Annotated in this window: 238 protein-coding genes, 1 tRNA gene and 2 pseudogenes (1 of these 241 only partly in view); 107 read left to right on the plus strand and 134 right to left on the minus strand. The window is 54.3% G+C overall.

Going from position 1 to position 218,842, the window contains the following annotated elements:
- A protein-coding gene (locus BD01_RS08085) for a tRNA (adenine-N1)-methyltransferase (RefSeq protein WP_042691805.1) crosses the window boundary here: on the plus strand, positions 1 to 101 show its end. The gene continues 661 nt to the left of window position 1, outside the view; only the last 101 of its 762 coding nucleotides appear in the window; its start codon lies beyond the left edge, outside the window; it ends in the stop codon at positions 99 to 101.
- Here the strand turns inward: BD01_RS08085 and BD01_RS08090 are convergent.
- Positions 88 to 294, minus strand: a complete 207-nt coding sequence (locus BD01_RS08090; RefSeq protein WP_211233893.1) for a hypothetical protein — start codon at positions 292 to 294, stop codon at positions 88 to 90. The genes BD01_RS08085 and BD01_RS08090 overlap by 14 nt on opposite strands.
- A gap of 177 nt (positions 295 to 471) precedes the next feature.
- On the opposite strand from BD01_RS08090, the gene BD01_RS08095 reads away from it, so the two are divergent.
- Together BD01_RS08095 and gltA are read left to right on the plus strand one after the other, a co-directional pair.
- Entirely contained in the window at positions 472 to 1,338 is an 867-nt protein-coding gene (locus BD01_RS08095) for a sulfide/dihydroorotate dehydrogenase-like FAD/NAD-binding protein (RefSeq protein ID WP_042691809.1), read from the plus strand.
- Positions 1,338 to 2,780, plus strand: coding sequence for an NADPH-dependent glutamate synthase (gene gltA / locus BD01_RS08100; RefSeq protein WP_042691812.1), 1,443 nt, complete (start codon positions 1,338 to 1,340; stop codon positions 2,778 to 2,780). The genes BD01_RS08095 and gltA overlap by 1 nt, the downstream gene beginning before the upstream one ends.
- Positions 2,781 to 2,806: 26 nt before the next feature.
- Here the strand turns inward: gltA and BD01_RS08105 are convergent, their stop codons facing one another.
- From BD01_RS08105 to gcvH, 3 genes are all read right to left on the minus strand, one after another.
- Complete coding sequence (locus tag BD01_RS08105; protein WP_042691814.1) at positions 2,807 to 3,904, minus strand: AAA family ATPase; 1,098 nt, start codon at positions 3,902 to 3,904, stop codon at positions 2,807 to 2,809.
- A 234-nt stretch (positions 3,905 to 4,138) separates the two neighbouring features.
- Positions 4,139 to 4,480 (minus strand): DUF7132 family protein, encoded by a 342-nt coding sequence (locus BD01_RS08110; protein WP_042691817.1) that lies wholly within the window; start codon positions 4,478 to 4,480, stop codon positions 4,139 to 4,141.
- A 57-nt stretch (positions 4,481 to 4,537) separates the two neighbouring features.
- Positions 4,538 to 4,942 carry a glycine cleavage system protein GcvH gene (gene gcvH / locus BD01_RS08115; protein WP_042691819.1) on the minus strand — a complete coding sequence of 135 codons (405 nt, stop codon included), beginning with the start codon at positions 4,940 to 4,942 and terminating at the stop codon, positions 4,538 to 4,540.
- Positions 4,943 to 5,053: 111 nt separating this feature from the next.
- Here gcvH and BD01_RS08120 point away from each other — a divergent pair, with 111 nt between their 5' ends.
- Genes BD01_RS08120 through BD01_RS08155 form a run of 8 tightly spaced genes read left to right on the plus strand, consistent with a single transcriptional unit; the run spans position 5,054 to position 8,823 of the window.
- Positions 5,054 to 5,659, plus strand: coding sequence for a Na+/H+ antiporter subunit E (locus BD01_RS08120; RefSeq protein WP_042693279.1), 606 nt, complete (start codon positions 5,054 to 5,056; stop codon positions 5,657 to 5,659).
- Positions 5,635 to 5,904 (plus strand): monovalent cation/H+ antiporter complex subunit F, encoded by a 270-nt coding sequence (locus BD01_RS08125; protein ID WP_042691822.1) that lies wholly within the window; start codon positions 5,635 to 5,637, stop codon positions 5,902 to 5,904. The genes BD01_RS08120 and BD01_RS08125 overlap by 25 nt, the downstream gene beginning before the upstream one ends.
- On the plus strand, positions 5,897 to 6,208 hold the full coding sequence (gene mnhG / locus BD01_RS08130) for a monovalent cation/H(+) antiporter subunit G (RefSeq protein WP_042691824.1): 312 nt from the start codon (positions 5,897 to 5,899) through the stop codon (positions 6,206 to 6,208). Before BD01_RS08125 ends, mnhG (BD01_RS08130) begins: the two co-directional genes overlap by 8 nt.
- Complete coding sequence (locus tag BD01_RS08135; RefSeq protein WP_042691826.1) at positions 6,189 to 6,419, plus strand: hydrogenase subunit MbhD domain-containing protein; 231 nt, start codon at positions 6,189 to 6,191, stop codon at positions 6,417 to 6,419. The genes mnhG (BD01_RS08130) and BD01_RS08135 overlap by 20 nt, the downstream gene beginning before the upstream one ends.
- On the plus strand, positions 6,416 to 6,655 hold the full coding sequence (locus BD01_RS08140; protein WP_042691828.1) for a hypothetical protein: 240 nt from the start codon (positions 6,416 to 6,418) through the stop codon (positions 6,653 to 6,655). Before BD01_RS08135 ends, BD01_RS08140 begins: the two co-directional genes overlap by 4 nt.
- On the plus strand, positions 6,652 to 7,053 hold the full coding sequence (locus BD01_RS08145) for a Na(+)/H(+) antiporter subunit B (protein ID WP_042691831.1): 402 nt from the start codon (positions 6,652 to 6,654) through the stop codon (positions 7,051 to 7,053). Before BD01_RS08140 ends, BD01_RS08145 begins: the two co-directional genes overlap by 4 nt.
- Complete coding sequence (locus BD01_RS08150) at positions 7,046 to 7,333, plus strand: cation:proton antiporter subunit C (protein ID WP_042691833.1); 288 nt, start codon at positions 7,046 to 7,048, stop codon at positions 7,331 to 7,333. The genes BD01_RS08145 and BD01_RS08150 overlap by 8 nt, the downstream gene beginning before the upstream one ends.
- Positions 7,330 to 8,823 (plus strand): proton-conducting transporter transmembrane domain-containing protein, encoded by a 1,494-nt coding sequence (locus BD01_RS08155; protein WP_042691836.1) that lies wholly within the window; start codon positions 7,330 to 7,332, stop codon positions 8,821 to 8,823. Before BD01_RS08150 ends, BD01_RS08155 begins: the two co-directional genes overlap by 4 nt.
- On the opposite strand, the gene BD01_RS08160 is transcribed toward BD01_RS08155, so the two are convergent.
- Positions 8,806 to 9,210, minus strand: coding sequence for an ACT domain-containing protein (locus BD01_RS08160; RefSeq protein ID WP_042691837.1), 405 nt, complete (start codon positions 9,208 to 9,210; stop codon positions 8,806 to 8,808). The genes BD01_RS08155 and BD01_RS08160 overlap by 18 nt on opposite strands.
- A gap of 78 nt (positions 9,211 to 9,288) precedes the next feature.
- Between BD01_RS08160 and BD01_RS08165 the strand changes: the two genes are divergently transcribed.
- The gene (locus BD01_RS08165; RefSeq protein ID WP_042691840.1) at positions 9,289 to 10,437 is read left to right on the plus strand and encodes a cation:proton antiporter; all 1,149 of its coding nucleotides are present in this window, start codon (positions 9,289 to 9,291) and stop codon (positions 10,435 to 10,437) included.
- Between the two features lie 166 nt (positions 10,438 to 10,603).
- Positions 10,604 to 11,077, plus strand: coding sequence for a pyruvoyl-dependent arginine decarboxylase (locus BD01_RS08170; protein WP_042691841.1), 474 nt, complete (start codon positions 10,604 to 10,606; stop codon positions 11,075 to 11,077).
- Here BD01_RS08170 and BD01_RS08175 read toward each other — a convergent pair.
- Positions 11,071 to 11,547 carry a hypothetical protein gene (locus tag BD01_RS08175; RefSeq protein ID WP_042691843.1) on the minus strand — a complete coding sequence of 159 codons (477 nt, stop codon included), beginning with the start codon at positions 11,545 to 11,547 and terminating at the stop codon, positions 11,071 to 11,073. The genes BD01_RS08170 and BD01_RS08175 overlap by 7 nt on opposite strands.
- 93 nt (positions 11,548 to 11,640) lie before the next feature.
- Between BD01_RS08175 and speE the strand changes: the two genes are divergently transcribed.
- Genes speE through BD01_RS08200 form a run of 5 tightly spaced genes read left to right on the plus strand, consistent with a single transcriptional unit; the run spans position 11,641 to position 15,093 of the window.
- Complete coding sequence (gene speE, locus BD01_RS08180) at positions 11,641 to 12,486, plus strand: polyamine aminopropyltransferase (protein ID WP_042691846.1); 846 nt, start codon at positions 11,641 to 11,643, stop codon at positions 12,484 to 12,486.
- Between the two features lie 5 nt (positions 12,487 to 12,491).
- A complete protein-coding gene (locus BD01_RS08185) occupies positions 12,492 to 13,373 on the plus strand; it encodes a lysylphosphatidylglycerol synthase domain-containing protein (protein ID WP_042693281.1) in 882 nt (293 codons plus the stop codon).
- 47 nt (positions 13,374 to 13,420) lie between these two features.
- The gene (locus BD01_RS08190; RefSeq protein ID WP_051482190.1) at positions 13,421 to 14,101 is read left to right on the plus strand and encodes a hypothetical protein; all 681 of its coding nucleotides are present in this window, start codon (positions 13,421 to 13,423) and stop codon (positions 14,099 to 14,101) included.
- The gene (locus BD01_RS08195) at positions 14,091 to 14,903 is read left to right on the plus strand and encodes a hypothetical protein (RefSeq protein ID WP_042691848.1); all 813 of its coding nucleotides are present in this window, start codon (positions 14,091 to 14,093) and stop codon (positions 14,901 to 14,903) included. Before BD01_RS08190 ends, BD01_RS08195 begins: the two co-directional genes overlap by 11 nt.
- Positions 14,904 to 14,949: 46 nt before the next feature.
- Positions 14,950 to 15,093: a C2H2-type zinc finger protein gene (locus tag BD01_RS08200; protein WP_042691851.1), complete on the plus strand. Its 144-nt coding sequence runs from the start codon at positions 14,950 to 14,952 to the stop codon at positions 15,091 to 15,093.
- Between the two features lie 75 nt (positions 15,094 to 15,168).
- Here the strand turns inward: BD01_RS08200 and BD01_RS08205 are convergent, their stop codons facing one another.
- A complete protein-coding gene (locus tag BD01_RS08205) occupies positions 15,169 to 16,182 on the minus strand; it encodes a cell wall-binding repeat-containing protein (protein ID WP_042691854.1) in 1,014 nt (337 codons plus the stop codon).
- Positions 16,183 to 16,227: 45 nt separating this feature from the next.
- A complete protein-coding gene (locus tag BD01_RS08210) occupies positions 16,228 to 16,902 on the minus strand; it encodes a metal-dependent hydrolase (protein ID WP_042691857.1) in 675 nt (224 codons plus the stop codon).
- Between the two features lie 239 nt (positions 16,903 to 17,141).
- Here BD01_RS08210 and BD01_RS08215 point away from each other — a divergent pair, with 239 nt between their 5' ends.
- The 7 genes from BD01_RS08215 (at position 17,142) to BD01_RS08245 (ending at position 27,854) form a co-directional block, all read left to right on the plus strand.
- On the plus strand, positions 17,142 to 18,599 hold the full coding sequence (locus BD01_RS08215; RefSeq protein ID WP_042691861.1) for a sodium/proline symporter: 1,458 nt from the start codon (positions 17,142 to 17,144) through the stop codon (positions 18,597 to 18,599).
- 134 nt (positions 18,600 to 18,733) lie between these two features.
- Positions 18,734 to 20,110: an acetate--CoA ligase family protein gene (locus tag BD01_RS08220; RefSeq protein WP_042691864.1), complete on the plus strand. Its 1,377-nt coding sequence runs from the start codon at positions 18,734 to 18,736 to the stop codon at positions 20,108 to 20,110.
- A gap of 40 nt (positions 20,111 to 20,150) precedes the next feature.
- Positions 20,151 to 22,097 (plus strand): indolepyruvate ferredoxin oxidoreductase subunit alpha, encoded by a 1,947-nt coding sequence (gene iorA / locus BD01_RS08225; RefSeq protein ID WP_042691867.1) that lies wholly within the window; start codon positions 20,151 to 20,153, stop codon positions 22,095 to 22,097.
- Positions 22,098 to 22,102: 5 nt separating this feature from the next.
- Positions 22,103 to 22,711, plus strand: a complete 609-nt coding sequence (locus tag BD01_RS08230; protein WP_042693287.1) for an indolepyruvate oxidoreductase subunit beta — start codon at positions 22,103 to 22,105, stop codon at positions 22,709 to 22,711.
- Positions 22,712 to 22,764: 53 nt separating this feature from the next.
- A complete protein-coding gene (locus BD01_RS08235) occupies positions 22,765 to 24,384 on the plus strand; it encodes a DUF2357 domain-containing protein (RefSeq protein ID WP_051482191.1) in 1,620 nt (539 codons plus the stop codon).
- The gene (locus BD01_RS11410) at positions 24,381 to 26,669 is read left to right on the plus strand and encodes an McrB family protein (protein ID WP_245599217.1); all 2,289 of its coding nucleotides are present in this window, start codon (positions 24,381 to 24,383) and stop codon (positions 26,667 to 26,669) included. The genes BD01_RS08235 and BD01_RS11410 overlap by 4 nt, the downstream gene beginning before the upstream one ends.
- A gap of 60 nt (positions 26,670 to 26,729) precedes the next feature.
- Entirely contained in the window at positions 26,730 to 27,854 is a 1,125-nt protein-coding gene (locus BD01_RS08245) for an AAA family ATPase (RefSeq protein WP_042691870.1), read from the plus strand.
- Between the two features lies 1 nt (position 27,855).
- On the opposite strand, the gene BD01_RS08250 is transcribed toward BD01_RS08245, so the two are convergent.
- From BD01_RS08250 to BD01_RS08260, 3 genes are all read right to left on the minus strand, one after another.
- Positions 27,856 to 28,857, minus strand: a complete 1,002-nt coding sequence (locus tag BD01_RS08250; RefSeq protein ID WP_042691871.1) for a histone deacetylase family protein — start codon at positions 28,855 to 28,857, stop codon at positions 27,856 to 27,858.
- A 6-nt stretch (positions 28,858 to 28,863) separates the two neighbouring features.
- Entirely contained in the window at positions 28,864 to 29,436 is a 573-nt protein-coding gene (locus BD01_RS08255; protein ID WP_042691874.1) for a TATA-box-binding protein, read from the minus strand.
- A 102-nt stretch (positions 29,437 to 29,538) separates the two neighbouring features.
- A complete protein-coding gene (locus tag BD01_RS08260; RefSeq protein WP_042691877.1) occupies positions 29,539 to 31,242 on the minus strand; it encodes a DUF505 family protein in 1,704 nt (567 codons plus the stop codon).
- 137 nt (positions 31,243 to 31,379) lie between these two features.
- Between BD01_RS08260 and BD01_RS08265 the strand changes: the two genes are divergently transcribed.
- Positions 31,380 to 31,808 carry a DUF356 domain-containing protein gene (locus BD01_RS08265; RefSeq protein WP_042691879.1) on the plus strand — a complete coding sequence of 143 codons (429 nt, stop codon included), beginning with the start codon at positions 31,380 to 31,382 and terminating at the stop codon, positions 31,806 to 31,808.
- A 72-nt stretch (positions 31,809 to 31,880) separates the two neighbouring features.
- On the opposite strand, the gene BD01_RS08270 is transcribed toward BD01_RS08265, so the two are convergent.
- The 5 genes from BD01_RS08270 to BD01_RS08285 all read right to left on the minus strand — a co-directional run bounded on the left by BD01_RS08270 (position 31,881) and on the right by BD01_RS08285 (position 36,049).
- On the minus strand, positions 31,881 to 32,261 hold the full coding sequence (locus BD01_RS08270; protein ID WP_245599218.1) for a type II toxin-antitoxin system VapC family toxin: 381 nt from the start codon (positions 32,259 to 32,261) through the stop codon (positions 31,881 to 31,883).
- Positions 32,230 to 32,367: a hypothetical protein gene (locus BD01_RS11325; RefSeq protein ID WP_169730280.1), complete on the minus strand. Its 138-nt coding sequence runs from the start codon at positions 32,365 to 32,367 to the stop codon at positions 32,230 to 32,232. Before BD01_RS11325 ends, BD01_RS08270 begins: the two co-directional genes overlap by 32 nt.
- Before the next feature lie 36 nt (positions 32,368 to 32,403).
- Positions 32,404 to 33,780, minus strand: coding sequence for an McrC family protein (locus BD01_RS08275; protein ID WP_042693292.1), 1,377 nt, complete (start codon positions 33,778 to 33,780; stop codon positions 32,404 to 32,406).
- Positions 33,781 to 33,785: 5 nt separating this feature from the next.
- A complete protein-coding gene (locus BD01_RS11075; RefSeq protein WP_051482192.1) occupies positions 33,786 to 35,444 on the minus strand; it encodes an McrB family protein in 1,659 nt (552 codons plus the stop codon).
- Between the two features lie 71 nt (positions 35,445 to 35,515).
- Entirely contained in the window at positions 35,516 to 36,049 is a 534-nt protein-coding gene (locus BD01_RS08285) for a multiprotein bridging factor aMBF1 (RefSeq protein ID WP_042691882.1), read from the minus strand.
- A gap of 67 nt (positions 36,050 to 36,116) precedes the next feature.
- Here BD01_RS08285 and BD01_RS08290 point away from each other — a divergent pair, with 67 nt between their 5' ends.
- Complete coding sequence (locus BD01_RS08290; RefSeq protein WP_042691884.1) at positions 36,117 to 36,614, plus strand: GNAT family N-acetyltransferase; 498 nt, start codon at positions 36,117 to 36,119, stop codon at positions 36,612 to 36,614.
- Between the two features lie 17 nt (positions 36,615 to 36,631).
- A complete protein-coding gene (locus BD01_RS08295) occupies positions 36,632 to 36,922 on the plus strand; it encodes a hypothetical protein (RefSeq protein WP_042691887.1) in 291 nt (96 codons plus the stop codon).
- Here BD01_RS08295 and BD01_RS08300 read toward each other — a convergent pair.
- The 9 genes from BD01_RS08300 to BD01_RS08335 form a co-directional block, all read right to left on the minus strand.
- Positions 36,919 to 37,779 carry a DMT family transporter gene (locus BD01_RS08300; RefSeq protein ID WP_042691890.1) on the minus strand — a complete coding sequence of 287 codons (861 nt, stop codon included), beginning with the start codon at positions 37,777 to 37,779 and terminating at the stop codon, positions 36,919 to 36,921. The two genes, BD01_RS08295 and BD01_RS08300, sit on opposite strands and share 4 nt — an antisense overlap.
- Positions 37,780 to 37,841: 62 nt before the next feature.
- A complete protein-coding gene (locus BD01_RS08305) occupies positions 37,842 to 38,135 on the minus strand; it encodes a PIN domain-containing protein (RefSeq protein ID WP_245599220.1) in 294 nt (97 codons plus the stop codon).
- Between the two features lie 91 nt (positions 38,136 to 38,226).
- Positions 38,227 to 38,379 (minus strand): hypothetical protein, encoded by a 153-nt coding sequence (locus BD01_RS11330; RefSeq protein ID WP_169730289.1) that lies wholly within the window; start codon positions 38,377 to 38,379, stop codon positions 38,227 to 38,229.
- A 47-nt stretch (positions 38,380 to 38,426) separates the two neighbouring features.
- A complete protein-coding gene (locus BD01_RS08310; RefSeq protein WP_042691892.1) occupies positions 38,427 to 38,831 on the minus strand; it encodes a Zn-ribbon domain-containing OB-fold protein in 405 nt (134 codons plus the stop codon).
- Positions 38,832 to 38,833: 2 nt separating this feature from the next.
- Positions 38,834 to 39,994 carry a thiolase domain-containing protein gene (locus BD01_RS08315; RefSeq protein WP_042691895.1) on the minus strand — a complete coding sequence of 387 codons (1,161 nt, stop codon included), beginning with the start codon at positions 39,992 to 39,994 and terminating at the stop codon, positions 38,834 to 38,836.
- A 10-nt stretch (positions 39,995 to 40,004) separates the two neighbouring features.
- Positions 40,005 to 41,057, minus strand: a complete 1,053-nt coding sequence (locus BD01_RS08320) for a hydroxymethylglutaryl-CoA synthase (RefSeq protein WP_042691897.1) — start codon at positions 41,055 to 41,057, stop codon at positions 40,005 to 40,007.
- A 99-nt stretch (positions 41,058 to 41,156) separates the two neighbouring features.
- A complete protein-coding gene (locus BD01_RS08325) occupies positions 41,157 to 41,837 on the minus strand; it encodes a fibrillarin-like rRNA/tRNA 2'-O-methyltransferase (protein ID WP_042691900.1) in 681 nt (226 codons plus the stop codon).
- Positions 41,838 to 41,842: 5 nt separating this feature from the next.
- Complete coding sequence (locus BD01_RS08330) at positions 41,843 to 43,108, minus strand: hypothetical protein (protein ID WP_042691903.1); 1,266 nt, start codon at positions 43,106 to 43,108, stop codon at positions 41,843 to 41,845.
- A gap of 79 nt (positions 43,109 to 43,187) precedes the next feature.
- Complete coding sequence (locus tag BD01_RS08335; protein WP_042691906.1) at positions 43,188 to 44,156, minus strand: ribose 1,5-bisphosphate isomerase; 969 nt, start codon at positions 44,154 to 44,156, stop codon at positions 43,188 to 43,190.
- A gap of 267 nt (positions 44,157 to 44,423) precedes the next feature.
- On the opposite strand from BD01_RS08335, the gene BD01_RS08340 reads away from it, so the two are divergent.
- Both BD01_RS08340 and BD01_RS08345 read left to right on the plus strand, forming a co-directional pair.
- A complete protein-coding gene (locus BD01_RS08340; RefSeq protein ID WP_042691909.1) occupies positions 44,424 to 45,680 on the plus strand; it encodes an aminotransferase-like domain-containing protein in 1,257 nt (418 codons plus the stop codon).
- A gap of 48 nt (positions 45,681 to 45,728) precedes the next feature.
- Positions 45,729 to 46,568 (plus strand): gamma-glutamyl-gamma-aminobutyrate hydrolase family protein, encoded by an 840-nt coding sequence (locus BD01_RS08345; protein ID WP_042691912.1) that lies wholly within the window; start codon positions 45,729 to 45,731, stop codon positions 46,566 to 46,568.
- Here the strand turns inward: BD01_RS08345 and BD01_RS08350 are convergent.
- The gene (locus BD01_RS08350) at positions 46,498 to 47,337 is read right to left on the minus strand and encodes an SPL family radical SAM protein (RefSeq protein ID WP_042691915.1); all 840 of its coding nucleotides are present in this window, start codon (positions 47,335 to 47,337) and stop codon (positions 46,498 to 46,500) included. The two genes, BD01_RS08345 and BD01_RS08350, sit on opposite strands and share 71 nt — an antisense overlap.
- A 57-nt stretch (positions 47,338 to 47,394) precedes the next feature.
- Between BD01_RS08350 and BD01_RS08355 the strand changes: the two genes are divergently transcribed.
- On the plus strand, positions 47,395 to 47,835 hold the full coding sequence (locus BD01_RS08355; RefSeq protein WP_042691918.1) for an OsmC family protein: 441 nt from the start codon (positions 47,395 to 47,397) through the stop codon (positions 47,833 to 47,835).
- A 21-nt stretch (positions 47,836 to 47,856) separates the two neighbouring features.
- Here BD01_RS08355 and BD01_RS08360 read toward each other — a convergent pair whose 3' ends face one another.
- The 11 genes from BD01_RS08360 to purD all read right to left on the minus strand — a co-directional run bounded on the left by BD01_RS08360 (position 47,857) and on the right by purD (position 57,196).
- On the minus strand, positions 47,857 to 48,423 hold the full coding sequence (locus BD01_RS08360; RefSeq protein ID WP_042691921.1) for a GMP synthase subunit A: 567 nt from the start codon (positions 48,421 to 48,423) through the stop codon (positions 47,857 to 47,859).
- On the minus strand, positions 48,420 to 48,866 hold the full coding sequence (locus BD01_RS08365; protein WP_042691923.1) for a type II toxin-antitoxin system VapC family toxin: 447 nt from the start codon (positions 48,864 to 48,866) through the stop codon (positions 48,420 to 48,422). The genes BD01_RS08360 and BD01_RS08365 overlap by 4 nt, the downstream gene beginning before the upstream one ends.
- Complete coding sequence (locus tag BD01_RS08370; protein WP_042691927.1) at positions 48,863 to 49,072, minus strand: antitoxin family protein; 210 nt, start codon at positions 49,070 to 49,072, stop codon at positions 48,863 to 48,865. Before BD01_RS08370 ends, BD01_RS08365 begins: the two co-directional genes overlap by 4 nt.
- A gap of 41 nt (positions 49,073 to 49,113) precedes the next feature.
- Positions 49,114 to 50,037 carry a glutamine-hydrolyzing GMP synthase gene (guaA, locus tag BD01_RS08375; protein WP_042691930.1) on the minus strand — a complete coding sequence of 308 codons (924 nt, stop codon included), beginning with the start codon at positions 50,035 to 50,037 and terminating at the stop codon, positions 49,114 to 49,116.
- 62 nt (positions 50,038 to 50,099) lie between these two features.
- Complete coding sequence (locus BD01_RS08380; protein WP_042691934.1) at positions 50,100 to 51,095, minus strand: formate--phosphoribosylaminoimidazolecarboxamide ligase; 996 nt, start codon at positions 51,093 to 51,095, stop codon at positions 50,100 to 50,102.
- Positions 51,092 to 53,233 carry a phosphoribosylformylglycinamidine synthase subunit PurL gene (purL, locus tag BD01_RS08385; protein WP_042691936.1) on the minus strand — a complete coding sequence of 714 codons (2,142 nt, stop codon included), beginning with the start codon at positions 53,231 to 53,233 and terminating at the stop codon, positions 51,092 to 51,094. Before purL ends, BD01_RS08380 begins: the two co-directional genes overlap by 4 nt.
- A gap of 4 nt (positions 53,234 to 53,237) precedes the next feature.
- Complete coding sequence (purQ, locus tag BD01_RS08390; protein WP_042691939.1) at positions 53,238 to 53,909, minus strand: phosphoribosylformylglycinamidine synthase I; 672 nt, start codon at positions 53,907 to 53,909, stop codon at positions 53,238 to 53,240.
- A 1-nt stretch (position 53,910) separates the two neighbouring features.
- Positions 53,911 to 54,153: a phosphoribosylformylglycinamidine synthase subunit PurS gene (gene purS / locus BD01_RS08395; protein WP_042691941.1), complete on the minus strand. Its 243-nt coding sequence runs from the start codon at positions 54,151 to 54,153 to the stop codon at positions 53,911 to 53,913.
- A gap of 67 nt (positions 54,154 to 54,220) precedes the next feature.
- Positions 54,221 to 54,727 (minus strand): TIGR00725 family protein, encoded by a 507-nt coding sequence (locus tag BD01_RS08400; protein ID WP_042691944.1) that lies wholly within the window; start codon positions 54,725 to 54,727, stop codon positions 54,221 to 54,223.
- On the minus strand, positions 54,727 to 55,869 hold the full coding sequence (locus tag BD01_RS08405; protein WP_042691946.1) for a formate--phosphoribosylaminoimidazolecarboxamide ligase family protein: 1,143 nt from the start codon (positions 55,867 to 55,869) through the stop codon (positions 54,727 to 54,729). The genes BD01_RS08400 and BD01_RS08405 overlap by 1 nt, the downstream gene beginning before the upstream one ends.
- Positions 55,870 to 55,879: 10 nt before the next feature.
- Positions 55,880 to 57,196, minus strand: coding sequence for a phosphoribosylamine--glycine ligase (gene purD / locus BD01_RS08410; protein WP_042691949.1), 1,317 nt, complete (start codon positions 57,194 to 57,196; stop codon positions 55,880 to 55,882).
- A 147-nt stretch (positions 57,197 to 57,343) separates the two neighbouring features.
- On the opposite strand from purD, the gene BD01_RS08415 reads away from it, so the two are divergent.
- The 3 genes from BD01_RS08415 (at position 57,344) to purE (ending at position 59,268) form a co-directional block, all read left to right on the plus strand.
- Positions 57,344 to 58,006 (plus strand): hypothetical protein, encoded by a 663-nt coding sequence (locus tag BD01_RS08415; RefSeq protein ID WP_042691951.1) that lies wholly within the window; start codon positions 57,344 to 57,346, stop codon positions 58,004 to 58,006.
- A complete protein-coding gene (locus BD01_RS08420; RefSeq protein ID WP_042691953.1) occupies positions 58,007 to 58,768 on the plus strand; it encodes a hypothetical protein in 762 nt (253 codons plus the stop codon).
- A 68-nt stretch (positions 58,769 to 58,836) separates the two neighbouring features.
- Positions 58,837 to 59,268, plus strand: coding sequence for a 5-(carboxyamino)imidazole ribonucleotide mutase (gene purE, locus BD01_RS08425; protein WP_042691956.1), 432 nt, complete (start codon positions 58,837 to 58,839; stop codon positions 59,266 to 59,268).
- A 309-nt stretch (positions 59,269 to 59,577) separates the two neighbouring features.
- Here purE and purT read toward each other — a convergent pair whose 3' ends face one another.
- The gene (purT, locus tag BD01_RS08430) at positions 59,578 to 60,867 is read right to left on the minus strand and encodes a phosphoribosylglycinamide formyltransferase 2 (protein ID WP_042691959.1); all 1,290 of its coding nucleotides are present in this window, start codon (positions 60,865 to 60,867) and stop codon (positions 59,578 to 59,580) included.
- A gap of 126 nt (positions 60,868 to 60,993) precedes the next feature.
- Between purT and purM the strand changes: the two genes are divergently transcribed.
- The 3 genes from purM to BD01_RS11335 are packed head-to-tail and all read left to right on the plus strand — an operon-like array spanning position 60,994 to position 63,256.
- Positions 60,994 to 61,998, plus strand: coding sequence for a phosphoribosylformylglycinamidine cyclo-ligase (gene purM, locus BD01_RS08435; protein WP_042691961.1), 1,005 nt, complete (start codon positions 60,994 to 60,996; stop codon positions 61,996 to 61,998).
- A 32-nt stretch (positions 61,999 to 62,030) separates the two neighbouring features.
- A complete protein-coding gene (locus BD01_RS08440; protein WP_042691963.1) occupies positions 62,031 to 63,095 on the plus strand; it encodes a DUF835 domain-containing protein in 1,065 nt (354 codons plus the stop codon).
- Entirely contained in the window at positions 63,092 to 63,256 is a 165-nt protein-coding gene (locus BD01_RS11335; protein ID WP_169730290.1) for a hypothetical protein, read from the plus strand. Before BD01_RS08440 ends, BD01_RS11335 begins: the two co-directional genes overlap by 4 nt.
- Here the strand turns inward: BD01_RS11335 and purC are convergent.
- Positions 63,228 to 63,935 carry a phosphoribosylaminoimidazolesuccinocarboxamide synthase gene (gene purC, locus BD01_RS08445; protein WP_084606332.1) on the minus strand — a complete coding sequence of 236 codons (708 nt, stop codon included), beginning with the start codon at positions 63,933 to 63,935 and terminating at the stop codon, positions 63,228 to 63,230. The genes BD01_RS11335 and purC overlap by 29 nt on opposite strands.
- Positions 63,936 to 64,089: 154 nt before the next feature.
- Between purC and purF the strand changes: the two genes are divergently transcribed.
- Positions 64,090 to 65,424: an amidophosphoribosyltransferase gene (gene purF, locus BD01_RS08450; RefSeq protein WP_042691966.1), complete on the plus strand. Its 1,335-nt coding sequence runs from the start codon at positions 64,090 to 64,092 to the stop codon at positions 65,422 to 65,424.
- A gap of 6 nt (positions 65,425 to 65,430) precedes the next feature.
- Here purF and BD01_RS08455 read toward each other — a convergent pair whose 3' ends face one another.
- The 7 genes from BD01_RS08455 to BD01_RS08485 form a co-directional block, all read right to left on the minus strand.
- On the minus strand, positions 65,431 to 66,075 hold the full coding sequence (locus BD01_RS08455; RefSeq protein WP_042691967.1) for a nucleotidyltransferase domain-containing protein: 645 nt from the start codon (positions 66,073 to 66,075) through the stop codon (positions 65,431 to 65,433).
- Between the two features lie 33 nt (positions 66,076 to 66,108).
- Complete coding sequence (locus BD01_RS08460) at positions 66,109 to 66,369, minus strand: hypothetical protein (protein ID WP_245599222.1); 261 nt, start codon at positions 66,367 to 66,369, stop codon at positions 66,109 to 66,111.
- 122 nt (positions 66,370 to 66,491) lie between these two features.
- Positions 66,492 to 68,480 carry a formate dehydrogenase subunit alpha gene (gene fdhF, locus BD01_RS08465; protein WP_042691969.1) on the minus strand — a complete coding sequence of 663 codons (1,989 nt, stop codon included), beginning with the start codon at positions 68,478 to 68,480 and terminating at the stop codon, positions 66,492 to 66,494.
- A gap of 75 nt (positions 68,481 to 68,555) precedes the next feature.
- Positions 68,556 to 69,149, minus strand: a complete 594-nt coding sequence (gene pdxT, locus BD01_RS08470) for a pyridoxal 5'-phosphate synthase glutaminase subunit PdxT (RefSeq protein ID WP_042691971.1) — start codon at positions 69,147 to 69,149, stop codon at positions 68,556 to 68,558.
- Between the two features lie 33 nt (positions 69,150 to 69,182).
- Positions 69,183 to 70,190, minus strand: a complete 1,008-nt coding sequence (pdxS, locus tag BD01_RS08475; protein WP_042691974.1) for a pyridoxal 5'-phosphate synthase lyase subunit PdxS — start codon at positions 70,188 to 70,190, stop codon at positions 69,183 to 69,185.
- Between the two features lie 102 nt (positions 70,191 to 70,292).
- Positions 70,293 to 71,606: an RNA-guided endonuclease InsQ/TnpB family protein gene (locus BD01_RS08480; RefSeq protein ID WP_042691976.1), complete on the minus strand. Its 1,314-nt coding sequence runs from the start codon at positions 71,604 to 71,606 to the stop codon at positions 70,293 to 70,295.
- A gap of 179 nt (positions 71,607 to 71,785) precedes the next feature.
- Positions 71,786 to 73,780, minus strand: a complete 1,995-nt coding sequence (locus BD01_RS08485; RefSeq protein ID WP_394296082.1) for a DUF460 domain-containing protein — start codon at positions 73,778 to 73,780, stop codon at positions 71,786 to 71,788.
- A 118-nt stretch (positions 73,781 to 73,898) separates the two neighbouring features.
- Here BD01_RS08485 and BD01_RS08490 point away from each other — a divergent pair, with 118 nt between their 5' ends.
- Positions 73,899 to 74,228, plus strand: a complete 330-nt coding sequence (locus BD01_RS08490) for a hypothetical protein (RefSeq protein ID WP_206205140.1) — start codon at positions 73,899 to 73,901, stop codon at positions 74,226 to 74,228.
- Here the strand turns inward: BD01_RS08490 and pcp are convergent.
- Complete coding sequence (pcp, locus tag BD01_RS08495) at positions 74,214 to 74,813, minus strand: pyroglutamyl-peptidase I (protein WP_042691982.1); 600 nt, start codon at positions 74,811 to 74,813, stop codon at positions 74,214 to 74,216. The genes BD01_RS08490 and pcp overlap by 15 nt on opposite strands.
- Before the next feature lie 60 nt (positions 74,814 to 74,873).
- Between pcp and BD01_RS08500 the strand changes: the two genes are divergently transcribed.
- Both BD01_RS08500 and BD01_RS08505 read left to right on the plus strand, forming a co-directional pair.
- On the plus strand, positions 74,874 to 75,986 hold the full coding sequence (locus BD01_RS08500) for a geranylgeranyl reductase family protein (RefSeq protein WP_042691985.1): 1,113 nt from the start codon (positions 74,874 to 74,876) through the stop codon (positions 75,984 to 75,986).
- Positions 75,987 to 75,995: 9 nt separating this feature from the next.
- Complete coding sequence (locus BD01_RS08505) at positions 75,996 to 76,343, plus strand: ASCH domain-containing protein (protein WP_042691987.1); 348 nt, start codon at positions 75,996 to 75,998, stop codon at positions 76,341 to 76,343.
- Here BD01_RS08505 and BD01_RS11440 read toward each other — a convergent pair.
- Complete coding sequence (locus tag BD01_RS11440; protein WP_281169300.1) at positions 76,335 to 76,469, minus strand: hypothetical protein; 135 nt, start codon at positions 76,467 to 76,469, stop codon at positions 76,335 to 76,337. The genes BD01_RS08505 and BD01_RS11440 overlap by 9 nt on opposite strands.
- A gap of 79 nt (positions 76,470 to 76,548) precedes the next feature.
- Here BD01_RS11440 and BD01_RS08510 point away from each other — a divergent pair, with 79 nt between their 5' ends.
- Positions 76,549 to 76,734 (plus strand): DUF433 domain-containing protein, encoded by a 186-nt coding sequence (locus BD01_RS08510; RefSeq protein ID WP_042691990.1) that lies wholly within the window; start codon positions 76,549 to 76,551, stop codon positions 76,732 to 76,734.
- Positions 76,735 to 76,744: 10 nt separating this feature from the next.
- On the opposite strand, the gene BD01_RS08515 is transcribed toward BD01_RS08510, so the two are convergent.
- The 3 genes from BD01_RS08515 to BD01_RS08525 all read right to left on the minus strand — a co-directional run bounded on the left by BD01_RS08515 (position 76,745) and on the right by BD01_RS08525 (position 81,149).
- Positions 76,745 to 78,244: a carboxypeptidase M32 gene (locus BD01_RS08515; protein ID WP_042691993.1), complete on the minus strand. Its 1,500-nt coding sequence runs from the start codon at positions 78,242 to 78,244 to the stop codon at positions 76,745 to 76,747.
- 77 nt (positions 78,245 to 78,321) lie between these two features.
- Positions 78,322 to 80,184, minus strand: a complete 1,863-nt coding sequence (locus tag BD01_RS08520; RefSeq protein WP_042691996.1) for a hypothetical protein — start codon at positions 80,182 to 80,184, stop codon at positions 78,322 to 78,324.
- Positions 80,172 to 81,149, minus strand: coding sequence for a hypothetical protein (locus tag BD01_RS08525; protein ID WP_051482193.1), 978 nt, complete (start codon positions 81,147 to 81,149; stop codon positions 80,172 to 80,174). Before BD01_RS08525 ends, BD01_RS08520 begins: the two co-directional genes overlap by 13 nt.
- 228 nt (positions 81,150 to 81,377) lie before the next feature.
- Here BD01_RS08525 and BD01_RS08530 point away from each other — a divergent pair, with 228 nt between their 5' ends.
- Positions 81,378 to 82,208 carry a carbohydrate kinase family protein gene (locus tag BD01_RS08530; protein ID WP_042691997.1) on the plus strand — a complete coding sequence of 277 codons (831 nt, stop codon included), beginning with the start codon at positions 81,378 to 81,380 and terminating at the stop codon, positions 82,206 to 82,208.
- Here BD01_RS08530 and BD01_RS08535 read toward each other — a convergent pair.
- The 5 genes from BD01_RS08535 to BD01_RS11080 are packed head-to-tail and all read right to left on the minus strand — an operon-like array spanning position 82,198 to position 86,269.
- Positions 82,198 to 82,626, minus strand: a complete 429-nt coding sequence (locus BD01_RS08535; protein WP_042691999.1) for a hypothetical protein — start codon at positions 82,624 to 82,626, stop codon at positions 82,198 to 82,200. The two genes, BD01_RS08530 and BD01_RS08535, sit on opposite strands and share 11 nt — an antisense overlap.
- Positions 82,623 to 83,915, minus strand: coding sequence for a DUF58 domain-containing protein (locus tag BD01_RS08540; RefSeq protein WP_084606333.1), 1,293 nt, complete (start codon positions 83,913 to 83,915; stop codon positions 82,623 to 82,625). The genes BD01_RS08535 and BD01_RS08540 overlap by 4 nt, the downstream gene beginning before the upstream one ends.
- Positions 83,916 to 83,924: 9 nt before the next feature.
- The gene (locus tag BD01_RS08545) at positions 83,925 to 84,878 is read right to left on the minus strand and encodes an AAA family ATPase (RefSeq protein WP_042692006.1); all 954 of its coding nucleotides are present in this window, start codon (positions 84,876 to 84,878) and stop codon (positions 83,925 to 83,927) included.
- Entirely contained in the window at positions 84,868 to 85,311 is a 444-nt protein-coding gene (locus tag BD01_RS08550; RefSeq protein WP_042692009.1) for a hypothetical protein, read from the minus strand. The genes BD01_RS08545 and BD01_RS08550 overlap by 11 nt, the downstream gene beginning before the upstream one ends.
- The gene (locus BD01_RS11080; RefSeq protein ID WP_084606334.1) at positions 85,289 to 86,269 is read right to left on the minus strand and encodes a DUF4129 domain-containing protein; all 981 of its coding nucleotides are present in this window, start codon (positions 86,267 to 86,269) and stop codon (positions 85,289 to 85,291) included. Before BD01_RS11080 ends, BD01_RS08550 begins: the two co-directional genes overlap by 23 nt.
- 72 nt (positions 86,270 to 86,341) lie before the next feature.
- Between BD01_RS11080 and BD01_RS08560 the strand changes: the two genes are divergently transcribed.
- Positions 86,342 to 86,833, plus strand: a complete 492-nt coding sequence (locus tag BD01_RS08560) for a DUF2118 family protein (protein ID WP_042692011.1) — start codon at positions 86,342 to 86,344, stop codon at positions 86,831 to 86,833.
- Here the strand turns inward: BD01_RS08560 and BD01_RS08565 are convergent, their stop codons facing one another.
- Entirely contained in the window at positions 86,834 to 87,130 is a 297-nt protein-coding gene (locus BD01_RS08565; protein WP_042692014.1) for a hypothetical protein, read from the minus strand.
- Positions 87,131 to 87,255: 125 nt separating this feature from the next.
- On the opposite strand from BD01_RS08565, the gene BD01_RS08570 reads away from it, so the two are divergent.
- A complete protein-coding gene (locus tag BD01_RS08570; protein WP_042692016.1) occupies positions 87,256 to 87,756 on the plus strand; it encodes an FKBP-type peptidyl-prolyl cis-trans isomerase in 501 nt (166 codons plus the stop codon).
- Here BD01_RS08570 and BD01_RS08575 read toward each other — a convergent pair.
- From BD01_RS08575 to BD01_RS08595, 5 genes are all read right to left on the minus strand, one after another.
- Positions 87,712 to 88,623 (minus strand): type II secretion system F family protein, encoded by a 912-nt coding sequence (locus tag BD01_RS08575; RefSeq protein ID WP_042692018.1) that lies wholly within the window; start codon positions 88,621 to 88,623, stop codon positions 87,712 to 87,714. The two genes, BD01_RS08570 and BD01_RS08575, sit on opposite strands and share 45 nt — an antisense overlap.
- 5 nt (positions 88,624 to 88,628) lie before the next feature.
- Positions 88,629 to 89,681 carry a type II secretion system F family protein gene (locus BD01_RS08580; RefSeq protein WP_042692020.1) on the minus strand — a complete coding sequence of 351 codons (1,053 nt, stop codon included), beginning with the start codon at positions 89,679 to 89,681 and terminating at the stop codon, positions 88,629 to 88,631.
- A gap of 9 nt (positions 89,682 to 89,690) precedes the next feature.
- Positions 89,691 to 93,314 (minus strand): ATPase, T2SS/T4P/T4SS family, encoded by a 3,624-nt coding sequence (locus tag BD01_RS08585; protein WP_042692023.1) that lies wholly within the window; start codon positions 93,312 to 93,314, stop codon positions 89,691 to 89,693.
- Between the two features lie 6 nt (positions 93,315 to 93,320).
- Complete coding sequence (locus tag BD01_RS08590) at positions 93,321 to 94,244, minus strand: hypothetical protein (protein WP_240922659.1); 924 nt, start codon at positions 94,242 to 94,244, stop codon at positions 93,321 to 93,323.
- A gap of 115 nt (positions 94,245 to 94,359) precedes the next feature.
- Positions 94,360 to 95,823, minus strand: coding sequence for a DUF515 domain-containing protein (locus BD01_RS08595; RefSeq protein ID WP_245599224.1), 1,464 nt, complete (start codon positions 95,821 to 95,823; stop codon positions 94,360 to 94,362).
- 74 nt (positions 95,824 to 95,897) lie between these two features.
- Between BD01_RS08595 and BD01_RS08600 the strand changes: the two genes are divergently transcribed.
- From BD01_RS08600 to BD01_RS08615, 4 genes are all read left to right on the plus strand, one after another.
- On the plus strand, positions 95,898 to 96,218 hold the full coding sequence (locus BD01_RS08600; protein WP_042692031.1) for a TIGR04076 family protein: 321 nt from the start codon (positions 95,898 to 95,900) through the stop codon (positions 96,216 to 96,218).
- Entirely contained in the window at positions 96,187 to 97,260 is a 1,074-nt protein-coding gene (locus tag BD01_RS08605) for a GTPase (protein WP_042692033.1), read from the plus strand. Before BD01_RS08600 ends, BD01_RS08605 begins: the two co-directional genes overlap by 32 nt.
- Before the next feature lie 5 nt (positions 97,261 to 97,265).
- Positions 97,266 to 98,363 carry a tRNA (guanine(6)-N2)-methyltransferase gene (gene trm14 / locus BD01_RS08610; RefSeq protein WP_042692036.1) on the plus strand — a complete coding sequence of 366 codons (1,098 nt, stop codon included), beginning with the start codon at positions 97,266 to 97,268 and terminating at the stop codon, positions 98,361 to 98,363.
- 383 nt (positions 98,364 to 98,746) lie between these two features.
- Positions 98,747 to 99,130 carry a hypothetical protein gene (locus BD01_RS08615; RefSeq protein ID WP_042692039.1) on the plus strand — a complete coding sequence of 128 codons (384 nt, stop codon included), beginning with the start codon at positions 98,747 to 98,749 and terminating at the stop codon, positions 99,128 to 99,130.
- A 2-nt stretch (positions 99,131 to 99,132) separates the two neighbouring features.
- On the opposite strand, the gene BD01_RS08620 is transcribed toward BD01_RS08615, so the two are convergent.
- The gene (locus BD01_RS08620) at positions 99,133 to 99,810 is read right to left on the minus strand and encodes a fumarylacetoacetate hydrolase family protein (RefSeq protein ID WP_042692041.1); all 678 of its coding nucleotides are present in this window, start codon (positions 99,808 to 99,810) and stop codon (positions 99,133 to 99,135) included.
- A 92-nt stretch (positions 99,811 to 99,902) separates the two neighbouring features.
- Here BD01_RS08620 and BD01_RS08625 point away from each other — a divergent pair, with 92 nt between their 5' ends.
- Entirely contained in the window at positions 99,903 to 100,868 is a 966-nt protein-coding gene (locus BD01_RS08625; protein ID WP_245599225.1) for a hypothetical protein, read from the plus strand.
- On the opposite strand, the gene BD01_RS08630 is transcribed toward BD01_RS08625, so the two are convergent.
- The 3 genes from BD01_RS08630 to BD01_RS08640 all read right to left on the minus strand — a co-directional run bounded on the left by BD01_RS08630 (position 100,865) and on the right by BD01_RS08640 (position 102,645).
- Positions 100,865 to 102,013: a tryptophan--tRNA ligase gene (locus BD01_RS08630; protein WP_042692046.1), complete on the minus strand. Its 1,149-nt coding sequence runs from the start codon at positions 102,011 to 102,013 to the stop codon at positions 100,865 to 100,867. The genes BD01_RS08625 and BD01_RS08630 overlap by 4 nt on opposite strands.
- A gap of 147 nt (positions 102,014 to 102,160) precedes the next feature.
- A complete protein-coding gene (locus BD01_RS08635) occupies positions 102,161 to 102,433 on the minus strand; it encodes a type II toxin-antitoxin system RelE family toxin (protein WP_042692049.1) in 273 nt (90 codons plus the stop codon).
- 2 nt (positions 102,434 to 102,435) lie between these two features.
- On the minus strand, positions 102,436 to 102,645 hold the full coding sequence (locus tag BD01_RS08640; RefSeq protein WP_245599226.1) for a hypothetical protein: 210 nt from the start codon (positions 102,643 to 102,645) through the stop codon (positions 102,436 to 102,438).
- A 242-nt stretch (positions 102,646 to 102,887) separates the two neighbouring features.
- Here BD01_RS08640 and BD01_RS11445 point away from each other — a divergent pair, with 242 nt between their 5' ends.
- The 3 genes from BD01_RS11445 to BD01_RS08650 all read left to right on the plus strand — a co-directional run bounded on the left by BD01_RS11445 (position 102,888) and on the right by BD01_RS08650 (position 104,769).
- A complete protein-coding gene (locus tag BD01_RS11445) occupies positions 102,888 to 103,022 on the plus strand; it encodes a hypothetical protein (protein WP_281169301.1) in 135 nt (44 codons plus the stop codon).
- Positions 103,023 to 103,159: 137 nt separating this feature from the next.
- Entirely contained in the window at positions 103,160 to 104,005 is an 846-nt protein-coding gene (locus BD01_RS08645) for a DMT family transporter (RefSeq protein WP_042692054.1), read from the plus strand.
- A complete protein-coding gene (locus BD01_RS08650) occupies positions 104,002 to 104,769 on the plus strand; it encodes an MBL fold metallo-hydrolase (protein ID WP_042692057.1) in 768 nt (255 codons plus the stop codon). Before BD01_RS08645 ends, BD01_RS08650 begins: the two co-directional genes overlap by 4 nt.
- A 21-nt stretch (positions 104,770 to 104,790) precedes the next feature.
- Here BD01_RS08650 and BD01_RS08655 read toward each other — a convergent pair whose 3' ends face one another.
- Positions 104,791 to 106,194: an acetate--CoA ligase family protein gene (locus BD01_RS08655; RefSeq protein WP_042692060.1), complete on the minus strand. Its 1,404-nt coding sequence runs from the start codon at positions 106,192 to 106,194 to the stop codon at positions 104,791 to 104,793.
- Between the two features lie 179 nt (positions 106,195 to 106,373).
- Here BD01_RS08655 and BD01_RS08660 point away from each other — a divergent pair, with 179 nt between their 5' ends.
- From BD01_RS08660 to BD01_RS08670, 3 genes are read left to right on the plus strand one after another with little or no spacing between them, the layout of a single operon-like run.
- Positions 106,374 to 106,949 (plus strand): winged helix-turn-helix domain-containing protein, encoded by a 576-nt coding sequence (locus BD01_RS08660; protein WP_042692062.1) that lies wholly within the window; start codon positions 106,374 to 106,376, stop codon positions 106,947 to 106,949.
- Between the two features lie 5 nt (positions 106,950 to 106,954).
- Positions 106,955 to 107,260 (plus strand): DUF211 domain-containing protein, encoded by a 306-nt coding sequence (locus tag BD01_RS08665; protein ID WP_042692064.1) that lies wholly within the window; start codon positions 106,955 to 106,957, stop codon positions 107,258 to 107,260.
- The gene (locus BD01_RS08670) at positions 107,261 to 107,818 is read left to right on the plus strand and encodes an ArsR/SmtB family transcription factor (protein ID WP_042692066.1); all 558 of its coding nucleotides are present in this window, start codon (positions 107,261 to 107,263) and stop codon (positions 107,816 to 107,818) included.
- Positions 107,819 to 107,839: 21 nt separating this feature from the next.
- Here BD01_RS08670 and BD01_RS08675 read toward each other — a convergent pair whose 3' ends face one another.
- From BD01_RS08675 to BD01_RS08685, 3 genes are read right to left on the minus strand one after another with little or no spacing between them, the layout of a single operon-like run.
- On the minus strand, positions 107,840 to 108,172 hold the full coding sequence (locus BD01_RS08675; protein ID WP_042692068.1) for a hypothetical protein: 333 nt from the start codon (positions 108,170 to 108,172) through the stop codon (positions 107,840 to 107,842).
- A gap of 14 nt (positions 108,173 to 108,186) precedes the next feature.
- A complete protein-coding gene (locus BD01_RS08680) occupies positions 108,187 to 109,629 on the minus strand; it encodes a bifunctional ADP-dependent NAD(P)H-hydrate dehydratase/NAD(P)H-hydrate epimerase (RefSeq protein ID WP_042692071.1) in 1,443 nt (480 codons plus the stop codon).
- Between the two features lie 42 nt (positions 109,630 to 109,671).
- A complete protein-coding gene (locus BD01_RS08685; protein ID WP_042692074.1) occupies positions 109,672 to 110,031 on the minus strand; it encodes a hypothetical protein in 360 nt (119 codons plus the stop codon).
- A gap of 87 nt (positions 110,032 to 110,118) precedes the next feature.
- Here BD01_RS08685 and BD01_RS11085 point away from each other — a divergent pair, with 87 nt between their 5' ends.
- Positions 110,119 to 111,963, plus strand: a complete 1,845-nt coding sequence (locus tag BD01_RS11085; RefSeq protein ID WP_051482196.1) for an S-layer protein — start codon at positions 110,119 to 110,121, stop codon at positions 111,961 to 111,963.
- A gap of 68 nt (positions 111,964 to 112,031) precedes the next feature.
- On the opposite strand, the gene BD01_RS08695 is transcribed toward BD01_RS11085, so the two are convergent.
- From BD01_RS08695 to BD01_RS08715, 5 genes are all read right to left on the minus strand, one after another.
- Positions 112,032 to 112,577 (minus strand): [protein ADP-ribosylglutamate] hydrolase, encoded by a 546-nt coding sequence (locus BD01_RS08695; protein WP_042692077.1) that lies wholly within the window; start codon positions 112,575 to 112,577, stop codon positions 112,032 to 112,034.
- Positions 112,570 to 113,553 carry a DUF835 domain-containing protein gene (locus BD01_RS11090; RefSeq protein WP_051482197.1) on the minus strand — a complete coding sequence of 328 codons (984 nt, stop codon included), beginning with the start codon at positions 113,551 to 113,553 and terminating at the stop codon, positions 112,570 to 112,572. Before BD01_RS11090 ends, BD01_RS08695 begins: the two co-directional genes overlap by 8 nt.
- Positions 113,540 to 114,814 carry an amidohydrolase family protein gene (locus tag BD01_RS08705; RefSeq protein ID WP_042692079.1) on the minus strand — a complete coding sequence of 425 codons (1,275 nt, stop codon included), beginning with the start codon at positions 114,812 to 114,814 and terminating at the stop codon, positions 113,540 to 113,542. Before BD01_RS08705 ends, BD01_RS11090 begins: the two co-directional genes overlap by 14 nt.
- Positions 114,815 to 114,915: 101 nt before the next feature.
- On the minus strand, positions 114,916 to 123,543 hold the full coding sequence (locus tag BD01_RS08710; RefSeq protein ID WP_042692082.1) for a NosD domain-containing protein: 8,628 nt from the start codon (positions 123,541 to 123,543) through the stop codon (positions 114,916 to 114,918).
- A 220-nt stretch (positions 123,544 to 123,763) separates the two neighbouring features.
- Complete coding sequence (locus BD01_RS08715) at positions 123,764 to 124,537, minus strand: S-methyl-5'-thioadenosine phosphorylase (protein WP_042692084.1); 774 nt, start codon at positions 124,535 to 124,537, stop codon at positions 123,764 to 123,766.
- Positions 124,538 to 124,651: 114 nt separating this feature from the next.
- On the opposite strand from BD01_RS08715, the gene BD01_RS08720 reads away from it, so the two are divergent.
- The 3 genes from BD01_RS08720 to BD01_RS08730 are packed head-to-tail and all read left to right on the plus strand — an operon-like array spanning position 124,652 to position 127,057.
- Positions 124,652 to 125,377: a proteasome assembly chaperone family protein gene (locus BD01_RS08720; protein ID WP_042692087.1), complete on the plus strand. Its 726-nt coding sequence runs from the start codon at positions 124,652 to 124,654 to the stop codon at positions 125,375 to 125,377.
- 35 nt (positions 125,378 to 125,412) lie between these two features.
- Entirely contained in the window at positions 125,413 to 126,672 is a 1,260-nt protein-coding gene (locus tag BD01_RS08725; protein WP_051482198.1) for an RNA-guided endonuclease InsQ/TnpB family protein, read from the plus strand.
- 1 nt (position 126,673) lies between these two features.
- Complete coding sequence (locus BD01_RS08730; RefSeq protein WP_014122819.1) at positions 126,674 to 127,057, plus strand: DUF473 domain-containing protein; 384 nt, start codon at positions 126,674 to 126,676, stop codon at positions 127,055 to 127,057.
- On the opposite strand, the gene nucS is transcribed toward BD01_RS08730, so the two are convergent.
- The 7 genes from nucS to BD01_RS08765 all read right to left on the minus strand — a co-directional run bounded on the left by nucS (position 127,054) and on the right by BD01_RS08765 (position 133,988).
- A complete protein-coding gene (nucS, locus tag BD01_RS08735) occupies positions 127,054 to 127,803 on the minus strand; it encodes an endonuclease NucS (protein WP_042692089.1) in 750 nt (249 codons plus the stop codon). The two genes, BD01_RS08730 and nucS, sit on opposite strands and share 4 nt — an antisense overlap.
- Before the next feature lie 132 nt (positions 127,804 to 127,935).
- Positions 127,936 to 128,727 carry a hypothetical protein gene (locus tag BD01_RS08740; protein ID WP_042692091.1) on the minus strand — a complete coding sequence of 264 codons (792 nt, stop codon included), beginning with the start codon at positions 128,725 to 128,727 and terminating at the stop codon, positions 127,936 to 127,938.
- A gap of 22 nt (positions 128,728 to 128,749) precedes the next feature.
- Positions 128,750 to 129,517, minus strand: a complete 768-nt coding sequence (locus BD01_RS08745) for a hypothetical protein (protein WP_042692094.1) — start codon at positions 129,515 to 129,517, stop codon at positions 128,750 to 128,752.
- 54 nt (positions 129,518 to 129,571) lie between these two features.
- The gene (locus BD01_RS08750; protein ID WP_042692096.1) at positions 129,572 to 130,663 is read right to left on the minus strand and encodes a hypothetical protein; all 1,092 of its coding nucleotides are present in this window, start codon (positions 130,661 to 130,663) and stop codon (positions 129,572 to 129,574) included.
- Positions 130,664 to 130,872: 209 nt separating this feature from the next.
- Positions 130,873 to 131,697 (minus strand): hypothetical protein, encoded by an 825-nt coding sequence (locus BD01_RS08755; RefSeq protein ID WP_042692098.1) that lies wholly within the window; start codon positions 131,695 to 131,697, stop codon positions 130,873 to 130,875.
- A 34-nt stretch (positions 131,698 to 131,731) separates the two neighbouring features.
- Positions 131,732 to 132,787, minus strand: coding sequence for a DNA repair and recombination protein RadA (radA, locus tag BD01_RS08760; protein ID WP_042692101.1), 1,056 nt, complete (start codon positions 132,785 to 132,787; stop codon positions 131,732 to 131,734).
- A gap of 181 nt (positions 132,788 to 132,968) precedes the next feature.
- Positions 132,969 to 133,988, minus strand: a complete 1,020-nt coding sequence (locus tag BD01_RS08765) for a potassium channel family protein (RefSeq protein ID WP_042693308.1) — start codon at positions 133,986 to 133,988, stop codon at positions 132,969 to 132,971.
- A 695-nt stretch (positions 133,989 to 134,683) separates the two neighbouring features.
- Between BD01_RS08765 and BD01_RS08770 the strand changes: the two genes are divergently transcribed.
- From BD01_RS08770 to BD01_RS08790, 5 genes are all read left to right on the plus strand, one after another.
- Entirely contained in the window at positions 134,684 to 135,283 is a 600-nt protein-coding gene (locus BD01_RS08770) for a cytochrome c-type biogenesis protein (RefSeq protein WP_342665191.1), read from the plus strand.
- A gap of 260 nt (positions 135,284 to 135,543) precedes the next feature.
- Positions 135,544 to 136,797 (plus strand): ORC1-type DNA replication protein, encoded by a 1,254-nt coding sequence (locus BD01_RS08775; protein WP_042692102.1) that lies wholly within the window; start codon positions 135,544 to 135,546, stop codon positions 136,795 to 136,797.
- On the plus strand, positions 136,797 to 138,974 hold the full coding sequence (locus tag BD01_RS08780; RefSeq protein ID WP_042692104.1) for a DNA-directed DNA polymerase II small subunit: 2,178 nt from the start codon (positions 136,797 to 136,799) through the stop codon (positions 138,972 to 138,974). The genes BD01_RS08775 and BD01_RS08780 overlap by 1 nt, the downstream gene beginning before the upstream one ends.
- Positions 138,975 to 142,850: a DNA-directed DNA polymerase II large subunit gene (locus tag BD01_RS08785; protein ID WP_042692107.1), complete on the plus strand. Its 3,876-nt coding sequence runs from the start codon at positions 138,975 to 138,977 to the stop codon at positions 142,848 to 142,850. It begins immediately after the preceding gene.
- Between the two features lie 31 nt (positions 142,851 to 142,881).
- Complete coding sequence (locus tag BD01_RS08790; protein ID WP_042692109.1) at positions 142,882 to 143,568, plus strand: eL43 family ribosomal protein; 687 nt, start codon at positions 142,882 to 142,884, stop codon at positions 143,566 to 143,568.
- On the opposite strand, the gene BD01_RS08795 is transcribed toward BD01_RS08790, so the two are convergent.
- From BD01_RS08795 to BD01_RS08805, 3 genes are read right to left on the minus strand one after another with little or no spacing between them, the layout of a single operon-like run.
- The gene (locus tag BD01_RS08795) at positions 143,543 to 144,496 is read right to left on the minus strand and encodes a tetratricopeptide repeat protein (RefSeq protein WP_042692111.1); all 954 of its coding nucleotides are present in this window, start codon (positions 144,494 to 144,496) and stop codon (positions 143,543 to 143,545) included. The genes BD01_RS08790 and BD01_RS08795 overlap by 26 nt on opposite strands.
- 10 nt (positions 144,497 to 144,506) lie before the next feature.
- Positions 144,507 to 145,460 carry an ADP-ribosylglycohydrolase family protein gene (locus tag BD01_RS08800; protein ID WP_245599227.1) on the minus strand — a complete coding sequence of 318 codons (954 nt, stop codon included), beginning with the start codon at positions 145,458 to 145,460 and terminating at the stop codon, positions 144,507 to 144,509.
- Positions 145,461 to 145,475: 15 nt separating this feature from the next.
- Positions 145,476 to 146,318, minus strand: a complete 843-nt coding sequence (locus BD01_RS08805) for an N-glycosylase/DNA lyase (protein ID WP_051482199.1) — start codon at positions 146,316 to 146,318, stop codon at positions 145,476 to 145,478.
- Between the two features lie 138 nt (positions 146,319 to 146,456).
- Between BD01_RS08805 and BD01_RS08810 the strand changes: the two genes are divergently transcribed.
- A complete protein-coding gene (locus tag BD01_RS08810; RefSeq protein WP_042692114.1) occupies positions 146,457 to 147,293 on the plus strand; it encodes a hypothetical protein in 837 nt (278 codons plus the stop codon).
- A 512-nt stretch (positions 147,294 to 147,805) separates the two neighbouring features.
- Here BD01_RS08810 and BD01_RS08815 read toward each other — a convergent pair.
- Positions 147,806 to 147,881: transfer RNA gene (locus tag BD01_RS08815), tRNA-Gln, on the minus strand.
- 123 nt (positions 147,882 to 148,004) lie between these two features.
- On the opposite strand from BD01_RS08815, the gene BD01_RS08820 reads away from it, so the two are divergent.
- Complete coding sequence (locus BD01_RS08820; protein ID WP_245599228.1) at positions 148,005 to 148,622, plus strand: type IV toxin-antitoxin system AbiEi family antitoxin domain-containing protein; 618 nt, start codon at positions 148,005 to 148,007, stop codon at positions 148,620 to 148,622.
- Positions 148,623 to 148,671: 49 nt separating this feature from the next.
- Positions 148,672 to 149,553 carry a nucleotidyl transferase AbiEii/AbiGii toxin family protein gene (locus tag BD01_RS08825; RefSeq protein WP_169730291.1) on the plus strand — a complete coding sequence of 294 codons (882 nt, stop codon included), beginning with the start codon at positions 148,672 to 148,674 and terminating at the stop codon, positions 149,551 to 149,553.
- 20 nt (positions 149,554 to 149,573) lie between these two features.
- Here the strand turns inward: BD01_RS08825 and tpiA are convergent, their stop codons facing one another.
- Together tpiA and coaD are read right to left on the minus strand one after the other, a co-directional pair.
- Positions 149,574 to 150,254 carry a triose-phosphate isomerase gene (tpiA, locus tag BD01_RS08830; protein WP_042692116.1) on the minus strand — a complete coding sequence of 227 codons (681 nt, stop codon included), beginning with the start codon at positions 150,252 to 150,254 and terminating at the stop codon, positions 149,574 to 149,576.
- Between the two features lie 67 nt (positions 150,255 to 150,321).
- Positions 150,322 to 150,783: pseudogene (coaD, locus tag BD01_RS08835) on the minus strand (phosphopantetheine adenylyltransferase); the annotation flags it as partial.
- Between the two features lie 67 nt (positions 150,784 to 150,850).
- Here coaD and BD01_RS08840 point away from each other — a divergent pair.
- The 4 genes from BD01_RS08840 (at position 150,851) to BD01_RS08855 (ending at position 155,176) form a co-directional block, all read left to right on the plus strand.
- Complete coding sequence (locus tag BD01_RS08840; protein WP_042692118.1) at positions 150,851 to 152,065, plus strand: hypothetical protein; 1,215 nt, start codon at positions 150,851 to 150,853, stop codon at positions 152,063 to 152,065.
- Positions 152,055 to 153,380, plus strand: a complete 1,326-nt coding sequence (locus BD01_RS08845) for an acetate--CoA ligase family protein (RefSeq protein ID WP_042692120.1) — start codon at positions 152,055 to 152,057, stop codon at positions 153,378 to 153,380. The genes BD01_RS08840 and BD01_RS08845 overlap by 11 nt, the downstream gene beginning before the upstream one ends.
- A gap of 75 nt (positions 153,381 to 153,455) precedes the next feature.
- Entirely contained in the window at positions 153,456 to 154,433 is a 978-nt protein-coding gene (locus BD01_RS08850; protein ID WP_042692122.1) for a bifunctional N(6)-L-threonylcarbamoyladenine synthase/serine/threonine protein kinase, read from the plus strand.
- The gene (locus tag BD01_RS08855) at positions 154,424 to 155,176 is read left to right on the plus strand and encodes a DUF835 domain-containing protein (RefSeq protein ID WP_042692124.1); all 753 of its coding nucleotides are present in this window, start codon (positions 154,424 to 154,426) and stop codon (positions 155,174 to 155,176) included. Before BD01_RS08850 ends, BD01_RS08855 begins: the two co-directional genes overlap by 10 nt.
- Here the strand turns inward: BD01_RS08855 and BD01_RS08860 are convergent.
- Genes BD01_RS08860 through BD01_RS08880 form a run of 5 tightly spaced genes read right to left on the minus strand, consistent with a single transcriptional unit; the run spans position 155,173 to position 159,648 of the window.
- Complete coding sequence (locus BD01_RS08860; protein WP_042692126.1) at positions 155,173 to 156,009, minus strand: NAD(+) kinase; 837 nt, start codon at positions 156,007 to 156,009, stop codon at positions 155,173 to 155,175. The genes BD01_RS08855 and BD01_RS08860 overlap by 4 nt on opposite strands.
- Before the next feature lie 11 nt (positions 156,010 to 156,020).
- On the minus strand, positions 156,021 to 157,046 hold the full coding sequence (locus tag BD01_RS08865; protein ID WP_042692128.1) for a flippase-like domain-containing protein: 1,026 nt from the start codon (positions 157,044 to 157,046) through the stop codon (positions 156,021 to 156,023).
- Positions 157,047 to 157,048: 2 nt separating this feature from the next.
- Positions 157,049 to 158,218: an RsmB/NOP family class I SAM-dependent RNA methyltransferase gene (locus BD01_RS08870; RefSeq protein WP_042692129.1), complete on the minus strand. Its 1,170-nt coding sequence runs from the start codon at positions 158,216 to 158,218 to the stop codon at positions 157,049 to 157,051.
- Positions 158,187 to 158,705: a DUF3201 domain-containing protein gene (locus BD01_RS08875; protein WP_042692131.1), complete on the minus strand. Its 519-nt coding sequence runs from the start codon at positions 158,703 to 158,705 to the stop codon at positions 158,187 to 158,189. Before BD01_RS08875 ends, BD01_RS08870 begins: the two co-directional genes overlap by 32 nt.
- A 43-nt stretch (positions 158,706 to 158,748) precedes the next feature.
- Positions 158,749 to 159,648 (minus strand): LEA type 2 family protein, encoded by a 900-nt coding sequence (locus tag BD01_RS08880; RefSeq protein WP_042692133.1) that lies wholly within the window; start codon positions 159,646 to 159,648, stop codon positions 158,749 to 158,751.
- Between the two features lie 72 nt (positions 159,649 to 159,720).
- Between BD01_RS08880 and BD01_RS08885 the strand changes: the two genes are divergently transcribed.
- From BD01_RS08885 to BD01_RS08915, 7 genes are all read left to right on the plus strand, one after another.
- The gene (locus BD01_RS08885) at positions 159,721 to 160,233 is read left to right on the plus strand and encodes a CDP-2,3-bis-(O-geranylgeranyl)-sn-glycerol synthase (protein ID WP_042692135.1); all 513 of its coding nucleotides are present in this window, start codon (positions 159,721 to 159,723) and stop codon (positions 160,231 to 160,233) included.
- 129 nt (positions 160,234 to 160,362) lie between these two features.
- Positions 160,363 to 163,239, plus strand: a complete 2,877-nt coding sequence (locus tag BD01_RS08890; RefSeq protein ID WP_156927403.1) for a hypothetical protein — start codon at positions 160,363 to 160,365, stop codon at positions 163,237 to 163,239.
- 7 nt (positions 163,240 to 163,246) lie between these two features.
- Positions 163,247 to 163,504: a hypothetical protein gene (locus BD01_RS08895; protein ID WP_042692140.1), complete on the plus strand. Its 258-nt coding sequence runs from the start codon at positions 163,247 to 163,249 to the stop codon at positions 163,502 to 163,504.
- Between the two features lie 325 nt (positions 163,505 to 163,829).
- A complete protein-coding gene (locus BD01_RS08900) occupies positions 163,830 to 164,198 on the plus strand; it encodes a hypothetical protein (RefSeq protein ID WP_042692143.1) in 369 nt (122 codons plus the stop codon).
- Positions 164,199 to 164,226: 28 nt separating this feature from the next.
- A complete protein-coding gene (locus BD01_RS08905) occupies positions 164,227 to 164,490 on the plus strand; it encodes a hypothetical protein (RefSeq protein WP_042692145.1) in 264 nt (87 codons plus the stop codon).
- 383 nt (positions 164,491 to 164,873) lie between these two features.
- Positions 164,874 to 165,140: a ubiquitin-like small modifier protein 1 gene (locus tag BD01_RS08910; RefSeq protein ID WP_042692148.1), complete on the plus strand. Its 267-nt coding sequence runs from the start codon at positions 164,874 to 164,876 to the stop codon at positions 165,138 to 165,140.
- 1 nt (position 165,141) lies between these two features.
- Positions 165,142 to 165,840 (plus strand): ThiF family adenylyltransferase, encoded by a 699-nt coding sequence (locus BD01_RS08915; RefSeq protein WP_042692149.1) that lies wholly within the window; start codon positions 165,142 to 165,144, stop codon positions 165,838 to 165,840.
- Here the strand turns inward: BD01_RS08915 and BD01_RS08920 are convergent.
- Positions 165,833 to 166,645, minus strand: a complete 813-nt coding sequence (locus BD01_RS08920) for a hypothetical protein (RefSeq protein WP_042692151.1) — start codon at positions 166,643 to 166,645, stop codon at positions 165,833 to 165,835. The genes BD01_RS08915 and BD01_RS08920 overlap by 8 nt on opposite strands.
- 69 nt (positions 166,646 to 166,714) lie before the next feature.
- On the opposite strand from BD01_RS08920, the gene BD01_RS08925 reads away from it, so the two are divergent.
- Together BD01_RS08925 and BD01_RS08930 are read left to right on the plus strand one after the other, a co-directional pair.
- Positions 166,715 to 167,140, plus strand: coding sequence for a molybdenum cofactor biosynthesis protein MoaE (locus tag BD01_RS08925; RefSeq protein WP_084606336.1), 426 nt, complete (start codon positions 166,715 to 166,717; stop codon positions 167,138 to 167,140).
- Positions 167,141 to 167,236: 96 nt separating this feature from the next.
- Entirely contained in the window at positions 167,237 to 168,163 is a 927-nt protein-coding gene (locus BD01_RS08930; RefSeq protein ID WP_042692155.1) for an SPASM domain-containing protein, read from the plus strand.
- On the opposite strand, the gene BD01_RS08935 is transcribed toward BD01_RS08930, so the two are convergent.
- Positions 168,160 to 169,080: an Lrp/AsnC family transcriptional regulator gene (locus tag BD01_RS08935; RefSeq protein WP_042692156.1), complete on the minus strand. Its 921-nt coding sequence runs from the start codon at positions 169,078 to 169,080 to the stop codon at positions 168,160 to 168,162. The genes BD01_RS08930 and BD01_RS08935 overlap by 4 nt on opposite strands.
- Before the next feature lie 64 nt (positions 169,081 to 169,144).
- Between BD01_RS08935 and BD01_RS08940 the strand changes: the two genes are divergently transcribed.
- The 3 genes from BD01_RS08940 to BD01_RS08950 are packed head-to-tail and all read left to right on the plus strand — an operon-like array spanning position 169,145 to position 170,737.
- On the plus strand, positions 169,145 to 169,633 hold the full coding sequence (locus BD01_RS08940; RefSeq protein WP_042692162.1) for an adenosine-specific kinase: 489 nt from the start codon (positions 169,145 to 169,147) through the stop codon (positions 169,631 to 169,633).
- Positions 169,634 to 169,673: 40 nt separating this feature from the next.
- A complete protein-coding gene (locus BD01_RS08945; RefSeq protein WP_042692163.1) occupies positions 169,674 to 170,225 on the plus strand; it encodes an XTP/dITP diphosphatase in 552 nt (183 codons plus the stop codon).
- A 59-nt stretch (positions 170,226 to 170,284) separates the two neighbouring features.
- Positions 170,285 to 170,737, plus strand: coding sequence for an Lrp/AsnC family transcriptional regulator (locus BD01_RS08950; RefSeq protein ID WP_042692165.1), 453 nt, complete (start codon positions 170,285 to 170,287; stop codon positions 170,735 to 170,737).
- 63 nt (positions 170,738 to 170,800) lie between these two features.
- Here the strand turns inward: BD01_RS08950 and BD01_RS08955 are convergent, their stop codons facing one another.
- Together BD01_RS08955 and eno are read right to left on the minus strand one after the other, a co-directional pair.
- Complete coding sequence (locus BD01_RS08955; protein ID WP_042692166.1) at positions 170,801 to 171,628, minus strand: radical SAM protein; 828 nt, start codon at positions 171,626 to 171,628, stop codon at positions 170,801 to 170,803.
- A gap of 179 nt (positions 171,629 to 171,807) precedes the next feature.
- On the minus strand, positions 171,808 to 173,100 hold the full coding sequence (gene eno, locus BD01_RS08960; RefSeq protein ID WP_042692167.1) for a phosphopyruvate hydratase: 1,293 nt from the start codon (positions 173,098 to 173,100) through the stop codon (positions 171,808 to 171,810).
- 83 nt (positions 173,101 to 173,183) lie between these two features.
- Between eno and BD01_RS08965 the strand changes: the two genes are divergently transcribed.
- The 3 genes from BD01_RS08965 (at position 173,184) to BD01_RS08975 (ending at position 174,533) form a co-directional block, all read left to right on the plus strand.
- Positions 173,184 to 173,492 (plus strand): hypothetical protein, encoded by a 309-nt coding sequence (locus tag BD01_RS08965; RefSeq protein ID WP_042692170.1) that lies wholly within the window; start codon positions 173,184 to 173,186, stop codon positions 173,490 to 173,492.
- 88 nt (positions 173,493 to 173,580) lie between these two features.
- A complete protein-coding gene (deoC, locus tag BD01_RS08970; RefSeq protein WP_042692175.1) occupies positions 173,581 to 174,252 on the plus strand; it encodes a deoxyribose-phosphate aldolase in 672 nt (223 codons plus the stop codon).
- The gene (locus BD01_RS08975) at positions 174,249 to 174,533 is read left to right on the plus strand and encodes a family 4B encapsulin nanocompartment shell protein (RefSeq protein WP_042692177.1); all 285 of its coding nucleotides are present in this window, start codon (positions 174,249 to 174,251) and stop codon (positions 174,531 to 174,533) included. The genes deoC and BD01_RS08975 overlap by 4 nt, the downstream gene beginning before the upstream one ends.
- Here the strand turns inward: BD01_RS08975 and BD01_RS08980 are convergent.
- Complete coding sequence (locus tag BD01_RS08980) at positions 174,530 to 175,129, minus strand: ECF transporter S component (RefSeq protein WP_042692179.1); 600 nt, start codon at positions 175,127 to 175,129, stop codon at positions 174,530 to 174,532. The genes BD01_RS08975 and BD01_RS08980 overlap by 4 nt on opposite strands.
- Before the next feature lie 40 nt (positions 175,130 to 175,169).
- Positions 175,170 to 176,507, minus strand: coding sequence for an ornithine aminotransferase (locus BD01_RS08985; protein ID WP_042692181.1), 1,338 nt, complete (start codon positions 176,505 to 176,507; stop codon positions 175,170 to 175,172).
- A gap of 468 nt (positions 176,508 to 176,975) precedes the next feature.
- Here BD01_RS08985 and BD01_RS08990 point away from each other — a divergent pair, with 468 nt between their 5' ends.
- Positions 176,976 to 177,149, plus strand: a complete 174-nt coding sequence (locus BD01_RS08990) for a hypothetical protein (protein ID WP_156927405.1) — start codon at positions 176,976 to 176,978, stop codon at positions 177,147 to 177,149.
- Here the strand turns inward: BD01_RS08990 and trxB are convergent, their stop codons facing one another.
- From trxB to BD01_RS09005, 3 genes are all read right to left on the minus strand, one after another.
- Positions 177,150 to 178,142: a thioredoxin-disulfide reductase gene (gene trxB / locus BD01_RS08995; protein ID WP_042692185.1), complete on the minus strand. Its 993-nt coding sequence runs from the start codon at positions 178,140 to 178,142 to the stop codon at positions 177,150 to 177,152. It lies immediately after the preceding gene.
- 67 nt (positions 178,143 to 178,209) lie between these two features.
- Entirely contained in the window at positions 178,210 to 178,743 is a 534-nt protein-coding gene (locus BD01_RS09000; RefSeq protein WP_042692188.1) for a metal-dependent hydrolase, read from the minus strand.
- 1 nt (position 178,744) lies between these two features.
- Complete coding sequence (locus BD01_RS09005) at positions 178,745 to 179,941, minus strand: ATP-binding protein (RefSeq protein ID WP_042692191.1); 1,197 nt, start codon at positions 179,939 to 179,941, stop codon at positions 178,745 to 178,747.
- Positions 179,942 to 180,001: 60 nt separating this feature from the next.
- On the opposite strand from BD01_RS09005, the gene BD01_RS09010 reads away from it, so the two are divergent.
- From BD01_RS09010 to BD01_RS09030, 5 genes are read left to right on the plus strand one after another with little or no spacing between them, the layout of a single operon-like run.
- Positions 180,002 to 180,484 (plus strand): THUMP domain-containing protein, encoded by a 483-nt coding sequence (locus tag BD01_RS09010; RefSeq protein WP_042692194.1) that lies wholly within the window; start codon positions 180,002 to 180,004, stop codon positions 180,482 to 180,484.
- Between the two features lie 24 nt (positions 180,485 to 180,508).
- On the plus strand, positions 180,509 to 181,207 hold the full coding sequence (locus BD01_RS09015; RefSeq protein WP_042692197.1) for a SagB/ThcOx family dehydrogenase: 699 nt from the start codon (positions 180,509 to 180,511) through the stop codon (positions 181,205 to 181,207).
- Complete coding sequence (locus BD01_RS11340; protein ID WP_042692199.1) at positions 181,200 to 181,376, plus strand: membrane protein; 177 nt, start codon at positions 181,200 to 181,202, stop codon at positions 181,374 to 181,376. The genes BD01_RS09015 and BD01_RS11340 overlap by 8 nt, the downstream gene beginning before the upstream one ends.
- A 48-nt stretch (positions 181,377 to 181,424) precedes the next feature.
- Positions 181,425 to 181,904: a ferritin family protein gene (locus BD01_RS09025; protein WP_042692201.1), complete on the plus strand. Its 480-nt coding sequence runs from the start codon at positions 181,425 to 181,427 to the stop codon at positions 181,902 to 181,904.
- Between the two features lies 1 nt (position 181,905).
- Positions 181,906 to 182,394 (plus strand): ferritin-like domain-containing protein, encoded by a 489-nt coding sequence (locus BD01_RS09030; RefSeq protein WP_042692202.1) that lies wholly within the window; start codon positions 181,906 to 181,908, stop codon positions 182,392 to 182,394.
- On the opposite strand, the gene BD01_RS09035 is transcribed toward BD01_RS09030, so the two are convergent.
- The 23 genes and pseudogenes from BD01_RS09035 to BD01_RS09145 all read right to left on the minus strand — a co-directional run bounded on the left by BD01_RS09035 (position 182,386) and on the right by BD01_RS09145 (position 199,155).
- On the minus strand, positions 182,386 to 182,832 hold the full coding sequence (locus BD01_RS09035; protein ID WP_042692204.1) for a 4Fe-4S dicluster domain-containing protein: 447 nt from the start codon (positions 182,830 to 182,832) through the stop codon (positions 182,386 to 182,388). The two genes, BD01_RS09030 and BD01_RS09035, sit on opposite strands and share 9 nt — an antisense overlap.
- On the minus strand, positions 182,829 to 183,821 hold the full coding sequence (locus BD01_RS09040; protein ID WP_042692206.1) for a respiratory chain complex I subunit 1 family protein: 993 nt from the start codon (positions 183,819 to 183,821) through the stop codon (positions 182,829 to 182,831). The genes BD01_RS09035 and BD01_RS09040 overlap by 4 nt, the downstream gene beginning before the upstream one ends.
- Positions 183,822 to 183,826: 5 nt before the next feature.
- Positions 183,827 to 185,104 (minus strand): hydrogenase large subunit, encoded by a 1,278-nt coding sequence (locus BD01_RS09045; RefSeq protein ID WP_042692207.1) that lies wholly within the window; start codon positions 185,102 to 185,104, stop codon positions 183,827 to 183,829.
- Positions 185,101 to 185,667, minus strand: a complete 567-nt coding sequence (locus BD01_RS09050; RefSeq protein WP_051482201.1) for an NADH-quinone oxidoreductase subunit C — start codon at positions 185,665 to 185,667, stop codon at positions 185,101 to 185,103. Before BD01_RS09050 ends, BD01_RS09045 begins: the two co-directional genes overlap by 4 nt.
- Positions 185,660 to 186,184 (minus strand): NADH-quinone oxidoreductase subunit B family protein, encoded by a 525-nt coding sequence (locus tag BD01_RS09055; RefSeq protein ID WP_042692209.1) that lies wholly within the window; start codon positions 186,182 to 186,184, stop codon positions 185,660 to 185,662. Before BD01_RS09055 ends, BD01_RS09050 begins: the two co-directional genes overlap by 8 nt.
- Before the next feature lie 12 nt (positions 186,185 to 186,196).
- Complete coding sequence (locus BD01_RS09060; RefSeq protein ID WP_042692211.1) at positions 186,197 to 186,544, minus strand: hypothetical protein; 348 nt, start codon at positions 186,542 to 186,544, stop codon at positions 186,197 to 186,199.
- A 1-nt stretch (position 186,545) separates the two neighbouring features.
- Positions 186,546 to 188,132 carry a proton-conducting transporter transmembrane domain-containing protein gene (locus BD01_RS09065; RefSeq protein WP_042692212.1) on the minus strand — a complete coding sequence of 529 codons (1,587 nt, stop codon included), beginning with the start codon at positions 188,130 to 188,132 and terminating at the stop codon, positions 186,546 to 186,548.
- Entirely contained in the window at positions 188,129 to 188,488 is a 360-nt protein-coding gene (locus BD01_RS09070) for an NADH-quinone oxidoreductase subunit K (RefSeq protein WP_042692213.1), read from the minus strand. The genes BD01_RS09065 and BD01_RS09070 overlap by 4 nt, the downstream gene beginning before the upstream one ends.
- Positions 188,485 to 188,943 (minus strand): Na(+)/H(+) antiporter subunit B, encoded by a 459-nt coding sequence (locus BD01_RS09075; protein ID WP_240922661.1) that lies wholly within the window; start codon positions 188,941 to 188,943, stop codon positions 188,485 to 188,487. Before BD01_RS09075 ends, BD01_RS09070 begins: the two co-directional genes overlap by 4 nt.
- Positions 188,940 to 189,237: pseudogene (gene mbhE, locus BD01_RS09080) on the minus strand (hydrogen gas-evolving membrane-bound hydrogenase subunit E). Before mbhE ends, BD01_RS09075 begins: the two are co-directional and overlap by 4 nt.
- Positions 189,234 to 189,497: a DUF4040 domain-containing protein gene (locus BD01_RS09085; RefSeq protein WP_042692215.1), complete on the minus strand. Its 264-nt coding sequence runs from the start codon at positions 189,495 to 189,497 to the stop codon at positions 189,234 to 189,236. The pseudogene mbhE and the gene BD01_RS09085 overlap by 4 nt, the downstream one beginning before the upstream one ends.
- Entirely contained in the window at positions 189,494 to 189,865 is a 372-nt protein-coding gene (gene mnhG / locus BD01_RS09090; RefSeq protein ID WP_042692216.1) for a monovalent cation/H(+) antiporter subunit G, read from the minus strand. Before mnhG (BD01_RS09090) ends, BD01_RS09085 begins: the two co-directional genes overlap by 4 nt.
- Positions 189,862 to 190,125 (minus strand): cation:proton antiporter, encoded by a 264-nt coding sequence (locus tag BD01_RS09095; RefSeq protein ID WP_042692218.1) that lies wholly within the window; start codon positions 190,123 to 190,125, stop codon positions 189,862 to 189,864. The genes mnhG (BD01_RS09090) and BD01_RS09095 overlap by 4 nt, the downstream gene beginning before the upstream one ends.
- Positions 190,122 to 190,625, minus strand: coding sequence for a monovalent cation/H+ antiporter subunit E (locus tag BD01_RS09100; RefSeq protein ID WP_042692220.1), 504 nt, complete (start codon positions 190,623 to 190,625; stop codon positions 190,122 to 190,124). Before BD01_RS09100 ends, BD01_RS09095 begins: the two co-directional genes overlap by 4 nt.
- A 197-nt stretch (positions 190,626 to 190,822) precedes the next feature.
- The gene (locus BD01_RS09105; RefSeq protein ID WP_042692223.1) at positions 190,823 to 191,275 is read right to left on the minus strand and encodes a 4Fe-4S dicluster domain-containing protein; all 453 of its coding nucleotides are present in this window, start codon (positions 191,273 to 191,275) and stop codon (positions 190,823 to 190,825) included.
- Positions 191,272 to 192,333 (minus strand): FAD-dependent oxidoreductase, encoded by a 1,062-nt coding sequence (locus BD01_RS09110; protein WP_042692227.1) that lies wholly within the window; start codon positions 192,331 to 192,333, stop codon positions 191,272 to 191,274. The genes BD01_RS09105 and BD01_RS09110 overlap by 4 nt, the downstream gene beginning before the upstream one ends.
- Positions 192,330 to 193,319 (minus strand): formate/nitrite transporter family protein, encoded by a 990-nt coding sequence (locus tag BD01_RS09115; RefSeq protein ID WP_042692229.1) that lies wholly within the window; start codon positions 193,317 to 193,319, stop codon positions 192,330 to 192,332. Before BD01_RS09115 ends, BD01_RS09110 begins: the two co-directional genes overlap by 4 nt.
- Positions 193,316 to 193,687 (minus strand): 4Fe-4S dicluster domain-containing protein, encoded by a 372-nt coding sequence (locus BD01_RS09120; protein ID WP_051482202.1) that lies wholly within the window; start codon positions 193,685 to 193,687, stop codon positions 193,316 to 193,318. Before BD01_RS09120 ends, BD01_RS09115 begins: the two co-directional genes overlap by 4 nt.
- Complete coding sequence (locus BD01_RS09125; RefSeq protein ID WP_042692232.1) at positions 193,671 to 194,141, minus strand: 4Fe-4S dicluster domain-containing protein; 471 nt, start codon at positions 194,139 to 194,141, stop codon at positions 193,671 to 193,673. Before BD01_RS09125 ends, BD01_RS09120 begins: the two co-directional genes overlap by 17 nt.
- Complete coding sequence (fdhF, locus tag BD01_RS09130; protein WP_245599229.1) at positions 194,138 to 196,240, minus strand: formate dehydrogenase subunit alpha; 2,103 nt, start codon at positions 196,238 to 196,240, stop codon at positions 194,138 to 194,140. Before fdhF (BD01_RS09130) ends, BD01_RS09125 begins: the two co-directional genes overlap by 4 nt.
- A gap of 229 nt (positions 196,241 to 196,469) precedes the next feature.
- Positions 196,470 to 197,300 (minus strand): Coenzyme F420 hydrogenase/dehydrogenase, beta subunit C-terminal domain, encoded by an 831-nt coding sequence (locus BD01_RS09135; RefSeq protein WP_042692235.1) that lies wholly within the window; start codon positions 197,298 to 197,300, stop codon positions 196,470 to 196,472.
- A complete protein-coding gene (locus tag BD01_RS09140) occupies positions 197,297 to 197,983 on the minus strand; it encodes an NADH-quinone oxidoreductase subunit B family protein (RefSeq protein WP_245599230.1) in 687 nt (228 codons plus the stop codon). Before BD01_RS09140 ends, BD01_RS09135 begins: the two co-directional genes overlap by 4 nt.
- Positions 197,983 to 199,155 (minus strand): nickel-dependent hydrogenase large subunit, encoded by a 1,173-nt coding sequence (locus tag BD01_RS09145; protein WP_042692241.1) that lies wholly within the window; start codon positions 199,153 to 199,155, stop codon positions 197,983 to 197,985. Before BD01_RS09145 ends, BD01_RS09140 begins: the two co-directional genes overlap by 1 nt.
- Before the next feature lie 269 nt (positions 199,156 to 199,424).
- Here BD01_RS09145 and BD01_RS09150 point away from each other — a divergent pair, with 269 nt between their 5' ends.
- From BD01_RS09150 to BD01_RS09165, 4 genes are all read left to right on the plus strand, one after another.
- The gene (locus tag BD01_RS09150; protein WP_042692243.1) at positions 199,425 to 199,655 is read left to right on the plus strand and encodes a TRAM domain-containing protein; all 231 of its coding nucleotides are present in this window, start codon (positions 199,425 to 199,427) and stop codon (positions 199,653 to 199,655) included.
- Between the two features lie 75 nt (positions 199,656 to 199,730).
- A complete protein-coding gene (locus BD01_RS09155) occupies positions 199,731 to 201,011 on the plus strand; it encodes a tRNA (N(6)-L-threonylcarbamoyladenosine(37)-C(2))-methylthiotransferase (RefSeq protein WP_042692245.1) in 1,281 nt (426 codons plus the stop codon).
- 154 nt (positions 201,012 to 201,165) lie between these two features.
- Positions 201,166 to 201,597: a hypothetical protein gene (locus tag BD01_RS09160; protein WP_042692247.1), complete on the plus strand. Its 432-nt coding sequence runs from the start codon at positions 201,166 to 201,168 to the stop codon at positions 201,595 to 201,597.
- Between the two features lie 69 nt (positions 201,598 to 201,666).
- A complete protein-coding gene (locus BD01_RS09165) occupies positions 201,667 to 202,230 on the plus strand; it encodes a signal peptidase I (RefSeq protein ID WP_042692250.1) in 564 nt (187 codons plus the stop codon).
- On the opposite strand, the gene BD01_RS09170 is transcribed toward BD01_RS09165, so the two are convergent.
- The gene (locus tag BD01_RS09170; protein ID WP_042692251.1) at positions 202,227 to 202,583 is read right to left on the minus strand and encodes a cupin domain-containing protein; all 357 of its coding nucleotides are present in this window, start codon (positions 202,581 to 202,583) and stop codon (positions 202,227 to 202,229) included. The genes BD01_RS09165 and BD01_RS09170 overlap by 4 nt on opposite strands.
- An 83-nt stretch (positions 202,584 to 202,666) precedes the next feature.
- Here BD01_RS09170 and BD01_RS09175 point away from each other — a divergent pair, with 83 nt between their 5' ends.
- From BD01_RS09175 to BD01_RS09185, 3 genes are all read left to right on the plus strand, one after another.
- Positions 202,667 to 204,295 carry a metallophosphoesterase family protein gene (locus BD01_RS09175; protein ID WP_042692254.1) on the plus strand — a complete coding sequence of 543 codons (1,629 nt, stop codon included), beginning with the start codon at positions 202,667 to 202,669 and terminating at the stop codon, positions 204,293 to 204,295.
- A 107-nt stretch (positions 204,296 to 204,402) separates the two neighbouring features.
- Positions 204,403 to 205,614, plus strand: coding sequence for an inorganic phosphate transporter (locus BD01_RS09180; RefSeq protein WP_042692257.1), 1,212 nt, complete (start codon positions 204,403 to 204,405; stop codon positions 205,612 to 205,614).
- Between the two features lie 4 nt (positions 205,615 to 205,618).
- Entirely contained in the window at positions 205,619 to 206,293 is a 675-nt protein-coding gene (locus BD01_RS09185; RefSeq protein ID WP_042692260.1) for a TIGR00153 family protein, read from the plus strand.
- A 67-nt stretch (positions 206,294 to 206,360) separates the two neighbouring features.
- On the opposite strand, the gene BD01_RS09190 is transcribed toward BD01_RS09185, so the two are convergent.
- The gene (locus BD01_RS09190; protein ID WP_014122803.1) at positions 206,361 to 206,588 is read right to left on the minus strand and encodes an Lrp/AsnC family transcriptional regulator; all 228 of its coding nucleotides are present in this window, start codon (positions 206,586 to 206,588) and stop codon (positions 206,361 to 206,363) included.
- 50 nt (positions 206,589 to 206,638) lie between these two features.
- Here BD01_RS09190 and BD01_RS09195 point away from each other — a divergent pair, with 50 nt between their 5' ends.
- Positions 206,639 to 207,289 carry a serine/threonine protein kinase gene (locus BD01_RS09195; RefSeq protein WP_042692264.1) on the plus strand — a complete coding sequence of 217 codons (651 nt, stop codon included), beginning with the start codon at positions 206,639 to 206,641 and terminating at the stop codon, positions 207,287 to 207,289.
- Here the strand turns inward: BD01_RS09195 and BD01_RS09200 are convergent.
- Positions 207,257 to 207,583: a hypothetical protein gene (locus tag BD01_RS09200; RefSeq protein WP_042692266.1), complete on the minus strand. Its 327-nt coding sequence runs from the start codon at positions 207,581 to 207,583 to the stop codon at positions 207,257 to 207,259. The two genes, BD01_RS09195 and BD01_RS09200, sit on opposite strands and share 33 nt — an antisense overlap.
- A 117-nt stretch (positions 207,584 to 207,700) precedes the next feature.
- On the opposite strand from BD01_RS09200, the gene BD01_RS09205 reads away from it, so the two are divergent.
- The gene (locus tag BD01_RS09205; RefSeq protein WP_042692269.1) at positions 207,701 to 209,572 is read left to right on the plus strand and encodes a S9 family peptidase; all 1,872 of its coding nucleotides are present in this window, start codon (positions 207,701 to 207,703) and stop codon (positions 209,570 to 209,572) included.
- Between the two features lie 3 nt (positions 209,573 to 209,575).
- Here the strand turns inward: BD01_RS09205 and BD01_RS09210 are convergent, their stop codons facing one another.
- The gene (locus BD01_RS09210; protein ID WP_042692271.1) at positions 209,576 to 210,427 is read right to left on the minus strand and encodes a class I SAM-dependent methyltransferase; all 852 of its coding nucleotides are present in this window, start codon (positions 210,425 to 210,427) and stop codon (positions 209,576 to 209,578) included.
- 77 nt (positions 210,428 to 210,504) lie between these two features.
- Between BD01_RS09210 and BD01_RS09215 the strand changes: the two genes are divergently transcribed.
- Together BD01_RS09215 and BD01_RS11095 are read left to right on the plus strand one after the other, a co-directional pair.
- Complete coding sequence (locus BD01_RS09215) at positions 210,505 to 211,200, plus strand: RAD55 family ATPase (RefSeq protein ID WP_042692273.1); 696 nt, start codon at positions 210,505 to 210,507, stop codon at positions 211,198 to 211,200.
- Entirely contained in the window at positions 211,197 to 211,646 is a 450-nt protein-coding gene (locus tag BD01_RS11095) for a hypothetical protein (protein ID WP_051482204.1), read from the plus strand. Before BD01_RS09215 ends, BD01_RS11095 begins: the two co-directional genes overlap by 4 nt.
- Here BD01_RS11095 and BD01_RS09225 read toward each other — a convergent pair.
- The gene (locus tag BD01_RS09225) at positions 211,643 to 212,572 is read right to left on the minus strand and encodes a dipeptidase (RefSeq protein WP_042692277.1); all 930 of its coding nucleotides are present in this window, start codon (positions 212,570 to 212,572) and stop codon (positions 211,643 to 211,645) included. The genes BD01_RS11095 and BD01_RS09225 overlap by 4 nt on opposite strands.
- Positions 212,573 to 212,576: 4 nt before the next feature.
- Complete coding sequence (locus BD01_RS09230; protein ID WP_042692280.1) at positions 212,577 to 213,653, minus strand: hypothetical protein; 1,077 nt, start codon at positions 213,651 to 213,653, stop codon at positions 212,577 to 212,579.
- A gap of 62 nt (positions 213,654 to 213,715) precedes the next feature.
- Here BD01_RS09230 and BD01_RS09235 point away from each other — a divergent pair, with 62 nt between their 5' ends.
- From BD01_RS09235 to BD01_RS09245, 3 genes are all read left to right on the plus strand, one after another.
- On the plus strand, positions 213,716 to 214,264 hold the full coding sequence (locus BD01_RS09235) for a DUF531 domain-containing protein (RefSeq protein ID WP_042693332.1): 549 nt from the start codon (positions 213,716 to 213,718) through the stop codon (positions 214,262 to 214,264).
- Positions 214,240 to 214,737 (plus strand): signal peptidase I, encoded by a 498-nt coding sequence (locus BD01_RS09240; protein ID WP_042692283.1) that lies wholly within the window; start codon positions 214,240 to 214,242, stop codon positions 214,735 to 214,737. Before BD01_RS09235 ends, BD01_RS09240 begins: the two co-directional genes overlap by 25 nt.
- A gap of 117 nt (positions 214,738 to 214,854) precedes the next feature.
- Positions 214,855 to 216,141 (plus strand): NAD(P)-dependent malic enzyme, encoded by a 1,287-nt coding sequence (locus BD01_RS09245; protein WP_042692285.1) that lies wholly within the window; start codon positions 214,855 to 214,857, stop codon positions 216,139 to 216,141.
- On the opposite strand, the gene BD01_RS09250 is transcribed toward BD01_RS09245, so the two are convergent.
- The 3 genes from BD01_RS09250 to BD01_RS09260 are packed head-to-tail and all read right to left on the minus strand — an operon-like array spanning position 216,132 to position 218,797.
- Positions 216,132 to 216,647: a FumA C-terminus/TtdB family hydratase beta subunit gene (locus tag BD01_RS09250; protein WP_042692287.1), complete on the minus strand. Its 516-nt coding sequence runs from the start codon at positions 216,645 to 216,647 to the stop codon at positions 216,132 to 216,134. The genes BD01_RS09245 and BD01_RS09250 overlap by 10 nt on opposite strands.
- Positions 216,638 to 217,489 carry a fumarate hydratase gene (locus BD01_RS09255; RefSeq protein WP_042692290.1) on the minus strand — a complete coding sequence of 284 codons (852 nt, stop codon included), beginning with the start codon at positions 217,487 to 217,489 and terminating at the stop codon, positions 216,638 to 216,640. The genes BD01_RS09250 and BD01_RS09255 overlap by 10 nt, the downstream gene beginning before the upstream one ends.
- Positions 217,490 to 217,504: 15 nt before the next feature.
- The gene (locus tag BD01_RS09260) at positions 217,505 to 218,797 is read right to left on the minus strand and encodes an ATP-binding protein (protein WP_051482205.1); all 1,293 of its coding nucleotides are present in this window, start codon (positions 218,795 to 218,797) and stop codon (positions 217,505 to 217,507) included.
- Positions 218,798 to 218,842 lie beyond the last annotated feature (45 nt).

The following is a 218,842-nucleotide window of genomic DNA, read 5'->3' on the forward strand; positions in this document are numbered from 1 at the left end:
AGGTCCTCGTCAGAGAACAGGAAGTAAAGAGGGACTGCATGAGGCCGAAAACGACGATGCTGGCTCATACAGGCTATATAACCTTCCTCAGGAAGCTGTGACCTTTTCTCCTCTTTCCTCGAACGTGAAGTAGGCCGTTAGCCAGCCAAGTGCTATTACCGCGAGGGATTTAAGTAGGGGATTGCTCCCAAGGAGTTCCCTGACTAGGGGCACCGCCCCGTAGAGGAGGGGCAGAAACATCCCTAAGGCCGCCACGACTACCGCGACGTGGTACACAACCCGCTTCCACTCCATTTTCGGCACCGTTCTCACCTCGGCGTCCCGGTTAAAAAGCGTTTCCTTCAGGTTTCAAAGTCCTCCCTCGAAATCCATTCGGAGTTCTCAACCAAAGGTTGAGCACATCTTTATAAACACTAAGGGTTCTGAACCTTTAGATGTCCAACTTTGGGCTCATGCACGGAGGTGTTCATCGTGTACCGGATACTTGAAAAGAAAGAGCTCGCAATGAGGAACATCTGGTATAAGATTGAGGCCCCCCACGTGGCCAAGAAGGTTCAGCCCGGCCAGTTCGTCATCGTGAGGGCCTTCCCGAACGGCGAAAGGATTCCCCTCACACCGGTGATGTGGGACAGGGAAGAGGGCTGGATTGTCCTGATAACCTTCATCCGCGGAAAGACGACCATGAGGATGGCCAACGAGCTCAAGCCCGGCGATTCAATTCTCAACATAGCCGGCCCCCTCGGAAACCCGGCCGAGATGGAGAAGTTCGGCAAAATCCTCGCCATTGGGGCGTATACAGGAATAGTCGAGGTCTACCCGATAGCCAAGGCCTGGCAGGAGCTCGGAAACGACGTCACGACGCTCCACGTCACCTTTGAGCCGATGGTCGTTCTGAAGGACGAGCTTGAGAAGGCCGTTGGAAGGCACGTCCTCGAGACAGTTCCCATTGACCCGAACCTCGACTTCCCGACCAACATGAAGAACGTCACCAAGAGGCTCGTCGAGAAGGTTCGCGAGATGCTTGAGAAAGAGGATTACGACCTCGTCTTCATGGTCGGCCCAGCCGGCGACCAGAAGGCCGTCTTCGAGGTCGTTAAGGAGTTTGGAATCCCGATGAAGGCTGACCTGCACCCGATTATGGTGGACGGAACCGGCATGTGCGGCGCCTGCCGTGTTACCGTCGGCGGCGAGGTCAAGTTCGCCTGCATAGACGGCCCCGAGTTCGACGCCTACCAGGTCGACTGGGACGTCCTCATAGCGAGGACAGGTTATTACACTGACATGGAGAAGAGGGCCTTTGAAGAGTACCTGAAGGCCGTCCAGGGAGGTGAGCAGTGATGGTCGTTAAGAGGAAGCTCATCAAGGAGCGCGTTCCGACGCCGGAGAGGCCGGCAGAGGAGAGGATTAGGGACTTCAAGGAGGTCAACCTCGGCTACACCTTCGAGCTTGCCGTTAAGGAAGCCGAGCGCTGCCTCCAGTGTCCGGCAAACTACGCGCCCTGTATAAAAGGCTGTCCCGTCCACATAGACATTCCGGGCTTCATCGGCAAGCTCGTCCAGTACCGCGACGACCCGGATAAGGCTGTAAAGGAGGCCCTCAAGGTCATCTGGGCCTGCAACTCCCTTCCGGCCACGACCGGTCGCGTCTGCCCGCAGGAGGACCAGTGTGAGATGAACTGTGTCATGGGTAAGGTGGGGGACAAGGTCAACATCGGCAAGCTCGAGAGGTTCGTTGCCGACTACGCCCGCGAGAAGGGCATAGACGAGGAGCTCCTCTTCGAGATGGTGCCGAAGATAGAGAAGAAGGGCCAGAAGGTTGCAATCATCGGAGCCGGTCCGGCCGGACTTACGGCAGCTGGAGAGCTGGCGAAGCTCGGCTACGACGTTACAATCTACGAGGCCCTGCACGAGCCCGGAGGAGTCCTGATGTACGGCATCCCCGAGTTCAGGCTCCCCAAGAGCATCGTCGAGAGCGAGATTGACAAGCTCAGGAAGCTCGGCGTCAAAATACTCACCGACCACATCGTCGGAAAGACCGTGACCATAGAAGAACTCCTTGAAGAGTACGACGCCGTCTTTATAGGCTCGGGCGCCGGTACGCCAAGGCTCATCAACGCCCCCGGCATAAACCTCAACGGAATCTACACGGCCAACGAGTTCCTCACGCGCGTTAACCTCATGAAGGCCTACCTGTTCCCCGAGTACGACACTCCCGTGAAGGTTGGAAAGCGCGTCGTGGTCATCGGAGCTGGAAACACCGCCATGGACGCCGCGAGGAGCGCGAGGCGCTTCGGTGCCGAGGTCATCATCGCATACAGGCGCGGCCCGGAGGACGTCTCCGCGAGAATTGAGGAAGTCGAGCACGCCAAGGAAGAGGGAATAAAGTTCGAGTACTTCGTCAACCCGGTCGAGTTCATAGGCGATGAGAAGGGCAACGTTAAGGCAGTCAAGTTCGAGAAGATGAAAGCCCTCGACGAGCGCGACAGCAGGGGCAAGAGGAAGATAGTCGGAACCGGCGAGTACGTGACGATTGAGGCGGACACCGTCATAATAGCAATCGGCAAGCACCCCAACAGGCTCATCATCAACACGCCCGGCCTGAAGGTCGAGCGCGGAAGAATCATCGTCGACGAGAACCTTATGACGAGCATTCCGGGAGTCTTCGCAGGTGGAGACGCGATAAGGGGCGAGGCAACGGTTATCCTCGCAATGGGCGACGGAAGAAGGGCCGCGAAGGCAATCCACGAGTACCTCACGAAGAAGAGAAACGAAAACGCGTGAGGGTTCTCCCTCTCCCTGTTTTCTTGTTACTTAAACACAGCCTCAAGCACCGGGTCAGGGATTTTGTAATGGACGTTCCGACCGTCCCTGACCTTCTGGAGGAAGGAGGAATCTACGAGCGCCTTTAGAAGCCTCGCCAGCACGCTGTCGGCTATGCTCTTGCCCTCTTTCCGTTCGAGGTGCTCTTTTATCTCTTCCCACGTGTTCCGTCCGCTCGCAACTGCGCGCATTATCTCCAGGTAGCGTTTCCTCGCGGCAGGTCTCTTAGAGAGGAAGTTCTCAAACTCCTCCAGCGCGAGTCTCTTGGCCTCTTCAAAGACCTCTTCGACTATTTCACTGGAGGAGCCCTTCTCGAGAACCCTCCTGCCAAAGAGGACGAGCCAGCCGACGATACCGTCGAGCTTCTCCACTGCGTCCTCGATTATCTCTTCTGGAGGGGCAACCCCAACCTGCTCGAACCCCTTAATAAGGAAGTCCCTGCTCTGCTCCCGCGTGAACCTTGAGAGTGTAACCTCGTGAAAGTATCTGCCGTAGAGGGGCGCCTTGGGGTCGTCCACGCCGAGGTAGTCGTGGAGCAGGCCAACTTCGGAGCCGGTCATGACGATTCTCAGGTTCGAGTAGTCATAGAGGTGAGCGATTAAACCAGAGAACTCGCTTCCGACGGGGCCCCTCAAATACTGCACCTCATCGAAGGCCAGAACGACGTCGTGCTTCTCGAGCTCCCGGAACAGGGCTATCAAGTCCGTTTTCTCCTCGCGCCAGGAGAGGTTGACGCCGAAGCTCAGAACTCGAAGGCCCGTTATGGTTCTGAGGTTCTCCTTGAGTTCCTCCCAGAGGTTGCGGTTCTCGCGGAAGAAGAGGTTTAACGCGCTTTCTATCCGCTTGTAGACGTCCATTCTGGAGTTCGGGTTCACCCCCCTGAAGTCCACGAGGATATAGGGAACGCCGAGTTCGTTCAGTCCAACGAGGAGGAGAGAGGTTTTCCCCAGCCTCCTGATTCCCGTGATGACCGTGAGGGGATTGTTTGAGCGGAGAGAGTTTTCAAAGTCGCTCAGCTCTTTCTCCCTGTCGTACAAATCCTCGCGCTTCCTCTTGGGTCGGGTATCGAAGTACGTAACTACCACCCCAGTAGTTAACTACTGGGGCAGAAGTTATAAGGGTTTGGTTTTTTAAGTCGCGGGTGGGAGTAGGGAAGGCGATGACGAGCCTCACGGTAGCTGAAGAATGATGAGGGGTATACTAACCGAGCCGTTAGGCTTTTATCCTCCCCTTCTTGAAAGAAACCGAGCGATGACGACCTCTAGGGTATCTGAGTCCGTGTTTTACACGGCAAAAATGATGAAAGCCAAGGGCCGAGCTCACTCCTCCTCAAGCTCTTCAATCTCCTCAAGGATTTCTTCAAACTTCTTGAAGTCCTCGGTTTGGGCGAGGAGAGTTATGAAGTCGTCTATCTCCTTCTTCTCCAGGAACGCTCCAGCTAAGAGCTTTCCGGTGTAGCGGTTGTTCTTAATCTCCCAGAACATATAGAACTCGGGGAAGTTCTCCTTTATCTTCCTGTAGGCGACGCCGTACTTTGAATCCTTGAGCGGGTTCTGTTCGAGGTAGAAGTGCCCCGGCTCCAGTTCAATCATGTGGAGAATCGCTCCCCTCTTTGTCTTAACAAGCTTCACCTTAACGTCCCATTCCTTCAGAACCTTCATAGGAACCACCGGGAAGAATAGGCAAGAAAATACTTAACGGTTGCGGAAAGGAGAAGGTCAGAGGCTCTCCAGATACTTCGCGTAGGCCTCGGCGTCCATGAGCTCCTTGAGCTCCTCGTCGAGGTTGCTGGGCTTGAGCTTGGCAATCCAGTGCTCGTAGGGGTCCTCGTTGAGAACCTCGGGGCTGTCCTCAAGTTCTTCGTTGACTTCAATGACTTCGCCGCTGACCGGGGCGTAAACCTCCGAGACGGCTTTGACGCTCTCGAGCTCACAGAGGACGTCGCCCTTGCTGAGCTCCTTGCCGACCTCGGGAAGCTCGACGTAGGCCAAATCGCCCAGCTCCTTCTGGGCGTAGTCGCTTATGCCGACGAGAACGGTTCCGTCGTCAAGGACCTGAACCCACTCGTGGTCCTTGGTGTAGTAGAGGCCTTCCTTAACCTTGTACTCCCCGACTTCAATCATGAACATCACCGTTCACGGTAGCAGGTTTGAGCATTTAAACCTTTCTCGAAATGGTTCCGGAAACCCGGGGTGTCCAAAACCATTATTAACTTCGACGTCCAAACTTACCGTATGAGTCGCGTTCCCTTCTACCTGAAGGAAAGACTAGAGGCCATGAACGAGAGGGTTTTGAGGAGCAGGTTTGAGGCCTCAAAGCTCCCCCCTTGGGAGAGAGTAGTTCTCACCTGGCTCCTTCTCCTGGCCTTCTGGGCCGTCATAACCGCGAACACGGAACCCTCTAACTTAGTCCTCGGCTCCGTTGTCACCCTCGTGATAGCACTCTTCATGCGCGACCTCATCACGGAGGACATACGTCGAAGTGGCAACATAGTGGAAAAAATCCTCTACTTCACCCTGATTTACCTGCCCCAGTACCTGGTCATAATGGCCTTCCGCCTGCTGGAGAGCAACGTGAAGGTAGCGAAGAACGTGATTCTCATGGACATAAGGCCGGGCATAGTCAAGATAAAGACGGACTTAAACTCGGACACAGGCGTAACGATACTGGCGAACTCAATAACCCTCACCCCGGGCACTCTAACGCTGGACGTCAAGAAAAAGCTCGGAGAGACCTACCTCTACGTCCACTGGATAGACGTCGAGACCCTCGACCGAGAGAAGGCCGGAGAGAAGATAAAGGGGGACATCGAGGAATGGCTCAAGAAGGTCTTCTGGTGAGCGCCTTCTACCTGCTAGTCTTCACGGCACTGCTGGTCTCGTACCGCGTGCTCAGGGGACCGACCCTTCCGGACAGGGTGGTGGGGCTTAACACGATAACGACGAAGGTGGTGGTGATAATAGCCCTGGTGGCGGCGATGAGGGGGGAGTACTACCTGATAGACCTCGCCATAGTCCTGCTGATGGTGAACTCCGTGGGAGGGCTTATACTGGCAAAGTACATGGAGCGTGCCGGCGGTGCTTGAGGGACTAATCCTCTTCGGCGAGGCGGTGATGCTCTTTGGAGCCCTGGGGATACTCCGGTTCCCGGACGTTTACACCCGGCTTCACGCGGCGAGCAAGTGCGACACGGGAGGGGCCATGAGCATAATCCTCTACCTCGTCCTCACGATGGACGCACCGGGAATCGTCAAGGCCAAGTTCCTCGTGCTGGCCTTCCTGATAGCGATGATAAACCCGATGGTGAGCCACGCCCTCGCGAGGGGGGCCTACCGCTACGGCGTCAAACCCGAGGCAGTGGTGGATATGTATGCTTGGGACAATCCTTGACGTGGTCTTCGTGGCGATGGTGGTTCTAGCTATTGCCGTGGTCGAGGAGGAGAACCTCATAAACGCGGTGGTCAAGTACTCCCTGCTCAGCCTGCTCTTTATCCTGGCCCTCTTCGAGCTGAACGCACCGGACGTGGCGCTCTCGGCGATAGTGGTGGGGGCGATAGTGATAGGCGTGTTCCTGTTCACAATTGAGGAGGTGGGGCGGTGAGGGGCGCAGTCGTTCTGACCCTGGCCCTCGGCTTGCTGTTGCTCTCGCTCGACTACCACTTCCCCGCCGGCGGGAGCTTCACCTACTACGTGGCCCACTGGGGGGAAATCGGCGTTTCGAACCTGGTCTCGGCCATTTTAGCCGGCTGGAGGGCCTACGACAGCCTCGGCGAGGCGAGCCTGCTATTCACGGCGGTGGTCGGCTTCTACGTCCTCTTAGGGGGGAAGAAGAAGTGAAGATGAGCGTCGTGGTGAGGACAACCACCAAGATGGTCAGCCCGTTTCTCGTCACGTACGCCGCGTACCTGATGCTCTACGGCCACGTGAGTCCCGGGGGCGGCTTCCAAGGAGGTGTGATTCTCGCGGTCGCGGTGATACTGCTCATAACCTCCCACGGCTACCGGAAGGTCAGGAGGAGGTTCCACTTCAACTGGGCGAGCCTGATAGAAAGCTCCGCAGGGGTCATGCTAGTGCTCCTGGGCGTGGTGGGACTTATGGCAGGCGCGTTCTACGCCAACTTCCTCGACACCGAGGGGGGCATAATCCTGCCCTTCAACGTCATCGTCGGGCTGGAGGTCGGCGCTGCCTTCACCTTCGTCTTCTACATACTCCTGAGGTGGGTGGAAAGTGATTAGTCCTGAGCTTGCGGGCATAGCGGTGATGCTGGTCGGAATCTACGGCCTGATGGCAAAGAGGGAGCCGGTAAAGCTCGTGCTGTCCCTCAACGTGGTGTCCCTCGGCCTGGTCCTGTTCTTCGTCGGTCTGGCGTATTACCCGGGCGGCGACGTCCCGGTCATGCCGACCGAACCCGTTGACCCGCTCCCGGCGACGCTGATGCTGACGACGCTCGTCGTGGACGTGGCGATAACGTCGCTCGCCCTTGCGATGGTGCTTAGAGGGGGTGATGCCCCTTGATTTCCCTCGCCCCGGCCACCGCGATGGGCCTCGCTTTCCTCATCGTCCTGCTCGACACCCTCAAGGTCAGGGGGTGGCCGGTGAGGCTGGCCTTCTTAACCGGCGCGGTACTGCCGGGCCTCGTGCTCCTCCTCTCCGACCCGGTGGAGGTCGTGGGCGGCTGGGACAGGAGGGCGGGGATAGAGGTAGCCTTCACGCCCCTCAACGCGCCCTTCCTCGTGGGGGAGGGGGTGCTGTTCCTCTTCGTTGCCCTCTACGCGGTGAGCTACTTCCGGGAGGACGGGAGGTACGCGAAGGTGCTCTCCCTGCTACTCCTGATGCACGCCGGCCTGATGGGGGCGTTCGTGGCGAGGGACCTCTTCAACTTCTACATATACTCCGAGATAGCCTCGGTCTCGGCCTTCGCCCTCGTGGCGCTCCCGGGAAAGGAAGCCCGGAGGGCGGCCTTCAAGTACCTCATAGTCTCCCTGCTCGCGTCGTACCTCTTCGTCTTCGCGGTCGGGATTATCTACATGGAGACGGGCTACCTGAACGTCGCGCTCATAGCCGAGAACGCGGTGGAGAGTAGGGAACTCAGCGTTGCCCTCGGGATAGCCCTCTCCGCCCTGCTCCTCAAGGCCGGAATCTTTCCCCTGCACTCCTGGCTTCCAGATGCCCACTCGATGGCACCGACGCCGGTGAGCGCCATGCTGAGCGGTGCCCTCGTCAAGGCGCCAGCATACGGAATGGTTCTCCTCATCTCCTCCCTGCCTTCAGGTGAAGCCCTTCGAACCGCCCTGCTTGCTGTGGCGGTAGCGTCGTTGTTCTTCGGCGTGGCGATGGCGCTCCTCCAGAAGAACGCCAAGAGGCTGCTGGCGTATCACACGGTCTCCCAGATGGGCTACGTGCTCCTCGGCATAGCGAGCCTCAACTTCCTCGGGGCCGCTTACTACGCCATGGCTCACTCGATTTTCAAAGGGGGCCTTTTCCTCGGCGTTGGCTCCCTCGCGGGCGAGAGGAAGGAGCTGGGAACATTCGGGTACAGGGGGGACCACTTCCTCTCCATCTCGATAATCGCCCTGAGCCTGGCCATCGGCGGGGTTTCACCCCTCGTTGGGGCCTACGGCAAGGGACTGCTGTATGAGAACCTTGACGGGCTGTGGAAGCTCGCGGTTCCAGCTGGGAGCGTTGGGACGCTGGCCTCGTTCACGAAGCTCAACGCTCACCTCGCGGCGAAGCGCGCGGGGAAAATCCCGCTCCGGCTGAAGGTCCCAGTCTTCGGGCTGGCCCTCGCGGCCATCGCGGGCGGCGTTTACCTTAACCCCCATCCGAACCCGAAGGACACCCTCTACCTGGCCCTGGCCGTTGCGCTCTTCCTGCTCCTCAGGAGGGCAGGGCTGTTGGGGATTAAAGGTGCGGAAAAAGGAGGAGAAATCGGGGAGGAGATAAACCGCCTGGTGGCCGGGCTGGTGGCGTTCGTCGTTCTGCTCTCGCTAATCCAGGGGCTTTAGGAGGACCTCCTTGACCTCCGGGAGGGCCTCAAGCTCGCTCCTGAGGTCGTCGAGGCTCTCAACGCCGCTGACGTCCACCACCGCGACGATGCCGGCCAGGCCTATGGCGGAGAGCTCCTCGGACTCGCTGAAGAGGATGTTCACCCCGTGCCTGCCGAAGAGGCCGCTTATCTTCGCCAGAACCCCCGGCCTGTCCTCAACGACCAGCTCGACCTCCGCGAGCCTCTTGCCGGGCAGGGCTATGCGCTCGAGGTGAACCTCCTTAAGGTCGGTGTCTATCTCTACGAGAAAGTATGCCCCCTCCAGGAGGCCCAGCTCGTATGCGTATTCCGTTGGAATCTCAACGACGCCGTTTCGCCGTATCTTAACTATCTCGTAGTGCCTCATGACGAAAGTTTCACGGGAGGGTATTAATCATTTGCCGTGACCGGAAGATTTTTAGCCTGACCTAAGAAAGGATAGAGCATGCAAATCATAGGGTACGTCTTCATAATTATAGCTTTCGCCAGACTTCTTGCCGAGGGCTTTGAGAGACTCGGCTATCCCGGCTTCCTTGGCGAAATTACCGCCGGTATGATTCTAAGCGCAGTTCTCATAAACATGCCACGAGACCAGATGGAACTAATGGCAGAGCTCGGCCTCTTCTTTCTAATGATTTCGGCGGGACTTGAGGTCACTCCCGAAGAGCTTCACTACGCGGGTAGAATAACGGTGCCCCTCTACGCCCTAACGTACTTGGTGATGTTCGCCGTGACACTGCCGTTTACGGGGTGGACGGTTAGCTCGGACAACATTATATCGGCCGCAATACTCTCCACCGCATCCGCCCCTATAGTCGTCAGGCTGAAGCGCTTCTTTGGAGAGGACTTCCTTCACGTAGCCCTTTCTTACGCCGTGATAAGCGAGATAATGGGACTTCTTATAGTCTACATGGTGGTGCGCTTTCACGAGAGTCCTGGACACTACGAGATGATACTGTCCAGCATAATAAAGGACGCCCTCTTCGTGGGGGCAATACTGTACGCCAACTACCTCCTGGGCATAAAGCAGAAGGTCCGCATAATACGCTTCCTCCGCAGGCTCAAGAGCGACGAAGCTGTCTTCGGGCTTTTCATGGTGTTTTCAACTTCCCTTGCCTTCATCAGCGAGGAGATAGGAATGCACTTCAGCATAGGCGGCTTCCTGGCCGGTTTGATGATGCACAGCGACCTGGTCGGGACGAAGCAGTACGACAGGCTGACCACCATAGTGAGCGGCGTCACTTACGGAATCTTCGCCCCGATATTCTTCGCCTGGCGCGGCCTGAACTTCGAGACCGAGCTGTCGTTCGTGGTCATAGAGTTCTTCGTGGCGATATACATCGTTAGACTGGCTCTATCAACAATGGCCGTCAGAAAAACAGACCTGCCGACCAGCATAGTTAGAGGAGCCGGCATTGCCAGTTTCGGAGTTCTCGGTTTGCTCATGGGCGAAATCGGTTTTGTCTCGGGAGTTCTAAGCGAACACATGTACGCTATGTCTTCACTTGCGAGCGTCCTTGGAATCTTTACGTCAGCCACGCTGGGAAGGCTGGTAAATCAGCGCACCTCAAAGAACCCCGGAAGCCTCACCTGACCATGACAACAGATTTAGAAGGGAGATTTAAGGTAAATCCCCTCTCACAGGCTTTCTTTTAGATATAGCGAAACGTTTTTAAGCCGCCCACAGACTAGCGAGTAAGCGAACCGTTGCTTTCGAGTATAATCGCCTAACAGGTGAGAAAAGAAAGGAGGAGGCTGAGATGAGCTGGACGACACCTAAGAGGGCTTTCATAGGAGCGGCCGCCGCAGAGGGCGGAACTAAGTTAAACGCCTTCGACAACGCACTCCTCAAGCTCGGCATAGGGAACGTCAACCTCGTCAAGCTCAGCAGCGTTATCCCGGCACACATCGAGTGGATGGACAAGGTCCACGACGTCCCGATAGGAATGCTTCTGCCGACCGTTTACGCGCACATCGAGAGCGACGAACCGGGGATGACCATCAGCGCGGCCCTTGGAGTTGGGATAAGCAAGAACAACGAGGGTGGCCTAATCTACGAGTACGCCGGCTACTGCACGAAGGAAGAAGCCGAGAGAATCGTGAAGAAAATGGTCGAGGAGGGCTTTGCCAACAGGGGCTGGGAGCTGGCAGAGTTCAAGGTTGCAAGCGCCGAGATAACAGTCAAGGACAAGCCTGCCGCGGCAATAGCGGTCGTCGTCATGTTCCCCTACTGAACCTTTTTCTTTTCAACCAGGGTGAACTCGTTGTCACCTGTTCTCTGAAAGACCATTTCGTAGCGGGCCCTTCCCTTAACCGCCCACACTTCAACCACCGAATCGCCGGTCATCCACAGAACCTCAAACCCGAGCTTTCCAAGGGCCTCGCTCAGCGGGCCCTCAAGCTTTACCCCGGGAATCAGAAGCTTTGGGACTCCCTTGCCCTGGAGGAATCGCCAGAGTGACACGAAGAGGGCCCTTGGACTGCCTTCGTCAGCGGGAAAGACGAAGAAGAGAACACCATCGTCGAGGAAGCGCTCAAGGCGGTAGTCATCAAAAAAGGCAACGTCAAGCTCAACTGTAAGCCCAGGACTCGCGCTAATTTCACCGACTAGATGGGGAATCCCCTCTCCAAATCCGCCAGAGATTTCAGCCCACAAATCCGCTATTTCCTGGGCGAGTTTTCTTCTGAGCTCTGCCTCGGCCATCGCTACTAACTCTCGGAAGGGCCTTAATAACTTTGCCCTGTGAAAACCCATAGGTTTAAAACCCAAACGGTGAGCTAAGCTCAGGTGAGGTTCATGGGCTACAGCGAGGAGGAGAGGGCCTTTATCGAGTGGTATCCGAGGGGCTACGGCGTCGGTTTCAAGGTTAAGGAGAGACTCTTCGAGACGCAGACGAAATACCAGAGGCTCGAGCTCTACCAGACGGAAGGGTTCGGCAAACTGCTCGTCCTCGATGGAACGGTTCAGCTCGTCGAGATAGGCGAGGAGAGCTACCACGAGGTTCTCGTTCACCCGGTCATGCTCGCGCACCCGAATCCAAAGAGGGTGCTCATCATAGGCGGCGGCGACGGCGGGACGCTGAGGGAAGTGCTCAGGCACGAGAGCGTGGAGAAGGCCACGATGGTCGAGATTGACGAGATGGTCGTCGAGGTTTCGAGGATTTACCTCGGCATAGACAGGGGCGCCTTCGACGACCCGAGGGCCGAGCTGATAATCGGCGACGGCGTCAAGTACCTAAAGGAAACTGAGGAGCGCTTCGACGTCATAATCGTGGACTCAACCGACCCTGTTGGTCCAGCGAAGCTCCTGTTCAGCGAGGAATTCTACCGCTCGGCCTACGAGAAGCTCAACGAGAAGGGCCTCTACATCACCCAGGCGGGGAGCGTCTACCTCTTCACCAACGAACTCCTCGACGCCTACAAAGCCATGAAGAAGGTCTTCGACAGGGTCTACTACTTCAGCTTCCCCGTGATAGGCTACGCCTCGCCCTGGAGCTTCCTCGTGGGAGTTAAGGGCGACTTGGACTTCAGGAAGGTGGACGTGAGCAGGGCCCCCGAGAAGCTCTACTACTACGACCCCGAGAGGCACGAGACGCTCTTCCAGATGCCGAAATACGTCAGGGAACTCCTTGAGAAGGAGTGAAGGGCGTGAACTGGAGAAAACCGGCAACGCTACTCCTAACCGTTGCCATAACCGCCTACCTGCTCCACAAGGTCTACGCCGAAGCCTCAAAGGTGAACCTGAGCGCTTCCTCGCTGTTATCTCCCTATTTCCTGACAGCAGTTCTGACGGGTTTCGTGGCGTACCTCCTCTACACCGCCCTCTGGTACGTTTACGTTCACCACGCCTCGGGAGTTTCGTTCAGAAGAACGCTGCTGGCGACGCTCTCGGGAACGTACTTGGGGTTCTCCCTCAACAGCGCCGTTGGAGTTCTCGTTAAAGTCAGACTCCTCGGAACGGACTACTGGTACACGATGGGTGTCGGTCTTCTTGCGATAGCAACCGAGTTCCTCGCGGGCCTGCTGTTAATCGCGTTCATCGGGAAAAATCCGATAGCATTAACCATCGCCGGAGCCCTTCTCGTGGCGATTATTTTTGACAGAGTGGCCTACTACTTCTTATACCCGTTGTTCTGGGCAATTAAAAAGCTCCAAACTCTCGAAAAGATGTATTCTGGCTGGCACAGGGCCAGGGGAGAGCTCAAAACTGTTCTTCTAGCGATAGCCGTTGGAATGCTCCTAGCAGTTGCGAACTCAACGGCGCTGTACCTGACGGCAAGAACTTTTGGAGTGGGAGAAAACTACATCAAGTTCCTTGAAGCGGTGCTGTACTCAAACTTTCTCGGTGGGCTTCTTGGAACTCCCGGGGGGATTGGAGCGAACGAGCTTGGAGTAACGCTCGCCATCGGCGACAGTCCAACTGCAATCGTTGTGGCGTTTCTCTACAAGTTCATAACCCAGTACGCCTACGCAATCGTTGGGGCAGTCGCATTTTACCGCCTCGTGGCGGGCGAGGTTAAAGCTAATTAAGCACATCACCTTAATGGTTAATAATCATCAGGCATCTGGTGAACAACATGGAAAAGGAAGGGGTTCTTGGGGAGATTGACAGGCGGATAAAGCGCCTCCAGGCAGAGATAGAGATAGCCGAGACAGGATTAAGGAGAATTGAGGAGCTCGGGGCCAGGGCAAAGGGGCCGGAGGTGAAGGACTACTCCCCCTATTACCTCGCGGGAATGCTCCTCTGGTTCGCAATAGGCCTCGTCCTCCTCGTGGTCATCTCAAGGAGGGCCCCCTCAGGTGTTAAGATACCCACCGGGCTCTACGCGCTGATGATTATCGCCTTCAGCGTGCCCCTTGCCTACTACCTCCTGACCCGGGAGAGGAAGGAAGAACCGGGAAAGGACCTGCTTGAGAGGGAAAGAATGGCAAGGCTTGTTCTCAAGGCCTTCTACGAGCCCCTGAGAAGGGCCGTGGAAAGGGACGACAGGAAGGCCCTCGAAACCCTCGCGGATGAGCTCCTGAGGAATCCCCCGCTCGCGAGCGCAATCGAGAGGCTCGGTGAGGGCGACCCGAAGGTCATCGCCTACGCCCTGCTCCTCTACGCGAACTTCAGGGACGGCCTTGAGAACGAGGTTGCGGAAACCGTGGAAAGGATTCACAACAAGCCCGTAAAGGCCCTCCTCCAGTCCCTGCTCAAGCCGAAAGGTTATAACGGTGAAGGGCGCTCGATAGAGGGGGAAGACCATGAGGTTTGAAGTTCTCACCAAGGACGATATGAACGCCCTCTCGCGCGAGCTCAGCAGGGCGGGAATAATGAACAGGACGAAGGAAGAAACCAGGGCCGAGATTGAGCACTACGTTGTAATCCGGGGCACCTACGCCGAGCTCGTCGAGGTGGCCTCAGAGGTTCCGGCCATAGGTGAGGAGCTTGAGGCTGTAAAGCTGGCCTACGACGAACTTCTCGAAAACTGGGAGCCCGGCGAGGTTAAGGAGCTCGGAACCCTCTTCGAAGAGCCCGACCTGCCAAAGCTATCGGTTGTGAGCGCGCTTATTGAATCCGGGGCGATAGAGGAAACCGAGGGAGGCTTCCTGCTGAGGGAAAGAGTTCCCCTCGACGCGCTGAGCCTTGAGCTACGCTTCCCGATTGAGGAAATCGGCGACGAGCTCGAGGAGCTTGAGGAAAGGTTAAAGGCGACGCTCGTAACCGAGTACACCCTTGAGAAGCGCTACTACGTTGAGGTTTTGGAGGTCGAGAGGGAGCTAATAGAGACTGCCCTTGATATAGCGGAGGACTACGCGACAGAGGAGAGCTACGTCGAGGCAATGTTCGACGGAATAGCCCGCTCCGTTTTGGCGGAGAGAATCCTTGAGCTGGCCGAGAAGTACAGGAGGAAGAACGAGCTCATCGAGGCAATCATGGAGCTCGAACCGATAACCGTCGAGGGCAGGAACGAGAGGATAAACATCTACTACGACGAGGACGCGATAGAGGACTTCCTGAAGGTTCTTCAAACGCTCGGCTACCTCAAGGTCAAGGGCAACAGGATATGGATTTAGCAAAGTTTAAAAGCCCGAATCAAAACTCCGCTCGGGGGTGGAGGAGATGGCGGTGTTGAAGGCCATCAAGATTAAGGACAGGGACGGGGAGATACTCTTCCGCTGTCCGAGGTGCGGAATGGTCTTCCGCGACGCCAAGGCCTTCACGAGGCACGTGAACAGGGCTCACGGCCATCTCTTCCGCAAGTGATTTCCTTCTTTTCTTGCGGGATGAAGAAACAGCCAGGACCCTGAAAAAGTGATGAGCGGAGGGCTTAACCGACCGCTACTCGCGCATTATGATTTCCTTCGTGAGGCGGACTATGAAAGTTTTCCCAACCTTCTCCCTCTCGACGAGCTGTTTCTTCTCGAGCTCCTGAATGATTCTGCTTATCGTCGGCCTTGAGTAACCTGTGAGCTCCGGCAGTTCCTCCTGCTTTACGGTTCCGCCCTTGTCGAGGATTGCCTTGACGACTATGCGCTCCTTCTCGGTCAAAACCTCGATTGGAACCTTGTTGGCGGACCACTTCTTCTTGGCGTAGTAGAGTGAAGCCGGAATCGCAACCGCGAGGGTAAGTATCACCGCGCCGATGACGAGGGTCCAGTCGGTCTTGGCCGGGGGTGTTGGGGACGAGACCGTTATCGTTATGCTTTCCTTCACCCAGTACGTCTGATACCCGAGTTCCTGAAGCTGGGTCTGGATGTCCTTGGACATACCCGCCCCGATGAGAACCACGAGGTTCGGGTGGAGCCTCTTGAGGGCGCTGATAACGGACTGGGAAAGGTTGTTTGGATTCGTCAGAAGGAGCGGGTTCTCGTAGGTCATCGCCCACCTCGCGGCGGCAAGGGCAGAGCCATAGTCACTTGCACTAGCGAGGATTACAGTCTTGGCGCCGTTTGGATAGAACTCCTCGGCGAGCTTGACCGAAGTGTCAACCCTCGTGGCGCCGCCTATCCTCGTGACCTGAAACCCGAGGCCGATGAGCTGTTCCTGCACCTTCTGGCTGATTGCCTTGTAGTCACCTATAACGAGCACCTTGTACCAGCCGAACTGTTCATAGCTCTGGAGCTGGGCGAGGGTGGTTGTGTCAAGCTCATCTGGATTAACTGGGAGAATTGGTATTCCCAAAAGCCGTGAATAGGGGAGAGCGACTATATAATCAATCAGGTTGTCGTTTCTCACGATTATCAGGTCGTAAGGGGGGCTTTCCCCCGGAACCTGGGCCCCAACGGGATGAACGAGCGGAGTGATGAACATCAAAACCAGTGCAAAGATAAGAAACCCAGCCCTTCTGCCCATTTCACCACCTGAAAAGGAGATAAAGGGAGGCTCTTAAAAGGTTTTTCAAAGCTCAAGCTCCTCGCCGGGCTTGAGGATAACGACCTCGGCTTTATCCCCAACGAGCCTCTTGAACTCCTCGGGGTCGGCCGAAATCGGGGGCCAGGTGTTGTAGTGCATCGGGACGACCTTCTTGGGCTTGAGCAGTTCGACGGCTTTAGCGGCCTCCCTCGGGCCCATAGTGAAGTGTCCGCCTATCGGGAGCAGGGCAACGTCAATCGGGCCGTAGAGCTCGCTGAACAGACCCATGTCGAGGAACACGAAGGTGTCGCCGGCGTGGTAAATCGTCTTTCCATCGAGCTTGACTATGTAGCCACACGGGTTGCCGATGCCGTACTTGCCGTCGCTGCTGGAGTGCCAGGCCGGAACCTGGACGATTCCGACACCGTCTATCTCAGTCGGTCCGTAGTTCATGCCGATGACCTCAACCCCCTCGGCCTGCTCGCTGATGTAGTTGGCGACGTCGAACATTGCAACTATCTTCGCGCCGGTCCTCTTGGCTATCTCGACCGCGTCGCCAATGTGGTCGCCGTGAGCGTGGGTAACGAGTATCAGGTCGGCCTCAACCTCCTCAGGCTTCACCGCCGCCTGCGGGTTGCCGGTGAGGAACGGGTCTATCAGAATTCTCTTGCTCCCCTCAATCAGAAAAGCCGCGTGGCCGAGGAACTTCACCTTCACCATCGCCATCACCTCCGAGGATAAAATAACCAGAGCTTACTTAAATCTTTCGCCGTGACTCTGGGTTACATTAAAACCCCACAGTTCCCGTTGTTATGGGTAAGCAAAAGCGTTTACTTCGGAGTAAAAGCTAGCCCTGCATTACAAAATGTCACCATTACTGAACGTTCATGTCCGTTAATGAACATAAATGGCAAAATTTATAAGGATGAACTTCAATGAATATGAGAGGTGGTTCAACTATGGAGTCCCAGACTCAAATACTGACCGTTCTCGTTCTGTACCTTTCGTTTCTCGTTGGATTTGGAGTTTACCAGGGCAGAAAAGCCAAGAGCGGAAAGGACTTCGCCATAGCCGGAAGACGTCTTCCCGGATGGGTGGCGGCCCTTTCAGAAAGGGCGACGGGTGAATCCGCGTGGGCCCTCCTCGGCCTGCCAGGACTGGCATACGCTGCCGGTTTATCTGCAATATGGGTCGCTGTGGGCTGTGTGGCAGGAATAGTGACCGTATGGGCCGTCTTCGCTGGAAGGCTCAGGAAGGAAGCCGAAACCTACGACGCCAGAACCTTCGTTGATTACATCGCCAAACGCCACTCGGAGGCCGAGAAGTGGATACGTCTCCTTGGTAGCGTCACGATAGTGTTCTTCTTTTTCTTCTACGTGGGTGCGCAGTTCATCGGCGGCGGAAAGACGCTCAACGTGCTCTTCGGGGTGGACCCCAAGGTCGGCATGCTGATTACCGCGATGATAATCCTGCCCTACACCGTCCTCGGCGGCCTTCAGAGCGTCGCCTACACCGACACCGTTCAGGCCATCGTCATGATACTTACCCTCACTATAGCACCTATTGTTGGAATAATCTACATCGCGAACCACCCCGGCCTCTTCGCGAGCTCCGTCACGGAGGCCCTTAAGCTGGCCGGTCCAAAGTACTCAACAATACTCGGCGGACTCGCGGGGACGTCGGCGCTGATATTCATAATCGCAGAGTTCTCGTGGTTCTTCGGCTACCTCGGAGGAATGCCCCAGCTCAGCATAAGGTTCATGGCAATCAAAGACGAGGAGAACGCCAAGCTCGCAAGGAACGTTGGAATCGGCTGGACGATTCTCGCCTATATCGGAGCGCTCATGATAGGCTGGATTGGAATAGCAATCTTCGGCCCCCAGGGGCTCGCTGACAGGGAGAACGTTATGCCCTCTGTCATGCTCAAGCTCTTCCCGCCGGCGATAGCGGCGGTGTTTATAACCGGTGCCATAGCGGCGATGCTCTCAACGGCTGACTCGCTCCTAATCCTGTCCGCAACGGAGCTTTCCGAAAACATTCTCAAGCCATTCCTCGGCGAAACCGACGAGAGAAGAAGCCTTAGAATATCAAGGCTGTCAACGGTTGCCCTCGCCCTCTTGGCCCTCGTCACCGCCTACCTCGTACCAACGAAGCTCATCTACACGATAGTCGGCTACACCTGGGCCGGCATTGGGGATACGTTCTCGGTGATAGTCATACTGACCCTGTTCTGGAAGAGGTTCCACGGAAGGGCCGTGCCGCCGACAATCATCACGGGCCTGCTCTTCACGGTGTTCTGGATTAGCTCCGGGCTGGACGAGAAGGTATCCGCAAGGCTCATGACCTTCATAGTAACTGCGGTAGTGGCAGTGATTGCAACCTACCTCCTCAAACCGAAAGAGCGACCAACCTCCTGAAACCTTTTTCCTTTCATTGACGTCTTTTTTCGAGCATTGTAACCATCCTATGGCCCACAATGCTCGTATCTACCACGATGTAGCTTTTGGGAAAGCTTATATACGATTCCACGGAGATTTTAACGGTGAGGTTCATGAACCTGGACTACTTCTTCAAACCGAAGGGTATAGCCGTCATCGGTGCATCGAACGACCCGATGAAGCTCGGCTACGAAGTTTTCAAGAACCTCAAGAAGTACAAGGAAGGAAAGGTTTACCCCGTCAACGTCAAGGACGAGGTTGTTCAGGGCGTTAAGGCCTACAAGAACGTCAAGGACATCCCCGACGAGGTTGACCTTGCGATAATCGTCGTTCCCAAGCGCTTCGTGAAGCAGTCGATAATAGACTGCGGTGAGAAGGGAGTTAAGGGAGCGGTCATCATAACGGCCGGCTTCGGCGAGACTGGTGAAGAGGGCAAGAAGGAGGAGCGCGAGCTCGTCGAGATTGCCCACAGGTACGGAATGCGTCTGATAGGCCCGAACTGCGTCGGCGTCATGAACACCCACAACGACATGAACGCGACCTTCATAATGGACGCCAAGAAGGGAAGCATAGCCTTCGTGAGCCAGAGCGGAGCTTTAGGAGCGGGAATCGTCTACAAGACCGTCAAGGAGGGAATTGGCTTCTCCAAGTTCATCAGCGTCGGCAACATGGCAGACCTCGACTTCGCGGAGCTCATGGAGTACCTGGCGGACACCGAGGAGGACAGGGCCATAGCCCTCTACATCGAGGGAATCAAGGACGGAAGGAAGTTCATCGAGGTCGCCAAGAGGGTCACCAAAAAGAAGCCCGTCATAGCCCTCAAGGCAGGAAAGAGCGAGAGCGGAGCGAGGGCAGCATCAAGCCACACGGGTTCCCTGGCCGGAAGCTGGAAGATTTACGAAGCTGCTTTCAAGCAGAGCGGAGTTCTCATCGCCGAAACAATCGACGACATGCTCAGCATGGCTCGCGCTTTCACCCAGCCGTTGCCCAAAGGAAAACGCGTCGCAATAATGACCAACGCCGGCGGACCGGGCGTTTTGACGGCCGACCAGATTGACAAGAGGGGCCTTAAGCTGGCCGACCTCGAGGAGGAGACGATAGAGGAGCTCCGCTCGTTCCTCCCGCCGATGGCCGCCGTAAAGAACCCCGTTGACATGATAGCTTCTGCAAGGGGCGAGGACTACTACAGAACCGCCAAGGCCCTCCTCCAAGACCCGAACGTCGACATGCTCATAGCGATATGCGTCGTCCCGACCTTCGCGGGAATGACCCCAACGGAGCACGCTGAGGGCGTTATCAGGGCAATCAAGGAAGTCAACAACGGCAAGCCAGTTCTCGGCCTCTTCATGGCCGGTTACGTCAGCGAGAAGGCGAAGGAGCTCCTTGAAGAGAACGGAATCCCAAGCTACGAGAGGCCGGAGGACGTTGCCGCCGGTGCCTACGCGCTCGTCCAGCAGGCGAGGAACGCTGGGGTTTTGGAGGATGAGTGACTTTCATTTTTCATCAACTTAATTTCGGAGGTGTTGTTTGATGGCGAAGGTGACGGACATAGTGCTGTGGGATAAGCCCGGGGAGAGGGTTCTCCTCCTCGGAAACCAGGCAATAGCGCGCGGAGCTTTGGAGGCCAACATAGCGGTTTTCGCGGCTTATCCCGGAACCCCGAGTTCGGAGCTGACCGATACGATGGCGATGGTGGCCAAGAAGGCAGGAGTTTACATGGAGTACTCCACCAACGAGAAGGTCGCCTTTGAAACCGCGCTTTCCGCTGCCTGGAGCGGTCTCAGGGCCATGACGGCCATGAAGCACGTCGGACTGAACGTTGCAGCGGATACGTTCCTCAGCGCCGTCGGCATGGGCGTCGAGGGCGGTTTCGTCATAATGGTCGCCGACGACCCGAGCATGTGGAGCAGTCAGAACGAGCAGGACACGAGGGTTTACGCAAAGTTTGCCAACGTGCCCGTTCTTGAGCCGATTTCACCCCACGAGGCCAAGGAGATGACGAAGTACGCCTTCGAGCTCAGCGAGAAGTTCAAGCACTTCGTCATCCTGAGGACGACCACAAGGAGCTCCCACGCGAGGGGAGACGTCGTTCTCGGAGAGCTCCCGGAGGAGATAAAGACCGGCAAGAGGAAGTTCGGGAACTTCAAGAAGAACCCCGAGAGGTTCGTTGACATCCCGGCCCACGCGAGGAAGTTCCACCCGCAGATTCTTGAGAAGATTGAGAAGATTCGCGAGGAGCTCAACAACTGCCCCTTCAACTGGATTGAGGGCGACGAGAACGCGAAGGTCGGTATAATCGCTCCGGGTCTCGCCTACGCCTACGTCAAGGAGGCCTTGGCCTGGCTCGGCGTCGAGAACGTCAAGATACTCAAGCTCGGAACGCCCTTCCCAGTTCCATACGGCCTGCTTGAGAAGTTCCTCGACGGACTTGAGAAGGTTCTCATCGTTGAGGAGCTTGAGCCGGTTGTTGAGGAGCAGGTCAAGACCTGGGCCTACGACAAGGGCTTAACGATTCCGATTCACGGCAAGGACCTCGTGCCGAGGGTTTACGAGATGACCACGAGGAGGGCGGTAACGGCCATAGCGAAGTTCCTCGGCCTCGAAACCCCGGTGAACTTCGAGGAGCTCGACCAGAAGTACGAGAAGGTAAAGGGCATGGTCCCGCCGAGGCCGCCGAGCCTCTGTCCGGCCTGTCCGCACAGGAACACCTTCTACGCGATTAGAAGGGCCGCAACTCCGAGGGCAATCTTCCCGAGCGACATAGGCTGTTACACCCTCGGCGTCCTTCCACCGCTCAAGACCGTTGACACAACCGTCGCGATGGGCGGTTCGATTGGAGTTGCCCACGGCCTCAGCATCGCCCTGAACGGTTCCGTTGCCGAGGAAGAGCACAAGACGGGCAAGGAGAAGAAGGTAATCGTCGCCACGATAGGCGACTCAACGTTCTTCCACACGGGACTTCCGGCTTTGGCAAACGCCATCTACAACCGCTCCAACGTCGTCATAGTCGTCCTCGACAACCTCGTTACGGCAATGACCGGTGACCAGCCCAACCCGGGAACCGGCGAGACCCCGCACGGTCCGGGCAAGCAGATTAAGATTGAAGAGGTCGCGAAGGCCCTCGGTGCCGATTACGTCGCCGTCGTTGACCCCTACGACATAAGGGCCGTCGAGAGGACCATAAAGGAGGCCCTGGCCGTTGAAGGTGTGAGCGTCGTCGTCGCGAGGCGCGTCTGTGCGCTCTACAGAATAGGCCAGCTCAGGCGCGAGGGCAAGCAGTGGCCGCTCTACCAGGTCAACGAGGACAAGTGTACCGGCTGTAAGATTTGTATCAACGCCTACGGCTGTCCGGCAATCTACTGGGACGCCGAGAAGAAGAAGGCCAAGATTGACCCGACGATGTGCTGGGGCTGCGGCGGTTGCGCCCAGGTCTGTCCGTTCGACGCCTTCGAGAAGGTGAGGGAGGGAGAGCTATGAGCGAGATGAGGGAGTACAACATCGTTATCACCGGAGTTGGCGGTCAGGGAATCCTTACCGCGGCGAACCTGCTCGGCTGGGCGGCGCTTAGAGCTGGCTACAAGGTGCGCGTTGGTGAGGTTCACGGCATGAGCCAGCGCTTTGGAAGCGTTATCGCCTACGTCAGGTTTGGAGAGGACGTCTACGGCGCGATGGTTCCAGAGGGTAAGGCCGACGTCATACTGAGCTTCGAGCCTGTCGAAGCTTTGCGCTACATCAACTACCTCAAGAAAGGGGGCCTTGTCTTCACCAACGCGAGGCCGATTCCGCCGGTTCAGGTCTCGATGGGCCTCGCCACCTATCCAAGCCTCGAAGAGATTAGAAAGGTCGTCGAGGAGGACTTTGAGGCCAAGTTCATGGCCTTCGACGCCGAGAAGCTCGCGATGGAGGCCGGCAACATCATAACCACCAACGTCGTCCTCATCGGAGCGCTGACTCAGACGCCGGGCTTCCCGCTCTCGGCGGAGCACGTCAGGGAGGTCATAAAGGTCAGCGTGCCGAAGAAGGCCGTTGACGTCAACATGAAGGCCTTCGACTTGGGCGTCAAGGCCGCGAAGGAGATGCTGGGGCTTTGAGGCCCCACAATTTTTATTAATTCTCATTCTGTTAGTAACTCTGGTGTCCCTCGGTGGAGTGCATAGAGGGGAAGGAGATAACATCAACCAAAAGCGGATGCTGGGCGTTTTCAGACGGCGAGCGATGGCATCTCTTTGAGTGGGTTGATTACCTGCTCAAACCTGAAATTGATGCCGATGAAATTCTCGTTGGCAGAATACCGGCGAGGAAATTGAAAAACGGACAGTTCTTGATTTCGTTCAAGAACTTCATCGGGAAAACCGAGATAACGGGTGTTAAAAACGGGGAAATCGTCTTTAAACATCCCGTGAAGGTTCTTTCGCTCAAATTTTTGAAAATATATCCTAACGTCTCTGCTTCCATAAAAGAACGCGGGATAGCGCTTATCTCGAAAGTCCAAGATTTGTTTGTAGAGAGGCTCATTGAGGATGTAATAAAACACTCCCTCTCAATGCCCTTCCAGCTGGAATCGCCAACGGGCTTCGCAGTGGAAGAAAGCGATGAGCCCGTAAACGAGCTCTTTGCTTACCATTACCTCCGCTTAAACAAAACTCGAATCATCGAGGCCTTTGAAACGGTTGTGCACAGAATGAAGCGAGAACTCAGAGTGGAGAAAGAGTGGCTAAGGCCCGACGAGGTCGACGACGTAACCCCAGAAACGCTGATTTCAATCACCGAACACCCGGGATACCTGGCACCGGCTGGAGAGGGCGTTCTTGTGGCAAGATACCTGAACGGCTACGTGCCCACCAAAGTTCTCGGAAGTAGAAAGTATGAGAGCTTCGACACCCCGGAGAACAGGTTTGCAAAGCATTTTCTCGACATTCTCCTCGAGTGGGGTGAGAGGGTAATAAACGCCTTCGAGGACGGGAAAAAGACCGACCTAAAGCCCATTAGGGAGCTCCTTGAAGAGCTTGAGTTCGTTAGAAGCGATAGCGTCTGGGAAGAGATAGGGGACATGGCGCTCTTTCCTTACACATCACAGACCCTTCTAAAAGGCGATGGCTACCGCGACCTGCTTGTGCTTTACCGGGAGTTCACGGCGTACTCGCCTTTCTTTGGGGGGCTTCAAAAGGCAATAGATAACAGGGACATGGCGAAGCTCTACGAGTACTGGGCTTTTCTCAGGCTCGTGGAGGAACTTGGCAAAGTCCTTGGGAAGAAGGACATCCACATCGTTGTCACGCCTGCGGGAGAGTTATCAGAAAGCGGAGACGTTTACGCACAATTCCACAACGGCTGGAGGCTCTACTACAACAAAAGGCTAACCCCGAGGAAGTGGAGCTACTCCGTAACGCTGAGGCCGGACTTTTCACTATTCAATGGCGACCCCTCAAAGAAGGGCACGGAAATTATAGGCGTTTTCGACGCCAAGTTCAAGCTCGACGTTGTTGATAGAACCGAAGAAGTTGAGAACTTGGACGAGCTGGATGAGGCCGCGGAGAGAACCGGAAACTACTGGACCTGGGCAAAGCTGGAGGACATTTACAAGATGCACACATACAGGGACGCGTTAGGATGCAGGTTCGCGGTGGTGTTATATCCTGGAAGAAGGAGTGTGTTTTTTGATGTTCACCATAGAAAAACCAGAGATTTTGAAATAAAATCAATCTCAATTGAAATCCCCACCGGAATCGGATACTTGAGTTTTATTCCGGAGGTGGCAAAATGATTAACGAAAAAACTCTTAGGGGTTTGATAAGATTATACTGCCTGCATCTCGACATTGAAAAAAAGAATTTAGACTGGCTGAATAGCAGTCCAAGGGAATTTAAAGAATTGATAGAACAGGCAGGGAGGAATAAAGACCACAACCTGCTTAAGAAGGCATTTAGTCTTCTGTATTCTGGCAGAAACCTTCAGAGATTTCACCTTCGAGATAAAGAACGACTAGATGTAATCATGGAGAAGTTTGTATCAGTTCTCATTTCAACATCACCTGAGGACATTAGAAAGAACATTGACAAAATTTTAGAAGCATGGCAAGAAGAAATTGATGGACTAGGGAAAGGGTCACTGACAGAAGCATTAGCTTTTTATTACCCAGAATACTTTGCTCCTTGGAACAACACAACAAAGTGGTACTTCGAGTTATTTGGCTGGGGACGACCAAAGAAATACTCAGAGGTATTGAAGAGATTGGAATTGCTCAGGGACATTATGTTTCAAATTTGTGGGAAAAAAGTAACTCTTCTAGAAGCTGACCATTTTGGCTGGTGGCTCAGAGACAGAAGGATATTCATACAGACGTTTAAATCCCAGCCCTCAAAGAATTATAGGCAAACAGTGAACCAAGAAGTAGACATAAAAGTCATCAAAGAGTGTTTTAGTGATAGAGAGCAGGAGCTCTACAATGCAGGATTCACGAGAGCATGGGGGAGAAAAGCTAATGAAAAAGTCCCCAGCATTGGTGACATCGTTCTCTTTGGAATTAGAAAAGAGAAAAAGTTATTGAGTCTGCACGCTTCTTCATGGGCGGTTATCTGTGACAAATTTGACTCCGAGTATTGGGGCAAAACTGGAAGATATAGAAAGGTCTTTCTTCTGAAACCTATCCCAGCTGAAGGCATCACTGGGTTAGATGCTCTCATTAAAGAGAACAGCGAATGGTATTCAGTATCCATGTTTAGTAACCTGCTGGAACTTAGAACAACGGAGAAACTTCTTGAGCTGCTGGGGGAAGTGGGAAATAGTATGATTACAAGTACTTCACAATATCGCCTCAAGGAGGAGCACAAAAAAGATGTGAACTTCACGGGATATCTTTTCAAAAGAGGCTACCTCTACCCACCCTATCTCGTTTCCCAGTTCTATACAGCGCTCAAAACCAAGGGCTTTGTAATTCTTTCTGGCCTGACAGGAACCGGAAAGACCAAGATAGCCCAAGAACTTGCACAACTCATTGACCCCACCAAAGAGAACCTCCTGTTCCTCCCCGTCCGCCCGGACTGGAGGGACTCAAAGGCACTGCTCGGTTATTACAATCCCCTAACCGGAGAATATCAGAGAACACAACTGCTCGACTTCATCTTAAAAGCCATCGAGGACTACGATAAAAACCGTGAGAACGCCATGCCCTACTTCGTTATTCTCGACGAGATGAACCTTGCCCACGTCGAGTACTACTTCGCCGACTTCCTCAGCGTCCTTGAGAGCGGGAGAGACGAGAATGGATTCACAAGGGAACCCATACCGCTCCACGAGGTTGAGAAGGTTGAAAAAGAAGGGGAGATTCCAAGGGAACTCAAACTCCCGCCAAACCTCTACATCATTGGAACCGTGAACATGGACGAGACCACTTACTCTTTCAGTCCAAAGGTTCTTGACAGAGCTTTTGTTGTGGAGTTCCACGACGTTGACCTCGAAAACTACCCACCGCAGGATTCGGAGTCAGAGCCATCACCCAAAACAATCAAAGCCCTTAGAGACTCCATCCTAACCGACCTTCGCGGCGAAGAGAACAAATTCCTCGCTCGTTCAAAGGAAGAGATGAATAACGCCGTTAGAACGCTAAAGAACAATAAAGAAGAGAATAAAGATTACTGGAAAGTTCTCATTGAACTGAACAACGCCCTTAAACCCTACGATATGCACTTCGGCTATCGCGTCGTTGATGAGATTGCGCTGTTTTTCCAGAGCGCCAAGGAGAGCCAGGACAAAGGTATCGTGGAATTCAGGGACGATGACGAAATCTTCGACCTCGCACTCCTGATGAAAGTTCTCCCGAAGTTCCACGGAAACAGGAAGAAGCTCGAAGAGCCTTTGAAAGCCATCTTAAAGCTGTGCCTCTCAGAGAACGCGAAAACTAGAGTTCAAGACCTTGGAAGGGAAGCTGTTCTAAGCATACTCGAAAACTGGGAAAAGGAGAAAGAAAACTTCCGCTTCAAACACACGGCCAGGAAAGTTCTCCGCATGCTCCGCCAGCTGTACGAGATAGGCTTCGCGAGCTTCAGCTGACATTTATTTTCCAAAACCCTTATAACTTACCCCGGGGTAAGTAACTTACGGTGGGGTAAGTTGCTATTCGACCTCCAGCCAAAGAGGAGGAGGGAAGACCTCTACGATAGGGAGGAAGAGCTCAGGGAGTTTTTTGAAGCCGTTGAGCTCGGAGAAACGCTTGTTCTTCTGCTCGGCATCAGGAGGCTCGGTAAAAGCTCACTCCTCAACGTTGCGCTCTCCGAATCAGAAAAGCCGTTCTCCAAGATTGACGTTCGCTCGCTCTACTTTACCCACGGCTCGATTCCTCAAGAGTTGCTCGCGAGAAAACTCCTCGAAGGTCTCCTCAAGTCCCTGAAGGGAACGGACAAAGTGCGGGTAGAACTTATGAAAGCCCTCTCAAGGATTAAGGGGGTTAGAGTTTCGGGTCTTCAGGTGGAGTTTGATGAAAAGCCCGACCTTGCGGAGCTCCTTGAGAAGCTCGACTCTTGGGCCGAGAAAACTGAGAGAAGAGTTATAATTGCCTTCGATGAGGCCCAGTACCTGAGGCTTTCGGGGATACGGTACGATGGGCTCATAGCGTACGCCGTGGACAACCTGCCGAACCTGACGTTTGTGCTGACCGGCTCCGAGGTCGGAATGCTCCACGATTTTATCGGACTCGACAACCCCAAAAAGCCCCTCTTTGGCAGGTACGCGAGGGAAATAACGCTGAAGAGATTTTCGAGGGAGCAGAGCAGGGACTTCCTGAGAAGAGGATTCGACGAGCTTGGAGTAAAAGTTCAGGAGGAGGAAATTGAAAGAGTCGTTGAGAGGCTCGACGGAATTGTCGGATGGCTGACCCTATACGGCTACCTTCGGGGGATTAGAAAGCTCTCCGAAAAAGATGCTCTTGACGAGCTCTTTGAGAGAGCCAAAGCGCTTGTCCTCGACGAAATTTCGACCCTCACAAGGTACAGCACGAGGTACTGGTATATTCTGAAGGCAATCTCCTTGGGAAACGATTCATGGAGCTCCATAAAGGAGTACGTGGAGTTCAAGGCGGGAAAGATAAACGACGCAAAATTCTCGGGCCTGCTGAAGAACCTCGTCAAGTACGGCTACCTTGAAAAGACAGAGGATGGTTACTCCATCCCCGACCCAGTCGTTAAGGAAGTCATAAAGAAGACCAACTTACCCCCGGGTAAGCCACTTACCCTCCCCTGAGTCAGAACTCCCACCACTCCGACTGTATCTCCTTCACCCTCGCCACCGTTCTCAAGGCTTCGTACGATGGACTGACCGGAACCTCGCGGATTTCTCCGCTGAGGTAGCCCCTGATGAAGGCTGGAAGGCCTTTGTCAAGGCCGACCGAGTAGCCACCCTCAAAAATCACCGCGAGCGGATAGCGCGAGAGCGTTGAGCCCGCGTAGGCGAAGAAGAGTTCACTGAGGCGAAGCGTCGTCAGGTTCTCCCCGAGGAATCCGTCAAATCCAGCAGAGACGACCACGAGCTTCGGCCTGAACTGGGTCAAGACCGGGAGAACAACCTCGTTCCAGGCGTAGATGAAGTCGTCGTCTCCGGAGTAGTGGGGCATCGGCAGGTTGATTTTCGTCCCCTCGGCATTCTTCCCGCCGACGTCGTGCTCGTAGCCACTCCAGGGATAAATATCACGCTCGTGAAGGTCTACATGCACCGCGTTGGGGTCGTTCCAGAGTAGCTCCTGCGTCCCGTTGCCGTGATGGGCGTCAAAGTCTATGACCAGAACCTTTCCAGCGAGCTCCTCGGCCGATTTCGCCGCGTAGGCCGCGTTGTTGAAGATGCAGAAGCCGAGCGTTGAGGCGTTGAAGGCCCTTCCGGCCTTTCCGGCGTGGTGGCCAGGTGGCCTGACGAGGGCAAGGTGAAGGCCTCCGAACTTCAGGGCCAGCTCGACGGCGAGCCTCGACGCCCCGAAGGCGAGAAGCGAGGCCTCCCACGTGCCGGGGGAAACGTAGGTGTCCGGGTCGAGGTACGAGAAGGTTCTGCTGCTCTCGCGGACGAGCTCAACGTAGTCCCTTGAGTGGACCTTCAGGAGCTCCTCCTCCGGAACGGGAACCGGCTCGATGGGCTTCCACAGGTTCAACCGCTGGAGGGCCTTTACTGCCCTCAACAACCGGTCTGGGTTTTCTGGGTGATAGTTCTCGGGTCTGTGCTCGAGAAAAACGGGAGAGTAGATAACGGAGAAGGCCAAGCCCCCTCACCACTCCTCCTCTTCCTCGATTAGACCGTACTTCTCAAGCTCGCGGAGGAGCTTCCTAACGGCCTCCCAGGCGTCGTGCTCGCTCTTGGCGCCTGAGCAGACGATTTTACCGGAGGAGAAGAGCAGTATCACCGCCCTCGGCTCCTTCACACGGTAGATGACACCGGGGAACTGCTCAGGTTCATACTCACAGTTGGGCAGGCTCAAAGCGACCGCGTCGAGGTTGAACTCCATGCCGATGTCACCGCTGAAGACCATGTTCTGTATGTCAATCTGGGGAGCGCGGTGGAACTTGGCGCCGATTTTCTTGAGCATCTGGATGAGCTTGTTGACGGCCCTCTCGATGTCCTCGACGCTTTTAGCACCTGTAACGACGAGCTTCCCGGAGCTGAATATAAGCAGGGCAACCTTCGGCTCATCGAAGCGACAGATGATTCCGGGGAACTCCTCCGGGTTGTACTTCGAGTTGGGGCATATTTCAATAACCTTCTCAAGGTTCAGCTCCGTAAAGAGGTCAACAGAAGCGACGATGTTTTCAATCCTGAGCTTTACATTGCTCATGTCCACCAAGGTTTACACCTCCGGATGGTGGGTTTAAAAACCCCTTTATAAATGAGGGCCGTCGCTTTTTAAAGCTTTATGCTCAAAAGGGAACATCGAAGAAGAAAAAGTTCAAAGGTAGGCCTCAACGAGGACCTTTCCAGCTTCGGTCAGGCTCTTGCTTCCGAGGAAGCCGAGCTGGCGGAGCATCGTTAAAGCTTTCTTTATCTCGTCGTCGCTGAGACTGAGGTGCTTCCTGATGACGTCAACCTCCTCCATCTTGTAGCCCTTGACCTCGCCCTTCTCCTTCCATATCCTGTTGAAGGTCTCGAGGTTCTCGTAGATTACCTTGAGCACGTTGTAGAGGGTCGGCGTGACGCTGAACTTGACCTTGACTATCTCCTGGAGCTTGGCGTTCTCGAGGGCGGTCTTAACCTTATCCCCGAGCTCCGTCAGCTTGACCATACCGTTCTGGAGCTCAACGACGAAGCCCTTCGCTTCCGCCTCGCCGATTGCCCTGATGATTTCCTTCTCGTCTCCGCCAACGTAGTCCTTAACCAACTCGACCAGCTCGTCCCTGTGGATGTACTTCTTCCTCGGGGTCTTGGCGAGTATAGCGGCGTCGTATCTTGTGAGGAACGGCTTCCTCTTTATGCTCCTGCTGAGCTTGAGGTAGAACCTGCCCTTGTCGGTGACGCCGGCCTTGACAACGCCCTCCTCCTGGGCCCTGATGACCCACTCGGCTATTGGCACATCGCCGCTCTCGGCGTAGGTTACCGCCTTCATGGCATCGGGACTGACGGTTCCGAAGTTTATGGCCTCTTTACCCCACTCGGTGAGCCAGTAGGTGTCTCTGTTCTTGACGAGCCTCCTCTCAACCAGCTCCTTGCTCTCGAGGAGGTGCAGTATGGCTCCAAGGTCCTCGACCTCAACGCGTTTGGCTATTTCCTTCTCGGTGGGCAGAACCTCGGGATTGGTCTCGTACTTCTCCTCAATCTCCTTGATGGCCCTGAGGACTGCAAGCTCATCGTCGAGCAGGTAAATCGGGAGAACCTTCTCCTCAACCCTGCCCATCGCCTCGTAGGTCTCCATCACGGCCTTTCCGAACTCTGTGGTTCCCTTCTCGTCGGTGAGCCCCATGCTCTCCAGCTCGGCGTTGCTCCTTCCGGCCTTCAGGGCCTCAAAGTCCTCCTTCCTGAGGACTATCGCCCTCGCAAATACCGGAATCATGCTGACGGCTTTGAGGGCGAGCTTCGCCGCAGGAGTGGTTGCGAAGGCCCTTCCCTTCTCGGTCGGCGGTGAAATCAGGAGCAGGCGCATGGCCTGAAGGGCGTTCACGATGTTGTCGCCGTAGAGCTTGGAGTTCTTGTAGGTTACAAGCTCGTCGAGGGTGCCGATTTTCGGCATTCCCCTGAGGAACGAGACTATCTCCGGGGTCAGGTAAACGACGGGGTGGGTCTCGCGGTAAAGCGCAAGAAGCGCCTTTCCAAACTCGGTGAGGCCGTTCTCATCGGCGAGCTTCCTCTCCTTCAGCTTCTCGAGCCAGCTCTCGGGGACCTTTCCGGTCTCCTCGAGGAGCTCAAGCATCTTCATTATTTCGGTATCGGCTATGAGGTCGGGAAGCTCGTCGAGGTTCAGGGAGTCGCTTATCTCGAGGAGCTTCCTTCCGGCATCGGTAAGCTTAATCTTTCCACCATCAAGCTCGGCAAACCCGAGAATGTAGAGCTCGATTGCCCTTATCTGGAACTCCTCCGGCAGTTTGGCCTCAATCTCGGCCTGGCTCTCGGTCTTCTTCATTTCCCTGAGTATCTCAAGGTGCCTCTTCTTCAGATACATGTTATCACCCCTCCACTTCCGTTTTGATGCTTAAAAAGCCTCCGACATTTTTAGAAACGCAAAGTTTTTAAAACTTTCGGTAACTAAAATCGGCGAAGGTTTAAAAGACAACCGGTTGAGTGAGGGGTGGTGAGAACATGAGAAACACGATTGTCTTAGTTAGAACCGACAACTTTCAGAAGGCGAGCGTCGCGTTGGCCGACCTCGTGAGATACGGGGGCATGAGGATTCGCGGTGACCCGAGGATAATCCCGCCGGCACTTTCGGACTGGGCTTTCGAAAAGATAAGTGGCGAGAAGCCGAGAAAGCGCTTTAAGGCCCACGTCGTTGCCCAGATTGACCTTCCGCCGAGGAAGGCCATAGGAAGGCTGATGGACATTCACCCCCCGGCCCATATCCTTGTAATCCCGCCGGATTCAGAGGTCTGGGAAGAGTTAATGCGCCTCTGGGGAAGCTTTGAGAAGCTCCGCGGCTTCCACCCCCCGAAGAGGACGAAGGCCGAAGAAGCCCGGCGGAAGGCCGAGAAGAGGAGAGAGAAGGAAGAGTGGGAGTTCGAGGAGATTTAAGGGAGAAGGTTTAGTCCTTCTTTCTCCCCAGCCTGTTTAAGGTCGCTGTCCAGCGTTCCAAGGTTTCTCACTTCAAAGACAAGTGGCGAGGATTATTGCGTCATTCGGGAGCAGGTTGTGCTTTCTCATGAGCCCATAAGATACCTCAAGAACTTCATCGTCCGTAAGGAGAACGTGAAACTGGTTGAGGAAGTCCTTTGGTTCCTCGGTGAGGATTACGTTTCCTATCTCGCCCCGCTTTTTGATTGTAAACGGGGAAACTCCAGTTTTGAGTGCGATGTAGTGGAAAATGAACTCACTGAAAACTATGTCGTTGATTACCGGGACCAAATTGGAGTTGAGAATCTCTTCAAAGAGCGAAACGGCGGAGGGATTACCTTTTAGTCCCTCGATTAAAACGGAGGAGTCAAAAAAGATAAGCTCACTGGAGGTACCAGTCTTCTTCATTGACATCCCCCTTGAACTTGCCAAGGTACTTGGAAAGAACAGCTCTGCTCAGCCCTTTCCCCATCTCCCGCTCAAGTATAATTTTTATCTTCCGTTCAATGAGACGCTCCATTCCAGAGGGCACCTTCATAGTCATTTTCCGCATTATTTAAGGATTTAAGATGTTGTTTAAGGTAGTTTTGAACTCTCTATCTGCCTCGGATATATCACCAGTTTTTAGATGTTCCATGTTATATGTAACTACAAAGAGCTTCCTCCCATCAAAAAATTCAAACTTTAAGAAGTGAGTATTGGAAAGCTCGGGATTATATGTTGAGCTTGATGGAATTATAATAACAGCAGGAGGTCTTGAGTCATTTTCGTAGTTATTCTCGTTTTTATATCCCCAGAGTCTTGAATAGACATAGAGCTGGCGTAACATGTCTGAGCTGGGAATTCCCTCTTTGAGCTCTCTGTATTTTGCATCAAGCACCATAACCGGAATATCTCCCTTTCTAATAACGTAATCAGGCTTTTGGAGATTTCCATCCTGATTCTTTAAAAAGGAGCGAGATTCTTGGTAAGACATTTTGTATCCTAGAGGAAGGTTTCTCATGAGAACTCTCTCAATAAACCGCTCAAACAATTTGTTCATATCAACAAAGAACCCACTAACTTCCCTACTCCTTCCTTTGCCGTTTGCTGGCATAAACAAAAGTTTTGCCAGCTCGAAGGGTTTCCTAAACCTCTCATTGAGTCTCGTGAAATGAACGCGTTCAAAGTGCTCTGCCATAAGGTGTATTGGCGTAACACCATCAAAGGCAAGCATCAGCTCACCGAGAAGCTTTCTGTTTAGTCCCCATGTTGTTCTTCTGAGTGCTTCCCTAATCGATGCATAGAAAATCCTGTTAAGTAGATTGTCCTCAATGAGTTCATGAACCTCAACGCTGAAAGTGTTTAACTGAGGGGGAAGCTTTCGTATCTGTCTGCTCATCAGGAGTTTTCCACGGAGAAATCTTTCTTCCCGGTGAACTTCAACGTATTCTCGATGGTATCCCCTTTGAACTTCGTTCCAGAGACTTTGAGCGAACAAATAAATAAAAACCTCATAAAGGTTCGGTTGGAGTTTTTGCCCATGAAGAAAAGCCAAGTCATAGTCTTTAATTTTCAGCCCGTAAGCCATGTTGAGCATTCGTATGAAAGCCAGAATGGACTTCCAAGTATCTTCCTGTGTTTCTTGTGTTTGATTACCCTTGGGCTTGAAAACTTTTGGAAGAATTTGAATGAAAACGTTATCAACGGCTGCAAAGCCGACGTAGTGTCGTGCTTTAATCTTGTTGGCATAAACCTCCACAACGCCTTTGCTCTCGTCAATTTTATCTCCACTATCTGAGTTGTCTTCGGATTTGTCCAGCTTTTTAAAGCCCTTCTTAAACTGCTCATTCAACTTGATGAGAGCATCCTGAATGGTTTTCTTATCCCCTGCAATATCTCTGTACTTCTTTTCCTCATGTTCATAGAGTGTTATCGCCGTTAGTCTTGGCATATGAATCAGTCCCCTTCAGTTTGGGATTGGTTGTTCTCTGAGGAGTTTTCCTCGTTAGTTGTTGCTCCTCCCTCTTGAGATGAAGTGTTCTTACCGATTATTCTCTTCAAAGCCCTAACAAAGGTGTCTCCTTCGAGAACTTTTAATTGATACGCTTCTTCCCCATTGGGCCCCGTAATATCAAGTTTCTCAAAGAACACATTGCCAGAATCCTTATCTTTCTCATTTAGCACCCACTTTATCGTTTCCCAGTCGTTGTAGAAGTACTCCATGAGGAGCGGGAGCACTTCATAGTACCAGACGCGCTTAAGGTCATCAACGGTCTCCACATTCAGGAAGTAGCTGTGCCCTATCCTGTGGTCGCGGTCTTTAACGACAGTAATGCGGTTGTTAATGGCTTTCAACAACTTTGAGAGATTGATGTCCTCAATAGTCTTATCCCTTAGTTTCTCAGGATTTGGCTCAACCTCGATAAAGGCAAATCTCCTTCTTAATGCAACATCTAACAGCGCAATGCTTCTGTCTGCGGTGTTCATCGTGCCGATGATGTAAAGGTTTGACGGGACCGCGAAAGGTTCTCCTGAGTATGGAAGCGTTACAATAAGCTGGTTCTCACCGCCTAAGCGCTTGTCCTTTTCGAGGAGCGTTATCAGCTCACCGAAAATCTTGCTAATGTTTCCACGATTAATTTCGTCAATTATGAGGTAGAATCCTGGGGTGAGATTCTTTAGTTTGTCTTTTGGAATTTTTTGTACAACCTCCCACAAATACCTCTTGAGTTGGACATATTTCTCATATTCATGTGGAGATAAAGAATCTTCCTTGGTCAAAAGACCATGGAGCCTTTGCAACTTAATTTTTTCGATTAGTTCATCTTCTAAATTCAAAAGTCCCTCTACAATAGCCCGGAGAGCAATTTTCTTGAATATTCCATCTTCAACTACATAGCGGATTTGCCCTTTGTTATCAGTTCTTGGTCTGAATCCCTCTATGAACTCCTCGTAACTGTAAGACTGGTGAAAGGTTATGAACGCCCAGCGATTTCCAGGTTTCTCTTCTCTTGTTTTTTCAATGACGTATTTCCTCGCAAGCCATGTCTTTCCGGTTCCAGGTGGACCGTAAAGGATTACCTGACCTTTTGTACCCAAACCCAAATTTAGTTCCCTCAGTTTTCCATCTAGACCAATGTGACTCTCATTAGATGAGTCCAACACTTTTCTATCTAGCAGGGACTCGATATTATTGACAACTTCCTGAGGTGCTGGGATTAAGTACTGTTGTTTTGGACTAAAACCAACGCTGTCTTTTGAGATTGGGGGGTTAAATTCCTGGAAATTTTTTAATGTAACTACATAAAACTGATCATACTTCTCAAACCATTTTGCAGCAAAGTTTTCTAAATACATGTTTAAATCCTCTGTATCCATAATCTGTGAAAGTTTCTCTTTTAGTTTCTCTTTGGGGACCACAGAGTACTTCTTGGCAACTTGTGATTTTCCTACAAAGCTCTGTCTGTAACCTGAGACACCACTTTTACTAACATAGTGATACACAATATCTCCTGGGGCAAGGTTCTCAATTATTTTCCATCTACTTCCGTGGGGTGCCCATAAGAGTTTTCCTATATGTTTCTCACTTCCAGTAATCTCAATCCATGTTCCCATTATGACCCACCAGGTTAATAATCAAAATATTAAAATTTAAACTTTCTGGTGTACAAACAAAATCTCAAGTCTCACTTCTTCCTCTTCCGTATCCTGATGTTGGCGATGTCGCCGAGGGTTGGCTCGTAGTCCTTTGGAATAGTCTTCTTCTCCTTTACCTCCTCCTCGACGCGCTCGATGAGCGTAATCTTGAAGTAGCGTTCGAGCTTCTTGGCTTCCTTGATGGTGGGCTCGCGGTAGCCGTGCGCTATGGCCCTCAAATCGTTCACCGAAAGCCCAATCTCGTGGGACAGCTCCTCGTAGCTTTTTCCAGAGCGCTGTATAGCTTTGTAAACCCTCTCGGCGAAGTCCTCAACGATTTCCTCGGTGTAGAGCGGTCTCTCGCGGTAGGGCTTAGGCTCCCTCTTCGGCCTCGGAGCTGAGACGGGCCTTCTCCTCGGCTCCCTTCCGGTGGGCATTATGCTGAAGCCGGACTTCTTTCGGCCGTACTTCTCGTAACAGCGGTCGCAGACGAGGACCTCGGCACCTTCGAGTCTTATCCTGTGGCCCGGGCCCCTTATGGGCGCACCACAAATCTCGCAGTAGCGTGGCTTGGCCTTGCTCATAGCTACCACCTTCTCTACCGCTCAAAGCTCGGAGTCAGGCTTTTTAAACCCGACGATGAGGGTATCAATGATGACGGAAGTGAAGATAGAGAAACTCCAAAAGCTCGACCAGGAAACGCTTGAGAGGCTGATAGAGATTTACATGAACGCCTACGAGGGAATGCGAGAGTACGGCGGGGAGGGCGAGAGCTACGCGAAGCGCTACCTGCGGTGGTGCTGGAGCAAGGCCAAGGACGGCTTCTTCGTTGCAAAAATCGGCGACGAGATAGTCGGCTTCATAGTCTGCGACGACGACTGGTACAGCAAGTACGAAGGGGAAACCGTGGGGGCAATCCACGAATTCGCCGTGGACAGGAGGTATCAGGGGCATGGAATAGGGCGGAAGCTCATGGAGAAGTGCCTCGAGTACCTGAAGGGAAAAAGGATAGAGCTCTGGGTCGGCGAGAAGAACGAGCGGGCGAAAAGGTTCTACGAGGAGTACGGTTTCAGAGAAGCTGGAAAGCACGGCATCTGGGTGAGAATGGTTAAGCCGGCCGAAAAGGTGATAAGCGCGGACGAGAAGTAGTTTCATTGGTGGTTGCAATGCCCTGCATTCAGCCTCCAAGCCCGGACAAGGTGAGGGACATGAAAGAGGAGAGCTTCATAAGGGAAGGAAAGGGAAAGCTCAAGGTCACGATAGAGGGGAGCGAGACCCTCGAAACTACGATGAGCGGAAGGCTGAAGAGCGTCGAGGAAGTTGCCGAGATGCTCGGCGTCGAAGCGAAGGACGGGAAGATAGAGGCAGTGGTTGACGGAGTGAAGGTCAGGATGGAGAAGGGGAAGCTCGAGCTTGAGTTCGAGAGCGGGGACAGGATGAGGATTGAGAAGGCTTAGGCGTAGAGGCTTATCAGAAGAACCCCCAGGGCCGTCAGGACGAGGGCAAGGGCAAGCCGCCCCGTGAACCTCTCTTTTAGGAAGAGCACCGCCATTATTGACGCCATTATGGGGCTCGACTCAGTTACCGGGGTCGCGATGCTTGAGCCAGCAAACTTCAGGGCCAAGGCGAAGAAGTACTGGCCGAGTATAGTGCCCAGGAGCGTTATGATAAACACCAGCCCCCAGCCACGCGCGTTTAGCTTTCTAACATCGTCTTCTATTCTTGGAAGGAAGGCGAGCGACGCCAAAGCGCCGAAGCCTATTCTCAGGCCGATGACCGCGAAGGCGCTCTCACCCACCACGAGCCAGTCCGTCACGATTACGGCGAAGGTCCAGAGGAGCTGGGCCGAGAAGACGTAGGCGAGGCCCTTCCAGTTTATCCCACCGCCACGTGAGCCCTCGGAAGCGATTACGAGAACCGCCATCACTATGAAGAACGCGCCGAGGAGGAGGCCCAGCGTGAGGGGTCTGCCAAGGGTGTAGTGGGCCACGAACATCGTTATTATCGGATGGGCCGTCACGAGGATTGCCGCCCGCGACACGCCGAGGAGGTTCATACCCTCAAGGAAGAACCAGTCGGCGAGCGTGAAACCGAGAACTCCGGACACCACGAGGATTGCCCATTGAAGAGCCGAGAAACTTGGAACGCCGAGGTAGAGGACGAGGGGAACGTAGAAGAGCGCGCTGAGGAGCAGTCTGATAACGTTAAGCGAGAGGGGGTTGACTTCCCTCATCGAGACCTTTGAGAGCACCGATGCGAGGGCCCACACGAAGGCCGCCGAAAGCGCCAGTATCACCCCAAGTGTTACGTTCATGGTACGGGGAAGGCACGCTCAGGTTATAAGCCTAACGCTTCGAGGGAGATAGAAAAGGCAACCTACCCTTCAATGATTAAAGCATCTCCCAGAAGCTGAAAGTGATGGTCGGTCGTAACTACGAGCGCTCCATACCTCTTGGCAGTTTTGGAGATAATGCAATCTGCGAGTGAAACGTGCTTGTTTTTGTTCTTCCTGCGTATTTCCGCGTGCAGTTTCCCCGCGTTGATTGCCACTTCTTTATCCAAGGGAACGACCAAACCCATGTCGGCTATCGTCTCCACTATGCTCAAATCAACCCCGTTTCTCTCCAAGAAACTACTAAGCTCTGCCAGAACAAGCGTCGGAATAATCACCAGCTCAGATTAGTTGAGAATCTCAAGAACAGCTTTTCCCTTCTCGGTGCCCCTAATAAGTTCCACGAGGGCGAAATGTCGAGGATAACTATCATATCCTCACGTCCACCCGGTCTTCTTCCCTGAACTCAGGAAGCCCTTTGGCTATCCCAAAGAGTTTGTCCCAGTTCTTTTTCTTCTCCCTTCCTTCAAGGAGTCTCCTCAGTTCCTCCCCGTTAATCGGGACTTTAATCTCTATGGCCATGTCCTCACCCAAACGAGAATTGGGAAGAAAGATAGATAAAATTTCCATCACCTCAAAACGGGCCTGAACTTGTAGCCGTAGAGGATTATGCCGTCCTCCTCAAACTCTCTGACCTTTCTGGTCACGACCTCAACTTCCATGCCCTCGTGGATTTCCTCCGGGTCAACGTCCGTCAGCTGGGCCAGAACAACGGGCCCTTCCTCGAGCTGAACCAAGGCCAATGGATAGGGCTTGTAGTACTCGAACCCGCTCGGCGGGTTCCTCACTATCGTCCATGTCAAAACCTTACCCTTTCCGCTGAACTCGTATTCCTCGACGTTCTTAGAACCGCAGACGGGGCAAACCTGCCTGTAGGGGAAGAAGACGTGGCCGTTCTCGCACTTTCCGCCTATGAGCCTGTACTTCTCGCGGAAGTGCCTCCAGTAGCGGGAAACCTGCATCGGACGGGCCATCTTCACACCCTCCTGAAGATGCTAACGGTTATGTTCGAACCGGTTCCACCGATGTTCTGGGTCAGGCCGACCTCGGCGTCGGGAACCTGGTTCGGCGCCTCACCGCGGAGCTGGAGAACCGCCTCGACCGTCTGGTAAACGCCGGTAGCTCCAACGGGATGACCGCGAGCTTTGAGTCCGCCCATAGTCTGTATCGGATAATCTGCGTCAATCGCTATCTGGCCCTCCCTGGCGAGCTTCGCTCCTTCTCCTTTCTTTGCGACGCCGAGGGCTTCTAAGCTCAGCGCGGCCATGACCGTGAAGGCGTCGTGAACCTCGAAGAAGTCTATGTCCTTAGGCTCAACTCCCGCCATCTTGTAGGCTTTCTCGGCGGCTATCTTCGCCGCCTTGAGGGTGAGCAAATCTTCCCTGTTGGCGAGGTTTATGGTGTCTATGGCGCGCGCCATTCCAGCAACTTCAACCCACTTCTCCTTCGGAACGCCGAGCTCCTCGGCCTTCTCGGGGGTGGTTATTATCACGGCGGCGGCACCGTCGCAGACCGGGGAAGCATCGAAGAGCTTGAGCGGGTCGGCTATGTAGGGGCTCTTCAGGACGGTCTCAACCTTGATGGGCCTCTTGAACATCGCGTAGGGGTTCTTGGCGCCGTTGGCGTGGGCGTTGACAGCGAAGAGGGCCAAATCCTCCTCGGTGTAGCCGTAGGTCTTCATGTAGTGCCTCATTATGAGCGCGTTCAAAGCTACGAAGCTGGCCCCGTGGAAGAGCTCCCACTCGGCGTCTGCCGCGTAGGCCAGGTAGCGGGTCGCGTCGCTCGGCCAGGCGTCGGTCATCTTCTCGACGCCGACGACAGCAACAACGTCCTCAAGCCCGCTGAGAACGGCCTTAACACCCTCCTGAACGGCGGCACCTCCTGAGGCACACGCCGCCTCAATTTTAACCGCGGGAATGTTCCCGAGACCGGCCCAGTCCGCTATGAGCGCGCCGAGGTTCTCCTGCTCGACGAAGGGGCCCGAAACCATGTTGCCGACGTAGAGGGAGTCAACCTTATCGACGCCAGCGTCTTCCATCGCCTTGAGAAGGGCCTCAACGGCCAAATCCCTAAGTGAGAGCTTCCAGTGCTCGCCAACGGGCGTCATGCCCGCTCCGATTATGACCGCCTTCCTCATCTCCACCACCTCACAGGATGTACTTCCTCCTCGCCTTCGCGTAGAGGGCGTAGTCTATGTACCTCTTCCTCTCAACGTAGTCCCTAACCTTCGGCGCGAGGTCTCTCTTCTCTTCTATGGCGTCCTGAACGACGATGCTGAAGGCGTCGCTTCCGGCTCCGGAACCGAAGGAAACCCACAGAATCCTGTCGCCGGGCTTGGCTATGTCGAGAACCGCTGAAACGCCGACCATCGTTGCACCGCTGTAGGTGTTTCCAATCTTGCCGGTTAGAAGTCCCGGAAGAACCTTCTCCTTCGGGATTCCGAGGATTTTGGCAGCGGTGAGCGGGAACTTGACGTTGGGCTGGTGGAAGACCGCGTAGTCGAAGTCGTTGACGGTAAGACCCAGCTCCTCCATCAGCGTTTTTGCCGCGTTGATTATGTGGTGGAAGTAGGCCGGCTCGCCTGTAAAGCGGTTTCCGTGCCTCGGGTAGTGCTCGTGCTGGCGCCTCCAGAAGTCCGGAGTATCGGTAACGTAGGAGTAGCTTCCCTCGAAGTAGGCAACGGTCTCGGAGCTCTTGGGGCCAACTATGAAGGCCGCTCCTCCTGCTCCTGCAGTGAACTCGAGGTGGTCGCCGGGCCTTCCCTGGGCGGTATCGGCTCCGATTGCCATCGCGTAGTCGGCCATCTCGGAGCCAACGAAGCCGATAGCTGTCTGCAGAGCCTCGGTTCCGGCCTTACAGGCGAACTCGAAGTCGGCGGTGCTGACGTCAGGCGTTGCTCCGATTGCCTCGGCTATGACCGTACCTGTGGGTTTAACCGCGTAGGGCTTGCTCTCCGAGCCGAACCAGACCGCCCTTATGAGCTTGGGATCAATTCCGGCCCTCTTGAGCGCGTTTCTTGCCGCTTCAAGCCCTATGGTGAGCGCGTCCTCGTCGAGACCGGGAACGGCCTTCTCCTCGATTGGAAAGCTCGAAACGCCCCAGACTCTTCCTATCTCCTCGGCCTTGATTCTATACCTCGGAACGTAGGCACCGTAGCCGACGATGCCCACTTCCCTCTTCGGCTTCAGTAGCTTCCTCATGGGCATCACCTTGAGAACTGACTGCCGGGGGTTGGAACGAGCCTTATAAAAGCCTTTCGGTAAAAGTGAAAAAGAGTTTAGACGATTGACGAGGAAAGCTCAGGGCTTCCTCACGACGAAGAGCGCGTGGTCCTTTTCGTAGGGCTCCAAACTAAGGCGCTCGACGACCTCGAAGTACTCGGAGAGCTCCCTTTCAACTTCCTTGAAGACCTCCTCCGGCTCCTTGGTGACGTCAATGCTCCTGCTCTTGACCGAAATCATGCCGTAGCCGCCGCTCTTCAGGAAGACCTTTGCGTTGTCTATGAGGATTTTCGCCTGCGTCGGCTGGGCGACGTCTTCAAAGATTACGTCAACCTTCGGGACGAGGGCGCGGTAGCCTTCGGGCTTCGTTGCGTCGCCGAGTATAGGAACGATGTTCCTCCTCTCCTCGACTATCGGAACGAGCTCCCTGAGAACTCTCGGCGAGAACTCGACGCCGAATATCTTGCCATCCCAGCCGACGATGTCGCTGACGTGGGAAGCGGTGGTTCCGCTCGCTATTCCGAGGTAAAGAACGGTTGAGCCGGGTTTAATCGGGAAGTTCTTGAGTCCGTTGAGTATGGCCGCGCCGAGCTTTGAACGGCTCGGGTTCCAAATCCTGTACTCCTCGCCCTCGAACTTGATGACCCTCTCCCCGTAAACCCTCTGGCCGGGAACGAGGTTCTTGGTTGCAATCTTCTCGCTCCCGTCGTCATCGATGACGATGTAAACGCCCGGGAACCTGTGCTTCTTAACCTTCATTTACCTCACCTCTTGCCCTTCTTTTTCTTCTTACCCCTCTTATCGGGCTTGCCCTTACCCTTCTTCTCCTTCCTGCCCTTCTCGTGCTTCTTGCCCTTCTTGTCCTTGCTCTTGAACTTCTTCTTTTTCTTCTCGGGCTTGGCCTTCCTCTTGGGCGGGTTCGGGTACTTCTCCTTGATTTCCTTGATTCTCTGCTCGAGCTCCTTCTTGAGCTCCTCGCCGATGTATTCGCCCGAGAAGTAATCAACCCTTGCCGCTATGGCCAGCTTTCCGGCCAAAGCCCTCGCAATCTTACCCCTCTGCCACCAAGGCGAGCGGTTTATTGCAGGGTACTGAAAGATGACTCCGTGCTTGGGCGGCTTGGCACCCGTCCTTAAATGCCTGAAGAGGGCCTTTTCAGCGCCAAGAACCTGTATCGTCGATGCCGGCATCATGGCGAGCTCCTTAAGGCCTCCAGCGAGGCTCATGAGCCTTGCGGCGAGCTTCGCACCGACGAGGGCCTTCAGGTTCGGAGCAACTTCACCAACAGCGGTCTCAAGGTAGTCCTCAATCTGCTCCCTCAGCTTGTAGAGGTCGGAAATCTCGCTGGCGAGCTTCCTTATGATTTCGCTGTCGAACTTGCCGAGCGGTGCTCCCATGGACTTCTCGGCCGCCTTGAGAATCTTCTCAACCTTGCCCTCCGAGAAGCCGAGCTTTTCAAGCTTCTCCCTGCTCACGTTCTCCCTCGGGCCGATTTCCTTGACGAAGGCAACGTATTGCGGGTGCTTGGGTAGGATTTCGTCCAGCTCGGGGAAGTGAAGGCCGTACCACTCCCTCAGCCTCGAAACGAGCAGGTTAATGACCTTGTCGATGTCATCGAGCGCCTCTATTGCCTGTATAATCATCTTGTCGCGCGCACCGCTCTGCTCCTGTATGCGGAGCCTCGTCAGAGCGACGCCGACGGTGTAGTACTCGTCGAACCAGTTCTCGCCGAGGAACTCCTCCGGGCTTGAGCGGAGCTTTTCTCCTGCCAAGTTAGGGAACTCGGCGGTGGCGTTGTAGCCGAGCTCCTTGAGCTTCCTGCTCAGCTCGGTGTCCTCAACGATGAACTCTTCGTAACCCTCTCCGCCCAGCTCGTCGAGGAGAACTAAAAGCTCGTCGCTCGGTTCGCCTTTCAAAAGCCTGTCGAGGCTTACCTCTGGCTTCCCGCTGAAGGGTTTGCTCGCGATGAGCTTCCCGCTCTCGTCGAAGGCGTAAACCCCTCTGACGTTCTCGGCAATGTAAACCTTCATGAGCATCACCTTCCGTTCTTTCCTCAGGTATAGAAGGGCGAGGAGTTTTAAACGGTATCGGTGGAAAAAGAGGGAAAAGTCAGTCCTCCCAAGGCTCGCGGTACTTGAGCGCCCAGCCAAACTCCTCCTTGAGGATGTCTATGGCGGCGCTCGGCGGAATGACCCCGCGCTCGGTGATGATGACGTCAACGTACTCTGGAGGCGTAACGTCGAACGCCGGATTCCAGACCTCGATGTTCTTCGGCCAGGTCTTGAGTTCTTCCTCGGGAATCACTTCTGTCGGGTCGCGCATCTCAATCTCGACGAGCTGGCCGAGCATCGTCTCGGGGTGGAACTTGTAGGTTTCAGCGGCAATCATCGTCCAGACCCTGTGCTCCTTGGCGGTAAGCGCTATCAGGGCCGTTCCAATCTTGTTTATCACCGCGCCGTTGACAGTTATGCTGTCGGCCCCCATGACGACCTTATCAGTCATCTTCATGTAGTGCCTCGCCGCTGAATCGACGACGTATATAACCGGAATTCCGTAGGAAGCCAGCTCCTTGGCGGTAATCTTGCCCTGCCACTTGGGCCTCGTCTCGGTCACGATGACCTTAATCTCCTTGCCCTGCTCCCAGGCGGTCTTCATGACGCTTATCGCGGCCTTGCTGTGGCAGTGGGTCATTATGACGTCGCCGTCCTCGATGCGCTTCGCCCCTATCTCTCCTATCCTCTTGACCGCGTTCTCGGAGTTGTGTATGAACTCCTTGGCGGCGTTGATGACGATGAAGCGGAGCTGTTCAAGGTCGGCGCCGCTTGAGTAGGCAATTTTGCCCCTGTGCATGACGTAACGGAGGGCGTTGGGCAGGGAAACCGCGGTTGGCCTCGTCTCGTAGAGTATCTTCGCGGCCTGCTTCATCTCCTTCCAGAACTCGTCAACGGTCTTGGCTTGGCTCTTCTCGGCCTGTACCTGGAGCGCGTAGGCAGCTGAACGGGCTATCTTCCCTGCACCGCGTATCTCCATGTTCCTTATTTTCTCCGCTATTTCAAGGACTTCCTTCACCACTGGCATCGCTATCACCTCCCGGTAAACTCAGGTTTAGGAGACAGGGTTTATATTTTTTCTGAAAAGGCACAAGAACCCGAAGGGGCTTTGAGGTGTTTTTAGTGCATCAATGTCACCAAAAGTCCTTCGGTGTCCTTAAATTGCCGAAGGAAGCCGTGTTTACCTTTGTAAAGGCCAAATCTGGGCGTTGGGAAAGGTTTATAACGAAAGACCCGAAGTTCTTAGTGTATAGATTTGGTGACGTGCTCAGGCATGTTCATTGAGGTGGTGGCTATGGAAGAAAAACTGATGGGAAAACTCGCATCCGAGCCCCTCAACTTCGAGTCATTCTTCTCTGAGAAGGCCCTTCAGATGAAGGCCTCGGAGATTAGGGAGCTCCTTAAGCTCGTCGAGACAAGCGATGTTATCAGCTTGGCCGGCGGTTTGCCCGCCCCAGAGACCTTCCCTGTCGAGATTATCAAGAAGATTGCCCAGGAGGTTCTCACGGAGCACGCCGACAAGGCCCTGCAGTACGGAACGACCAAGGGATTCACCCCGCTCCGCCTCGCCCTCGCGAAGTGGATGGAAAAGCGCTACGGCATCCCGATGAGCAAGGTCGAGATAATGATGGTTGCCGGCTCACAGCAGGCCCTCGACCTCATCGGAAGGGTCTTCATAAACCCCGGCGACGTCGTCGTCGTTGAGGCACCCACCTACCTCGCAGCTCTAAACGCCTTCAAGTACTACGAGCCCGAGTTCGTGAGCATCCCGATGGACCACGACGGAATGAGGATTGACTTCCTCGAGGAGAAGCTTGAGGAGCTGAAGAGGGAAGGAAAGCGCGTTAAGTTCGTCTACACCGTCTCGACCTTCCAGAACCCGATGGGCGTCACCATGAGCCTCGACAGGAGGAAGAGGCTCATAGAGCTCGCCAGGGAGTACGACTTCCTCATCGTTGAGGACAGCCCCTACAGCGAGCTCCGCTACTCGGGTGAACCGATTCCGCCGATAAAGCACTTCGACGACGAGGGCAGGGTCATCTACCTCGGAACGTTCTCGAAGATACTCGCCCCCGGCTTCCGCCTCGGATGGGTTTCGGCACACCCGCACTTCATAAGGAAGATGGAGATAGCAAAGCAGGCCGTTGACCTCTGCGCCAACACCCTCGCCCAGGTTATAGCTTGGAAGTACGTTGAGGCCGGCTACCTCGACGAGCACATACCGAAGATAATCGAGTTCTACAAGCCGAGGCGCGATGCAATGCTCGAGGCCCTTGAGGAGTTCATGCCCGAAGGCGTCGAGTGGACCAAGCCCGACGGAGGAATGTTCGTCTGGGTCACCCTGCCGGAGGGAATAGACACCAAGCTCATGATGGAGAAGGCCGTCGCCAAGGGCGTCGCCTACGTCCCCGGTGAGGCCTTCTTCGCCCACCGCGACGTCAAGAACACCCTCAGGCTGAACTTCACCTACGTTCCCGAGGACACCATCAGGGAGGGCGTTAAGCGCCTGGCGGAGGTCATTGAGGAAGAAATCAAGGCCCTCAAGAAGTGAGGAAAAGCTTTTTACCCTTTTCTTTCCCAGATTTCCATCGGTGGTGGCATGAAACCCCTGATAGCAATCATAGGTTCTCCCTGGAGCGAGTCCCTTTCAGCCGGCAGGGCACACATAAAGCGCGTTATAGAGGCCGGTGGACTTCCAGCAGTTTTCAGTCCCGAAATCGAGCCCGAGGACATCATAGAAGTCGCCGACGGGATACTGCTCATTGAGGGACCCGACGTCCACCCGCGCTTCTACGGGGAGGACCCCTCGCCGAGCCTCAGGGAAGTTGACGTTCTTCGAGACGAGTTCGAAATTGAGCTGGTAAAGCTCGCCGTCGAGGCCGGCATTCCAATCCTCGGGGTAGGAAGGGGAATGCACGTAATCAACGTCGCCCTCGGCGGAACGCTCTACCAGGACATCTACGACATCCCCAAGGCGATAAAGCACGACTGGAGCTTTGGAAGCACGAGGCCGGAGCAGAGGCTTCACACCATCAGAATAAAGGCGGACTCGACCCTCTACTCCATCCTGCGCGAGAGCCTGAACATCGAGGGAACCAACGAGGGATGGGCGTGGGTAAACAGCTTCCACCACCAGGCCGTGAAGAGGGTTGGAGAAGGACTCAGACAGGTTGCCTTCGCCGTTGACGGCCTGATAGAAGCCATAGAGGGCAAAGAGGGCTTCGTTCTCGGTGTCCAGTGGCAGCCGGAGCACCTGCCCGAGATGCTTCCCCTGTACAGGGCCCTGGTTGGGGCCTCATTGAAGAGGCATGAGGAAAGCGATGAGATGAGGAGAAGGGCCATTGAAGCCGAAATCCGCGAGGAGCTCGCTAAGGAACAAGATGAGAGCCATCACAGCTCGGAAACGAGCGATAACCCTCCCGACACGAACCAAACGTGATGCCCCTCTCGGTTATCTTTTTCTCTGCCTCACGGAGGATTTGAAAGCGTAGCTCCCTCGGGAGGTAATAGTAGCCGCCAATCCTCTCCCCCCTCTCATAGAGCGGCCACAGCTTTTCCATCTGCCCCGGAAACTTCGCGAACATCCTCCTCTTGGAGTCCGGCCTCAGCTTGAGGGTTGAAACTGTGATGTGGCTCACAAAGCTTAGAGCGTCGAGAGTCTCGTCAAAATCCTCCCAGGTGTAGAACGGAATTATCGGGTCTATCCTCGCGTAAACAGGAATCCCTGCTTTCTTGGCCTTCTTCAACGCCCGTATCCTCGCCTTCGGCGATGGGGCGTTGGGCTCGAGAAGTTTGGCTTTCCGCTCGTCAACCGTAGTTACGGTTATCCCGACGGCACAGCGGAGCTCGCTCAGAAGGTCTATGTCGCGCTCGAAGATGTCTGACTTGGTGAGGAGAAGACAGCGGACGTCATAGCGTCTAAATAGCTCAAGAACCTTCCGCGTTATCCCGAGCTCGCGTTCTACCGTCGGATAGGGGTCGGAGGAGTAGGAGAGGGCTATGATGTAGCGCCTGTCGAACTTTCTGAGCTCCCTCTCCAGCTTTGGTAAGAGACCCTCCTTCGTCCTCACGCGGAAGGCGTTTGGGATATAGCTCGTTATGTAGCAGTAAACGCAGGCGTGGTCGCAACCGGTGTAAACGTTCAGCGTGTACTTGAATGGGCACGTGCAGAGCTTCGCCTTCCAGGGGTCGAAGGGTCGAATGTACATAACCAGAGGTTGAGGAAAGGGCTTTAAAACTCACGCGGTAGGGACTACGGTGATGGCATGAGCGTGAAGGGTCGTGTCAAGTGGGTTGATGGAATGCAGTTCGTCGGCTCGATGGAGGACGGTGGGTGCTCGATAATCCTCGGGGACGGTGGAATAAGCCCAATGAGGCTCCTTCTCCTCAGCGTCGCCGGTTGCACCGCCTACGATGTGGTTATGATTCTCAAGAAGATGCGCGAGCCGATTGAAGGCCTCGAAGTTGAGATTTCCGGCGAGAGAAGGGAGGAATACCCGAAGGTCTACACCAGGGTCCACATTCACTACAGGATTTACGGAAACGTTAAGGAGGAAAAGGCGAGAAGGGCCATAGAGCTGAGTCAGGACAAATACTGCTCCGCCTCGGCCCAGGTCAAGCTGAGCGGTGCCGAGCTGACGTACTCCCTCGAGATAGTGCGGGGCGATGATGAGGCGATGATGAGTAAATCCGTTGCGGAAAGGTGAAGAGAGGACCGACTAGCTGAGCTAGAGCTCCCCGCAGAGCCTCGCGAAGTTCCTGTAGACCTCGGCCCCGCGCTCGGTGTGCGCCACCTCCGGATGGAACTGGACGCCGTAGATTGGCAAGCTTTCGTGCTTCATAGCTTCAACCGGGCAGGTCTCGCTCCTCGCGAGCAGTTTGAAGCCCGGCGGGAGCTCCTTCACCTCGTCCATGTGGCTCTCCCACACCTTCAGTTTCCTCGGAAAGCCGGCGAAGATGTCGTTCTCCTCGATTATTTCAATCTCGACAAGGCTGTACTCGGCCTTCTCGCCCCTGCCGACCTTCCCGCCGAAGTGCCTCGCTATGAGCTGGTGGCCGAGGCAGATTCCGAGGATTGGGACGTTGAACTCGTCGTAGTGCTCCAGAATGGCCTCGCAGTTGCCCGTCTTGTTTATGTCTGGACCACCTGAGAAGATTATTCCCTTCGGCTTCATCGCCTTGATTTCCTCAAGCGGGGTGGTGTTGGGGATTATCTTCGCCTCAACACCCAGATAGCGGAGCGTTCTCCAAATCCTGTGGACGTATTGGCCCCCGTTGTCCATTATAACTATCATGAACCCACCTCCAGGAGTTTGAAGAATGCATCTGATTCCTCAACGAGATAAAAAGCCCTCAAACCGAGGGACTTGGCCAGTTCGGCCATCTTCTTGTCGTTCGTAACAAGAACCGCGTCAAGGTATCGGGCGGTCGCGATAAAATAAATATCAGAAGCCTTGTGATGCGTCTGAAAAGCCACTTCTCGAAGCTCCTCGATGAGCAGTTCCTCAGGAACCCACGCAACTATTTCGCTGTAGTAGGTTAGCGCCTTTTCAACCTGCTCTCGCTCAAAATACCTTGAGAGAACAGCAACGAACTCAACTTCCCCCAAGCGGGGAACGTAAAGCTCAAGCGAGCCCAACTGTGCATACTCTATGATTCTTTCGGCGACTTCTGCCCTTTCAGGATAGAAGCTGGAAAACAGATGGAAAACAACGGAGGTATCAACTACGACCCTCATGTTTCCTCCTCCCTTAAGCGAAGGAGATAGTCCGTCGGGTCTTCCCTGAACTTTTCGGGCGTTACCTGCTTCCTCATCTCCCTCGCCAGCTCAAGGAAGTCCTCGTGGTAAATCCTCACCCTGAGCCTCTGCCCCTCCTTCAGCTTGAGGGGCCTGAGGGGCTTCAGCACGCCGTTCTCGTAAATCACCTCGATAATCTCGCCCATGCTCCCACCGCTTAAAGTTGGAAACGAAGGTAAATAAGCCTTCACTCGAACTCAATCGTTGCCGGGGGCTTGTTGGTGATGTCGTAGAGAACCCTTCCGACCTCGGGAATCTCGCTGGTTATGCGGAATGCTATCCTCTGAAGGACGTCGAAGGGAACGTTCATGGCGTTTGCCGTCATTCCGTCGAGGCTCTCAACGACCCTAACCGCTATCGTTTCCTTGTAGGCCCTTATGTCGCCCTGAACGCCGACGGTTTTAACGCCGAGCAGAACCGCGAAGGCCTGCCAGGGTTTTAGGCCGGCTTTCTCAATTTCCTCCTCGACTATCGCGTTGGCTTCCCTGACTATCGCTATCTTCTCCGGTGTGACCTCCCCGAGGACGCGAACGGCCAGCCCCGGCCCCGGGAAGGGCATTCTGTTGTAAATCTTCTCAGGCAATCCGAGCTCCTTCGCCAGCTCCCGAACCTCGTCCTTGTAGAGGTCGCGGAGCGGTTCTATGAGCTCCAGCTTGAGCCTCTCCGGCAGGCCTCCAACGTTGTGGTGGCTCTTGATTTTCCCCTTGCTCTCAATCCAGTCCGGGGCGATGGTTCCCTGAATCAGGAAGTCGGCGTTGATTTCCTTGGCTATTTCCTCAAAGACCTCGATGAAAACCCTGCCTATTATCTTCCTCTTCTCCTCGGGGTCGGTAACGCCCTTCAAAGCCTTGAAAAAGCGCTCGCTCGCGTCAACGTAGTGGAGATTAAGGCCGAACTCGTCGCGGAAGGTCTTGACAACGAACTCGGGCTCGCCTTTCCTCATGAAGCCCGTGTTCACGAACACCGCGTGAAGCCTGTCCTCTATTGCCTTGTGAGCGAGTATCGCGGCAGTTGAGCTGTCAACGCCACCGCTGAGCGCTATTATCGCCTTCCCGTCGCCGACGGTCTTCCTAATCTCCTCAACCTTCTCCCTGATGAAGTCCTCCCACATGAGCACCACCTTTTACACCCGCTTTGGAATCCGCTTTATAAACCTAACCCGCTTAAACACTTTCACGTCAAAATCTCGTCAAGCCTGTCCTCCTCAAGCCCCTGCCTCAGCTCCATCGCTATCCTCCTGCCAGTGCTCACCGGGAAATCATAGCGGAGCCAGCTGTAGGGGGAGCCGTGGACGAAGGGATTCGTTCCGGCAACTATCCTCGCCGAAATCTCGAAGACGACGAACTCAAGCTCCTCGGTGTAGACGCCCTCGAGGCAGAAGGGGCCCCATAGACCGCCCATGAGCCTTTCAGCAGTCTTCACTACCCTTTCACCGGCCTCAATGACGTCCATGAGCAGGCTCTCGCGCAGGACGATTGGAATGTTGCCGATGACGGTGTAGTTCGTGTTTACCTCGATGTCCAGTTGCTCTTTCGCTGGAATCCTGCCTATCGCGTCGGCGTTCGACTCATAACGACGGTCAATGCTCATCAGCTCGAGCTCGCGGTTCAGCTTTGAGTAGAAGTAGTGCGGATAAACCGGAACTCCGATTACGTACTCCTGAATCTGGATTCCGCCCAGGTCTTCCTTGTCCCTGATGCCGAGCCTCTCGGCCTTCCTCCAGAAGTCCTCTGGATTCTTGGCCAAAAAGTATCCCCTTCCCCCCTTGGCTCCGAAGGGTTTGACGATTACCGGCCGGTCTATGTCATCGGGGTCGTCGTAGACCCTCGGAAGGCGTAGCTTCGCCTCTTCGAGCCACTTCCTCTCAAGCGAGCGGTCGCTCTCCCACCTCAGCACTCCTTTGTTGCCGTAGTAGGGAACGCGCATCTTCTCGACGAGCTCAACGCCGAGGTGCGCCACAAAGGAACCGGTGGGAATGACCACAGCGTCAAGCCTGAGCAGTTCTTCCTCGGGATAGCTCCCCTCGATGAAGTAATCGGCAACCGGAAAGTACTTCGTGTAGAGCGGTCTAACCCGGGCCTTTCCAAAGGCTACCGTCTCAAAGCCTTCCTGCTTCGCCCCCTTCAAAATCTGAAGGGCCGAGTGGGAGGCATACGTTGCTACCCTCATTCCTCCTCACCCAAAAGCCTTGGTAGGGACTCGTGAACGGCTCTGAGCTCCGAAATGGGTTTTCTGAGGAGTTCCCGCCCGTTCCAGAGGAAGACCGCGTCGCTCCCCTCTGTTCTCCCGATGATGGCAAAGTGCTTGAAGAGACCCTTAAGCTCCTCAAGGTTTTCCTCCGGGAAGGCCACGATGTATCTTGAGTGGCTCTCGCTGAAGGCGACCTCGACTGGGTTAGTGGTTTCGGAGGGAACCTTCGAGAGGTCTGCGGTGAAGCCGACGTTCCCGGCAACGGCCATCTCGGCCAGGGCAACCGCCAGGCCACCCCTGCCCACGTCGTGAACCGCTTTGACGAGGCCCCTCCTTATCGCCTCAAGGATTCCATTCGCGTTGGCTTTTTCCTCCTCAAGGTCTACGCGCGGTGCGAGGCCACCTTCAACGCCGAGCCTCGCGAAGAGCTCAGAACCACCGAGTTCGGGCTTCGTGAGGCCAACTACACCGATGAGGAGGCCCTCCTCGAAAGCCCCGGACGGAATATCCTCAAGCTTCACCTTTCCGAGGCCAGCTACAACGGGAGTCGGCTTTATCGGCCTGTCAACGACCTCATTGTAGAAGCTCACGTTCCCGCTGACGTAAGCCAGGCCAAAGGCCCTCGCCGCGTCCGCCAGGCCCCTGACGGTCTCAGCGAAGCTCCAATAAACTTCGGGCCTCTCTGGCGAGGCGAAGTTGAGGTTGTCGACCAGGGCCAGAGGCTCGGCCCCAACGCTGACGAGGTTCCTCACCACCTCTGCAACGGCCCCCATCGCACCGTGGTAGGGGTTCAGGTAGCTGTGGTTCGGATTCCCGTCGGCGACAAAAGCCAAACCGTACTCGTCGTTTATCTTAAGAACCGCCGCGTCCCTGCCCGGTTTAAGAACAGTCCTCCCCTGAACCTCGTGGTCGTACTGCTCCCAGACCCAGCGCTTGCTCAAGATGTTCGGACTGCCCCAGACGAGGTCGAAGGCTTCTCCAAAAGAAACGTCCGGCGTCTCGACCGGTCTCTCGGCGCTGTAAGGTTTCAGCTCCCACTCTATCGTGGGAACGTCAGTTAAGAGCTCTATCGGCAAATCCGCAACCTTCTCGCCCCACCAGTAGACGACGAAGCGTGGCTCCTCAATCGTCTCGCCGACGACGGTCCACTCGAGCTCGTACTTGTCGAAAATTCTGCCTATTTCCTCGATGTCCTCTGGCCTAACCGCGAAGAGCATCCTCTCCTGGCTCTCTGAAATCATGACCTCGGTCGGAGTCATGCCCGGCTCGCGGAGAGGAACCCTGTCGGCGTATATTACTGCCCCGAAGCCCTTCTTGCCAGCCATTTCGGAGGCGGCGCAGGTCAGTCCCCCGCCCCCCAAATCCTTGAGCGCCTTAACTTTGCCGGTGTAAACGGCCTCGAGGGTGGCCTCGATGAGGAGCTTCTCCGTGAAGGGGTCGGGAATCTGAACGGCCGAGCGGTCTTCCTCCTCCGCGTTCTCGCTCAGCTCTTCGCTCGCAAAGGTTACGCCGTGAATCCCGTCCCTGCCGGTCCGGTTGCCGACGAGGATTAGCTTGAGGCCAGGTTCGGTTACGTAGCTGTGGACGAGGTGCTCGGGCCTCATGACGCCAACGCAGGCGACGTTGACGAGCGTGTAGTTATCCAAGCTTTCGTCGAACTCGGTCTCGCCCCCAACGGTGGGAACGCCTATTCTGTTGCCGTAGTCGGCTATACCCTTAACGACCCCCTCGAAGAGGTAGCGGTTTCTCTCTTTCTCCAGCGGGCCGAAGCGTATGGGGTCGAGCAAAGCAATTGGCCTCGCGCCCATGCAGAGTATGTCCCTCACTATCCCGCCGACTCCGGTAGCGGCGCCTCCGTAGGGTTCGACCGCGCTCGGATGATTGTGGCTCTCGATTCCAACGACTATCCACGTTTCGTCGTCGAACTTCACTATTCCGGCGTCCTCGCCGGGGCCTAAAATCACGTGCTCGTTATCCGTTGGAAGGAGCTTGAGCCAGGGTCTGCTCGATTTGTATGAGGCGTGCTCGCTCCACATGACCTCAAGCATCGCCCACTCGAGCTCGTTCGGTTCCCTCTTCAGACGCTCACGGATGAGCTTCTCCTCGTGCGGGAACATTTCCTCACCTCCTCGCCCACTCAACCATGCTCCTGAAGAGCCTCAGGCCGTCCCCACTCCCCAGAAAGCGGTCGCTCGCGCGCTCAGGATGGGGCATCGTTCCGAGAACGTTGCCACGCTCGTTGGCTATCGCCGCTATGTTCAGAACCGAGCCGTTGGGGTTTGCCTCTTCGCTCACGTTCCCGTTTTCGTCGCTGTACTGGAAGACTATTCTGACCTTTGAAGGGTCGTCTGTGTAGTAGTTGCCCTCCGCGTGGGCAATCGGCATTCTTATGACCTCCCCCGGCTCATAGAGGGAAGTAAACGGCGTTTCCGTGTCGTTCACGCGGAGGTGAACCCACCTGCAGAGGAAGCGCGGAACCCTGTTGGGCCTCAAAGCCCCGGGCAGAAGACCCGCCTCGGTGAGGATTTGAAAGCCGTTGCATATCCCTAGGACTGGCCGTCCCTCCTCGGCGAACTCCTTCACTTCCTCCATTATCTCCTGACGGGCGGCTATCGCACCGGCGCGAAGGTAATCGGCGTAGCTGAAGCCACCCGGCAAAACCACGCCGTCGAAGTCCTTGAGGCTCGTTTTATACCAGACGCGCTCCGCCTCGGCTCCGGCCTTCCTTATGGCCCTCTCCGTCTCAAAGTCGCAGTTTGTTCCCGGGAACACCACCACGGCAAAGCGCACCATCTCAGCTCACCGGCTCTATCCTGTACTCCCAGCTGTGAATGAGCGGGTTGGCGAGGAGCTTCCGGCACATCTCCTCCACCTCTTCCTCAGGTCTCTCGCTCTCAAGCTCGAACTCGAAGCACTTCGGAACCCTGAGGTTTTCAACCGCGTAGCCGAGGTTTCTAAGGGCCTTCCCTATGACCCTCCCTTCGGGGTCGTTAAGTCCCTCCTTGAGGCGAACGGTGACGGTAACCTTCCACTTCATAGCGACCACCCTTGCCAGAAAAGTGTAAAAATTGAGAGTTTTTAAGGATTGTTTTGACAGAAAAATGTCAAGAACGTGCCAGCCCCAGCGCCAGCTCAACGGCCTCTTCGGGGCTCTCGGTGAAGGCAACCTCCGCGCGCTTTCGGTGGTCGAAGAAGCCGTCCTTCGCGAGGGCCCTAAGCTCGTCGCTCCTGTAGCCGGTTCCGGTAAGGACAACTACCGGAATCCCGAGGTTGTAGGCCATAAGAGCCTCGACCATCGTTCCAGAGCCGCCGCCGAGGACGACGAGGACGTCGGCCGATGTTACGAGGACGACGCTCCTCCCGACGGGGCTGAGGCCGGTCTTTACCCTGACGGAGCTGTACGGGTTCCCTTCCTCGTCCCCCGGAAGGACTCCGACGACCGTTCCACCGCGCTTCCTGAACTCCTCGGAGACGACCTCCATTATTCCGCCCTTCCCGCCGGTTAAGAGTATGACATCGAGGGGAAGCGCCCTGGCAAAGGCCCTCGCCTTCCCCTCGGCCTCAGGGATGAGTTCCGGGTCGCCGGAACCGGCAACGGCTATCTGAACCATTAGGTTACCACCTTCTCAAGCTCGTCGAGCTCGATTGCGCGCTTTATCTCGAGGGCGACCCTCCGTCCGGTGCTCATGGGCTTCCTCCAGAGGGCGTTGCCGTAGGGGTGCCCCATCGCCATGTGGATGTTCGTTCCGCCGCCGGTTCTCGGGGCGACGTCGTAGATGTAGAAGTTCAGGTCTTTGTCCACCGCCGTCTGGAGCGTGAACGGCCCGATTATTCCGGGCTCGTAATACTCCTGCGTCGCCTTAACGTACTTCTCGGCCATGTCGAAGACCTTCTCCAAAAGCGACTCGCGGAGGGTCGATGATGCGTGGCCCGTTACGGTGTATTCCGGCTCGAACTGCCACTCGGGGAGGGTCAACTGCTGGGCCGCTGGAAGCCTTACGTGGCCGTCCAGGCTCGTTTCGAAGCGCCAATCTATTCCCAGAAGCTCAATCTCCCCGTCAATCGGCGAGTAGAAGAAGTCGAAGTTGAACACCGGACCGATGATGTAGCGCTCGATTCTGGCCCTTGCGAGGTCTTCTTCCGTAATTACGCCGAGTTTAATGAGCTTCTCAGCCTTCTCGCGGAACTCCTTGTAGCTCGCGGCCGTGAAGAATCCCCTCTCAAGCCTCTTCTTGGCGTGCGGAAGCTTGACTATGACGAGGCCGACCTCGTCAATCTCCTCGGGCTTGACGGGCTCCGGATAGGGGAGTCCAGCCTTCTCAAGGAGCCAGTAGTAGCTCTTCTCCTCGCTCCTCTCCTCGCTCCTGAGCAGGTTCCTGCTCCCGAAGAGCGGAACCTTAAAGTCGTTCTCCACCCTGTCTATGCCGGTGTAGACCACGAAGGAGCGGTTTGGGACAAAGATAACGTTCCTCTTTACCAGCTCATCCTGGACGTCTATTATCTGGGCGAACTTTTCAAGGACGATGACCTCGTCGATGAAGCCCTTGGTCAGGCCGTCCTTCGTCTTCCTCCGCCTGAAGTACTCGGCGTAAGTTCTGTGTCTGCCCCTCTGGGCGACGACGAGGACGGGCAAACCTTCCTCCTTAGCACCGTCGGCTATGTCAAGAGCTGAATGACTTCCAAGGACGCCGACTGTTATCTTCCCGGGGTCGTACCTCTCGAGTATTCCCAAAATTTCATCGCGGCTTATCATTCCCATCACCTCAGCACGGGTTCGGTTCGAACTCCTTTCCAAACTCCTTCATCAGCTCAATCCTCTTCTCAACGCTCTCCCTGGTTCCAACGTCGCGCCTGTAGAACAGCTCACCCTTTACGTGGGGAATCGCTCTTTGAGCTATCCTCTCGGCCTCCTCAAGGCTCTCCCCAATTCCAACGACCGCTATGGCCCTCGAGCCGAGAAGAGTGAGGTTCTCATCAATTGAAGCGTAGTAGAGCCTCGCACCGGCCTCTTCAACGGCCTTCTCGTTGACCTCTACCTTCACACCCTTGACGGGGTTCGTTGGATAACCCTTCGGCGCGAGGTACTTGACGACCGTCGCTTTGCCCTCGAACTCCGCCTTCCGAAGGTTGCCGTCAACTATTCCCTCGGCTATTTCGAGGAGGCTCGTCCTGAGGAGCGGGAGGACGTTTATCGCCTCGGGGTCGCCGAAGCGGGCGTTGTACTCTATGAGAACGGGCCCGTCCTTGCTGAGCATGAACTGGCCGTAGAGGATTCCCTTGTAGGGCGTTCCCTCCTTTCTCATGGCCTCGACGGTGGCTTTAAGCGTTTCAAGGGCCTTCTCATAGTCTTCCCGTGTCACAAAAGGAAGCAGGCCGTTGGAACAGGAGTAGCTCCCCATCCCGCCGGTTATCGGGCCTTCATCGTTCTCGTAGGCGTGGGGGTAGTCTTGGACGAGGGGCATGGGGAGGATTCTCTTCCCGTCGCTGAAGACCTGCAACGTGAACTCGACGCCGTCTGTGCGTTCTTCGATGAGAACCCTGCCGTCGCGCCTGATTAGCTCCTCGGCGTAGGCCTTGGCTTCCTCGTTGTCCCTCAGCTGATAGCCGACGACCTTAACGCCCTTCCCGCCGGTCAGGCCGATGGGCTTAACAACGACGGGCCTTCCAAACTCATCAACCCACGAGCGCATCTCCGAAACGTCGGTAAAAACGCGGAAGACCTTTCTTCCGGGGATTTCGTTGCGCTCCATGAAGGCCCTCGCGAAGGCCTTGTCGGTTTCGAGCTTGGCGGCTTCCCTGCTCGGCCCAACCGCGGGGATGCCGTTTTCCTCAAGGACATCAACGATGCCCCTCTCCAAGGGCGCCTCGGGGCCGATGAACGCCAGCTCAACGCCGAACTTTTCGGCGTACTCAAGAACCTTTTCGATGTCTGTCTCCTTTGCCAGGCCGTAGCCCTTCGCGAGCCTCGCGAGGCCGGGGTTTTTGTGCTTCGAGACGACGTAGAGCTCGGCACCTCCTCTCACGAGGGCCTCTCCAATCGCGTGCTCCCTTCCTCCTCCGCCAACGAGCAGAACCTTCATGAGCTTCACCACTTATATGTCAAAAACTTCGCTTTTTAAGGTTTGTTTTTAGCTTCTTATGTCAATAAATGTGATGTTTATTGTTGGACATCAGAAGACCGGAAAGGCATTTATAATCCAAAGGTGTATAATCACAGGGGGATTGTCATGGACGGGACCGAGAGGGTTCTTCGAATGCTCCCCGCAGGGGGTGTACTGTCACTAATTCAGTCGGATTTGGAATCAAACGGAGAACTGTTCTCACTCCTTGTCCTCAGGAGGCTCCTCGAACGAGGTGAGACAGTGTTTTTGTTCCTTTACGAACCCTTTAGGGTGTTTGAGAACAACGCAACTACCGTTGGACTAAACGTCCGGGAAAGCCTTGGAAAGAATCTTCACATCTTTGATGCCTTCGGCAGCGTTTACCATCTTCCCCGAGAAGAGGATGGAATACACCAGCTCTCCGGGTACCTAGACGACTCCGTGTTCATAATAAAACTGAGGGAGTGGGCCGTTAAGACCCTCGAATCGAGGGAGTGGCGGAACCTTTGGATTTTCACCTATACATCAACGGGAGTCTGCAAACTGTTCAGAAGACCGTACCTCGTTTACAGGATGATTTGGGCAATGAGAGAACTTCTCCTCGACAGTGCAGACACAAGAGGCACGGTTCTAACGCTATCAGAGCAGGAGTGCCCTGAAATAAGCGACTTAGCCTACGTCACTTCGGATGTGGTTATCGAGACTCACGTGGTCAACGGGAGACGGGTTGGCATAGTCACCAAGGGAGCAAACGAGGGTGAAGTGCTTGAGCTCTTCGGGGGTGATTGAATGCTTTCATGGGAAATCCCCGCTCTTGACGAGGCCCTGGGCGGACTTAAAAAGCACTCGTTCGTTTTGATTCACGAGGCAGACCCAAGGGCGAGGGGAAAGGAGATTCTCTTCCATATAATGCGAGAGAAACTGAGGGCAGGGAGCCTCGTGGGGTACTTCAATATATCCTACCCCATACACGTCCTTATGAAGGCCTTCGAGGTCTCAGGAATAGACGCGAGGAAGCACTTGAGTGAAGGAAACCTTGCGATAATAGATACCTTTGGGAGTTTCTACGACATAATCAGCGACCTTGAGGGCGTGTGGTACCTCAAAGGCTCCCTTTCGGCCGATGTTCTCCCCGCCAAGTACGTGGAGGTCGTCGAGGCCCACAAGAGGGCATGGGCAGAACGCGGAATGTTCGAAGGGAGGGAACTCTACGGGTTCGCGATGGACGTATCGGACTACATAGACATGCTGGGAGGTGAACTGGAGACTTTACGCTACCTTGAAATCTCGGCCGAGCTGAGGGTAAATGCAAAGGCCTACAGGGCGTACCCAAAGGGGACGAACTTCTGGCTTTGGGGAAGGAAGGGAAGCCCGCAGGTGCTGGCGTCCGTTTACAGACGCGCCACTTACGTCCTGCGCGTGAGGAGCGAGCTCAGCGGGAGCAAAGTTGTGAGGTACCTTGAGGTTCTCAAGGCCCCAGGAATGGGCACGGAGATGGAACGATTCACGTACCACTTTGAGAACGGCGTTCCCGTCCTGGAAATGATTTGACGTAAATTTGCTAAATTTTCCCGGAAAATTTTTAAAGTTTTAACTTTTTTATGTCAACGGTGATGGCCGTGAAGGTTCTGGTCGTTATGGGAAGCAAGAGTGACAGCCACATCGCAGAGAAGGTAACCACAGTCCTCGACGAGTTTGGTGTTGACTATGACGTCGAGGTTGCATCAGCACACAGAAACCCGAAAAAAGTTGAAGAGCTGGCAAAGAAGGACTACGACGTCTTCATAGCCATAGCGGGCCTCAGTGCCGCTCTGCCCGGCGTCATTGCCGCCCACACGGTTAAACCCGTTATCGGCGTTCCTGTTTCGGCCAAGCTCGGTGGCCTGGATGCCCTTCTCAGCATCGCGCAGCTTCCACCGGGAGTTCCAGTGGCGACGGTAGGAATAGACAACGGCAAAAACGCGGCCCTCTTGGCAATAGAAATTCTCGCACTGAAGGATGACGAACTCAGGCGGAAGCTCGAAGAGTACAGGGAGAAAATGAGAAGCTGATTCTCAATAACACCCATTTCAATTTTCATACCCTCTTATTTTAAACCGACAAAAAGGACTGATTCAAAACGGGGGATGAAGGGAAGACCCCCCGATTCTTAATTCCACCCCCTCTTTATTCAAGCCCTCTCCTCGATTACAACTTCCTTATTCTCAACTCTCAGGCCTGATTTCATCCCAAGGGTTCACGCCATATTGATGGCCATAAGATTTTTTAAATTTTTCGGATATCTTCCAATGGATTAGACCAAATCCGTACATGTGTTCAATGTACGGAATTTAACATAATGAACAAATGAAAACAAAAGGTCAGAGGAGGTGCTTCCTCTTCTCGTAATCCTGTCCGTGCCAGTCAGAGGAGCGCGTTCTGAGCTCTATCATGTGGGCAACCATCTCAGCCTTCCTCTTAGCCTCCTCAACGTTCTTGTCCCAGGCTATCGCAACGCCTAAACGCCTCCCCGGGTAGGCCTCGGGCTTGCCGAAGAGCCTCACCGTGGCGTTCGGGACGCTTAAAGCCTTGGCCAGCCCGCGGAACCTCGGAGAGTAGCCGGAGACGTTGGCCTTGATGACGTGGGTTGCCGCTGGAGTCAGGAGCGGGAACAGACGATAGCCGTTTACCCACTCGCCCGGAATCGGGAGGCCAAGGACGGCCCTGAGGTGAAGCCCGAACTCGGAGAAGCCGGTCGGATGGGAAGCTAACGTCACCATTCCGGTATCGTGGGGCCTCGGCGAGACCTCGTTGGCCCAGACCTTATCCCCCTTCACGAACATCTCGACACCGAAAAGACCAAGGCCGCCGAGGACATCGGTGATGCGCTTCGCTATCCTGTAAACCTCGCGCTCTGCCTTCTCCGAGATTTCAGCCGGCTGCCAGCTGGAGTGGTAGTCGCCGTCAATCTGGTAGTGGCCGACCGGCTTCGGGAAGGTGGTAACTATCTCGCCGTTCTCATCGTAGTGCCTCACGGCCAGCTCGGTAATCTCTACGTCGAACTCTATGTGCTCCTCAACGATTATCTTGTCGGCGCTACCGCGGGCTTTCTTCTTCGCCTCCTCCCATGCCTTGGGGATATCTTCCGGGCCTTTAACGAAGTATGAACCCTTGCCCGAGGAGCTCATTATCGCCTTTGTGTGGCAGGGGTAGCCTATCTTTTCGCAGGCCTCGTAGAGTTCGTCGAGAGTAGTCGCGTAGGCGTACCTTGACGTCGGGACTTTGGCTTCCTTCGCAAGGGTTTCCCTCGTCCTCTCGCGGTGCATGGCAATCCAGGTCGCCTTCGCGTTCGGGACCACGAAGTAGCCGTCCTTCTCAAGCTCGAAGAGGGCATCGAGGTTAATCGCCTCAATCTCAGGGATTATCGCGTCGGGCTTCTCCCTCTCGACGACCGAGAATAGAAAGTCCGCGTTCCTCATGTCTCCCACGTAGGAGCGGTGGGCGACCTGCATAGCTGGAGCGTTGGCGTAGCGGTCAACGGCTACAACCTCCACGCCGAGCCTCTGGGCCTCAATCGCTATCTCCTTTCCGAGTTCTCCACTCCCGAGGAGGAGTATCTTCTGGGCAGAATCGGTCATGGCCGTTCCGAGCTCATCACGGGGCTTAATCATCCGCACCACCTCAAACGTCACAGTGTTTGACGTTTTAGTGTTAAAAGCTTTGTATATTTAAGGGTTTTTTACCACAAACACGGCAAATCTTTTAAGCCCCCGGTGGAACTCCCACCGGTGGTGCTCATGCTGACCTACGCCCAGGCCGGAGTTGATGACGAGAAAACTGCCAGAGCTTTGAGAAGCATCATAGGTCTCGCGAGGGAGACGTTCAGGTTCAGGAGGGGAAAGCCCGGGGAGCCAGCGGAAAACCTAGGCCACTACTCGGCCCTGCTCGACTTCGGAAACTTTTACCTCGCCATGACGACAGACGGCGTCGGAACGAAGGTTCTCGTCGCGGAAGCGGTTGGAAAGTTCGACACGATGGGGATAGACATGATAGCGATGAACGTGAACGACCTGCTCTGCGTTGGGGCTGAACCGGTCGCGCTCGTTGACTACCTCGCGGTGAAGCAGCCGGACGAGAAAATCTTTGCCGAGATAGCGAAGGGCCTCTACGCTGGAGCGGAGCAGGCGGGGATAGCGATAGTGGGCGGGGAAACGGCTGTGATGCCGGACCTCATAAACGGCTTCGATTTGGCCGGAACGGCAATCGGAACAGTCGAGAAGGGGAAGGTAATCACCGGCGAAAAGATAAAGCCCGGAGATGCCGTAATAGGAATTTCGAGCTCGGGAATCCACTCAAACGGATTAACTCTCGCGAGGAAGCTCCTCATTTCGAAGTACGGCCTCGACTACGAATATGATGGCAGAAAGCTCTGGGAGTGGCTCCTTGAGCCGACGAGGATTTACGTGAGGGCGGTTCTTGAACTGCTCGAAAGGGTGGAAGTCCACGGTCTGGCCCACATAACCGGCGGCGGGCTTACGAACCTCAAGCGCCTCACGAACTATGGCTTCTCCCTTGAGATGCCCCCGATTGAGGGGATATTCAAGCTCATCCACGAGAACGGCGTTCCGCTGGAGGAGATGTTCAGGGTCTTCAACATGGGTGTGGGCTTCGTCGCGATTGTTCCGCAGGAGGAAAAGGAGGAGGCCCTGGAGATTCTCAACAAGCATTACGAGAGCTTTGAGCTCGGAAGGGTTACGGAGGAGCATGGAATAAGGGTCGAGAACTTCGGCGTAAGACTTTAATTTAGGCAGACCAAAAGAGACCAGGTGGTGGAATGAACCTCCTGCTCGCGGGCCAGCTCTTCAGTTTTTCCCTCAAGGTGACGGCGGGGTTAGTCCTGCTTGCAGGCTGGAGGCGATACCGGAGGAACTCACTCCTCCTCTGGTCGCTCTTCTTCCTGAGTTCATCTCTCTCAATAGTCTCAGAGCTCCTTGGCTTCAATCTGGGGGTTCCCCTTTTCCAGGCAATTGGCGTTTCGTTCCTGGCAGGAGGTGTTGTTTCCCTCCTCGATGAGGAGGCCGTTGGGTTCCCCATACACTCCCTCAGGCTCGCGGCGCTAACGTTGCCGTTTCTGGTTTCCGTCTATATCGTCCTATACGCCAAAGTGGTGCCGGACCCAAAGCCAATATACCTGTCCTACGGTGTAGCCGGAATCTTCTACGCCTTTGCAGGAGTTGTCCTCTGGGGTGTTAGGAGGTTCTATCCTCGCTCTGGAACGCTCCTGAGTGCCATAATAACCCTTCACGGAATTCACAAGATGGACTACCCATTCCTCAGGCCCGTCGAGTGGTTCGCGCCCATCGGGTTCACCCTCGGGGCAACGCTGAACGCCCTTGAGGTTATAGCCTTCATCCACGTCGTCCTCTCCGAGAGGTTCAGGAACATCGTTGAGGTCGAGAAACCGGAGGTCGTGAAAAAAGGCGTCTTCATCGTGTCCCCGGATAGGTTCAAGGCGTACGTCGAGGCGCTCTCCGACTTCCCGGTTCTGGCCTTCGCGAGGAGGAGCGACTTCCCGGAGAGGTGGGAGGTTCACCTGCTGACGACCGTTGAGGGGCCTGGCAACATCGGGCCGACCCAGCTCCACAGAATAATCGAGAGAACCCGCTCCTATCTGGCGGAGGCTCACCGCGAGAACGTGACGGGAGTGGTCGTCATCGAAGGGCTGGAGTATCTGATGATGTACAACGACTTCCGCTCCGTCCTTAAGTTCCTCGCGACGCTCGCTGACTACATAGCCCTCTACGGTGGAATGCTGGTCTTAGTTCTCGACGAGAAGAGCTTCGACGAGAGGCAGCTTAAAACCCTCAGGCAGGTTCTCAACGTGGGTGAAGGCAAATGATGCTAACAGTAAGAAGGAAAGCCTTCCTTGAGGAACTCCCTGCGGTCGTTGAAGAGGCCGTTGAAACTTACGGAGTCAAGTTGAGAAGGATAGAAATAGATGAAGACGAGAAGGGCTGCTACACGGTTTTAATCAGCTATGAGTCGGAGATTCACCGATAAGCCTCTCGTAGAGCTTCTCGTAGGCCGAAATCAGGTCGCCCTTGTCAAAGCGGAAGACGTCCTTGTCAAGGCTCTCCTTCGTCTCTGCGTCCCAGAAGCGGCAGGTGTCCGGGCTAATTTCGTCCCCGAGGACTATCTCTCCCCTCTCGTTCTTCCCGAACTCGAGCTTGAAGTCCACGAGAATTATTCCGCGCTCGGCGAAGTACTTCCTGAGAACCTCGTTAACCTTGAGGGCTATTCTCTCCATCTCCCTGACTTCCTCCTCACTTACCCCCAAGACCTTGGCGTGGTAGTGATTAATCATCGGGTCGCCGAGGCTGTCGTCCTTGTAGTAGAGCTCAACTATCGGCTCCGGAAGCTCCGTGCCCTCTTCAAGGGGGAGGCGCTTCTTCAGGCTCCCGGCGACGACGTTCCTGACGACAACCTCGAGGGGGTACATCTTGAGCCTCTCAACGATGAGCCTGTTGTCGCCGGCGACGCCTATGAAGTGGGTCTTGATTCCGTTCTCCTCAAGAACCTTGAAGAGAACCGCGCTAATCTGGGCGTTGAGCCAGCCCTTACCCTTGAACTGGGCCTTCTTCTTGCCGTCGAAGGCGGTGGCATCGTCTTTGAACTCCATTATCGCCTTCCCATCGTCGAGCGGGATAACCTTCTTGGCCTTACCCTCGTAGACCTCCACCCGAATCACCAGTTTCATGTAAAACTAGCTCACTTTTAAGGATTTTTTTGCCATTTTAATGTCAAAACATGGGCAAAGCTTTTAAACACGGACGACTAAATTCGACCGGCTTAACGGAACGCCATTAACTTTCACGCGTCAACCGGTGGTGGCGATGCGAGAGAAGTGCGGAATCTTTGCAACGCTCTCAGAGAACTCCGCAAAGAAGGCCTACTACGCCCTGCTCGCCCTCCAGCACCGCGGACAGGAGAGCGCGGGAATAAGCGTCTGGCGGGGCAGGATAAGAACGGTTTCAGGCCTCGGTCTCGTCACCGACGTCTTCAGGGGAAAGGAGCTCGCAAAGCTCCGCTCGAACCTCGCAATAGCCCACGTCCGCTACTCGACGTCAGGCTCGCTCAACGAGACCCAACCCTTGGAAACGGAGTGCTGTGGAATGAGAATCGCGGTGGCGCACAACGGGACGCTCACCAATTTCAGGCCCCTCCGCGAGAGGTATGAAAAGCTCGGCGTCAGGTTCCGCCACTCGGTTGACTCCGAACTGCTCGGGATTTCCTTTCTCTGGCACCTCCACGAGACGGGAGACGAGTTCGAGGCCATGAAGGAGGTTTTTAACGAGGTTAAAGGTGCCTACTCCGTTGCACTCCTCTTCGACGGCAAAATCCTCGTGGCGAGGGACCCCGTTGGCTTCAGGCCCCTGAGCTACGGAACCGGAGACGGCCACTATTTCGCGAGCGAGGATTCTGCATTAAGGCTCTTCGTGGAGGAGACGAGGGACGTGAAGCCGGGGGAAGTCTTCCTTCTCTCGGAAAACGGCGTCGAGAGTAGGGTTCTCGCCAAGGAAAGCCACCACCACTGCGTTTTTGAGTACATCTACTTCGCAAGGCCGGACAGCGTCCTTGATGGGACAAACGTTTACAGCGCGAGGGTCAGAATGGGACAGGAGCTGGCGAGGGAGAGCCCGGCTGAGGGAGACGTCGTCATAGCGGTTCCCGACTCTGGAAGGGCCGCCGCTCTGGGCTTCTCGCAGGAGAGCGGAATTCCCTACGCTGAAGGCCTGATAAAGAACCGCTACATCGGGAGGACCTTCATAACGCCGGGTCAGTTCAACCGCGAGCTGAAGGTTAAGCTCAAGCTCTCGCCTGTTAGGGAAGTTGTGGCCGGGAAGAAAGTCGTTCTGGTCGACGATTCCATAGTCAGGGGCACGACGATGAAGAGAATCGTCGCGATGCTGAGGAAGGCCGGCGCGAGGGAAGTCCACGTCAGAATAGCCTCACCGCCGATAAGGTACCCCTGCTACATGGGCATCGACATCCCCACGAGGCACGAACTCATAGCGGCCTTCGGGGGGGTGGAAAAGGTCAGGGAAGCGATAGGGGCCGACAGCCTGGCTTACCTCAGCGTTGAGGGCCTGAAGAGGGCCGTCGGCAGGGAAGACCTCTGCACGGCCTGCCTCACCGGCGAGTATCCCGAGTGGGCGTTCAGGTTTTAATCGATGTCAAAACTTGTAGAACAAGTCGGCTCCCTTCAGGATTGTGAAGGCTTCATATTTTACACCCCAAAGCTCCAAGAAGTCCCTGAAGCGGTAAGTGTGCTCTATTGGAACGACAACTACCCAAGCCCCCCACTGTTCACCGTTCAGCTCCTTGAGGAGGCCACTCTTCATGTCCCTGCCCTTGAGTGCGTACTGGAAGCGAACCCTGTCCTTTCGCGGAAGGCCCTCAAGGGTGAAGCGGAAGAGAGTATATGCTTTTCCGTTCATGAGCTCAGCCATTGGTTCGTTCTTTGTGAGGGAAAATCCTTCTATTATCACTCCCAGGCTTGCAAGATTGTTGGGGTCGAAGAGCTCTTCAAGGCTCATGGCTCTGATGTCGAGTTTGGCCTTTGGGAGTATTTTGGAGAGCTCTCTTTTGAGTTCAAAGATGAGATTCCTAAGCTCCAAGGCTGAAAGTTTTGTCTTCGTCAATATCATGAGGTCGAAGTCTTTGGGGTTTTCTTTCCCGAGGACTGTCGAACCATAGAGGACGACGTCGAATACTTCTTCATGGCTTTCCACGAACCTTTTGACGGTTTCATGAAGTGCTTCTGGTGGGGTAAAAAATTGAGAGAATTCAAAGCTGAGAGTAGAGGTTGCGGACGTCATTTTTCAACACCTCCACCCATTCTTTTGTGGCCCTCATGAGGTAGGCTTTGCGGTAGTTGTTAAAGTGGAAGTCCACGATGTCGTAGCCGGATACTTCTCTTCGAGGATTCTGAAGCGTTCACTGTGGTTTCTCGGGAGTTTACCCGTGTCGCGAAGGATTATGTAGTCGCAGATTGCCACGAGGGCTTTGAAGTAGAGGTTGAGGGCCGAGTTGTAGTGGCCTTTGTTGTAGAGGTAGTCAGCATCCTCAAGGTATTCCTGAGCGTTGGCCTTGAGTTCATCGAGGTTTACCATGTCTATCCCTCGTTATCATGATAACGAGAGACTCATATATAAGCTTTGAGGTTTACATGATAACAATTAAGAAAGAAAACCATTGGAATGTTGTCATGATAACAAAAGAAGCGCTGAGCATATCATGGGGTATTCATTTTTCTAACCCTGCACGCCGAGAACTTGAACTCGGGCGTTCCGGCCTTGTTCAGGGCCGGACTGGTAATCCTGTTCGCCTTGAAGTGGAAGGGGATTGCAACGACCCCCTCAGGGACACCGCCGACCTTCGCGCGCATTCTTATTCTCCCGCGCCGCGTCTCTATCTCCACCCAGTCGCCGTCGCGGATTCCAAGTCTTTCCGCGTCGCGCTCATTGATTAAAGCCCTCGGCTCCCCCATGAGCTTCACGAGCGAGGGACTTCTCAGCGTCATCTCCCCCGTGTTGTAGTGGCTCATCAATCTGACGGTCGTTAGAACCAGCGGAAACTCCTCGTTCGGCCCCTCCCAGGGTGAAATCCTCTCGACCGCGACGAGCCTCGCCTTTCCGTCGGGCGTCGCGAACTCCCACGTGTGCAGCCTCTTCCTGGGCAGAAAGATTCCATCGCCGTTCTTGAGTTCATCAACGCTCCTCTCCTCAAGTTCCGGGAAAAGGCGGAAGTATTCTGCCGTTATCTCCTCAACGCCCGCGTAGGTGAAGCCCGGAAGCCCGAGCGCCCGGCCGAGCATCGCCAGAATCTCCCAGTCGGGCTTTGAGTCAGCGTAGGGCTCGCAGACCCTGTGGCTCCACTGGATTCTCCGCTCGCTGTTCATGTATGAGCCCTCCTTTTCGCAGAAAGCCGAAGCAGGGAGGATGTAGTGGGCGTAGCGGGCGGTTCTCGTCATGAAGATGTCCTGGACGACGAGGAGGTCGAGCTTTCTCAACGCCCGTCTCACGCGCGTAAAGTCGGCCTCGCTCACCGCGGGGTTCTCGCCGACGATGTAGAGGGCCTTTAGGTCACCCCTTTCGATGGCCTCCCACAGCTCCGTCAGGTAGAGCCCCCTCTCTGTCGGCAGGTCGTCAACGCCCCAGAGCGAGGCAACGCGCTTTCTAAAGCGTTCGTCGGTGAGAGGGACGTAGCCGGGCAGGAACTCGCTCAGCGCGCCCATATATGCCGCTCCCTGAACGTTGTTCTGCCCGCGCATAGGGTAGAGGCCGCCCTTTTCCCCGATGTAGCCGAGGAGCAGTGCGAGGTTTATCACCGCCAGAACGTTTTCAACGCCAGAGACGTGCTGGGTTAGGCCCATTCCCCACATTATGGCCCCGCTTCCAGCCAGGGCAAAAGTTCTCGCGACCTCCCGTATAGCCTCCGCTGGAATTCCAGTTACGCTCTCCGCGTACTCAGGGGTGTACTTCATAACAGCCATCCTGACCTCGGAGAAACCCCTCGTCCGGCCCTTCACGAACTCCTCGTCGTAGAGCTCCTCCCCGATTATAACGTTGGCAATTGCGTTGGCCAGGACTATGTCCGTCCCGGGCTTTATGACGAGCCTGTAATCCGCAAAGGCCATCGTCCGCGTTTCCCTGACGTCCACGACGATTATTTTAGCCCCCCTTCGTTTGGCCTTCAGGATGTAGTCCATGACGACTGGATGCGTCTCGGCCGGATTGTAGCCCCATATCAGGACGGCGTTGAAGTTCTCTATATCCTCGTAGGGGTTCGTCTGCGCGCCGGTTCCGACGGCGAGCTTGAGCGCGTGAACGCTCGCCTCGTGGCACAGCCTTGCGCAGTTGTCTATGTTGTTCGTGCCGAAGAGGCGTGCAATCTTCTGGAGGAGGTAGTTCTCCTCGTTGCTGATTTTCGAAGACGCTATGAACGCCACCGCGTCCGGGCCGTAGAGCTCCCTTATCTCGAGAAGTTCATTCGCTATCTCGCCAATCGCCTGTCCCCAGCTGAGCGGGCGAAGGGAGCTTCCCTCGCGCTTCAGAGGCCTTTTCAACCTGTCCTTCGAACGAACGAATTCAAGCGCGTACAGCCCCTTCGGGCAGAGCTTTCCCCTGTTGGGTTCGCCAGGATACGGCTTTACCTTCCACCCGTCCCTGTCTATGATGAGCCTGCACCCAAAGCCGCAGTAGGGACACACAACCGTCTTCACGCTACCACCGTATTGGCAAGAAAAAGTCAAAATTAAAAAGTTTTCTGGCCAAAATTGAGTAGAATTTGTTAAAAATCAAAGCGCCTTTTTCAGAAAGTACTCGTGAACCCTCGTGTCATCCGTCAGCTCCGGATGGAATTCGAGGCCAATTAAGTTGTCCTGCTCGACGCCGACAACCCTGTCGCCGAGCCACGCGATGGGCTTCACCTTATCGCTGAGGAGCTCCACTATCCTCGGGGCGCGTATGAAGACACCGGGAAACGGCTCGTCGCTGAATGCAAGCTTTATCGGCGCCTCAAAGCTGTCCACCTGCCTTCCATAGGCGTTTCTGTTCACTTTAACGTCGAGGAGCTCAAGGAACCTCTGCTCCGGCGTTGCCCCGATGACGTCTTTGGAGAGCATTATGAGGCCGGCGCACGTTCCCATTATAGGCAGACCTTCTTCGCCGAGCTTTTTAACGGGCTCAAGAAGCCCGGTCTTGACCATGAGCCTCGATATCGTCGTGCTCTCCCCACCGGGAATTATGATTGCCGATATTCCTTCAAGCTGTTCCGGCTTTCTGAGCCAGATTACTTCACCGGTGACGCCGAGGTTCTCAAGGGCCTTTTTGCTCGCCTCGATGTGCTCGCTGACGTCTCCTTGAAGGCCTATAACGCCTACCTTGACCATTTCAACCCCTCCCGTGTGGAAAAAGGAGAAGAGTCAGACGCCCCTCTCCTCAAGGCGAACTTCAAGCTCCTCGATGTCCTGACCCTTCATGGGCTCGCCGATTTCCTTGCTTATCTCAACGAGAACGTCGGGCTCGTCCCAGTGGTTGACGGCCTCGACTATGGCCCTGGCCATCTTCTCAGGGTTGGAGCTCTTGAAGATACCAGAGCCGACGAAGACGCCGTCCATGCCCATCTGCATCATCAGAGCCGCGTCAGCTGGAGTTGCAACTCCGCCGGCCGCGAAGTTAACGACCGGAAGGCGACCGAGCTTCTTTATCTCAAGGAGAACCTTGTAAAGGCCGTCAACGATTTCGCGGTAGGTGTAGTGTCCGTAAATCGGCTCGTTCTCGAGAACCCTTGCCGGAAGCCCGGCTATCTCCTTGACGTTGAGGGCGAGCCTGAGATAGGGCTCCGCGAACTTTTCAGCCACTCCGTAGACCTGCTCATCGGTCATGGCCTGAATCTGCCTTATTCCCTCCGCAACGAGGCGGACGTGCCTGACGGCCTCGACGATGTTGCCGGTTCCTGCCTCGCCCTTGGTTCTAATCATTGCCGCCCCTTCCCATATCCTCCTCACGGCCTCACCGAGGTTCCTGGCACCGCAGACGAAGGGAACGGTGAACTCCCTCTTGTCGATGTGGAAGAACGGGTCGGAAGGAGTGAGAACCTCGCTCTCGTCAATCATGTCAACTCCCAAAGCCTCGAGTATCTTTGCCTCGGCGACGTGGCCGATTCTGACCTTAGCCATGACAGGAATCGTAACAGCGTCCATTATCTCCTGAATCTTCTCAATAGGCGCCATCCTCGCGACTCCGCCAGCCTTTCTAATGTCGGCCGGGACGCGGTGGAGGGCCATGACGGAAACGGCTCCCGCCTCTTCCGCAATCCTCGCCTGCTCGGCGTTGGTAACGTCCATGATGACTCCGCCCTTGACCATCTTGGCGAAGCCCCTCTTGAGCCTCTCCGTTCCCTTAGCCTCGATAACCTTCAGCTTGTCCATCCTCACCACCTCATTCAGATGAACGTTTTAGTGGATTATAAGCCTTGCCACCAGCAATGACGGATTTTCCTGACCTCCTCCCCTGCCAAGGCGAGGTTCGGCTTAACCCCTCGCCATGGACAGGAAGGTTTGAGGGGTTCTCATTAAGGAACCCGTTGGAACGGGTTCTTCGAACCCCTCTGGCCGGGCCTTCGGCCAATTACCCCTCCTCTGAGCGTAAAGCCCGCTCGGATTAGGGGTTATGGTGTTCACGGCCTTTTTCAAAATATTGAAGGCACCAACCAAGTCCGCATTAAAAACAAGTCCCGTTGCGGGACACTTAAACAAACCACGAACGAAACGAGCCTCCTCATGAGGCCTCCCGCAAACGGGGCAAAGCTTAGAAGTGAAAGCCTCATTAACAAGCTCAACCTGAATACCATACTCCTCTGCAACCTCAGTCAAGCGTTTGATAACGTAATTAAACCGCCAGACGTGGGATAGAAGGAAGTTTTGCTTTTTACCTCTATCAGAATTCCGAGCTATCCCCTTCGGATAGCCAATGACAATCTTAGAAACCCCCAAATCGTAAAGCTTCTTAACTGTCTGCCTTACTGCCGTGTTAATGTAGTGCTTCGCCTGAAGTTTGGCATTCCCATGCATTTTCTTGAGTTTCCTACTCGTCTTAGCTCCAGATTTATTGAGTTTGGACTGGTAATCGGCAATTTTTCTTCTCCAATAAAAATCAATGCTTTTAAGCAGTCTTCCGTTCACGAGAAAGCTTTCTCCATTCTCAACGTAAACGGCCATCAAATTGTTCACTCCTAAATCAATTCCTGCTGAGAGGCTTCCTTTGGGGTGCCTTGGAACGCTAACCCATTCTTCGCCTTCAAGTTTTTCCTCGACTGTGAGGCTTATGTGGGCATACCACTTCCTCCTAACCGGGTCATAAGTGATTTCTAAGCGACCCTGCTTCCCCTTCAAGTGTATTCTACCCTTGAATTGAATGTCAAGGCGTTTGAACTTTCCGAGGCCTTTTAGAATGAGCTTATTTCCTTCAATTTTGTATTGGTCGTTTCTTAGGACGATTAAGGGTTTTCTCCTCCCGTCTTCTTTGAGATAGTTTGGTGGTTTTGGTTTAAGCCAAGAGGGGAGTTCTCCGTTACGCTTTTTTCGAAGGAGTGAGAAGAAACTCCTCCAGCTTTCAGCGTTCTTCCTCGCTATCTGCTGGACGGTTGCTGAACCGATTTCCCGTTTAAATTCCTCATAAACGGTTTTCTCGGTTGAATTGAAGTCCACGATTTTGTCCTCGAAGAATTGTTGTCTTCTCAAGTAGTTTACTCGGTTCCAGACTTTAGCTCCAGTATCGGCTAACTGATTGAGAGTTTTCTCCTGTTCTTTTGAGGGCTGTAGTTTTACTGTTACTGTTCTCTTCATTTCAATGTATGGTATGGATTTTAGGCTTTAAAAGAGTATCGCTTTCCTAATTGAATGGCCGTTGAGCAGTTTACTGCATCCCCGTCCTAAAGGGCGGGGCTTTTAAAAGAAAAAGAAAAATATAACAGAGAAAGGTGCCGAGGAGACGGGAAAGTACCTCCGGGCACTAAAGGAAGTTCTCAGCTCCCTCTAAGCTCTTCCTCGGCCTTTCTCTTGAGCTCCCTGATGCGCTCAATCCGGTACTCCTCGACCAGCTTGAGGAACTTCTCCGCCTCCCTCTCCTCGTCCTCCTTCTTCCAGCGCTCTAACAACTCCTCGATGGCCCTCTCCAGCGTCTCCCTCTCAACGACCGCGAACTCGTCAACGCGCTTTACGTCGAGTTCTTCACTCGTGAAGAATGGCACGTGGGCCTCGCGGAGAACTTCCTTCACGGGCTCTGGAAGGGATTTCTCGGTTATCAGGGCCTTTATCCCCTTCTCAACCAGCTCCTCCGCTATGGCCTTTCCGGCTCCGGCTGGGTTGATTACGAAGAGAACGTCGCCCCTCCTCAATCCGACTTCGCGTTCAATTCTCTCAAGCTCCCGCCAGCTGAGGACTCTCAGCACTTTCAGCGGAACCGCGCTACCGCGGATTTCGACCACGTTCATCCTCTTGACCTTGACCAAGTCCCTGCTCAGCCTCTCGATTAGTGCCCTCGCCTCCCTCAGCTGTTTTTCAAGAACCTCTATGCGCTTCACCTTCGCCTCAAGCTCCCTCTCGCGGAGGACCTTCCGCCTTACCTCCTCGTCGTAGTCCGCTATCCTTCTCTCAAGCCTCTCGATGGTTCTCCTCTGCTCGCGGATTATACCCCTGAGCTCCTCGTTCTCCCTCTCAAGGAGCGCTATCCTCTCCTCAAGCTCGCGGATTTTCCTCACGTAGGGCCTGACGTCAACGCTCGCCTGCTCCTCGGGTTCTTCCTCTTCCCTCGGCCTCTCGCGCCTCGCGACCTTCTGCATGGCCTCGCCGAGGTTGTAGCCCTGGATTACAAGGGCCTTCACCTCGTCGGCCCTCTTGCTCAACCCCGCCTCGCGGAGCTTCGCCTCGACGTGCTCAAGCTTGGGCTTTAGGCGAAGATAGGCCTTGTATGCGGCGGCCAAGGCGTCGCGCTGGTGGTCGTCATCGACCTTGATGCCAAGGCTCCTCAACAGCTCGTTCTTCTCCTCAACCCTTAAGCTCTCCCGCGGGACGAAGAGCTGGGCCTTGAAGGAGCGGGCTATCTTCTCGACGAAGCCCGGGGCCGGGGAAACGTCCGTTGCCACGACAACCGGGTGTCCTATCTCGCTTATGAACCTGAAGACCTCGCCGACCGGCATGTTCCTCTCGCTGTAGAGCGCCACCACGTTGCCGTTGAGGTCTATGACCGCTATTCCAACCGTTATGCCTGGGTCAATGCCAACTATGACGCTCCGCCTCTCCCTTACGGCCTCCTCGCCCTTAAGCGGGGCGAAGCCGAGCTCAGCCCTCTCGACCGGATAAATCCTGACCTCGACGTCGCCACCTCGCATAGGTCTCACGATTCCAGCTAACTCCTCCCTGCTTGCGTAGATTCTGAACTCGCCCCTCGCCAGGCCGTAGTCCTTCTCCTCGGTCTCGAGGTCGAAGGGAATGTCTGCCCTCTTCAACCTGTCCTCGATTTCCCTCACCTTGTCGCGGACGAGGTTGTGGACGCGCTTCCGATAGCGGTCCTGGCTCCATCCGCCTTTTCCGTGGCTCCTGCCTCTGGTTACCTTGACTATGACCTCGTCTTCAAAGGCCAGAACCTCGTAGCCGACTCCTTTACTCGCGAGCAGGGCGGAGAGCTTGGCCTCTTCGTAGGGGTCGAACCTGTCGGTCGTTCTTATCCCGTGCTCCCTCGCGAGGCTCTGTAAGCTTCTCTGCTCACCGGGCCTTCCCGTTACCTGGACGAGCTTCGTGCCCGGCGGAAGGGCGCGGAGGAACTTCCGCAGGTCGTCGCCGAGCTCGGTGACGCTGTCTATCGCAACTATATCGGGCCTCTTCGCCTGGATGAAGCGGATTAAGCGGTAGAGTGTGAACTCACCCTTTCGCTCGAGCTTTCCGTTGTACCAGCTCACGACCGCGAAGCGCTTCGGATTCTCGCCGATGACATCAAGGCCGATGATGAGAATGAGCACCACCCTCCACCGGAAGTGACGCGGGGGGCTTTTTAATAGTTTGGCCGAGGGGACTTAGGGTTTCACCAAAACCGTTATTTAGCCCTTGAGTTATATTCAACCCCGGGGTGATAGGGTGAAGATGCGCCTCGTCTTTGACAAAAAGTACGACATCATGAGCGGAGAGTACATCGTCAGGGTCAGGGAACTCGACCTGGACGAGGAGCTGAAGGCCATAGTAGACGGCTTTGACCCCAAGGTCAGGATTAGGGGCGAGGAGCTCGGCCTCAATGAGCTGACCGAGAAGGTCTTCAAGGCAGGCACGAGAGAGGACGCGGAGAAGATAATGAGCGAAATAAGGGGAGCCCTCGTCGAGACCTTCAGCTCACTCATAGCCCGCTTCAAGGAGGCCCAGAGCTTCAACGGTTCCGTCGTCTACGAGATTGACTTCAACGAGCTATTCAAGGAGTGACTCCAGCGCTTTCCTTATCGCCTCGTTTATCGTTTCCTGCGCCATCGACGGCCTCGGCTTCTCGAGGACCTGGGCGTGGCTGAAAGGCACGTGGATGAAGCCCGCTTTCGTTTCCATTCCAGAGACGGCTATCGTGTGCAGGGCCGTGAACATCGCGGTGTTGCAGACGTAGGTTCCGGCAGTGTTGGAAACGCCGGCTGGGATTCCGGCCTTTCTCAGGGCCTTTACAACGGCTTTTATTGGTATCGTGGCGAAGTATGCATCTGGAGCACCCTCGAAGACAGGCTCGTCCTCTGGCTTAAAGCCGTCGTTGTCGGGCATCGTGGAGTCCATCACGTTTATCGCGACCCTCTCGACGGTCACGTTCGGCCTTCCGCCGGCCTGGCCGGTCAGGAGAACGATGTCGGGCCTCTCCTTAGTGATTAGTCTCGGCAGAATCTCTCGAACCCTCGTGAACGAAACCGGTAGCTGAACCTTCAGGAGCGTTGCGCCGTTGAGTTCCTCGGGAAGTGCCTTGACGGCCTCCCACGATGGGTTTATCTCCTCACCGCCGAAGGGCTCGAAACCCGTAACGAGGACCTTCATGGAATCACCGGAAAGGGTAGGTTTTTAGGGTTTAAAAGCTACTCCGGACGAGGGGTGATGATGAGGTACGACGTCCTAATCATCGGTGCCGGGCCCGTTGGCAATTATCTCGCTAACCTTCTCGCGAGGGATTACAGCGTCGCCGTCGTCGAGAGGAAGAACTCCTTCGGGGGAAAGGCCTGCACCGGCATAATCGGAGCCGAGAACTACGAGAGGCTCGGACTGCCAAAAAAAGCCGTCCTGAACGAGCTCTACGGGGCAACTTTCTACTCGCGAATCCAGAGCTTTTCGATTGGGAGGAAGAGCCCCCAAGCGTACCTCGTTGACAGGAAAACGCTTGAGCGGGAGCTCGCGAAGAGGGCGATGAGGAGGGGCGCCGATTACCTGATGAGCACGACCTTTAAGGGTTTCAAGAACGGGAAAGCTATTCTCCAGCACCTCGGGGAGACGCTTGAGGTAAAGGCGGACTTCTACGTCGGGGCCGACGGCGTGAACAGCACTGTGGCGAAGGCGATGGGAGCGAAGACAAAGGCCGAGTTCCTCAGTGGTTATGAGGTTGAGGTTCTTGGCGAGTTCGAGAGAAAGAGCGTCGAGGTCTGGGTGAACAAGGAGATAACGCCCGACTTCTTCGCGTGGGTGGCGCCGATAGACGGCGAAACGGCCAGAGTTGGAACCTTCGGGAGCATAGAGGCCCTGAACAGGTTTCTACGGCTCAGAAGGTTAGAACCCACGAGGATTCTCGAGTTCAAGGCCGGAACCGTCGGCTTCGGCTGGAGGAAGCCCTGGGTGCGGGGCAACGTGGCACTCGTTGGTGATTCCGCCCTTCAGATAAAACCGACCACCGCCGGGGGGATAGTCTACGGGATGCTCTGCGCCGAGGGCCTGAGGAAGGCCTTACTCGAGGGCAGGCCCGAGAACTACTGGAACTACTGCTCGTGGGTGAGGAGGCAGATAAGCTTTGGCCTCAGGTTCAGAAAGCTCTTCCTCGGCCTCGACCAGGAGGCGATAGAGAGAATCTTCGAGGTCCTAGGGAGTGAAGAGGCGAGGGAGGTAATTGAGACGCAGGCGGACTTCGACGACCACCTGAGGACGGCCAAGGCGATACTCAAGAGGCCCAAGCTCCTCGCAAAGCTCATAAAGGTCAGCCCGAGCCTGATTAGGGCGTTGCTGTGAGGTGAGAGTATGAGGTGGAAGATGGGCCTTCAGGAGGAGTACCTAAAGGCGATAGCCGAGGGGAAGAAGAGGATTGAGGGTCGCCTGTACGACGAGAAGAGGCAGGCCATAAAGCCGGGCGACGAGATAGTCTTCGAGAACAAGCTCGTCTGCGTCGTAAAGGACCTGAGGGTTTATTCCTCCTTCAGAGAGATGCTGGAGAAGGAGGGCCTTGAGAACGTCCTGCCGGGAGTGAAGAGCATTGAAGAGGGCGTCAAGGTCTACAGGCGCTTTTATTCCGAGGAGAAGGAGAGGAAGTACGGTGTGGTTGCGATAGAGGTCGAGCCGGTTGCGTGGATTGGGGAACCGTTAGAGTGAGCCTATTTCTTGCCCCCATTTCTCGAACTCTTTCTCAATGGCCTTGAGGTTTTCAATTGCCATGCGATATTCCTCCTCGTTCAGGATTCCACGGATTTTCTCAAGCACCCACGCGTTTCCTTCCATAGGCAACAACTCCCTGCAGTTTGAGACTACATGAATAAACCGCAAAAAGCGTTTTAAGGCTACAGCCTAAGATACAAACATGATGATTGACGACAGAATTGAGATAAACCCCAAGAAAATGGGCGGTAAGCCTGTCATCAAAGGGACGAGGATTCCAGTTTACTTCATACTCGAACTCCTTGCCAACGGCTGGAGCTTTGAGGATATACTTGAGAGCTATCCACAGCTGACGAAGGAAGACCTAAACGCTCTTCTCGAAGGTTAAAAGAAAGAAATCACAGATACCTCTCCTTCACCCACCTGATGAAGTAGTCCGGGTTCAGCTCCTCGCCGATGGCCTTCCTGAGGAGCTCCTTCGGCGGGTAGATGCTTCCCCAGCGGTGTATCTTCTCCCTTAGCCAGGCCTTGATTGGCTCGAACTCGGCCTTTGCAACCTTGTCTTCGAAGTCCGGGATGTCCTTCTTCATGTGGTAGTAGAGCTGGCTCGCGAGGAGCGTTCCGATGCTGTAGGTCGGGAAGTAGCCTATCGTTCCGTGCGCCCAGTGGATGTCCTGGAGGATTCCCTCGGCGTAGGTCTTCGGCCTTATTCCAAGGAGCTTCTCCATCTCCTCGTTCCAGAGCTCCGGCAAATCCTTCGCCTTAACGCCCTCGTTGAGCATCATCCTCTCAAGCTTGAAGCGGAGGAGTATGTGGAAGTTGTAGGTGACGACGTCGGCTTCAGTCCTAATGAAGTCCGGGCGAACGATGTTGAAGTAGAGGTAAACGTCCTCCGGCGTGTAGTTGGCCATGAAGGGCAGATTCTCCTTCAGGACGGGGTAGATTAGCCCCGCGAACTCTCTGCTCCTACCGATGATGTTCTCCCAGAACCTGCTCTGGCTCTCATGGATTCCAAGGGAGACGCCACCGACTATCGGGCTGAACATGAAGCGCTCGTCCTGCTGGAGCTCGTAGAGGGCATGTCCGAACTCGTGGACGGTGCTCAGTATCGTCCTCCTGAAGTCGTAGCCCTCGTAGCGCGTGGTTATCCTCACGTCCCTGATTCCGAACTCGGTCGTGAACGGGTGGGCGGAGATGTCCAAGCGGGAGCGGACGCCGAGCGGGAAGCCGAACTTCTGGAGAATCCAGAGGTTCACCTTCTCCATCTGCTCCCTCTCATACTTCTCCTTCTCGAGCGGGTGCTCCCTGGGAACCTTGCCCTCCTCCATTATCTTCTCAAGGAGGGGCTTAAGCTCCTTCTCGAGCTTGTCGAACATCCTCTCGACGTCCTTGGTGGTGGTTCCCTCCTCGAAGAGGTCGAGCAGGGCATCGTAGGGCTCGTCCTCGTAGCCGAGATAGTCAGCGGCGCGCTTCGCCAAATCGATTATCCTATCGAGCCAGGGCTCGAACTTGGAGTAGTCGTCGCTCTTCTTGGCCTCCTCCCAGGCCTTCGTTGCCTGGCTCGTGACCTCGCTCATCTCCCTGAGGAACTCGGGCGGGAAGGCCTTGCTGATTCTTATCGAGCGGTCGAGGACGCGAACGACACCGCGCTCGTACTCGTTGAGGTCTTCCAAACCTTTCGCCTTCTCAACCAGCTCGACGAAGTCCGGCTTGAGGAGGAACTCCTGGCTGAGAACAGAAAGCTCGCCCTGCGCAACCGAGCGCTCGAGGATTCCCTCCCTGGGCATGTTGACCTCCATGTCCCAGCCAAGGACGCTCTGGGCGTGGTTGATTGCCCATATCCTCCTGTACTTGGCCAGAATCTCCTTAATCGTCTCGTTCTGGAAGACGCTTTCCATAAACACCACCGGAGAATTTTGGAAGCCGAACTTTTAAACCTTTTCGATGGACATCTAAACGCTCCGTTGGAATGAACTTACTCACTCCATTTCCGCAGTCGTTTGAGGACAACCGCGGTAACGGCGAGGATGATGACGAGGCCCGGCCCGCAGATGGCTTTTTCTTTTGTGTTTGTTGAAGTTGGAGTAGTTGTTTCCATAACTCCCACCGTTGAAGTGTTCGTATGCTCTAACTTTTGTGCCCCGGAACTGCACAACCCAAAGGTTACGCTCGAATTGAAGTACGGGTTAGGTAAAGCCTTGAAACTGGGAAGGGTCCTAATGTAATCCCCTTGTGGACTCATAAGCCTGAGCAGGTCAAAAGCCAGCTTTAAATTCCCGTTCACGTAATAAAGAGCGTAAACACCGGAAGAATTGTCAACTGGAAGGAGGTAGTTTCCCGGGCCGAGAATTATTCCAAAACTGGATCCACAGGCGTAGTAATAGTTCCCGTAGTCAAATCCTGCGGTGGGAATTATTAAGTAGCCGTCCCCGTCTTTTGCCGCGGCTAACTTCCACTCCCAAACCTTTGGCTGGTAATAATTCGCTAATTCATTTAACGGAATTCTAAGGGTCGTGTCGTTAAAGCGGAAGACCATATAGTCGCTTTCAACAACACCCCTTGCGACAGAACCATTGGAAGCGTGAAAGCTCTCGATTGACTGCCAACAGGTTCCGTTGAGAAGATAAACGCGCGTAGTGTTTAGGATGGGTGGGAGCTCTCTCAAGAGGAGCTCATAATGTCCCCCCCAAACACTAAACCGGAACTCGTGGAGTTCCCAAGGCTCGTGAGAGTTTGTCCACGTTGGAGAAAGGTTGAAGAACTTGGGAACACCGCTCACGACAAGATAAGGATAATAATAGGGAATCCACCCGGGCTCTTTCATTGTGGCAATTAAAACCGTTGAGGTTCCATTTGAGATGAGGGAGTAATGGAGCGAGATGTAACGTGAATACCCACCGCCAAAAAACTTGAAGAAAAACTTATGGGCTGGTAGGGGTGTTATCCACCTTTGGGGCGTCATTGCGATTACAGGGTTTTCAAGGTTTCTCAGTGGGTCTCCCTGAGGAGTAATCAGCCTCAAAACGTCCACGAGGGGTTTTAGCTTTCCCTTCGAGTAGAGGAGGATTGGGATTGACTGGTTGGCCCATAACTCGGCACCCTTCGAAAAGTTAACGCCTGCGTAAACTTTTCCGTTGGCTTTCCAGTAGCTCAAACGCAAGGGATAAATTAGGAAGGCTTTTCTGTGAATTACCATGTATGAGGCCGTTGTTGAGTTCCAGATGTAAACCACATCCCTGTAAATGACTCCCCCAAGGTTCTTTAAGAACTGCTCCGGGTAGTATTTTAAGAGTTCCTCCGCTGGAATCTTGAGGGTTGTGTTTGAGCCGTTGAAAACCACGTAGTTCCCCTCTAAGTGTCCAACCATCTGGGAATTCTTGGTGTAGTGAGTGACGACCACGGGTACTGCATAATTACAGGTTAGATAATCGTAGGCTGTGCCGTTTTCCGCCTGCCAGTGAATGATTGGAGTGCCGTCGTAAGAGAAGGGGGTAAAGTCGTTCGTTGGCCAGGGGAGCGTTGTGTTCCCGAGCCTGTGAGTTACTCCGGGGAGGTTCGTCAGGTTCACATACTGGAAGGTCCAGTTAGTAATGTTATTGAACGATGGGTACGCGGTGTAAAGAAGGCGGTATTCGCCGGGGGACGAACCGTTCACCAGCCAGTAGGGGTTCACCATGATAATGAAGTATGGCAAAATTCCAATACTGTGGGGTCTAAGTCCCTCGATGGTGATTTGATAGGCCTGGAAGGTCCGGGTGCTGGAGGCAGAGACACCGTGAAATGGAACTATTGACATTGAAAGGATGAAAATAAGGAAACCAATCATTATTCGGGACATTTTCTCACTCTCCTCACTGTTTTTTCTGCAAAGAGAGCAGTTGTCCCAAGTGGGACAAGGAAAGCAGGCCCACAGATGCTCTTTTTGCCCCTATTCTCAACCACGGAGTTAGCAGTTGAATTGGTAGTATTCGCACTACCTTTGGCGCAGACAAACTTTTCCAAATCCATGAATTTAGGTGAACGGACGGTTTTGTTATCTGCAACAAAAAGTACGGGGATGTCCTCAACACCTTCCCCTGCGAGGACTTTGATTACCCCCATGTTAACCAAGATGACGCCGTGCTTTGCCTTAAACGCTTCCAGCTTCAGAACCGAAGCATTGACTCCTTCCGGGAGCGCAAGGGAGTAACTCCCTCCCAACCTGAAGTGAACCGTTCCGTTCTCAATCCTCACTGGAACGCCGGTTAAGGAACCGCCGGGGATTTTGTAGTTGGAGACGTTCCAGACGGACCCATTGCAGGTGTCTATCTTTGTCCCGTTGGGATACGAAACGATTTTACAAGCTGAAACGTTTTCAAAACAAGCCCCATTGAACCGGTAGAGCACCTTCACGGTCACGTTCTTGAGGAGCGTGAAGTTGTGGGACACACCTTCAATTGTGATTGTCACGTTTTTGTACGGGACGTGAGCCCTGTTGACGGTTAGAACGTAGAGCGTTCCGTTCACAAAACCGAGGAAGGTTTCCCGGCCGATGTCAGTGCCCCCAAGAAAGACGGCCTTGCTCCCGTCGGTAAGGATGTAGTACTCATCCACCGCACACGACGGTCTAGGCATCCACTCCCCCGCTATCATTTCGCAGGTGTACGTGTTCTCTCCGATTCCAAGGAGAAGCCAGCCGTTGATAATACTGATTGAATCCACGGAATAAATTTTGTACGGCGAGCAATCGGCTGAGACGGCCGGGAGAAAAAGCAGTGAGAGCACAGAGATTACCAAGACCACGTTGGGAATAACTTTTGACATGCCCCCCACCGAATCTCACGTGGCTCCTCGGATTTCACACAAGCCATTGACAAAATAATCAAAGCTCCTAAAAAGCTTTTGGTTACACTAAATCCCAATAGACAACTCAATACGTTTTATATTTTGTCCATTTAATTGGGTAGTAACCGCTTACCACTCATCCAACTCCACCGTTTGGCTTAAAACCCAAGACAACGTAACGACTCCAATCAGGTCAGGGGTGATAGAATGGTCGAGCTCGTCGTCCTCGGTCACGTTTCGATAGACACGATAGTCTTCCCGGACGGAAGGAAAATCGAGATGCCCGGCGGGGCCGCGGCGGCCGTTGCTACATCAGCCTCTCTGGCCGGCGCTAAAGTTGGTCTCGTCACGAAAGTCGGCGAGGATTTTCCGCGGGGGTGGCTTGAAAAACTGGCTCAATACGTTGACATCAGGGGAGTTCAAATCCTGCCCGGAAAGACCATTCACATCTGGGTTATCTACAAACCCGACGGAAGCGTCGAGTCGCCGGTCGAGATGGGCGTTGCGGAGAGAATGGGTGAGACGCCGATTCCTGGGGACTACCTTAAGGCAAAAATCTTTCACGTGGCCCCGATTCCGCCCGAGGAGCAGTTGAAGGTCCTTGAGAGGCTGGAAGGGAAGAATGTGAGCCTCGACTTCAACCCGACATACTACGAGGACTACCGGAGAAAGCCCGACCTCGTGAGGGAGCTCGTATCTATGAGTTACGCAGTTTTTCCAAACGAGAGGGAGGCGAAGCTAATCACCGGCCTCGATGACGTGAAGAAATCCGCCGAGGAGCTGTACTCCTGGGGGGCGAAGCTTGTTGTGATAACAAGGGGAGAGAAAGGAGTCCTGATTTACGACGGAGACTTCCACGAGTTTCCGGCGCTTCCGGTTGAAGGGGAGATAGACCCCACCGGTGCCGGCGATGCCTTCGCGGGTGGCTTTCTGGCCGGGCTCGTGAAGGGGAAAGCGCTTGAGAAGTGCGCGAAGCTTGGCCTTGAGCGGGCGCGGGAGGTTTTGAAGAAGAGGGGAAGCTGGAGCATCAGCGTCTGACCAAGAGGTAGAAGAGAACGTATAGAAGGACTACGAAGATGGCGGCAAGGGCAGTGTTGACGAAGCTTGGAGTGTAGAGGGACAGCAGGTAGGCGAAGTAGTAAATCGGAACGGCAAGCAGGGTTCCAGCGAAGAGAACGTAGTAGTGCTCTGCCGGAGCGCTTCTCTTGGCGAGGTAGATGGATTCCACGTACTGGATGGCGAATATTAGCGTAAAAATGCCCACAAAGCCCCCTATCGAGCGATAAACCAGCAAAAACCCCAGAAATGTGAGGGAAAGATACCCGGCTGGCTCCCATAGAGGAGCCACTAGGGCCAGGGGCAACACGAGGATGAGCTCAATACTTGGGCCAAAATCCATGTAAACGAAGAACGCGAAGAGGGAAAACAACCCCGCGGGGAGAAGCTTCCTAATCATTTGCCGAGCACCTCCGCGATTGCGGCTTTGAGCGGTTTCCTAACGTCCCAGTCTATTATAACGCCGTAGCCGGCGAGATTTTTAAGCACAGCCTTCCTCTTGAGCTGGACGAGCTCCATCGCGAGCTTTTCTTCCTCCGTTTTTGGTTCGTAGAGACTGTTGGGGTTTGGACTTATCACGACAACGTTGTAGCCATAGCGGGCGAGAATCTTCAGCGCATTCCTGCTCTCCTCCGTCAGAAGGGGCGAGAAGTAAATTATCTGGGCCCTCGGTGGAAGGGACGTCTTTACGAGGTGCTCAACCTGGTAGGCGATGAAGTTGTTGTTATCGGGCCTCGCAGTGCTCAGGAAGTCAATGCACTTGAAGAAGTGCCTCTTGCCGTAGTCAACGCGAACCCACAGGGGAATTCTCTCGGCCAGGAGAAGTCCAAAGCTCGTGCCGTCGTTCAGCGCGTTGAGCATGAGGGAAGCCGCCGCCCGGATTAGATAGTCAAAGACCGGTTCGTTCAGCCTTGAGCCGTCAACGACGAAGACGACGTCAACCTTTCTCTCGCTCTCGAACTCGTTGGCCATTATCTTACCTGTTCTCGCTGTGGCCTTCCAGTTGATGACCTTGAGCGGGTCGCCGGGCTGGTACTCCCTAATCGCGTGGAACTCGAGGCCGCCTCCGATGAGGGGAGACGGGAGCGGACCTATCGTTATTTTAGTTCCCTTGGTGGAGTAGGGCGTCTGAACATCGTAAAGGATTGGAACTCCAACTATCTCAGTGAAGTGGTCAACGAACCTGTCGGAGGAGAAGAAGCCAAAGGGGTCGCGGTAGGACACGCGAAAGCCCTCGAAGCGGTGAATCCCACGCCTCATCCTGACCTTGTACTTGAGAACTCCCTCCTCTCCCGGCTTTAGAGAGAACACCTTCTCGGGCTTTCCAATCACCTCAAGGTCGGGCACGAGGTCGCGGACGTAAAAGTAGTCAATCCTGAAGTCGGTTTTCACGTGAACCTCAATCTCAACCTCTTGGCCCTCAAGGAAGCGGTTGTGATGAACCACGCGCCAGATTTCAACGCTTCCCGTCGGCTTGAAGAACAGGTAGGAAACCGAGAGGAGCGTAAGGTAGGGGAGCACGAGATAAACGAGGCTCCAGCGGAGAAGAAGGAACGAAAAGATTGGAACAACCCACAGGGCAATGAGGTAGAGGGCGAGCTTTGAAGTTGGGGAAACTTCAAGCTCCTCTTCATCCTCCTCAAGAGGAACCACAGAGGGCCGATACGGGAATCCCCCGAAGCCTAGCATGCTCACCCCTCACTCAAACTTGGGAACCGGAACCTTCTCGAGGAGCTTTTCCATAACGCTTTCCTGGGAGACTTTGGTGTACCAGAGCTCGCGCTTGAGGATTAGCCTGTGGCTCAAAGCGGGAACGGCAACGGCCTTCACGTCGTCGGGAATCACGTAATCCCTGCCCTCTATTGCCGCGTAGGCTCTGGAGAGCTTCATTAAGGCCAGGCTACCCCTAGGAGAGGCTCCAATCTCGATGCTCCTCTTGTCCCGCCTCGTCATCTCGACGACGTTGACTATGTAATCGAGTATAGGCTCGCTGATGTAGACGTCCTCGATGGCCCTCTGCATCTCAAGGACTTCCTCAGGTGTCACAACCGGCGTTATGTCCACGTCCTCCTTCTTGCGCTCCATTCTCCTCTTGAGGATTTCCTTCTCTTCCTCCTTCGTTGGGTAGCCGACCCGGAGGCGGACGAGGAAACGGTCAAGCTGGGCCTCTGGGAGAGGGTATGTTCCCTCCTGCTCTATGGGGTTCTGCGTCGCTATGACGATGAAGGGCTTTGGAAGCTCGTAGGTGTTGCCCTCTATCGTTACCTGCCGCTCCTGCATCGCCTCGAGCAGCGCGCTCTGCGTCTTCGGCGGGGCACGGTTTATCTCGTCCGCGAGGAGGATGTTCGTAAAGATTGGCCCCTTCCTGAACTCGAACTCAAGGGTCTTCTGGTTGAAGACAGAAACGCCGAGTATGTCGCTTGGGAGGAGGTCAGAGGTGAACTGGACGCGCTTGAACTGCAGGCCGAGAGCACTTGCAAAGCTCTTCGCCATCAGGGTTTTCGCCAGTCCCGGGAGGTCCTCAAGCAGGATGTGACCATCGGCCAAAATCGTCGTGAGTATCATCTTCAGCACGTTTTCCTTTCCCACTATGGCCTTTCCAACCTCTTTAAGGACGAGGTTGGACTTTTCGTGAACCTCCTCAATCTTCATTCAGCTCAGCCTCCAGAATTTTTATGGCCCTTTTAAGGCCCTCGTAGGGGTTGGGGGATGAGTAGAACGCCTTTAAAGCGGGAGGCGGGTTGGAGCGGAGCTCCTGATAGTTGAACTCCCCATCATAAAGGGTGTAAAGTATCTCAAGAAGCTCCTCCTCGGCCAGGTTTCGTTTCCCTGCCTTGGCTCTGCTCACAATCGTGAGGGCCCTCTCAAAGTCAGGTTTAAGCGGACGGGTATAGGATTCCTCCTTTCTCGGGGAATACGGAATCTTGACGTCCTTCTCAATCAAGATTATGCCGAGGATTACGGCCAGGGTAAATGCCGCAATCCAGCGAACGTAGTACTCGCCGGGGACTATGGACAGGAAAACCAGCAAGCCCGCAAGGAGCATTCTTCCCCTAAAGCTCTCAATCAACTTCCGCAAGCTCACGGGCCTTCCCCCTCAGTTTGTTGTAAACTTCAAGGGCCCTCTCAGCGTCGCTCCAGCTCAGCCTCTCCGGGGCGTACTTCGCCTTCTCGAAGAGCTTTGTGAGTTCAACAAAGGCATTGTGCATGTATTCGACGTGCTCGGCGTGCTCCCAGTGAGTCCAGCTCTCCCTGTAGGGTATGCCAAGGCCCTCTAGCCACAGCACGGCGTTCTTGTAAATCTCAACAATTGCCTCCCGCGGGTCTGAGAACCTTTCAAGGCCTAGCTCATCCAGGGTCTTATCGAATTCAACGGCCTTCTCGATTTTTCTCTTTCTCTCAACTTTCTCCCTGGCCAGCTTTATGTAGTAGTAAGCAAGGTAAACGAGCCCGAGGAGAATCGGAAGGAGAAAGACCAGCCAAAGGTGAGTTGCCACTGGATGATTGAGGAACTTCGTGGCTTGAGTGCTGTTTCCACCGATGAGGGGACCAACGTCGGGAACAACGGTACAGTTTGTGAGGTTGGAGGTTACGTTGGTGGAAGCGTTGTTGGCAGAAGCGTTAAAGAAAAGCGTAGCATTGGCAGCGGTAGCGTTCGTAGCGTTAGCATTCGTAACGTTCGTAACGTTTGGAAAGCATCTCAAAGTCAATTCACTCGATTTATGACTCCAATAGGACATTGCCCCGAACATCAGCATCAAGAGAATACTTACCACGGTGGATGCAATGGCAGCTGCTATCGGTGAACCTCCCTTTTCCCTCGTCCATCTCCTTCCAGCTCCGGGCAAATCCCTCATGTAGAGCGCAAACACTACGAGAATCAAAAGCCCGACGAAAACTCCAAAGAATATAACAAACGTCAGAAAATCGGCCGCTTCAGGGTTTTTCTTATGCGGCGCCGAAAAGGAATAGCTGTCCATCAGGAGGGACATCAAGATTACCGTTATTGTCAGCAACGCAACGAACTTGACTTTAGTGGACATTTTGAGCCACTGGGAATGGTAACGGGGAGAGGTTTAAAAGGTTTACGAATTAGTAAAAATTCAGGTGAGAGCATGGAGAGGGTTCCGAAGCTCTACGTTGAAGGCAAGAGGGAAGAGTGCGTTGAGAACGGAAGAGCGGCGAGGGAGTGCGTAATAATAGACGGCAACGTCGAGGTGTGGCTTAAAAAAGGAGACGCAGTTCCGGATTTCATAGGGGAGAAAGCGAAGTTCCTAATCAAAGAGGTCTACGACCGCTTTTACCTCTACGTGGACAGAACCACCAACAGGATGAGCGCCGACGCGGTTCTCGTTCTCCCAGACGGCAGGACGAGGATTTACCTCAAAAAGGGCGACGAGCTGATGCTTCTCCCCGTTGAGGGCTTCACCAAAACGCTGATAGCGAACGTTGGAAACAGGGTGAGAACTGGAGACGCCTTCGCTGCGGTAACGACGAGAAAGGGGGAAGTCCACTACCTGAAACCGCCGAGGAACGGGACCGTAGTGTTCATTGACGAGATAACGAACAGACCCCACTACGTCTACTACATCCTCCCCGAGGAGTAATCACTCGCCCTTCATTCCCTTTATCATCGCATCGATGCTCGACTTCAGCGCGAGGTTTATGGCATCAAGCTTGTCCATTCCTTTTATCGTGCGCGTGTTGTGGGCGCTCGTTATGATTAGGGACCATTTGTATATTTCGTCCTTAACCGGAATGCTCTGGAACATCGCGATGAACTTCTCACCGCCAGAGCTCACTTCAACTATCTCAACGTCCGTTTCCCCGAGCTTCGAAGAGTAGACCTCACGAACCTCAAGGTTACCATACTCGTCCCGAAGGACGTCAGAAAGGTATCCCATATCAATCACCATTATAACATTAGGCAAAGGGCCTTATATACTTACCGCACGGGAAAGCCATGAACCAAAAGGGTTATAAGGGGTCGAAGTAAGTCCCAGTGAAGCAATTTTTGGAGTTGAAGGAAATGAAGGTTGAAGCTGGCGATTACGTTCTGTTCAACTACGTTGGAAGGTTTGAGAACGGTGAAGTTTTCGACACGAGCATAGAGGAGCTCGCTAGGAAACACGGTGTTTACGTTGAGGACAGGGAGTACGGCCCGATGTGGGCCAGGATTGGCGTTGGTGAGATTATCCCGGGCCTCGACGAGGCCATAATCGGCATGGAACCGGGGGAGAAAAAGACCGTCATGGTTCCTCCGGAGAAAGCCTACGGCATGCCAAACCCGGAGCTAATCATCAAGGTTCCGGTCGAGGAGTTCACGAGGGCGGGCCTTGAGCCACAGGAAGGACTCTACGTCATGACCGACTCGGGGATAGCTAAGATTCTGAAGGTTGAGGAAAACATGGTTTCCCTTGACTTCAACCACCCCCTGGCAGGAAAAACGCTGATTTTCGAGGTCGAGGTAATAGAGGTAAAGAAGTCAGAAGCCGATGTTGATAAGGGAAGCACCCTTGAAGATAACTGAACCCATTGCGACAAGCAACGCCGCGTACTTGAGACCGGCGTTGTAGCTCCCTTCTCTTATTACCCCTATTCCAAGTCCAGAGACCAGGGCCTGGATTATCACAAAGATGAACAGTATGTTCGTCATTGAGTCAACGGGCAGGTTAACTCCGGTTCCCGGACCGCTCATTGAGGCCATGACCTTTGTAACGATACCGAGAATCATCGGGCCCACGAAACCACTCGTCACTATGAAGAACATCGCCTGCATTCCAGTCGAGGCTTTTCTCTCCTGCTTTATCCTGAGGATTTCACGCACGTCGTTTCCAACGAACACCAGAACGTCACTCATCGGCGCTCCCCTTTCGAGGGCCTCTATAATAATCATCATCGAGCGGTAGATAACCTGGGACTTCCTGTTCCTTATGGCAAAGGCCCTGAGGGCATCAATGGTGGAGCGACCCTTCTTTATCTCCGCGACTGTCTTCTTGAACTCCTCGGTGAGGGCGCCGAACTTGGCGGTAGTCAGCTCTTCCAGCGCCTCGGAGAAGGATATACCCGCCCTCAGGGAACTGGCCAGATAGAAGAACGCATCTGGCAGGTTTTTCTCCATGTCCTCGATTCTTTTGGATATCCTCCAGTAAGGATAGACGAACGCCATGCCGAGGAAGCCACCAACGAAAGCAACGAGACCGTAGAGCCCGTTGCTCAAGAGGGAAACGAGGAGCCCAGCGATAACGCCTATAAGGAAGGAGACCACTAGGTATTCCGCCGCGAGGAAGTTTATACCGGCTGAATAAATGTAGAGTTCATAGCGCTTGAGGTGTTTCTCGGGGATTATTTTCTCAACCAGCGCAACGAGGAGCGATGAAATTCCCTTACTGGCCAACACTCTCACCTCGGTTCAGCCTTCTTAATCATGTTGATGATAATCAGGGACATCGCCGGGAAGGCTAGGATTAGGATAATCGCGAGGGTCTGAATGTCAAATATCAGTTGCTGGGCCATAACTGAACCCGCAAGGACACCCACGACGAACATCGTCGGCATGACGATGGTCATGAACATGTAGATGAACGCTATACCGTTGACCTTCTGAACGTACTCAACGAGCTTCATCCTGTACTCGAACGAGAAGTCCTCGGCGAGCTTGTAGAGTATCTCCGCAAGGTTTCCACCGAACTTGACGGCCCTCAAAATCTGCTTGACGACCCTGCTTATGTTCTCCGAGGCCATTTTCTCCTCGAACTTGGTGAGGGCATCTTCGAAGGAGGAACCTGTCCTCATGTCCCTTAGGATTAGCTCAAACTCCTCAGAGAGAACCCCGTAATCCGCCTTCGCAACCGACAGTATCGCCTCCGCTATACCAACACCGGCGCTGAGGAGGGACGCCATGTGCCTCAGAGCGTAGGGCATCGTCCTCTCAACTTCGGTTACGCGCTTCTTCCACACCATCTTGGGGTACTGCCTCATGTAAAAGAACCCGCCTAGGAATCCGAGGAGCCCTATGAGTATTGAAGTGTCTATGGGCATGTAGAGGAGGTACGCGAACACGAAGCCAAAGAACCCGGATATCATGGCAACACCGAGCATGTAGGCTACGTACTTCTCCTTGGGCATGAAGATGCTCGCTCTGTACAGGTCCTGGTCGAGGCCCTTGATGGAGTTCGTGAGGGACTCAACGGGGCCCCTGAAGTACTTGAGTATCGTCTCGGCGAGTCTCTCGGAGAAGGGCTTGCTTATCTCCTCCTTACGCCACTCTATGAGTTCTTCAACCAGACGTTCCTGTTCGCTCTGCATCTTTTCCTGCTCTATCTCCTTCTGGAGCTCCTTGAGGGCACGAAGTCTTTCCTGGATTGACCTGCCCTGGGGAACGCGACGGAGGGGCTTCTCGGTAATTTCTATCGTCTTGCCACCCAACCTCTCAAGGAATTCTATGAGCCCCATGGTAACACCTCACATCATCCGTTGAATCTGCTTGCTGGTTTCAATGCTACTCTCAGAGGCTATCTTCTTCATCAGACCTTCCTCATCAATGTAGAACTGCCTGATGTAGTAGCCGACTTTGTCTATGCTTCTGATGCCGTTCTCAATCATCCATTCAAGGATTATCTTGCGCTTCTCAATCTCAAGCTCTATCTCCTTCATGCTCATTCCTGTATGGTGGGCAAGGGTGTTAAGGGTTCTGCTCGGAACTCCTGTAGGAACGAGTTCATCCTTGGCCGGGTCGTATTTGTAGAGCTTGTTGAGCTGTATGCTCTCACCCTCTATTCCCGAAACCTCCGCTATCTCCGTAACGCGCCTTATGGTTCCCTTCTTCCTGCTGTGGAAGCGGACCTGCATGATGATTATATCAAGGGCAGGAATCATAATCCTCGGGACGTTCATCGGCGGACTCTCCAGCCTGACTATCGTCTCACGGGCGCTGTTTGCGTGGATTGTTCCCATACAGTTCGACACAAGGATTCCGTTGGCGACGTAGTTGTGGTCCTCTTCAACAGTCAGGTCGTAGAGGTACTCTATGCCCAGCTCCTTGGGCTCGACTTCTTCAACGCTCACAACCTCGTCCCAGTAGACGTCGCCGTCGGCGATGAGCTCAAGCCTCTTCGCCTGAACCCAGGTCTCTTCATCCCCCAGGTCGCTCGCAACCTGCTGGAGGGCGAGTGCTATGCCCCTGAGCGCGGAGCGCCTGATTTCCTTCATCCTTCCCTTCTCAACGTGCCTTATGAGGCTCTCCGAGACCTTCTCGCCGGCATAGCTTGAGGCGAGCTTCGAAAGCTCCGAAACCGTGAGGTTAAGCCTTCTCCTGAGGGGTTCGAGCATCGCCGGCGAAATCGGAACGCGGTCGGTTCTCTTTCCGCGGTGGGAGCGGTACTTTCTGATGAGCTCCTCAAGCTTCCCCCTCTTCCTTGAGTGCCTGAGCGGTATTGAGCGGTGGAATCTAGTCAGGTCTTCAACTCCCCTGACCGTGACCCTGAATATTACGCCCTCCTTGTAGCCCCTGTTCCTCACGCGGGAGACGGTGCTTATTATTCCAAGCCTCTGGAGGGCGTACCAGACCTTTCTCGCGAGGTTCTCGCTCCTTGTTGTCAGGACAACCGCCGGGCCGTTCTCGTCTATGTATGCATCGGCATCGAAGAGACCCGCTATGAAGTGCCTCAGCAGGTCGTCGTTCGAGAGAACCAAATCCGGAACGTCGAGGCTCTCCTTGCGCCCTTTGGGTATTCCAAAGGCCCTGTGGAGGAACTCGGCGAAGGGCCTTGAGCCGTAGGTTACCACCGTGTAAGCGGGTTCACGCTTTACCTGCGGCTCGCTCTCGGGAAGGAACTCCGAGATGGCAGAGGTGAAGGCTTTCATGTAGGATTCATCGTCGAAGGTGGCCGAAATGTAGTAGCCGTCCGAGGATATGTAACCGTCTCCAAGGAGGACTCCAACGGCGTAGGAAAGGCTCTCGTTCACCTCGCGGACGAGCTTCACGGGCTTCGAGTTGATTGAGAGTAGATACTGCGCCATCTCGGGAGGAATGCCATCGTTCGGAACCTTTACGAGGCCGTTTCCGTTGGGGACTAGGTAGTAGTCGCTTATCCCCGCGTAAACCTCGGGGTTGATGATTGCTCTCCTCTGCGGCGGCCTTGGGGGCTTCCTCATCACTGCCACTCTGTCACCGGGCTTGAGCTTCTCCGCTTCCTTTCTCACCACGTCGCCGTCGGAGAACACGAAGAACGGATGGGTCTTTGTGAGTATCACCTCGTTGCCCGTCCGCGTTCTCACGCGGATGAGTTTCTCCCCTTCTCTAACCTTCCTCCTCCAGACCCTCGAAACGACGTGCTTTCCTGCCTTGAGGTCTGGGCCAACGCTCACAACCTCAAACCTGTCTTCCTCGTCGAGAACCACGTACTCCAAATCCTTATAGGTTTCAATCCTGTCGGAGTATTTCTGGAAGAGCTCCTCGAGCAGGTCGCCTATGAGGACGAAGCGGCCGTCCGAGAGCTGGATAACCGAGAAGTCGTAGAGGGCTCCATTGTGGCCCGTGTTCATGGCTGTGAACATCGTCCTTGCCTCGGGACCACGAACCTCACCGACGATGATTCTGTCGGGACGCATACGGAGGGTATTCTTGACGAGGTCGTCCATGGTGACTTCTCCCTTGCCCTCGAGGTTCGGCGGCCTCGTCTCAAGCCTTATCCAGTGCTCCACCGGGAGCTGGAGCTCGGCGGTATCCTCTATGCTTATAACGCGCTCGCTCGGTGGGATGAACATTCCAAGGGAGTTCAGCATCGTCGTCTTTCCGGAACCGGTTCCCCCAGCGACGAGAACGTTGGCCGGTTTAACGCCGAGACCGTCAACGAAAACCCAGAACAAAGCCGCTATCTCTGAGTTTATGGTTCCGTACTTGATGAGGTCGATTATGGTGAGCGGGTCCTTCTTGAACTTACGTATGGTTATCGTCGGACCGTCGAGGCTTATCGGCGGAATCGTCGCGTTAACACGGCTTCCGTCCGGAAGACGGGCGTCGAGGAGCGGGCTCTGCTGGTCAATCCTTCTGCCGACTTCCCTCGCTATCCTCTCGATGATGTTGAGTATCTCCTTCTCCTCGGGAAACGTTATGTTGGTTTTACACATGTTGAAGCGCCTGTGCCAGACGTAGACTGGCCTTCCCGTTCCTATGACCATAATTTCCTCAAGGTTGTCGTCCCTGACGAGCGGGTCGAGCTTGCCGTAGCCTATCATCTGCTGGACTATCATGTCGGCCAAGACTTCAATTCTTCCTTCGGAGTAGTGAGGGGCCTCCTCCTTAATCATCTTCTTTACCGCGTTGAGGAAGACTTTCCTGCGCTCCTCTGGGTTGGGTATCGCCGTTGGGTCTATCTGAATCTCGGTGATGGCCCTCTCCTTAATGCGCTTGAAGAGCTGCTGCTCCTCCCTGCTGAGCTTGGGGAAGCGGACCTCGTAGATTGGAACAGGCTCACCCTTGACCTTGATTATACGGACGTTGCCGTATGCATCCAAGACTTCACCCCTGCCGGCAAAGGAGGGCTCTTCTGGGGCGGATGCTCCAAGGATGTCCTGTATATTAGCGGAGGGCTTCCTAGCAGGCTGGGGAACGCTCCTAGCCGGGGAAGCTGGAGTAGGTTCAGGTTTTGAAAGAATCTCGCTCAGGAAATCGGCACCGGTCTCGCTACCCTTCGGCGCGGGGAGTGGGGGTGAACGTGAGACTTTTGATTCAACTGGCTTGGGCTTCGGTTTCGGCTGGGGAGTCGAGGAGCCTCCCAAGAGAGAACTCAGCAGGTCGGCACCAGTTTCGGGTGTTGACTGCTCCCGCTTCTGTGCTGGAGCCTCTTCCTTTCCCCCGAGTATGGAGCTTAAAAGGTCAGCACCGGTCTCCTTTGGCCCCTCTTTCGGCTTATCCTTTGAAACACCCCCGAGTATGTCCTCAAGGCTTCCACCGGAAGATGAAAACGGGAGGGGTGGCTCTTCCTCTTTCTTCTTGAGAACCTTCTCAAGGGGGTCCTCGCTGCCGGAGAGTATCTCGTCTATCCAGGAGAACCCCTCCCCCTTTTTCTTTTTCTCACCGAACACGAACTCTCACCGTCCGGAGTTGTTATTCCAGCTCACGCGATAGGTTATATCAATCCTGTCACCCATGAAGACTACCCACACCGGGAAGTCAGGGCCGTTATAAGGCTTCCTATCAACACTAACTGGTGAACCCACCCTAACGCCAGAGATAAGGGTGTCGGTGAGTTTAAAGAGGTTGTTCTCCGGCATTGTAACGTTAACTGCTCTCTTCGCCGGCCCATTAACGCCGGAGTAGCCCCAGACGAACCTCTGAAGGTACTCCTGGTAGGTCATGGTGTAGTTGGGAGTGTAGTCGTAGGTTTCGCCATCGAGGAATATAACCGGCTGGGCAACCGCGAAGAAGACGTGGAACAGCTTGTCCTTGCTGTTGAAGTTGGGAACGTTGGTAATCCTGAAGTCAACGAGACCCTCGTATTTGAGCACCTTCACGTTTCTGTCGAGGATGGGAAACATCGAGCGAACGCTCAGGAAAGTGGGCCTGTTTATGAGCCGGGGATAAACCGAGCCGCAGACGAGACTATCAAGGCCACCGTTGTTGTCGAGAACCGCGCTGACGAGAGTGCCGTTTTCGTAGGTGAGCTTGGTGAGCCTGCCCGCGTCGCCGCAGGGCGAGTTGAAATCGAGGAGTGGAACAAGGTAGGAGGAGTTCTCGGTTATCCTGAAATTGACCACGACGGTCTCGTAGGGTGCGAGCCAGAAGCCAACAAGGTAGTTGACGGATTTGGAGAGGAGCTCCCTTGAAACCGCACCCTGAAGCTCACCGGTGGCCGTTCTGTAGTTGTAGAGGTACTCACTTCCGTTTCCGCGGAGAACCCTGAAGTCATACCTGGGGTTAACGAGGACGTACTTGGGATAGGGGGCAGTGTTAACGAGGGTGACGTTGAAATCAACCATTATTTCACCGAGGAGGCCTATGTTATTGTAACTCATTCCCCCAGGGAGCGTGCCGGGGAGGGTGTAATCTTGGGCTAGGGAAAATGCGGGAAGCGAGAATAACAGGGTGAAAAGCAAAAGAAGTGAAAGGAGTCTCCTCATGGACACCACCTCACGTTGAAACCTTTGCCACGTAGAGGTACTGCTGGTTCTGGAGTATGTCCGGGACGAAGATTGACGGAACCTTAACGATTACGAGGAACTCGGTGTTGGGCGGGAGCACCAGCATGTCCGAGGACTGTTCGAGGTCTATGACCTTCCATCCGTAGCTCTGAAGGGCCTCCTTCGCCTGGTCACTGGCCTGTATCTTTCCGGCAGCTATGGCCTTTAGTATCTCGGCGAGGTTAACGTTGTAGGAGTAGCTGGCAGAGGAGCTCTGGCTGGCGCTCTGGGAGTTGGAGTAGGTGTCCGAGACGGTGGTGCCGTTGGAGTACTGGAAGTCGCCCGGATTGTAGGTTGACGCGTGGTTCTCGTTGTAGGTGGTCGAGGTGGAGGAGCTGGTTGAACTGCTCTGGCTCTGGGATTCGCTGACCGAAATCTGACCGGCGTTTGTCGGAAGGAGGACGAGTTCAACGTAGCCCTGGTTAACTATCTCGCGGTAAGAACCCTTGGTGCCGTTCTTAGCGAAGAACATCACGGCGTCGCCCGGCTGGATGAAGCCACCGGTAATCCTGTCCCTGGGCAGAACGAGGGCAATCTCAACGTACTGAACCTTGTAAACCTTGTACTGGAGCAACTCGGTGTAGCTCGTGACAGCACTCAGGAGGGATTTAGCTTCCGCCTTGGATAGGAGCTGTTTGGTGCCCTCCTTCTCAAGGATAACATCGTTGCCCGGAATGTTGTCAATCTTCCAGAAGTAGTAGTCCCTCCAGAGCGAGAGAAGGTATGAATCGGGGTTTATGGAGTTAACCTCCTCAATGGTCTTGGCGCTCATGACCTGGCTCTCAAGGGTCTTCATGGCGGAGACGACCTTGGTCCTGAGACTGTCGGGGAGGGGCATCGAGAGGAGCGGCTGGAACGCAACCTCAATGGCCTGAATCTTAGCCTGCTTGGTCTGGTTAAGCTGTTTCTCATAGGCTATCCTTTCCTGCTCTTTGACGCACTCCTGATAAACCTGAACCGCCTTGTCAAAATAGGCCTTAACGTTTATCTCCTTCAGCTCATCGACGCTGTTGGCGCTCTGAATCTTCTGGAGAACGAGGTTTCTGACCTGAACGGCTTTCTGGGCACAGTCCTTGTTGGAGAAGTTGTAGTGTGAGAAGTAGTAGTTGACCTCGTTGACCTTCTTGGTACGAAGGTCCTTCAGCTCGTTTGCGCTCCGGCTCTGCATGTAGGAATAAACGCCGATTGAGATAATTAGAATGATTATGATTAAAATTGACGCACCAATCAGAATCCTCTTGCGCCTCTCCCTCTCACGAATGCTACTGATGGAGCGCGGTCTGCGCGGTGGCTTCTTCGCCGAAGCCGTCGGTGGTTTAACCGGGGGAGTCTCGGGCTCGGCCGTTACCTTCCCGAGCTCCCTCAGACGACGTATTTTCGCTTCAATATCCTCTGCCACTTTGAGCACCACCATCATAGTTATCGCTAAGCCATTAAGGTCTCGAATAGTTTTTGAGCATTAATCCTTATTTAAGTTTCGGTGAGAACGTGGAACGGTTGGAAATAGTTGTCAAAGAAGTGAGAGGAAAGTGCCCTGTCTTCAAAGAAGGTGACAGAATCGTTGTAGAAGGCCCAACGATAAAACTGGACGAGACCGATGCAATTTGCACCCACGCCTTCGCGTCGCTATTGCCCTACATAGTGGCCCTGCGAAAGGGTATTAAACCGAGCGAGCTAGGCCTCGGAAGGGGAGAGAAAGCCTACGTTCAGTGCCTCGACCCGGGACCGCCGTACACCGACGGAGGAACTGTAATCTTCGAGATAACGGTGGTTAAAGATGAAGCAGAGGAAAGCCTGGAAGGTCGTTAGGGAAGTTATAGACGAGGCCGACGTGATAGTCGAGGTAGTCGATGCGAGAGACCCGATAGGAACGCGCAACAGGAAGCTTGAGAGGCTCGTACAGGAGGAGGGCAAACCGCTACTCATAGTGATGAACAAGGCCGATTTGGTGCCGAAGGAGTGGGCCGAGGAGTACAAGCGGAAGAGCGAGATACCGGTAGTCTTCATATCCGCGAGGGAGAGGAAGGGAACCGGAATCCTGAGGAGGGAGCTCAAAAAGCTCGCAAAGCCCCTCCTGGACGAGAAGGAGAAAGTTAAGGTGGCCCTCATAGGCTATCCCAACGTCGGCAAGAGCACGATAATCAACACCCTGAAAGGAAAAAGGGCCGTCGGAACAGCCCCGATACCTGGCTACACCAAGGGGAAGCAGCTGATAAGGCTCAGCAAGAAGCTCTGGCTTCTCGATAGCCCCGGAGTCGTTCCGATAGACGACTTCGACGAGCTGGTCATTAAAGGGGGGTTCCCAGCGGATAAGATTGAGGAACCCGTCAGGCCGGCCTTAAAGCTAATCTCCAGAATCCTCGAGACGAGGAGGGAAGCCATAACCGAGAAGTTCGGCATCGAGGAGTTCGAGAGCGAGGAGGAAATCCTCAGGCGGATAGGGGAAAAGAGGGGCCTCATAAAGGCCGGCGGAGAGGTTGACTTGGAAGAAACTGCGAGATGGCTCCTCCGCGAGTGGCAGACAGGTCGCTTCACGCTGTTCGCGAGCGAGGAGGAGAAGAGCCAAGACTTCATCTGGAACTTCAAAGATGTCCTCGAGGGCGTTGAGAGGGAACTCCTCCTCGACCCGAGGAGAATCCTCTGGCGCTATGAGGATGAGCTGAGAGAGAAGCTCGACAACCAGAAGAGAGCAGGAGTAAGGGAGATAGAGGGAATAACCGTCGGCATAGCGACGGGCTTCAAGAAGTGCGACTCTGCTTTGAAGTTCCTCGAAGAGCTCACCGGGAAGAGCGCCATCGCGAGCGAGTGCTTCGGGAAGAAGTGGAAGGGAGTTATAGCAATACTGGAGTGATGGGTATGAGACTAATCCTGACGACATCGCGGGGAATAGAGGACTTCGCGAGGGCCGAGGTTGAGAGGCTCCTCTCCGACCTTGGAGTTCCGTTTCGGGTGGAGGAAAAGCCCCTCGGCGTCGAGGGAAGGGTCTTGGTAGAGGTCGATAAAGCGTTTTACACCGACGAGAAGGGGCGGAAGAGGGAGCTGAGCGTTTCGACTTACCTGAACGAGCGTTCGAGGCTTCTCCACAGGGTTATAGTAGAGATAGCGAGCGAGCGCTTCGAGGAGATAACCGGGGAGGAGCCGGAGAGGGCTTTGAAGAGGATTGAAGAGTTCGTGGCTTCGCTTCCGGTGGAAAGGTATGTTAAGGTCAGCGAGAGCTTCGCGGTAAGGAGTTTCCGCAAAGGCGAGCACAAGATTACGAGCGTTGATATCGCGAAAACCGTTGGAAAAGCAATATTCGAGCGTTTAGAGCGCTTTGGAAGTCCAAAGGTTAACCTCGACCACCCGGCGGTAATCTTCAGGGCCGAGCTGATTGGTGAGGTCTTCCTCCTCGGGATTGACACTACCGGCGATTCCTCGCTCCACAAGAGGCCGTGGAGGGTTTACGACCATCCAGCTCACCTGAAGGCCAGCATAGCGAACGCGCTGATTGAGCTGGCAGAACCGGACGGCGGTCCCTTCATAGACCCCTTCTGCGGCAGCGGGACGATTCCGATAGAGCTGGCCCTAAGGGGTTACGAGGGACGGATAATCGGCCTTGAGAAGTTCAGGAAGCACCTGAACGGCGCCAAGATGAACGCCCTCTCTGCGGGGGTTTTGGAGGGGATAGAGTTCCTCCTCGGCGATGCGACGAGGCTGAGCGAGCACGTTGAGAGCGTGGACTTCGCGGTCAGCAATCTGCCCTACGGCCTCAAAATCGGCCGCAAAAGCGCCATTCCAAAGCTTTACATGGACTTCTTTGGCGAGCTTGCGAAGGTCCTTGAAAAGCGCGGGGTCTTCATAACGACTGAAAAGAAGGCGATAGAGAGGGCAATAGAGGAGAACGGCTTCGAAATCAAGCACCACCGCCTCATAGGCCACGGCGGGCTGATGGTGCACACCTACGTGATTGACTGACCTCCTCCCCGCCCTGAAGGGCGAGGGTTCTAACGAGTTAACCCCTCGCCAGCGGGCGGTTCGGTTCGCGGGCCCATCACCTACTCGGGTTACCCCTTTCGGTTCAGCCCGCGGGCCCGGTCTAAGGCCCATTACCCCTACGGGCAAAGCCCGATTGGGGTTATGACTTAGAGGCCACCACTTAGAGTTTTTAACTGCCACAACGGGCAGTTCTTGAAAGGACGCCTTACGGCGTCAACCCTCCAATGCTGGAGGGTAACGTGAAACTCTTTTGAGAGGGTTGTCTTATGGTGGCCTCTTCGAAGCCCTTATTAGACGGGAGACCATTTAAGGATTTCGGCAAAACTTTTAAGCGGATTTTCCCTACTTTTTCAGGTGGTCAGATGAAGGTCAGGTCACTCGTTTTTGGCCTCGCGGTCCTCATGGTGACCCTCGCGGGGGTGGTATACTACTCTTTCAACTACTACAACTTCAACTACCAGTGGAAGACCAACCTCGAAGATTATCGGGAGTACCGGCTCATCGGGAACTCGACGCTGAACGGCTACGTGAAGGCCGACGGCGAGGTAAGCGTCTACATCCTGACGAAGGAGGACTTCAAGAGGCTCAAAAAAGGCGAGCTCTTCAGCTATTACAGAGCCTGGGAGCACGTTAAAGCTGTTGAGCTCAACGACGTCAGAATTCCGGATGGGGATTATCTCCTTGTCATCAAGAACGAGGAGAATGGGATGCAGTGGATTTCCGTTAAGCTGGTGGATAAAAAGTGAAATCAGCACAGAATCGCGTCCTCGCTCAGGACGTCGAACTCGACCCTTCCGATGCCCTCAATCCAGGCCTCAACTTTATCCCCGTGCCTCAGCGGACCGACTCCTGCGGGAGTGCCGGTTGCTATTATGTCACCCGGCTCGAGTGTCATAACGGAGCTTATGTACTCTATGAGCTCGGGAACCTTGAAAACCATCTCGCTGGTTCTTCCGAGCTGTCTGAGTTCGCCGTTCACCTTCAGGCCGATTTCGAGGTCGTCTATCTTCAGCTCGCGCTTATCCACGACCCTCGGGCCGACTGGCGCGAACGTGTCGAAGCCCTTCGCAATCGTCCAGGGAAGGCCCTTTTCCCTCGCCTCGGCCTGAAGGTCTCTCGCTGTAATGTCGAGCAGTATCGTGTAGCCGAGGACGTAATCCATGGCTTTCTCAGCGGGAACTCTCTTCGCGCGCTTCCCGATTATAACCGCCAACTCGACCTCGTGGTCAACCCTCTTGCTCATTCTGGGCAGAATTATCGGCTCGCCGGGGCCGATGAGCGCACTCGGAGGCTTGAGGAAGAAGACCGGCTTCTCCGGAACGTCGCTCTCCATCTCCCTCGCGTGCTCGGCGTAGTTCTTGGCGAGAGCCACTATTTTGCTCGGGCGCAACTCGTAGAAGCCGTCCATGTAAGGCAACCGGACCATGCCATCACCGTTCCGAGTTCCCGGGAGGCGAATTAAACCTTGCCATACGAGGGACAAAAGTAATAAGGGGAACCGCCAAAGATTGAGCGGTGGTGGGGTTGCAAAAGGTCCTCGTGAGGGAGAGCGGAACGCTCGCGGTCTTCGCGGTTGTGGTGTTTGCTGTCTTTTTCATCTGGATTGCCATCGGAATGCTGAGCTTCGCGCCGACGTGGTTCGCCCTCCTCTTTTTGGTCATGCCGGTTCTGTTCATACTCCTCGCCCTCGCGAAGGGAACGAGCGTCTTTACCGGCAACAAAAAGGCCTCGGCCCTCTTCGAAAATTCTGAGGTGTCGGAGAGCGGAGTTACGCTTCCAGAGGAGCTCGAATACGAGACGGGCAGAGTAACCCTCGACGGCTACTGGACGAGCACCGGGCGGAGCAGGAGCTACAACGTCAGGAGGAGCTTTGAGGTCAGGGAGAGGAAAACTGGCACGTTCGTGGAGTTTCCGGACGAGCCCTTCAGAGTCCAGGTGCTCCGCGACGGAACGGGTAGAGTTGAGGCTCCAGCGGTGAGAATCCTCAGCGAACCCTACAGGGACGCCCTCCTGATTTTCTTCACGGACGAAGGGGAGGTTACCGGCTCGGGAAGCCTTACCCTGAGTAAGGGGAGCGACGTCGCGACGGTGACGTTCAGGGGAGAAGGAAAGGAGCTAAGAGGAAACGTGCAGGCCGAGCTGTCGAAGGCGAGGAAGGTGAGAATCGAAGTCGGCTCGGGAAAGGTCTGGAAGAGGATAGCCGAAGGACAGAGCTTCGACTTCACGTTTTCACCCATCCCCGAGGAGAAAACTGTAGTCTTCGCCAACTACAAGACCGTAAGTCCCATGTCGCTCGTCAAGGCCCTCTGGAGGGACACCGCCGTGCTCGGCCACGGAGCGTTTGAGCTCAAGGCGGTGCTGGACGTTCCGCTCGCGAGGGACGTCGTTGAGAAGGCTGAATTTCAGGTTGAGCTGAAGAAAGAAGGGAACGTGGAAAAGAGGGAAAGGAGCGAGTTCGAGGAGGAGTGGGGGTTCTGGAACTAGCGGAGTGGCTCAGGAATCGCCTTTTCCCACTGCTCCCTCGCCAGCTCGCCGGTGTATTTGAACTTCTCCACCTTCTTCTCGGCCTCCTTCCTCTTCTTCTGGTGCTCCTTCAGGAACTCCTGAACCTTCTTGATTAGGTAGCGCTTGCACTCTCCACAGGTCAGCTCGCCAGCCTTACAGGCGTGATAGCGCTCCATGAGCTTCTTGTCGTCCTCCTCGAAGAAAATCTCCAGCCACTTGAAGACGACGCACTTCTCCGGGTTTCCGCCCTTCTCCCTCTGCTCTTTGAGCGTCGGCTGACCGCCCGTTAAGGCAAACTTCCAGATTTTCTTTCCAGCTTCCTCGGGGTCGTCGGTGAGATAGACGGCGGTTTCAGGTTTGGACGCGCTCATCTTGCCCTCGAGGCCGGTAAGCGGCGGAACGAACTTCGAGTGCAAAGCGGCGGTCTTGTAGTAGCCGAGGCTCTCGGCGAAGTCCCTCTGGAGCCTCCAGTAGGGGTCCTGGTCAATTGCTGCCGGAATTAAACAGCGCTTCTTCTCGAAGAAGGTCGGTGCGGCCTGTATGGCCGGGTAGAAAATCATTCCAATCTTGCTCTGCTCGTTGAAGCCGAAGACCGCTTTGGCCATCGAGAAGTTTATCTTCTTCGCTATCGGAAGGGCCATCTCGTAAATCTTCGTGAACTCGCTGTCCTGGAAGATGAAGGTCCTGTCCGGGTCGAAGCCGACCGCGATTATATCTAAAATATTCTCGTAGGCCCAGCGCTTGGTTTCATCCAGGGTGAGGTTCTTGAAGAGGAACTTCTCGTCGTCGGTTATCTGTATGTAGAGGTTGACGCCGAACTTCTCCTGGAGCCACTTGGTGGCGTAGAATGGGATTATGTGGCCAATGTGCATCGGCCCGCTCGGGCCCCTGCCGGTGTACAGGAAGAAGCCCCTTCCGCTCTCGTAGTCGGCCAAGATTTTATCGTAGTCCCTGTGGGAGAAGAAGAAGCGCCTGCGGAAGTAAATCGGCAGTTCGCTCTTCGTGAGCCTTGCCGTCTTCTCAAGCAGCTCGTCAGTCAGCGGGCTGGTTCCGAACTGCTCTATCAGCTTGTCGTAGTCAACTAAACCTTCAACGTCCCAGGGGGTAACCTTAAACTCGTCCATTCAAAGCACCTCCATTTCCAGTGGAAACGAAGCTCGTGGCTAAGGCGGTGCAGAAGAGAAGGACTTCACCAAAGCCAAAAACGACCACCGAGCATGGGGAGAGAAAGGGGAGAGGAGAATTTAAAGTTTTTGGAAAGTGAGGGGAATTCATTTATAAGCCGAGCCCCTCCGCTCAAGGCGGAGAACCCTAATTCTTGAGGTGCGCCAATCAACAACGTAAATCAGACGGTAATCACCAACGCGCACACGGTAAACGGAGAGGTCTCCCGTACCTTTAAGCTTCTTTACGTCATATAAGCTCGAAGGGACAGGCTCTTCTTGGAGAAGGGACAAAAAGTCGTAAATTCGCTGGTAGTGGGCTGGCTTCAGCTTTGAGAGTGCTTTGGCAACGCGGGGATGAACCTCAACCGAGAAACTCATTCTCAATCCTCCGGCTTCGGTAGGTCTTCAAGTTTGACCCATCCAATGGACTCATCTCTAGCTTCCCTCAGGAGCTCTTTGAGTTCATCTTCATTTAGTTCAAGGCTCTCTTCCATTAAAAGGTCTTCAAGCCTCTGAAGCTCACGCCTTATGCGCTTAAGTTCGGTCAGCACGAGCTCAACAGTTGTTTCACTCACCTTCTCCAAGCCCACCACCGTGCTGTACTACGAAGAAGGGCCTAAAAGGGTTTTGATATAAGGTCATAAGCCCGAGGGAGTCACAATGCTCAAACCAACGCTCTTAAGATAAAAACTCTAATCTCGTTTATATAATCATGCTTAGAGAATTTGTCAACTGTAAGGATGCGCCCAAAACTTTCTAATGGAGCGACCTAACGGCGGGAAAGGCGAGGAAAGTTCCGGGGCAACTCGAAAAGAAAGCCGAGCTCGTTGGATTGGATGGCTACGAGAAGCACTATAGACTAATCGCAAAGAGAATCGAGGGGAAGGAAAACCTCGGGCTGGCCTTCGACCTGAGGGATTTTGATGAGGTCTTTACCGAAAACACAAGCGAAACAGCTGAGAAATAAGAATAGCTTGAGCATCAATGGGCGAGAGCTAACCAGAGAACATTTAGATGAGCAAGAGGGAACTTAACAAGATAAGCGAAGAGATTGAACGCGGTGGGTAGAGAAGCCCATAAAAACCCAACCGCCCAACCTCGCTCATGGACCGCGAAACCGAGGGGACGCTGTTAGCCTTCACCGTGCTGGTCCTGCTCGGCCTCGAGCCGGTTGTAATCAAAGCCAATCCAGTTAATCCATTTGCCTTCGCCTCGCTGTCCGCTCTGGTAGCCTCGCTAATCCTCTGGCCGGTTATACTGCTCGGCGGTCGGGCGAGAGAAATCCGGGAGAGGCCGGCCGAGCTGAGGAAGGCCTTTCTAACGGGCCTTTTCGCGACGGCAATAGCCTATTCTCTCTTCTCCTACGGAACGAGGCTGAGCACTGCTGTAAACTCGGCGATACTCACGCGCTTCGAGGTCTTCTACTCCTTCCTCATCTCGTGGCTCCTCCTGAGGGAGAGGATAACCGGAAGGGCGGTAGTTTCGGCCCTGGCACTCATCACGGGCGTCTTCCTCGTGGTCGCGCAGGGAAAGAGACCTGAACTTTTGAAGGGCGACGTTCTGCTCCTACTAACTCCCCTCTTCTGGCAACTCGGGCACGCGGTGGCGAAGAGAAACGATTACAGCCCGGTGACGATAGCGACGCTGAGGAACACCTTCGGCGGGCTTCTCCTCCTCGTTCCAGCCTTTATTACCGGCTTCGCCTTCACGAAGCTCGCGCTGGCGGAGGGGCTGATAATAGCGCTCACCCAGAGCCTCTGGTACTTGGCGATAGCGCGGATTAACCTCTCGAAGGCGACGGCCATTTTAACGCCCGCGCCCGCTTTAACTGTTCTCGTCTCGATTGTGCTCCTCGGTGAAAGGGTAACGCTCTACCATCTCGCGGGCTTAGCCTTAATAACCCTCGGAACGTTAGCCATCAGCAGAGAGGACAGCGGGGTGAGGGAATGAAGGTCGTGATTCTCGGCTCGGGTTCATACAGCGGGACGCCGAAGCCCCTCTGCACCTGCGAGAACTGCTCGCGGGCGAGGATTAATCCAGCCTTAAGGAGAACGCGGTTCTCGCTCTACTTTGATAAAACGCTCGTCGACCCGAGTCCAGACCTTCACTACCATCTGGAGAGGCTGAACAGGAAGGTGGAGCGGGTTCTCATCACCCACGGCCACTTCGACCACGTTTTCGGCTTACCAGAACTTCAGGTCTTCAAGCGCATCTCTTTCTACTCCCACAGGGAAGCACTTGAAGTTGCGAAAAGCTTAGCGAGGCTGGCCTTCGGCTCGGAAAGCCCGGAGGGGCATGAGTGGGCCTACAACGAGCTTGAGTTCTGGGAGGAGACGAGAATCGGAAAGATGAGAGTAATTCACTTTCCGGTTACTCACACGGTAACTGCCGGGGGCTTCGTCATCGAGGTGAAGGGGAGGAGGATAGCAATAACCGGCGACACCGGGCCGGAGATTCTGAAGGACGAAAAAGCAATAAAGCTCATGGAAGGGGCCGACCTGCTCATAGCCGAGATGACCCATAGGGAAGCCATTCCCGGCTCGCACCTCGGGGTCAGGGAGGCGATAGAGCTGGCGAAGAAGGTCGGGGCAGGCTACACCGTCTTCGCGCACATAAGCCACAGCAACTACCCTCATGAAGTTCTGGAGAAGAAGGTCAGGGAAGCCGGGATTCCGGGCGAGGTTGCGAGGGACTTCACGTGGGTTGAGGTTTAGCAGGAGAAAAGAGAAAACGGCTCAGAGCTTTCCGTTCTCCCTGAGCCACTCGCCGTACTTGACGAGGGCGTAGACGGCGTCAACCGCGTCCTCGGTGGTCTCGTAGACCGGAATACCCTTCTGCTCGATGTTCCTCGCCATCTTGTGCGGGAAGTCTCCACCGGGAGCCACGAAGACAATCGGCTTGCCGTAGGCCTTCATTCTCTCGACCGCGTCAATGATTCCCTCGTCGAGGGCAGGGCTCTGGAAGAGAGCTATGACGACGAGAACGTCGACGTTCGGGTCCTCAAGGGCGTAGCGCATGGCTATCTCGTACCTGCTCGACGGGGCGTCGCCTATGACGTCAATCGGGTTCTTGTAGGACATGTGAGCCGGAAGCTTTCCGGCCTTAACGTCCTCCTCGAACTTCTTAAGCGTCTCCTCGCTAAGCTCCGCCATCTTCAAACCGCGCTCGAGCAGGCCGTCGCTCATCATGACTCCTGCTCCACCGCCGTTGGTGACTATCGCGACGCGGTCGCCCTTGGCCGGCTTCTGCATTGCCAGGACCTTCGCGTAGTTAAAGAGCTGTCTCATCGTGGTCGCTTCCAGAACACCGCTCTGCTCAAAGGCCGCCCTGTAAATCGCGTAGGAACCCGCGAGTGAGCCTGTGTGGCTTGCGGCGGCCTTGGCTCCTGCCTCGGTCCTTCCGCTCTTTAGAATCACGACGGGCTTCTTGAGGGTAACGCGCTTTGCCGTCTCGAGGAACTTCCTTCCGTCCTTGACGCCCTCCAGGTAGCCGGTTATAACTCCGGTCTTCTCGTCGTCGCCGAGGTAGTCCATGAAGTCGCTCTCGTCGAGGTCGGCCATGTTGCCGAGGCTGATGAACTTGCTCATTCCGATTTTCTCCCTCGCGGCCCAGTCAAGGATTGCGGCACCGAAGGCCCCGCTCTGGCTCATGAAGGCGACCTTTCCGAAGGGCGGTCTGGCCTGCCTCTCGGGCGGGTTGAAGTTACAGTCGAAGCCGTTTTCAAGGTTCGTGACGCCGAGACAGTTCGGACCGACGACGCGAATGCCCCACTTCCTGGCGCGCTTAACGAGTTCCTCCTCGAGGTCGGCCCTTCCGGCCTCTTTGAAGCCGGCGGAAATGACTATCGCGCCCTTGACGCCCTTCTCACCGCACTCGTCTATGACGTCCGGCACGAACTTGGCCGGAACCGCGATGACCGCCACATCAATCTCGTCGGGAATCTCCTTGATGCTCCGGTAGACCTTGAACTTCTTCCCGTTGACCTCGATTTCACCGCCCTTGACGTTGACCGCGTAGACCTTGCCGTTGAAGCGGAGCGTCACTGAGCGCATTATGGCGTTTCCAACCTTCCCGGGCACGTGGGAGGCGCCTATGACAGCGACGCTCTTGGGGTAAAACAGGAAGTCGAGGCTCCCCATACAATCACCTCCGAAGTTTTTTCGGCCGATGTTATTTAAGGCTTCCGAGGGTGGACGTTTTATCCAGGAGACTTTTTAAAGGCGGTTCCCCTTTACATATATAAAGCTACCGGAACGGAAAAGGTTAAAACGCCTGAGCGTTTAAAGAAACATTGGAGCGTTAAGATTGGGTGGTCATAATGTCTAAGGTGAAGGTTATAACCGACCCAGAAGTCATAAAGCTGATGCTCGAAGATACGAGGAGAAAAATATTAGCCCTACTGCGAAACAGGGAGATGACTATTTCACAGCTCAGCGAAATTCTCGGAAAAACTCCACAGACGGTCTACCACCACATCGAGAAGCTCAAGGAAGCGGGCCTCGTCGAGGTCAAGAGAACCGAAATGAAGGGCAACCTCGTCGAGAAGTACTACGGAAGAACCGCCGACGCGTTCTACATCAACCTCTACCTCGGCGACGAGGAGTTAAGGTATTTCGCCCGCTCGAAGCTCAAGACGAAGCTCGACATCTTCAAGGCCCTCGGATACGAGTTTGACGAAGGCGAGCTCCTCAACGTTATGGACGAGCTCCTCAAGAAGGAGCACGAGTTCAAGACCGAGATTTCCGAGGAGATTGAGGCCAACGAGGAGAGGCTCAAGGAATTCTCCAACGAGGACATAATCCACGCCATAGACTGGCTCGCAATGGCCAGGATGGGACGCGATGAGGAGAGCCTCGAGCTCCTCAAGAAGCTCGGTGAACTGCTCAAGAAGTGATTGCTATGGCAAGGGGAATCAGGCTTCTCGTGCTTGACGTGCTCAAGCCCCACCAGCCGATAGTCACGGAGCTGGCCCTCGGACTGAGCGAGCTCGAGGGCGTCGAGGGAGTCAACATCACGCTCGTCGAGATTGACAAGGAAACCGAGAACGTCAAGATAACGATAATGGGCGACGACCTCGACTACGACGAGATAGTCAGGACGATAGAGGAGTTCGGCGGTGTGGTGCACAGCATTGATATGGTCGCAGCAGGTAGGAGAATAGTCGAGGAAGAGGAAACTCCTCAGGACAAGCTGGAGGAGTACTGAGTGAGGGAAGTCATAATAATCACCCAGCCCGAAAAGGTCAAGGTTCTATCGGACGAGACCAGGTTCAAGATACTCCAGCTCCTCAGGCAGAGGCCAATGACGATATGGGAGCTCAGCATGGCGATAGGCAAGGACAGGACAACGATTTACAGGCACGTCAAAGCCCTTGAGAAGGCGGGTTTTGTGGAAGAGCTGGGCAGTGAGGGCAACGAGAAGCTCTACGGCAGGACCGCGAGGCTCTTTCTCATAAAGGCCGAGCCCCACGAGAGCGTGGAGAACTTCCGACAGGCGTACCTCCAAGTGGAGGCAGAAAGACTCGTAAGAATCCTTGAAAAAGCGGGAATAGGAATTAAGGACCGGGAAAAACTGAAGGAACTCGTGAAGGACATCCTCAACGAAATCGAGATTAACTCCCAGCCGTTCATTAGGAGAATCTCCGAGGCCAACGTGGAGCTCAGCGAAATAGAGCTATTCCACTTCCTCAACATGCTCGTTTTTCTCCAGAGCTGTGAGCTCTGTGAGATGGCCGAGAAGGTTAAGAAGCTGATAGAGGTTTAAGAAACTTAAGACGGCTCACCGTCACCTTTTTCCTTTAAGGAGCGAGAGGAGCAGTGCCAGGATGAGAGACAGTCCGAGGATAACCACAAGCCCTCCAACAAAGCCCCAAACGCCCTGCTCTTGATAACCCTGTTTTAGGGCCTCAAAAATCCACGACTTTCCCCAGGCGAATGTTCCCGCGAGGGTTCCAATCACAAAACCTCCAAGGGAGAAGAATAACTCATAACGCGTTTCAATTCTCACGAAGAGGAGGCCAATTAAGATGGCCAAAGCCCCGGTCGGCAGGCTGAACGCAAGGAGAAAACCGAAGAGAAAGTAGAAGAGAGAACGCCAGTTAAGCCCCGACCCTGCCATGCCAGCACCCCGGCTCAGAACTCCTCCACCCATTTTACTGCCTTTGGAATCCGCTTCGCGAGCTCAAGGGCCGTGAAGTTCTCTCCGAGCTCTTCTTTCACAATGTCGCCGGCGAGACCGTTGAGAAAGGCACCGACCGAGGCCGACCTCAGCGGAGAGTTTCCGAGCGCGAGCAGGGCCCCGACGAGACCGGCCAAAACGTCGCCCGTTCCACCGGTCGTCATTCCCCTGTTGCCTGTCCTGTTGTACTTCCAGGTTTCTCCGTCGCTGATGACGTCGTAGGGGCCCTTCAGCAGGATTACGCCGCCAATTTCGCGGGCCTTTTCCCTCACCAGCCCAGCCCGCTCAATCAACCCCTCGGGGGACTTGACGCCGAAGAGAACGCTGAATTCACCTGCGTGGGGCGTTAGAACAAAGGCTTTACCTTTGAGAACGCCCAAATCCTCGGCTATCGCCTTCAACCCGTCAGCATCGATGACCATCGGCTTTTCACAGAGCCTCACGAACTCTCTAACGAACTCCTTAGTTTCCTCAGCGAGACCTATTCCGGGCCCGATGACGACCGCATCTACTTTCTCGGCTAGCTCAAGAAGGTCATCAAGGTGCTCGGTCGAGAAGTTCTCGCCCGGGAGGGGCCTTAGAATCAGGTCCGGGTCGCTTATCCTCTTCGCAGGTTCAGCAGGCATCGCGAGGTAAACGAGGTCAACGATGTAGCTCGCCCCCTTGGAGGCGAGGTACGGGGCACCGTAATAGCTTGAGCTGCCACCGATGACTAAAAGCCTGCCGTTCTGCCCCTTGTGCTGGCCCCTCTTCCTGAGCGCGAACTTTGCATCACCTGGCCCGACGAGATGGTAGAGCTCCCTCGGGTAGCCTATCTTCACTATAACCCTCTCAAATCCTTCGTACTCCTCCTTATCCCACTGGAAGGTAACAGCAAAATCTGCTTTAACGCGGACGTCGCTCGGGTAACCGCTCGGCAGGTCGACGCTGACTATCTTCGCCTTTCCAGCGTACTCGTTGATTTTCTCAATGGCCGAGCGTATGGGTTCCCTCGGCTCGCCCCTCGTGCCGGCCCCGAGGAGGGCATCCACGATGACGTCGTAACCACTTAGGTCAAGCCCTTTTATGTACGCGGAATCCTTGAGGACGCGGATTTTCACGAATTCAAGGCCCTTCAGGATTTCCCAGTTGTGTTTGGCTTCCTCGCTCCTTATCTTGGCCTCGTCGCCCACCAGAAAAACCGTGACGTCGTTCTCGAAGCTAAGATGCCTCGCGGCGACGAAGCCGTCGCCGCCGTTGTTCCCGGTTCCCGAGAATACCGCAATCCTGAGGCCCTTTCCAAAGCGCTCCTCTATCGTTCTCGCGACGCCGGCGCCGGCGTTCTCCATGAGCTGGTAAGGGGTTATCCCGAGCCACTTAGCGTTGATGTCCCAGACGTAAACGTCCTCAATTCTCATGGTATCACCGTTGATTATTGGGCCCAACGTATTAAATCGTTTTCAGTCGTTCTCCCGAATCACCGCGAGGAGAAGCAGAGAGCCGTACCATAGGAGTGCCCAGGGCAGAAAAAGGAGAGCCGTTTGAAGATAAATTCCGCCTAGGAAAACGCTTGGGAATTCAAGGGGAATGGCCAGAGCAAGGTAGGCCGTTAGAAGAGGTCCCAAGGGTAGACGGTCGCCGGCTACACCCATCAGAAGCTCCCAAGCGGCCATAACAACTACGTAGCTCACCCAAGCAAAGCCAGGCAATTTTCCAAAAATCCAGAAGTTGTACATGACCGTTAGAGAGAGGGAATAAGCGAAGGCAAAGGACCTCATAAAAAGCCTCAAAAAGAGGAGAAGACGAAGACGTCCCTGCATAATTATTCACCCCTGCAGTATAAAACCCAAGAAGCATGAGTTAAGGGTTATATAATACTTACGTGTAACTATTTTGAGGTGCACCAAATGCAGAGTACAAAGCGCATTTTGGCCCTGATATTAATACTGATTGTTAGCATAATAGTCCCAGGGAATATCCGTCTTGTTTCAGCGGCTGATTCTCCAACTGTGATTTATACATACTATGTAGACCCAAGCAAGGACACGATACACGTAAAGATGGAAATTAGCTGGCCCCAGTGGGATATTACTCTGCAACAAGAAGGCCTAGGATTTAGATGCCAGTGGAAAGTCACTAACGTGACGATATATGGAGATGGGGAGAAATTAACCATAGCTCCCCAGGTTTCAGATGATGGATGTATCAGTTATCTCCTTCCAACATCAAAATATAACAAGATAGTGGTTGAATACAACGTCCCAACAACAGTAACAAGAGGGTCAATTGATTACGTGCAATACAAGGGAGAGGACTTCATTTTAATACGGCCCGACATCTTTCTTCCAAAAAACCTCCCATATGATGTCACATCCGTGAAAACTCAGGTTATACATCCCCAAGAATGGGACGTGATAACCCCCGGAGGCAAAAAATTTTACGATGCCATTAGCGAGATTATATTTGGCAGCCATCACTTCATAATTGTTGCAAAAACAGGGACATTTTTTGAATATACCAAACAAACTGAAAAGGGAACACAGATAGGGATTTACATTCATAAATCAATCAAAAACGCGTACAAGATTGAAAAGCAAACCGTTAAGCTCTTTGAATACTACGAAAACCTCTTCGGAACGCCCTCTCCATATGGGGTTTACACGGTTGTATTTCTACCTGAGCCTCCAGATATGCCGATATGGGTTGGAGAAGGACAGTATGGACAAGGTATAAGTATTGATCCCTCGCTGAATTTTATAACCAGAATAAACCATGCAATGTTTCACGTATGGGAAGGATGGGGACCCGGAGGAATGGCAGGGATAGGCGAGGCAAACTGGCAGTGGGAAGGGATAAATGAGTATTATGTAACGAAATCTTCTCTTACAATGGGAATTATAAAAAGCTATAAGGAGTCTAGCACATTTAGAGAATTCTATGGAGTCTACAAAATGATGGTAAAAAACGGTGACGATATCGCATTATCAAAAGCTCCTGAATACTTCAACACTCATATAGACTGGAATCTCTGGCCAATTGGAATCCTAGCAATATACAAAAAAGGAGCCCTCGTTGCCATGCTCCTCGACCTCGAAATCCAGAAAGCCACTGGAGGAAGGAAGTCCCTCGATGATGTAGAAAGAATAAAATTCCAAGAATTTGGGTATCGAAAAAAACTCTACACAAACAAAGACCTCCTCAGGATTGTAAACAACGTGACAGGCCAGGATTTCTCATGGTTCTTTGAAAAATACGTGTGGGGCACCGCAAAGCTTCCAGTTGACAAATACTTCGAGGACTACGACAGCGACGGCATAATAAACATAGATGAGAACTCATGGAGGGCCACGATAGTCTACGGCGACGGAAGAGTTGATTCCGAATACGCGGAAGCACTAAAACGCCAAAGCGTAGACAACAATTTGCTTACGGATAAAGATGAAATCCCGGACAATCTCTTTCCGCTGATTCTCGTAGGCGGCCCGTTGGCAAACAACCTCACAAAGTTCTATCTTGAGAACTACTTTAACCTCAACATCACAAACGACTATCCCGGACGCGGAAAAGGCATAATAGCAGTCAAAAACATAAATGGGAGAAATGTGGTAATACTGGCCGGCTCAGACCGCTGGGGAACCAAGGCCGCTGTAGAGGTCTTTGGAAAAATGGAGAAGTATCCAGAAAACATCGTCATAGTGGACTGGAACAACGGAGAGCCAAATATCATCAAAGAAATTCCCTGGAACAATTGATTTAACTCAAAGACGACTCTCCAAGAGAATCAAAAAATATAGCCGGAGCTGGAGGTCTTTTTGTTTTTTCATTGACCATTATATGTTGAGATGGCTCGCCTGTAGGCATCCTCCGAGTAAAGCACCAGGTAGACCTTCTCCACGCTTCTCGCTTCCCTTAAGAACTCCTCAACGGTTTCTTTAAAAGTTCTAACGACTTCCTCAAGCGGACAGCCGTAGATTCCGGCGCTTATCGCTGGGAATGCTATGCTTTTGACGCCCAGCTCGTCTGCCTTCCTGAGCGCCCCCAGTATAGCCTTCCTGAGCTTCTCCTTCTTATTCCCGTCCCACACTCCCCCGCAGTAGGGGCCGACCGTGTGAATGACGTACCTGATTCTGTACTGTTCAAGTCTCATCGCCGGCGTTACAACGACCTCGCCGTGCTCTATTGAGTCCTTTCCAAGCTGTTCCCTCAAGGCTTCCTTGCTTATCCTGATGTACTCGCGGGCGTCTCCAGCGGCGGCCCTGGCTATGGCGTAGGCGACGCCACCGCTGTGCTCGAGGTAGCGGTTCGCGGCGTTTACAATCGCCTCGGCAGGAAAGCGGGTGATGTCGCCTTTAACAACCTCAAGCATTGCCCTCACCCACGATGCTCCTCAAAAGCTTTCTCTCCCTCTCGGAGAGGAAATCGTCACTTCCGACTATAAACACCGTGGCGCCGTGGACGAGGGCGTAGTCCCTGAGCGCCGACAGGAACTTGAGGACGCTGGGGAAGCCGTTTTCGAGGACGAGGTAGTCGAGGCCGTCAATGACGATGATGGGCTTTTTACCGGCTTCCCCAGCTTCCCTCATGAACTTGACCGCCATGTCGAGAATTTTGGGGAGGTTCGTAGGAGAAATTGCCCGCTCGTCGTGAACCGTCGTTATCCAGAACCAGTTGGGAGCGTTCCGCGGACTCCGGGAGAACACGAGGGCGGAGGAGAGAACGTCCTCCGGGGCAGAAGGAACTAGAACAAGGCCGGGCTTTTCATCGAGGCCAACGTCCTTGATTGAACCGATGGAGAAGTCCCCGACGAAAGACGTCCTCAAGAAGGTTCTAACCGACTCAAAGGCGAGGACAACGCCGAGGAAAGCGGGAACGATGCGGAGCCGGAAGAAGGGAATCAATCCTGAGAGGGCCACGACGACGCCGAGGAAAGCCTGAAGGGCCGACATCGGCAGGAGCGTTCTCCCCCCATAGAATCCGAGGAGAAGGGCCGAGAGAACAATCCACAGGCCGAGAAGGGCGTAGGCTGACGTTTCGTGTTCAGGATAGAACAGGAAAACGATGAGCACCGGGAGAATCGAGAGGTAGAGCAGACTCCTCGCTGTTTCATTGTTTAGGGTCAATTCGTCTATCGCCTCGACGTTGCCTGCCCACAGAAAGGCCGAGAAAAAGGCTAGGCCAACGATGTAGACTCCCCTATCCGAGGAGAAGACCGGAACGGCGAGGCTCAGCCAGGCTAATGAGTAGTAGAGGAGCGCCTTTCGGCCAGTAAGGTGATGGTTGTAGAAGAGGAGGACGTAGGAAACGAGCAGTGCAACGCCCAGGAAAAGGTCAAGATAGTTCACGCGCCACCTCCTCCGCCCGGTTCAGTATTTTCTCCTCATCCAGCGTAAGAACTTCGCGGTCGAGCATTAAAACCTTTCCGTCAACTATCGTCGTCTCAACGTCGTTGCCGTTAGCGGAGTAAACTATGTGGCTCACTATGTCGTGAATCGGCCTCAGGTGGGGCCTGTTGAAGTCGAAGATGACCAAATCGGCCAGGTAGCCGGGCTTTATGACGCCGGCGTTGAGACGGAGCGCCTTTGCACCGTTGACTGTCGCCATCTTGAAAACTGTCCTTGCATCTGCAACCGTCGGGTCGAGGTTGTGGACCTTGTGGAGTAAAGCGGCAAGCTTCATCTCCTCGACCATATCGAGGTTGTTGTTGCTCGCGCTTCCATCGGTTCCGAGGCCGACGTTGACGCCCGCATTGAGGAGCCTCTGGAGGGGCATCACACCGCTGGCGAGCTTCATATTGCTGGCGGGATTGTGGGCAACGGTGACGCCGTTCCTCGCGAGGATTGAAACGTCCCTGCTGTCGAGCCAGACGCCGTGAGCTATTATCACGTCGCTCCCGAAGAAGCCGATTTCGTCGAGGAGCACGACGGGGCTCTTCCCGTAGCGCTCCTGAATCTTTCCGAGCTCGGCCATTGTCTCTGCCACGTGAATCGTTATCAGCTTCCCGTGCTCGTCCGCGAGCTTCCTGACCTCCTTCAGGAGGGCAAGGGAACAGGTGTAGGGCGCGTGGGGCCCGAAGACGAAGTGGACCCTCTCCGAGTTGAGGCCCTCGATGGCCTTCATCTCGCGCAGGGCCTCTTTAATCTCCTTCTCCGTCCGCTCGGGGTCGCCGAGGTCTATCATGCCATAGGAGAGATACCCGCGAAGGCCCGCCTCAAGGGTTGCCTCGGCAACCGCGTCCATCTGGAAGTACATGTCGAGGAAAGTTGTCGTGCCGGTCTTAATCATCTCGAGTGCTCCCAAGTAGGCGCCGACCTTGATGTGCTCGCGCGTCAGCTTCGCTTCCCTCGGCCAGATGTGCTTTTCCAGCCACTCCATCAGCGGTAAATCGTCGGCGAGACCGCGAAGAAGACCCATCGGCGAGTGGGTGTGCAGGTTGACGAAGCCGGGGGAAACGACCCTTCCAGTCGCGTCTATAACGGTATCGGCGCCCTCGTTGATTCCCTTCTTAACCTCGACGATTCTGTTCCCTTCGATTAGAACGTCCGCTTTAACGACCTCAAGGTTCTCGCCGTAGAGAACGTAACCGTTCCTGATGAGAATGCTCACTCCGACCACCCCCTTTTAAAGGGGTGTGTTTTCTGCCGAGGTTAAAAAGATGTCGAAGAACACCCGAGGCGCCATAAATAAAAGGGAGACGGGAATCGAGGCTAACCCCAGTGTTTGTAGAGAGCCACCAGGGTTCTGAGCTGGGTGGTGGCAATTTTAATCTCGATGTACGCCTGTATCATATGGCTCAAGGCATCAACACTGTAGCCAAGCCGTATGGCCCTTTCGTAGTCGTGCTCGGCAAGACGAGCCAAGCTTAATGGGCCCTCAAGCAGGATGTCCGGGACTCGCAGCTCCTTCGCCTCGCCGTACAGTTTCTCAAAGAGCTCGCGCTGGTGGTTGTACTTGTTCCTGAACCTGTTGATAATCCTAGCCCGTCTCATGTTCTCCCTGCTGTATTTGACGACGTTCACTACGATACCGGTGGTGTTGGATATTCCGCCTACGTTAACGGCCTTAACTTCAATTACGTACGTTCCAAAGCTCAGGTTCTCAAGGGTGTAGGACGTTAACAGACCAACGTTGACCCACGTACCGTTGTTTACCCTGACCTCATAGTGGTCTATTCCAAGTTTATCCGCCCCGACCCACGTAACGGTAACGTTAACGGTATCGTTGGCGGGAATCACCGTGCCGTTCTCGGGTGAAGTTATGGTTATCCTCGGTACGCTGAGGCCGCCAATGGCGTAGAGGCTGAAGTGATTAACAACGGCCCAGACGTAGTTCTCCTCGGTGTTAACGCCTGCGTCGTAAACGAAGGGACCGTTTGGAATGGTTGAATTCACGTAGTCGGCCACGCGAACCCAGGTGCTTCCGTTCCAGTAGTAAAGGCTCAGCGTGGATTCATCTATCGTTCCTAGTTCGCTCTCGTTGTAGCGCACCTTGAGGGTGTACTTCTCAACGACGTTTTGGGTGGTGTTGTTTGATTCCACGGAGACCTTGATGTACTTAACGGGAGCAAGCGCGGTCTCGTTGGTGTCGTTGGAAGGCGATGCAACGACCAAGGAAGTGGCGTTTTCCTCGTTGAGAACGCTTTCATCTGCCGTTACGGTGGCGTTGACCGTCAGAAGGGCCCCGGTTGTGGCAGACTCGTTGACGTCCATCGTCAGCTCAAGGTCTCCACCCCCAACGGTCACATTGGAGGTCTCGTTGGTCACCACAACGTTTTCAACGATGGTTCTCTGCCCGTAGAAGACCAAGGACGTCTCCCCCACGTTTCCGGAGGAATCCACAACCGTTATCACTGCGGTGTATTTTCCAACGTACGGAACCGTGTAATCGTAGCTGTAGAATCCAGGCGAATCCCCGAGGTTCGTGGTAAAGCTGGTGCCGTTGGGGAGCACTATCGTCAAGTTAACGGCCCTGAGCGTATGGTCGTCCGTGCAGTAGAAGGAGATTGTAGTCGAGTTGCCAACGTCAACGACGGAACTGCTGAGGTTCGCCTTCAGGATTATCGGGTTCACCTCGTCCCCGCTGTACTGGTCGAGGAAGTACTCCTTCGTGTACGGGTATCCTGGGTTCCTGAAGGCAATCAATCTAAGTTGTGAGGCGTCGGGGTCGTAGCCCTCAACGACGAAGGGCCCGTTACCAACGAGGGAGTGTCCGTGCTCCAGTATAAAGGCGGAGGTCGAGGCATACCTCTCCTCTGCCTCCTCCTTGGAGACGTAGGGCTCCAGGTATTCCGGAATCGGGGCAGTACGGGCCAGGGATTCCAGCTCCCTCAGAAGGTCCTGAGAATGCTGCGGATTGAGCTGGTCAAAGTCCTCCAAATCCAGCTTGTGCTCGTTGTACGGGGGTTTGCGAATGAGCTCTTCAACGGCGTAGTAAATCTGCCAGGGAGCGAGGGGATACGGGACAAGCAGTGCCAGGCTATCAAGTTCCTGACCTGGAATTGGCACGTTGTTCTGGTACATGACAATCTGAACGGTGGTATCGTTTACCTGCTTAAACTCAACGGCTTTAATCTTATCAAGAACGCCCACGTAGTATTTGTTCGCAGGGTACAGTGAAAAGCCGTCCTGGGAGTACGTAATCTCCCACGCGAAGGACATGCTGGCTATGTAATCTGCAAGGGTCATGCGCTCTCCGTCGTGCCACGTCCCCAGCGTGCACGAGAGGGTTAACTTCACCGGCACCGTCGAGGTGTTTCCAACGGGTTTCCAGGTGTTGGTCAAGTCGTCCCATACGAGAGCATTTGCGGGAACGCTGACGTTGTACTCCGCCGAAACCGGCGAACAGTAGTTGCTAAAGACGAGGGACCTGAGGAGCCCACCGCCGTAGGTGGCGTAGGAGTCGTAAATGTTGGGGTTGGCCGGCGCCCCGAGGAGGGGGTTACTGCCTGGGTAGTAGCTACCCGTGTACAGGCCTACGCTCACCGTGCCGTCGGTCGTGTTGGCGGTTATGATTGACAGGCCGTTGAGGCCACTGCGCGGGCTCGTGGCGTAATCGTAGAGGCGGGAGGGGTTCACGGGGAAGACGTTGGTAACACGGGAAACGTAGACCCTGAAGGACTCGTAGACACCGAGGGCGGTTCCGAGCTTTATAAGGTCATCCTTCTGGGACTCATCGCTAAGGAAAACGTCCGCAGTTCCATCGCCGTCGAGGTCGACGTAACCGTTGTTTAAAAGGGCCCCGATTTCGTCGGTCGTCCAGTTGAGTATGCCCTCAAGCCTGGTTCCCGTGTAGTACTGAAGGTTCAGGGAAGTCGCCCCAGCGGTGACGTTTCCATCGCCGATTGCAGAGAGAACGTCCCCGACGGTGCTCCTCTCCGTGTTCTCTGGCGACCATTTCCAGCCGCCGAGAGCGGGTGCGTAGCCATGGCTGGAGTACATAAAGTACACGGTCCAAAGACCGCCCCCAGAACCAAGCCATCCTTCGGTGTAGTACGACCACCCGTAGGAGCGCGGGTCCGTTGAGTAAACGAGGTAGCTGGCCTCGCTTCTCGTGACTTCCTTTCTAACGACACGGAAACCGGCCTTCTCAAGCAGGTCCGCGAGGTAGTTGCCGAGCACGTTGCGCTCGTCTTCAACGCGTATAAGCCCCGTGACTTCAACGGGCCTGCCGTCGAAGTACCACGTTCCGTTCACCAGCTCAAGGGTGTGGCCCTCCTCCGCCACCTCCTGGGCCGCGGCGTTCATGGCATCGTTTATCATTATCAAAGCCTTGGCTTCGTTTCCATCGGGACTCATCCCGAGGATTGTTGGAATTGGCGCAACATCCTTGGAGTAGAAGTCAAGCCAGTCCGCAAACGGGGTGAACATCTCGTCCCCCATCCCCAAGAGGGCGGTGCGTATAAAGTAATCCCTGTTGATGAGCCAGTTTATAGCGAACCTTATCTCCCTGACCGCGAAGGGGTTGAAGTAGGGCGTTCCGTTAACGGTTATGATGTACCTGCTTCCAGGGTCGTGAACCGGGTTAAAGAGTATGTCAAAGTACTCCAGGCTGTTGGGAACCAGGGAAACGTTGGAGAGAACGTACTCAGGAATCCGGGAGACGGAGTAGGTCTGATAGCCGAAATCAACGTCTCCCTTAGAAACGGCGTACAGCAGGTCGGTGGCGTTGGCGTAACCGCCGATAAGCACGCGCTCCGGCACTGGGCCGAGGCTCGGGTTGGGGGTAAGCACGGTAAAGATGACGTCGTTGCCCAGTGAAGTGTTGACGGGGTTCTTGGCAACGGCCCTAACGTAGTACCGGGACCCAATGGAGAGCCCGTTCAACTGGAACTCGAAGGGGCCCGTTGAGTTCACGAACCTGTGTTCAGTTTGAAGGGTGGTGTTCGCCCCAACCGGACCGTACTCAAACCACACCTCCGTGAGGGCACCTCCGAGGTCAACGAGGAACCCGCGGAGTGTCACCGTTCCGTTGTTGAGAACGAGGGGAACTCCAGTGAAGACAACGGGAGTTGATGGGGCGACCAGGGGATATTCATCGGTGCTGTCGCCGGCCACAGTGTAAGGAACGTCCCCTATGCCGTCTCCGTTCAAATCAGCTCCAGCGTAGTCGCTCCAGTAGTTGCCGAGATAGTTGGTGAACTGAGAACCGGGAACGATGATGGTTCCGTTAACGTAATCGTAGGAGATTTGCTCTGGAGAATACCACCTGGCAGTGGAGTTCTCCATGATGACGTTCTGGGAGTTGTTGAAGCGATTTAGGTAGAAGACGTTGCCGGTTGAATTGTACATGTAAACGCCAGTCCAGGAACTGTTGACAACCGTGTTGTTAACAAAAGTATTGTTGTAAACCTCCCAAAGCCAGAAACCCTTCACGTTGTTGGCGATAACGTTGTTCTCAACGAGGGAATTCCTGGTGCCGTGTCTTAAAACGACTCCAACGGCTGTTTCATCCATCACGTTGTCAAAGACGTGGAGGCCACTCGAACCATCCGCCTGGAACGCACCGTTGTTGTCCCTGAAGTAGTTCCGGAACACGCTCGCACCCGTGACGTTGTAAAGCTCAAAGGCGTTGTAGCCGCTCCCAACGGCAAAACTGTCCCGAATGGTCAGATTACCGGAGTTAACGACAACCAAGGCCTGTCTTGAATTGTTGGCAAAGCTGTTCCCTCCAAGAACCACGTCAAAACTGTCCTCAACTGCTACCCCCGCGCCGTTGCCGAACACCTTATTACCTAAGATTACGCTGAGGTTCGATTTTATAAGTAGAATGCCGTTGTTTGCCCCCGTAATCGTGCTGTTGAGTATTCTCAAGCCAGGCGAGAGGTAGGCGGTTATCACCTGATAGTACGAGGAGTTTCCGTGGTTCAGGTAGCAGTTCTCCACGGTGTTGTTTGGGGAGTATTGAAGATAGATAACGTCACGGTAGGTATTGTAGATGAAGTTGCCCATGAATGTATTGTTCGGAGAATCGCTGACGTAGAATCCGTTTCCATTCGTTGAACCGTTTATCAAGTTGCCGGCGAAGAGGTTGTCATGAGAGCGTCCAACATAAACACCCGACCCTGTGCTGTTGAAAACAGTGTTGTTGGCCAGTAGCGAAGAATTAACGTTCCAAAGGAAGATACCCTCGCGACCCGAATATGAAATCGTGTTGTCAACAACAGAAACATTCTTGGTGTAAGATACGTGAATTGCCGAACCTTTTTCAATGCCCAGCGTGTTGAACCGAACAACGCTTCCAGTGGAGTTATAAAGGCCTATCCCCTCAAGAACGACTCCAACCAGCGTGTTGTTCTCAATAACGGAGTTCAAAGCTCCCTGCCCCTCAATTCCAAGTCCAATACCCGAGATGGTGTTTTTCAGAACCTTGCTGTCAACCGTGCCCCAGAGGGCAACACCCCTCCTAAAGGCCCCCTCTATCGAGTTGGAAACGACCGTAATTGACCTCGAATTCGTTAGCGGAACGCCGTATTCAACGTTCCGAAGCGTGTTGTCCGAGATTGTCACGTTGTAGGAGTTCCAGAGATGTACCCCGGACGCAGAGGGGCCCACGTAAAGCATGGCAAGATTGCTGAGAACGTCGGAGTCGGTCCACTCGTCGGAACTGTCCGATACCGCCCCAGTCCAGGGCACAGAACTGACGGCGGAGCTACCAGAACCCCCCGCAATCCACGCGATTATTGCAATGTCCCCCTGACGACCACCGAGGGCTTCCCAGGGTATCCTAACCTCCAGGGTCTTCAGTCCAGTCGTAGAATCACCGGTGTAAGCAGCAGAATATCCACTAAACCGGTCCTGATAATCGTAAATCCATGAGCCAGTGGCAACGTCGTACTTAATCAACTGCAAGCCCTCGTGAGTGCCGTTGTCGAAGGTGAGCTTGCCTCCGCTCCACCATCCATAGAGCTCGTAGTCAATGCCGTAACGCGAGTCAAAGCCAATGGAGCGGTTCCACGCATCGTTCTGCTCCCGGTATCCAATGTACCCAAACTGAGTGTATGGGTCAACGTCAATCGCAATGCCGTAAGAAACGTCCCAGCTCTCGTTGTTCCGGGTTGTCAGCGCGATGTAGAGATAGTCGGAGTCCCACGAAACGTAGAGCGACTCCAGGTTCGCACCGGGAAGACCACTGTCCGGAGCGGTGGCAAGGGGGCTTGACTGACCCCAGTCCTCAAGGGAGCCATCAATTGTCTTGGGAGTGGGCTGGAATGGGAACGAGTACAGCTCATCAACGCTGTTCCACCTGATAACGGCGTTACCAGAATCCTGAAGGGCAATGGCGTCGTACACGTTGTTCTTGATAGTGTTGTTCTCAATAACGAAGTTGGTGCTGTTTTGAATGAGTATACCCTGCACCCCACCCAGAACCGTGACGTTTCTGATTACGAAGCTCGCCGAAACGTCTTTGACGAGGATTCCGCACCACCTGTCACCAGCGTTCACCGTAAAGTTCTCCAGAACGTATGGGTCGTTTGGAGTTCCTGAACCGGAAATCAGCCAGTCGTAGGCGGAGAAGCCCTCGTTGCCCTCTATCGTGATGGGAGGAAGAACAGTAACGTTGCTAAAGAATCCCAGTGGATAGTCATCCCTGTTTTCGGAGTCAATTATGTACGGAACGTCGCCCACCCCATCGCCGTTGGCATCAGAACCGTAATAGTCGCTCCAGTAGTTGCCGAGGTAGTTAGTGAACTGAGAACCGGGAACGATGATAGTCCCGTTAACGTAATCGTAGGAAATCTGCTGGGGAGAGTGCCAGATGGCCAGGGAGTTATCAGCAATTACGTTTTGGTCATTTTTAAAGACGTTGAGGTAGAAGACGTTGCCGGTCGAGTTGTACATGTAAATGCCAGTCCAAGAACTGTTGACAACCGTGTTGTTAACAAAAGTATTGTTGTAAACCTCCCAAAGCCAGAAACCCTTCACGTTGCCAACCATTACGTTGTCCTCGACGATAGAATCGTGAACGCCGTACCTGAGAGCAACCCCAACGTTGGTGTTTTCCATCCTGTTGCCCGCGATGACGAGTCCCGTTGAATTGTCGGCCTGAAGGGAACCTCCAGAACTGTTGGCAAAGACGTTCGAGAGGAGCCGTCCGTTACTGGAGGAGTAAACCTCAACACCGTTGTAGGTGGCGTTGAGGAACCTGTTGGATTGAACGGTAAAGTTCGTCAAGTTTTGAACGACGAGCCCCTGCCTGAGAAGGTCAGAGATGGCGTTTCCTGAGATGCTAACGTTGACGGAATCAATCGCGACAACGCCAGCGCCCACGCCGTAAACAACGTTTCTCTCAATCCTGGAGTTATGTGATTTGGAGAACAGGTAGATTCCATTATTCACTTTTGTGACCGTGTTGTTGACCGCAACAGTGCCGGGAGATTCATAGACACTAATTCCCTGAGATGTTAAGATGTTGCCATGTTCAACGTAGTTCCCCGCGAGCAAGTTTCCAGGCGAAAACTGAAGTTGAATACCGTCCTCACCCGTATTAACTATCCTGTTACCAGTAACAACGTTGAGTGTGGAGTTCCAGACGTAGACACCGTCTCCACGGAGAACGTTGTGAATTTCGTTGTTGGATACGTTGTTTTTGTCGGCGCGGTTCAGAGAAATCCCGCTGTAGAGGTTCCCGTCCAGAAAGTTCCCCGCGACGGTGACGTTGGAGACGTTATCACGTAGATATATACCGAACTGGTTTCCAATAAGGGTATTGTTTTCGACGGCCATTTCGAAGACATTTCTAACCAAAAGAATCCCTTCTCCACCGTTGTTTGTGATTTGGTTGCCGTAGATAGCCCCTCCAAAGGTATCGTGGACGTACACACCCTGTGAGGTAGCGTTGGCTATGCTGTTGTCGTGAATCACCGTGTAATTGCCCCAACCGACTCCGATGCCATAGCCCCTGTTATTAACAAGGGATATCCTGTTGTAGGCAATCTCCGTCTCGGGAGTATACCCCAGGTACACGCCCCCGCTGGTTACGTTGAATATTGTGTTATTCAGTATCCGGTTCCCACTTCCCGCAGACCACATATAAACACCAAAGCTGGAAGTATCGTGGAGATAGTTCCCGACGAGAACGTTGTTGGAAGCGTTTTCGTTCAGCTGTATGCCATAACGCCCAGAGAAAACCTCGTTTTCAGAAACCACGTTCATGTGAGAGGCCGTCAGGGCTATTCCACTGTAGTTAACGTTGTATATGATGTTGTTGAGAATCCTGTTACCCTCCGGGCCGTACCGGAGGTAAACTCCATAGGCCATGTTTCTCATAACGTTCCCCGACACCGTGTTGTTGGCGTGGAGGCCCTTCTCCAGGAGAACACCGTACCAGACTATGTTCTCGAAGGTGTTGTTGGAAACAACTATATTGCTGCTGGCTCCAAGGCCTGTAAAGTTCGTTAGCACAACGCCAGCCCCGGAATCGTGAAAGTAGTTGTTGACTATAAGCCCGCGCGAAGAGTTCTCAACGCGAACGCCATCGTTGGTGACGTTGCCGAGGTCAGAGAACTCGATGACGAAGTTGCTAACGTTTTCGAGGTAGATGCCGTAGTAGGAACCGAACACGGTAACGTTCCTTATGACAAAGTGGGCCCTTACATTTCGTATTTCAATCCCTGCCTGACTTCCAGAGGCGTTTATAACCCAGTTCGCGATTATGTATGGATTTTCCTCGGTTCCATTGCCCCCAAGAACAACGTCGGACGATGCGAGCTCGGAGTCCCCGTTTATAACAACGGGGGAGTGGTTCCAACTCGGGGAATTCGCGGACACGAACGCCATTGGTGGGAAAATTGCAAAGAGGGCAATTGCCACCAGCAACAGGGAAACTAATTTTTTCATCCCGTTCCCCCCGCTTGACGCCTTATCAACCCCATGCCGGATTTTAGTTTACATGATTACAGCATTAATTTTGTAGTATTTCCAAGAAATTATATAAGACTTATGTCCATGCAAAAGTTGAATAGCCCAAAGGGAGCGCTGGAACGTATCAAGTTATTAATTTTGAAATCCCAAAAAGACCAGAGGGAAGGTAAGAACAGAGAACAGAAAGGGCGAAGACTCACACGAACATCGTTTTCAGGACATCGGCGCAACCGCACTTCCTCTCTTCCGGAATCCTCGGGATGCCCTTCTTAAGCAACTCCTGAACCTTGTAGTTGTTCTCGGCCATGACCTTGAGGACCTCCTGGGCATCAACCGGCTTGTCGGCCCAGACGTCGTAGTCGGTGACCGTTGCGATGTTCACGTAGCACATTCCGAGCTCCCTAGCTAGGTTTATCTCGGGGACGAGCGTCATTCCGATGATGTGGGCGTACTGGCGGAACATGAAGCTCTCGGCGCGCGTTGAGAACCTCGGCCCCTCGATGCAGACATAGGTGCCCTTCTCGTGGACCGGGAAGCCGAGCTCCTTGGCAGTCTCGTAGAAGATTTTCCTCATCTCGGGGCAGAAGGGGTCGGCCATCGATACGTGGGCCACGCGCGGGCCGTTGTAGAAGGTGTAGTCGCGCTTCTTCGTGAAATCGATGAACTGGTCGGTTATGACTATGTCACCCGGCTTGTACTCCTCGCGGAGCGAGCCAACTGCCGTAACGCCGATTACGCGCTCGACACCGAGCTCCTTGAGCGCCCAGATGTTCGCGCGGTATGGAACCTCATGGGGCGGGAACTCGTGGTGCTTGCCGTGCCTCGGTATGAATGCCACCTCAACGCCCTCGATTTCGCCGATTTCCACCGGAGCCGAGGGCCTGCCGTAGGGCGTGTGAACCTTGACCGTCTCCTTCGGCTCGAAGACGCCGTAGACCCCGGAACCACCTATGATACCTATCCTCGGCATGGTCATCACCGTGTTAAATGCTCGCTCCACTCATATAAGGGTTGCCTTTCCAGTGGAAACGAAGGGCGGAAACTTTAATAACCTTTGGGAACTAAATATTCCGGGGGTGGTGAGATGGAGGAGAAACCAGTCAAGCTCGTCCTGCCGGAGGTAAAGAACCCGATATTCATCGAGGGTTACCCTGGAATAGGCCTCGTGGGTCACATAGCGGGCAACTTCCTGGCTAAAGAACTCGGAATGGAGATGATAGGCTACGTCGAGAGCCCGTTCATCCCGCCGATGAGCATAGTCCTCGAGGGGAAGCCCAACCCACCGCTCCGCTTCTACGGCAAGGACAACGTAATCGTGGCCATAGCGGACATCTACGTCCCCCCGACGCTCGTTAACGAGATAGCAAAGGAACTCGCGAGCTACCTCAGCGAGATGAAGGCCGAGAAGGTAATCTCCATCGGCGGAATCGGCATAGGCTTCTTCAAGGAGAAGATGGAAGTGTGGGGCGTCGGCGCGAGGGAAGAGCTTAACAGGGAGCTCGAAGAGGCCGGAGCGAAGATACTCCAGTACGGCTCGATTATGGGGATGAGCGGAAAGCTCCTCTGGGAGGCCGGCAAGAGAGGGCTGAACGCCTACGTGCTCCTCGGCGAGACGTTCGGAGACAGACCCGACCCTAGGGCCGCTGCCAACGTCATCGAGGTCCTCAAGAAGCTCACGCCTATTGACGTCTCGACGGAACCGCTCATCAAGGAGGCGGAGATGATTGAGGAACAGCTCAGGAAGATGCACGAGCAGATGGAGCAGGCGAGGAAGAAGGAGATGAAGCAGTACGAGAGCCTCTACCTCTGACCTCCTCTCCGCCCCAAAGGACGGAGGCCCTCAACATGAGGACTTCGGTTGCGGTAAACCGCATATGGGTCGGCCAGAGACCCATCCACCCAACGGATATACCGCTAGGTATCATCAATACCAACTACATGCAAACCTTAATAAACTTTGTGGTAGTAGTAATAATAATGTGTGGCATAAAACTCACACAAACTTTCAAGTTGATGAAGCCAAACAAGAGAAAAAGGGAGTTGTTGGACGCAACTATTGAAAGGTTCAAAGAGTGCGTTAATGCTTGGATTTCAGAAATTGAACAGCTTGGCGAATACCCAACGAGGAAAAACGTCCACTCATTTGCATATAAAAAAATCCGAGAGCAATTCAAAGACCTACATTCTAACGTGGTTCAAGAGGCTATGAACAGAGCCATTGAGGTTTATAGGGCTTGGCTTAAGACAAAAGGACAAAAACCTGTTTTCACAGCAGACGTTGTTTCGTTTAAGAACGTTGATGTTAAAATTGACAGACACTTCATCAACGTTCCGTTAATCAATAAAGAACGGGTTTGGTTGCCAATGCATGTCCCTAAAAAGCTCAGAAAGTTCCTCAAGATGAAGCACGGCAGGGTCCAAATTTCAAAAGTCGATGACGAATACTACGCCCAAATTAGCTTTGAGGTTCCAGAGCCAAAACCATATGAACCAAAAGGCTGGCTTGGTGTAGATATCGGGATTAACCACATTGTCGTAATCTCGGACGACAAGGGAAAAATAAATAAGTTCTATGACAACGCAATTGCATGGAAAAAGAGTGTTGAATACCGTAGGGCAAGATTGCAGTTTCTTAAGGATAAACGAACAAAGAAGGGGGCTTGGAGAATTCTCAAACGACTTTCCCACAAGGAGAAGAACAAGATGGCTTACATAAACCACAAGATAGCAAAGGAGATTGTTGAACTAGCCAAGCACTATCACTATGGCATCGCCATTGAGAATCTTAAGGGGATTAGGCATCATTACAACGCCAAAAGGCACAGAAAGAGGCTCCATAAGTGGGCATATGGAGACTTGATCGATAAAATTGTCTATAAGGCCAAATTAAACGGAGTTCCAGTAGTTTTTGTTGATCCGAGAAATACCTCAAGGACTTGTTCCAAATGCGGGTATTTGGTTGAGAAGGGGGTCAAAGGGAGATGGTTTAGATGTCCAAAATGTGGTTTTCAATTGGATCGGGATTTGAATGCGGCAAGAAATATTGCAAAGCGGGCTTTCCGCCTCGCCCCCTGGGGGGCTTCCAGCTCACAAAGGAGGTGGTAGCATGGAGGCGGTAATCCTCGCTGGAATCGCGAGACGGGTTTTGGACGAGCTCCTGAGGAATCCATACCGAACGATAGAGCTCAGAAGCGCGAGGAACGTTTTGGCCATCGAGGAGGCGATAGACGAGGCCCTCAGGCTGTTCCTCACCTACGACCCCTTCGACGACGTCTCCACTGGAACCGAAGGTCTCCTCGCGGAGCTGATAGAGGCCAAAGAGCTTGAGACGAGGGTTCCCTGGGAGGAGAGCGATGAGAGAGAAATCACCGTCTGCAGGGCAAAGGTGAAGCTGGTCGGCCTCGGACGGGTTGTGGAGGTCGAGAGAAGGGACGGAATCCTCGTGGCGAGGGTTAGGGAACTATTCCCACACGAGATGAGCATGGGCTAAAACAGCTTGAGCTGTTTTCCCCTCGATTTCCTGCCCCTCTTTGGCGGTTCGAGCTTCCTGAACTCAAGGCCCTCCTTTTCGAGCAGTTTTTTGGCGCCGGAGGTGAGCGAAGGGGCAACTAAAATACCCCTGACGTTCTCGTGCTCCTCGCGGAGGGTTTCGACGTAGCGCTTGAGCTGGCTGACCGCATGCAAATCCGCCCTCCTGCGCTTCAACTCGAGAACGACGAGGTTTCCGTCTTTGTCAACGCCGAGAACATCAACGATGCCGTGCTTAATCGGCTTCTCTCGGTAGAGGGGCTTAAAGCCGGGCTCTATAACCTCGGGATTCTCGAAGATGAGCTCGGCCATCTCGGCCTCGCTACCCGTCAAAGCGAGCTCCTCGTAATCCTCTGCGTGGAAGACGGTGATTAGGTAAACTTCCTCAAGCTCGACCTCCAGCGTTTCCCTCGGCTTTCTCCTGACCGAGACGAGAACGGGCTTTTCGCGGAGCTCCAGCCTAACCACACTCCCCGGCGGTTGCCAGTTAACGGGTTCGCGCTTCTCCTTCTGGTGTATGAGGAAAGAGCCGTCGGGCTTGACGATTATCACCCTGTCGCCGGGGCCGAGCTCACTCTTTGCCCGGCCATCGTAGTGAACCCGACAGCGGGCGAAGATAGTAAGCACTCCCTCGGAGGAAACTGCCGAATCGACGAGGAGCTTTATTTCCTCTGGAGACGGGTTCTCTCTGAGCTCAACCTTGGGCATGGAGAAGAGTTTGAAGGGCCGTTTATAAAGCTTACAAGAAATATCACCATCTTTTAGCATCAGAAGATAAGCCCGCAGAGGAACGTCCCCAAAATGGAGAATCAAAAACGGAGGAGTGCTGAAATGGAGGAACTATAGCGAGTGCAGTTGGATAAAAACCTTTACAAGCAGAGGGGCGATGGCAAGAGCAATAATCAGGAGCAGTAAGAGGCCAAGTCTTCTCCTCTTGGGCAGAATTAGAATTCCGATAATGCCATACAGAGCGTTCAGAGCAGAGAGCAACAGGAGGTTCTTGCACAGATAATTATCCGTACAAACCTTCAAAAGTGGCCGTACTACTGTGATGTTAAAGGCCCAGGGATACCCTGACATTAAACGAACAAGGACAAGAAAAGCGCCGGAGAGTAGCGAGAGCAGTAGGGCCTTCTCAAAGGAATGGGAAAGCCGTCTTCCGGTAAGGAGCTCGTAGAGTATCAAAGCCGTCCCCAAAACAGATATCAGCATAGAAATCATTAGCAAAAGTCCAATAGAGGAAAGTACAAGATAAACGGCAACGGTAAAAATAGTCCCTTTCTTAACCCCGAATGCAAGGACTGCAGTGCTGAAAACGCCCCACATTGCAACGATGTTAAAGATGTCCCTCGTTGAATCACCGATGATTTTAGGGTCGACTTCATTTAAAACCCTTGGTAGCTCTCTGAACTCAAACCGGTATCCAGCTTTTTTCAGCAGTCTTCCAACAAAGAGAGCAACAATAACCAGAGTTATAAAATAGGAAACCACAGTAATCAGCAACCAGGAGGTGTTGAAATTATCCCGACTAATATCGTGAGGAGGATTAATGTAAAACCACGCCCATATGAAGGCCCATATTACCAAAGGAGCCGTTACAGCCTCTATTACCAACCTTTTTCCTGATTTCATTTTGAACACCCCTTGGCGGGATTTAACGTTTGAATAAGGACCAGACGACGAAGAGCATGGCAACAGCAAGTGAAAGCAGAACAACCGTGAGGATTCTCCTCCCAACTCTGCGCGAGAGGTACAAACCAAGAAAGCCGAACAAAGTGTTCAAAACCGAGAGAACCAGGAACTTTTCGGCATTCGCAACCACGGCGTTGAATATTCCCAGGATTTCCTCTGGGTAGTTCTGGGTTGCAAGATAACGGGAGACGACCCATATTGGAGGAATTGCGATGGTTGAGACAAGGGAGGTTTTACCGATGAACTCAAAGGCATCCTCAGCCCTCTTGTCCCTAAGGAAGTAGAAAGGAAGCGCTAAAATCCACACAATCATCGTGGCAAAAAGGGGATACCCCCCAATTAAGAGGAGAACTATGCCAACGCATGTGATTAACACTAAAGAAAAATCTTTGAACTGCAGAAGCAGGGTGCCCAAAAATCCCCAGAGAAGAAGATGATAGATGATACACCTTTGCACTTCATATAAGAGATACCCCGGCTCCCATGGTTCATTCCAATGTCCCTCCAAAATAACATGTAGTCGTTTAATATCTCTTTTAGTATAGCCATGTTTCTCAAGAATTCTACCAAGGAAAAATACAATTGAAAATACCACGGGGATAAGAAGCACTATCATTGTAATAACCCATCCAAAAGTTATACCTCCTACCTTTACCCAAACAAATCCCCACAATGAGAAAGTGGCCACTATCATGAGAACAATCATTATAAGTCCCTTGTTTCCCCCCATAAGGCATCACCTATAACCTCTAAAAAATATAGATAAATAAATCTCTCAAATATTTTAAGGCAATAGAGCACTAAACGCTGCACATATTTGAGGACAGAATATTGGAGTCAGGACCGCAGCACAGCCACTAATGCATCCGGGGAAGGGTATCTTGCATAGTAACCTTCCGCATGCCCCCTCCTTTATAATGAGTTCACTACATACATACGAGCAACCTCCACTTACTCCTCCACTTATGAGTGTATTCCATCCCCAGTCGGAGCTACATAATGCAGTGCATCCTGCGGTGCAGAATGCCCCACCAAGGAAACAGGCCCATCCAAGCCACCCCCCACTAGATACCATAGCACCTAAGCATACTATAGTAAAAGCTGATGTACAAGCCAAATCACAGAGGTGAGAGCATCCTGAATAGTCATCGATGACTATAGCATATCCCAAGTTTGTCTTTCCATTGTACTCGGGTAGTTTAAGCCTCACCAAGTGAGATAAGTGCCTTAACTCGTAGGCACTCCTGTCCCAAATCCAGCTTGTCTCGTCGCCCCTGCGAAGCTTCATAAGAACTTTGTTCAGAGTCCAATAGTAATCAGAAAGCGTAAGGTTACCGAGCACTAGCACAGTATCCCCAACAGGAACTGCCCTGTTCTTATCATCAGGAGCAATGTTCATTCCAGTAACAAAAACCGTGTACTTTCCAGTCTTCGGGTCAGTTAGGATTTTAGTTATCAACGTAAAATTATACTGACTCCTCTCGGCCCTATAAACAAGGTTATATATGGTGTAGTTAAAGGTGGCATTGTAAACAGTAACCTTGATGAACAACAACTGTTCATGCTTCCTTGTCATGTTGTACAGGGTAGTTATTGAAACATTAACGTGAGCGCTTGTATTAACAGCACCACAGGAACTGGCGTTCTGGCAAGCACAGGGAGAATGCGTTAGATTAGTAAGGTTTAACGTTGCATTCACCCACGTGACGTTCATCTGAAGCTTGCCCTTGTCATCGTACCAAGCAACCACAGCCCTCCTGAAGGTCACGCTGGCATTGTTAGTGCTCATGGCCATGGCCTGCGGAGCCTCAATCAACTGCAGGCTCAATACCATGAAGACCAGAACGACTCCAAACGTCGTCTTCCTCCAGTTCATGGCCACCACCCGACCAGTTAGTCAAGGAGAGCCGACAATCGCCATATATAAATTTTTCTTTTTACAAGTTAGATTCAATAACGTTTTTTTTTCGTAGGATTTTCAATTTTCAACAGTATCAAAACGACGAGAATGAAACGAAAGAAGCCAGAGTAAAAGAGCGAACAAGAGAACACAGAAGTTCATTTCTTCAGATGCGCCTCTGAGTTTTACCACTCGATTACCACCAAGACTCCAAGAAGACGAACGTCAACGAAAACACTCACGATTCCAATGACAAGCAACGCGAGGAGCAACAGCTTACCATACCGTGTACCTAGGTAACCCGTGATTCCGGATAGAACACCGAGAGTGGAAAGAAGGAACAAGCCCTTGAAAATAGGGTAATCCTCTACGAGCAAGAGCAGACCGCGAAAAGTGCCAAAATCAGAGTATCCCCCAGGAACCGAGGCGTGGAGAGCAACGAACCGCAGGACTCCAAGTAGAACAAGAAAAGCAAGAGAAACCCAGAATATCCACGCGAAAAGACCCATAACTTTGTTCAGTTCGCCCTTAGAGGTAAAATAAAGGAATGCAGGAATACCAACAACTAAAACGAAAAAAGGAAGCATGAGCGGAGATAAAAGAATAACCTTAGCGACAATTGAGATAACAAAAAGTGCCGATTTAACCGGACCGTAAACCAGAAAACCGGTAACGTAGACACCCCAGAATGTAAAATGGTAATGGACACTCTCTCGAACTGCCTTCAGGAAGTTTACGTTTTCAGAGTTCTCGTCAAGGATTTCGGGGAGACGCACAATGTTCTTCTTCGAGTAGCCCCACCGCTCAAGGAGCCTCGCGAGGTTGAAGGCCAGAATGGCCGAGACTATTAGGAAAGAGGCCAGAGCAGACAACAGCCACGTGAGGTTAAAGCTTCCGAAAATCTCAGTATTATCCCCACCGAAATAAGAGAACGAAACCAACCACAGGATGGGCCAGGGGAGGAGAGAAATCAAAAGACTGTTCAGCAGGTAGCGAAAGCCCCGGCGCATAGGACTCCCCAAAAGATTGGAAGTCAGAAAAACCTCAGTCCTCAACTCCCTTCTCTGTAATCCTGAAGACGGCCTCGCCCTCGGGCAGGTGCGGGCTGTCTATGAGCCTTGCGACTCGCTTTCCGGCCTTGCCCTTCCTGAGGTAGATTCTGAGCGTCGCGCTGTGGGCCAAGATGTGGCCACCGACGGGCCTCGTCGGGTCTCCGAAGAAGGCATCCGGTTTCGCCTGCACCTGGTTCGTCACGAAGACCGCTATGTCGTAGAGGTCTGCCAAGCGGTGTAAGTCGGAGAGGTGCTTCGCCAGCTTCTGCTGTCTCTCGGCGAGGGTTCCCCTTCCGACGTACTCGCTCCTGAAGTGGGCCATGAGCGAGTCAACGACGAGGAGCTTGACAGGCCTGTCGGTTGAGGCCTTCTCCTTGATTATCTCCTCGGCCTTCTCGACGAGAAGCATCTGGTGGTTGCTGTTGAAGGCGCGCGCAACGTAGATGTTCTTGAGCGTCTCGTCGGGGTCCAAACCGCGAGCCTCAGCTATCTGCCTTATCCTCTCGGGCCTGAAGGTGTTCTCGGTGTCAATCCATATCACCGAACCGCCGAGGCCACCTTCCTCCGGCGGTTTCTGGACCATGACGGCAAGGGTATGCGCGAGCTGGGTCTTTCCGGAACCGAACTCACCGAAGACCTCGGTTATGGCCTGCGTCTCTATTCCCCCTCCGAGGAGCTTGTCGAGGGCTTTGCTTCCAGTGGAAATCCTGCCTATGGTCTTCCGCTTCTCCATGTACTCGTCGGCGCGCATGAAGGTTCCGATGTTCGCGGCTTCCCTAGCGGCCTGGATTATCTTGAGCGCGGCACCCTCGCTTATTCCAGCTATCTCCTTGAGCTCGAGCGGTGAAGCGACTGCTATAGCCTCAATACTGTCGTAGCCGGCCTCGCGAAGCTTCTCAGCGGTGGCAGGACCAACGCCAGGCAAATCTTCAAGGGTCTTGATTTCTTTTTCCTTCTTTTTTGAGGACGATGACGGTGAGCTTTCGGCTATTTCAAGCTCCTCAAACTCCTCAAGCTCTTTAACCTCTTCAACCTTCTTCTTCGCCATGAGACTCACCCGGAAATACCCTTAATGGGGGTAAAGTTCGGGGGTTAAATAACTTTTCCCGGAAAAATCGGGAAGACAATCTTTTAAGACTTTCGCCCGTTTCGAAAAACGAACTTTAAAAACACTCAGATTTTACTGAAAAGCCCAGAAAAAAGAGAACTACGGAAGATAGACCATGAGCTCAGGATTTTCCAGTGGAAATGGAGCCCCTCAGAACTATCAGTTTAGCACCCTCGGGAATCGGTTCGTCGAGCGGAGGATTGAGAACCGGACCATCACGATAGTAACCCAGGAGAAACAGGTTCTTCGTCTCCTTGAGCTCGCGGAGGGCCTCCATGTACGGCCTGCCCCAGAAGTCCCGCCCGTCCATCACGGTGACGTCGTAGCCCTTAACCGAGCTCGTTATGTCATCTATAACGTCAACCACCTCGGGCTCGAAGACGGAACTCGCGAGGAGCCTTCCCGCCAGGCTTCTGCTCACGATGACCCTATCAGCACCGGCCCCCTTCAGGAGCTCAACGCTCTCCTCGCTCAGAACCTCGACGAGAACCTTTGCATTTGACATCCTCTTCACCATGAGGGTAACGAAGACGGCCTTTGAGTCGTCTTCGAGGGCTAAGATAACGTGGGAAGCCTTTTCAACGCGAGCCCTCTCAAGGGTCTCCCTGTTGGTGGGGTCCCCTATGAGGACCTCTATTTCCTCTGGAAGCTCAACCTTCTTGCGCTCCTCCTCGCTGGGGAAGACCACGACAATCGGGGCCAGCCTCAGCTCACCGCGCTCAATTGCGCCGATAAGTTCGTTAACGCAGGTTGAAACGCTACTCCCCTGCCCGATTACCAGGTAGTGGTTGGTGTAGTTAACCCGGTGCATGCCCATCATCCTCCTGAGGGACGAGGAAATAAAGTTCTCGGCCAGAAGGGAAACGAGGGCAGTGAAAGTCGAGATTCCGGCCACGGAGGCAACCATTGCAACGATTCTCCCCGCCTCGGTATTTGGCGTAACGTCGCCGTAGCCTATGGTCGCCATCGTTATGACGGCCCAGTAGAAGGCTGTGAAGAAGTCAACGCCCTCGAAGTAAGCAAAAGCCGTTGCAAACGCTATTGCCAAGAGCAGAACCGCGAGGGTTATCTGGATTAACCGGTTTCTGCTCACCTTGACCCTCACGCGGAGCAGTCGCCTCACGACGGTTACGGGTAGCATGGGCTTCATTTCCACTCGAACCTTAAAAAGATGCCCCATACTCAAAACGATTCATTGATGGTCATTAAAATACTACCGGGAACAGTTTTTCCAGTGGAAACAAAGGTCTTTTTCGATGCTCATCGAAAAGACCCCCCAGAGTTTCATTTCCACTGGAACCCACTTTCGGAAAACGGACGGTTTTGACAGGGTAGTTAAAAGTAACGGGAATTCAGGGAGATTGTTTAAGTACGTAGCTGTTGAATCGTTCAATAAATTGTGCGAAATTTTATTATGCTGTTCAAAATTCTCGTGCATTGTCCATGTTAATTTAGTTGTTTGTTCATAGAAAGATATAAAAACCGGCACCAATAAAAAGGACGGGAGCTTTTTGTCAACTTTAAGTCGGTCTTCTATGGGAAGCTTCAAAGGCCCGCTCCACTGGAAACAAAACTCTGGGGGGGATACGGACTGTTTAACTTTTCTAATTCTGCAATCGTTACTGTTTACCTAAACTGAACTAAACTGTTCTTTAGTGTTCGTCTTTTGATAGCCATACATGTTCATTTTTCTTTCAGTGGAAATAACCAATCCTAATCTGTTTCGGGTTTCCAAATACCAAATCTCGTGCACATCTCTGTGCATTTGACTTTCCCGTTTCCTCTGGAAGGGCAAACCATTAATTCACCAACGCCCTATTTCGGTTGGTGGTTCCCGTGGAGATTAGGGATGTTGTTCTCGACTGGTTGCGCTCCGGCAAGGACGATGCCAACGACATCGTCGACCTGCCCTGGGAAGTTAAGCAACTTGAACCGAACCTCTACGTCGCGGAGCACCCCAAGATGCCCTTCACACTGCTTCTCTCGTTCGGAGAAGGCTTCATACGACTGCTGGCCCCTATGGGTCTTGAAACGTTCTCCATGACCAAGGATGAAAAGCTCAAGGTTTACCATGCGCTCCTTCGGCTGAACGCTGAAATCAACCTGATGAAGTTCATCCTCATGGGCATGAACGACGACGTTTACCTGGCGGTTGACCTGGATACCTCCAACCTCGGTAAAGCGGAGTTCAACGACGCACTCTCGGCCCTTCTCGTTGGTCTGCTCTCAGCCGTTTCGGCGCTCAACCTCGAGGAGGAGTTTGAGGCCCTGCTAAAGGAGCGCGTGCTTGCGATGGTCTACGAGAGGCTTCGCAAGGGTGCAAGCAGAGAGGAGCTTCTTGACTTTCTGGTTTCCCGTGTGGGGATGCCCAGAAACGAGGCTTTGACACTTCTCGCCGAGGTTCTTCCTGAAGAGCAGGATAGGGGCTACCTTTAGGGGCAACTTCCTCTTCTTTCTGCATCCCCTTTTACATCCACCTGTTCAACAAGGCATATAAACCCAGACCCCACACTTGCTATGCTTTCCACTGTATCCGGTGCTTCCGGTGGAGATTTGATACAATGTGCAAAATTTCGGGGAATATCTGGATTAAATCCAGATAATATTCGATATATTTGACAAAATGTTCCCATTTGTGGGCTTAATTACGACGGTAATACGGCGTGAGAGTATGATTTCCGGTGGAGATGGGAGCCATGGGGGACAGGGACGACTACCTGACGTCGATATTCGAGAAGTACCTCCACGCCAAGAAGATTTTCAAGAACAAGGAAGTTCTGAGGCACAGCTACACGCCAAAAGAACTCCCTCACAGGCACGAGCAGATTGACGAGCTGGCTCATATTCTCGTTCCGGTTTTAAGAGGTGAAACGCCCTCGAACGTCTTCGTCTACGGCAAGACAGGAACCGGTAAAACCGTGACGGTGAAGTTCGTAACCGAGGAGCTCAAGAAGATATCCGAGAAGTACAACATTCCCGTCGAGGTTATCTACATCAACTGCGAGATAGTCGACACCCACTACCGCGTTCTCGCGAGGATAGTCAACCACTTCAAGGCTGAAAGTGGTGTGGAGGTTCCCCTCGTCGGCTGGCCGACCGATGAGGTTTACGTCAAGCTAAAGGAAGTTATAGATGCGAAGGAGCGCTTTGTAATCATCGTTCTGGACGAGATAGACAAGCTCATCAAGAAGAGCGGGGACGACATACTCTACTCCCTCACGAGGATAAACACCGAGCTCTCGAGGGCGAAGGTCAGCATAATCGGCATCTCAAACGACCTCAAGTTCAAAGAGTATCTCGACGCCCGCGTTCTGTCAAGCTTGAGCGAGGAGGAAGTTGTTTTCCCGCCCTACGACGCCAACCAGCTCCGGGACATTCTCATGCAACGCGCAAAGGAGGCCTTCTACGAGGGCGTTCTCGACGATGCGGTAGTGCCACTCTGTGCCGCTTTGGCAGCGAGAGAACACGGCGACGCGAGGAGGGCTCTGGATTTGCTCCGCGTCGCTGGTGAAATAGCAGAGCGCGAGGGGGCGAGCAAAGTAACTGAAAGGCACGTCTGGAAGGCGCAGGAGAAGATTGAGCAGGACACGATGGAGGAAGTCATAAAGACCCTCCCGCTCCACTCGAAGGTTCTCCTCTACGCGATAGTCATGCTCGACGAGAACGGTGAGTTGCCAGCCAACACCGGCGACGTTTACTCCGTCTACAAGTCCCTCTGCGACCACCTCGACGTCGAGCCCCTTACCCAGAGGCGCGTGAGCGACCTAATCAACGAGCTCGACATGCTCGGCATAATCAACGCCAAGGTCGTGAGCAAGGGCCGCTACGGCAGAACAAAGGAGATAAGGCTAAACGTCACACCCTACATGGTGAAGAACATCTACCGCCACGACGAGCAGGTTAGGAGCCTGCTCACGCTCACCCTCTCCAAGCAGAGGAGGTTGTTCTGATGCTGATTGAGGATTTAATCAAGAATAAATACTTGATAACTCCCTCGGCCTACTACCTCCTTGAACCCCACTATAAGAGGGACTTCACTCTGGCGGAGCTGATAAAGTTCGCCAAAGCTCGGGGGACCTTCGTCATAGACTCCTCCATAGCCGAGGCCTTCCTCGCTGAGAAGGGTCTCTTTTCCACTGGAGAACTCACTGAGCAGACCCCCCTTGAGGTCTCTGAGGAAGAGCCTCTTGAGGCTTCTCCGGAGGAAATACATGGGGACTTTGCTGAATCTGCTGAAATTCCCGTTTCTGAAACTGTTACAGCCTCTCGGCCCGAAGAAATTCCTTCTTCTGAAGACTTTGAATCCGCGGAAGCATCGGGTTCTATTTCCACTGGAGATGTTGTGGAAAGCGAGGTTGCCACGGCTTCTTCTGGGGAAGAAAGCGTTGAACCCGCTGAAATTGTTGGCGAGACTTCAATTTCCACTGGAACAACCCTTGAATTAGAGCAATCTCCTGCATCTATTCCTGTTGAAGAACCAATTTCCAGCGAGATTTCAGAGGGGGAGAGTTTTGTTTCCACTGGAACACCTGAACATGAAGAACTCGTGGATGAAGCCGCTGGTTCATTGGATTCGTCACTAACAGAGGTCGTCGAGGATTCACTTCCAGTGGAAGCCGAGCCCCTGAACGGCAACGGCTACGGAAACTACGCCGATAGCGAGGAGTACTATGAGAACGGCGAGAACGGAAACGGGGTGAAGCCCAAAATCGTCTACGGCGACTACGGGATTCCCATAGCGTACGTTGGCGAGGACGTCGAGGGCGAGAAGAGCTACTCGACCTACGAGGACGTTGTGATAAAGCCCAAAGAGGGCTTCCACTACCGCGCGAAGGAGATTCCCGACGAGTGGGAGCTTACCTTCGACGTCAAGAACGTGAAGTTCGAGGCCCCGAAGGTCAAAAACGCCGCGAGCAAAGAAGGTGAGATAATAATCCAGGCCTATTCGAGCTACTTCAAGTCGAGGCTCAGGAAGATGCGCAGAATCTTCCGCGAGAACCCCGAAATCGGGACGGTCATAGACATCGCGAAGCTGAGCTACGTCCGGGACGATGAGGTCACGATAATCGGCCTCGTCAACGACAAGCGCGAAACGGCGAAGGGCTACATGTTTGAGGTGGAAGATGCAACCGGGCGGGTTAAGGTCTTCCTCGGCAGGGACAAGGAGAACGCTTCCCAGGCCTACAACGCGATAATGCCCGATTCTGTCGTTGCCTTCCGCGGTCAGCCGGGCAGGGGAATCTTCTTCGCCAACCGCGTCTTCCTCCCGGATGTGCCGAAGTTCAGGCGCGAGAAGCCTCCACTGGAAGAGAAGGTCTACGCGATTCTGCTGAGCGACATCCACGTCGGCTCGAACAAGTTCTGCGAAAAGGCCTTTGAGAAGTTCCTTGAATGGCTCAACGGCGAGGTCAACAGCAGGGCCGAGGAAGAACTCGTAAGCCGGATTAAGTACCTGATAATCGGCGGTGACGTCGTTGACGGCGTCGGTATCTACCCGGGCCAGTACAACGAGCTGGCCATTCCCGACATCTTCGACCAGTACGAGGCATTGGCCAATCTCCTCCGCAACGTTCCGGAGCATATAACCATGTTCATCGGCCCGGGCAACCACGACGCCGCGAGGACCGCTCTGCCACAGCCGGGCTTCTACGAGGAGTACGCTAAGCCGATATACAAGCTCAAAAACGCCGTGATACTAAGCAACCCCGCGGTGATAAACCTCCACGGCAGGGAGTTCCTCATCGCCCACGGAAGGGGCATAGAGGACGTCGTTGACTTCATCCCCGGGAGAACGCACCACAAGCCCGCCGAGGCGATGGTTGATTTGCTCAAGCTCCGCCACCTTGCGCCGACCTTCGGTAACAAGGTTCCCATCGCTCCCGACCCCGAGGATACACTCGTCATCGAGAGCGTTCCTGACCTCTTCCAGGCCGGCCACGTTCACGTTATGGAGTACCGGATTTACAACGGCGTCTTCGTCATCAACAGCGGAACCTGGCAGGCCCAGACCGAGTTCCAGAAGATGGTGAACATCATACCCACTCCAGCGCGCGTGCCGATAATAGACGTTGAAACGGCCCGTTTGAGAGCCGTTGTGAGCTTCGACCAGTTCTGTGAGGGGGTTTGAATGGGGGAAGAGCTTTACTCACCCGAGATGAAGGCTTACTTCGAATCACTTCAGCGAGAAATTGACAGGGCCTATGAGATAGCAAGGAAAGCCCGCTCTCAGGGGAAGGACCCCAGCCTCGACGTTGAGGTTCCCCAGGCAACCGACATGGCCGGCCGTGTTGAGAGCCTCGTCGGCCCCCCTGGAGTCGCCGAAAGGATTAGAGAACTTGTCAAGGAGTACGGTAAGGAACTCGCCGCGCTTAAGGTCGTTGACGAAATCATCGAAGGTAAGTTCGGCGACCTTGGGAGCAAGGAGAAGTACGCGGAGCAGGCCGTCAGAACTGCCCTCGCGATACTCACAGAGGGTATCGTCTCGGCTCCGCTCGAGGGAATCGCCGACGTCAAAATCAAGCGCAACACCTGGGCCGACAATTCCGAATACCTGGCCCTCTACTACGCCGGCCCGATAAGGAGCTCCGGCGGAACGGCGCAGGCGTTGAGCGTTCTCGTTGGCGACTACGTGAGGAAAAAGCTCGGCCTCGACCGCTTCAAGCCGAGCGAGGAGCACATTGAGAGGATGGTCGAGGAGATAGACCTCTATCACAGGGCCGTTACGCGCTTGCAGTATCATCCGGAGGCAGATGAGGTAAGGCTCGCGATGAGGAACATTCCCATCGAGATAACCGGCGAAGAGACAGATAAAGTCGAGGTCTCCCACAGGAACGTTCCCGGCGTCGAGACCAACCACCTGCGCGGTGGAGCGATTCTCGTTTTGGCTGAGGGTGTCCTCCAGAAGGCCAAGAAGCTCGTCAAGTACATAGATAAGATGGGCGTGGAAGGCTGGGACTGGATAAAGGAGTTCGTGGAGGCCAAGGAGAAGGGCAAGAGCTCCGAGGAACCCAAGGTCGACGAATCCAAGGCCGAGGATTCCGGGGCGAGGGAGGAAGTGGCAGAAAAAGTCGAGAAGGGCTTCTACTACGAGCTCTACGAGAGGTTTAGGGCCAACATCGCCCCGAACAAGAAGTACACGAAGGAGATAATAGGTGGCAGGCCCCTCTTTGCCGAGCCTTCGGAGAACGGTGGCTTCCGCCTGCGCTATGGGAGGAGTCGCGTCAGTGGCTTCGCGACGTGGAGCGTTAACCCGGCCACGATGCTAATCCTCGACGAGTTCATAGCGATAGGAACGCAGATGAAAACCGAGAGGCCCGGAAAGGGCTGTATCGTAACGCCTGCAACAACGGTGGAAGGGCCGATAGTCAAGCTCAAGGACGGGAGCGTCGTACGGGTTGACGACTACGAGACGGCTCTCAGAGTTAAAAACGAGATTGAGGAGATTCTATACGTCGGAGACGCCCTCGTGAACTTCGGCGACTTCGTCGAGAACAACCAGACGCTTCTGCCGGCCAACTACGTCGAGGAATGGTGGGTTCAGGAACTCGTTAAGGCAATCGAGGAGCTCTACGAGGTCGAGCTCAAGCCGTTCTCCGACAACCCGCGCGAGGCCGTTGAGGAAGCTGCCGAATACCTTGAAGTAGACCCTGATTTCCTTGAAAGCCTTTTGAGGGACCCGCTCAGGGTTAAGCCGAGCGTCGAGCTGGCTATACACCTCTCGAAGGTTCTGGATATACCCTTCCATCCCTACTACACCCTCTACTGGAACACGCTGAAGCCGGAGGAAGTGGAGGAACTTCAAAAGGCTCTTCTCAACGCCCAAATCGAGTGGGACGAGTTCAGGAAGCTGAAGTTCGCGAAGAGGGTAATCCTCGAAAACGACCCCCAAATCAAGCGCTACCTTGAGCTCCTCGGTCTGCCCCACAGGCTCGAGAGGACCGAGGACAGGAGGAAGGTCATCGTCATTGACTACCCCTGGAGCTCGGCCCTGCTCACCCCCCTCGGCGACCTCGAGTGGGAGTTCAAGGCGAAGCCATTCTTCACGGTCATCGACATCATCAACGAGAGCAACCCGATAAAGCTCCGGGACAGGGGAATAAGCTGGATAGGGGCCAGAATGGGCAGGCCCGAGAAGGCTAAGGAGAGAAAGATGAAACCACCGGTTCAGGTGCTGTTCCCGATTGGGCTGGCTGGGGGCCAGAGCAGGGACATTAAGAAGGCCGCGGAGGAAGGAAAAACAGCTAAGGTCGAGATAGCCTTCTTCAAGTGTCCGAAGTGCGGTCATACGGGTCCGGAGCACCTCTGCCCTGTCTGCGGAACGAGGAAGGAACTCCTCTGGCACTGCCCCAAGTGCAACGTTGATTATCCAGAGAGCGAGGCGAAGGAGTTCGGCTTCCGCTGTCCGCGCTGTGACGTCGAGCTGAAGCCCTACGCGGAGCGGGAGATAAAGCCCTCCGAACTGCTGAGGCGGGCCATGGACAACGTCAAGGTCTACGGCATCGACAGGCTCAAGGGCGTCAAGGGTATGACTTCCGGCTACAAAATGGCCGAACCCCTTGAAAAGGGCCTCCTGCGGGTTAAGAACGACGTCTACGTTTTCAAGGACGGCACAATCCGCTTCGACGCGACAGATGCTCCAATAACCCACTTCAAGCCGAAGGAGATAGGTGTAAGCGTTGAAAAGCTTCGCGAGCTCGGCTATACGCACGACTTCGAGGGCAAACCGCTTGAACGGGATGACCAGATAGTCGAGCTGAAGGTTCAGGACATAATCCTCTCCTACGAGGCTGGAAAATACCTCCTTAAGGTCGCGCGCTTCGTTGACGACCTGCTCGAGAAGTTCTACGGCCTGCCGAGGTTCTACAACGCCGAGAAGATGGAGGACCTGATTGGCCACCTCGTCATAGGTCTTGCCCCACACACCTCGGCCGGAATCATCGGCAGGATAATCGGCTTCTCCGACGTTCTGGTCGGCTACGCGCACCCGTATTATCATGCGGCCAAAAGACGCAACTGCGACGGGGATGAGGACGCTGTTATGCTCCTCCTAGATGCCCTCTTGAACTTCAGCAAATACTACCTTCCAGAGAAGCGCGGTGGAAAGATGGACGCACCGCTGGTCGTCACGACGAGGCTCGACCCGCGCGAAGTGGATAGCGAGGTCCACAACATGGACGTCGTCCGCTATTATCCCCTTGAGTTCTATGAGGTCACCTACGATATGAAATCGCCGAAGGAAATCAAGTTCATCGAGCGCGTTGAAGATAGACTTGGAAAACCTGAGATGTACGAGGGCATAAAGTTCACCCACGACACCGACGACATCGGCCTCGGTCCGAAGATGAGCCTGTACAAACAGCTCGGCGACATGGTCGAGAAGGTCGAGAGACAGCTCGCTTTGGCGGAGCGCATTCGCGCGGTCGATGAGCACCACGTTGCGGAAACCATACTCAACTCCCACCTGATTCCCGATTTGAGGGGTAATCTGAGGAGCTTCACGAGGCAGGAGTTCCGCTGTGTGAAGTGCAACACGAAATATCGGAGGCCTCCTCTCATCGGGCGCTGTCCGAAGTGCGGTGGGAAAATCGTCCTGACAGTGAGCAAGGGCGCGGTCGAGAAGTACTTGCCCACTGCGAAGATGCTGGTTACCCGCTATAAAGTCAAGGACTACACGAGGCAGAGGATTTGTCTGACGGAGAAGGACATAAAGACTCTCTTCGAGACGGTTTTGCCCGAAAAGCAGAGGACCTTACTTGGCTTCTCGGCAGACGTCTGCGAGAAGATGATTAAGGAGCGCACTGGCTCCTCGAATGGAAAGAACGGCTATCTAGATGGCTTCAACGGGAAGAACGGGAAGGCGAAGAAAGCGAAGGTCGGGAGCGAAGCCAAGAAGGAGAAGAAGCCCAAGACCGAAAAGTCGAAAGACCTCAAGAAGGAAGTCAAGAAAGAGAAGGCGAAGGCCAGGAGAAAACGCATAAGCCTCGACGAGTTCTTCGGGGGTTAGCTATTTATAGTCCCTTCACCTATTTCTTCCGATGCTCGACCAGTTCAAGCTCCTCCCCAGCGTTGCCTACCTGCGCGTCGAGAGGCAGGCTTTCGTCGGCTACTCCATGCCCCTGGCGGGGTGGATAGGGGAGTATTTGATTAACTATGGAAAGCTTCCCCGGCCGAACTTCCTCGGAAGGGCGATGAGAAAGCTGGGCTTTTCTTTCGCTGGAGAGGAGCGCGACGAGCGCTCGATAACCCAGTTCTTCGTGAAGGGGAGTGTTTCAATAAGCGCGAGCTGGGACGTCGAGCGGGAAAACCTATTCCTCCAGGTGATTCCTCTCCGTTCAAGGCTGTCGAGGGGTTTAACAGTTAGGGCCGAGAACATCGAGTTCTACGACCAGTTCGTCGTTTCCATCGAGCCGGCCGAGAGGCTTCCGCCGGGCGTGAGGGGGATAGGGATTAAGGCCCTAATCCTCGAGGACTTCTACCCCGTTGAGACCCCCTACTGGGGAATGCTCCACGAGGACTGGGAGAGCGACCTCAACCTGCTCGTCATGAGGGACGAGGTTTATGACTCCCTTCAGCGCGAGGAGTATCGCTGTCCGGTCTGCTTCTCCCCGCTCGTGGAGGAGAACGGTATCCTAAAGTGCACCCGCTGTGGCTTCGTTTACACGCCGGAGAGCGACTTCGAGAGGGTCGTCGAGCAGTTCAGCGTCGAGGAGTTTGCGTTTTGATGGACACTACAGATGCGACGTCCTGTATAAGTCTGTTGCACTCTTCGGGTGTGCTGGCATTGCAACACGCTTTGGTATTTAAGATTGTTAGTAATGTGGCGGCAAGAGGCCATTTTTGCTCGTCAATCTGTTTGAGAATTTCTTTGGCCTCTTCAACGTTTAAATTTCCGCTAACTAATTCGAGTGCGACTTTCAATGCATAGATATCAGTGTATGGGTCCTTTGTCATCTTTATTATCCTCTCGATGGCATCATCGTAAAGTGAGACGTTGCCAAAATCGTGTTTCGTGGAGTAGTGGATGCATATTGACTTTACCATGCAATCTACGGCCTCTTGCTTCATTCCCAAATCCGCATAAGTTAAAGCTAAATTGTGGAGGATGAGACCCTTTTTCTCTGGTGTCTTTGCGTATTCTAATGCTTTTTTGAGCACTGGTAGGGCTTTTTCGGGACGATTAGTTTCGTAATAATGTGTTCCTAAGTTATTCAATGTTATTGCGTGGTGCTCTGGAACAATGCCGAGCTCTATGGCTTTCTTCTCAAGCTCAACGGCCAGTTGTAAGTATCTCTCGGCCTCTTCCGGACAATCTAGTCGTGGAAAGTAAATTAAAGAGACTGAAGTAGCGACACCGGCGGCTTTAATGTAATACTCGGCCGCTAGTTCTTGGGGGGTGGGCCTTTTTAGTGTGCCAAACATCTCCTCTAAAAGTCTCTCAAGCTTGTCGCTATGTTTGTTATTCCTCTTTCTCTTATAGTACTCAGCAATGCTGACGAGCAACTTTATGTAGCCATCGGCATAAACTAGCTTTTCTCGCTGCCAGGCTTCTTCGTATGACTTTTCAAGGTCCTTCAGAGAGTCTTCTGAGAATCCTTCCGCAAGGAATTCTTGAACTGTTATGCCTTCTGGCTTTAATACTGAACTTTTCACTCTGAATCCCTCACTTTCTCTGGATAAGGCTCTCTATGAATGCATTAATTATCTCTCCAGCGTAATCTCCTGCCTCAATTTTTTCCAGCCACTCTCTGGGAATTCCATCAATTCCATAGTACGTTCCAGCCAGGCCGCAGGTAACGGCTCCGGTAGTGTCGGCGTCTTCTCCGAGGGATACTACTTCCTTTACTGCATCGGCGAAGCTTTCATTTCTCAGGAAAGCCCAGAGACTTGCCTCAAGAGTGTGGACAACATAGCCACTTCCCCTAATCTTACTCCTCTCTGCCTTATGAATCCTCCCACTCAAGACCCTCTCATAGTGAGCGAGCTCCTTGGCAAACGGCTCTGTTGAGTAGAACTTTTCTGCTGTTGCTATCGCTTCAAGGTAAGCCTCCAGCTTATCCATCCCGTCGAGGATGTTCCAGATGATTAACGAGTAGATGCCACAACCTATGAGCGAGCGGGGATGGGCGTGTGTAATCATCGAGACTTCGTGAATGAGCTTGAGCCTTTCTTCCAGCGAACTGACCTTGAAGTAAGCATAATACGCAGCTGGCAGAATTCTCATTAACGAGCCATTGCCATTGTCCCACTCTCCTCTGCCTCCTGCTTCGAGAGGTGGAACACCACTGGCAATGCGTTCTATTGCCATTGAGGTCGTGTTCCCTTGGTCGAATGCATATCCCCTCGGCGTGAATTCGCCGTCATAATACCAGCGGAGGAAGTTTTCTGCAATCTTCTCAATGCTGTAGCCTTCTGTCAGTGCTTGAGCGGTTGCCAGGGTTAGGGAGGAGTCGTCACTCCACAGGCCGTCGAACATTGGAATCTCTTTGGGCTGGGGATAGTCAGCTTCCATGGCAAGCCTGCTGGTGAACTGGAAGGTCAGGCCGAAGGCATCTCCAACGAGGACTCCCCAGAGTCCTCCGAGGAGTTTTGAGATAAACATGTCGGAGGTATTCATATGTCCCCCCTCCTGTTAGTGTATCAAATTACAGAGTTCTTGACCCACATGGGGCACCTGAATCTCTTTGAAGTACTCATTTATTTCCTTACAGTCTGCTAAATTGCCTATCTGCCATACCAAGCTGTCTAAATGAATCATGTTCACCTCTGGCTGTCTCTTTTTGATTTCCCTCAGGACTTCATTCCAAAAGTGCCTGACTTCCTCATCGGTGAGTTCTTTCTTGAGTATTTTTGAAGTCAGTCTCTTTACTCGAATGTCCACAGGAATTGGAATCCCTGAAAAGTCAAAATCATGGTGTCCGGAAAGGATTAGAGTAATAGCTAATGTTTTCATAGCGAAGGCTATTGTTTTGGCGTTCTTCTTCTGATTCATGACCTTGGCAAGTTTGGTCCAAATTTCCTTGAGGTTCTTGGAGACTGTCTCTGGATTGGACACCCATAGTTCTTGGGCTAGGTTGCTATCTAGGAACTTTTCCAGCCTCTTTACTTTCGCCTTCCTGAACCTCTCATTTTCATAAAAGCCCCTAAGGAGTGTTTTGAGCTCATTAGTTGTTTGAGGAACCGGGGTCTCTTTGAGTATCTTGTGCAACAGTGGCCAGTATTTCTTCTCCGCTGGTCCCTTTAATTGGTAGTCGTTCAATCCTGCCATAACCATGAACGTGGCAAATTTTCCGAAGCCATACTTGGGTAGCTGGTCAGCTAGTTTTGCCTCGGGTTCTTGTTTAACTATCTCGTCCCATACCTGAAGGGGAATGTCTGAAAGGATTCTCCCCACTTTCCTGGCAGTGGAAAACATGTCTTCCCCAATGCCGTTATCCCTTAACGAGGAAAGCAGGGTTTTTTGCAGTCCTCTCATTGGGGGTCACCTCGGTAGTACTATCATGCTATGAACTATTTAACTTTTTCTGCATTTGAGTTTATTACAAACTCAAAGATTGAACTCACCATAAAAAGGTTAAATACCTAAGTGTGGTCTCTATTATGGGTGGTTGCGGTGGAGGTACTATTTACCCGGGAGTTCTGGGAGGAACGAAAGCTTCACAGGCAGAGAATAGTTGAGATACTCAACGACTTCATTGCTCATCCTACAAGGGATAAACTAACCCAGCTTGTTGGGGAAATCTGGGCGTTGAAGTTCACATATAAGGACTTGGACTGGTATATCAACGAACGGATTCTTAAATATACTAACTTAGAAAACCTTGCGAAGGCATTTGAAATATTAATTAACAATAACCTTCCCATCTCTGAGCGCCTTAAAATCAAAATCCCAGGCTTTGGTTCTGGTGCGATTTCAGAAATTTTGTTTTCAATTAACCCAAATAAATTCCCCGTCTATAACAGAAAATTCGTTATAGGTGCGAAAAAACTTGGATATAATGTGGGTCCTCTTGAGCACGTGGTTCGGCTAACTCCCAGCACATTAAATGACCTTATTAAAATTCATGAGAGAATACTTTCGGATTTCTCTGAGCTTAGACATGAGATAATAAAAAGAACAGGACTTGAAATACCAAAATTCGATTTTACTGACAGTATTCTGTGGAAGGTTGCTCAAGATGAGGTCACAGTTAAAGAGCTTCTTGCATGGAAGCGGCCAAAACAGCTGGTAGCCTTTGATGAAATTGATATAGTCTTGAAAGCTCTTAAAAAAGGCATATTGAAGTATGCTGAGCTTATTGGGAAAGGTGAACATGAGGGAACTGCCCTTGAAAAAGCAGCTTTTTATACCCAAGGTGTACTAGAGGCTTATGGAGTTGATATTAATGACGCATCCAATGTTCTCCAATCCTTGAAAGATTTATTAAGTATCCTCCTATCAAGACCCTAGTTTTGGAATTTACTTATATTTTTGTTTTTGGTAACACTTCTAAAACAAACACTTGGGATCAGCACAACACTTTCCGCCAGCGCTTGCGAAGGAAGCTTTTGGGAAAAGCTTCACTAAAAGTTAGTAGCTCATCACTCAAAAGCTCAAGGGAAGAAGATTTTATTGGGAAAATCAAGCTTTCTAAGGGAGAACCAGTCAAAATAACCCTTTGAAAGGGTTTACTCTTCCCTAACGCCTAAAGGGTGTCGATTTAAAAAAATAAACCTCTGCAAAAGGAGCAATTAGAGAGGTTCTCACAATCAAACGGCCATTTGATTAAGAAAATCGCCCAAAATTTGGCTTTTCAAAAAGAGCTACAAACTTTGATGAAACTTCGCGCAGGCGAAGTTTGGGGTGTGGGGGCGTTAGCCCCCCGGAGGTTTGGAAGAAAACGGGGTTGTGGGGCGAAGCCCCACCCCAGGGGTTTGAGAGTACAGAGAGATAAGGGGGCGGAGCCCCCTTGTCTTTCGTTGTGGTAGCCCCGCCGGGATTCGAACCCGGGTCGCGGGATCCAAAGTCCCGCATGCTTGGCCGCTACACCACGGGGCTGCCCGATAGAAAAGCCGAGTCCGGGCTTATAAATGTTAAGCTCCCTGTGTTCGTGGTCTCATCTCTCATTAACTAACCATTAACTTTTTTAATGATTAATTGATAACTCTGGGTATGAAGCCTATGACTCAGTTCATTTTTTCGAGGTACGGTGGGAAAGTAATCACCAGGGAAGAGCTTAGAGAAGTTTGTGAAAGATTTGAGGAGGACTTTGAATACATTGTGAACTACTACATAAGCCGAGGCTACCTCGTCAGAATCCTGCGCGGGGTTTATTACGTGAAGACACTTGAGGAATACAAGTTTGGAAAGACGCCAGACCCAATGATTTTAATCGCAAAGGCAATGAATAAGCTGGCCCTAAAGTGGTACTTTGGCCTTTACACGGCTCTGAGGTTGAACGGGGCAACCTACGAGTACTACTCCCGGATTTTTCTGGTAACGCCGGTGATAACAAGGTCAAGACCTGTCACAATTCTCGGCGAGAATGTTCAGTTCGTCAAGCTGAAGGAATCACTCCTTGGCTTTGGAGTGGTTAAATGCGGGGAAATTCGGTATTCAGACTTAGAAAAGACCCTGCTGGACTTCATTTATTTAAAACGATACAACAAACGCCTTAATGCAGATGCAGTCGTAAGGGAACACATTGCAAAGGCCAGAAAAGAAAAGCTGATGGAGTACTCTAAAGAATACCCGAAGTCAGTTCAAAGGGAGGTTGAAGCCATTGTTTCCAAGCGATGAGTTCACTGGCTTCATAATCCGGAAGACCGGCATTGAAAAACCGTTACTCGTGAAAAGAGACGTTCTCCTTCACGCAATCTTACGAGAACTTTACGGAGAAGAGAGGTTCCACGGGCGGTATCTGTTCAAAGGTGGAACGTGCCTGGTCAAGTGTTATCTGGGCTATTACCGTTTCAGCGTTGACCTCGACTTCACGTTTCCGCTGAGGGGCAGGCTCTCCCGCTCGGAGAGGAGGAAGCTGATAAGCTCTGAGGTGAGGTGGCTCTCGGAAAAGCTCTCTTACACCGCTGAAGAACTTGGCTTGGACTTCAGGCCTTTTGAGGGAAAAGCCTACAATCAAAACTTCGTTCACTTTGAGGGGAACGAGAACAGGAAGATAGTCTTTTTCCACCTGTTCATGCCAACGGGTGAGGTCGTGAAGATTGAGGTCAACTTTTTCGAGCCGGTACTGTTTGAGGAAAGGGAAGTACAGGCCAGAACGCTTCTTTGGGGCGTTAAATTGACTAACGACGAAAAGGCATACTTCTTTGAGGAGCTTGAACGGTACTCAGTGCTTCCCGTCATGGCGTATTCTCCTGAGGAGATTCTGGCCGAGAAGATTAGAGCCATTTTAACCCGGAGGATTCAAAAGCTGAGGGATTTCTACGACGTTTTCATGCTTTACAGGGCTGGTTATGATTACTCGAACGTTATTGATGAAGCCATTGAGAAGGTACAGTTTAGTATGAGGTTCAGTCCGACAAGGACCGCTGAAAACCTCCGGGTGAATCTGGAATCCATCCGAGCTGGCAGGTTCAATGTTGACCCAGAGCTCATGGAAAAGGAGCTTGAGCTGGTTCTCACGAAGCCACCCGAATCTGAGTTTCAGGCGTTCATAAAGGACTTTCTGAGTGTTCTTTCTGAACTGGAATTTAATGATTCCCGTCAATGAAAATGATAGAAACGGCAAATTCAAACAATCAGCGACACCAGGTCCCTTATCGCCTTCTCCGGGTCCTTGGCTTTGGTAACACCGCTCGCGAGGAGAACCCCGACGCTTCCGAGCTCAAGAGCCTTCTTCACGTCCTCGCCTGTGCTGATTCCTGCGCCTGTGAGGACCTTAACATTGGGGTTGACCTTCTTGACGAGCTCAACGGTGTCAGTGATGACCTCAGGCTTGGCCTTGCTGACGGGGATTCCCGTGCCTATGAGTTCCGGTGGCTCGACGGCAACGTAGTCCGGGCCGAGAGCCGCGACCGCCGCGGAAACGGCCGGATTGTTTGAACAGACCATCGTCATGAGACCAACTTCTTCCGCCCTTCTAATGCTCGCCTCAAGGTCCGCCAGAATCATTCTGTTCTCGGAGTGGTTGAGGAGCGTTCCTACCGCGCCAGCCTCCTTCACCGCCTCGGGAAGGACGTGGCCGGTGTGGCTTCCGGGTTTAATCGGGTCGATGTGCTGGGCAAAAACGGGAATCTCAACGTTCTCAGCTATCATCCTCAGGTCCGCGAGCTGGGGCGCGACAACTATGGTTATTCCGGTCTCCTTGTAAACCTTTTCCGCGGCCTTTGCTATCTCCAGCGCCCTTTTCCCGGTCGCCTCTATGTAGGTCTTGAAGTTAATCGCTATAATCGGCTCCTTCAGCTTCGCCATGGGTATCACCGTTGGTGTTAAGTCCTTTCCCCTTAAACGTCTTTCGGGGAGTTTCGTTTCCACTGGAGAGGGGCCTGCCAAAAGGGTCTATCAAACCGGCCCTTATCAGCGAGGAGCTTATCTTCGGCCCGAGGGAGCTCCTTATTATTGGAATCACGACTATCTCGAGCGGTCTAAGCCCGCGCTCCTCCCGGGCCCTGTTCACTATCAGGGCGCCCTTGTAGGTCTCCTCGCTGACGACTATGGCTTCGAGGCTCTTCATTTCCCCCGCGAATCCTATCGCGTTGTGGATTTTGATGACGCGGTAGTTTGTATAGCCGTTGACGTCGAAGAACTTGAGCAAATCCCTCAGGCGTAGCTCGTAGGGGAGTATCTTCTCTGCGTAGGGCTTGTCCCTAATCATCTCATCCGAAGTTAAGCCGACGTAAACCACCTTCCCGACCTCGAAGGCTTTTCTGAGCAACGCCTTGTGGCCGAGGTGTAGCCTGTCGAAGGTCCCGCCGACGACGACTTTCCTGAACTTTCTCATGGTTTCCATTAGGTTTGAGAACCAATAAGCTTTTTTATCAGCTCCCGGAGTCCCCTTAGGTGGTGACATGAAGGGGAAGTTTTCCGTTCTGCTGGCAGTTATGATTCTTCTTTCGACGGTTCCCCTGGGGGCTTCGGCGGGTGAGGATAAATCCATCAACCTCTTCGACGTTAGCATCTTCCTCAGGGTTTCCCAGATGAACATAAACGGCTCCCTCGTCTGGGCCGGCTCCTTCACGATTGAGGCAAACCTTGTGAACCGGACGTTCGTTGACTACCTCAACTCTCTCGCAAAGGTTAACGAGACCAACGCCACCAGGGAGTTCGCGAACCTCGTCTACGGCGTCGTTTATGAGAGCTTCAAGGACTTCATTAACGGCCGCCTCTCGGACTCGAACATGAGTGCCGTCATATACGTTCCCCCCGGCGGGCCCGTCCAGGTTACCAGCAAGTGGAAGGCAGTGATACGCTTTACCCTCACCCCGTTCTTCGTGAACGAGGACGGCAAGTACCTGACCTGTCCGTACTACGGTTCTATGAGGATGAAGTTTTTGGGCGTTGTTTATCCGTTCAAGTGGCGCAGGTTCACGCTCGTTCTCCCCAAGGACTACGACATATACACGCTCGTCCCGGCCCCAAAGGAACTCGTTGACAACGTCGCAGTCTGGGAGGACGGTGATTACTTCCCGATGATTAAGCTCTACAACCCCGTCTATCGCCTAGTTCAGTTCCTCAACTCGACAAAGAGATACCTCAGCGTTTCCTTCGACCCCACTGAGGGCCTGGTTTACTTCAACGCGACCTTTGTGGGTGCAAACGCGACGTCCTCTGTTGAGAGCACCCTTCTGACTTCCTTCCGCGAGACAATGCATCCGCTCAGCATCTCCGCGAAGAAGATACCAAACGGCCTCAAGGTGATAGGCGTCGTTAAGCCCCAGGTTTCCGTCAAAAAGAGCTGGCGCTCTGTTCAGTGGCTCGTCGTCGTGAAACTGCCCGGACGCTTCGATAACATAACTGTAATCGGCGGGAAGTACCAGCTGGGGCCTGGGGATACACTCATAATGGAGTTCAAGCAGGAGAGAAACACATACCTCTACGCAATCGCGGGCGCGGGAGTTATACTCATCGCCGGTATTGTCCTTTTCCTGAGGAAACGCTCCCGGGCCTCCGAAGGGCTGGGCGGTGAAAACGAGGAAAAAGGAGCCGAGTCTGTGGGGGAGGCCCGGGAGGAAGGAGTACTCCTGGAGGAAAGTCCTGGGGAGGGTGATGGAGATGAGCCTTGACTTCTTTTTCTATCCCAAGAGCGTTGCCGTCTTCGGCTCCTTCAAGAAAGGTGCGATAGCCTACGAAATCCTCAGGAACATCGTCGAGGGCGGTTTCGAGGGTAAAATAATTCCCGTCAACCCGAAGGGCGGAAGGGTTGAGGTCGCCGGAAGAACCTTCCGAATCCGCGAGAAGCTTGAAGAGCCGGTTGACACCGCCATAATAGCGATTCCCGCCAAGTTCGTTCCCTCCCTAATCGATGAAATCGGCCCGCTCATTAGGGGCGCCGTCGTTATAAGTGCGGGCTTCTCCGAGGTAGGGAACGAGGAGCTTGAGCGCGAGATGGTTGAGAAAGCCAAGAAGCACGGCGTTCGCGTTATAGGCCCCAACTGTGCCGGAATCTTCGGCGTTCATGGCAAGTTCTTCGGCTCCTTCGAGGTTAGAGTTAACCCCGGTGGACTGGCCTTAATCAGCCAGAGCGGGGCCTTTGGCGGTGCGGCGTTGGCGATGGGCAACGACGAGGGGATAGGATTCTCGGCCTTCGTTTCCTATGGAAACGCCTCCGACCTGAACGAGAGCGACTTCCTTGAGTACTTCGCGGACGATGAGAACACCAAGGCGATAGCCCTCTACATCGAGGGAGTTAAGGAGGGCAGGCGCTTCCTGAAGGCCCTCCGCTACGCGAGCGAGAGGAAGCCGGTTATAATCCTCAAGGCCGGAAAGAGCGAGAGCGGGGCTAAAGCGGCGGCAAGCCATACTGGCTCGCTGGCTGGAAGCTACGAAATCTACCGCGCGGCCTTTAAGCAGGCCGGGGCGATAGAGGTCGAGGAGATGGAGGAACTCTTTGATGCGGCCAAAGCCTTCGAGATGTATCCCAGAGCTGGAAAGAGAATTGCCGTAATCACCAACTCCGGAGGACCGGGCGTTTTGGCCACCGACAAGCTCGAAAAGCTCGGCCTTGAAATAGCCAAGCTGAGCGATGAGACCGTCAAGGAGCTCCGCTCCTTCCTTCCGCCTCAGTGCTCCACCAGAAACCCGGTTGACCTTATCGCAGATGCCGACTACGAGCGCTATAAGAGGACGATTGAAGTTGTATGCAAGGACGAGAACGTTGATGCCCTCTTGGTAATCTGCGTCCCGCCGATTTTCATTCCGAGCGAGGAGATAGCCAAAGCCGTAATCGAGGCGAAGTGCGACAAGCCGGTTGTGGTTAACTTCATGGCCGGCGAGCTGGTTCGCGGTGGTGTGAAGCTCTTGGAGGAGAACGGAATCAAGAACTTCCCCACACCGGAGCGCGCGGCAAAGGCCTTGAGGTGGTTGGCGCTTCGTGGATGATTTCCCTACTTTTTGTTTTGAAACGTTTGCCATCCGGTAGCCTTTTATACTCTCACCCTTCATTTTTCGACCGTCATGATAGCGCTCGGTATAGAGGGAACCGCACACACTCTCGGCATAGGCATCGTGACTGAGAAGGAAGTCCTTGCCAACGTATTCGACACTCTCACAACCGAAAAGGGCGGAATCCACCCGAAGGAAGCCGCTGAGCATCACGCGCGCCTTCTCAAGCCCCTTCTCCGGAAGGCCCTTCAGACGGCCGGGATAACGATGGAGGACGTTGACGTTATAGCCTTCTCCCAGGGGCCCGGTCTCGGCCCGGCTCTGAGGGTTGTGGCAACAGCGGCGAGGGCTTTGGCGATAAAGTACGGCAAGCCAATCGTTGGGGTAAACCACTGCATAGCCCACGTCGAGATAACCAAGATGTTCGGGGTTAAGGACCCCGTTGGTTTATACGTGAGCGGAGGGAACACCCAGGTTTTAGCTTTAGAGGGCGGTCGCTATCGCGTCTTCGGCGAGACCCTCGACATAGGCATAGGCAACGCGATAGACACCTTCGCGAGAGAACTTGGCATCGGCTTCCCCGGCGGTCCGAAGATTGAGAAGCTCGCGCTTAAAGGTGAGCGCTACATAGAGCTCCCCTACGCGGTTAAGGGAATGGATTTGAGCTTCTCAGGCGTTCTGACCGAGGCCGTGAGAAAGTACCGCACCGGCAAATACCGCGTCGAGGATTTGGCCTACTCCTTCCAGGAGACGGCCTTCTCCGCTCTGGTCGAGGTCACCGAGAGGGCTTTAGCCCACACCGGTAAAGATGAGGTCGTTCTCGTCGGTGGAGTCGCCGCCAACAACCGCCTCCGCGAGATGCTAAAAATCATGGCCGAGGACAGGGGCGTTGAGTTCTTCGTTCCGCCCTACGACCTCTGCAGGGACAACGGGGCGATGATAGCCTACACCGGTCTGAGGATGTTTAAAGCCGGAATAAGGTTCTCGCTCGACGAAACCATCGTAAAGCAGAAGTTCAGAACGGACGAGGTTGAGGTGACATGGGATTAGCTGTGCCCCTTTATGTCGTTGCAATGGATTTGGTTCTTCTACTGGCAGTAGGGTATGCTCTCGCCTTTATGGCGAGGCGAATGAACCGCTATGACCCCGAATTAAACATGATGGTTAAGTACTCGGTTATATTCCTCTCCATAGCCTTTGTGGGCAGGCTCACGGACTTGATTGATGACTTTTGTTGTACTTCGGATTTCTATTACTTCCAATGGGTGACCTACTTCGTTTCAATAATAGGTGTGATATACTCCGTGGTTTACTACGTTCGTCTCATGGAAAATCGCTACCTTCCTGCTCCACCGAAGGCAGGTCAGAAGTCTGCCCTTGGTGCCCACGTAGTCTTTTCCAAGAACAGACTCCTAGACGTTATCGAGCTCCTGAAGAGTGCTAACTTCCCTGTTCTGGCCGTCACTAGGTCCCCGGGGATGTACGAGGGCTTTGACAACGTCTCAACAGTCTGGGTGACGCAGGTTTCCGGTGGTGTGAATCCCACCGCCTTACACGTTCTTCACGATGTTATTCTCCGTTTCGTTCGTGACAATCCTGGCTCGGCGGTTCTAATAGATTGCGTTGAGTATCTGCTCCTCTACAACGACTTCAGAACGGTCTTCAAGTTCCTCACGAACCTTAAAGACCACGTCGTTCTCCAGCACGGCTCGGGTCTCGTAATCTTCGTTGACGACTCCGTTCTGAGCGAGCAGGAGAAAGCTCTCCTCCTCAAGGAGTTCGAGCCCCTTTAAAACCTCTTCTTTAGCCTCAGCGTGTATTTCGGGTAGATTTCCTTCGTAAAGCGCACGAACTTCGCCTTCCTCGGCGAGAGCTTTATCGTTATCTCGGTTTCGGGGGGCAGGTAGGTGTAGAACTGACCGTCTATGGCGAGCACTATCTCCCTCTTCAGGGCCATGTTGCGAACGTCTATTCTGCTCTCAGCCGGCACTACCATCGGCCTCGAGCTCAGCGCTATCGGCGCGAGGGGAGCTATCACAGTAACGCTGAGCCTCGGGTCAACGAACGGCCCGCCAGCGCTCATCGCGTAGCCGGTTGAGCCTGTGGGAGTAGAGATTATGAGGCCATCCGCCCGAATCTCGTCGGCGAGTCCACCGTCGATATAGTAACGGAGGTGAATTATCTTGCCCGGGATTCCCGTGAGGATTGCAACCTCGTTCAGCGCGTCCGGAACGCTGGCCCTGCCGTCAAGGTAAGTTCTGAGCTTTATGCGCTCGTCTATGTAGTACTCGCCCTCAATCAGCTTGCTTATCGCGAAGAACGTCTCGTGGGGCTCGACCTCCGTGAGGAAGCCGAGGGTGCCCATGTTGACGCCAAGAATGGGGATGTCCCTCTTCGTCTTGTGCTCGACTCTGAGAATGGTTCCGTCACCGCCTATGACGATTATGAAGTCCACGTCGAAGTCCTCGAGCGGGAGAACATCAGCCTCCTCAAACTCCTTCAGGTGCCTGTATGTGTCCTCGTCAACCACAACATCGTAACCGCTGACCTTAAGAAAATCGTAGACGCGGTAGGCCAGCTTCAGGGCCTCTGGCCGGTCCCTTCTCGCAACGACGCCGAACCTCATGGTAATCCCCCTTATCTACGGCCCCTACCAATTAAACCTTTTCTCCTCAGCTTTGCCCCGAAGTGTGTCGTCACGAGGGCCCCGAGGGCCGTTGGAATCCAGTAGGAGATTAGCCTGTCGAGGAGCGTCGCGGTGACGGCTATCTCCTTGTTTATCCCCAGGAGGACGTAGATTCCCGAGTTCACGGTCTCGATTATGCCCGCCCCACCGGGGATGACGCTCAGCATGCCGACCACTATCCCGACCATCTGGACGACCATAACGTCCACGAGGGAAACGGGGTAGTTGATGGCCCGGAAGGCGTAGTAAGTCCGTAAAACCGTGAAGAGCCACGAGGCGGTTGAGTAAACCAGTGCGAGCAGGAAAACGCCCTTGTGTCTAATCAAAAACCTGAAGTCGCTCTGGAACCTCGGCACGTCAACTTCGACCGCTCTCTCAAACCTGTCCCGGTACTTCTCGGCCTTTCCGGGTGCAAGCCTTTCGAAGAGCCTGAAAAACCAGTAGAGGGCCCCCTTTGTTTTCCTCTCGCTCAGCAGGATTCCGAGGGTGAAGAGGATGAGTCCCGCGAAGACCAGGTCAAGCAGTACAAGGACTGCCGTGAGCGAAAGCGAACCGAGCCTGTAAACGTAGGCGGTGGAAAAGGCCAGCATAACCACGACCGGAATCAGGTCGAGGATTCTGTCCATCATAACCGTCGCGAACACTTGGCCGTAGGGCTTCTCCGTTTCCTTCGCCAGGAAGTACATCCTGACGGGCTCTCCACCGCCCCTCGCTCCAGGGGTGACGTTGTTGACGAATATTCCCGCGAGCAAAGCCAGGAGTATCTTCGTGAAGCTCGCCCGCACTCCAAGGGCGTTGAGGAGAACGCGCCAGCGCAGGCCCCACGACAGGAGCCCGAGGACGTACATGAGAACCGCGAGCAGGAAGTAGTCGAGCCTTGCTCCCCGTAGAATCTCCACGACGTCCCTTATCCCGGCCCACCAGAGGAGGAGCGCAATTATCGCTATTCCCACGGCCAGGAGGGAGTACTTCTTCATGCTCACACCTTCCTGAGCCTTGCTATGAAGAAGCCCTGGGTTAAGTGCCTGTTTGGATAGAAGCGCTGAACATTGTCAAGTCCGATTCCTTCGGAGCCTATGAAAACGGCCTGCTCCTCCAGCTTCAGGCCCTTCTCCAGCATGAACCTGACGTTTGCCTCGTTCTCCTCATAGCTCAGCGTGCAGGTCGAGTAAACCAGAACTCCTCCCGGGCGGAGTGACTTTATCGCGGCCCAGATGAAGGCCCTCTGGTAGCGGGCCGTAGCCACTATGTCCCTCGGCGTCCTGCTCTCCCAGAGCTTCGGCCTTATTCCCAGGGCGGTGCACGGGGCGTCGAGGAGTATCTTGTCAGCCTGAAGCCCGAGCTCCGGCAGTTTCCTCGCGTCCATTCTGATGAGCCTGACGTTTTTCACACCGAGCCTTTTCAGTTCCTCCTCCATCTTCCTAAGCCTGTTCCTCGACTTGTCAATCGCGATGATTTCACCCCTGTTCTGAAGGAGTTGCGCTATGTGGCTCGTCTTTCCGCCGGGAGCGGCCGCCATGTCGATTATCAGCTCCTCCTCGCTCGGCTCGAGGACGTGGGCGACCACCATCGAGGGCAGGCTCTGGGCGTAGAAGAGGCCTTCCTTAAAGCTCTCCAGCTCGCTCAAACTGGGAAGTTTGAACTTTGGAGTCGTAACCTCAACGGCCAAACCCCTCGTCGAAACTATCATCTCCTTGGCGCTCATTTTGGCAATCCCAATCCCGACGAGAAGTCCCCTCGGGTCCCTAATCTCGACCTCGTCGCCGGGCCTTATGCTCTTGTCCGCCTGAAGGACTCCCGGCGCGTAGAGGTTCGCCCCCTGGTAGACGCTCTCGCTCGCGAACTTGTTGGCCCTGACGACCTTCAGCCCCGGCTCGTAGTCGTCTGGAAAGTTGGGGCCTTCCCTCTCGAAGTAGATGCCCTCCCTGAGGTAGGGACTCCTCTTCGGCTTCAGTCCCTCCCGCCTGAGGATTCGCATCAGCTTGTCCCTGCTCGTCTTTAGGGTGTTCACTCGGATATAGTACTTCTCGACCGGTGTTCTGAGCGATGCCATTATCTCCTCTGCCTCTTTCCCGAAGAGCTTACGGTAATACTCTTGAAGCTCCGCCGGAAAGGCCTCAAAGGTCGAAGATTTCCCATTCCCTTCCAACGTCAATCAGCCTCTCAAGGCCTTTTTTGAGCGCCTCTAAACTTCCGAAGTTCGCCTCGAACTGGAAGACCTTCTCCCCGCTCCCCTCAATCCTCTCAAGGACCTCCCTCGGCGAGACCCTTCCGTCGCGCCTCCAGTTGTAAACGTCGCTCAGGAAGTTCTCACTCCCGTAGATGAAGCTCCTCGGGAAGAGTTCAAGGAACAGGCTCAAAAAGCCCTCGCTTATCCTCTCCTTTGGAACGGCAACGACGAAGTAGTAGCTCTCGGGCGTCGCACCTACCTCAATCTGGGGCTTTACCTCGAAGGCAGGGTGCGGGTAGTCCATCCTGACCCACTCGCCGTCGAGGAATATGTAGGCTCCAAAGACCTCCTCTACATCTTCCACCTTGAAGCCCTTCTCCGGAAGCTCGGCTTTGAGTTCATCGTTGAGCGTGAATATGTCGTCCCACAGCCGGTTGAGAAACTCGTGGATTTCCTTAACGTTCATTCCCCTCACCGTAAAGAGAAAGGAGAAGCGGGCCTTTAAAAGCTCATCCCCGCGTGAGCTGGGAGAGCGCCTCGTTGATGCCCTCCATTATGTTGGTCTTTACAACCTTCTTCTCGGTTTTGAGCGGTATCTGGACCGTGTTGCCGAGGATGGTCGTCGAGAGCGTTATCTGGACTTCAACGGTGCTCTCCTCGCCGTTCTTCACGTGGAGGGTCCAGACCTTCGGCAGGACGTTCTCATCGAGCTCTATGACGGCTGTGACGGTCGCGTATCCCTTTGCGGGAATGACCGTGGACTTCGGCAGGTAGCCGGTTCCAATCTTGATTCCGTTCGCGTAGAGGTCAAACGTCAGGTTTGCCACCGGAATCGGGAACGAGTTGGGGTTGTAGAACTCCATATCGGCGATGAGTATTCCCCTGTTTCCCTTCTCCCCGCCCCAGCGGACTTTGGTGCTCAGCAGGGCTGGGGTGTACGCGAGGCCTCCAAGGATTGGCTTGCTCTCCGCAGTGAAGTTGAGCTTCCCAAGCAGGTCCATGTGGACGTTGCGCTTCACGCTGAACTTCAGGGGAATCACCTTCAGGAGCCTGCCGTTGAAGGAAATCTTCGCCGTCCCGTTCTGCCCGTTGTTGAGGTAGTCGAAGAGCGCCCTCACGAGGTTGTGGTTGTCTATGCCGAGGACGACGAGAGCGTTTTTCTCTGACAGTTTCACCCTGTCGGTCCATGCAACAGTAAGCCCCATGAAGTTCATCGTGACGTTGTTCATTGAAACCGGGAGGATGATGGGCTTGCTCCATTCGCCCTGGATGACGACCTCGGTGCTTGCCTCGGTCACGTTGCCCCAGCGGGCCGTGAACTTTGGAGGTGAGCTCAGGAGCGCGTAGGCGATGTAGGCCCCCCACAGGAGCAGTGCCAGGAGCACGATTGCAACGAGCTTCTTTATCATTCCAACCACCTTTTCCCACTCTTATCCCTCAATCCTTATAAAAGGTTCCCAGCTTATTTCCCTGGTGGTAGAATGGGGCTGGAGTCCATCTTTTGGGCGTTCTGGTACATCCTTCCCGCTTACGTAGCCAATGCTTCCCCGGTACTCGTTGGAGGGGGGAGGCCGATAGACGGTGGACGGAAATGGAGGGACGGAAAACGGCTTCTCGGCGACGGGAAGACCTGGAGGGGCTTCATCGGTGGTGTCGCTATAGGGACGCTCGTTGGGGTAATCCAGTACTTTATAACGCCGGACTTCTACGGCTCTCTTGTGACTGCCGTTAAGCTGGCCTTCCTGCTATCCTTCGGTGCCCTTGTCGGCGACCTCGTTGGTAGCTTCTTCAAGAGGCGCGCGAACCTTCCGCGCGGTGCCCCGGCGATAGGCCTCGACCAGCTCGGCTTTCTCATAAGCGCCCTGGCCTTCGCCTACCCAGTCAAGACCCTTTCCAGCGGGCAGATTATATTCCTCCTCGTCGTCTCGCCTTTCGTTCACTGGGGGGCCAACTACTTCGCCTATAGAATGGGTTGGAAGAGTGTTCCCTGGTGATTTACTTTTTGCCGTTTCTTCAATAATCTCTTGTGATGGGATACGAGTAATCAAGATTCTGAGAGAAAACTTTTTTAGCAACACTTTTTTCCGATGCTTGGTGGTCATATGAAACGAGGGCTGGGAGTGTTGATTATCGGAATAATGTTAGGTGCCCTGGTTTATGGGGCAATGGTATCGACACCGATGGTTCTGGCGAATGAAGTCAACGGGGACAAAGCGTACGATGACTTCTGGAGAATTCTCAACGATGAGGCTTACCTTGTCGTCGCCTTCAACGAGAGCCTCTACAGCGGCAATCCCAACGCAACCCTTGCCCAAAAGCTAATAGAGAACTCCCGCCAGGGCGAGCTTAACTCAGCAAACATCTCGGCCCAAATCTGGCTCGCGCTTGAGGAGCTTAAAAAATCTGGAGTACAACTATACTATTCCGCCGATGAACTTAGGAAGATGGCCGAGGAGATAAAGAAGAACGGCCTCCCGGCCGAAACGGTAAACGAACTGAAAGCCCAGGGCTGGACAGATGATGAAATCAAGGCACTTGAGGAGTACATTGCCAAGAACGCGGATAACATAACCTCGGGCTTTGACATGGGACGTTTCCTCACCAACTTTTCACAGGCCTTCGTGATGGTCGGCTTCAAGTACGCTGACTACGAAACCTGGGCATTGGAGAAGTGGAAGTGGCCTAATGCCGCTAAGTCCCGTGAAGATGCAATGAGAATCTACGGAAGCGCCAAGAGGCAAATAGTTCCTGACCTTTCGGACCAGTGGTCGGAGTTTTACCATGCCTACCTCTCAGGTGATGTTGGCGGAATGTCATCAGCCCTCGATTCCCTTGCGAAGGGTATGGATTCAATTCTCATTCACTCTAAGTGGACTGCAGTAAGGGATGGAGGTCTAATTTACTTGAGCGGGGATGTAAAGTCCGGCAGTTACTACTGGCCCACTGCCGTTGAGGCTTACAGACAACTTCGCAGGGTTTACGTTTTGGTCAATGCCATGAAACTCGGGAACAACAATCTAGACGTTAAGGCAATGCTCAACAGGGAAGTTGCCGAGCTCAAGGATGCTCTGGTGGTGTACTCTAAGACCATCTCCGAATGGAAATTTAGACCTCCTGAAAATCCACCGATTATAATAGACCCCTGCGAGAAAAATCCCCTAAAGTGCAGAACCATTACTTCCGGGAGCTCTGGTAACTCAGATTATCCCCTAGTCGGTTCTATTTCTAATTTGCAGACCTCCCGCTTAACTTCTGACTACGATATTGCCCTTGATGTGAACAGCAACTACGGCTACATCTCCATAAAAAACGTGAGCGTCGTCGTTGATGACGTTACCTCAACAAAGGCCACTTACCATATCGAGGTCTCCTTCAGGGCCGAGCACAACGCTGTTTCCGACGTTAAAATAAACCTCACAGATTCCAGTGGAAGTGACTCAGTTAAATACTCGATGGTTCATCCCGATGATGGCACTAGATTGTGGAAGAGCAAGAAGTTCACGGTTAACTTCAACGGAAAAACACAGGTTACCGTAAGCGGAACCGTTAAAATCAGCTACCTTTCAACTCCCACACCGCTTCCGATGTCAAACCCCTCACAGCCAACCGTTTCGTCCTCTAGCTCAAGTTCCGATGTCCAGGTTGCTGTAAAAAGTTACTCCAAAACTATAACAGCAAACCTTAGTATTGGCCCCTCTAAGGTGTTCTTTGAGATAGTTCCGTCCAAAACAGAGATAACCGAGGGGTCTTCGGTGTCCTTCACAATCAAAATCAGGAACGAGAATGATGTGCCGATTTCGGGTCAGTGGAGCTTTCACGCTTCCTACAAGGACAGCAGTTACAAAACCCACTCCTTTGACAGGAGTGGCTCCGTTACAGTCCAGGCCCACGACACGGTGAGCATCTCAGTTGGTCCAGTGGTATACCCTGTTCATGGAACCTACGGTTATTCGGGAATCTTTAAGTTTGGGCCCAATCTGATGTACTCAAGGGATAACAGTAGTGAGATAGTTGTCGTTGCTAGTTCCGGCACTCCATCGCCTTCGCCTACTCCGTCCGCGGGGAGCCTTAGGATAGTCAGCGTATCTCCTGAGCCTGCCCATCCGAAGGCGGGTGATACCGTTAAGTTTAACGTTAAGATTGACAGCAGTTATTCGAGCACTCAGAGGGCCCTGGTTAAGCTGTACATTGATGATGAGCTTAAGGATTCGAAAGAACTTAACGTTGGTACCTCTGGCGCTTCGGTGACTCTGCACTGGCTTGCCGTTGCTGGGGAGCATTCTTACACTGTTAAGGTTTACAGGCTCGTGAATGGGCAGGAGCTGTGGGAGGACTCGCGGAGTGGGAAGATTAATATTATCTCCGGTTCTAATACCAGTCATGTTGAGATAATATCCATTGAATGTCCCGAGAAAGTCAGTATTCCTGGAGAGCTATGGTGTTCAGTGATTGTGAACAATCCTTTAAGTGCCAACATTGATGTTACTGCTAGGATTAGAATGGACGGAGAGTTAATTGATTTAAGTAGAACTCTAGGCAATACCAATCCCACGCTAAACCCTGGAAGGAAGGAGTTTCGTATTGGAGTCAACATAAACAACGATTTAGCTCAGAATGAATTCAATTATGGCAGTTTTCTTGATTTTTTGGATTCAGAAATTGTAACAAAAGAGAACTGTGGACACAGAGTTTCAAAATGCCAAGTTTTTAAATGGCTTCCCACTCCACATGCTTTCAGCATCGAGATCTACAATGACAACCAGCTTTTAGATTCAACCGAAACAACAGTAACACTAACTTACGGAAACTATTATGAGAAGAAATTTATGGAATATTATGTAGCTCCCTTGGCGTCTGGAGCCACTGCTGGGGCCGCAACAGCATTAGCAGAAGTAAGCGTCAGTGCTGGCATTAGTGCTGCAAAGGTTACCGCGATAACAAGTGTAATAGTGGAAGTGTACAACATACTTAAGCAACATTTGGGGGGTGATTCAAATTAGGATAAGAGTGTATCTCTTAATTTTCTTTTCAGTATTCTTTCTTGAAAGTGTTTTCTGGGGAAATATAGTTGATGGTTTAATCCCGGCGTTTTTAAGTATTCTTGTTATTTACTTCCTTGATTCCAAGGGGAAGATTAAACGTCCATTATTGCGGTTTAAGGAACCATACATCATCGGGAACTCAACCGAAATCGAATACCTGACCCCAGAAGAACTGGAGAGAAGACTACAGAACGGAAAAGGGAACAAAAACCATAAGCCGTAGTGGGGACTCTAAAGTAGTTATCCCCTGTTGACAGTCAAGACGGAAGCACGAATGGGTGGTGGAAATCTTGGAAGATGTGAAACTTAGGAATTCAGGGAGCGGGGAATTGATATTTTGAAACATTAATGTTAGAGAAGACCATCAGTCGTTTGCCGGGATTGGGCTTAACTGAGGCTATCTTTTTAGTTGTGCTGTATGTTGGAATCATAGCTTAGCTCTTAGAAGTCTTTTATCCCTGAGTTTATGAAGCTGAAAATGGTAACTCACACAATTTAGAGGAATAATTTATTAATTGCCATGTGTTAAAATCGTGGGGTGGTGATTAGTGGGCAACCTCACGTTCAAGGTACTCCTCCTGCTTCCCCTGTACCTCTTATCAATGGAGGCCCTTATTCACATCTATGCCCAAAGCTTTGATTTTTCGTTTGTTGTTATACTCTTGATGCTCCTGCTCTGGAGCGTTGAAGTCTGGTGGATATTTAAGAACGGAAGTGAGGCCATGCCCCTTTCGGTGTTGTTAGTGAGCGCCTTTGTTGCTTTTTATCTGAGCTATGTGGTTGATAAGCCCCTCAAACTCAGTGTTTACGGAAAAAACGCCCTGTGGGCCTTTCTCTATGCCTATGCAATCAGGGATGGTTACCTGAGGTCATTGAAAGAAGCGGGTGAGAACGCCTCGATGGCTGGACAGGGATAATGACGTACTAAAACCGGGAGGTGAGTGAATGAACTGCCCCGACCCTGATAGAGTCTTTCTCGTTGCGATACTCTACAACCTACTCCTGATTCCAATTGCGATTGTCTTATCTTCTGTCTTCAACGTTTCGGCCAACTGGGCTTTTGTCCTCTTCAACGTGATTATGCTTACCCTCGCCCTGATTTCAACGACTCCCGGCAGAATTCCCGATTCGACGGTGATGAACTCCTTTTCACTCCCGTTTATGTTCTCGCGCTCTTGGAGTCCTTCGTCCTCAACTGGAGTGACCTGACGATTTATACCCTCGCACTCTGGGGTGCTCTCCTCGGTGTTTCATCGGGGATTATCGCGTGAATTGTTAGGGACACCGTTGTTTCAAGCGAGAAAGCGGAGAAAGTCTTTTACTCAGTTCTCATTGTTCTCTCGTGGCTCTTTTTTTACAGGTCACCTCTCGTTGCGCTCTCATACACTCTCTACGCGGTCTATGCCTGCTCGGCTCCGAGGGAACTTCTATGGGGTGTACGGAGGAACGATAAGATTATTTATGGATTACTCTGAGGTGGACCTTGGAAAAAGCGCTCTCCGCGATTTTCCTGCCGATGCCTGGGGGTGGAAGAAATAAACCTGCCCAGCAACCCTTTTTAACTTCCTCTCCAACTTTCCCCGGTGGTCGAGATGAAGGTTACCGTTCGCTACTTCGCCCGCTACCGCTCCCTCGTCGGCAAGAGCGAGGAGGAACTTGAGGTCCCCGACGGGATAACGGTGCGGGAGCTTATAGAAATCCTCAAGGAGAGGCACCCAGTTCTCAAGAACGAGGTCTTCGCCGAGGACGATGACTTGGCCGACGTCAACGTCTCGCGGAATGGTCGCTACGTCCGCTTCGACGAGATTCTGAGGGACGGGGATATAGTTGCGATATTCCCCCCTGTGAGCGGTGGTTGAGATGCTGAGCGAGAGGGAACTGGAAAGATACGACAGGCAGATAATGATTTTTGGGGAGGAAGGGCAGGAGAAGCTGAAGAGAGCCAAGGTGGCCGTCGTCGGCGTTGGCGGTCTCGGAAGTCCGGTAGCTTATTACCTTGCTTCTGCCGGAATCGGGACGCTCCTTCTCATAGACGAGCAGAAGCCCGAGTTAAGCAACCTCAACAGGCAGATACTCCACTGGGAGGAGGATTTAAACAAGAACCCCAAGCCCCTCTCGGCGAAGTGGAAGCTTGAGAGGTTTAACTCCGACATAAGGATAGAGACCTTCGTCGGGAAGCTCACGGCGGAGAACGTTGAGGAAGTCCTTGAAGGCGTTGACGTCATCGTTGACTGCCTCGACAACTTCGAGACGCGCTTTCTTCTCGACGACTACTCGCAGAAAAAGGGTATCCCTCTTGTTCACGGGGCCGTCGAGGGGACGTTCGGTCAGGTGACGACGATAGTTCCCGGAAAGACGAAGAACCTGCGCGAGATTTTTCCGAGTGTCAGGGAAAAGAAGGGGAAGTTCCCCATAATCGGGGCAACCGCAGGTGTCGTCGGCTCAATCCAGGCGATGGAGGTCATAAAGCTCCTCACGGGTCTCGGCGAGCCACTTCTCAACAGGCTCCTCCTCGTGGACCTGGCCTACAACACCTTCGACGTCGTCGAGCTCAGGTAGACGGCGCCTTCACGTCCTCCTTTTTGTTGACCGAGGTTATTCTTATGGTTCCCTTCCAGAGGCCCCTTTCCGTGACCTTGATTTCCCCACCGATGCCGTTCGTGGTCGTCGTCGCGAGGATTCCGTAGGTGAGCTTCATTCCCGTGAAGCCCTTCTCCGTGAAGTACAGCTCGGCCGTTGCGTCGGTCACCGTGGTGTTCATCTCCGGCGTTGTGAAGTAGAGCCCCGCCAGCGGGAGGATGAGCTCCTCCGGAACGGAATACACCAGGACGAGGGTGCCGTTTTCTGTGTAGTTGCCCACCGGCTTGAGCTTCAGCAGTTCCCTCGCGAGAGAAACGGGGTTGACACGCCAGAAGGCGGTGTTGTTCTCAACAGTCACGTTTCCGAAGTTCTCAACGTAAACCTTCTTTCCGATTACAACCCAGGTCGTGTTAAGGGTCACGTTATCGGGCAGCGTGGTCGTCCTCGTCTGTATTCTTGCCTTCATCCCATCGAGGTCGACGTATCCCCTCTCCTCTATGACGAGGCTGACGTTGGTCTGCTGGGTTATGTTGCCGGCCGTCATGTTTATCCTGAGTTCAACGCTCGCGTTTTCGGTGTATGTGTACTGTTTTATCTCCTGAAGTGCCTGGAACGGGTTAATCGATGTTTTCTCAGCGGATGTGGCCGTCGACGTAACGCTTGAGGTGCTTTGGGTTGAGCCGGTCTGGGATGCGGTTGGAGACTGAGTTTGAGGGGTGGTTCCTCCAATGCATCCAGCGGAGATTGCGATGAGTACCAGCAGTAGCACAGTGAGTTTCCTCATGCCCTCACCCCTCCCCGCTCAGAGATGAAAACTTTAAACCTTCCGGAGGTACTCCCTTAGGTGGTCGTCGTGAAGGTTAGACTGACGAAGGAACCCTTCAGCGTTGATGAGGCGATAAAGCTCCTCCGCGTCCCGGAGAGCGGGGCCTACGTTGTCTTTCTCGGCCAGGTCAGGAACGAGAGTCACGGGAAGAAGGTTCACAAGCTCATTTACGAGGCCTACCCTGAGATGGCTGAGGCAGAGATGGCCAGAATAAGGGAGGAGGCGCTGTCGCGTTTCCCGATTCTCGACATGCTAATATGGCACCGCTACGGTGAGTTGCCCGTTGGTGAGGACACGATTCTCATAGTGGCCAGCGCGAAGCACAGGAAGGAAGCTTTTGAGGCCTGTTCGTGGGCGATAGACGAGGTCAAGAAACGGGTCCCCGTGTGGAAGCGTGAAGTTACCGACGAGGGAACCTTCTGGATTGAGGGTGACAGGCAGATTCCCGAATGACTTTTCCGTTTTTTGCATACTATCTTGAATGGTTAGCAAAATCCGAATAGAAAAAGTATAAATATGGTTTTTCCTACCGTTCTATGGTGGGCGGTAATGGAGAGGGCTGTTCATGCAGGTTCGGTGTTTCAAACCATTCCGACTCAGTCGGTGGTTAGTGTCGCCAAGCCCCCGTGGTCAAGTAAGAACCACAACGGTAAGCTCGAGAGGCTCATCCTTCAGATTGGCGCCGGTAAGGGGAAGTTCTCAGAGGTTGGAGGAATCCCCAGGTCCATCGGTTGCATTGGTAACAACAGGTTCATCCTCCGCAGGGAGCCGATGAGCCTTGAGAGAATGAAGGAGCTAATCCTTGAGTTCAGGAAACTCGGCGGAAAGGAACTCTGGCTGACCAACTACGACAACGTCGAGACACTTCTGGCCCTTGCAGTGTTCGCGAGTGAGCTTGAGTTCCCGGAGGTCTATGCCGTCGTCCTCATAGACGACCTTGACAAGGTTACGCCCATTGAAGGCGTCAACTTCATTGCGGAACTCAGCTATCCGGAGCACACCCTCGACGAGCTCTCGGCGTACCCCTGGCTCCACGGCGCCCTCGTCGTCGTTCCTCCTGAAGAGCTCCGCGCCGGTTCGTTCCTCGGCAACTTCAACGGTGAGGTCTACCTGGACGTTCTCTTCCCGGGTTCGGCCAGGGGACTCAACTTCAACGTCATCGAGCTTCGCAGAATCTACAATCCCAGCACCGAGCGCTACCACGACTGCCTTGCCGGAACCGTCGCCGTTACTGCCGAGGGCTACGTTCTGCCCTGCCCGCTCCTCAGGAACTACGTGGTGGGTGACCTCACCAGGATGACCCTCAAGGAGGCCGTCAGGAAGAAGAGGCTGAGGGCGTTCTGGAAGATGACGAAGGACAAGATAGAGGCCTGCTCTACCTGCCCGTTCAAGTACATCTGCCACGACTGCAGGGCCCTTGAGTACCAGGCGACCGGCGAGATAGACGGCATGGAGTACTGCCCGATGCTCCTCTAAAACTCAAGGATTGACCGGTACCCGCTTCCGTCCTTCTTTACCATCCTCTGGAACGCGGTCTTCTTGTTGTTGTCGTTGAGCTCCTTGAAGGACTGCTCGAAGTACTCAACGAGGAGCTTCTCAACGTAGGCGCTGAATTCGAGCACCTTTCCGCCCATGTCCTCCCTTGACGAGAAGAACCACTCAAGGAGATAGCCCCTCCCTGGGAGGTAGCCAACTGAAATCTCGTAGTCCTTGAACTTGTCGAGAACTTCCTCTTTGAGCTCGCTCGCTATTCCAATCACGCCCCTGTCGTGGACGTTCATGTCGACCAGGGGGAAGAACCCGACGAGGAGTTTCTTCTCCTGAAGTCTGTTTATCATGTACCTTATCGTCGGTCTCGTCTTCCCGAGGCGCTCCGCTATCCTCTTCATTGGTGTTCTCGCGTCCCACTTCAGGATGTCCATGAGGATTGCGTAGTCGTAGCTCAGCTCCCAGTCGCCCCACTCCTTGGGCTTCTTCGGCGGGGGATAGGCCCAGACCTCGTAGTACTCGAAGTCGTCTGAGTACTTGGCGAGCATCTCGTCTATGTCCTTCACCTGGTCCTTCGGGACGTAGAATATCACCGAGAGCCCGTTTTTGAAGCCGAAGGCAGGATTAACGTAGCCGATGAAGGGGTTCTTGGTCATTCTGAGGGCGACTTCAATCAGTCTATCCGCCGGAACGCTCAGAAATCCCACGAAGCTCTTCAGCCCAAGAAGCCTTATGTTGTAGGTCGCGCTCACGACGAGGTACTTGCCGTAGTATCTGTCGTAAATCCTTTTCAACCTGTAGTAATCCAACCCCTCGGCTGACGCTATCTTCCTGAGGCTTTCGAGGGGGTACTTGCTCAGAAGCTCAACGAGGAACTCTATTTCATCCTCTTTTACACCGCCCATTATCGGCACCACCGGGGCGGAAAAAGTTATATCGTTGGAGTATTAAATTCTTCCGGTGGTGCCCATGGTGAAGATAGAGGTAGTTGACATTGAAAAACCCGAGGGGGTCGAAGTCATAATCGGACAGGGTAACTTCTCGATATTCACCGTTGATGACCTCGCGAGAGCCCTTCTCACGGCCGTCCCGGGAATAAAGTTCGGCATAGCCATGAACGAGGCGAAACCACAGCTGACCCGCTACACCGGAAACGACAAGGAGCTTGAAGAGCTAGCCGCGAAGAACGCCGTGAAAATCGGCGCGGGCCACGTCTTCGTAATCCTAATGAGGAACGCCTTTCCGATAAACGTCCTCAACACCGTCAAGAACCACCCAGCTGTGGCGATGGTCTACGGCGCCAGTGAGAACCCCTTCCAGGTCATCGTTGCCGAGACCGACCTCGGACGGAGCGTCCTTGGAGTGGTTGACGGCAAGGCCGCGAACAAGATTGAGACCGAGGAGCAGAGGAAGGAGCGCAGGGAGCTCGTTCAGAAAATCGGCTACACCATCGACTAAACCTTTTAACCCCTCTTTTCTTCTCTTCTCCGGTGGTCTCATGAGGCTGGCGTTCATAACCTCCAACCTCGGCAAGGTTGAGGAAGCCAGGAAGTACTTCGAGCCCCTTGGGGTTGAGGTCTACCAGCTCCACTTTGAGTATCCTGAGATACAGGCGGACACCCTTGAGGAGGTTGCAGAATACGGCGCGAAATGGCTGGCTGAGAGAATTGAGGGCCCCTTCTTCCTCGACGACTCGGGCCTCTTCGTAGAGGCGCTCAAGGGCTTTCCCGGGGTCTACTCGGCCTACGTTTACAAGACCCTTGGCTACAACGGAATCCTCAAGCTCCTTGAGGGCGAGACGAACAGAAAAGCTTACTTCAAGAGCGTCATAGCCTACTGGGACGGCGAGCTTCACATCTTCACTGGAAGGGTGGACGGCGAGATAACGACCGAGCCGAGGGGAAGCGGCGGCTTCGGCTTTGACCCAATCTTCAAGCCCGATGGATTCGATAAGACCTTTGCCGAAATGACAACCGAGGAGAAGAACGAAATCTCCCACAGGGGACGGGCGCTGAGGGCCTTTGCCCAATGGCTAAGGGAAAACCTTTAAATAAGCCTTCTCATCAATCCCATGCGATTGTAGTTGAATAGGTGACGAAGGGGGTCGCGATGACGGGCAACCTTGATGCCATCGACCTTAGGCTTTTGAAGGAACTGCGCGAGAACGCGAGGGAGAACATAGCGAGCCTCAGCAAGAAGCTTGGAATACCGAGGACGACGGTCCACTACAGGATTAAGCGCCTTCTCGACGAGGGCATAATAGAGAAGTTCACGGTGAAGCCCAACTACAAGAAGCTCAACCTGGGCACGACGGCCTTCATACTCGCCAGATACGACCCCGACTCCGGCTTGACCCAGAGGCAGGTCGCCGAGAGGATAGCGGCACTCGAAGGTGTCTACGAGGTTCACATAATAGCCGGTGAGTGGGACCTTCTCATAAAGGTCCGCGCCCCCAGCTCTGAGGAAGTCGGTAAAATCGTCGTTGACAAGCTTAGGGAAATAAAGGGTGTCGGTCAGACGGTAACCATGGTGTCCTTCGTTACGGTTAAAGAGGAGCTCTGAGGCTTTAGGGCGATGATTGGCGTTCTCCTTTCTGATTTATGATGATGCGAGGTTTGATGAGCCCTACATAACGCAGCACTCGTAGATTATCTCGACGTTCCTCACTGTTTTCGCCCACTCGATGACCTTCCTCGGCGGATTCGTCAATCTGTCAACTCCTTTCAGAACCGCCCCCCTGTCGAATTCCACCCGCCATCTTCCCGTTGGCCGCATGCAGCCTATGCTCAGCTCCCCGTCAAAGCGCTCGCGCGCGTACTCGACGACCTTCAGGCTCTCCTCAACGCCCGGTTTCGGGACGTTTTCCATCTCCGTCCCCTTCGTCGGGATGAGAACGTCCAGCACTAGGACGTCTATCGGGTACTGAGCGAGGAGGTCAATCGCCCGGTACTCCCAGTGGATTCTCCCGAAGTCAAGGCCTATCGTTATGTGGGGCGCCACGCGGATTCCGTTCTCGGTGAGAAGTTCAACTATGCGAAGGTAATCTTCTACGGTTTTGTCTATCCTGTAAACTCGCCTTATCACGCCGTCATCGCCGACGAAGTCGAGGGAGACGACATCAACGTATTTCAACCACTCCAAATCGCTCTCGTCTATGAATCCGACGTGGGCGTTGAGCTTCAGGTTCGTTCTCCTCTTAATCTCCCTCACTTCGTCCGCGTACTTGTCAATCGGCACCTTCAGGCGTGAATCCATCCCCCCGCTGAGCAGACAGCCCCGCCCGCCGGAGCGCTCAAGGTCGAGGCAGAAGTTCAGGAGCTCCTTTCGCGTTGGCTTCTTCATGCCCTCGAGGTAGTGCCTCCCGCAGTGGGCGCAGTTGAGCGCGCAGTAGTTTCCGGTGAGAGAGATTGATGGAAACTTAACTCCAGGAATGTAAATTTTTAATTTCTTCATTTAACTCACCCCTGGGGGTTGTAGGGGGCGGAGCCCCCTCCGGTGTTTAAAGGAGAAGGAAGGGTTTGGATACTTTTGAGCTTTCTTTCCCTCATCAAAGCACCCGGATGGAATGAGAAGAGAGGGTTAAAACTCTAACTGGACGTTTGTGGGAAAATGGTAAAAGCAAGAAAAGGTAATCAGAGGAACGGGTTGCGGAACTTCTTGCCCGGATATATCGCCACTCCTTCAAGCTCCTCCTCTATGCGGATGAGCTGGTTGTACTTGGCGTTCCTGTCGCTTCTGGCTGGAGCGCCGGTCTTTATCTGGCCGGCGTTGATGGCAACGGCTATGTCGGCTATAGTGCTGTCCTCGGTCTCTCCGCTCCTGTGGGAGACAACGACTCCATAGCCGGCCCTAAAGGCGGTGTAGGCGGCATCTATCGCCTCGCTCAGCGTTCCAATCTGGTTGACCTTGAGGAGGAGCGCGTTTGCTGCGCCGAGCTCGATGCCCTTCCTTATCCTCTTCGGGTTGGTGACGAAGAGGTCGTCGCCGACTATCTGTACCTTCCTTCCGAGTTCCTTCGTTATCTCGACGAAGCCCTCCCAGTCCTCCTCGTGGAACGGGTCCTCAATCGAGACTATCGGGTACTTGCTCACGAGTTCCTTGTAGAGCTCAAGGAGCTCTCCGCGGTCGTACTCCTTTCCACCAACGACGTACTTGCCGAGCTTCTCGTCGTAGAACTCGCTTGAGGCCGGGTCGAGGGCGAAGGCTATCTCGTCGCCGACCTTGTAGCCGGTCTCCTCGATGGCCTCGGTGAGGAGGTCGAGGGCCTCGCTCGGCTCCTTGAGTGGCGGGGCGAATCCGCCCTCGTCGCCGACGTTGACGGCGTTCTTGCCGTACTTCTCGGCTATGACCTTCTTGAGGGTGTGGTAGGTCTCGGAGACCCACATTATTCCCTCGCGGAAGCTCTTAGCCCCAACGGGCATTATCATGAACTCCTGGAAGTCCAGCTCGTTGCCGGCATGCACACCTCCGTTGATGACGTTGCTCATCGGAACCGGCATGACGTAGGCGTTGGTTCCGCCGATGTACTGGTAGAGGGGCAACCCGAGGGCGTTCGCGGCGGCCTTGGCAACGGCCAGGGAAACGCCGAGGATTGCGTTGGCGCCGAGGTTGCTCTTGTTCTCGGTACCGTCGAGCTCAATCATGAGCATGTCAATGTCCCTCTGCCAGGTGACGTCCATTCCAATGATTTCTGGTGCTATAATCTTGTTGACGTTCTCAACCGCCCTCCTGACGCCCTTTCCGTGGAAGCGCTTTCCGCCGTCGCGGAGCTCGACCGCTTCGTGGGTTCCGGTTGAGGCACCGCTTGGAACCGCGGCACGTCCCATGCTGACGGGGGTGTAAACCTCGACCTCAACGGTTGGGTTTCCCCTGCTGTCGAGGATTTCCCTCGCTATAACCGCCGTAATCTCGAACGGGTTCTCCATGCTAATCACCTCGGGTGATATTTTTCCTTCCCCAAATATAAAGTTGGCGATGGGCTTTTAAACTGCCCCGTTGAGGCCGGAACATGGACTGGAAGAGGAAGCTCCGGGAGGAGGGTTACATCGAGCTCGAAGGCATTAGAATCGAGCTGAGCCTCGACAACACCTTCATGGACATCGACTACATTCCGAGGATTCTCGTCTACTCCGAGGAAACCGGGCGCTGGCACGTCCTCAGGAACCCCATTCCCAAGGGCAGAACGCTGGAGGAGAACTGGGACAACGCGGTTAAGGTTCTTGAGGCCATAGCTCGGGGAGAGGTCAAACCTGACCTCGGGGAGCCTAAGATAGAAAAGCGGCTGACATCGGTGCTGAAAAAGCTGGATGCGCTTTGAAAATTCTCCATGCTTCGGGTTTTTCTCCAAACGGGGGAGAGAAAACGCTAAATAGTTCTTCCAAGCTACCGACTTTAGGTGGTCATTGATGGACGCCCGTGAGATTGCACGCTACATAGACCATACCAACCTCAAGCCCTACGCGACAAGGGAGGACATCATAAAGCTCTGCGATGAGGCGATTCAGTACGGCTTCTACGCTGTCTGTGTTAACCCCTACCGCGTCAAGCTCGCTAAGGACTACCTGCGCGAGAAGCAGGTAGACGTCAAGGTCGCGAGCGTCATCGGCTTCCCCCTCGGCGCGACGCCGACCGAGGTTAAGGTCTTTGAGGCGAGGAAAGCCCTTGAGGACGGTGCCGACGAGCTCGACATGGTCATCAACATAGGTGCCCTCAAGGATAAGGACTACGACTACGTGAAGAGGGACATAGAGGAGGTCGTCAAGGTAGCCCACGAGAGAGGGGCAAAGGTCAAGGTCATAATCGAGACCTGTTACCTCACCGAGGAGGAGAAGGTCAAGGCCTGTGAGCTGGCCAAAGAGGCCGGAGCGGACTTCGTGAAGACCTCGACCGGTTTCGGAACTGGGGGAGCGACGGTTGAGGACGTCAGGCTGATGAGGAAGGTAGTTGGTTCAGAGATGGGCGTTAAAGCGGCCGGCGGAATCAGAACCTACGAGCAGGCCGTTGAGATGATTGAGGCCGGGGCCAGCAGGATTGGAACATCGAGTGGTGTAAAAATTGTGGAAGGTGCCCCGAAATGAACGAGCTCAGGGAAGTCGTCCTGAGGGCGATTGAGGAGCTTAAGAACGATGGCATGAACCCTGACGTCATGCTTGCGGGGCCGGGATTTATCGAGCACTCCAAGGATTTCCTCACGGGTCTCGGGCTTAAGATTTACCGCATAGAAGAGCTTGGCTACGATGCGGTTATTGCCGACTCGGCCTACCTTGGTCAGATTAAGAAGGCTTCGCGCAGGATTTCTGTTGAGCCGTTCCTTGAAGAAAAAAGGGTCTGGGAAGAAATAGAGAAGCTTGATGTTTAAAGCAGGCTCTCGATTTCTGGATACCTTTTCTTTATTGCGTTTGCTAGCCCCGTGCCGACGACTATTCCAGTAACCGCCTGTACAAGGTTCACTGGAAGCTCGGAGTACGCCGCGGCGAAACCGAAGGCGTAGTACTCGAAGACGAAGTAGCCGGAGACCATTAGGATTCCACCTATCGTCCCTGCTACTATGAGGCCTGCCGTCCCCTCAAGCTTCTGGGATATGTAGCCAACGGCAAGACCCTCAATGCCCTTGATAACCAGTGTTATCGGTGCCCATCCGGGATAGCCGGATATGACGTCTCCAAGCGCCGAGCCGACGCCTCCCGCAAAGGCCCCTATGACGGGTCCGAAGACCATTGCCACAAACATAACCATCGTGTCGCCGAAGTTTATGTATCCGTTAGTCGCCGGCACGGGTATGTTCACAACCTTCGTGGCGACGGCAACGAGAGCGGTTGAAATCCCCGCAACGGCAACAACGTTGACGCTCCTGAATTTCTCGCGGTTTAACCAGAGGTATAGCCCGAACAGGCCTATTGCAACCGCGAAGGCATAGGGCGCGTACCTTGAGAGTTCAACGAGTGCCTCGTCCATTCAACCACCGGAATAGAAAAGGGAGAAGGGGTTAAAAACTTCACTTGAGGGCGGCCTTGAGGGCGTCCTCGAATATCTCCATCGCGACGTCTATCTCTTCCTTGGTGACGACCAGCGGCGGGATGAACCTTATGCTGTTGTCGCCACAGCCGAGAAGAACGAGACCGCGCTTCGCAGCCTCTCCGACAATCCTGTCCCTGAGCTCGGGATACTTCTCCTTGGTGTCCTTGCTCTTGACAATCTCGACGGCCTGCGCGAGACCGAGACCACGGGCATCGCCAATGACCTCGTAGTTCTCCTTGAACTCCTCGAGTATCTTGTGGAGGTAGTCTCCGACCTCCTGGACGTGCGGGAGGAGCTCCTTGACAATCTCAACGACCTCTATTCCAGCCGCTATTGCAACGGGGTTGCCACCGAAGGTGGTCGCGTGCCTTCCGGGCTTGTCGAAGCTTATATCCTTCCTGTGGACGACACCTGCCAACGGAAGTCCACCGCCGATGGCCTTACCGAACTGGATGAGGTCCGGCTCAACTCCGAAGTGCTCGATGGCCCAGAACTTTCCGGTCCTGCCTATGCCCATCTGAACCTCGTCGTCGGCGAGGAGTATTCCGTACTCGTCGGCGAACTTCTTGAGCTCCTTGAAGAAGTTCTTCGGCGGGACGACGTAGCCGCCTTCACCCTGTATCGGCTCGAAGAATATCGCGCCAATCTCGTGGGGTGGAACGTGCCTGAAGACGTACTCCTCTATGAAGTCGAGAACGCGGTTTATGAGCTCGTCCGGCTCGTCGTAGCCGTCAATTCCCCAGGTGTTCCTGTAGGGGTTCGGGTAGGGTATGTGAGTAACGCCCGGCATGGTCGGGAAGAAGCCGTCCTGCTGGACCCACTTGCTCGCGGTAAGGCTGAGAACGGCCTGGGTCCTTCCGTGGAACGCGTGGTAAAACGCCAAGAACTGCTTCCTTCCGGTTCCGTACTTGACGAGCTTCATAGCGGCCTCGTTGGCCTCGGCACCGCTGTTGCTGTAGACAACTTTCTTCTCGAAGTCACCCGGAGCGAGCTCGATGAGCTTCTCGGCGAGGATAACCGCGTTCTCGTAGAAGAAGTCGGTGAGCGAGTAGTGGGTGAACTTCTCGGCCTGCTTCTTTATCGCCTCGACGACGCGCGGATGGGCGTGGCCGACGTTTATAACTCCAACACCGCTCGCGAAGTCGTAGAAGACGTTTCCGTCAACGTCGTAAACCCTTATTCCCTCACCGCGCTCTATGACTATCGGAAGGTTCTCGGGGTCCTGGGTTGTAGTGGCGAGATACTTGAAGTTCCTTTCAATTATCTCCTTGGCCTTCGGCCCGGGGAGTTCCTTAACGTTCGGTCTAACCACCATGTCCATCACCGGGCGAAGCTCGACGTTCGACTATATAACTCTATGCTCAAGGATGAACATCTTTGACCGAAAGTTTTTCGATAAGCTTCCTGGAAGGTTGAATTCTGAAAGCTCCCGGTGAAGCGGGGGAGCAAAGTTAATAAACTTGAGTGAGTGTTTCACTTCGGTGAGTGCGTGGTGAGAAAGGAAAGTCAGAAGCGCTTCGATGGTAAAACGTTCTCAGTTCTATTCTTTGTGAACCTTTTCATGTTCACCGTTGTTGAGTCACTCCTTAAGTGGAGATGGCCTGGTTGAAGGTCTCTGGCTGTTTTTGAAGCTCCTGCCCTGGTGGATTTTGATGGTTTTTCTCGTGGCTTTGAGCCTGGATAAGAGCCTCCTCTTCGATGACGATGAGGAAGATAGTGAATTGGGGGTGTTTGAATGAGGAGGTGTTTTCTTTTCTTGATTGTGTTTTTGACGATAACATTGGTGACCGGAGATAATTACACTGTAGATGTGATAATTTTCACATTCCTGGGTTATCTATGTGGAATAATAGACTCCGGTTCAACGACGAAAATTAAAGAGCCCTACATCATCGGCGATTCCAACGAAATCGTTTACTTGACGAAGGAAGAGCTAAAGAAGAGAATGGAGGGCTAATCACTCCCCGTTCTTCTCTCCCCACTTCTCAAGGAACTCCTTGGCGGAATTTGCCGCTATCGCTCCCTGGCCGACCGCGACCGCAATCTGCTTGAAGACGTTGGTTATGTCGCCGGCCGCGAATATGCCCGGAACCTTGGTGCGCATGTACATGTCCACCGGAATGTAGCCGTAGTCGTCGGTTATGCCGAGGTGCTTGACGAAATCCGTTTTGGGCTCGTAGCCTATGAAGATGAAGACTCCATCGACCTTCATCTCCTTCTCCTCGCCGGTCTTGACGTTCTTCAGCCTCACCGCCTCGACCTTGTCCTTTCCAATTATCTCGGTGACGACGGTGTCGAGTATCGCCGGAATCCCGCTCTCCCTGAAGCGGTCCTGCAGTATCTTGTCGGCCCTGAACTTGTCGCGCCTGTGGACGAGCGTTACATCAACGCCGATGCTCTTGAGGTAGAGGGCCTCCTGTAAAGCGGTGTTTCCACCGCCGACGACGATGACCTTCTTGCCCTTGAAGAGCGGGCCGTCGCACGTTGCACAGTAGGAAACTCCCCTTCCTGTGAACTCCTCCTCGCCCGGAACCTTGAGCTTCCTCGGCGAGGCTCCGACCGCTATGATTATCGTCTTCCCGCGGTACTCTTTGCCGTTCTTGGTCTTCACGGTGAACTTGCACGGGCCCTCGTAGTAGGCGCATTCAGCGGGGTCAATCCTCTCGACCTCGTCGAAGACCACCTCAACGCCGAGCCTCTTGACCTGCTCGTGCATCCTGTTGGTCAGCTCCGAACCGCTGATTCCCTCGGGGAAGCCGGGGTAGTTCTCTATGAGGTCTGTTAAGGCCATGTTTCCGCCCAGGTCCTTGCTGATAATCAGCGTGTCGAGGCCGAAGCGCTTGGCGTATATCGCCGCCGTAAAGCCCGCTGGGCCAGCTCCGATGATGAGGACGTCCCAGAGCTTCTTCTCGTACTCACCACCGCGTGAGAATCCTCCAAGGCTGAACATCTCTCCCACCTCCGCGCTTTCCTAAAGTGGGTTATTTAAAAGCATTGTTGCCCAAAGATGGGTAAAACTAAACCAGCTTAACCGAGCGGTCGAGGGCTAGATGGAGGGTGTAGCCGAGGAAAGCACTCAAACCGACGAAGATTCCCTCGCCAGTTGACATCTTGAGGCCGTACTCGACCAAAAGGAAAGCGAGCAGTCCGTAGATTCCTGCGAAGAGTAGCGAGTGGACGATTCCCCTGTGCTTCGGCATGAGCCACGTGAAGGCGTACCACGCTACGAGCCCTGCCAGGGCACCCGCGACCCACGAGACAACTGGATTAATCCACGCCGGGTTCATGTGAACGAATCCCCTGGCCCATAGGAAGACGGCGCTTCCAGCGGCGACGCTGACTATCGGCTTTGAGCCCCTGTGTATCAGCGCGTCCGGGTGGTCCATGTCGGGTAAATCGCTTCCCAGGACATAGAACGCGTATCCGAGGATTAGCGCCGTTGAGGTTAGCTCAATCGGTAGCTTGGCGTAAACCTTCAGGAGCTCGCCGATGAGCACCGCTATTGGATAAGTCACTATTCCGCTGAGCACGTGGGTATCGTAGTTCGGCAACTCACTCACCCTTCAGCTTCTCCGCCTGCCCCTCCTCTAAAAACTTTCTGACGTAGTCTGGAACCTTGTAGTTGCCCTTCGGGTCGCCGACGAGGAAGCCGAGCCTTATGAGCTCGTTCAGCTTGTCGTAGACCTGCATTCCCGGCTTCTTGACGACCTTGGCGACCTGTATGTAGCTCACCGGCCCGCCGTTGAACTCAAACACTATCGCCTCAACTAGGTCCTTGTACTCCTTCGGAATCCTCGTGAGGTACTCCTCAAGGCTCTTCGGTTCTTCTAGAATCGTCGTCACGACGTAGTCGTCAATCGGGTCGAACTTGTGCTTTGCGGACTCGCTTAGGACGTAGTGAAGGAGTCTTAAAATCTGCCTCGGGTTGCCCTTCCCGAGCTGGTGGATTAGCCTTATCGCCTCCTCCGTGAAGGGATACAGCGGGTCGTCGGTGTCCCTTATGCGAACGCGGTTGAGCCTCTTCTTCACGAGCTCAAAGGTCTCGTCAAGGCTCATCGGGCGGAGCTTGAACTCGTAGTGGAGGCGCATGAAGAAGGCGGGGAATATCTTCGTGTACTCCTCATAAGCTTCTGGAACGCAGGCGAAGGCAACGATACAGCCCTTCGGCATCGTGCTTATGAAGTGCCTCAGCATCTCGAAGAACTGAATCTTCTCGTGCTCCCTTGCGCTCTGCATGTTCTCCAGCTCGTCTAGGAGGAGCGCGCAGTAGGGATACTTGCTCATCTGCTCGACGAGGAGTTCAGCGATGTCCCTGCTCTTGTACTCCTTCGAGTCGCTGAGCATCTTCTCAAGCCTGTCGATGAATCCGAGCTTCCTGCTGAGGTTTTCGAGAAATATGTTCGTCCTGCTCTTGGGGGGCTTCAGCGCGTAGAAGATGTCGCGCGTGAGCTTGAGGATGTCGTTGGTATCGACTTTGACATATATCGCTTTGCCTTTGTTCTCCTCTATGGCCTTCGCGAGCGTTTTGAGCCTCTGCGTTTTACCCATTCCAAGAGGCCCAACGATGCTGAGCGCTATCGAGCTTTTGTTGCCTATTACCTCCGAAACAATCATCTGGAGGCGCATGTCTATCTCCTGATAAACGTGAATGCTCTCGACGTCGGTTATTCCTTCGCTGGCGAGCTGTTCAAAGGGATTGGCCGAGAGGCCGTAAACCTCGTATGACTGGTAAAGCTTAAGACCCTCCATTTCACCCACCGAAGTGTTTAAGGCCTTTCAATATAAAAACCTGTTCATCGGTGAGCGGAAATGATTCTCCTCGTAACGGCACCGCCCGGCAGAGAAGGCGACGCGATACTCGAACTGGAGTGGGCACTGGGAAAGGTGAGGGTTAAAGGAACGGACTGGCGGGGCGTCCTCCTCGCTGAAACTCCCCTACCAAAGGACGAGGCCCTCAAACGGTTGAGGAACTTCGAGACGCAGGCGATACAGAGAGTAATCCCCATCGAAAGACTCGTTCCGGCCAGGTGGGAGGAGGTAGAGAAGGCCGTCCTTGAGCTGGGGAAAGCGATAGACGGAACCTTCGCCGTCCGCGCCAGGGTTCGCGGGAATAAACGGCTCTCCCAGCGGGAGCTCGAAGTCAAACTCGGCTCGCTCCTCGTCGAGCGCTATAATCTAAAGGTCAACCTGAGCGAGCCCGATTACACGGTTATCATCGAGGTTTTGGGTAAGAAAGCTGGAATCGGCCTCGTCCGAAAGGGTGAGGTTCTTCGCTTCGATGTGAAGGAATAAATAGTTTGGGCGCCAACTAATCACATGCTCCGGAAGGTTGCCTACCTGACCCTGGCGCTGGCCCTCGTTCTCCCACTACTGTTAATCTTCAAGCCGGGCCCGAGGTTTGAGACCGTTGAGACGGCCTCGGGTGAGGTTGTGCCCCTTCCAGAACCCCGTTTGAGGGGTGAGATAAGCGTTGAGGAGGCGATAGCGAAGAGGAGGAGCGTCCGCTCCTACCGTGACGAGCCCCTAACCCTTGAAGAGCTCTCCCAGCTCCTCTGGTCGGCTCAGGGAATAACGAGTTCAAAGGGCTACCGCTCGGCCCCGAGCGCGGGCGCTACTTATCCCTTCGAGGTCTACGTCGTCGTTGGTAAGGTTGAGGGCCTTGAACCCGGAATTTACCGCTACATCCCCGGGAAACACGCCCTTGAGCTGGTAAAGCCAGGTGACTACAGAATGGAGCTCCAGAGGGCCTGTCTCGACCAGGAATGGGTCGGTAGCGCCCCCGTTGACATCGTTCTGGTTGCCTTCTACGAGAGAACAACTGACGTCTACGGTGAGAGGGGAATCCGGTACGTTCATATGGAGGCCGGCCACATAGGCCAGAACATCTACCTCCAGGCAACCGCCCTTGGCCTCGGAACGGTCGCGGTTGGGGCTTTCCACGACGATGAGGTTGCCTCGCTCCTTGGAACTGAAGGTGCTCCACTCTACGTCTTTCCGGTGGGGAGGCATGGTTGACCACAACACGCTCGGCTACCTCAGCTTCGCCCTCATGACACTGGCCCTCGTTACCGGCGCCCTCTACTTTCTCTCGCCGAGGTGGAAGAGGGTTCTTTTGTACTTCCACGTTATCCTGGGCCTTCTCGCCTACATCGCGATGTTCCTGGCGATATGGCTCGTTCGCTGAGGAACAAAAGCTTATTAGGCCCGCCGACAAATTATTCAGGGGGTTGGAATGCTGGACGTCGATGATGTCATCGAGAGACTCCAGAAGCTGAGCTACGAGGAGGCCTTGGCCTACTGGATAGCCAGCGAGCTGGAGGAGGCCGAGTTTTATCGCAAGCTGGCCGAGAGGGCTAAGAACCTTGGGCTTCCAGAGAGCCTCGTGGAGACTTTTCTCAGACTGAGCGAGGACTCCGAAAGGCATGCAGTTGAGCTCAGGGAGGAGTTCAAAGCCTCTTTCGGCAGGGAGCCGTCAACGGAAATCCCTCCTCTTGAAGTTTTACCAGTTCTCGACCGTTTTGAAAGGGCCGACCAGGTTAAGGAGGTCCTTGAAACCGCTATGGAGAGCGAGCTCATAGCGATGAACGCCTACAAAGCCCTCGCCGAAAAGGTTGGGGATGAGCGGTTAAGAGAACTCTACCTCAAGCTCGCCGATGTGGAGAGGGGCCACTACGAGGCCCTGAAGAGGGAATACGAACGGTTGGGTGGTTGACATGGTGGTTGAGGTTCTGGAAGAAATTAAGAAGCTCAACGAGCGCGAACTGCTCAGCTACTGGATTAAGGGTGAATACGAGGAGGCCGAGACCTACCTGAAGCTGGCGGAGAGGGCCAAGGAGCTCGGCCTTCCCAAGGAAGTCTACGAGACCTTTGAAAGGCTCGGCAAGGAGTCCAAGGGCCATGGCGACGAGCTCTACAAGATTTACCGGGAGAAATACGGCGACGAGTTGATTGAGGTGAACGTTCCGAGCGTTGAGGGAACCCACGTTCTCGGCAAGTTCTGGAAGGTCGAGGACCTCGAGGACGTTCTCATTAACGCTATGGAAGCTGAAAAGCTTGCCGAGACGATTTATCGGAAGCTGGCGGAGGAAACCGATAACGAGGAGCTCAAAAAGGTCTACCTCTACCTTGCGGACGTTGAGAAGGGCCATTACTCGGCATTAAAGGCCCTCTACGAGTGGAGAAAAAAGAAGGGGTTACTTTGACTCCTTTTTCTCGGTCTTGGCCTTCTCGGCTTTGGCCTTTTCCTTGGCCTTCTTCTGCTCCTCAAGTTTCTTCCGTATCTCCTCTATCTTCTCCTCCTTCAGGGGGATGAACTTGTCGTCGTAGTTGTCGTAGCTCGCGAGCAGAAACTCGTCGCTCATCTCCAGAGCTCCCGTCGGGCAGACGTCAACGCACTGGGCGCAGTAAACGCACCTTCCAGTCCACAGCGCCACCTTCCTGATGTCGGGCAGGTAAACGAAGACCCCCGCGGGACAGACGGTGACGCACATTCTACAGCCGACGCACTTGTCGACGTTGTACTTAAGCTGGCCCCTGAAGTTCTCTGGAACCGGCACCGGCTCGGTCTTCGGAAAGAGGTTGGTCGCTGGCTTCCTGACGAGGTTCCTGAGCACCGTTGGGACGAGTATTGGCGCCCTCACATTATCACCTCCATCGCAAGGAGGAGTGAGCCAACGAGAGACGCTAAGAAGACGTTCTTCCAGAGGAAGTCCACCGCCTGGGTTATCTTCAGCCTTCCGGTTACGGCCCTGAAGACGCTTCCGACGACGAAGAGCAGGATAAACACTTTCAGCGTGTGGAAGAGCAGGTTAACGACGTCCGCTGAGAGGCCCGTCAGGCCGAAGTAGCCCGCTATTCCCCAGGGGAAGAATATCGCGACCACCAGGGAAGCCGCTATATAGGCTTTGAGAGCCTTCGTCAGCTTGAGCAGTGCCAGATACCTTCCGCTGTACTCGACGAGCAGTCCCTCGGCTATCTCCTCCTCCGCATCCGGTATGTTGAAGAACCCGACCTCTATCTCGCTCGCCAGCCAGACGCAGAAGACGTAGAGGAGTATTATCGCTCCCACGAAGCTCATCGGCGTCCCTATCTCCCAGATGTTGTGCTGGTAGAATATGCCCATGCTGAAGGGCTTGTCAACGCCGAGCTTTCCGAGGCGCCACATTATCGCAAAGATTGCCAGCATCATGGCGGGTTCTCTCGACACCATTATCGTCGCTTCCCTCGCCGCTCCGATTTTCGCGTAGGGACTGCCTGAGCTTATCGCTCCAACTATCTTGAAGAAGCTGATGAGGGCTAATAGGTAGATGAAGACGATGACGTCGCCCTTGCTCGCTAAAATCGGGGTGAAGCCCATCGGCGTGTAAGCCAGGAGCGCTATCGCCGTTGCCAGTGCCAGAACCGGGGCCGCTCTGAACATGTAGTTTGCCGTGTTCGGGACTATCGTTTCCTTGCTCATCAGCTTGAGGAAGTCGTAGAACGGCTGTATCAGCGGTGGTCCAACGCGCCTCTGCATTCTCGCAACCAGTTTCCTGTCTATTCCCTCCCAGAGGAGCGAGGCCAGTGAGACGAAGCCGTAGAGCCCGAGCAGGCCTGCAATCGGATAGACGATGTTTCCCATCACGTCCATGAGCATCACCTCGAACAGCCGAACCCTACAGGGGTTGGGTCTCCCTTCACGTCGGGATTAATCTCGCGCGTCTTCTTTATCGAGGCCTTCAGGAGGTCCTTTTCGGTCAGGATTCTCTTCTTTCCGTCTTCAACGACCGCAACCCTGTCCGTACAGCTCAGACACGGGTCTATCGAGGCAACCGCCACCACGAAGTCCGCAACCTGGTCTCCCTTGACGCCCTCAGCGACCGCGAACAGGTTCGGGAACGTCGGTTCCCTCGGCTTCCAGCGGAGGGGCTTGTCGCTTCCCTTCTTTCCGCGGACGTAGTGAATCAGCTCGCCCCTCGGCGCCTCGTACCTTCCAATGCCCTCTCCGTCCACCATTATCCTGAGCTTGGCGACGAGAACGTTGTCCTTCGGAAAGGTCTTGATTTTTCCGTCCGGCATCTGGTCGAGGGCGTGCTCGATGAGCTCCAAACTCTGCCAAAGCTCGCCTATCCTCACGGCCATTCTGTCGAATACGTCTCCCCTCGGCCTCTCCCCAGTAACGTCCTGGGGCATGACAGGCTTTATTCCCAAATCCGGATAAACGCCGAGCCTCTCGCTCCAGCGCGCGTCGTCGCGGATTCCGCTTCCCCTTCCCGTCGGCCCGACGGCTCCCTGTTCCAGCGCCACGCGCTTGCTTATAACAGCAGTGTCCCTGAAACGGGCCTCTATCGTCGGGTCGTGGAGGAAAATATCTTCAATCTGCGGGAAGACCTCCTTGTAGTACTTTATCATATCGAGAATTATCCGCCTCCTCTTCTCGTCGATGTCCCTCCTGACGCCTCCGATGGTTACCATCGAGTAGTTGACGCGGTTTCCAGCAACTGCCTCAAGCGTGTCCATGGCCTTTTCACGGGCGAGCCAGGTGAGGTGGAGCACGGTATCGTAGCCTATGTCGTGAGCCAGAACGCCGAGGTTGAGCAGGTGGCTGTGAATCCTCTCAAGCTCGCCGACGATTACGCGGATGTACTCTGCCCTCTCGGGCACCTCTATTCCGGCCGCTTCTTCAACGGCCCTCGTGTAGGTGTGGTTGTGGGAGAAACTGCATATCCCGCACATTCTCTCGGCTAAGTACATTATCTGGACGTAGTTCCTCCTGAGGGCTATCCACTGGATTCCGCGCAGGTTGTAACCGAGCTTGACGTCAACGTCAACTATCCTCTCGCCGTCGAGGGTGAGTATGAACTTCTCGGGCTCCTCCAGACCGGGGTGAATCGGACCGAAGGGTATCTTGACCCAGTATTCAACTTTGGTCATTTCTTAGCACCTCCCTTGAGGTAATAGGGGTGGCCTGCGTTGTGCACCATCTCCTCGGGAACACCCTTGTCGTCGAGGCGGAGTGGATAGATGCCTTCGGGGAAGTCCTCCGGCAGGAAGAGCCTCCTCTTGTCCGGTGCATTTTCAAAGTCTATGCCAACCATCTCCATTCCTTCCCTCTCGAACTGGAGGGCTATCGGAAAGACCTCGCTGATGTCCGGGAGCGTTGGGTCGTCCTTCGGCGCGTGGACGTCTATGAGCAGTGAAACGGCAGGGGCGTCGTCGTAATAAATCACGAGGTGACTGAGGAAGCCCAGGTCGTCCCCCCAGTCCTGCTCGATGCCTATCGAGTAGTGGGCCTCGCCGTCAAGCGTTTTTATGAACCTCATCAGCTCGCGGTAGCTTTCCCTGTCGATTCTCACCCAGACCCTCTCGCGCCCCCACTTGTTGGTCTTGACCTCAACCTGGGCGTTTGGAAAGCGTTCCGCTATCGCCTTCGCGACTTTCTCGGCTTTGGTGGGCTCTTTAACCTCGTTCGCCTCGTTAATGGGATTATCATTCATGTTCCTCCCCTCCCGGGACTTCTCCTTTCAGGATTTTAGCCAGCTTTTCCAGTGCCAAAACAACCCCATGTAGTATTGCCTCCGGTCTCGGCGGACAGCCCGGGACGTAAACATCCACCGGAATCACGTTGCTCAGCGGTGCGTTGGTGAAGGGACTCTCGTAGAAGACGCTCCCACCGGTGGGGCAGGAGCCGACTGCTATCACTATCTTCGGCTCGGGCGTCTGCTCGTAGACCAGCTTAACCCTCTCGAGGCTCTGGTTGGTTACCGGCCCGGTAACGAGGAGTATGTCCGCATGTCTTGGACTGCCGACGAGCTTGACTCCAAAGCGCTCCGCGTCGTAGCGTGGCGTTAGAGCGGCTATGATTTCGATGTCGCAACCGTTGCACGAGCCCGTGTTCACGTGGAAGACCCAGGGGGATTTTCCGATGTAGCGACACAGCTGGGCGATTCTTTTCTCAAGCCTCTCGCGCTCCGATGAGTTTGAACCGCCGTTAGCGGGAACTTTGATGCTCACTTTCTCACCTCCTCAACCCCATATCAGTATCACGCCCATCACGAAGGCCGTAACGATGACGAGGTAGCTCACGTAGTCGGTCAGCAGTCCGGTGTGGTCGGCCTTGAGGACGGTGAAGAAGCGCTTGAGTGCGTAAGTTAGCCCCCACATGACGTTTCTTCCCGTGTAGTGGCCCTCAAGGTGCTCGAAGCCCGGAATAACCTTGTCCGGGTCCTCACCGCTGATGAATATCTTCGTCCCGTCGCCGACTTCCCTCGTCCCCATTCCGCTCCTCTTCGCCCACTTGTCGAGGAGATACGCTAAGATGAGCCCGACGATGAAAACGAGGACGAAGTAAAGTGCATCCCAGTAGCCGAACATTTCACGCACCCCCCAGGACCGCGCTTATGTATGCCAGCTGGTTCTCAAGGGCCTTGACGGCTGGAATCATGACCTTGTCGCTTATCTGCCAGGGGAAGAGTCCCATGACGACTATCGCGACCGCGAGGATTATTATGGGCCAGAGCATGCTTCCCTCGGGGTCTCTGGCCTTCATGACTCTCTCGTTCGGCCTGCCGAAGAAGGTGTAGAGCACCTTGACGTATGCTGCCGTACAGAATGCCGTTCCGATTATCGCTATCGCACCGAGTATCGGGTTGAATATGGCAGAACTCTCGTATATGAGCCACTTGCTCGCGAAGCCGTTGAGGGGTGGCATTCCTATTATCGCGGCCGCCCCGATGAGGAAGGCGAAAGTTGTTTTCGGCATGGTCTTGGCCAGACCGCTCAGCTCGTTGAGGTCCCTCGTGCCGAGCTGGTGAATCACAACGCCCGCGATGAGGAAGAGGAGGGCTTTCATGAGCGCGTGGTTGAAGGTGTGGTAAATCGCTCCCGCCATTGCTATCTCTCCCGTCTGGCTTCCATAAGCGGCTAAGCCGATTCCGAGGCCGAGGAGGATGTAGCCTATCTGGCCGACCGAGGAGTAGGCGAGAAGACGCTTCATGTCGTTCTGGATTACCGCCATCGCGTTGCCGACGATGAGGGTTATGCAGGCGAAGATTATGATGACCCAGCCGACTGTCGTCAGGTTGATGGCCGGGTGGAAATCTCCCATGTAGAGCCCTCTTAGAGACATGCCCGCACCGTACACACTGAAGAGTATCCTCGCTAGGGCGTAGATTCCGCCTATCTTGATGACGAGACCTGAAAGCATAGCACTTATCGAGCTCGGCGCGGCCGGGTGCGCGTCTGCCAGCCACATGTGGACTGGAGAAGCACCGCTCTTGAAGAGGAGTCCTGCTATGAAGAGCGCCAGCGCGACCTTCGCCGTAACCGTCGGGTTCTGGGCGAGCTTAACTGCCAGATAGCTCATCGTCAGCGTTCCGTACTGGCCGTAGAGGAGCGCTATGCCGAGCAGGATGAAGGCGCTCGCTATCGAGCCGACGAACATGTACTTGATGCCGGCTTCAATGCCCTCCCAGGTGTCGTTTCTAAAGGCCACCAGCGCGTAGCTCGCTATACTCATGATTTCGAGGAAGACGTAGAAGTTGAAGAGGTCGCCGGTTATCGCTATGCCCAGCATTCCGAGCTCGAGGATTATGATGAGGGTGTAGTACTTATCGAGGCCGGTGTCGTGCTTCATGTAGCCGAGGGAGTAAACCACCGCGAGGAAGCCCACGAGCGTTACCATGAGAACCATTATCGCGCCGAAGAGGTCGACCTCCCAGACTATCCTTATCGGGAAGTTAGCTTGGCCGAGCGGGCTCTTGGCTCCGAGGGTGTAGACGATTATGCTCTTGTTCTCCCAGACCGAGTAGAAGAGCGCCGAGCCCACCGCTAAGGTGGCGCCGGTGATTATGACTGCCCACGCCTCCCTCGCCTTCCTGCCGAGGAGGTTCACTATCGGCATCGAGAACGCTCCGAGGAGCGGGATGATTATGAGGTAGGGAAGTATCTCGTGCCCGTTCATCCCCTCAACCTCCTTAGAGCTCTCACGTCAAGGGTTCCGTAGTGGCGGTAGGCGTTTATCGTGAGCGCGACCGCGAGCGAGAGGACACAGACGCCGATGACTATGCTCGTAAGCACTAAGGCCTGTGGAAGCGGGCCGACCATCGGGCTCTTCAGCGTCTCGTAGCCGGTGTAAATCGGCGCGGTCGGGATTTCGTTGAGCTCTATGCGGTAGCCGAGGCTTATGAGGAGCAGGTGTATTCCGGAGTCTATGATGTCTAAAGCCAGAATCAGCTTGATGAGGTTCCTCTTCGCGAGGAAGGCGTATATTCCGAGGACTATGAGCAGGAAGGCCGTGATGAACTGAAACTGAATCATGACTTCCACCTCCTGTAGAGCGCTATCGCGGTCAGCGCGCTGACGAGGCCCGTGAAGACCTTAAGGCCGACGGCGAGGTTCATTATCGGCAGGAATCCGGCGGAGAGAAGCGTTCCGGGCTTTCCGTTGAAGAACGGGCCGTTGTGCCAGAGCGTGTTGTAGAAGAACGCCACGCTCATGCCGAGCATCGCGGCGCCGAGGAAAACGAGACCGCCGATACCCTCGAGAGCCGAGTACAGGCTCTTGTTGTAGTGCTTCTTCATCTCGTCGAGGCCGAAGGAGACGAGGAACAGTATCCCCGCTCCGGCTATCGTTGCTCCTCCCTGGAAGCCACCTCCCGGTGTCAGGTGACCGTGCATGACGATGTAGGCTCCGAAGATACCTATGAGCGGGATTATCGCCCTCGCCGAGGTCTTGACGATGAGCCCCATATCGCTACCGCACCTCGGCCTCATTTCTCATCCCTCCTCCAGGGCCTCAGAAGAGCAATCGCGCCGGCTATGGCCGTGAACAGGACGGTCGCCTCTCCAATCGTATCGTAGCCACGGTAGTCGAACACTATGTCGGTGACTATGTTCGTACCGCCGACTTCCTGGACGCCATGTTCGATGTAGTAGTTGTCCGTATACCTCAGGGTGAGCCACTCCTTTCCCCCCGGGCCCGAACTTGAGGCCGTAGTTGGGGTTCGCAACGTAGAGGAGCGCCCCGAGGATGAAGAGCAGTGAGAGGTAAGCGATTGTTCTCTTCACGGTTCCACCTCCCATCTCTCGGTCTTGGCTATGCCGTAAACCACAATCGCCGTAACGACTCCCGCACCGACCGCCGCCTCGGCTATCGCAACGTCCGGGGCGTGGAGCATGTAGAACTCGAGGCTGAGGAGCAGGCTCATCGCCGCGGACATGAGTGCAGCGGCGAGCAGGTCTCTAAAGCGAATCGTGAGGTAAGCCGTGATGAGAACGCCGATGAGTATTATCGCCTGAATCGCCATGTCAATCGTGAGGGCGTTCATTCCCCATCACCCCCAAGCTTCTCCTCGTAGGCGTCAACGACCGCTTTAGCCGGCTTGTAACCGCTCAGGTGCGCGGCTTTCGCTATTGCATGCGCTCCGACGGGGTTCGTGAGGAGGAGCGCCACGAGGGCAACGAAGCTGTGAAGGGCCATCTGGAGGTACTTGGGGTCGCCGGTGACGTGAAGCTGATAGAGGGCGTGGGTTACAACCGCTAAAACGGCGAATATCGTTCCGAAGGTCGTGCACTTGGTAGCTCCGTGAAGTCTGGTATAAACGTCCGGGAAGCGGTGGAGGGCTATGCTCCCGAGCATGTTGAATGTGATGTTTATCGCGAGGAAGGCGTAAATCAGGTATTCGACCGGGCTCATTCCAATCCCCCCTGCAGGTATCTCGCGATTATGAGCGTTCCGATGTAGCTGAGGAGCGCGTAGACTATCGCGATGTCGATGTAAATCGTCCTGTCGTAGGCCGCTCCGAGGAGAACCATGCCGGCAACCACGAGCGTGTTCAGCGTATCAACCCCGACGACCCTGTCCGGAACGCTGGGACCGAGGAGAACCCTGAGTATCGCCAGGAACGCTCCAATCGAGATTATCAGCGCCGAGTAGAAGAACACGGGCTCAATCATTTCCCCAACCTCCTGGCCCACTTCTCAAAGGGTCCCGCGACGGGTTCAGAGCTCTCGGGCCTCTCCAGTCCCTCCGGGATGTCAATCCAGTGGACGTACAGGGCCTTCTCCTTCGGGCAGGCGTCTATGGTAAGGGTTCCCGGGGTGAGGGTTATCGAGTTGGCCAGAATGGTGTACTGGGCGTCCTTTTCGAGCTCAACCGGGACCTTGACGATTCCGGGCCTTATCTTCCCTGTTATGACGAGATAAGCTACGTGGAAGTTGGCCTTGACCATTCCCCAGAACAGGACCGGGACATAGGCAATCCACTCGAGCCACCTTATCGGGTTCAGGAAGCGGGTTGATTCCTCCCCAACGATGTCCTTCGTCGCGTACGCTACTATCCCCGCGAATATTAGACCTGCTATCAGTTCCTGAGTGCTCCAGAGCAGTCCGTTCGTTCCCGCCGTTAAAACCAGCCAGGTGATGTAGGCGAAGACGAACGCGACTATGAAGGGCAAGCTACCACCTCCGCATTAACGCTTTTGTTTACTCTCGATTGGGACTTCTCTTTCCGGCTTAAAACGGTTTTCCAAAGCTCAGTTTGGCAAAAAAAGGTAGGAAACGCCTTGTTGTAAACCAAAGGTTTAGGAGCCCCCATGTTCTAACCTATGCAACGAAGAACTTTAACGGTTTTCGGTGAATAAAAATTGAAGACTCAGAGGTTGCGGGAAATTACCTCCGCCACCTTTGCCCTCGTCTCCTCCCCGCCGTCGGGGCCGTAGTAGATGGCATTGGCAGGACACATCTCGTGGCAGGCCGGCTTCAAACCCTCGGCCCTTCTCTCGGCGCACATGTCGCACTTGTAAACAACTCTAACGACCGGCTCGTAGCCTATCGCCCCGAACGGGCAGACCGAGAGGCACATAAGACAGCCTATGCACTTCTCCTCGTTGATTATGACCGCCCCGTCCTTATCGCGGGTGATGGCGTTTACTGGACATACCGCCATACAGGGCGCGTCGTCGCAGTGGCGACAGTTAATCGGGACGCCGACGCCGTTGCTCGCAAAAACCACCCTTATGTTGGGCCTTCCGTCGTGAATGAAGTCGCATACTGCCTCACAGGTCTCGCAACCTATGCAGGCGTTGAAGTCCACGAGGAGCTTCATGCTCTCACCTCCATCAGCCAGAGGTGAACATCGCGAGCGGCGTAGAGGCCGTCTTTCGTTGCCCTGCCGACGAGGGAAGGGCCCAGAACAACGTCTCCGGCCGCGAAGATTCCCTCCCTGCTCGTCATGTGCCTCGAATCCACGACGATTCTGCCCTTTCTATCGGTCGCTATTCCGCAGTTCTCGCCGAATGGAGGTGTCGGCGTCTGCCCTATCGCGAAGACAATGTAATCCACGTCGACCGTGAACTCGCTTCCCTCTACCGGGACGGGCCTCCTCCTTCCGCTCTCGTCCGGCTCGCTGAGCTTTGTTCTAATGAGCTCCACGGCTTTGACCCTCCCGTTCTCGCCGATGATTCTCTTCGGCATCGTCAGTTCGAGCCACTCAACGCCCTTCTCGCGGAGGAGGTTTATCTCGTAGCTTCCTGCCGGGGCCTCCCTTATCGTCCTGCGGTAGCTCATGTAGACCTTCTCTGCTCCCATCAAGAGGCTCTCCAAAGCCGCGTCGCAGGCCGTGTGGCCGGCTCCAACGACCATTACCCTCTTGCCCTCTATCTCCGGCACCTCGCTCCAGTCCATGTGGCCGAGCTTGGCGCTCTTTATCCTGAAGAGGTATTCCAGGGCCTTGAAGACGCCTTCAAGCTCTATTCCCGGAATATCTGCGAGCCAGGAGCGCCACGTTCCAGTGGCTATCAAAACGGCGTCGAAGTCCCTAACGAGCTCCTCAAAGTCAACGGTCTTCTCGACGAACTCGTCGCCCTCGTCCTTCCTCCCACCGGAGACGACCTTGACTCCCGTGTGGAAGACGACTCCCATGCGCTCTGCAAGGTCTCTGTAGCCAAGCCTGACCCTCTCCACCGGAATCCTGAACTCTGGAATCCCGAAGAGCATTAAGCCACCCGGCTCGGGCAGTTTGTCGTAGACGTGAACCTCGTGGCCCTTACAGGAGAGGTAGCCGGCCGCCGCCAAACCTGCGGGGCCGGCGCCTATTATCGCCACCCTCTTTCCCGTTGGTTCGGGACGTTTGAGGCAGTGGAAGGCGAAGTTCATGCCGTTCATCCTCTCACCCCCGGCTTTGCGATTCTCGCCAGGGCGAAGGTTCCGGCTACGTAGTAGACGCTCAGCACGAGCGGGAAGGCGTAGAGGTTGTTCTTGAGGGCGAGGGCTATTCCTGCTGGAATCAGGGTCGCGAGGACCCAGAAGGCCACGAAGACTACGGTGAAGTCCACTATCTCCTTCGCAAGCCTCCTGGCCGTTAGCTCCGGGTGGCTGAGGTACCAGTAGTAGAAGCTGACGAACAGGAAGCCTCCGATGGCGTTTCCAAGGGTTACTGGAATCAGGTTGTGGAAGAAGCTGGCCCAGTTTATAGCCCCGTTGCTGAGGAAGACGCCCATCGGTATGGCCCACATGTTGGCTATGGCGTGCTCGAAGCCTATGGCAACGAAGGCGAATATCGGGAACCATATTGCCAGTATCTTTCCTGCCCCGTCCTGGACCCTCGCCGACTGCCATATCGCGACGTTCACGAGCCAGTTACAGCCGATTCCGAGGAAAAGCAGGGCAATGAAGTCCTTGGAGACCTTGCCGTGCGCTATGGCGACTATCGTCTTTCCGAAGGCGTTGGGGTCTCCGACGTGGCCGAAGAGCCCGGTGAGCTGGACCGCCAGGAGTGCTATGAAGACCGAGCCTATGAAGTTGCCACCGTAGCTCCCGAACCAGTTGTAGAGGACGCACCTGAAGTCCGCGTAGCCCTTGGCCTTTGCAGAGCTGAGGAACTGCACGTTGCCCGTCCACAGGTCGGCTCCCGCTAATATTACCGCGATTAAGCCGACCGGGAAGACCGCTCCGAGAAGGAGTTTGAAGGCTGAGGGGTTGTCGTGGAAGCCCGTGGCGGCTATAACAGCTAAAACGAAACCGAAGGCTATGTACGCCCCGGCCATGAAGCCCGCGAAGAGCAACCTTCCGGGAGTTGTTTTGAACTTCGGGGTTGCCTTCTTCGCAATCCCCTCAAAGGTGGAGTCAACCCCGTACAGGATTTCGCTCATTCCAATCCCTCCCCGATTTTTCTTGCCGATTCAACCCTTCTGCAGGTTGAGCAAAGGAAAACGGTGAAATGGCCCATCTTCCGGGCCCATTCAACCTCCTTAACCGTGAACTCCGTCAGCCTTCCGCAGTTCTCGCACCTCGCCAGCTCGAAGGTGGCCGAGCTCTCCCCGCTCTCGTGGTTTGGGAAGCCCTTCACCGCGTTTACCGGGCAGACCTCAACGCAGAGCAGGTCACCGTCGCAGAGCCTCGGCTCGAAGGTTATCCTCCTCACTCCATCTTCGTCGCTGTAGCTCAGGGCGCCGGCTTTGCAGGCCCTCACGCAGGCGAGACAGCCTATGCACCTCTCCCAGTCAAAGACCGGGCGCATTCTCAGACCTCCTGAGGGCGAGCCTCTCGGCGTAGGCCTTCCTTCTACCTGCAGAGAAGTCGTTGGGCTCGACGTAGCTCAAAGCCCCCGTCGGGCAGGTCTGGACGCAGAGCGGGAGCTTCCCCTCGGCCCTTCTCTCCGGGCATAGGTCGCACTTCACCATGACCTTTCCGGCAATCTCCGGAATCCCGAAGGGACAGGCCAGTAGGCACACCTCACAGCCTATGCACTTCTTAACGTCCACCATAACGGCCCCATCCTTGTCCCTGAAGAGCGCCCCCGTTGGGCAGGCTTCTATGCACGGCGCCTTCTCGCAGTGGCGACAGTTCAGCGGAACGGCAGAGCTTTCAAACTCGAAGACCGTTATGAAGCTCCTCCCGTGCTCCCTCTCGCAGGCAACCTCGCAGGCCCTGCAGGCTATGCACTTACCGGGGTCGATTAGAATCCCGCTCAAGCTACCACCCCCTCGGCCCTCAGCTCCTCCAGAATCCGCCTCGCCTCGACCTCTCCAACGGGCTTAACGCGGCAGGCGCATGCTTTAGTGTCCGGGATTTTTGAAACCGGGTCGAGGACGTCGTTGGTCAGGACGTTGGCCCCCCAGTGCCAGGGAATCGCGACAACTCCGGGCTTCACAGCTTTGGTAACCTTCACCCTCGCGGCGTATCTCCCGCGCCTCGTCTCTATGAGCGCCCAGCCGTTGTCCTCAAGCCCGAAACGTCTTGCATCGCCCGGGTGGACCTCGAGGAACGGCTCCCTCCAGCGCTTCCTCAGGAGCTCGCTCCTTCCAGTCATCGTCAGCGTGTGGAAGTGCCCGACGTAGCGCGTCGTCGTCAGGATGAGCGGGTATTCATCGTCGGGTGTTTCGGCCGGGGGCCTGTGCTCCACAGCGGCAAGGTGGGCCTTTCCGTCAGGCGTTAGGAAGCGCTCGGTGTAGAGCAGGGGCGTTCCCGGGTGGTCTTCGCTCGGGCACGGCCAGTGGATTCCCGCCAGGTTGGCCTTGAGCCTCTCAGGCGTTATGCCCCTGTACTGGGGCGTGCATGCGTTTATCTCCCTCAGAACGTCCTCGGCGGAGCGATAGTTGAAGCCCTTTGGTCCGCTTCCGGTGAAACCGAGGGCCTTTCCGACCTCGCTCACTATCCACCAGTCGGGCCTCGCCTCCCCTGGCGGTTCGATTGCCTTGAAGCTCCACTGCACGCGCCTCTCTGTGTTGGTGAGCGAACCCTCGTTTTCGAGCATTGAAGTTGCCGGCAGAACGATGTCTGCCAACCTCGTCGTCTCGGTCGGGAAGATGTCCTGAACGACGAGGAACTCGAGCCTTCTAAGGGCCTTGACGGCGTTCTTTGAGTTGGCCTCGCTTATCACCGGGTTCTCGCCGACGATGTAGTAGGCCTTCAGCCTGCCCTTCAGGGCCTCGTGCGTCGCCTCGACCGTCGTAAGGCCGACTTCACCGCTCAGCTCAGTTCCCCAGAACTCCTCAAAGAACATCCGCTTTTCCTCGTCCGTAACTGCCTGATAGCCGGGGAAGACGTTCGGGAGAACGCCGAGGTCGCAGGCTCCCTGGACGTTGTTCTGCCCGCGCATTGGAGAGGCTCCGTTTCCGGGCTTCCCTATGTGGCCGGTGATTGCTATGAGCGTCGCGACGGCCCTGACGTTGTCGTAGCCGTGAACCGACTGCGTTAGCCCCATCGCCCACGTAACTACGGCGTTCTCGGCTTTTGCAAAGGTAACCGCCGCCTCCTCTATCAGCTCCGCGGGAACACCGGTTATCTCTTCGACCCTCTCGGGCGTGTACTTCTCGACGGTCTTCTTGAGCTCTTGGAATCCGACGGTTCTCCTCTCCACGAACTCCTTGTCGTGGAGGCCGTGCTTTATGATGACGTGCATCAGGCCGTTGGCGAGCGCTATGTCCGTTCCGGGGTAGAGCTGGAGGAAGATGTCCGAGAACCACGCGGTCCTCGTGTAGCGCGGGTCAACGACGATGACCCTCGCGCCCCTCTCCTTGGCCTTGATGACGTAGCGGAAGCCGACGGGGTGGGTTTCGGCGTAGTTGTGGCCCCAAATCATTATCACGTCCGCCCTCTCGATGTCGCGGTAGGTGTTCGTCATCGCCCCCGCTCCGAAAACGGCTTTCAAACCTGCAACCGTTGAGGAGTGGCATAAGCGGGCGCAGTGGTCGATGTTGTTGGTCCCGAGCATTCTGGCCAGCTTTTGAACGAGGTAGTTCGGCTCGTTGTAGGTCTTTGCCGAGCCGAAGAACATAAGCCCGTTGGGGTCGTCTCTGGCTATCTCCCTAAGCCTCTCGGCGACCTCTTTGATGGCCTCACCCCAGCTCACCTCGACGAACTTACCTTCTTCCTTCGCCTTGAGGGGCTTCCTGAGCCTGTCCTTCGAGAGCAAATCGAGGACGGCGTTGCCCTTTGGACAGAGGCTTCCGTTCTCGTTGGGGATGCCCGGTACGTCGTCAGCGTAATCCAGCCTGTAACCGCTCGGCGTCTGCTCGATGTAGAGCCGACAGCCGACCCCACAGTAGGGGCACACGACGGGGACCTTCAAGCTCCCACCTCCATGAACAGATATGTCCACGTGCACATTTTTGTTCCCTCATTCCGAAGTTCACCGAAGAATTTAAAACGCTTTTCTAAATCCCCAGTTCCAAACAAAAGGTGTTATACGGCCTTCTTTCGCCGAAAAAAGCTCGCAAAAAGCTTTTTTGTATTCCCTTTCCGGGATGGAAAACAAAAGTGTTTAACGAATCTGCCAAAAAAATAAAGGCTCAAAAGGTTCAGAGGAGCTGGGCCATGTTCCTCTGGGCCCTCGCGAGCTTCTCTCGCGCCTTTTTGAGCACGTCGCCGAGCACGTGGGAGCCGTCGCGGAGTTCAAGGTAGCCCTCCTTCTCGGCCCCCCTGACGAGCTCTTCACCGCGCTGGTTCCTCGTTATCAGCACCGTCCAGCCGGGTTCGCTCTCGACGAAGCCCGCCGAAACGTCGCTCCACACCCCGGTGTAGTCGGAGCATACCAGACAGCCCGTCTGGAGGTAGGAGAACGCCTCCTTCAGCGGTATCGCGAGAACGCCTGTCTCCCTGTGGATTTCGAGGAATTCTCTTGAGAGCCTTATGTCCTCTATCTCCTCTGCCCTGACGCCGTACTTGACGCGCAGGTAGTTCAGGAACGCTTCAAAGGCGAAGGTGCCCATGCAGAACAGGCTGACGATGTACTTAATCCTGTTGCCGAAGTCCGTTTCGAGTATTGGGAAGTCCCTCATCTGACCGAAGAACTGCGCCTGGCAGGGAAGGCAGACAACCGCGACCTTCTTCAGGTCTTCCTCCTCTATCTTCGCCTTAATCCTCGCCGCGAACGGGACTATGCTCCAGCGGTTTCCCGCGGTTTCGAGGAGCTCCTCCTTCGTCCTTGCAACGACGGCCTCGCCTTCAAGGCCCTTCGTCCTCTTCGCGGTAACTACACCCTCTATGAGGTCCTTTTCGAGGGCGTAGGTGAGCATGGCTGTAACAGCGCCGCCGCTTGCGACCTTCCGCTTCAGTATCTCTTCGTCGGTTGCCCTGCCGAGGTAAACGGCCCTAATCTGGCCGAGAAGGGTTTCCCCAACGGGCATCATGTCTTAACACCCCCGAGGCATATAATCTGGCTCGCGCGCGGACAGCGGATGTAGCAGGTTCCACAGCGTATGCACCTCTCCTGGGCCAGGGTCGGCCTCTTGTCTATGAGCTTGATGGCCCCGGTCGGACAGGAGAGCTCGCAGGCCCCACATCCTATGCAGAGGCCCGTTAGAACGACGTCGTCGATGAGGTCGAACCCGCTGAGCTTCTTCACCCCCGCGGTGACCTTGAAGAGCCTCAGCCTCGTCTCGTTTCCTGCCATGAAGTACTTGAAGAAGGACTGGAGCATCTGGGGCGTCGGCGGACAGCCGGGTATCGAGTAGTCAACCTCTATGACGCTGTTTATCGGCTGGAAGTTCCTGTGGTCCGGCCTCGGCGCCTGACCGCCACGGCAGAAGCGCAGTATTCCTCCCAACGCCGCGCACGAACCGAATGCAACGACGACCTTGGCCTTCTCCCTTATCTCCTTCAGCTCCTCTCCGATTCTCGGCTCGTTCATGCAGACGCCGCCGGTTATGAGGGCCACGTCGTACTCGTCGTACATGCATTCCCCGTCGCGGAGGTAGGATATGTCGAGCTCTACGCTATCCATGAGCTTGGGGTAGGCCCTGATGATGCTCACGTTACAGCCCTCACAACCGCCTATATCAACGTGAAGGACCTTCAGCTTCTCCATAACCATCACCTCATCCTCACGACGTGGGTCGTGCAGGGGATGCACGGGTCGTAGAGCCTCATAACTGCCTCCGCCGCCTTAACGCTCAGCCCTTTCGCCATCTCCTCCATAACCGGGATGTTGAACATCGTCGGGACGACTATTTTCGAGCTGACCACGCGCCCCTCCTCGCCGAGCTCAAGGTAGTGTATCAGCGTCCCCCTCGGCGCCTCGTAAACGCCGACGCCCCTGCCCGGGCCGAAGGTGATGTTTTTGACCCTGAAGGCTTCGTTCATGTCAATCTCGTCGAGAATCTCCCCCAGGCGCAGGATTGCGAGCTCTGTATCGAGAACCCTCGCGAGGTGGATTCCGTAGAGGGAGTTATCTCTAAACTCGCGGTAGGTCTTCATCCTCGCCCTCGGGCCGGCCTCGACCTTCTTTCCGTCGTAGAAAGCAACGAGCGTCGTTGATTCCCTCGCTGGTTCCTCCTTCCTGAACTCGTAGTAGGGCATCGTCTCCACGGCGTCGGTCCTTATGTTGTAGCGGTCGCCGTAGAAGAAACTGCTCGCGAGGTAGGGCATCTCCCTCCTCGCTTCCCTAAGCTCCTCCGCTATCTCGGTCTGAACGTCCTCGTCGAGGAGAACCTCCTTTAGCTCCTCCCAGCTCTTCATGAGGTCGGGGAACCTCGCCTTCAGGTTGTTGAAGACGCTCCACTTGGGAACGCGGAGCATTCCGCCTATCGTCAGGTTCGGCGGGTGGGTTGCCGCGCCACCGAGCTTGAGCAGGTAGTCGCTTACCTTGGCGTGGAAGTCCATGAGCTTGAAGAGCACCTCGTTCCGCTTCTCCTCCTTTATCAGGTCTCCCGCCATCATGAGGAACTGGAGGGCGTGGCTCTGGGCCCTGTTTATCAGCCCCAGCGCTTCCCTCATGAGAAGGCCGTTCCTCGGTGGGGCTATTCCTATCGCGTGCTCGACCGCTTCAACGGCCGCTATGCCGTGGGACGCGTGGCAGAGGCCGCATATCCTCATGACCGCCTCGACGGCGAAGAGCGGGTTCTTTCCTATAACCATCTTCTCGAAGCCCCTGACCGGCGCGGTCGCGATGAAGAGCGCATCCTGAACGGTTCCGTCCTCCTCGTAAAGTATCAGCTTCGCCTCGCCCGCGACGCGACAGACCCTGTCAAGCCTGACCTCGCCCAAGGTATCACCCCCAAAACTTGAATTTCATCTCACCCGTTATTGTGTAATAGGCTTTTGATAAAAGGGTTTCCTGAACCGAAGGTTTGGAACCGGGGATTCTCGTCAAAACACCACCAAATGCCCTTATTTTGAAAAACGGTTTTGTTTTCCTTTTCAAGAACGGCAAACGGACGCACCCAAAGCTTTATATACCCTCGAACCTACTTCCCAACGGGACTCTTCTCGGAGTCTTTCGGGAAGGTTCCAGAAATGTGTAGGTTGTGTTGTGTATGTACGGAGACAGGTTTGGTGGATATGGAAGGGACTACGGAAACGAAGCCCCGGTTAAGGTTGGAGAGCGCTACACCGTCAAGATTGAGAGCCTTGGTAAGGGCGGCGATGGAATCGCCAAGATTCAGGGCTTCGTGATATTCGTCCCGAACACCCAGGTTGGAGACGAGGTTGAGATTGTGATTAACTCCGTCAAGAGGAAGTTCGCATTCGCCTCGGTCATCGAGTGATTCTTTTCCCTTTCCTACTCTTATTCCCAGTTCTGAACCATACATTTTTTAAGGCCCTCCTTGGAGCGCCCACCGATGGTTAAAGTTCACGTCGAGAGCTACGGTTGCTCAAGGAACAAAGCTGATGGCGAGATAATGGAGGCCCTCCTTCTGAAAGCGGGCCACGAGTTAGTCGAGACTCCTGAGCAGGCTGATTACATCATCGTCAACACCTGCGCGGTTAAAGACCCGACGGAGCTCAAGATGGCGAAGAGGATTAGGGAGCTCCTTGATTCCGGGAAGAGGGTAATCGTTACCGGCTGTCTCGTCCACGTCAACCCCGATGTAATAGACCCGCGCGTCTCGGGGATTTTAGGCGTTAAGAGCATAGACAGAATCGCCGAGGCGATTGACGTTGCCGAGCGCGGAGGAAAGCTCGTCAGCGTGGAAGGCTGGCGGGAAAGAAACCCTGACAAGCTCGAACTCCCGAGGCTCTGGAAGCCCGGCGTCGCCTTCGTCGTCCCGATAAGCGAGGGTTGCCTCAACGCATGTACCTACTGCGCGACGCGCTTCGCTAGGGGCGTTTTGAAGAGCTACAAGCCAGAACTCGTCGTCAAATGGGTGAAGGAAGCCCTGGCAAGGGGTTACAGGGAGATTATCCTATCGAGCGAGGACACCGGTTGCTACGGCTTCGACATCGGGACGAACTTGGCTGAGCTCCTTGACGAAATAACGGCCATCGAAGGGGAGTTTCGCGTCAGGGTCGGCATGATGAACCCCAACCACGTCCTCAAGTTCCTCGACGAGCTGATTGATGCCTATCAGGACGAAAAGGTTTACCGCTTCCTCCATCTGCCGGTTCAGAGCGGTGACAACGAGGTTCTCAGGAGGATGGGGAGAACCTACACCGTTGAGGAGTTCGAGGAGATAGTTCGTGCCTTCAGGAAGGAGATTCCGGACTTGAACCTCAACACCGACATCATCGTTGGCTTCCCGGGGGAGACCGATGAGGCATTTATGAACACGGTCGAGCTCGTGAAGCGGATTAAGCCGGACAAGATTAACGTTTCTCGCTACTCGGCAAGGCCGGGAACGATAGCGGCAAGGTGGAAGCAGTTACCCGGCTGGCTCGTCAAGGAGCGCTCGAGGCTTTTGCACCGCCTGAGGCTTCAGATAGCCTACGAGATAAACAGGGCCTACGTCGGCAGAACCGTCGAGGTTCTCGTCCACGGCCCGGGCAAAAAAGGGGGAGTGGAGGGGAGAACCTTCAACTACAAGGAGGTAATCCTCGACTCGGGCAGTGTCGGGGAGTTCATTGAGGTCAAGGTCACTTGGGCCGGCTCCACTTATCTAAGGGGCGTTCCTGTGGAGGATTGAGTTTTTTTGACGTCTCTTTGGGGATTTCTCAAGAACTTCTGGTTTTAATTGTGTTCAATCTAATGCAGAAATCGAACCATTAGGGTTCATTTTAGAAAACTATTTATACCACAGCCTCCAAGTGGGAAGGGAAGCTCAAACGGAGGTGGCTTGAATGAGGAGGAACGCCAAGAAGAGGTTGCTCCCGCTTGTTTTTGCGCTCGTGCTTACCGTCGTAGGTGCGGCTTTGGCCGTTCCGCAGATTAGCGTCAGGCTCCAGCCCCTCGGCCAGGGACAAGAGTCATATCCGAGCCAGTACGACATAACTGCGGCCGTTAACTTCCAGCTCAGCAACGATGGCTCTACCATTCAGGGCGTTAAAGTGTATCTCATTGATAATGACCCTAATGTTAACGTTCAGGTCGGCGATACCGTCTACATCCAGCTCATTGGTACAGATGGCAATACCGTTCTTTGGTCTGGCAGTGGGCAGGTTCAGGAGGATAATAACAACAACCTCTACGTTGAAATCACTGGCCTTAGTGTCTCCGTTAACCAGCTCGGCTCAGTTAAGGTCACCTACCAGGGCCAGGAGATAACCAGCTGATTTACCTGCCCCAACCCCCTTCTTTTTTTCCAGCCTGCGAACATTCGGTGCTCAAATTAGGGTGGTAAAATGAAGAAGCGCGTGGACTGGTATTCCCTGCTTTCATACGCGCTTGCAATTTTTGTCGCGGTCGTGTTAGTCCTCCACTTCGTCTTTGGCTTCCAGTACGTTGTTATACTGACGGACTCAATGAAGCCTCACATAAACCCCGGCGACCTCGTCGTCACCAGGCCGGTTTCTCCATCCGAGCTTCACGTCGGCGACGTGATACTCTACGAGATTCACCTCGGAAACGCCACTTACAGGATAACCCACAGGATAGTGGCAATCAAACGGGACGATTCTGGCAGAATCTACTTCGTGACGAAGGGCGACAACCGAAAGTACACCGACCCCTGGCGCGTTTATCCGGACCAGGTTATAGGGAAGGTAATCCTCGTGATTCCGAAGGTTGGCATGGTCTGGTACTACACTCCCCTGATAGTCCTCCTCATCTTCCTGTTCATAATCGGTAGCCTGGCCTACGAGATTGCCCTCATACTTCTTGAAGAAGAGCCTCCGAGGCCCAAGTGGGCCAAACCTTCACTGCTCGCAATCAAAAGGAAAAAGCTGAAGAGGTACTACCGCCGTTAAGCCCACTCCTCCTCGGGGATGGCCTCTTTCTTGGCCGGGATGAGGCAGAGGAACTCGAAGGTGTCAGTTAGGGCCTTGTAGCCGTGGGGCTCGTTGGGCGGGACGTAGAGGAAGTTCCCGGCCTTGACGTGGTACTCTTCCTTTCCGTTGGTTATTATCCCCTCGCCCTTCATTATGAAAATCTCGTGCTCCCAGTCGTGCTGGTGTATCGGAATCTCGGCGCCCTTCTTGAGAACGAAATAGCGCATCGCGAAGTTCTTCGCTCCGAGCTTCGGAGAAACGAGCCACCTTATCGTCACTCCCTCAAAACCGGTGTCCTTCTCGGGGACGTCCTTGTAGTGCCCGACGAACATGGTATCACCGATTACCTTTAGGGAGTTTCATATTTAAACCTTCACGCTTTTAAGGCTAACATAGAGTTTCGACGGGTGGTTGCATGAGGCGTTTGATTGCACTTGCCTTGGTTCTCGTTGTTCTAGCCAGCGGTTGCATAGGCTCAACTCAGACGCAAAGCTCAACGACGTCCACATCTCAGCCCACTGGAATTAACTTCGCCAAGTATCCCACTGGAAAGGTCATCGGAAGCTGGTGGGAGCTCTTCAACGAGACGTTCTACGTCAGCGACGGCTACGAAGGCCTGGTTAAGCACTACTTCCCGAACGCAAAGGTCGAGCCCTTCTCCCAGTTCAATGGAAGCGGTATAGTCGTTCTCTCGCAGGGGGACGAGGTTAAGTCGAGGATACTCTTCGGAAAACCCGTCCAGGTTCAGAAGCTTGAGCCCTTCGGCTACATCGCCTACAAGTACGGAACCCACCTTCCGGGTCCCTGGCTCGGCGCGATAGCGATTCTCAACTCCGATAAGGGTCCCCTCATGGTCGTTACTGGAACGAGCAGGGCCGGCGTCGGTGCTTCGCTCTACTTCCTCAGGGAGCTCAAGGACGGGAAGGTTTCGGTCGACCCCAACGCTGTCGTTCGCTCAGGTTCCTTCGAGGGAATTCTCCTCAAGGAGTTCGGCGACGTTAACTTCAATGGAATCCCAGATAGCGATGAGCACTACGGGCTCTACCAGCTCCTCTACGACGAGCCCTTCAACTACTACTGGAGGGTTGTGAAAGGCGAAAACGTCACCGTCAGCGGGGGTTTCATAAGGCTCGTCAACGGCACGACGGTCTACATAAGGGCCCTAGGTTTCAACGTCACCGTGAAGGTTGAGAACCCGAAGAACGTCCAGCTGACCTACGTCATCGAGAACATTAACCCCGAACTTATGGCCCTTCCTGAGGGGGCTAAAATCCTCGACAACACAACGGTCGAGTTCACCACGAGTGAGCCGAGCTTTTCAATAGTTGCTAAGAACGTCAGCGAATACCGCGTCCTCGCTTTCGGCGACCACAGGCCGGCGAGCGGTGACAAGCCCCCAGAGGTCTTCCTCAAGATAATGAACGGCATCAACAACGAGAGCGGGGCCTTCGTCATAGACGGTGGCGACCTCGTTTACTCCGGCACAATCTACCAGTGGGCCGAGCTCATGAAGGTCTGGCACTGGAACAAACCCGTCTTCATAGCGGTTGGAAACCACGAGTACCAGGGCGAGGGAGTGAGCATCTTCCACTACTACTTCGGTCCAACTGATTACGCCTTCAGCCTCGGAAACTACCGCTACATCTTCGCCAACGACATAAGCAACGACTACAGCCTGACCGACGAGCAGTTCGCCTGGCTCAAGAAGCAGTTTGAGATAGCCAAGGAGCGCGGTGAGAGGCCGGTCGTCGTTATGCACGCACCGCCCTACGACCCGAGGCCCGGCGGAGACGACCACGCGATGAGCGAGGAGAGCGCGAAGGAGCTCCTGGAGCTCATGAAGGAGTACAACGCCTTCGGAATCTTCAGCCACATCCACATATACTGGAACGGAACCTACGACGGCGTTCACTTCATCATAACCGGCGGAGGGGGCGCGCCCCTCTACGCGAAGCCCGACGAGGGTGGCTTCTACCACTACACTATCTTGACGATGGAGCCCGACGGAAAGGTTGACATAAAGGTGGTCAAGGTCTCCACCTGAGCTTTTCTCTTTATTCTATTTGTGTCTATATAGAGACCTTTAGCAGGCTATATTTTATTGCGGCAAGGTATTTATTTTGTGCTATTTAGTTCCGCCCGGTGGTGTGGATGGACCCCTGGCTGCTAATCACAATCCTCCTGGGTTTTGCCATGGCTTGGGCAATAGGTGCCAACGACGCCGCCAACTCGATGAGCACGGCAGTGGGAGCGAAGGCGATAACGCCAAAGCAGGCGGTGGTCATAGCCGGAGTGCTTGAGTTCACGGGTGCCTACTTCTTTGGAAAGAGCGTTACCGAGACGATACGGAAGGGAATCCTTGACCCGAGCAGAATCACCGACCCCAACGTCCTCATTTACGGCTCAATAGCGGCCCTTTTAGCTGCGACGATTTGGTTGATAATAGCGACCAAGTTTGGACTGCCTGTTTCAACCACTCACTCGATAATCGGCGGAATAGCCGGCTACGGCATCGTTTACGCCGGGACGAGCATCGTTAACTGGGGTAAGATGACTCAGGTGGTCCTCAGCTGGATTCTTTCCCCAATCGTCGGCGCAATAATGGCCTACCTCGTCTTTAAGGCCCTCACGAGGAGCATTTTCATGAGCAAAAATCCCGTTAAAAACGCCCGTGTGTGGTCGCCGTTCTGGATTGGACTCGCCTTCGTGGTCATAGGGACGATGTTCTACATCAAGGTTCTCCACGGCAAAGACCTGAAGGCGGGCGTTCTCTTCTATGGAATCCCTGCGGGTTTCCTCGTTTTCCTGATTACCTACGCTCTGATACGGCTCAGGTTCCCCATAAACGACCCCTACATAGGGGTTGAGAGCATATTTCGGCGCGTTCAGGTTATCACCTCTGGCTACGTGGCTTTAGCGCACGGTGCCAACGACGTCGCGAACGCCATAGGACCAGTCGCTGCAGTCTACGCCGTCGCGAGTATGGGAATGGCGGGAATGAAGGTTCCTGTTCCGAGGTGGATTTTGGCCCTCGGAGGTCTCGGCATAGCGGTCGGCGTCGCCACCTACGGCTACCGCGTCATGGAGACAGTTGGGAAGAAGATAACCGAGCTGACGAACACGCGCGGCTTCACGATAGACTTCTCGGCCGCGACGGTCGTCCTCTTCGCGAGCTGGCTCGGAATGCCAATCTCAACCACTCACACCGTTGTTGGTGCGGTCGTTGGCGTCGGCCTGGCGAGGGGAATCAAGGCGATAAACACTTCAATCCTGAAGGACATAGTAATCTCATGGTTCGTTACCGTTCCGGTCGCCGGCCTAATCAGCGCCGTCATATTCAAGGTCTTAATGCTCGTGGGGTGATACCATGCAGGTTTGGACCAAACTCTTCGCGAAAAGCCCATTCAAGCCCCTGATAAAGCACGCGGAAGTGGTCATCCAGACGGTTGAAACCCTTGAGAAGGCCCTCCAGGCCTGGCACGATGGAAACGCGGAGGAGATGGAGAGGCTTGCCATCGAGGTTGACCGGCTCGAAGACGTCGCCGACAGGATAAAGGAGGAAATCCGCGACTCGCTCAGCTCGAAACTCATGATGGCGGTCTCGCGCGAGGACGTTCTCATATACCTCCACATGCAGGATAAGGTGGCCGATTCAGCCGAGGACACCGCCAAGTGGCTCCTCGTCAAGAGCCCGTGCGAGATTCCAACGGAGATAAAGGACGTAATCCTCCAGATGGGAACCGAGAGCATAAAAGCTGCTAAGCTCGTTTACGAGGCGATAGTGCAGATGGACAGGGTTATAGAGAGTGGCTTCGCTGAGAACGAGATAGCGAGGGAATACGAACTTATTCGGGCAATAGAAGACGTCGAGAGCAAGATTGACGGCCTCGACACCAAGCTGATGAAGCTCGTCTTCGAGAACGCCGATAAGCTCGATTGGGGAACCGGCTTCTGCATCCTGAACATCGCGAGGACAATCAGCAACATATCGGACAAGGCAAAGGACGCCGCCGAGAGGATAAGGCTGATGATGAACAAGTGATAAATTTTTCCTATTTTTAATCGCATGCAATTTCCAGGGAGAATAATGCGAGAGAAGAACGAGAGAATCAGATGGCTATCATCGTCGAGGTCATCTGGATTTCCGGCATGCGCCTTATCTTCTCGGTTATGAACTGGTCGAGGTCCTTGAGCGTGTCCGTTTCAACTTTGACAACGAGGTCGTACTCGCCGTAAACGACGTAGGCCTCCTTAACTTCTGGCATGGCGAGAAGCTTCTCCATAACTTCCCTTTCCTTTCCAGCGGCCGTAACCATCAAAATAAAAGCCGTCACCATGGGCTATCACCAAAAATATTTAACCCGCGACCTATTTAAGCTTATCGAGTATGACTTTCGAGAACATCATCGGTCGTAAGAAACTGGAGCGGTTTCTGAACCACCTTGAGGGTCTTGGGTTAAGTGGGGTCAGGCCGTTCTCCAAAGGCACTACGAGCCTCGTCTTCCTCGGCGAGTTCAAGGGAAGAAAGGTCGTCGTGAAGCTCCAGAGGCCGGATTCGCCGAGGAACAACTTTGAAAGGGAGGCGAGGATACTGAGGGCGATAGAGCCCTTCGGAATCACGCCCCCGCTCCTCTTCACGGGGGTCTTTGAGGGCCTGCCCTACCTCGTCAGGGAGTTCGCCAATGGTGAGCCCGTTCTCTACGCCGACATTGAAAAGCGTCACCTCTTCGGAATAGCCGAGAAAACTGCCCTGCTCGACAGACTTTACCTCGACCACGGCCAGATTCAGGGTGGCAAGCACATCATCGTCGGCGAGGGGGTTTACATTATAGACTTTGAGAAGGCCGGCTGGAGGAAGCCGAACAACCTAACCTCGGCCTTTTCGATGCTCTTCGTCGGCAGAAACGCGATTTCAGAAAGGTTATACATGAAGTTCGGTCTCGGCGAGGGTTTCAGGGAGGAGGTAAAAGAAGCGCTGAGGGAGTACAAGAGAACCGGAAAGCTTTCACGCCTTCTGGGCCTTCTTTCCGGCCTTTAGCCTGTCGGCGTAGAGAGCCAGGAGCGGAACGACGATGGCGAGGGCTATGAGTCCAATCCTCGGGTCGAGGAAGTAGTTGAAGACGAGGATTACAACTATCGAGATGCCAATCATGAGGAACAGGTCCCTGTCGTAGAGCCTTGACTTCGCGAGTATGTTCTGTTCTCGGGCGGTGTAGGCGAGGTACGCCGGTATTCCGAAGGCCGCTATGGCTATCCCGATGTAGTTCTTCAGGAGCAACGAAACGCCTATTCCCACGGCCAGGATTATCGCTATGGCGCTCGTTTCCTTCATTCTCTCACCTGTCCCGGCACTATCGGCGGGCTCCTTTTAAAGGTTCCCGTGTTCATTGATGTCCATTGGAGTTAAGCTTTTATACCTCGGCGCCTATCATAACTGGGTGATAGCGTTATGAGCGGTATCGAATGGAACGAGAAGACCTTTTCTCGGTTCGCCTACGTGAACGACCCTCGGATTGAAGGGAGCAGAATAGCCTACACCCTGACCAAGGTCAACATGAAGGACAACAAGTACGAGAGCACTGTAGTCGTTGAGGACCTTGAAACGGGCTCAAGGCGCTTCATTGAGAACGCCTCCATGCCGAGACTCTCGCCGGATGGGAGTAAACTTGCCTTCACGAGGCCCAACGAGGAGAAGAAGGAAACAGAGGTCTGGGTTGCAGAGCTTGAGACGATGAGCGCCAAGAAGGTTCTCTCGGCCAAGAACATTCGCTCCCTCCAGTGGAACGACGACTCAAGGAGGCTTCTGGTGGTAGGCTTCAAGAGGCACGACGATGACGACTTCGTCTTCGACGACGACGTTCCCTTCTGGTTCGACAGCATGGGATTCCTGGACGGTGAGAAAACGACCTTCTGGGTCCTCGACACCGAGGCGGAGGAAATCATAGAGGAGTTCGAGAAGCCCCGCTTCAGTTCCGGCCTCTGGCACGGGGAGGGAATACTCATCAACGTTCCGCATCGCGAGGACGGCAAGCCGGCGCTCTTCAAGTTCTACGACATCTACCTCTGGAAGGACGGAAACGAGGAGAAGCTCTTCGAGCACGTTTCCTTCGAGGCGGTTGACTCCGACGGAAAGGCGATTCTCCTGAGGGGCAAGAGGGAGAAGAAGTTCATCAGCGAGCACGACTGGCTTTACATCTACGACGGCGAGCTCAAGCCCGTTTACGAGGGTCCGCTCGACGTCTGGGGCGCGAAGCTAACGGAAGGCAAGGTCTACTTCCTGACGCCAGATGCGGGCAGTGTTCACCTCTGGCTCTGGGACGGGAAGGCTGAGAGGGTCGTCGTTGGTGACCACTGGATTTACGGCTTGGATGCCAGCAACGGAAAGGCGTTGCTCCTCATAATGACCGCGACGAGGATAGGCGAGCTCTACCTCTACGATGGCGAGCTCAAGCAGGTCACCGACTACAACGGGCCAATCTTTGAGAAGCTGAAAACCTTCGAGCCGAGGCACTTCCGCTTCAAGAGCAAGGATTTGGAGATAGACGGCTGGTACCTCAAACCTGAGCTCAAGGAGGACGAGAAGGCCCCGGTGATAGTCTTCGTCCACGGCGGGCCGAAGGGAATGTACGGGCACCGCTTCGTCTACGAGATGCAGTTGATGGCGAACAAAGGCTACTACGTGGTCTACGTCAACCCGCGCGGTAGCGACGGCTATAGCGAAGACTTCGCGCTCCGCGTTCTTGAGAGAACGGGTCTGGAGGACTTTGAGGACATAATGGCCGGTATAGAGGAGTTCTTCAAGCTTGAGCCTCAGGCAGACCGGGAGCGCGTTGGAATAACGGGCATAAGCTACGGCGGCTTCATGACCAACTGGGCGCTAACGCAGAGCGACCTCTTCAAGGCCGGAATCAGCGAGAACGGCATAAGCTACTGGCTGACGAGTTATGCCTTCTCGGACATAGGCCTCTGGTACGACGTTGAGGTCATCGGCCCGAATCCACTCGAAAACGAGAACTATCGGAAGCTCAGCCCGCTGTTCTACGCGGGGAACGTGAAAGCCCCGATACTGCTCATCCACTCGCTGGAGGACTACCGCTGTCCGCTCGACCAGAGCCTGATGTTCTACAACGTGCTTAAGGACCTCGGTAAGGAAGCTTACATAGCCGTCTTCAAGAGGGGCCCGCACGGCCACAGCATTCGTGGAAGCCCGAAGCACCGCTCAAAGCGCTACAAGCTCTTCATCGAGTTCTTCGAGAGGAAGCTCAGGAAGTACGAAGAGGGCTTCGACGTTGAGAAGATACTGAAGGGAGGGAAGGAGTGAACTTTACTTCCCCTTCTTCCCCGGTTTTCTCGCCACGACTCCAAGTGCCTCTTCAACGCGCTTAACGCTGACGAAGCCCGCTTTTCGTAACCGCTCCATGACGCCCCTTTGGAGGTCTTTTCTTCTGTATTTCTTTCCAGGGTTGCCGACGTAGTGGAAGAGCCTTCCGCCGGGCTTCAAAACCCTGAAAAGCTCGCGGTAGAACTCCTCCGAGTAGAGCTGGCCGGCTAAGGAAAAGCGCGGTGGGTCGTGGATTACAACATCGAAGCTCTCGTCGTTAAAGCGCTTTACGACCTCGAAGGCGTCGCCGTGAATCACCTGGATTTTACCGCCCGTGAAGAGCTCCCTGCTCCAGGGGTTTATCTTTGCCAGCTCGATGACGTTTGGGTCTTTCTCGATTGTTATGACGTAGGCTCCGCGCTTTGAAGCCTCTATGGCGGTATAGCCGAGCCCCATGCAGGTATCTAAGACCGTCTCGCCTTCCTTTGGTTTTACCGTGTTAACCTTGTTCCTCGTGTCCTGGAGCGGGTTTACTTCCTTCGTCCTGTGCATCCTGATGCCGTTTATCTCAATCGTCGGCGGAATCGTCGGGACGAGCTTGTAGAAGTGCTCTCCAGCGATGGCGGCCTTGTAAACTCCCCCATCTTTAACGAAGTAAACGCTACCCTCGTCCCTTGCTATCCTCTCGATGACGTCTCTCGAAACTCGCGTTCCGTCGGGGAAGATGAACTCATCACCTTCCCGCGTTACCTCCCACGTCCTGTTGGTCTTCCTGAGGTCGAGGTTGAGCCTGACCGCCCCCCGTGAGAGGAGCATCCTCCTCGCGTCCTGAGCAGTTAAAAAGTAAGCGTTCATGGCCTTTCCCTCTTCCAGGATGGGACACCTTTTTATATAGTTTTACCTCACTTATTAATAAGCGGGAGGCTGATAGGATGAGGGCCGGCGAGAGGGTTCGCACCGGAATCCCTGGCTTTGACGAGCTCATCGAGGGTGGCTTCGTTCCTGGAAAGGCCTACCTGGTCACAGGTCCTCCAGGGAGCGGTAAGACCACCTTTGCCATGCAGTTCCTCGTGGAGGGCGCGAGAAACGGCGAGAGGGTTGCATACATATCACTCGTCCACAATCCTGAGGAGGTCATCAAAGACTTTGAGCGCTTCGACCCGGAGGTTAGAGACCACATCGCCCACGGAAACCTAATCCTCTACGACCTTGGGCGGGAACTCTGGGGCTCCACGGCCAAACCTCCCCAGTGGAGCAGCGTTATGTTCCGCATCAAAGACCTCGCGAGGGAGGCGAAGATTTCGCGCCTCGCCATAGACCCGCTTACCGCCATAGACTTCCCCACAACAGACCCCGCCGAGAAAAGGGCGGAGCTGGCGACGTTCCTCCGAACCATTGAAGACCTTGGGATAACAAGCATACTTGTTGCCGAGCTGACTGAGCTCGACCGCTACACCGAGGAGCACTACCTCGTTGATGGAGTCATAATGCTCCACTACTACCTCGACGGCGTCAAGATGGTTCGCGCCGTTCAGGTTCTCAAGATGCGCAGGACGAACCACGAGACGAGGATGTACCGCGTTGAGTTTGGTTCCCGCGGACTCTCCGTTAGGGGGCCGCTCATATGAGTATGAGAAGGCGTTTCAGAAGAAAACCCGTGACAATAGCGGAAATACTCTCGGAGGAGAGTCCTGTTCGAAAGGCCTATTTGCTCGGCTACTTTCTGGGCTACTCCGGCCACTTGGCTTGGAGCGGCTGGTCGAGGGAGCTTAAGGAGCGCGTTCTTCGGGAGGCAGAGGCGAGGAACGTTCTCGGCCCGGCCCTCGACTCCTTCAGAAAAGGAAGAACTGAGGGTGCCTCGGACAGGGAGCTTGACGTCATGCTTGGAGTTTACAGGCCTCCCGTTCTTGAGGCGGAGCTCAGTGCGGAGTCAGTTCGCTCGGTCGTTGAGCGCTCAAGGATTCTGGGCATGCTCTCCGTCCGGCTTACTGGTGAAGCGAGGTTCCTCGGCTTCGTGCGCTTTTCCAACAGCAGGGGGCATCTGGGGATACCCTCTTTTCTCAGGAGGCCTTAGGTTACCCTCTCAAAAACCCTTTCAAAGTTCTTGAAGGCTATTGCCTCCACCTCTTTCTCGCTGAAGTTTTCCCTCAGCTTTTCAATGAGCGCAGGAATCTTCGATTCATCCTCAAAGCCCTCGACGCTCCTCCCGCTCCAGCCGCTCAGGTAGTAGACGAAGTCAAAGCCGAGGCCAACGTGTTTGTAGCCTATGAGGTCGGCCATGTAAGTTATGTGCTCGACGTACTTTTCCAGCGTCGGCTTCTCCTTATCCACGAAGCCCGGTATGGCGACGGCACCAACAACGCCGTCCCTCTCGGCTATCGCCTTCAACTGCTCGTCCGTTAGGTTCCTCCTGTTATCGCAGAGCTTCCTCGCGTTGGAGTGCGACGCTATGACCGGGAACGAGGTAACGTCCAGCGCGTCCCAGAAGCCGGCCTCGTTTATGTGGCTGAGGTCTATTACTATCCCCAGCTCCTCGGCCTTTCCAACGACCTCCACGCCGAAGTTGGTGAGGCCTCCGTTGGTCCTCTCGAAGACGCCGTCGCCTATCGCGTTCCTCAGGCTCCACGTGAGCGTCAGAACGCGGAGCCCTAGGCGGTGAAAGACCTCAAGGAGTTCTAAACTCTCGCCTATTGGCTCTCCCCCTTCGAGGCCCAGCCAGAGTGCCACTCTGCCGTCCTCTATGGTTTTTCTCATCTCCTCAACGTTCCTCACGAGCTCGAAGCGCTCGCTCTCCTCGACGTCCTTGAGAAATGCGTTCAAAACCTCGAAGCCGTAAACGGTTGCGTCCTTTCGTCTGTCCGGCCTCGTCCATATCGCCATAACCCTTGAACTAACCCAGCCGTTGAAGAAGTGCCAGTTCCCTTCGAGGACGCGCGTTTTTCCTGCCTTCCTTTCGTCGTAGATGAAGGTGGGCAAATCCGAGTGTGCGTCGAAAATCATGGGCTCACCCAAGGGACATCGTCTCGACGTCCCTTAAGGTTTCCGCCCTGACCTCGGGTAAGGGTATTGACTCGGCCACCTTTTTGGCCTCGTCGTACTCCTCCCTCTCGGCGAGGGCAATCGCTATTCCCCTGAGGGCGCTGCTCTTCCGCCCGGGGTCTTCTATCATCTCCGCAAAGGTCAGCGCGTCCCTGAGGCTTCCGAGCTGGGTCAGGAGCATCGCCACCCTCTGGGCGCTCGCCGGTGAGAGCTCAACGTTGCCGGCCTCGCGGAGTGCCTCTTCAATAACCTCTACGTAAGTCGGCTCGTTTACGCGCTTCATCCAAAGGGCCGCCTCGAGTTCCCCAATGAGCTTCGACGCACCCTTGAACTTCCTCCTTATCAGGGCCAGCGCGTAGTGGTAGCGTCCCTCAAGCAGGGCGCGCCTTATCTCCGGCAGCCCAGTCTCGCTCATTATCTCGGCGAGCTGGAGCTTCTTTTCTGTGACGCCGGCCCTCTGGTTCACGTGGAGCTTGTCGAAGATGTCAAATGCGGTCCGGTAGAAGCCTATTGCGTTTTTAGAGAACAGCTCATCACCGGCGTTCTCCATGAGTTCAGCTATCTTGAGAAGGCCGTCAACTTTAGCCCGGTATTCTACCTCCGCCCTGGCTATAACGTCGAAAGCAACATCGAAAAGTTCCATAGCGGTTTCGGCGTCGCCGGTTGTGGCAACGTAGTAGGCTACCGTTGCCAGAGCTTCCCCCTTCAGCAGGGGGTCTTTTATCTTGCCGGCCTCCTCTATGGCGGTGTTGAAGGTCTCGGCCGCCTCTTTGTAGTATCCGAGGGCATGAAAGGCAAAGGCGATTATGCCGTATCCCACCGCCCTTGTGTACGGGTCTTTTGAGTGCTCGGCGATGTATTCAGCATCCTCGAGGATTCCGGGAATCCAGTCCTCGGGGCCGCCTTTCCGTCTTATGGCTAAGGCAACGTTGATGAGGGCCTCAATCTGGTCGAGCTCATCATCTAGCTCCCACACCCTCTCAAGCGCGTCCTCGAACTGCCCCCTCTCTGCCAAAGCCCTAATCTCTTCGAGGTCGGTCATGGCAACTTTTAATTAACTTCCAAATCCTTATAAACCTTCTCGGACGTCATACAACCATGCCAATGCTAACTTTGGCCCTCTACAACACCTACGATGCCAGAAGGCTTCACGAGGCACATCTGCGCGCAATAGCCCGCTCCGCCCCGATAGCGTACGCCTACGGCTTTCACCTGGCCCTAATCGGCTTCCCTCTCGATGGAAAGCCCCTCGACGTTGCCGAGGAGGTCAGCGAGCACACGACGATAGGGGAGGGTGGCAAATACCTCGTTGAACTCGCCAGGGGAAACCGCTTTCACCTCCTTGACTTTCCGAAGAAGGGATTCCCCCCGCAGTTCGGCGTTCCCGTTGCCACGACGAGAAAGCCCTCGGAGGAAAAAGAAATTACGCCCCTTGAACTTGCTGAGAGGGCCCTCAACGGCGAGCGTTTTCTCCTCCTCATAGGGCTCGGAAGGCACGGACTGCCGAAGGAAACCTTTAAGTTGGCGCGCCACCATATGGACGTCACAGGAAAGAGGGTCAGCCTCGAAACCTGCACGGCCATAGGCGCGATAGCCGTTAGAATCGCCACCTACATGGAGGCCTTAACATGGAGGAGTGGAAGAAGGAAGTAGCGTGGTTTTTGGTGGCAATCGTCGTCGTTTTCGGAATTCAGGCGGGCCTCAGGGTGGCCCTTCACACGGACTCGCCCCTCGTTATAGTGGTGAGTGGCTCTATGGAGCCCGTCTTTTACAGGGGGGACGTCGTTCTCCTCAAGGGCGTTACCAACCCCGACCAGATAAAGGTCGGCGACGTGATAGTTTACAAGCGTCCCGGTTACGAGTACCCGATAATTCACCGCGTTCGCTACATCTACACGGTTAAAATCGATGGGAAGCCTGAGAAGTGCTTCGTAACCTGGGGTGACAACAACCCCGTTCCGGACCCGCCGTACCCAACTTCGGACGGCCTGCTTGAGGTCCAGCTCCCCGACGGCTACATAGCCGGATGCGTGCCGACGTACGCCGTCGAGGCCAAGGCCGAGTTTGTGTTCCCGAAGATAGGCCTCATCCCGCTCTGGATTCGCAACGCCCTCGGCCTGGGATGATGTGAGGGTAGGTAACTGAGCCGTGATGAGCTAATCGGCCCCTGACCGCTTTCTGTCAATTTTTCTTTTCATCGAAAGGCATTTTAACTTCTATATGCCAACCCCTTCGGTGGTCGAATGGACGCGAGGGATTTTCACAGGGGTAACTTCATCGGCAATGGCAAAATAGAGGTTATTCCAAAGGTTCCGCTAACGAGGGAAACCCTTCCCCTGGCGTACACTCCGGGTGTCGCCGAGGTCTCGCGCGAGATAGCTGAAGAGCCTGAGAAATCCTATGATTACACCAACAGGGGCAACACGATAGCTGTCGTAAGCGATGGGACGAGGGTTTTAGGCCTCGGCGACATAGGGCCCCTTGGCGCTCTCCCAGTTATGGAGGGCAAGGCCCTGCTTTTCAAGGCCTTCGGCGGCGTTGACGCGTTCCCGCTCGTCTTAGCAGAGAAGGACCCCGAAGGGTTCATAGAGGTCGTTAAAGCCGTCTCACCTTCCTTCGGTGGGATAAACCTTGAAGATATAGCCTCACCGAAGTGCTTCTACATCCTCGACAGGCTGAGGGAGGAACTTGACGTTCCGGTCTTCCACGACGACCAGCAGGGCACGGCGAGCGTCGTTTTAGCAGGTTTAATCAACGCCCTCAAGGTAGTTGGTAAGAAGCTTGACGAGATAAGCGTCGCGCTCTTCGGGGCCGGGGCGGCCGGTTTCGCAACGCTCAGATTAATCGTCAGGGCAGGCGTCAAGCCGGAAAACGTCCGGGTCGTCGAGCTGATTGACGGGGAGCCGAGGGTTTTAACGCCGGATTTGCCCCTTGAAGAGCTGTTCCCGTACAGGGGCGAACTCCTCGCGAAGACCAACGGCGAGGGGATTGAGGGGGGCCCGGCAGAGGCGCTCAGGGGAGCGGACGTTCTAATCTCCTTCACGAGGCCGGGGCCGGGCGTCATAAAGCCCGAGTGGATAAGGAACATGGCCGACGACGCGATAGTCTTTCCCCTCGCCAATCCCGTTCCGGAGATACTGCCGGAAGATGCTAAAAAGGCCGGCGCGAGAATTGTGGCAACGGGAAGGAGCGACTACCCGAACCAGATTAACAACCTCCTCGGCTTTCCGGCGATTTTCAGGGGAGCGCTCGACGTCAGGGCTAGGACGATAACGGACGGCATGATAATCGCGGCATCAAAGGCAATGGCTTCGGTCATAGAGCCGAGCGAGGAGGAGATAATCCCATCACCGTTCCACCCCGACGTTCATCCCGTCGTGGCTAAGGCGGTAGCGGAGGAGGCCATGAAGGAAGGCGTTGCGAGGGTTCGCGTTAATCCAGAGGAGGTCGCGGAGAGGCTTAGGAAGTGGAGGGAGTTCTACTCCCGGTTCATAGTCCCCATGAACGAGGAGCGTAAGGCCTACCGGTAGAGCGAGTTTCCGTGCGCGTCTATGGCCACAATCAGCGGGAAGTCCTCCACCTCAAGGACCCAGAGGGCCTCCGGTATTCCAAGGTCGAGCCAGTGGGCGGCTTTAACGCGCTTTATGCTTTTGGCGGCGAGCGAGCCGGCTCCACCGGTGAAGGAGAAGTAAACCGCTCTGCCCCTGAACGGCTCAGCTTTCATTCCTCCCTTTCCTATTATCCCCCTGACGCCCAGGTCAAGAACCCCGTCGAGGTAGCGGTTCATCCTCGCGCTCGTCGTCGGCCCAGCCGAGACTACCTCGTAGCCCTCCCAGGTTTTCCTCACGACCGGCCCGCAGTGGTAGATTACGGCCCCCTCCGGGCTGAAGGGCAGTTCCTCCTTCGGAAGGCTCAGAATTCTCCTGTGGGCCGAGTCTCTTGCGGTAACGATTTCTTCCGACAGGTAAACGACGTCCCCCGCCTTCAGTCTAAGGACGTCCTCCGTGCTCAGCGGGGTTCTCAGCTTCACTGCCATATATCGACCCTCCCGTCGGGTTTTATCCTCAGAAACGCCCGCCTGTTCGCCCAGCACTGGACTATTAGGCCAACGGGAAAGCTCGCCGGGTGCCTGTGGGCGACCTCTATCTTCACGTCCAGGGCGGTCGTTCTCCCGCCCATCCCCATCGGGCCGATTCCAAGGGCGTTGATTTCCTCCAAAAGCTCCCCCTCGATTTCCGCAATCCTTTCGTCGGGGTTCCTCTCGCCGACCCTCCTGAGGAGGGCCTTCTTTGCCAGCAGGAGGGAGTAATCGGCGCCACCGCCGACGCCTATGCCCAGAACAACCGGAGGGCAGGGCCTTCCACCGCAGGCCTTAACCCTCTCGACCACGAAGCGCTTAACTCCTTCCCAGCCCTCGCCAGGAGTGAGCATCGCCAGGGCGGAGCAGTTCTCGCTCCCGCCGCCCTTCGGCAGAACCGCTATCTCGATTTCATCGCCCTCGGTAAGCTCCCAGTGGATTACCGGAACGCCCCTGCCCGTGTTGTCGCCCGAGTTCTTTCCCGTGAGAACGTCCACCGCGTTGGGCCTGAGCGGGATTTCTTTCGTCGCGAGCCTCGTGGCTTCCACTATTGCCCTCTCGATTTCTCCCAGAAACGGGCTGTCCAGGCCGGCTTTCACGAAGAAGGTGAGCGTCCCCGTGTCCTGACAGACTGGTATTGCTTCTGCCTTTCCAATCTCTATCGCCCTCAGGATGTTCTCAAGGTTGAAGCGCGCCACTCCGTTTTCCTCGCGCTCGTAGGCTTTCTTCAGAGCGGAAACGACGTCGTCTGGAATCCTCGTCACCGCAAGCCTTATCGCCTCGACGATTGCCCCTATCAATAGGCATTCACCTGTCTAAGGCTGGGTGTGAGAGTTAAAAAGATTGACGCGAGAATTTAAAAGCCACTTCCAGAGGGGAACGGCGTTAACCCTCAGTCCGTCCCTTGTTATCTCGCCGAAGTAGTCCCACGTCACGAGTGTCCCGGTTTTCACGCCGAAGAGTTCCATAACTCTGAATAGGTTTTCCAGCTCTCTTTTTGCTATCTCCCCTTCCTCTGAAGCGTAGGTGACCTGAATTAACTCAACACTTCCGTTCTCCCTGACAACGAAGTCCACTTCGCCCTTGGCGTCCCTGTAGTAGTAGAGCTCAATCCTCGGTCTCCAGTAATGTTTGAGCCTCAAGAGTTCGAGGAAAACAACGTTCTCCATGAATCTGCCGATGTTCTCGGAAACCTTTGGTAGAACGGCGTTGAGCATTCCAGTGTCGATTGCGTAGACCTTCTTATCGCTTCTCACGACTTCCTTCGGCTTGAAGGAGAACTTAGGAAGTTCGAATATCAGGTAGGCCGACTGCAGGTACTCGACGTAGTTCTTGACAGTCTCGACGTTGCCGATTCCAAGGGCGTTCTTCGTCTTGCTGTAGGTAAACCTGCCCGCGAAGTTCGAGAAGAGATAGAACGCGACCTCCTTCAGCTCGCGGACGTTTCTAACGCCGTAGCGGACTATAACGTCCCTCGTGATTATGTCGTTGTAGAGGTTCACGAGGTATTCCCTGCCGAAGCGCAGTGCCTCTGGAAATCCCCCGCGCTCGATGTACTCCGTTAGGGCTCTCTTTACCCTTGCCTCGTCCCGGGTAGTCATTACCTCAGGCTTAATCCCCCTGTAAGCTAAGAACTCCCTGAACGAAAACGGGAGGAGGGTGTAGCTCAGGTATCGGCCGGTTAGGTAGGTTGAGAACTCCCGCGAGAGGAGGCGAGCGTTGCTTCCCGTAACGACGGTGGGATAGCTCTCCCTCAGAACTGAGACCATTCGCTCCCAGCCTTCAACTTCCTGAACCTCGTCGAGGACTATGTAGTCGAACTCGCCGAGGAGCTCGTAGCCAGCTTTGAGTAACTCCTTGTAGTCCCCCACGCCGAATCCTGCCATCGCGGGGTCCTCGAAGTTCACGTAGAGTGGCCTGCCCAGTAGGGATGCCGAAAGAACGGACTTTCCAGAGCGCCTCGGCCCCGTTATTATGTGGGCCGTTGGGCTGAAGTTCTTCACTATCTTTTCTTTTAGCTCCCTCTCGACGATGTTCTCCCTTTCGAGCTTCTCGCGGAGGGTCTCCCACTGGTCCGCCAAAACACGCTTGAGTTCCTCTGCCTTCATGGTCTAAACTGGTGCGAACTTCCTATAAAGTTTACCACCATACCG

The sequence above is a fragment of the Thermococcus nautili genome, from assembly GCF_000585495.1.
GTDB lineage: Archaea > Methanobacteriota_B > Thermococci > Thermococcales > Thermococcaceae > Thermococcus > Thermococcus nautili.

What these genes read in the sequence shown, in the direction of transcription:
- BD01_RS08850 (WP_042692122.1), top strand. Translation starts at nt 153,456, where the DNA reads ATGATAGCGCTCGGTATAGAGGGAACCGCACACACTCTCGGCATAGGC.
- BD01_RS08260 (WP_042691877.1), bottom strand. Translation starts at nt 31,242, where the DNA reads ATGTATCTGAAGAAGAGGCACCTTGAGATACTCAGGGAAATGAAGAAG.
- BD01_RS11325 (WP_169730280.1), bottom strand. Translation starts at nt 32,367, where the DNA reads ATGGAGCGTCTCATTGAACGGAAGATAAAAATTATACTTGAGCGGGAG.
- BD01_RS08755 (WP_042692098.1), bottom strand. Translation starts at nt 131,697, where the DNA reads ATGCGCCGGGGCTTTCGCTACCTGCTGAACAGTCTTTTGATTTCTCTC.
- trm14 (WP_042692036.1), top strand. Translation starts at nt 97,266, where the DNA reads ATGAGACTAATCCTGACGACATCGCGGGGAATAGAGGACTTCGCGAGG.
- radA (WP_042692101.1), bottom strand. Translation starts at nt 132,787, where the DNA reads ATGGCGAAGAAGAAGGTTGAAGAGGTTAAAGAGCTTGAGGAGTTTGAG.
- BD01_RS09210 (WP_042692271.1), bottom strand. Translation starts at nt 210,427, where the DNA reads ATGAACGCTTACTTTTTAACTGCTCAGGACGCGAGGAGGATGCTCCTC.
- BD01_RS08420 (WP_042691953.1), top strand. Translation starts at nt 58,007, where the DNA reads ATGCTTTCATGGGAAATCCCCGCTCTTGACGAGGCCCTGGGCGGACTT.
- BD01_RS08175 (WP_042691843.1), bottom strand. Translation starts at nt 11,547, where the DNA reads ATGGCCGAGGCAGAGCTCAGAAGAAAACTCGCCCAGGAAATAGCGGAT.
- BD01_RS09205 (WP_042692269.1), top strand. Translation starts at nt 207,701, where the DNA reads ATGAGCGGTATCGAATGGAACGAGAAGACCTTTTCTCGGTTCGCCTAC.
- BD01_RS08460 (WP_245599222.1), bottom strand. Translation starts at nt 66,369, where the DNA reads ATGGTAAACCTCGATGAACTCAAGGCCAACGCTCAGGAATACCTTGAG.
- BD01_RS08660 (WP_042692062.1), top strand. Translation starts at nt 106,374, where the DNA reads ATGTCTAAGGTGAAGGTTATAACCGACCCAGAAGTCATAAAGCTGATG.
- BD01_RS08910 (WP_042692148.1), top strand. Translation starts at nt 164,874, where the DNA reads ATGAAGGTTACCGTTCGCTACTTCGCCCGCTACCGCTCCCTCGTCGGC.
- BD01_RS09165 (WP_042692250.1), top strand. Translation starts at nt 201,667, where the DNA reads ATGAAGAAGCGCGTGGACTGGTATTCCCTGCTTTCATACGCGCTTGCA.
- BD01_RS08685 (WP_042692074.1), bottom strand. Translation starts at nt 110,031, where the DNA reads ATGCAGGGACGTCTTCGTCTTCTCCTCTTTTTGAGGCTTTTTATGAGG.
- BD01_RS08570 (WP_042692016.1), top strand. Translation starts at nt 87,256, where the DNA reads ATGAAGGTTGAAGCTGGCGATTACGTTCTGTTCAACTACGTTGGAAGG.
- BD01_RS09245 (WP_042692285.1), top strand. Translation starts at nt 214,855, where the DNA reads ATGGACGCGAGGGATTTTCACAGGGGTAACTTCATCGGCAATGGCAAA.
- BD01_RS08615 (WP_042692039.1), top strand. Translation starts at nt 98,747, where the DNA reads ATGAAGGTCAGGTCACTCGTTTTTGGCCTCGCGGTCCTCATGGTGACC.
- BD01_RS08265 (WP_042691879.1), top strand. Translation starts at nt 31,380, where the DNA reads ATGAGAAACACGATTGTCTTAGTTAGAACCGACAACTTTCAGAAGGCG.
- BD01_RS08380 (WP_042691934.1), bottom strand. Translation starts at nt 51,095, where the DNA reads ATGAGGGTAGCAACGTATGCCTCCCACTCGGCCCTTCAGATTTTGAAG.
- BD01_RS08315 (WP_042691895.1), bottom strand. Translation starts at nt 39,994, where the DNA reads ATGAGGAAGGCGGTCATAATCGGAGCGGGCATGACGCCCGTTGGCGAG.
- BD01_RS09025 (WP_042692201.1), top strand. Translation starts at nt 181,425, where the DNA reads ATGCTGGACGTCGATGATGTCATCGAGAGACTCCAGAAGCTGAGCTAC.
- BD01_RS08865 (WP_042692128.1), bottom strand. Translation starts at nt 157,046, where the DNA reads ATGAAGAAGTACTCCCTCCTGGCCGTGGGAATAGCGATAATTGCGCTC.
- purF (WP_042691966.1), top strand. Translation starts at nt 64,090, where the DNA reads ATGCGAGAGAAGTGCGGAATCTTTGCAACGCTCTCAGAGAACTCCGCA.
- BD01_RS08415 (WP_042691951.1), top strand. Translation starts at nt 57,344, where the DNA reads ATGGACGGGACCGAGAGGGTTCTTCGAATGCTCCCCGCAGGGGGTGTA.
- BD01_RS08940 (WP_042692162.1), top strand. Translation starts at nt 169,145, where the DNA reads ATGGTGAAGATAGAGGTAGTTGACATTGAAAAACCCGAGGGGGTCGAA.
- BD01_RS08200 (WP_042691851.1), top strand. Translation starts at nt 14,950, where the DNA reads ATGGCGGTGTTGAAGGCCATCAAGATTAAGGACAGGGACGGGGAGATA.
- BD01_RS08300 (WP_042691890.1), bottom strand. Translation starts at nt 37,779, where the DNA reads ATGAACGTAACACTTGGGGTGATACTGGCGCTTTCGGCGGCCTTCGTG.
- BD01_RS08745 (WP_042692094.1), bottom strand. Translation starts at nt 129,517, where the DNA reads ATGGGGGGAAACAAGGGACTTATAATGATTGTTCTCATGATAGTGGCC.
- BD01_RS08695 (WP_042692077.1), bottom strand. Translation starts at nt 112,577, where the DNA reads ATGCTTGAGGTTGTTAAAGGCGACATCACCCGCTTTCCTGCCGAGGCG.
- BD01_RS08335 (WP_042691906.1), bottom strand. Translation starts at nt 44,156, where the DNA reads ATGCCAGTGGTGAAGGAAGTCCTTGAAATAGCGGAGAAAATAAGGAAC.
- BD01_RS08290 (WP_042691884.1), top strand. Translation starts at nt 36,117, where the DNA reads ATGATGACGGAAGTGAAGATAGAGAAACTCCAAAAGCTCGACCAGGAA.
- BD01_RS08480 (WP_042691976.1), bottom strand. Translation starts at nt 71,606, where the DNA reads ATGAAGAGAACAGTAACAGTAAAACTACAGCCCTCAAAAGAACAGGAG.
- BD01_RS08620 (WP_042692041.1), bottom strand. Translation starts at nt 99,810, where the DNA reads ATGGTCCGGTTGCCTTACATGGACGGCTTCTACGAGTTGCGCCCGAGC.
- BD01_RS08285 (WP_042691882.1), bottom strand. Translation starts at nt 36,049, where the DNA reads ATGAGCAAGGCCAAGCCACGCTACTGCGAGATTTGTGGTGCGCCCATA.
- BD01_RS09085 (WP_042692215.1), bottom strand. Translation starts at nt 189,497, where the DNA reads ATGAACGCCCTCACGATTGACATGGCGATTCAGGCGATAATACTCATC.
- BD01_RS09135 (WP_042692235.1), bottom strand. Translation starts at nt 197,300, where the DNA reads ATGATGCCCGTTGGGGAAACCCTTCTCGGCCAGATTAGGGCCGTTTAC.
- BD01_RS08985 (WP_042692181.1), bottom strand. Translation starts at nt 176,507, where the DNA reads ATGGTGGTTAGACCGAACGTTAAGGAACTCCCCGGGCCGAAGGCCAAG.
- BD01_RS08675 (WP_042692068.1), bottom strand. Translation starts at nt 108,172, where the DNA reads ATGGCAGGGTCGGGGCTTAACTGGCGTTCTCTCTTCTACTTTCTCTTC.
- BD01_RS09075 (WP_240922661.1), bottom strand. Translation starts at nt 188,943, where the DNA reads ATGAGGCCGAGGTGCGGTAGCGATATGGGGCTCATCGTCAAGACCTCG.
- BD01_RS08560 (WP_042692011.1), top strand. Translation starts at nt 86,342, where the DNA reads ATGGAGAGGGTTCCGAAGCTCTACGTTGAAGGCAAGAGGGAAGAGTGC.
- BD01_RS08965 (WP_042692170.1), top strand. Translation starts at nt 173,184, where the DNA reads ATGGACTGGAAGAGGAAGCTCCGGGAGGAGGGTTACATCGAGCTCGAA.
- purQ (WP_042691939.1), bottom strand. Translation starts at nt 53,909, where the DNA reads ATGGTGCGCTTTGCCGTGGTGGTGTTCCCGGGAACAAACTGCGACTTT.
- BD01_RS08545 (WP_042692006.1), bottom strand. Translation starts at nt 84,878, where the DNA reads ATGAAGATTGAGGAGGTTCACGAAAAGTCCAACCTCGTCCTTAAAGAG.
- BD01_RS09160 (WP_042692247.1), top strand. Translation starts at nt 201,166, where the DNA reads ATGAGGAGGAACGCCAAGAAGAGGTTGCTCCCGCTTGTTTTTGCGCTC.
- BD01_RS09260 (WP_051482205.1), bottom strand. Translation starts at nt 218,797, where the DNA reads ATGAAGGCAGAGGAACTCAAGCGTGTTTTGGCGGACCAGTGGGAGACC.
- BD01_RS08515 (WP_042691993.1), bottom strand. Translation starts at nt 78,244, where the DNA reads ATGGAAAGCGTCTTCCAGAACGAGACGATTAAGGAGATTCTGGCCAAG.
- BD01_RS08360 (WP_042691921.1), bottom strand. Translation starts at nt 48,423, where the DNA reads ATGATAGTTATAATGGACAACGGGGGCCAATACGTCCACAGGATTTGG.
- BD01_RS08535 (WP_042691999.1), bottom strand. Translation starts at nt 82,626, where the DNA reads ATGATTAGGAAGCTTCTCCCCGCGGGGTTGTTTTCCCTCTTCGCGTTC.
- BD01_RS08710 (WP_042692082.1), bottom strand. Translation starts at nt 123,543, where the DNA reads ATGAAAAAATTAGTTTCCCTGTTGCTGGTGGCAATTGCCCTCTTTGCA.
- BD01_RS09190 (WP_014122803.1), bottom strand. Translation starts at nt 206,588, where the DNA reads ATGGTGACGGCTTTTATTTTGATGGTTACGGCCGCTGGAAAGGAAAGG.
- BD01_RS11085 (WP_051482196.1), top strand. Translation starts at nt 110,119, where the DNA reads ATGCAGAGTACAAAGCGCATTTTGGCCCTGATATTAATACTGATTGTT.
- BD01_RS09180 (WP_042692257.1), top strand. Translation starts at nt 204,403, where the DNA reads ATGGACCCCTGGCTGCTAATCACAATCCTCCTGGGTTTTGCCATGGCT.
- BD01_RS08590 (WP_240922659.1), bottom strand. Translation starts at nt 94,244, where the DNA reads ATGAGTTACAATAACATAGGCCTCCTCGGTGAAATAATGGTTGATTTC.
- pdxS (WP_042691974.1), bottom strand. Translation starts at nt 70,190, where the DNA reads ATGGACAAGCTGAAGGTTATCGAGGCTAAGGGAACGGAGAGGCTCAAG.
- BD01_RS08800 (WP_245599227.1), bottom strand. Translation starts at nt 145,460, where the DNA reads ATGAATACCTCCGACATGTTTATCTCAAAACTCCTCGGAGGACTCTGG.
- BD01_RS09110 (WP_042692227.1), bottom strand. Translation starts at nt 192,333, where the DNA reads ATGAACGGCATGAACTTCGCCTTCCACTGCCTCAAACGTCCCGAACCA.
- BD01_RS11075 (WP_051482192.1), bottom strand. Translation starts at nt 35,444, where the DNA reads ATGGGAACATGGATTGAGATTACTGGAAGTGAGAAACATATAGGAAAA.
- BD01_RS09185 (WP_042692260.1), top strand. Translation starts at nt 205,619, where the DNA reads ATGCAGGTTTGGACCAAACTCTTCGCGAAAAGCCCATTCAAGCCCCTG.
- BD01_RS09005 (WP_042692191.1), bottom strand. Translation starts at nt 179,941, where the DNA reads ATGGAGGGTCTTAAGCTTTACCAGTCATACGAGGTTTACGGCCTCTCG.
- BD01_RS08350 (WP_042691915.1), bottom strand. Translation starts at nt 47,337, where the DNA reads ATGTACATTCGACCCTTCGACCCCTGGAAGGCGAAGCTCTGCACGTGC.
- BD01_RS09235 (WP_042693332.1), top strand. Translation starts at nt 213,716, where the DNA reads ATGCTAACTTTGGCCCTCTACAACACCTACGATGCCAGAAGGCTTCAC.
- BD01_RS08320 (WP_042691897.1), bottom strand. Translation starts at nt 41,057, where the DNA reads ATGAGGAAGCTACTGAAGCCGAAGAGGGAAGTGGGCATCGTCGGCTAC.
- tpiA (WP_042692116.1), bottom strand. Translation starts at nt 150,254, where the DNA reads ATGGCGAAGCTGAAGGAGCCGATTATAGCGATTAACTTCAAGACCTAC.
- BD01_RS11440 (WP_281169300.1), bottom strand. Translation starts at nt 76,469, where the DNA reads ATGGAAGGAAACGCGTGGGTGCTTGAGAAAATCCGTGGAATCCTGAAC.
- BD01_RS08880 (WP_042692133.1), bottom strand. Translation starts at nt 159,648, where the DNA reads ATGATAAAGAAGCTCGTTGCAATCGTGCTCCTGGCACTGCTCCTGTGG.
- BD01_RS08510 (WP_042691990.1), top strand. Translation starts at nt 76,549, where the DNA reads ATGATGATTGACGACAGAATTGAGATAAACCCCAAGAAAATGGGCGGT.
- BD01_RS08790 (WP_042692109.1), top strand. Translation starts at nt 142,882, where the DNA reads ATGCTCGACCAGTTCAAGCTCCTCCCCAGCGTTGCCTACCTGCGCGTC.
- BD01_RS08665 (WP_042692064.1), top strand. Translation starts at nt 106,955, where the DNA reads ATGGCAAGGGGAATCAGGCTTCTCGTGCTTGACGTGCTCAAGCCCCAC.
- BD01_RS09105 (WP_042692223.1), bottom strand. Translation starts at nt 191,275, where the DNA reads ATGAAGCTCCTCGTGGACTTCAACGCCTGCATAGGTTGCGAGACCTGT.
- BD01_RS08945 (WP_042692163.1), top strand. Translation starts at nt 169,674, where the DNA reads ATGAGGCTGGCGTTCATAACCTCCAACCTCGGCAAGGTTGAGGAAGCC.
- BD01_RS08355 (WP_042691918.1), top strand. Translation starts at nt 47,395, where the DNA reads ATGAGCGTGAAGGGTCGTGTCAAGTGGGTTGATGGAATGCAGTTCGTC.
- BD01_RS08110 (WP_042691817.1), bottom strand. Translation starts at nt 4,480, where the DNA reads ATGAAGGTTCTGAAGGAATGGGACGTTAAGGTGAAGCTTGTTAAGACA.
- BD01_RS09215 (WP_042692273.1), top strand. Translation starts at nt 210,505, where the DNA reads ATGAGGGCCGGCGAGAGGGTTCGCACCGGAATCCCTGGCTTTGACGAG.
- BD01_RS08630 (WP_042692046.1), bottom strand. Translation starts at nt 102,013, where the DNA reads ATGGACGAGTTTAAGGTTACCCCCTGGGACGTTGAAGGTTTAGTTGAC.
- BD01_RS08295 (WP_042691887.1), top strand. Translation starts at nt 36,632, where the DNA reads ATGCCCTGCATTCAGCCTCCAAGCCCGGACAAGGTGAGGGACATGAAA.
- BD01_RS11080 (WP_084606334.1), bottom strand. Translation starts at nt 86,269, where the DNA reads ATGTCCACTAAAGTCAAGTTCGTTGCGTTGCTGACAATAACGGTAATC.
- BD01_RS08195 (WP_042691848.1), top strand. Translation starts at nt 14,091, where the DNA reads ATGAGGTTTGAAGTTCTCACCAAGGACGATATGAACGCCCTCTCGCGC.
- BD01_RS08525 (WP_051482193.1), bottom strand. Translation starts at nt 81,149, where the DNA reads ATGTCAAAAGTTATTCCCAACGTGGTCTTGGTAATCTCTGTGCTCTCA.
- BD01_RS08530 (WP_042691997.1), top strand. Translation starts at nt 81,378, where the DNA reads ATGGTCGAGCTCGTCGTCCTCGGTCACGTTTCGATAGACACGATAGTC.
- BD01_RS08165 (WP_042691840.1), top strand. Translation starts at nt 9,289, where the DNA reads ATGCAAATCATAGGGTACGTCTTCATAATTATAGCTTTCGCCAGACTT.
- BD01_RS09030 (WP_042692202.1), top strand. Translation starts at nt 181,906, where the DNA reads ATGGTGGTTGAGGTTCTGGAAGAAATTAAGAAGCTCAACGAGCGCGAA.
- BD01_RS09050 (WP_051482201.1), bottom strand. Translation starts at nt 185,667, where the DNA reads ATGAATGATAATCCCATTAACGAGGCGAACGAGGTTAAAGAGCCCACC.
- BD01_RS11095 (WP_051482204.1), top strand. Translation starts at nt 211,197, where the DNA reads ATGAGTATGAGAAGGCGTTTCAGAAGAAAACCCGTGACAATAGCGGAA.
- BD01_RS08715 (WP_042692084.1), bottom strand. Translation starts at nt 124,537, where the DNA reads ATGCCGAGGATAGGTATCATAGGTGGTTCCGGGGTCTACGGCGTCTTC.
- BD01_RS09140 (WP_245599230.1), bottom strand. Translation starts at nt 197,983, where the DNA reads ATGGTTATGGAGAAGCTGAAGGTCCTTCACGTTGATATAGGCGGTTGT.
- iorA (WP_042691867.1), top strand. Translation starts at nt 20,151, where the DNA reads ATGGCGAAGGTGACGGACATAGTGCTGTGGGATAAGCCCGGGGAGAGG.
- BD01_RS08540 (WP_084606333.1), bottom strand. Translation starts at nt 83,915, where the DNA reads ATGCTAGGCTTCGGGGGATTCCCGTATCGGCCCTCTGTGGTTCCTCTT.
- BD01_RS08605 (WP_042692033.1), top strand. Translation starts at nt 96,187, where the DNA reads ATGAAGCAGAGGAAAGCCTGGAAGGTCGTTAGGGAAGTTATAGACGAG.
- BD01_RS08400 (WP_042691944.1), bottom strand. Translation starts at nt 54,727, where the DNA reads ATGGTTCAGATAGCCGTTGCCGGTTCCGGCGACCCGGAACTCATCCCT.
- BD01_RS09150 (WP_042692243.1), top strand. Translation starts at nt 199,425, where the DNA reads ATGTACGGAGACAGGTTTGGTGGATATGGAAGGGACTACGGAAACGAA.
- BD01_RS08405 (WP_042691946.1), bottom strand. Translation starts at nt 55,869, where the DNA reads ATGATAAGCCGCGATGAAATTTTGGGAATACTCGAGAGGTACGACCCC.
- BD01_RS09230 (WP_042692280.1), bottom strand. Translation starts at nt 213,653, where the DNA reads ATGACCGACCTCGAAGAGATTAGGGCTTTGGCAGAGAGGGGGCAGTTC.
- deoC (WP_042692175.1), top strand. Translation starts at nt 173,581, where the DNA reads ATGGACGCCCGTGAGATTGCACGCTACATAGACCATACCAACCTCAAG.
- purM (WP_042691961.1), top strand. Translation starts at nt 60,994, where the DNA reads ATGCTGACCTACGCCCAGGCCGGAGTTGATGACGAGAAAACTGCCAGA.
- BD01_RS08980 (WP_042692179.1), bottom strand. Translation starts at nt 175,129, where the DNA reads ATGGACGAGGCACTCGTTGAACTCTCAAGGTACGCGCCCTATGCCTTC.
- BD01_RS08325 (WP_042691900.1), bottom strand. Translation starts at nt 41,837, where the DNA reads ATGAAGGTTAAGAAGCACAGGTTCCCGGGCGTTTACATCGTCATCGAT.
- BD01_RS08805 (WP_051482199.1), bottom strand. Translation starts at nt 146,318, where the DNA reads ATGAGAGGACTGCAAAAAACCCTGCTTTCCTCGTTAAGGGATAACGGC.
- BD01_RS09095 (WP_042692218.1), bottom strand. Translation starts at nt 190,125, where the DNA reads ATGATTGAGCCCGTGTTCTTCTACTCGGCGCTGATAATCTCGATTGGA.
- BD01_RS08780 (WP_042692104.1), top strand. Translation starts at nt 136,797, where the DNA reads ATGCTGATTGAGGATTTAATCAAGAATAAATACTTGATAACTCCCTCG.
- BD01_RS08680 (WP_042692071.1), bottom strand. Translation starts at nt 109,629, where the DNA reads ATGAGAATTGAGGACGTTTACGTCTGGGACATCAACGCTAAGTGGCTC.
- guaA (WP_042691930.1), bottom strand. Translation starts at nt 50,037, where the DNA reads ATGTGGGAGGACTTCATCAGGGAGAAGGTTGAGGAGATTAGGAAGACC.
- BD01_RS08210 (WP_042691857.1), bottom strand. Translation starts at nt 16,902, where the DNA reads ATGGTGAAGGTGAAGTTCCTCGGCCACGCGGCTTTTCTGATTGAGGGG.
- BD01_RS08975 (WP_042692177.1), top strand. Translation starts at nt 174,249, where the DNA reads ATGAACGAGCTCAGGGAAGTCGTCCTGAGGGCGATTGAGGAGCTTAAG.
- BD01_RS08340 (WP_042691909.1), top strand. Translation starts at nt 44,424, where the DNA reads ATGGAAGAAAAACTGATGGGAAAACTCGCATCCGAGCCCCTCAACTTC.
- BD01_RS09040 (WP_042692206.1), bottom strand. Translation starts at nt 183,821, where the DNA reads ATGGACGTGATGGGAAACATCGTCTATCCGATTGCAGGCCTGCTCGGG.
- nucS (WP_042692089.1), bottom strand. Translation starts at nt 127,803, where the DNA reads ATGCCCAAGGTTGAGCTCAGAGAGAACCCGTCTCCAGAGGAAATAAAG.
- BD01_RS08310 (WP_042691892.1), bottom strand. Translation starts at nt 38,831, where the DNA reads ATGGCCCGTCCGATGCAGGTTTCCCGCTACTGGAGGCACTTCCGCGAG.
- BD01_RS08365 (WP_042691923.1), bottom strand. Translation starts at nt 48,866, where the DNA reads ATGAGGGTCGTAGTTGATACCTCCGTTGTTTTCCATCTGTTTTCCAGC.
- BD01_RS09175 (WP_042692254.1), top strand. Translation starts at nt 202,667, where the DNA reads ATGAGGCGTTTGATTGCACTTGCCTTGGTTCTCGTTGTTCTAGCCAGC.
- BD01_RS08635 (WP_042692049.1), bottom strand. Translation starts at nt 102,433, where the DNA reads ATGAGTTTCTCGGTTGAGGTTCATCCCCGCGTTGCCAAAGCACTCTCA.
- BD01_RS08860 (WP_042692126.1), bottom strand. Translation starts at nt 156,009, where the DNA reads ATGAGGTTCGGCGTCGTTGCGAGAAGGGACCGGCCAGAGGCCCTGAAG.
- BD01_RS08645 (WP_042692054.1), top strand. Translation starts at nt 103,160, where the DNA reads ATGGACCGCGAAACCGAGGGGACGCTGTTAGCCTTCACCGTGCTGGTC.
- BD01_RS08725 (WP_051482198.1), top strand. Translation starts at nt 125,413, where the DNA reads ATGAGGACTTCGGTTGCGGTAAACCGCATATGGGTCGGCCAGAGACCC.
- BD01_RS08740 (WP_042692091.1), bottom strand. Translation starts at nt 128,727, where the DNA reads ATGAAATCAGGAAAAAGGTTGGTAATAGAGGCTGTAACGGCTCCTTTG.
- speE (WP_042691846.1), top strand. Translation starts at nt 11,641, where the DNA reads ATGGGCTACAGCGAGGAGGAGAGGGCCTTTATCGAGTGGTATCCGAGG.
- BD01_RS08565 (WP_042692014.1), bottom strand. Translation starts at nt 87,130, where the DNA reads ATGGGATACCTTTCTGACGTCCTTCGGGACGAGTATGGTAACCTTGAG.
- BD01_RS08160 (WP_042691837.1), bottom strand. Translation starts at nt 9,210, where the DNA reads ATGAGGCACTACGAGATAGTTAAGATACGGCGAAACGGCGTCGTTGAG.
- BD01_RS08090 (WP_211233893.1), bottom strand. Translation starts at nt 294, where the DNA reads ATGGAGTGGAAGCGGGTTGTGTACCACGTCGCGGTAGTCGTGGCGGCC.
- BD01_RS08840 (WP_042692118.1), top strand. Translation starts at nt 150,851, where the DNA reads ATGAAGGGGAAGTTTTCCGTTCTGCTGGCAGTTATGATTCTTCTTTCG.
- BD01_RS08885 (WP_042692135.1), top strand. Translation starts at nt 159,721, where the DNA reads ATGGGGCTGGAGTCCATCTTTTGGGCGTTCTGGTACATCCTTCCCGCT.
- gcvH (WP_042691819.1), bottom strand. Translation starts at nt 4,942, where the DNA reads ATGATTGAAGTCGGGGAGTACAAGGTTAAGGAAGGCCTCTACTACACC.
- BD01_RS08440 (WP_042691963.1), top strand. Translation starts at nt 62,031, where the DNA reads ATGAACCTCCTGCTCGCGGGCCAGCTCTTCAGTTTTTCCCTCAAGGTG.
- BD01_RS08955 (WP_042692166.1), bottom strand. Translation starts at nt 171,628, where the DNA reads ATGAAGAAATTAAAAATTTACATTCCTGGAGTTAAGTTTCCATCAATC.
- BD01_RS08370 (WP_042691927.1), bottom strand. Translation starts at nt 49,072, where the DNA reads ATGGGCGAGATTATCGAGGTGATTTACGAGAACGGCGTGCTGAAGCCC.
- mnhG (WP_042692216.1), bottom strand. Translation starts at nt 189,865, where the DNA reads ATGAGCCCGGTCGAATACCTGATTTACGCCTTCCTCGCGATAAACATC.
- BD01_RS08950 (WP_042692165.1), top strand. Translation starts at nt 170,285, where the DNA reads ATGACGGGCAACCTTGATGCCATCGACCTTAGGCTTTTGAAGGAACTG.
- BD01_RS09250 (WP_042692287.1), bottom strand. Translation starts at nt 216,647, where the DNA reads ATGGCAGTGAAGCTGAGAACCCCGCTGAGCACGGAGGACGTCCTTAGA.
- BD01_RS08220 (WP_042691864.1), top strand. Translation starts at nt 18,734, where the DNA reads ATGAACCTGGACTACTTCTTCAAACCGAAGGGTATAGCCGTCATCGGT.
- BD01_RS08270 (WP_245599218.1), bottom strand. Translation starts at nt 32,261, where the DNA reads ATGTCAATGAAGAAGACTGGTACCTCCAGTGAGCTTATCTTTTTTGAC.
- pdxT (WP_042691971.1), bottom strand. Translation starts at nt 69,149, where the DNA reads ATGGTCAAGGTAGGCGTTATAGGCCTTCAAGGAGACGTCAGCGAGCAC.
- BD01_RS08730 (WP_014122819.1), top strand. Translation starts at nt 126,674, where the DNA reads ATGGAGGCGGTAATCCTCGCTGGAATCGCGAGACGGGTTTTGGACGAG.
- gltA (WP_042691812.1), top strand. Translation starts at nt 1,338, where the DNA reads ATGGTCGTTAAGAGGAAGCTCATCAAGGAGCGCGTTCCGACGCCGGAG.
- BD01_RS08765 (WP_042693308.1), bottom strand. Translation starts at nt 133,988, where the DNA reads ATGCTACCCGTAACCGTCGTGAGGCGACTGCTCCGCGTGAGGGTCAAG.
- BD01_RS08490 (WP_206205140.1), top strand. Translation starts at nt 73,899, where the DNA reads ATGCGCCTCGTCTTTGACAAAAAGTACGACATCATGAGCGGAGAGTAC.
- BD01_RS08845 (WP_042692120.1), top strand. Translation starts at nt 152,055, where the DNA reads ATGAGCCTTGACTTCTTTTTCTATCCCAAGAGCGTTGCCGTCTTCGGC.
- BD01_RS08505 (WP_042691987.1), top strand. Translation starts at nt 75,996, where the DNA reads ATGAGGTGGAAGATGGGCCTTCAGGAGGAGTACCTAAAGGCGATAGCC.
- BD01_RS09120 (WP_051482202.1), bottom strand. Translation starts at nt 193,687, where the DNA reads ATGCGCCCGGTCTTTGACTGGGAGAGGTGCATAGGCTGTCTCGCCTGC.
- BD01_RS08205 (WP_042691854.1), bottom strand. Translation starts at nt 16,182, where the DNA reads ATGGGCAGAAGGGCTGGGTTTCTTATCTTTGCACTGGTTTTGATGTTC.
- BD01_RS08905 (WP_042692145.1), top strand. Translation starts at nt 164,227, where the DNA reads ATGAACTGCCCCGACCCTGATAGAGTCTTTCTCGTTGCGATACTCTAC.
- BD01_RS08135 (WP_042691826.1), top strand. Translation starts at nt 6,189, where the DNA reads ATGCTTGGGACAATCCTTGACGTGGTCTTCGTGGCGATGGTGGTTCTA.
- BD01_RS08820 (WP_245599228.1), top strand. Translation starts at nt 148,005, where the DNA reads ATGACTCAGTTCATTTTTTCGAGGTACGGTGGGAAAGTAATCACCAGG.
- BD01_RS11335 (WP_169730290.1), top strand. Translation starts at nt 63,092, where the DNA reads ATGATGCTAACAGTAAGAAGGAAAGCCTTCCTTGAGGAACTCCCTGCG.
- BD01_RS11410 (WP_245599217.1), top strand. Translation starts at nt 24,381, where the DNA reads ATGATTAACGAAAAAACTCTTAGGGGTTTGATAAGATTATACTGCCTG.
- BD01_RS08775 (WP_042692102.1), top strand. Translation starts at nt 135,544, where the DNA reads ATGGGGGACAGGGACGACTACCTGACGTCGATATTCGAGAAGTACCTC.
- BD01_RS08125 (WP_042691822.1), top strand. Translation starts at nt 5,635, where the DNA reads ATGGCTCAAGAAGGTCTTCTGGTGAGCGCCTTCTACCTGCTAGTCTTC.
- BD01_RS08215 (WP_042691861.1), top strand. Translation starts at nt 17,142, where the DNA reads ATGGAGTCCCAGACTCAAATACTGACCGTTCTCGTTCTGTACCTTTCG.
- pcp (WP_042691982.1), bottom strand. Translation starts at nt 74,813, where the DNA reads ATGAAGGTCCTCGTTACGGGTTTCGAGCCCTTCGGCGGTGAGGAGATA.
- BD01_RS11330 (WP_169730289.1), bottom strand. Translation starts at nt 38,379, where the DNA reads ATGGCCATAGAGATTAAAGTCCCGATTAACGGGGAGGAACTGAGGAGA.
- BD01_RS08170 (WP_042691841.1), top strand. Translation starts at nt 10,604, where the DNA reads ATGAGCTGGACGACACCTAAGAGGGCTTTCATAGGAGCGGCCGCCGCA.
- BD01_RS08785 (WP_042692107.1), top strand. Translation starts at nt 138,975, where the DNA reads ATGGGGGAAGAGCTTTACTCACCCGAGATGAAGGCTTACTTCGAATCA.
- BD01_RS11340 (WP_042692199.1), top strand. Translation starts at nt 181,200, where the DNA reads ATGGTTGACCACAACACGCTCGGCTACCTCAGCTTCGCCCTCATGACA.
- BD01_RS09070 (WP_042692213.1), bottom strand. Translation starts at nt 188,488, where the DNA reads ATGATTCAGTTTCAGTTCATCACGGCCTTCCTGCTCATAGTCCTCGGA.
- BD01_RS09065 (WP_042692212.1), bottom strand. Translation starts at nt 188,132, where the DNA reads ATGAACGGGCACGAGATACTTCCCTACCTCATAATCATCCCGCTCCTC.
- eno (WP_042692167.1), bottom strand. Translation starts at nt 173,100, where the DNA reads ATGGAGAACCCGTTCGAGATTACGGCGGTTATAGCGAGGGAAATCCTC.
- BD01_RS09200 (WP_042692266.1), bottom strand. Translation starts at nt 207,583, where the DNA reads ATGAAGGAAACGAGCGCCATAGCGATAATCCTGGCCGTGGGAATAGGC.
- BD01_RS09155 (WP_042692245.1), top strand. Translation starts at nt 199,731, where the DNA reads ATGGTTAAAGTTCACGTCGAGAGCTACGGTTGCTCAAGGAACAAAGCT.
- BD01_RS08330 (WP_042691903.1), bottom strand. Translation starts at nt 43,108, where the DNA reads ATGAAGGTTTACATTGCCGAGAACGTCAGAGGGGTTTACGCCTTCGAC.
- BD01_RS09010 (WP_042692194.1), top strand. Translation starts at nt 180,002, where the DNA reads ATGATTCTCCTCGTAACGGCACCGCCCGGCAGAGAAGGCGACGCGATA.
- BD01_RS08930 (WP_042692155.1), top strand. Translation starts at nt 167,237, where the DNA reads ATGGAGAGGGCTGTTCATGCAGGTTCGGTGTTTCAAACCATTCCGACT.
- BD01_RS08230 (WP_042693287.1), top strand. Translation starts at nt 22,103, where the DNA reads ATGAGGGAGTACAACATCGTTATCACCGGAGTTGGCGGTCAGGGAATC.
- purT (WP_042691959.1), bottom strand. Translation starts at nt 60,867, where the DNA reads ATGATTAAGCCCCGTGATGAGCTCGGAACGGCCATGACCGATTCTGCC.
- BD01_RS08650 (WP_042692057.1), top strand. Translation starts at nt 104,002, where the DNA reads ATGAAGGTCGTGATTCTCGGCTCGGGTTCATACAGCGGGACGCCGAAG.
- BD01_RS08190 (WP_051482190.1), top strand. Translation starts at nt 13,421, where the DNA reads ATGGAAAAGGAAGGGGTTCTTGGGGAGATTGACAGGCGGATAAAGCGC.
- BD01_RS08120 (WP_042693279.1), top strand. Translation starts at nt 5,054, where the DNA reads ATGAGTCGCGTTCCCTTCTACCTGAAGGAAAGACTAGAGGCCATGAAC.
- BD01_RS09225 (WP_042692277.1), bottom strand. Translation starts at nt 212,572, where the DNA reads ATGATTTTCGACGCACACTCGGATTTGCCCACCTTCATCTACGACGAA.
- BD01_RS08345 (WP_042691912.1), top strand. Translation starts at nt 45,729, where the DNA reads ATGAAACCCCTGATAGCAATCATAGGTTCTCCCTGGAGCGAGTCCCTT.
- BD01_RS09015 (WP_042692197.1), top strand. Translation starts at nt 180,509, where the DNA reads ATGCTCCGGAAGGTTGCCTACCTGACCCTGGCGCTGGCCCTCGTTCTC.
- BD01_RS08500 (WP_042691985.1), top strand. Translation starts at nt 74,874, where the DNA reads ATGAGGTACGACGTCCTAATCATCGGTGCCGGGCCCGTTGGCAATTAT.
- BD01_RS08455 (WP_042691967.1), bottom strand. Translation starts at nt 66,075, where the DNA reads ATGACGTCCGCAACCTCTACTCTCAGCTTTGAATTCTCTCAATTTTTT.
- trxB (WP_042692185.1), bottom strand. Translation starts at nt 178,142, where the DNA reads ATGTTCAGCCTTGGAGGATTCTCACGCGGTGGTGAGTACGAGAAGAAG.
- BD01_RS08580 (WP_042692020.1), bottom strand. Translation starts at nt 89,681, where the DNA reads ATGGGGCTCATAGAATTCCTTGAGAGGTTGGGTGGCAAGACGATAGAA.
- purD (WP_042691949.1), bottom strand. Translation starts at nt 57,196, where the DNA reads ATGAAGGTTCTGCTCGTTGGCGGAGGAGGAAGGGAGCACGCGATTGGA.
- BD01_RS08935 (WP_042692156.1), bottom strand. Translation starts at nt 169,080, where the DNA reads ATGGGCGGTGTAAAAGAGGATGAAATAGAGTTCCTCGTTGAGCTTCTG.
- BD01_RS08855 (WP_042692124.1), top strand. Translation starts at nt 154,424, where the DNA reads ATGGGATTAGCTGTGCCCCTTTATGTCGTTGCAATGGATTTGGTTCTT.
- BD01_RS08595 (WP_245599224.1), bottom strand. Translation starts at nt 95,823, where the DNA reads ATGGTGGTGCTCAAAGTGGCAGAGGATATTGAAGCGAAAATACGTCGT.
- BD01_RS08920 (WP_042692151.1), bottom strand. Translation starts at nt 166,645, where the DNA reads ATGAGGAAACTCACTGTGCTACTGCTGGTACTCATCGCAATCTCCGCT.
- BD01_RS08720 (WP_042692087.1), top strand. Translation starts at nt 124,652, where the DNA reads ATGGAGGAGAAACCAGTCAAGCTCGTCCTGCCGGAGGTAAAGAACCCG.
- BD01_RS09045 (WP_042692207.1), bottom strand. Translation starts at nt 185,104, where the DNA reads ATGACCAAAGTTGAATACTGGGTCAAGATACCCTTCGGTCCGATTCAC.
- BD01_RS09170 (WP_042692251.1), bottom strand. Translation starts at nt 202,583, where the DNA reads ATGTTCGTCGGGCACTACAAGGACGTCCCCGAGAAGGACACCGGTTTT.
- purL (WP_042691936.1), bottom strand. Translation starts at nt 53,233, where the DNA reads ATGTTCCCGCACGAGGAGAAGCTCATCCGTGAGCGTCTGAAGAGGGAA.
- BD01_RS08275 (WP_042693292.1), bottom strand. Translation starts at nt 33,780, where the DNA reads ATGCCAAGACTAACGGCGATAACACTCTATGAACATGAGGAAAAGAAG.
- BD01_RS08520 (WP_042691996.1), bottom strand. Translation starts at nt 80,184, where the DNA reads ATGTCCCGAATAATGATTGGTTTCCTTATTTTCATCCTTTCAATGTCA.
- purS (WP_042691941.1), bottom strand. Translation starts at nt 54,153, where the DNA reads ATGAAGTGGAAGGTTACCGTCACCGTTCGCCTCAAGGAGGGACTTAAC.
- BD01_RS08875 (WP_042692131.1), bottom strand. Translation starts at nt 158,705, where the DNA reads ATGAACGTTAAGGAAATCCACGAGTTTCTCAACCGGCTGTGGGACGAC.
- BD01_RS09060 (WP_042692211.1), bottom strand. Translation starts at nt 186,544, where the DNA reads ATGTTCGGCTACTGGGATGCACTTTACTTCGTCCTCGTTTTCATCGTC.
- BD01_RS09240 (WP_042692283.1), top strand. Translation starts at nt 214,240, where the DNA reads ATGGAGGAGTGGAAGAAGGAAGTAGCGTGGTTTTTGGTGGCAATCGTC.
- BD01_RS09195 (WP_042692264.1), top strand. Translation starts at nt 206,639, where the DNA reads ATGACTTTCGAGAACATCATCGGTCGTAAGAAACTGGAGCGGTTTCTG.
- BD01_RS08750 (WP_042692096.1), bottom strand. Translation starts at nt 130,663, where the DNA reads ATGAACTGGAGGAAGACGACGTTTGGAGTCGTTCTGGTCTTCATGGTA.
- BD01_RS08655 (WP_042692060.1), bottom strand. Translation starts at nt 106,194, where the DNA reads ATGGGGAGCCTCGACTTCCTGTTTTACCCCAAGAGCGTCGCTGTCATA.
- BD01_RS08915 (WP_042692149.1), top strand. Translation starts at nt 165,142, where the DNA reads ATGCTGAGCGAGAGGGAACTGGAAAGATACGACAGGCAGATAATGATT.
- BD01_RS09115 (WP_042692229.1), bottom strand. Translation starts at nt 193,319, where the DNA reads ATGAGCGAAATCCTGTACGGGGTTGACTCCACCTTTGAGGGGATTGCG.